General features: G+C 59.2%; 238 protein-coding genes and 3 tRNA genes (2 of these 241 only partly in view). 81 read left to right on the top strand and 160 right to left on the bottom strand.

Going from position 1 to position 223,805, the window contains the following annotated elements; genetic code table 11:
• Together BM225_RS07355 and BM225_RS07350 are read left to right on the top strand one after the other, a co-directional pair.
• Window positions 1-795: the 3' end of a KpsE/RkpR family capsule polysaccharide export protein gene (locus BM225_RS07355; RefSeq protein ID WP_072707766.1), read on the top strand. It extends 798 nt beyond the left edge of the window; the window shows 795 of its 1,593 coding nt (coding positions 799-1,593); its start codon lies off the left edge, out of view; it ends in the stop codon at window positions 793-795.
• 102 nt (window positions 796-897) lie between these two features.
• Complete coding sequence (locus BM225_RS07350) at window positions 898-2,394, top strand: phosphomannomutase/phosphoglucomutase (protein ID WP_072707768.1); 1,497 nt, start codon at window positions 898-900, stop codon at window positions 2,392-2,394.
• A gap of 63 nt (window positions 2,395-2,457) precedes the next feature.
• On the opposite strand, the gene BM225_RS07345 is transcribed toward BM225_RS07350, so the two are convergent.
• Genes BM225_RS07345 through dut form a run of 3 tightly spaced genes read right to left on the bottom strand, consistent with a single transcriptional unit; the run spans window position 2,458 to window position 6,015 of the window.
• A complete protein-coding gene (locus BM225_RS07345; protein ID WP_072707770.1) occupies window positions 2,458-4,467 on the bottom strand; it encodes a M3 family metallopeptidase in 2,010 nt (669 codons plus the stop codon).
• Between the two features lie 3 nt (window positions 4,468-4,470).
• Window positions 4,471-5,523, bottom strand: coding sequence for a HesA/MoeB/ThiF family protein (locus tag BM225_RS07340; protein ID WP_072707772.1), 1,053 nt, complete (start codon window positions 5,521-5,523; stop codon window positions 4,471-4,473).
• 9 nt (window positions 5,524-5,532) lie between these two features.
• Complete coding sequence (gene dut, locus BM225_RS07335) at window positions 5,533-6,015, bottom strand: dUTP diphosphatase (protein WP_072707774.1); 483 nt, start codon at window positions 6,013-6,015, stop codon at window positions 5,533-5,535.
• A 275-nt stretch (window positions 6,016-6,290) separates the two neighbouring features.
• Here dut and BM225_RS07330 point away from each other — a divergent pair, with 275 nt between their 5' ends.
• Window positions 6,291-7,169: a LysR family transcriptional regulator gene (locus BM225_RS07330; RefSeq protein ID WP_072707776.1), complete on the top strand. Its 879-nt coding sequence runs from the start codon at window positions 6,291-6,293 to the stop codon at window positions 7,167-7,169.
• Window positions 7,170-7,187: 18 nt separating this feature from the next.
• On the opposite strand, the gene BM225_RS07325 is transcribed toward BM225_RS07330, so the two are convergent.
• Window positions 7,188-7,607: a response regulator gene (locus tag BM225_RS07325; RefSeq protein WP_072707778.1), complete on the bottom strand. Its 420-nt coding sequence runs from the start codon at window positions 7,605-7,607 to the stop codon at window positions 7,188-7,190.
• 436 nt (window positions 7,608-8,043) lie between these two features.
• Between BM225_RS07325 and BM225_RS07320 the strand changes: the two genes are divergently transcribed.
• Window positions 8,044-8,502: a response regulator gene (locus BM225_RS07320; protein ID WP_072707780.1), complete on the top strand. Its 459-nt coding sequence runs from the start codon at window positions 8,044-8,046 to the stop codon at window positions 8,500-8,502.
• A gap of 3 nt (window positions 8,503-8,505) precedes the next feature.
• On the opposite strand, the gene coaBC is transcribed toward BM225_RS07320, so the two are convergent.
• Genes coaBC through BM225_RS07305 form a run of 3 tightly spaced genes read right to left on the bottom strand, consistent with a single transcriptional unit; the run spans window position 8,506 to window position 11,452 of the window.
• Window positions 8,506-9,702 carry a bifunctional phosphopantothenoylcysteine decarboxylase/phosphopantothenate--cysteine ligase CoaBC gene (gene coaBC / locus BM225_RS07315; RefSeq protein WP_072707782.1) on the bottom strand — a complete coding sequence of 399 codons (1,197 nt, stop codon included), beginning with the start codon at window positions 9,700-9,702 and terminating at the stop codon, window positions 8,506-8,508.
• 56 nt (window positions 9,703-9,758) lie between these two features.
• Window positions 9,759-10,574, bottom strand: coding sequence for a ChaN family lipoprotein (locus tag BM225_RS07310; RefSeq protein WP_072707784.1), 816 nt, complete (start codon window positions 10,572-10,574; stop codon window positions 9,759-9,761).
• On the bottom strand, window positions 10,574-11,452 hold the full coding sequence (locus tag BM225_RS07305) for an RNA polymerase factor sigma-32 (protein WP_072707786.1): 879 nt from the start codon (window positions 11,450-11,452) through the stop codon (window positions 10,574-10,576). Before BM225_RS07305 ends, BM225_RS07310 begins: the two co-directional genes overlap by 1 nt.
• A 102-nt stretch (window positions 11,453-11,554) precedes the next feature.
• Here BM225_RS07305 and cobU point away from each other — a divergent pair, with 102 nt between their 5' ends.
• The 3 genes from cobU to BM225_RS07290 are packed head-to-tail and all read left to right on the top strand — an operon-like array spanning window position 11,555 to window position 14,223.
• Window positions 11,555-12,079: a bifunctional adenosylcobinamide kinase/adenosylcobinamide-phosphate guanylyltransferase gene (gene cobU, locus BM225_RS07300; RefSeq protein ID WP_072707788.1), complete on the top strand. Its 525-nt coding sequence runs from the start codon at window positions 11,555-11,557 to the stop codon at window positions 12,077-12,079.
• The gene (locus BM225_RS07295) at window positions 12,076-12,648 is read left to right on the top strand and encodes a histidine phosphatase family protein (RefSeq protein WP_072707790.1); all 573 of its coding nucleotides are present in this window, start codon (window positions 12,076-12,078) and stop codon (window positions 12,646-12,648) included. The genes cobU and BM225_RS07295 overlap by 4 nt, the downstream gene beginning before the upstream one ends.
• A gap of 57 nt (window positions 12,649-12,705) precedes the next feature.
• Window positions 12,706-14,223, top strand: coding sequence for a YifB family Mg chelatase-like AAA ATPase (locus BM225_RS07290; RefSeq protein WP_072707792.1), 1,518 nt, complete (start codon window positions 12,706-12,708; stop codon window positions 14,221-14,223).
• Here BM225_RS07290 and gshB read toward each other — a convergent pair.
• From gshB to rsmI, 3 genes are read right to left on the bottom strand one after another with little or no spacing between them, the layout of a single operon-like run.
• Window positions 14,220-15,170, bottom strand: a complete 951-nt coding sequence (gene gshB / locus BM225_RS07285) for a glutathione synthase (protein ID WP_072707794.1) — start codon at window positions 15,168-15,170, stop codon at window positions 14,220-14,222. The two genes, BM225_RS07290 and gshB, sit on opposite strands and share 4 nt — an antisense overlap.
• Before the next feature lie 60 nt (window positions 15,171-15,230).
• Window positions 15,231-15,587, bottom strand: coding sequence for a YraN family protein (locus BM225_RS07280; protein WP_072707796.1), 357 nt, complete (start codon window positions 15,585-15,587; stop codon window positions 15,231-15,233).
• The gene (gene rsmI / locus BM225_RS07275) at window positions 15,584-16,459 is read right to left on the bottom strand and encodes a 16S rRNA (cytidine(1402)-2'-O)-methyltransferase (RefSeq protein WP_072707798.1); all 876 of its coding nucleotides are present in this window, start codon (window positions 16,457-16,459) and stop codon (window positions 15,584-15,586) included. Before rsmI ends, BM225_RS07280 begins: the two co-directional genes overlap by 4 nt.
• 78 nt (window positions 16,460-16,537) lie before the next feature.
• Between rsmI and BM225_RS07270 the strand changes: the two genes are divergently transcribed.
• The 4 genes from BM225_RS07270 (at window position 16,538) to BM225_RS07255 (ending at window position 22,667) form a co-directional block, all read left to right on the top strand.
• Window positions 16,538-17,713 carry a penicillin-binding protein activator gene (locus tag BM225_RS07270; protein ID WP_072708090.1) on the top strand — a complete coding sequence of 392 codons (1,176 nt, stop codon included), beginning with the start codon at window positions 16,538-16,540 and terminating at the stop codon, window positions 17,711-17,713.
• A 24-nt stretch (window positions 17,714-17,737) separates the two neighbouring features.
• A complete protein-coding gene (locus BM225_RS07265; RefSeq protein ID WP_072707800.1) occupies window positions 17,738-20,488 on the top strand; it encodes a [protein-PII] uridylyltransferase in 2,751 nt (916 codons plus the stop codon).
• The gene (murJ, locus tag BM225_RS07260; RefSeq protein ID WP_072707802.1) at window positions 20,485-22,032 is read left to right on the top strand and encodes a murein biosynthesis integral membrane protein MurJ; all 1,548 of its coding nucleotides are present in this window, start codon (window positions 20,485-20,487) and stop codon (window positions 22,030-22,032) included. Before BM225_RS07265 ends, murJ begins: the two co-directional genes overlap by 4 nt.
• Window positions 22,033-22,106: 74 nt before the next feature.
• The gene (locus BM225_RS07255; RefSeq protein WP_072707804.1) at window positions 22,107-22,667 is read left to right on the top strand and encodes a DUF308 domain-containing protein; all 561 of its coding nucleotides are present in this window, start codon (window positions 22,107-22,109) and stop codon (window positions 22,665-22,667) included.
• On the opposite strand, the gene BM225_RS07250 is transcribed toward BM225_RS07255, so the two are convergent.
• The gene (locus BM225_RS07250) at window positions 22,612-23,391 is read right to left on the bottom strand and encodes a rhomboid family intramembrane serine protease (protein ID WP_338060988.1); all 780 of its coding nucleotides are present in this window, start codon (window positions 23,389-23,391) and stop codon (window positions 22,612-22,614) included. The two genes, BM225_RS07255 and BM225_RS07250, sit on opposite strands and share 56 nt — an antisense overlap.
• Here BM225_RS07250 and trpS point away from each other — a divergent pair.
• The 11 genes from trpS (at window position 23,378) to BM225_RS07195 (ending at window position 33,368) form a co-directional block, all read left to right on the top strand.
• Window positions 23,378-24,406 carry a tryptophan--tRNA ligase gene (trpS, locus tag BM225_RS07245; protein WP_072707806.1) on the top strand — a complete coding sequence of 343 codons (1,029 nt, stop codon included), beginning with the start codon at window positions 23,378-23,380 and terminating at the stop codon, window positions 24,404-24,406. The genes BM225_RS07250 and trpS overlap by 14 nt on opposite strands.
• A gap of 257 nt (window positions 24,407-24,663) precedes the next feature.
• Window positions 24,664-25,119 carry a universal stress protein gene (locus tag BM225_RS07240; RefSeq protein WP_072707808.1) on the top strand — a complete coding sequence of 152 codons (456 nt, stop codon included), beginning with the start codon at window positions 24,664-24,666 and terminating at the stop codon, window positions 25,117-25,119.
• Between the two features lie 85 nt (window positions 25,120-25,204).
• Window positions 25,205-25,768: a NifU family protein gene (locus BM225_RS07235; RefSeq protein ID WP_072707810.1), complete on the top strand. Its 564-nt coding sequence runs from the start codon at window positions 25,205-25,207 to the stop codon at window positions 25,766-25,768.
• 2 nt (window positions 25,769-25,770) lie between these two features.
• A complete protein-coding gene (gene tsaB / locus BM225_RS07230) occupies window positions 25,771-26,355 on the top strand; it encodes a tRNA (adenosine(37)-N6)-threonylcarbamoyltransferase complex dimerization subunit type 1 TsaB (protein ID WP_072707812.1) in 585 nt (194 codons plus the stop codon).
• A 35-nt stretch (window positions 26,356-26,390) separates the two neighbouring features.
• Complete coding sequence (locus BM225_RS07225) at window positions 26,391-26,768, top strand: GNAT family N-acetyltransferase (protein WP_245780434.1); 378 nt, start codon at window positions 26,391-26,393, stop codon at window positions 26,766-26,768.
• A gap of 148 nt (window positions 26,769-26,916) precedes the next feature.
• The gene (locus tag BM225_RS07220) at window positions 26,917-27,906 is read left to right on the top strand and encodes a BMP family lipoprotein (protein WP_072707816.1); all 990 of its coding nucleotides are present in this window, start codon (window positions 26,917-26,919) and stop codon (window positions 27,904-27,906) included.
• A 40-nt stretch (window positions 27,907-27,946) separates the two neighbouring features.
• Window positions 27,947-29,524, top strand: coding sequence for an ABC transporter ATP-binding protein (locus BM225_RS07215; protein ID WP_072707818.1), 1,578 nt, complete (start codon window positions 27,947-27,949; stop codon window positions 29,522-29,524).
• Window positions 29,517-30,608, top strand: a complete 1,092-nt coding sequence (locus BM225_RS07210; RefSeq protein WP_072707820.1) for an ABC transporter permease — start codon at window positions 29,517-29,519, stop codon at window positions 30,606-30,608. Before BM225_RS07215 ends, BM225_RS07210 begins: the two co-directional genes overlap by 8 nt.
• Before the next feature lie 2 nt (window positions 30,609-30,610).
• Window positions 30,611-31,576 (top strand): ABC transporter permease, encoded by a 966-nt coding sequence (locus tag BM225_RS07205; RefSeq protein WP_072707822.1) that lies wholly within the window; start codon window positions 30,611-30,613, stop codon window positions 31,574-31,576.
• Between the two features lie 113 nt (window positions 31,577-31,689).
• Entirely contained in the window at window positions 31,690-32,601 is a 912-nt protein-coding gene (locus BM225_RS07200) for a sulfite exporter TauE/SafE family protein (RefSeq protein WP_072707824.1), read from the top strand.
• Window positions 32,601-33,368, top strand: coding sequence for a TIGR02186 family protein (locus BM225_RS07195; protein ID WP_072707826.1), 768 nt, complete (start codon window positions 32,601-32,603; stop codon window positions 33,366-33,368). The genes BM225_RS07200 and BM225_RS07195 overlap by 1 nt, the downstream gene beginning before the upstream one ends.
• A 67-nt stretch (window positions 33,369-33,435) precedes the next feature.
• Here the strand turns inward: BM225_RS07195 and BM225_RS07190 are convergent, their stop codons facing one another.
• From BM225_RS07190 to ccrA, 3 genes are all read right to left on the bottom strand, one after another.
• Window positions 33,436-34,959, bottom strand: coding sequence for an ATP-dependent DNA helicase (locus BM225_RS07190; RefSeq protein WP_072707828.1), 1,524 nt, complete (start codon window positions 34,957-34,959; stop codon window positions 33,436-33,438).
• 48 nt (window positions 34,960-35,007) lie between these two features.
• Complete coding sequence (locus BM225_RS07185) at window positions 35,008-35,724, bottom strand: helix-turn-helix transcriptional regulator (protein WP_143095352.1); 717 nt, start codon at window positions 35,722-35,724, stop codon at window positions 35,008-35,010.
• A gap of 211 nt (window positions 35,725-35,935) precedes the next feature.
• Window positions 35,936-37,219, bottom strand: a complete 1,284-nt coding sequence (gene ccrA, locus BM225_RS07180; RefSeq protein ID WP_092464044.1) for a crotonyl-CoA carboxylase/reductase — start codon at window positions 37,217-37,219, stop codon at window positions 35,936-35,938.
• A 281-nt stretch (window positions 37,220-37,500) separates the two neighbouring features.
• Between ccrA and BM225_RS07175 the strand changes: the two genes are divergently transcribed.
• Complete coding sequence (locus BM225_RS07175) at window positions 37,501-39,468, top strand: protein meaA (protein ID WP_072707833.1); 1,968 nt, start codon at window positions 37,501-37,503, stop codon at window positions 39,466-39,468.
• Window positions 39,469-39,593: 125 nt separating this feature from the next.
• A complete protein-coding gene (deoD, locus tag BM225_RS07170) occupies window positions 39,594-40,298 on the top strand; it encodes a purine-nucleoside phosphorylase (protein WP_072707836.1) in 705 nt (234 codons plus the stop codon).
• Between the two features lie 3 nt (window positions 40,299-40,301).
• Here the strand turns inward: deoD and BM225_RS07165 are convergent, their stop codons facing one another.
• The 13 genes from BM225_RS07165 to BM225_RS07110 all read right to left on the bottom strand — a co-directional run bounded on the left by BM225_RS07165 (window position 40,302) and on the right by BM225_RS07110 (window position 49,288).
• A complete protein-coding gene (locus BM225_RS07165) occupies window positions 40,302-41,147 on the bottom strand; it encodes an urea carboxylase-associated family protein (RefSeq protein ID WP_072707838.1) in 846 nt (281 codons plus the stop codon).
• Between the two features lie 86 nt (window positions 41,148-41,233).
• A complete protein-coding gene (locus BM225_RS07160; RefSeq protein WP_072707840.1) occupies window positions 41,234-41,446 on the bottom strand; it encodes a hypothetical protein in 213 nt (70 codons plus the stop codon).
• 105 nt (window positions 41,447-41,551) lie between these two features.
• Complete coding sequence (locus BM225_RS21790; protein ID WP_177218579.1) at window positions 41,552-41,704, bottom strand: hypothetical protein; 153 nt, start codon at window positions 41,702-41,704, stop codon at window positions 41,552-41,554.
• A 178-nt stretch (window positions 41,705-41,882) separates the two neighbouring features.
• On the bottom strand, window positions 41,883-42,662 hold the full coding sequence (locus tag BM225_RS07155; RefSeq protein ID WP_072707842.1) for a succinate dehydrogenase iron-sulfur subunit: 780 nt from the start codon (window positions 42,660-42,662) through the stop codon (window positions 41,883-41,885).
• 12 nt (window positions 42,663-42,674) lie between these two features.
• Window positions 42,675-43,004, bottom strand: a complete 330-nt coding sequence (locus tag BM225_RS07150; RefSeq protein WP_072707843.1) for a hypothetical protein — start codon at window positions 43,002-43,004, stop codon at window positions 42,675-42,677.
• A complete protein-coding gene (gene sdhA / locus BM225_RS07145) occupies window positions 43,004-44,809 on the bottom strand; it encodes a succinate dehydrogenase flavoprotein subunit (protein WP_072707845.1) in 1,806 nt (601 codons plus the stop codon). The genes BM225_RS07150 and sdhA overlap by 1 nt, the downstream gene beginning before the upstream one ends.
• Before the next feature lie 15 nt (window positions 44,810-44,824).
• Window positions 44,825-45,196: a succinate dehydrogenase, hydrophobic membrane anchor protein gene (gene sdhD / locus BM225_RS07140; protein ID WP_072707847.1), complete on the bottom strand. Its 372-nt coding sequence runs from the start codon at window positions 45,194-45,196 to the stop codon at window positions 44,825-44,827.
• A gap of 14 nt (window positions 45,197-45,210) precedes the next feature.
• A complete protein-coding gene (gene sdhC / locus BM225_RS07135; protein WP_072707849.1) occupies window positions 45,211-45,603 on the bottom strand; it encodes a succinate dehydrogenase, cytochrome b556 subunit in 393 nt (130 codons plus the stop codon).
• Window positions 45,604-45,784: 181 nt separating this feature from the next.
• Entirely contained in the window at window positions 45,785-46,816 is a 1,032-nt protein-coding gene (locus tag BM225_RS07130; protein WP_072707851.1) for a MaoC family dehydratase, read from the bottom strand.
• A 1-nt stretch (window position 46,817) separates the two neighbouring features.
• On the bottom strand, window positions 46,818-47,024 hold the full coding sequence (locus BM225_RS07125) for a DUF1737 domain-containing protein (RefSeq protein WP_072707853.1): 207 nt from the start codon (window positions 47,022-47,024) through the stop codon (window positions 46,818-46,820).
• A gap of 5 nt (window positions 47,025-47,029) precedes the next feature.
• Window positions 47,030-47,581 (bottom strand): NnrU family protein, encoded by a 552-nt coding sequence (locus BM225_RS07120; protein WP_072707855.1) that lies wholly within the window; start codon window positions 47,579-47,581, stop codon window positions 47,030-47,032.
• 6 nt (window positions 47,582-47,587) lie between these two features.
• Window positions 47,588-48,445, bottom strand: coding sequence for an HpcH/HpaI aldolase/citrate lyase family protein (locus BM225_RS07115; protein WP_072707857.1), 858 nt, complete (start codon window positions 48,443-48,445; stop codon window positions 47,588-47,590).
• 87 nt (window positions 48,446-48,532) lie between these two features.
• Window positions 48,533-49,288: a sulfite exporter TauE/SafE family protein gene (locus BM225_RS07110; RefSeq protein WP_072707859.1), complete on the bottom strand. Its 756-nt coding sequence runs from the start codon at window positions 49,286-49,288 to the stop codon at window positions 48,533-48,535.
• 161 nt (window positions 49,289-49,449) lie between these two features.
• Between BM225_RS07110 and mdh the strand changes: the two genes are divergently transcribed.
• Window positions 49,450-50,412 carry a malate dehydrogenase gene (mdh, locus tag BM225_RS07105; RefSeq protein ID WP_072708096.1) on the top strand — a complete coding sequence of 321 codons (963 nt, stop codon included), beginning with the start codon at window positions 49,450-49,452 and terminating at the stop codon, window positions 50,410-50,412.
• 53 nt (window positions 50,413-50,465) lie between these two features.
• Here the strand turns inward: mdh and BM225_RS07100 are convergent, their stop codons facing one another.
• Window positions 50,466-51,437 (bottom strand): glycosyltransferase family 2 protein, encoded by a 972-nt coding sequence (locus BM225_RS07100; protein WP_177218578.1) that lies wholly within the window; start codon window positions 51,435-51,437, stop codon window positions 50,466-50,468.
• Between the two features lie 203 nt (window positions 51,438-51,640).
• Between BM225_RS07100 and sucC the strand changes: the two genes are divergently transcribed.
• From sucC to BM225_RS07060, 8 genes are all read left to right on the top strand, one after another.
• Window positions 51,641-52,834 (top strand): ADP-forming succinate--CoA ligase subunit beta, encoded by a 1,194-nt coding sequence (sucC, locus tag BM225_RS07095; RefSeq protein WP_072707863.1) that lies wholly within the window; start codon window positions 51,641-51,643, stop codon window positions 52,832-52,834.
• Window positions 52,835-52,836: 2 nt separating this feature from the next.
• Complete coding sequence (locus BM225_RS07090) at window positions 52,837-53,244, top strand: hypothetical protein (protein WP_072707865.1); 408 nt, start codon at window positions 52,837-52,839, stop codon at window positions 53,242-53,244.
• 54 nt (window positions 53,245-53,298) lie between these two features.
• Window positions 53,299-54,180: a succinate--CoA ligase subunit alpha gene (sucD, locus tag BM225_RS07085; RefSeq protein WP_072707867.1), complete on the top strand. Its 882-nt coding sequence runs from the start codon at window positions 53,299-53,301 to the stop codon at window positions 54,178-54,180.
• Between the two features lie 101 nt (window positions 54,181-54,281).
• Window positions 54,282-57,245, top strand: a complete 2,964-nt coding sequence (locus BM225_RS07080; RefSeq protein ID WP_072707869.1) for a 2-oxoglutarate dehydrogenase E1 component — start codon at window positions 54,282-54,284, stop codon at window positions 57,243-57,245.
• Between the two features lie 4 nt (window positions 57,246-57,249).
• Window positions 57,250-58,764 carry a 2-oxoglutarate dehydrogenase complex dihydrolipoyllysine-residue succinyltransferase gene (gene odhB, locus BM225_RS07075; RefSeq protein ID WP_072707871.1) on the top strand — a complete coding sequence of 505 codons (1,515 nt, stop codon included), beginning with the start codon at window positions 57,250-57,252 and terminating at the stop codon, window positions 58,762-58,764.
• A 66-nt stretch (window positions 58,765-58,830) separates the two neighbouring features.
• Window positions 58,831-59,241, top strand: a complete 411-nt coding sequence (locus BM225_RS07070; RefSeq protein ID WP_072707873.1) for an MAPEG family protein — start codon at window positions 58,831-58,833, stop codon at window positions 59,239-59,241.
• Between the two features lie 102 nt (window positions 59,242-59,343).
• The gene (gene lpdA / locus BM225_RS07065) at window positions 59,344-60,732 is read left to right on the top strand and encodes a dihydrolipoyl dehydrogenase (RefSeq protein WP_072707875.1); all 1,389 of its coding nucleotides are present in this window, start codon (window positions 59,344-59,346) and stop codon (window positions 60,730-60,732) included.
• A gap of 130 nt (window positions 60,733-60,862) precedes the next feature.
• Window positions 60,863-61,738, top strand: coding sequence for a bifunctional helix-turn-helix transcriptional regulator/GNAT family N-acetyltransferase (locus tag BM225_RS07060; protein WP_072707877.1), 876 nt, complete (start codon window positions 60,863-60,865; stop codon window positions 61,736-61,738).
• A 181-nt stretch (window positions 61,739-61,919) separates the two neighbouring features.
• On the opposite strand, the gene BM225_RS07055 is transcribed toward BM225_RS07060, so the two are convergent.
• Genes BM225_RS07055 through BM225_RS07045 form a run of 3 tightly spaced genes read right to left on the bottom strand, consistent with a single transcriptional unit; the run spans window position 61,920 to window position 64,231 of the window.
• The gene (locus BM225_RS07055; RefSeq protein ID WP_072707879.1) at window positions 61,920-62,657 is read right to left on the bottom strand and encodes a lysophospholipid acyltransferase family protein; all 738 of its coding nucleotides are present in this window, start codon (window positions 62,655-62,657) and stop codon (window positions 61,920-61,922) included.
• Complete coding sequence (locus tag BM225_RS07050; RefSeq protein WP_072707882.1) at window positions 62,658-63,560, bottom strand: cell division protein FtsX; 903 nt, start codon at window positions 63,558-63,560, stop codon at window positions 62,658-62,660.
• The gene (locus BM225_RS07045; RefSeq protein WP_072707884.1) at window positions 63,557-64,231 is read right to left on the bottom strand and encodes a cell division ATP-binding protein FtsE; all 675 of its coding nucleotides are present in this window, start codon (window positions 64,229-64,231) and stop codon (window positions 63,557-63,559) included. The genes BM225_RS07050 and BM225_RS07045 overlap by 4 nt, the downstream gene beginning before the upstream one ends.
• 161 nt (window positions 64,232-64,392) lie before the next feature.
• Here BM225_RS07045 and BM225_RS07040 point away from each other — a divergent pair, with 161 nt between their 5' ends.
• A complete protein-coding gene (locus BM225_RS07040) occupies window positions 64,393-65,355 on the top strand; it encodes a zinc-ribbon domain-containing protein (RefSeq protein ID WP_072707886.1) in 963 nt (320 codons plus the stop codon).
• 4 nt (window positions 65,356-65,359) lie between these two features.
• Here the strand turns inward: BM225_RS07040 and BM225_RS07035 are convergent, their stop codons facing one another.
• The 6 genes from BM225_RS07035 to argH all read right to left on the bottom strand — a co-directional run bounded on the left by BM225_RS07035 (window position 65,360) and on the right by argH (window position 71,998).
• Window positions 65,360-67,891: a TIGR02302 family protein gene (locus BM225_RS07035; RefSeq protein WP_072707888.1), complete on the bottom strand. Its 2,532-nt coding sequence runs from the start codon at window positions 67,889-67,891 to the stop codon at window positions 65,360-65,362.
• 39 nt (window positions 67,892-67,930) lie between these two features.
• A complete protein-coding gene (gene lysA, locus BM225_RS07030; RefSeq protein ID WP_072707890.1) occupies window positions 67,931-69,196 on the bottom strand; it encodes a diaminopimelate decarboxylase in 1,266 nt (421 codons plus the stop codon).
• Between the two features lie 84 nt (window positions 69,197-69,280).
• Window positions 69,281-69,967, bottom strand: a complete 687-nt coding sequence (locus tag BM225_RS07025; protein WP_072707892.1) for a helix-turn-helix transcriptional regulator — start codon at window positions 69,965-69,967, stop codon at window positions 69,281-69,283.
• Between the two features lie 188 nt (window positions 69,968-70,155).
• Window positions 70,156-70,473: a DUF2834 domain-containing protein gene (locus BM225_RS07020; protein WP_072707894.1), complete on the bottom strand. Its 318-nt coding sequence runs from the start codon at window positions 70,471-70,473 to the stop codon at window positions 70,156-70,158.
• Window positions 70,470-70,610 (bottom strand): argininosuccinate lyase, encoded by a 141-nt coding sequence (locus BM225_RS07015; RefSeq protein ID WP_072707896.1) that lies wholly within the window; start codon window positions 70,608-70,610, stop codon window positions 70,470-70,472. Before BM225_RS07015 ends, BM225_RS07020 begins: the two co-directional genes overlap by 4 nt.
• Complete coding sequence (argH, locus tag BM225_RS07010; protein ID WP_072707898.1) at window positions 70,607-71,998, bottom strand: argininosuccinate lyase; 1,392 nt, start codon at window positions 71,996-71,998, stop codon at window positions 70,607-70,609. The genes BM225_RS07015 and argH overlap by 4 nt, the downstream gene beginning before the upstream one ends.
• 21 nt (window positions 71,999-72,019) lie before the next feature.
• On the opposite strand from argH, the gene BM225_RS07005 reads away from it, so the two are divergent.
• Window positions 72,020-72,586: a TlpA family protein disulfide reductase gene (locus tag BM225_RS07005; protein ID WP_072707900.1), complete on the top strand. Its 567-nt coding sequence runs from the start codon at window positions 72,020-72,022 to the stop codon at window positions 72,584-72,586.
• Here BM225_RS07005 and BM225_RS07000 read toward each other — a convergent pair.
• A complete protein-coding gene (locus BM225_RS07000; RefSeq protein ID WP_092464040.1) occupies window positions 72,583-73,134 on the bottom strand; it encodes a DNA-3-methyladenine glycosylase I in 552 nt (183 codons plus the stop codon). The genes BM225_RS07005 and BM225_RS07000 overlap by 4 nt on opposite strands.
• 143 nt (window positions 73,135-73,277) lie before the next feature.
• Between BM225_RS07000 and BM225_RS06995 the strand changes: the two genes are divergently transcribed.
• The 3 genes from BM225_RS06995 to phbB all read left to right on the top strand — a co-directional run bounded on the left by BM225_RS06995 (window position 73,278) and on the right by phbB (window position 76,220).
• Window positions 73,278-74,111, top strand: a complete 834-nt coding sequence (locus BM225_RS06995) for an EAL domain-containing protein (protein ID WP_072707904.1) — start codon at window positions 73,278-73,280, stop codon at window positions 74,109-74,111.
• A gap of 136 nt (window positions 74,112-74,247) precedes the next feature.
• Window positions 74,248-75,423 carry an acetyl-CoA C-acetyltransferase gene (locus tag BM225_RS06990; RefSeq protein WP_072707906.1) on the top strand — a complete coding sequence of 392 codons (1,176 nt, stop codon included), beginning with the start codon at window positions 74,248-74,250 and terminating at the stop codon, window positions 75,421-75,423.
• 74 nt (window positions 75,424-75,497) lie between these two features.
• Window positions 75,498-76,220, top strand: coding sequence for an acetoacetyl-CoA reductase (gene phbB, locus BM225_RS06985; protein WP_072707908.1), 723 nt, complete (start codon window positions 75,498-75,500; stop codon window positions 76,218-76,220).
• Between the two features lie 484 nt (window positions 76,221-76,704).
• On the opposite strand, the gene BM225_RS06980 is transcribed toward phbB, so the two are convergent.
• From BM225_RS06980 to BM225_RS06970, 3 genes are all read right to left on the bottom strand, one after another.
• Complete coding sequence (locus BM225_RS06980; RefSeq protein ID WP_072707910.1) at window positions 76,705-76,872, bottom strand: YdcH family protein; 168 nt, start codon at window positions 76,870-76,872, stop codon at window positions 76,705-76,707.
• Window positions 76,873-77,003: 131 nt separating this feature from the next.
• Complete coding sequence (locus tag BM225_RS06975; protein ID WP_072708098.1) at window positions 77,004-77,711, bottom strand: tRNA1(Val) (adenine(37)-N6)-methyltransferase; 708 nt, start codon at window positions 77,709-77,711, stop codon at window positions 77,004-77,006.
• 40 nt (window positions 77,712-77,751) lie between these two features.
• Window positions 77,752-77,961: a putative signal transducing protein gene (locus BM225_RS06970; protein WP_072707912.1), complete on the bottom strand. Its 210-nt coding sequence runs from the start codon at window positions 77,959-77,961 to the stop codon at window positions 77,752-77,754.
• Between the two features lie 56 nt (window positions 77,962-78,017).
• Here BM225_RS06970 and BM225_RS06965 point away from each other — a divergent pair, with 56 nt between their 5' ends.
• Window positions 78,018-79,019: a polyprenyl synthetase family protein gene (locus BM225_RS06965; RefSeq protein WP_072707914.1), complete on the top strand. Its 1,002-nt coding sequence runs from the start codon at window positions 78,018-78,020 to the stop codon at window positions 79,017-79,019.
• Between the two features lie 7 nt (window positions 79,020-79,026).
• Here the strand turns inward: BM225_RS06965 and BM225_RS06960 are convergent, their stop codons facing one another.
• The 3 genes from BM225_RS06960 to BM225_RS06950 all read right to left on the bottom strand — a co-directional run bounded on the left by BM225_RS06960 (window position 79,027) and on the right by BM225_RS06950 (window position 83,293).
• Window positions 79,027-79,860, bottom strand: a complete 834-nt coding sequence (locus BM225_RS06960) for a 4-(cytidine 5'-diphospho)-2-C-methyl-D-erythritol kinase (protein WP_092464035.1) — start codon at window positions 79,858-79,860, stop codon at window positions 79,027-79,029.
• Entirely contained in the window at window positions 79,850-81,529 is a 1,680-nt protein-coding gene (locus BM225_RS06955; protein WP_072707918.1) for a tetratricopeptide repeat protein, read from the bottom strand. Before BM225_RS06955 ends, BM225_RS06960 begins: the two co-directional genes overlap by 11 nt.
• Before the next feature lie 111 nt (window positions 81,530-81,640).
• Entirely contained in the window at window positions 81,641-83,293 is a 1,653-nt protein-coding gene (locus BM225_RS06950; RefSeq protein ID WP_092464032.1) for an electron transfer flavoprotein-ubiquinone oxidoreductase, read from the bottom strand.
• Window positions 83,294-83,694: 401 nt separating this feature from the next.
• On the opposite strand from BM225_RS06950, the gene greA reads away from it, so the two are divergent.
• From greA to BM225_RS06930, 4 genes are all read left to right on the top strand, one after another.
• A complete protein-coding gene (gene greA / locus BM225_RS06945; protein ID WP_072707922.1) occupies window positions 83,695-84,165 on the top strand; it encodes a transcription elongation factor GreA in 471 nt (156 codons plus the stop codon).
• A 10-nt stretch (window positions 84,166-84,175) separates the two neighbouring features.
• Complete coding sequence (locus BM225_RS06940) at window positions 84,176-85,192, top strand: hypothetical protein (protein WP_072707924.1); 1,017 nt, start codon at window positions 84,176-84,178, stop codon at window positions 85,190-85,192.
• Window positions 85,193-85,337: 145 nt separating this feature from the next.
• Complete coding sequence (locus BM225_RS06935) at window positions 85,338-86,048, top strand: AzlC family ABC transporter permease (RefSeq protein WP_072707926.1); 711 nt, start codon at window positions 85,338-85,340, stop codon at window positions 86,046-86,048.
• A 2-nt stretch (window positions 86,049-86,050) separates the two neighbouring features.
• Window positions 86,051-86,383, top strand: coding sequence for an AzlD domain-containing protein (locus tag BM225_RS06930; RefSeq protein WP_072708100.1), 333 nt, complete (start codon window positions 86,051-86,053; stop codon window positions 86,381-86,383).
• Here the strand turns inward: BM225_RS06930 and BM225_RS06925 are convergent.
• The 4 genes from BM225_RS06925 to BM225_RS06910 all read right to left on the bottom strand — a co-directional run bounded on the left by BM225_RS06925 (window position 86,380) and on the right by BM225_RS06910 (window position 90,015).
• The gene (locus tag BM225_RS06925; protein ID WP_072707928.1) at window positions 86,380-87,018 is read right to left on the bottom strand and encodes a hypothetical protein; all 639 of its coding nucleotides are present in this window, start codon (window positions 87,016-87,018) and stop codon (window positions 86,380-86,382) included. The genes BM225_RS06930 and BM225_RS06925 overlap by 4 nt on opposite strands.
• Before the next feature lie 19 nt (window positions 87,019-87,037).
• Window positions 87,038-87,172, bottom strand: coding sequence for an aa3-type cytochrome c oxidase subunit IV (locus tag BM225_RS06920; RefSeq protein WP_072707930.1), 135 nt, complete (start codon window positions 87,170-87,172; stop codon window positions 87,038-87,040).
• Window positions 87,173-87,265: 93 nt separating this feature from the next.
• On the bottom strand, window positions 87,266-88,303 hold the full coding sequence (locus BM225_RS06915; RefSeq protein ID WP_072707932.1) for an MBL fold metallo-hydrolase: 1,038 nt from the start codon (window positions 88,301-88,303) through the stop codon (window positions 87,266-87,268).
• The gene (locus BM225_RS06910; protein WP_072707934.1) at window positions 88,300-90,015 is read right to left on the bottom strand and encodes an acyl-CoA dehydrogenase family protein; all 1,716 of its coding nucleotides are present in this window, start codon (window positions 90,013-90,015) and stop codon (window positions 88,300-88,302) included. The genes BM225_RS06915 and BM225_RS06910 overlap by 4 nt, the downstream gene beginning before the upstream one ends.
• 117 nt (window positions 90,016-90,132) lie before the next feature.
• On the opposite strand from BM225_RS06910, the gene BM225_RS06905 reads away from it, so the two are divergent.
• Complete coding sequence (locus BM225_RS06905; protein WP_072707936.1) at window positions 90,133-91,080, top strand: L-threonylcarbamoyladenylate synthase; 948 nt, start codon at window positions 90,133-90,135, stop codon at window positions 91,078-91,080.
• Here the strand turns inward: BM225_RS06905 and BM225_RS06900 are convergent.
• The gene (locus BM225_RS06900; protein WP_245780433.1) at window positions 91,077-91,658 is read right to left on the bottom strand and encodes a YqgE/AlgH family protein; all 582 of its coding nucleotides are present in this window, start codon (window positions 91,656-91,658) and stop codon (window positions 91,077-91,079) included. The two genes, BM225_RS06905 and BM225_RS06900, sit on opposite strands and share 4 nt — an antisense overlap.
• 93 nt (window positions 91,659-91,751) lie before the next feature.
• Between BM225_RS06900 and BM225_RS06895 the strand changes: the two genes are divergently transcribed.
• Window positions 91,752-92,549, top strand: a complete 798-nt coding sequence (locus BM225_RS06895; protein WP_072707938.1) for a protein-disulfide reductase DsbD domain-containing protein — start codon at window positions 91,752-91,754, stop codon at window positions 92,547-92,549.
• On the opposite strand, the gene BM225_RS06890 is transcribed toward BM225_RS06895, so the two are convergent.
• From BM225_RS06890 to BM225_RS06870, 5 genes are all read right to left on the bottom strand, one after another.
• Window positions 92,546-95,917, bottom strand: a complete 3,372-nt coding sequence (locus BM225_RS06890; RefSeq protein ID WP_092464029.1) for an efflux RND transporter permease subunit — start codon at window positions 95,915-95,917, stop codon at window positions 92,546-92,548. The genes BM225_RS06895 and BM225_RS06890 overlap by 4 nt on opposite strands.
• 3 nt (window positions 95,918-95,920) lie before the next feature.
• The gene (locus BM225_RS06885; RefSeq protein WP_072707942.1) at window positions 95,921-97,366 is read right to left on the bottom strand and encodes an efflux RND transporter periplasmic adaptor subunit; all 1,446 of its coding nucleotides are present in this window, start codon (window positions 97,364-97,366) and stop codon (window positions 95,921-95,923) included.
• 112 nt (window positions 97,367-97,478) lie between these two features.
• On the bottom strand, window positions 97,479-97,916 hold the full coding sequence (locus BM225_RS06880; RefSeq protein ID WP_072707944.1) for an NUDIX domain-containing protein: 438 nt from the start codon (window positions 97,914-97,916) through the stop codon (window positions 97,479-97,481).
• Entirely contained in the window at window positions 97,913-98,455 is a 543-nt protein-coding gene (moaB, locus tag BM225_RS06875; protein WP_072707945.1) for a molybdenum cofactor biosynthesis protein B, read from the bottom strand. Before moaB ends, BM225_RS06880 begins: the two co-directional genes overlap by 4 nt.
• Window positions 98,452-99,264 carry a uracil-DNA glycosylase gene (locus BM225_RS06870; RefSeq protein ID WP_072707947.1) on the bottom strand — a complete coding sequence of 271 codons (813 nt, stop codon included), beginning with the start codon at window positions 99,262-99,264 and terminating at the stop codon, window positions 98,452-98,454. Before BM225_RS06870 ends, moaB begins: the two co-directional genes overlap by 4 nt.
• Before the next feature lie 101 nt (window positions 99,265-99,365).
• On the opposite strand from BM225_RS06870, the gene BM225_RS06865 reads away from it, so the two are divergent.
• From BM225_RS06865 to plsY, 4 genes are read left to right on the top strand one after another with little or no spacing between them, the layout of a single operon-like run.
• A complete protein-coding gene (locus BM225_RS06865; RefSeq protein WP_072707949.1) occupies window positions 99,366-100,325 on the top strand; it encodes an aspartate carbamoyltransferase catalytic subunit in 960 nt (319 codons plus the stop codon).
• Entirely contained in the window at window positions 100,322-100,852 is a 531-nt protein-coding gene (locus tag BM225_RS06860; RefSeq protein WP_072707951.1) for a hypothetical protein, read from the top strand. Before BM225_RS06865 ends, BM225_RS06860 begins: the two co-directional genes overlap by 4 nt.
• Window positions 100,853-100,883: 31 nt before the next feature.
• Window positions 100,884-102,167: a dihydroorotase gene (gene pyrC / locus BM225_RS06855; RefSeq protein ID WP_092464027.1), complete on the top strand. Its 1,284-nt coding sequence runs from the start codon at window positions 100,884-100,886 to the stop codon at window positions 102,165-102,167.
• Window position 102,168: 1 nt separating this feature from the next.
• The gene (plsY, locus tag BM225_RS06850) at window positions 102,169-102,777 is read left to right on the top strand and encodes a glycerol-3-phosphate 1-O-acyltransferase PlsY (protein WP_072707955.1); all 609 of its coding nucleotides are present in this window, start codon (window positions 102,169-102,171) and stop codon (window positions 102,775-102,777) included.
• A 93-nt stretch (window positions 102,778-102,870) separates the two neighbouring features.
• Here the strand turns inward: plsY and BM225_RS06845 are convergent, their stop codons facing one another.
• The 4 genes from BM225_RS06845 to BM225_RS06830 form a co-directional block, all read right to left on the bottom strand.
• Window positions 102,871-104,241, bottom strand: coding sequence for a glutamate--cysteine ligase (locus BM225_RS06845; protein ID WP_092464024.1), 1,371 nt, complete (start codon window positions 104,239-104,241; stop codon window positions 102,871-102,873).
• A gap of 61 nt (window positions 104,242-104,302) precedes the next feature.
• Window positions 104,303-104,809, bottom strand: a complete 507-nt coding sequence (locus BM225_RS06840; protein ID WP_072707959.1) for a hypothetical protein — start codon at window positions 104,807-104,809, stop codon at window positions 104,303-104,305.
• A 73-nt stretch (window positions 104,810-104,882) separates the two neighbouring features.
• Window positions 104,883-105,812, bottom strand: coding sequence for a phosphotransferase (locus tag BM225_RS06835; protein WP_143095351.1), 930 nt, complete (start codon window positions 105,810-105,812; stop codon window positions 104,883-104,885).
• Window positions 105,813-105,816: 4 nt separating this feature from the next.
• Window positions 105,817-106,542, bottom strand: coding sequence for a 16S rRNA (uracil(1498)-N(3))-methyltransferase (locus BM225_RS06830; protein WP_072708103.1), 726 nt, complete (start codon window positions 106,540-106,542; stop codon window positions 105,817-105,819).
• Between the two features lie 12 nt (window positions 106,543-106,554).
• On the opposite strand from BM225_RS06830, the gene ubiA reads away from it, so the two are divergent.
• The 3 genes from ubiA (at window position 106,555) to BM225_RS06815 (ending at window position 109,806) form a co-directional block, all read left to right on the top strand.
• The gene (gene ubiA, locus BM225_RS06825) at window positions 106,555-107,517 is read left to right on the top strand and encodes a 4-hydroxybenzoate octaprenyltransferase (protein WP_072707962.1); all 963 of its coding nucleotides are present in this window, start codon (window positions 106,555-106,557) and stop codon (window positions 107,515-107,517) included.
• Between the two features lie 62 nt (window positions 107,518-107,579).
• On the top strand, window positions 107,580-109,487 hold the full coding sequence (locus tag BM225_RS06820; RefSeq protein ID WP_072707964.1) for an OmpA family protein: 1,908 nt from the start codon (window positions 107,580-107,582) through the stop codon (window positions 109,485-109,487).
• The gene (locus tag BM225_RS06815; protein ID WP_072707966.1) at window positions 109,474-109,806 is read left to right on the top strand and encodes a hypothetical protein; all 333 of its coding nucleotides are present in this window, start codon (window positions 109,474-109,476) and stop codon (window positions 109,804-109,806) included. Before BM225_RS06820 ends, BM225_RS06815 begins: the two co-directional genes overlap by 14 nt.
• Before the next feature lie 25 nt (window positions 109,807-109,831).
• On the opposite strand, the gene BM225_RS06810 is transcribed toward BM225_RS06815, so the two are convergent.
• From BM225_RS06810 to BM225_RS06740, 15 genes are all read right to left on the bottom strand, one after another.
• On the bottom strand, window positions 109,832-110,287 hold the full coding sequence (locus BM225_RS06810; RefSeq protein WP_072707968.1) for a molybdenum cofactor biosynthesis protein MoaE: 456 nt from the start codon (window positions 110,285-110,287) through the stop codon (window positions 109,832-109,834).
• Window positions 110,287-110,532, bottom strand: a complete 246-nt coding sequence (gene moaD / locus BM225_RS06805; RefSeq protein WP_072708105.1) for a molybdopterin converting factor subunit 1 — start codon at window positions 110,530-110,532, stop codon at window positions 110,287-110,289. Before moaD ends, BM225_RS06810 begins: the two co-directional genes overlap by 1 nt.
• Before the next feature lie 2 nt (window positions 110,533-110,534).
• The gene (gene pgsA / locus BM225_RS06800) at window positions 110,535-111,200 is read right to left on the bottom strand and encodes a CDP-diacylglycerol--glycerol-3-phosphate 3-phosphatidyltransferase (protein WP_072707970.1); all 666 of its coding nucleotides are present in this window, start codon (window positions 111,198-111,200) and stop codon (window positions 110,535-110,537) included.
• A gap of 54 nt (window positions 111,201-111,254) precedes the next feature.
• On the bottom strand, window positions 111,255-113,117 hold the full coding sequence (gene uvrC / locus BM225_RS06795) for an excinuclease ABC subunit UvrC (protein WP_072707971.1): 1,863 nt from the start codon (window positions 113,115-113,117) through the stop codon (window positions 111,255-111,257).
• 302 nt (window positions 113,118-113,419) lie between these two features.
• Entirely contained in the window at window positions 113,420-114,199 is a 780-nt protein-coding gene (locus tag BM225_RS06790) for an SDR family oxidoreductase (protein ID WP_072707973.1), read from the bottom strand.
• A 19-nt stretch (window positions 114,200-114,218) separates the two neighbouring features.
• Window positions 114,219-115,169, bottom strand: a complete 951-nt coding sequence (locus tag BM225_RS06785) for a calcium/sodium antiporter (RefSeq protein ID WP_072707975.1) — start codon at window positions 115,167-115,169, stop codon at window positions 114,219-114,221.
• A 169-nt stretch (window positions 115,170-115,338) separates the two neighbouring features.
• Window positions 115,339-116,133: a S49 family peptidase gene (locus BM225_RS06780; protein ID WP_072707977.1), complete on the bottom strand. Its 795-nt coding sequence runs from the start codon at window positions 116,131-116,133 to the stop codon at window positions 115,339-115,341.
• A gap of 69 nt (window positions 116,134-116,202) precedes the next feature.
• Entirely contained in the window at window positions 116,203-116,964 is a 762-nt protein-coding gene (locus tag BM225_RS06775) for an ABC transporter permease (RefSeq protein ID WP_072707979.1), read from the bottom strand.
• Window positions 116,961-117,899 carry an ABC transporter ATP-binding protein gene (locus tag BM225_RS06770; RefSeq protein WP_072707981.1) on the bottom strand — a complete coding sequence of 313 codons (939 nt, stop codon included), beginning with the start codon at window positions 117,897-117,899 and terminating at the stop codon, window positions 116,961-116,963. Before BM225_RS06770 ends, BM225_RS06775 begins: the two co-directional genes overlap by 4 nt.
• Before the next feature lie 186 nt (window positions 117,900-118,085).
• Entirely contained in the window at window positions 118,086-118,313 is a 228-nt protein-coding gene (locus BM225_RS06765; protein WP_072707983.1) for a hypothetical protein, read from the bottom strand.
• A gap of 195 nt (window positions 118,314-118,508) precedes the next feature.
• Window positions 118,509-119,189 carry a hypothetical protein gene (locus BM225_RS06760; protein ID WP_072707985.1) on the bottom strand — a complete coding sequence of 227 codons (681 nt, stop codon included), beginning with the start codon at window positions 119,187-119,189 and terminating at the stop codon, window positions 118,509-118,511.
• 427 nt (window positions 119,190-119,616) lie between these two features.
• A tRNA-Arg gene (locus tag BM225_RS06755) sits at window positions 119,617-119,693 on the bottom strand.
• Window positions 119,694-119,750: 57 nt separating this feature from the next.
• Entirely contained in the window at window positions 119,751-121,142 is a 1,392-nt protein-coding gene (locus tag BM225_RS06750; protein ID WP_092464018.1) for a sensor histidine kinase, read from the bottom strand.
• 18 nt (window positions 121,143-121,160) lie between these two features.
• Window positions 121,161-122,579, bottom strand: a complete 1,419-nt coding sequence (locus tag BM225_RS06745) for a dihydrolipoyl dehydrogenase family protein (protein WP_072707989.1) — start codon at window positions 122,577-122,579, stop codon at window positions 121,161-121,163.
• Window positions 122,580-122,582: 3 nt separating this feature from the next.
• Window positions 122,583-123,317, bottom strand: coding sequence for a TVP38/TMEM64 family protein (locus tag BM225_RS06740; RefSeq protein ID WP_072707991.1), 735 nt, complete (start codon window positions 123,315-123,317; stop codon window positions 122,583-122,585).
• 264 nt (window positions 123,318-123,581) lie between these two features.
• Here BM225_RS06740 and rpmH point away from each other — a divergent pair, with 264 nt between their 5' ends.
• From rpmH to yidD, 3 genes are all read left to right on the top strand, one after another.
• Entirely contained in the window at window positions 123,582-123,716 is a 135-nt protein-coding gene (gene rpmH / locus BM225_RS06735) for a 50S ribosomal protein L34 (protein WP_005980833.1), read from the top strand.
• A 92-nt stretch (window positions 123,717-123,808) separates the two neighbouring features.
• Window positions 123,809-124,165 (top strand): ribonuclease P protein component, encoded by a 357-nt coding sequence (gene rnpA / locus BM225_RS06730; RefSeq protein WP_245780432.1) that lies wholly within the window; start codon window positions 123,809-123,811, stop codon window positions 124,163-124,165.
• Window positions 124,162-124,401 (top strand): membrane protein insertion efficiency factor YidD, encoded by a 240-nt coding sequence (gene yidD, locus BM225_RS06725; protein WP_072707995.1) that lies wholly within the window; start codon window positions 124,162-124,164, stop codon window positions 124,399-124,401. The genes rnpA and yidD overlap by 4 nt, the downstream gene beginning before the upstream one ends.
• Here yidD and BM225_RS06720 read toward each other — a convergent pair.
• A complete protein-coding gene (locus BM225_RS06720; RefSeq protein WP_072707997.1) occupies window positions 124,398-125,378 on the bottom strand; it encodes an alpha/beta hydrolase in 981 nt (326 codons plus the stop codon). The genes yidD and BM225_RS06720 overlap by 4 nt on opposite strands.
• A 75-nt stretch (window positions 125,379-125,453) precedes the next feature.
• Between BM225_RS06720 and ttcA the strand changes: the two genes are divergently transcribed.
• The 7 genes from ttcA (at window position 125,454) to BM225_RS06685 (ending at window position 131,821) form a co-directional block, all read left to right on the top strand.
• The gene (gene ttcA, locus BM225_RS06715) at window positions 125,454-126,317 is read left to right on the top strand and encodes a tRNA 2-thiocytidine(32) synthetase TtcA (protein ID WP_072708107.1); all 864 of its coding nucleotides are present in this window, start codon (window positions 125,454-125,456) and stop codon (window positions 126,315-126,317) included.
• A gap of 103 nt (window positions 126,318-126,420) precedes the next feature.
• Complete coding sequence (gene yidC, locus BM225_RS06710; RefSeq protein ID WP_072707999.1) at window positions 126,421-128,232, top strand: membrane protein insertase YidC; 1,812 nt, start codon at window positions 126,421-126,423, stop codon at window positions 128,230-128,232.
• Window position 128,233: 1 nt separating this feature from the next.
• A complete protein-coding gene (locus tag BM225_RS06705; protein ID WP_072708001.1) occupies window positions 128,234-128,968 on the top strand; it encodes an MOSC domain-containing protein in 735 nt (244 codons plus the stop codon).
• Entirely contained in the window at window positions 128,968-129,618 is a 651-nt protein-coding gene (gene yihA / locus BM225_RS06700) for a ribosome biogenesis GTP-binding protein YihA/YsxC (RefSeq protein WP_072708003.1), read from the top strand. The genes BM225_RS06705 and yihA overlap by 1 nt, the downstream gene beginning before the upstream one ends.
• Before the next feature lie 199 nt (window positions 129,619-129,817).
• Window positions 129,818-130,678, top strand: coding sequence for an acetylglutamate kinase (argB, locus tag BM225_RS06695; RefSeq protein ID WP_072708109.1), 861 nt, complete (start codon window positions 129,818-129,820; stop codon window positions 130,676-130,678).
• A 1-nt stretch (window position 130,679) separates the two neighbouring features.
• Window positions 130,680-131,327, top strand: a complete 648-nt coding sequence (locus BM225_RS06690; RefSeq protein ID WP_083595739.1) for a hypothetical protein — start codon at window positions 130,680-130,682, stop codon at window positions 131,325-131,327.
• Window positions 131,324-131,821, top strand: coding sequence for a SixA phosphatase family protein (locus BM225_RS06685; RefSeq protein WP_072708005.1), 498 nt, complete (start codon window positions 131,324-131,326; stop codon window positions 131,819-131,821). Before BM225_RS06690 ends, BM225_RS06685 begins: the two co-directional genes overlap by 4 nt.
• Before the next feature lie 4 nt (window positions 131,822-131,825).
• Here the strand turns inward: BM225_RS06685 and BM225_RS06680 are convergent, their stop codons facing one another.
• From BM225_RS06680 to rpmC, 30 genes are all read right to left on the bottom strand, one after another.
• Complete coding sequence (locus BM225_RS06680) at window positions 131,826-132,593, bottom strand: amino acid ABC transporter ATP-binding protein (RefSeq protein WP_072708007.1); 768 nt, start codon at window positions 132,591-132,593, stop codon at window positions 131,826-131,828.
• A 15-nt stretch (window positions 132,594-132,608) separates the two neighbouring features.
• Window positions 132,609-133,901, bottom strand: a complete 1,293-nt coding sequence (locus tag BM225_RS06675) for an amino acid ABC transporter permease (protein ID WP_072708009.1) — start codon at window positions 133,899-133,901, stop codon at window positions 132,609-132,611.
• A 1-nt stretch (window position 133,902) separates the two neighbouring features.
• Window positions 133,903-135,114, bottom strand: a complete 1,212-nt coding sequence (locus BM225_RS06670) for an amino acid ABC transporter permease (protein WP_072708011.1) — start codon at window positions 135,112-135,114, stop codon at window positions 133,903-133,905.
• Between the two features lie 137 nt (window positions 135,115-135,251).
• On the bottom strand, window positions 135,252-136,268 hold the full coding sequence (locus BM225_RS06665) for an amino acid ABC transporter substrate-binding protein (protein ID WP_072708013.1): 1,017 nt from the start codon (window positions 136,266-136,268) through the stop codon (window positions 135,252-135,254).
• 207 nt (window positions 136,269-136,475) lie between these two features.
• Window positions 136,476-137,180, bottom strand: coding sequence for an ATP12 family chaperone protein (locus BM225_RS06660; protein WP_072708015.1), 705 nt, complete (start codon window positions 137,178-137,180; stop codon window positions 136,476-136,478).
• Complete coding sequence (locus BM225_RS06655; RefSeq protein WP_072708017.1) at window positions 137,180-137,854, bottom strand: HAD-IA family hydrolase; 675 nt, start codon at window positions 137,852-137,854, stop codon at window positions 137,180-137,182. Before BM225_RS06655 ends, BM225_RS06660 begins: the two co-directional genes overlap by 1 nt.
• Window positions 137,851-138,894, bottom strand: a complete 1,044-nt coding sequence (locus tag BM225_RS06650) for an RluA family pseudouridine synthase (RefSeq protein WP_072708018.1) — start codon at window positions 138,892-138,894, stop codon at window positions 137,851-137,853. The genes BM225_RS06655 and BM225_RS06650 overlap by 4 nt, the downstream gene beginning before the upstream one ends.
• Window positions 138,891-139,268 carry a fluoride efflux transporter CrcB gene (gene crcB, locus BM225_RS06645; RefSeq protein WP_072708020.1) on the bottom strand — a complete coding sequence of 126 codons (378 nt, stop codon included), beginning with the start codon at window positions 139,266-139,268 and terminating at the stop codon, window positions 138,891-138,893. The genes BM225_RS06650 and crcB overlap by 4 nt, the downstream gene beginning before the upstream one ends.
• Window positions 139,269-139,299: 31 nt before the next feature.
• Entirely contained in the window at window positions 139,300-140,607 is a 1,308-nt protein-coding gene (locus BM225_RS06640) for a replication-associated recombination protein A (RefSeq protein WP_092464015.1), read from the bottom strand.
• A 3-nt stretch (window positions 140,608-140,610) separates the two neighbouring features.
• Complete coding sequence (locus tag BM225_RS06635; RefSeq protein ID WP_072708024.1) at window positions 140,611-141,957, bottom strand: trypsin-like peptidase domain-containing protein; 1,347 nt, start codon at window positions 141,955-141,957, stop codon at window positions 140,611-140,613.
• A gap of 173 nt (window positions 141,958-142,130) precedes the next feature.
• A complete protein-coding gene (rplQ, locus tag BM225_RS06630; protein WP_072708026.1) occupies window positions 142,131-142,547 on the bottom strand; it encodes a 50S ribosomal protein L17 in 417 nt (138 codons plus the stop codon).
• A gap of 162 nt (window positions 142,548-142,709) precedes the next feature.
• Window positions 142,710-143,726 carry a DNA-directed RNA polymerase subunit alpha gene (locus tag BM225_RS06625; RefSeq protein ID WP_092464100.1) on the bottom strand — a complete coding sequence of 339 codons (1,017 nt, stop codon included), beginning with the start codon at window positions 143,724-143,726 and terminating at the stop codon, window positions 142,710-142,712.
• Between the two features lie 112 nt (window positions 143,727-143,838).
• A complete protein-coding gene (gene rpsK / locus BM225_RS06620; protein ID WP_072708028.1) occupies window positions 143,839-144,228 on the bottom strand; it encodes a 30S ribosomal protein S11 in 390 nt (129 codons plus the stop codon).
• A gap of 15 nt (window positions 144,229-144,243) precedes the next feature.
• Window positions 144,244-144,612: a 30S ribosomal protein S13 gene (gene rpsM, locus BM225_RS06615; protein ID WP_072708029.1), complete on the bottom strand. Its 369-nt coding sequence runs from the start codon at window positions 144,610-144,612 to the stop codon at window positions 144,244-144,246.
• Window positions 144,613-144,979: 367 nt separating this feature from the next.
• The gene (locus tag BM225_RS06610) at window positions 144,980-145,627 is read right to left on the bottom strand and encodes an adenylate kinase (RefSeq protein ID WP_072708031.1); all 648 of its coding nucleotides are present in this window, start codon (window positions 145,625-145,627) and stop codon (window positions 144,980-144,982) included.
• Complete coding sequence (secY, locus tag BM225_RS06605) at window positions 145,624-146,988, bottom strand: preprotein translocase subunit SecY (protein WP_083595740.1); 1,365 nt, start codon at window positions 146,986-146,988, stop codon at window positions 145,624-145,626. The genes BM225_RS06610 and secY overlap by 4 nt, the downstream gene beginning before the upstream one ends.
• Before the next feature lie 104 nt (window positions 146,989-147,092).
• The gene (rplO, locus tag BM225_RS06600; RefSeq protein WP_072708032.1) at window positions 147,093-147,563 is read right to left on the bottom strand and encodes a 50S ribosomal protein L15; all 471 of its coding nucleotides are present in this window, start codon (window positions 147,561-147,563) and stop codon (window positions 147,093-147,095) included.
• A 135-nt stretch (window positions 147,564-147,698) separates the two neighbouring features.
• Window positions 147,699-148,484: an MBL fold metallo-hydrolase gene (locus tag BM225_RS06595; RefSeq protein WP_072708034.1), complete on the bottom strand. Its 786-nt coding sequence runs from the start codon at window positions 148,482-148,484 to the stop codon at window positions 147,699-147,701.
• Between the two features lie 231 nt (window positions 148,485-148,715).
• Window positions 148,716-148,931, bottom strand: coding sequence for a DUF1127 domain-containing protein (locus BM225_RS06590; protein ID WP_072708035.1), 216 nt, complete (start codon window positions 148,929-148,931; stop codon window positions 148,716-148,718).
• A gap of 399 nt (window positions 148,932-149,330) precedes the next feature.
• Window positions 149,331-149,519 carry a 50S ribosomal protein L30 gene (gene rpmD, locus BM225_RS06585; protein ID WP_072708037.1) on the bottom strand — a complete coding sequence of 63 codons (189 nt, stop codon included), beginning with the start codon at window positions 149,517-149,519 and terminating at the stop codon, window positions 149,331-149,333.
• Between the two features lie 12 nt (window positions 149,520-149,531).
• A complete protein-coding gene (gene rpsE / locus BM225_RS06580; RefSeq protein WP_072708039.1) occupies window positions 149,532-150,107 on the bottom strand; it encodes a 30S ribosomal protein S5 in 576 nt (191 codons plus the stop codon).
• A 12-nt stretch (window positions 150,108-150,119) separates the two neighbouring features.
• Window positions 150,120-150,479, bottom strand: a complete 360-nt coding sequence (gene rplR / locus BM225_RS06575; RefSeq protein WP_072708041.1) for a 50S ribosomal protein L18 — start codon at window positions 150,477-150,479, stop codon at window positions 150,120-150,122.
• A gap of 11 nt (window positions 150,480-150,490) precedes the next feature.
• Entirely contained in the window at window positions 150,491-151,024 is a 534-nt protein-coding gene (gene rplF, locus BM225_RS06570) for a 50S ribosomal protein L6 (RefSeq protein WP_072708043.1), read from the bottom strand.
• A gap of 12 nt (window positions 151,025-151,036) precedes the next feature.
• Window positions 151,037-151,429, bottom strand: coding sequence for a 30S ribosomal protein S8 (gene rpsH / locus BM225_RS06565; protein WP_072708044.1), 393 nt, complete (start codon window positions 151,427-151,429; stop codon window positions 151,037-151,039).
• 13 nt (window positions 151,430-151,442) lie between these two features.
• Entirely contained in the window at window positions 151,443-151,748 is a 306-nt protein-coding gene (rpsN, locus tag BM225_RS06560; protein ID WP_072708057.1) for a 30S ribosomal protein S14, read from the bottom strand.
• Window positions 151,749-151,765: 17 nt separating this feature from the next.
• A complete protein-coding gene (gene rplE / locus BM225_RS06555; protein ID WP_072708059.1) occupies window positions 151,766-152,326 on the bottom strand; it encodes a 50S ribosomal protein L5 in 561 nt (186 codons plus the stop codon).
• A complete protein-coding gene (gene rplX, locus BM225_RS06550; RefSeq protein WP_072708061.1) occupies window positions 152,319-152,633 on the bottom strand; it encodes a 50S ribosomal protein L24 in 315 nt (104 codons plus the stop codon). Before rplX ends, rplE begins: the two co-directional genes overlap by 8 nt.
• Window positions 152,633-153,001 carry a 50S ribosomal protein L14 gene (rplN, locus tag BM225_RS06545; RefSeq protein ID WP_072708063.1) on the bottom strand — a complete coding sequence of 123 codons (369 nt, stop codon included), beginning with the start codon at window positions 152,999-153,001 and terminating at the stop codon, window positions 152,633-152,635. Before rplN ends, rplX begins: the two co-directional genes overlap by 1 nt.
• Window positions 153,002-153,068: 67 nt before the next feature.
• On the bottom strand, window positions 153,069-153,302 hold the full coding sequence (rpsQ, locus tag BM225_RS06540; protein ID WP_072708065.1) for a 30S ribosomal protein S17: 234 nt from the start codon (window positions 153,300-153,302) through the stop codon (window positions 153,069-153,071).
• Window positions 153,303-153,317: 15 nt separating this feature from the next.
• On the bottom strand, window positions 153,318-153,521 hold the full coding sequence (gene rpmC, locus BM225_RS06535) for a 50S ribosomal protein L29 (RefSeq protein ID WP_072708067.1): 204 nt from the start codon (window positions 153,519-153,521) through the stop codon (window positions 153,318-153,320).
• A gap of 325 nt (window positions 153,522-153,846) precedes the next feature.
• On the opposite strand from rpmC, the gene BM225_RS06525 reads away from it, so the two are divergent.
• Window positions 153,847-154,467 carry a TIGR02466 family protein gene (locus BM225_RS06525; protein WP_072708071.1) on the top strand — a complete coding sequence of 207 codons (621 nt, stop codon included), beginning with the start codon at window positions 153,847-153,849 and terminating at the stop codon, window positions 154,465-154,467.
• Between the two features lie 157 nt (window positions 154,468-154,624).
• On the opposite strand, the gene rplP is transcribed toward BM225_RS06525, so the two are convergent.
• The 30 genes from rplP to BM225_RS06375 form a co-directional block, all read right to left on the bottom strand.
• Window positions 154,625-155,038 (bottom strand): 50S ribosomal protein L16, encoded by a 414-nt coding sequence (gene rplP / locus BM225_RS06520; RefSeq protein ID WP_072708072.1) that lies wholly within the window; start codon window positions 155,036-155,038, stop codon window positions 154,625-154,627.
• A gap of 13 nt (window positions 155,039-155,051) precedes the next feature.
• Complete coding sequence (rpsC, locus tag BM225_RS06515) at window positions 155,052-155,759, bottom strand: 30S ribosomal protein S3 (protein WP_072708074.1); 708 nt, start codon at window positions 155,757-155,759, stop codon at window positions 155,052-155,054.
• A complete protein-coding gene (rplV, locus tag BM225_RS06510; protein WP_072708076.1) occupies window positions 155,759-156,139 on the bottom strand; it encodes a 50S ribosomal protein L22 in 381 nt (126 codons plus the stop codon). Before rplV ends, rpsC begins: the two co-directional genes overlap by 1 nt.
• 3 nt (window positions 156,140-156,142) lie before the next feature.
• Entirely contained in the window at window positions 156,143-156,424 is a 282-nt protein-coding gene (gene rpsS / locus BM225_RS06505; RefSeq protein WP_072708078.1) for a 30S ribosomal protein S19, read from the bottom strand.
• A gap of 3 nt (window positions 156,425-156,427) precedes the next feature.
• Window positions 156,428-157,270, bottom strand: a complete 843-nt coding sequence (rplB, locus tag BM225_RS06500) for a 50S ribosomal protein L2 (protein ID WP_072708080.1) — start codon at window positions 157,268-157,270, stop codon at window positions 156,428-156,430.
• 236 nt (window positions 157,271-157,506) lie between these two features.
• Window positions 157,507-157,803 (bottom strand): 50S ribosomal protein L23, encoded by a 297-nt coding sequence (locus BM225_RS06495; RefSeq protein ID WP_072708082.1) that lies wholly within the window; start codon window positions 157,801-157,803, stop codon window positions 157,507-157,509.
• Window positions 157,800-158,417: a 50S ribosomal protein L4 gene (gene rplD / locus BM225_RS06490; protein WP_072708084.1), complete on the bottom strand. Its 618-nt coding sequence runs from the start codon at window positions 158,415-158,417 to the stop codon at window positions 157,800-157,802. Before rplD ends, BM225_RS06495 begins: the two co-directional genes overlap by 4 nt.
• Window positions 158,414-159,139 carry a 50S ribosomal protein L3 gene (rplC, locus tag BM225_RS06485; RefSeq protein ID WP_072708086.1) on the bottom strand — a complete coding sequence of 242 codons (726 nt, stop codon included), beginning with the start codon at window positions 159,137-159,139 and terminating at the stop codon, window positions 158,414-158,416. Before rplC ends, rplD begins: the two co-directional genes overlap by 4 nt.
• Before the next feature lie 10 nt (window positions 159,140-159,149).
• On the bottom strand, window positions 159,150-159,458 hold the full coding sequence (gene rpsJ, locus BM225_RS06480) for a 30S ribosomal protein S10 (protein WP_072708088.1): 309 nt from the start codon (window positions 159,456-159,458) through the stop codon (window positions 159,150-159,152).
• Between the two features lie 152 nt (window positions 159,459-159,610).
• Entirely contained in the window at window positions 159,611-160,786 is a 1,176-nt protein-coding gene (gene tuf / locus BM225_RS06475; protein ID WP_092464012.1) for an elongation factor Tu, read from the bottom strand.
• Window positions 160,787-160,868: 82 nt separating this feature from the next.
• On the bottom strand, window positions 160,869-162,986 hold the full coding sequence (fusA, locus tag BM225_RS06470; RefSeq protein WP_072708119.1) for an elongation factor G: 2,118 nt from the start codon (window positions 162,984-162,986) through the stop codon (window positions 160,869-160,871).
• A gap of 24 nt (window positions 162,987-163,010) precedes the next feature.
• A complete protein-coding gene (gene rpsG, locus BM225_RS06465; protein ID WP_072708121.1) occupies window positions 163,011-163,481 on the bottom strand; it encodes a 30S ribosomal protein S7 in 471 nt (156 codons plus the stop codon).
• Between the two features lie 12 nt (window positions 163,482-163,493).
• Window positions 163,494-163,865 carry a 30S ribosomal protein S12 gene (gene rpsL, locus BM225_RS06460; RefSeq protein ID WP_072708123.1) on the bottom strand — a complete coding sequence of 124 codons (372 nt, stop codon included), beginning with the start codon at window positions 163,863-163,865 and terminating at the stop codon, window positions 163,494-163,496.
• A 225-nt stretch (window positions 163,866-164,090) separates the two neighbouring features.
• A complete protein-coding gene (locus BM225_RS06455; protein WP_072708125.1) occupies window positions 164,091-164,939 on the bottom strand; it encodes a glycosyltransferase in 849 nt (282 codons plus the stop codon).
• Window positions 164,939-165,841, bottom strand: coding sequence for a DMT family transporter (locus BM225_RS06450; protein ID WP_072708127.1), 903 nt, complete (start codon window positions 165,839-165,841; stop codon window positions 164,939-164,941). Before BM225_RS06450 ends, BM225_RS06455 begins: the two co-directional genes overlap by 1 nt.
• Window positions 165,842-165,959: 118 nt before the next feature.
• Window positions 165,960-170,159, bottom strand: coding sequence for a DNA-directed RNA polymerase subunit beta' (gene rpoC, locus BM225_RS06445; protein WP_072708129.1), 4,200 nt, complete (start codon window positions 170,157-170,159; stop codon window positions 165,960-165,962).
• A 51-nt stretch (window positions 170,160-170,210) separates the two neighbouring features.
• Entirely contained in the window at window positions 170,211-174,347 is a 4,137-nt protein-coding gene (gene rpoB, locus BM225_RS06440) for a DNA-directed RNA polymerase subunit beta (RefSeq protein ID WP_072708131.1), read from the bottom strand.
• Window positions 174,348-174,588: 241 nt separating this feature from the next.
• Window positions 174,589-174,969, bottom strand: coding sequence for a 50S ribosomal protein L7/L12 (gene rplL / locus BM225_RS06435; RefSeq protein ID WP_072708133.1), 381 nt, complete (start codon window positions 174,967-174,969; stop codon window positions 174,589-174,591).
• A 76-nt stretch (window positions 174,970-175,045) separates the two neighbouring features.
• The gene (rplJ, locus tag BM225_RS06430; RefSeq protein ID WP_072708135.1) at window positions 175,046-175,564 is read right to left on the bottom strand and encodes a 50S ribosomal protein L10; all 519 of its coding nucleotides are present in this window, start codon (window positions 175,562-175,564) and stop codon (window positions 175,046-175,048) included.
• A 233-nt stretch (window positions 175,565-175,797) separates the two neighbouring features.
• A complete protein-coding gene (gene rplA, locus BM225_RS06425; RefSeq protein WP_072708137.1) occupies window positions 175,798-176,496 on the bottom strand; it encodes a 50S ribosomal protein L1 in 699 nt (232 codons plus the stop codon).
• Entirely contained in the window at window positions 176,496-176,921 is a 426-nt protein-coding gene (gene rplK / locus BM225_RS06420; RefSeq protein ID WP_072708139.1) for a 50S ribosomal protein L11, read from the bottom strand. The genes rplA and rplK overlap by 1 nt, the downstream gene beginning before the upstream one ends.
• A gap of 101 nt (window positions 176,922-177,022) precedes the next feature.
• Window positions 177,023-177,553 carry a transcription termination/antitermination protein NusG gene (gene nusG, locus BM225_RS06415; RefSeq protein WP_072708141.1) on the bottom strand — a complete coding sequence of 177 codons (531 nt, stop codon included), beginning with the start codon at window positions 177,551-177,553 and terminating at the stop codon, window positions 177,023-177,025.
• A gap of 199 nt (window positions 177,554-177,752) precedes the next feature.
• A complete protein-coding gene (gene secE / locus BM225_RS06410) occupies window positions 177,753-177,950 on the bottom strand; it encodes a preprotein translocase subunit SecE (RefSeq protein WP_072708143.1) in 198 nt (65 codons plus the stop codon).
• A gap of 96 nt (window positions 177,951-178,046) precedes the next feature.
• A complete protein-coding gene (locus BM225_RS06405) occupies window positions 178,047-178,877 on the bottom strand; it encodes a hypothetical protein (protein WP_092464009.1) in 831 nt (276 codons plus the stop codon).
• A 31-nt stretch (window positions 178,878-178,908) separates the two neighbouring features.
• Window positions 178,909-178,984: transfer RNA gene (locus BM225_RS06400), tRNA-Trp, on the bottom strand.
• Between the two features lie 17 nt (window positions 178,985-179,001).
• Entirely contained in the window at window positions 179,002-179,679 is a 678-nt protein-coding gene (locus tag BM225_RS06395; protein ID WP_083595741.1) for a CatB-related O-acetyltransferase, read from the bottom strand.
• Between the two features lie 114 nt (window positions 179,680-179,793).
• Window positions 179,794-180,780 carry a zinc transporter ZntB gene (locus BM225_RS06390; protein WP_072708146.1) on the bottom strand — a complete coding sequence of 329 codons (987 nt, stop codon included), beginning with the start codon at window positions 180,778-180,780 and terminating at the stop codon, window positions 179,794-179,796.
• Window positions 180,781-180,896: 116 nt separating this feature from the next.
• Window positions 180,897-182,072 carry an elongation factor Tu gene (gene tuf, locus BM225_RS06385; protein ID WP_092464006.1) on the bottom strand — a complete coding sequence of 392 codons (1,176 nt, stop codon included), beginning with the start codon at window positions 182,070-182,072 and terminating at the stop codon, window positions 180,897-180,899.
• Window positions 182,073-182,248: 176 nt separating this feature from the next.
• Window positions 182,249-182,920 (bottom strand): hypothetical protein, encoded by a 672-nt coding sequence (locus tag BM225_RS06380; protein WP_072708151.1) that lies wholly within the window; start codon window positions 182,918-182,920, stop codon window positions 182,249-182,251.
• A gap of 100 nt (window positions 182,921-183,020) precedes the next feature.
• Window positions 183,021-183,371, bottom strand: a complete 351-nt coding sequence (locus BM225_RS06375; protein WP_245780431.1) for a DMT family transporter — start codon at window positions 183,369-183,371, stop codon at window positions 183,021-183,023.
• A 52-nt stretch (window positions 183,372-183,423) separates the two neighbouring features.
• Here BM225_RS06375 and BM225_RS06370 point away from each other — a divergent pair, with 52 nt between their 5' ends.
• A complete protein-coding gene (locus BM225_RS06370) occupies window positions 183,424-184,797 on the top strand; it encodes a cytochrome P450 (protein ID WP_072708155.1) in 1,374 nt (457 codons plus the stop codon).
• 450 nt (window positions 184,798-185,247) lie between these two features.
• On the opposite strand, the gene pheT is transcribed toward BM225_RS06370, so the two are convergent.
• The 8 genes from pheT to pyk form a co-directional block, all read right to left on the bottom strand.
• Entirely contained in the window at window positions 185,248-187,644 is a 2,397-nt protein-coding gene (gene pheT / locus BM225_RS06365) for a phenylalanine--tRNA ligase subunit beta (RefSeq protein WP_072708157.1), read from the bottom strand.
• 74 nt (window positions 187,645-187,718) lie between these two features.
• Window positions 187,719-188,099, bottom strand: a complete 381-nt coding sequence (gene gloA2, locus BM225_RS06360; RefSeq protein ID WP_072708159.1) for an SMU1112c/YaeR family gloxylase I-like metalloprotein — start codon at window positions 188,097-188,099, stop codon at window positions 187,719-187,721.
• A complete protein-coding gene (locus BM225_RS06355; protein WP_072708161.1) occupies window positions 188,099-188,383 on the bottom strand; it encodes a YrhK family protein in 285 nt (94 codons plus the stop codon). The genes gloA2 and BM225_RS06355 overlap by 1 nt, the downstream gene beginning before the upstream one ends.
• A 63-nt stretch (window positions 188,384-188,446) precedes the next feature.
• Window positions 188,447-189,520, bottom strand: coding sequence for a phenylalanine--tRNA ligase subunit alpha (pheS, locus tag BM225_RS06350; RefSeq protein ID WP_092464003.1), 1,074 nt, complete (start codon window positions 189,518-189,520; stop codon window positions 188,447-188,449).
• A 393-nt stretch (window positions 189,521-189,913) separates the two neighbouring features.
• Window positions 189,914-190,279: a 50S ribosomal protein L20 gene (rplT, locus tag BM225_RS06345; protein WP_072708165.1), complete on the bottom strand. Its 366-nt coding sequence runs from the start codon at window positions 190,277-190,279 to the stop codon at window positions 189,914-189,916.
• Between the two features lie 12 nt (window positions 190,280-190,291).
• Entirely contained in the window at window positions 190,292-190,492 is a 201-nt protein-coding gene (gene rpmI, locus BM225_RS06340; protein ID WP_072708167.1) for a 50S ribosomal protein L35, read from the bottom strand.
• A gap of 114 nt (window positions 190,493-190,606) precedes the next feature.
• Entirely contained in the window at window positions 190,607-190,837 is a 231-nt protein-coding gene (locus BM225_RS06335; protein ID WP_245780430.1) for a hypothetical protein, read from the bottom strand.
• Between the two features lie 35 nt (window positions 190,838-190,872).
• Complete coding sequence (gene pyk, locus BM225_RS06330; protein WP_072708168.1) at window positions 190,873-192,330, bottom strand: pyruvate kinase; 1,458 nt, start codon at window positions 192,328-192,330, stop codon at window positions 190,873-190,875.
• 206 nt (window positions 192,331-192,536) lie between these two features.
• Here pyk and BM225_RS06325 point away from each other — a divergent pair, with 206 nt between their 5' ends.
• Window positions 192,537-192,839: a DUF1244 domain-containing protein gene (locus BM225_RS06325; RefSeq protein WP_218157048.1), complete on the top strand. Its 303-nt coding sequence runs from the start codon at window positions 192,537-192,539 to the stop codon at window positions 192,837-192,839.
• Window positions 192,840-192,906: 67 nt separating this feature from the next.
• On the opposite strand, the gene BM225_RS06320 is transcribed toward BM225_RS06325, so the two are convergent.
• The 5 genes from BM225_RS06320 to dgcN all read right to left on the bottom strand — a co-directional run bounded on the left by BM225_RS06320 (window position 192,907) and on the right by dgcN (window position 197,983).
• A complete protein-coding gene (locus BM225_RS06320; protein WP_072708172.1) occupies window positions 192,907-193,470 on the bottom strand; it encodes a hypothetical protein in 564 nt (187 codons plus the stop codon).
• 2 nt (window positions 193,471-193,472) lie between these two features.
• A complete protein-coding gene (locus BM225_RS06315; protein ID WP_072708174.1) occupies window positions 193,473-194,930 on the bottom strand; it encodes an OmpA family protein in 1,458 nt (485 codons plus the stop codon).
• A gap of 126 nt (window positions 194,931-195,056) precedes the next feature.
• Entirely contained in the window at window positions 195,057-195,908 is an 852-nt protein-coding gene (locus BM225_RS06310) for a D-amino-acid transaminase (protein ID WP_072708176.1), read from the bottom strand.
• A gap of 31 nt (window positions 195,909-195,939) precedes the next feature.
• Window positions 195,940-196,905, bottom strand: a complete 966-nt coding sequence (gene dgcA, locus BM225_RS06305; protein WP_072708178.1) for an N-acetyl-D-Glu racemase DgcA — start codon at window positions 196,903-196,905, stop codon at window positions 195,940-195,942.
• 76 nt (window positions 196,906-196,981) lie between these two features.
• A complete protein-coding gene (dgcN, locus tag BM225_RS06300; protein ID WP_072708180.1) occupies window positions 196,982-197,983 on the bottom strand; it encodes an N-acetyltransferase DgcN in 1,002 nt (333 codons plus the stop codon).
• Window positions 197,984-198,255: 272 nt separating this feature from the next.
• On the opposite strand from dgcN, the gene BM225_RS06295 reads away from it, so the two are divergent.
• Complete coding sequence (locus tag BM225_RS06295) at window positions 198,256-199,215, top strand: L-malyl-CoA/beta-methylmalyl-CoA lyase (protein WP_072708182.1); 960 nt, start codon at window positions 198,256-198,258, stop codon at window positions 199,213-199,215.
• Window positions 199,216-199,297: 82 nt separating this feature from the next.
• Here BM225_RS06295 and BM225_RS06290 read toward each other — a convergent pair whose 3' ends face one another.
• Window positions 199,298-199,765 carry an AraC family transcriptional regulator gene (locus BM225_RS06290; protein WP_072708184.1) on the bottom strand — a complete coding sequence of 156 codons (468 nt, stop codon included), beginning with the start codon at window positions 199,763-199,765 and terminating at the stop codon, window positions 199,298-199,300.
• Between the two features lie 156 nt (window positions 199,766-199,921).
• On the opposite strand from BM225_RS06290, the gene BM225_RS06285 reads away from it, so the two are divergent.
• Window positions 199,922-200,884: an acetyl-CoA carboxylase carboxyltransferase subunit alpha gene (locus tag BM225_RS06285; RefSeq protein WP_072708186.1), complete on the top strand. Its 963-nt coding sequence runs from the start codon at window positions 199,922-199,924 to the stop codon at window positions 200,882-200,884.
• Between the two features lie 58 nt (window positions 200,885-200,942).
• Here the strand turns inward: BM225_RS06285 and BM225_RS06280 are convergent, their stop codons facing one another.
• Window positions 200,943-201,596, bottom strand: coding sequence for a GntR family transcriptional regulator (locus tag BM225_RS06280; protein ID WP_092464097.1), 654 nt, complete (start codon window positions 201,594-201,596; stop codon window positions 200,943-200,945).
• A gap of 38 nt (window positions 201,597-201,634) precedes the next feature.
• Complete coding sequence (locus BM225_RS06275) at window positions 201,635-202,327, bottom strand: M48 family metallopeptidase (RefSeq protein ID WP_072708191.1); 693 nt, start codon at window positions 202,325-202,327, stop codon at window positions 201,635-201,637.
• A 104-nt stretch (window positions 202,328-202,431) separates the two neighbouring features.
• On the opposite strand from BM225_RS06275, the gene BM225_RS06270 reads away from it, so the two are divergent.
• The 3 genes from BM225_RS06270 to BM225_RS06260 all read left to right on the top strand — a co-directional run bounded on the left by BM225_RS06270 (window position 202,432) and on the right by BM225_RS06260 (window position 203,703).
• On the top strand, window positions 202,432-202,752 hold the full coding sequence (locus BM225_RS06270; RefSeq protein ID WP_072708193.1) for a TIGR02300 family protein: 321 nt from the start codon (window positions 202,432-202,434) through the stop codon (window positions 202,750-202,752).
• 88 nt (window positions 202,753-202,840) lie between these two features.
• Window positions 202,841-202,916: transfer RNA gene (locus tag BM225_RS06265), tRNA-Ala, on the top strand.
• A 403-nt stretch (window positions 202,917-203,319) separates the two neighbouring features.
• On the top strand, window positions 203,320-203,703 hold the full coding sequence (locus BM225_RS06260; RefSeq protein ID WP_338060987.1) for an H-NS histone family protein: 384 nt from the start codon (window positions 203,320-203,322) through the stop codon (window positions 203,701-203,703).
• A 25-nt stretch (window positions 203,704-203,728) separates the two neighbouring features.
• Here the strand turns inward: BM225_RS06260 and BM225_RS06255 are convergent, their stop codons facing one another.
• Genes BM225_RS06255 through BM225_RS06245 form a run of 3 tightly spaced genes read right to left on the bottom strand, consistent with a single transcriptional unit; the run spans window position 203,729 to window position 205,720 of the window.
• Complete coding sequence (locus BM225_RS06255; protein WP_072708196.1) at window positions 203,729-204,517, bottom strand: metal ABC transporter permease; 789 nt, start codon at window positions 204,515-204,517, stop codon at window positions 203,729-203,731.
• Window positions 204,510-205,238 carry a metal ABC transporter ATP-binding protein gene (locus tag BM225_RS06250; protein ID WP_072708198.1) on the bottom strand — a complete coding sequence of 243 codons (729 nt, stop codon included), beginning with the start codon at window positions 205,236-205,238 and terminating at the stop codon, window positions 204,510-204,512. The genes BM225_RS06255 and BM225_RS06250 overlap by 8 nt, the downstream gene beginning before the upstream one ends.
• Window positions 205,238-205,720 (bottom strand): Fur family transcriptional regulator, encoded by a 483-nt coding sequence (locus BM225_RS06245; RefSeq protein ID WP_072708201.1) that lies wholly within the window; start codon window positions 205,718-205,720, stop codon window positions 205,238-205,240. The genes BM225_RS06250 and BM225_RS06245 overlap by 1 nt, the downstream gene beginning before the upstream one ends.
• Before the next feature lie 72 nt (window positions 205,721-205,792).
• On the opposite strand from BM225_RS06245, the gene BM225_RS06240 reads away from it, so the two are divergent.
• The gene (locus BM225_RS06240; RefSeq protein ID WP_072708203.1) at window positions 205,793-206,785 is read left to right on the top strand and encodes a zinc ABC transporter substrate-binding protein; all 993 of its coding nucleotides are present in this window, start codon (window positions 205,793-205,795) and stop codon (window positions 206,783-206,785) included.
• Here the strand turns inward: BM225_RS06240 and BM225_RS06235 are convergent.
• Entirely contained in the window at window positions 206,782-208,008 is a 1,227-nt protein-coding gene (locus BM225_RS06235) for a urate hydroxylase PuuD (RefSeq protein WP_072708205.1), read from the bottom strand. The two genes, BM225_RS06240 and BM225_RS06235, sit on opposite strands and share 4 nt — an antisense overlap.
• A 111-nt stretch (window positions 208,009-208,119) precedes the next feature.
• On the opposite strand from BM225_RS06235, the gene BM225_RS06230 reads away from it, so the two are divergent.
• Window positions 208,120-209,037, top strand: coding sequence for a LysR family transcriptional regulator (locus tag BM225_RS06230; RefSeq protein ID WP_072708207.1), 918 nt, complete (start codon window positions 208,120-208,122; stop codon window positions 209,035-209,037).
• Here BM225_RS06230 and uraH read toward each other — a convergent pair.
• Complete coding sequence (gene uraH, locus BM225_RS06225; protein WP_072708209.1) at window positions 209,022-209,381, bottom strand: hydroxyisourate hydrolase; 360 nt, start codon at window positions 209,379-209,381, stop codon at window positions 209,022-209,024. The genes BM225_RS06230 and uraH overlap by 16 nt on opposite strands.
• 158 nt (window positions 209,382-209,539) lie before the next feature.
• Here uraH and puuE point away from each other — a divergent pair, with 158 nt between their 5' ends.
• The 7 genes from puuE (at window position 209,540) to BM225_RS06190 (ending at window position 218,223) form a co-directional block, all read left to right on the top strand.
• Window positions 209,540-210,952 (top strand): allantoinase PuuE, encoded by a 1,413-nt coding sequence (gene puuE / locus BM225_RS06220; RefSeq protein ID WP_072708211.1) that lies wholly within the window; start codon window positions 209,540-209,542, stop codon window positions 210,950-210,952.
• Window positions 210,949-211,764 carry a bifunctional allantoicase/(S)-ureidoglycine aminohydrolase gene (locus BM225_RS06215; protein WP_072708213.1) on the top strand — a complete coding sequence of 272 codons (816 nt, stop codon included), beginning with the start codon at window positions 210,949-210,951 and terminating at the stop codon, window positions 211,762-211,764. The genes puuE and BM225_RS06215 overlap by 4 nt, the downstream gene beginning before the upstream one ends.
• A gap of 89 nt (window positions 211,765-211,853) precedes the next feature.
• The gene (locus BM225_RS06210) at window positions 211,854-212,342 is read left to right on the top strand and encodes an ureidoglycolate lyase (RefSeq protein WP_072708215.1); all 489 of its coding nucleotides are present in this window, start codon (window positions 211,854-211,856) and stop codon (window positions 212,340-212,342) included.
• 69 nt (window positions 212,343-212,411) lie between these two features.
• The gene (locus BM225_RS06205) at window positions 212,412-213,806 is read left to right on the top strand and encodes a uracil-xanthine permease family protein (protein ID WP_072708217.1); all 1,395 of its coding nucleotides are present in this window, start codon (window positions 212,412-212,414) and stop codon (window positions 213,804-213,806) included.
• A 173-nt stretch (window positions 213,807-213,979) separates the two neighbouring features.
• Complete coding sequence (locus tag BM225_RS06200) at window positions 213,980-215,653, top strand: bifunctional protein tyrosine phosphatase family protein/NAD(P)/FAD-dependent oxidoreductase (protein ID WP_072708219.1); 1,674 nt, start codon at window positions 213,980-213,982, stop codon at window positions 215,651-215,653.
• Between the two features lie 62 nt (window positions 215,654-215,715).
• Window positions 215,716-217,461 (top strand): SulP family inorganic anion transporter, encoded by a 1,746-nt coding sequence (locus tag BM225_RS06195; RefSeq protein ID WP_072708221.1) that lies wholly within the window; start codon window positions 215,716-215,718, stop codon window positions 217,459-217,461.
• A gap of 42 nt (window positions 217,462-217,503) precedes the next feature.
• A complete protein-coding gene (locus tag BM225_RS06190; protein WP_072708223.1) occupies window positions 217,504-218,223 on the top strand; it encodes a 2-dehydro-3-deoxygalactonokinase in 720 nt (239 codons plus the stop codon).
• A gap of 65 nt (window positions 218,224-218,288) precedes the next feature.
• On the opposite strand, the gene BM225_RS06185 is transcribed toward BM225_RS06190, so the two are convergent.
• Window positions 218,289-218,480 carry a zinc-finger domain-containing protein gene (locus BM225_RS06185; protein WP_072708224.1) on the bottom strand — a complete coding sequence of 64 codons (192 nt, stop codon included), beginning with the start codon at window positions 218,478-218,480 and terminating at the stop codon, window positions 218,289-218,291.
• 78 nt (window positions 218,481-218,558) lie between these two features.
• On the opposite strand from BM225_RS06185, the gene BM225_RS06180 reads away from it, so the two are divergent.
• Complete coding sequence (locus BM225_RS06180; RefSeq protein WP_072708226.1) at window positions 218,559-219,488, top strand: ABC transporter ATP-binding protein; 930 nt, start codon at window positions 218,559-218,561, stop codon at window positions 219,486-219,488.
• A 3-nt stretch (window positions 219,489-219,491) separates the two neighbouring features.
• Here BM225_RS06180 and BM225_RS06175 read toward each other — a convergent pair whose 3' ends face one another.
• The 3 genes from BM225_RS06175 to BM225_RS06165 form a co-directional block, all read right to left on the bottom strand.
• Window positions 219,492-220,202 (bottom strand): hypothetical protein, encoded by a 711-nt coding sequence (locus BM225_RS06175; RefSeq protein WP_072708228.1) that lies wholly within the window; start codon window positions 220,200-220,202, stop codon window positions 219,492-219,494.
• A 69-nt stretch (window positions 220,203-220,271) separates the two neighbouring features.
• Window positions 220,272-220,643 carry a histidine triad nucleotide-binding protein gene (locus tag BM225_RS06170; protein WP_072708229.1) on the bottom strand — a complete coding sequence of 124 codons (372 nt, stop codon included), beginning with the start codon at window positions 220,641-220,643 and terminating at the stop codon, window positions 220,272-220,274.
• Between the two features lie 8 nt (window positions 220,644-220,651).
• Window positions 220,652-222,229, bottom strand: coding sequence for a DUF5928 domain-containing protein (locus BM225_RS06165; protein WP_092464094.1), 1,578 nt, complete (start codon window positions 222,227-222,229; stop codon window positions 220,652-220,654).
• A 123-nt stretch (window positions 222,230-222,352) separates the two neighbouring features.
• Here BM225_RS06165 and BM225_RS06160 point away from each other — a divergent pair, with 123 nt between their 5' ends.
• Window positions 222,353-223,171 (top strand): sulfotransferase family protein, encoded by an 819-nt coding sequence (locus tag BM225_RS06160; protein ID WP_072708239.1) that lies wholly within the window; start codon window positions 222,353-222,355, stop codon window positions 223,169-223,171.
• A gap of 42 nt (window positions 223,172-223,213) precedes the next feature.
• Here the strand turns inward: BM225_RS06160 and BM225_RS06155 are convergent, their stop codons facing one another.
• Window positions 223,214-223,805, bottom strand: partial view of an aldehyde dehydrogenase family protein gene (locus tag BM225_RS06155; protein WP_072708241.1) — the end only. 1,751 nt of this gene lie beyond the right edge of the window; 592 of the gene's 2,343 nt are visible here — the last part of the coding sequence; the start codon falls outside the window, past its right edge; it ends in the stop codon at window positions 223,214-223,216.

The raw sequence follows: 223,805 nt of genomic DNA, 5'->3' as shown, positions 1-223,805 counted from the left end.
ATCCTTCGTCTTGATGAGGACGCCACCAACGAAGAGGCCTACAAGCTCTATAAACGCAAAGTCCTAATTGGCTACGACCCGACTGAAGGCGTCATGGGCCTAGAGGTGATCGCCGTGAATCCCGAAGCCAGCAAAGCCTTTTCCGACGCGCTGATCCGCTACGCCGAAGAGCGCGTGGACAGCCAGACCCTGCGCAAACGCGAAGACCAACTGAGCGAATCTCGCAAGTCGCTGGCCGAAGCCGAACGTCTACGCCGCGAAGCCCAAGAGGCCTTGGTTGCGCTGCAACAGGAAGCCGCGATCGTGGATCCCGAAGGTGTGATTGGCGCACTGCGTCAACAAATCACACAGCGCCAGATCGAATTGCAGGAAAAGCAGCTGCAACTGCAGGCTTTGCTAGACAACGCACGTCCCAACCAAAGCCGCGTCGACGGCGTCGAGGGAGACATCCGCCGCCTGCAAGCAGCCATTGCCGAACTTGAGACTCGCATGAACGAAGCGACCCAAGGCGAGGACTCTCTGGCTGCGATTTCTGCCAAGATATCACTGGCCCAAGCGGATGTCGCGACTCGGGACTTGCTCTTACAATCCGCACTACAGAATCTGGAGTCTGCCCAAATCGAAGCCAGCCGCCAGACACGCTATCTGTCCCGCGGCGTAGAGCCTGTCGTGCCCGATCAGGCAACTTACCCCAAGGCGTTCGAGAATACCGTGGTCAGTTTTTTGATTTTTGCCGGAATTTACCTCATGATTTCGCTCACAGCGTCGATCCTTCGTGAACAAGTCACAAGCTGAGGGTAAAAGGGTGTTGCAGTTCGGGTCCGAGCGCTAATTACTAGCGAGAGTAACGTGTGCGTACCTGCCGTTTTTTAAAATACAGAAAGAGTGATTTCTAATATGACCAAGCCGATTGCCGACGTAACACCCAACACTTGGGACTTCCTGCTGCGTCCGATGATCAAGCCCACCGGCTTCCGCGAATACGATGCCCGCTGGAAATACCCCGAGGAAATTAACCTACCCGGTATGACCGCTCTGGGTCTGGGCCTTGGCACCCAGATGCGCAAGCGTGGCATTGAGCCCGTGATCGCCGTCGGCAACGATTATCGCGACTATTCTCTGGCCATCAAAAACGCGCTGATCCTCGGCCTGATGCAGGCGGGTATTCAGGTCAAGGACATCGGCCCTGCCCTGTCCCCCATGGCCTATTTCAGCCAGTTCCATCTGGACGTCCCCGCTGTGGCCATGGTCACCGCATCGCACAACCCCAACGGCTGGACCGGCGTGAAGATGGGCTTTGACCGCCCGCTGACGCACGGCCCCGACGAGATGGGCGAACTGCGCGACATCGTTCTGGGTGGTCTGGGTGAAGCCCACGAAGGCGGTTCGTACGAACTGGTCGAGGGCGTCAAGGAAGCCTACATTCAAGACCTGATCGGCGACTTCAAAATGTCTCGCCCGCTCAAAGTCGTCTGCGCGACCGGCAACGGCACCGCGTCGGCTCTGGCACCCGAAATTCTGGAGCGCATTGGCGTAGAGGTTGTCCCCTCGCACAATGAGCTGGACTACACCTTCCCGAATTACAACCCGAACCCCGAAGCTATGGAAATGCTGCACGACATGTCCGACACGCTGAAAGCGTCGGGCGCAGACATCGCGCTAGGTTTCGACGGTGACGGCGACCGCTGCGGCGTTGTTGACGACGAAGGCGAAGAGATTTTCGCAGACAAAGTCGGCGTCATCATGGCCCGCGACCTGTCGAAGCTGTACCCCGGCTCGACCTTCGTGGCGGACGTGAAATCGACCGGCCTGTTTGCCTCGGACCCCGAGTTGCAGGCACGCGGCGTGAAAGCCGACTACTGGAAGACAGGCCACAGCCACATGAAGCGCCGCGTCAAGGAAATCGGTGCGCTGGCAGGCTTTGAAAAGTCGGGCCACTACTTCTTGGCCGAGCCTGTGGGTCGCGGCTACGATTGCGGCATGCGCGTCGCAGTTGAGATCTGCAAACTGATGGACCGCAACCCCGACATGTCCATGTCGGACCTGCGCAAGGCTCTGCCCAAGACCTACTCGACCCCGACTATGTCACCCTACTGCGCCGATACTGAAAAGTACGACGTACTGGATCGCATCGTCGAGAAGCTGGTTGCCAAGGCTGACGCTGGCGAGACCTTTGCCGGCAAGGCGATCAAAGAGGTTGTCACCGTGAACGGCGCCCGCGTCATTCTGGAAAACGGCAGCTGGGGTCTGGTGCGCGCATCGTCGAACACCCCGAACCTGGTTGTGGTTTGCGAAAGCTCGGAAAGCGACGAGGAACTGCGCGCGATCTTCAAAGAGATCGACGACGTGATCCGCACCGAGCCTGCGGTCGGCGAGTACGACCAGAAAATCTAAGTCCGGTTCCTTCGGACAAACGAAAGCCCCCGCGATTTGCGGGGGCTTTTTTGTTTCAGCGGATCAGGCGACCAGCCCGCGTCCGCGCAGCAGAGCATCGACGCCGGGCATGCGGCCACGGAATGCGGTGTAGAGATCTTCGGCCGGTTTCGATCCACCCATGGATAGGATGTTGGACTGCAGGCTGTCTGCGGTTTTCTGGTCGAATGCGCCGCCTGCCTCTTTGAACGCATCGAACGCATCGGCGTCCATGACCTCGGACCACATGTAGCTGTAGTAGCCGCTGGAATAGCCGTCGCCCGAGAAGACGTGGGCGAATTGGGGCGTCGCATGGCGCATCCCGATGGCTTGCGGCATGTCTATGCCCGCCAGAACTTCTGCCTGTTTGGCCATCGCATCTTTGGGCGCCGCCCCGCGATGGAAGGCCAGATCGACCAGAGCCGAGCCCAGATATTCGACGGTCTGGAACCCCATGTCATAGGTCGCAGCACCAAGAACCGCATCAGCCATCGCCTGCGACATCGGCTCTCCGGTTTCCGCATGGACTGCGAATTTCGCCAGCACTTCGGGAACCTCAAGCCAGTGCTCGTATAGCTGGCTTGGCAGTTCGACAAAGTCCCGCGCGACCGAGGTACCGGACATGGAACTATAACGCACATCCGACAGCATTTGGTGCAGGGCGTGGCCGAATTCATGGAACAGGGTGCGCGCGTCGTCGTACGAGAGCAGCGCAGGCTGCCCTTCGTCTGGTTGCGCGAAATTGCAGACGTTGACCACGATCGGGGCCTGCGCTTCGGGCCAGCCAGCTTGGGATTGGAACGCGCTGCACCATGCGCCGGACCGCTTGGAAGGACGGGCGAAGTAGTCACCGATGAACACCGCCACGTGCTGACCATCGCGGGTGACGCGCCATGCGCGGGCATCGGCGTGATAGAGCGGAACGTCCAGAGGCTCAAACTGCAGGCCAAACAGGCGGGTCGAGCAGTCAAAGGCCGCTTCGATCATTTTATCCAGTTGGAAGTAGGGCTTCAGCTTGGCTTCATCGAGATCATGCTCGGCTTGGCGGCGCTTTTCTGAATAGTAGCGCCAATCCCATGCCTGCAGCTCCCCGTTGATGCCGTCCTCGCGCATCATCTCGGTCAGCTTGGCAGCATCCGCATCGGCCTGCGCCTTAGCCGGGGTCCAGACCTGCATCAACAACTCCTCGACCCGCTCGGGCGAACCCGCCATCTCGGTCTCTAGCTTGAAGGCCGCGAAGTTGTCATAACCCAGCAGTTTGGCCCGTTCCTCACGCAGTTTCAGGGTCTCGGTCGCGATCCCGCGGTTGTCGGTCTCGCCGCCGTTTGCACCGCGGGCGGCCCACGCGGTGTAGGCTTTTTCACGCAGGGCGCGGTCAGGGCAGAACTGCAGGAACGGCACGATCAAGGAGCGCGACAGGGTGATCACCGGCTTGCCATTGCCAGCGCGGCGCGCCGCAGAAATCAGGAAGTCCGGCAGACCGTCCAGCTGATCCTCGGCCAGCTCCATCTGCCAGCTGGATTCGTCCTTCAGTAGGTTCTGGGTGAACTGGGTGCCCAAGGACGACAGGCGCGACATGACCTCGCGCATGCGGTCAGCCTCGGCGCCGGTCAGCGCCGCGCCAGAACGGACAAACCCGCGACGGGTCAGATACAAAAGCCGCGCGTCCTGCTCGTCCAGACCCAATTCGTCGCGCTGTGCCCACAGGGTTTCGACACGATCAAACAGGGCACGGTTGTTGTTGATATCACTGTAATGGGCCGACAATTGGGGCGCGAAATCCCGCTGCAGCGCTTGACGCGCATCGTTCGAGTCGCTGCCCGCCAAGTTGTAAAACACCGACAGAACCCGATCGAGCGCAAAGCCCGAGCCTTCGAGCGCAAGTACAGTGTTGGCAAAGGTTGGCGCTTCGGGGTTGTCCGCAATGGCGTCGATCTCTGCCTTGTGCTCGGCCAGAGCGGCCGCGAAGGCGGGGGCAAAATCGTCGTCGGAAATGGCCTCAAATCGGGGCAGACCGTAGGGGCCATCCCAAGGCTGCATCAATGCATCAGTCATAGTTCAATCCTTGTGCTGTCCGCAGACAGGGCAATCGGCCCGTGGCTGCAGGGTAATGCTGCGGGTCTCGGCGTACAGGGCGTCATGGATCACCATACGTCCGCGCAGAGTCTGGCCCGCGCCGGTGATCGCTTTGACAGCCTCATTCGCCATCATCGTCCCAATAATCCCCGGCAATGGTCCAGCCACACCGGCCAGCGCACAGGGCGGCGCCAGATGGGGCGCGGGCGCCTCGGGGAAGATACACTGATAACATGGGGTCCCATTCGCCGGATCAAAGAGGCTGAGCTGCCCTTCCCACTGGGTCAGAGCGCCGGACACCAAAGGTTTACCAAGCTTCACGCAGATCCGGTTCACCAAATAGCGGGTTTCGAAATTGTCTGTCCCGTCGAGCACCAGATCGTATTCACCGATCAACTCTTCAGCCTCGTCCTCGGTCAGGCGGCGGTTGTACGGCTTGACCGTCAAGAAGGGGTTCAGAGCCAGCATGTGGTCCTGCGCACTGAACACCTTGGGCCGGCCAATGTCCGCATCCGCATGGATCACCTGCCGCTGCAGGTTGCCATTATCCACCACATCCTCGTCGATGACGCCGATAGTCCCAACTCCAGAGGCCGCCAAGTAGATCAGCACCGGACTGCCCAAACCCCCTGCCCCAACGACCAGAACCTTGGACTGTTTCAACGCCTTTTGCCCCGGTCCGCCGATTTCGCGCAGGACGATGTGGCGGGCGTAACGCTCCAACTCGACAGGTTCAAACGTCTGCTTCGGGGTGTCATCCCCTGCAGGTGCATCTCTCTCGGCGACCTTGGCGCGGATGGCGCGCAATCCGAAACGGTAGCCCAGCGCCAGACCCAGCAGCGCGCCAACGATCAACCAAGGCTCAATGCTGCCGCCGAGCGACAATCGTAGGGGCGCGCCGTCAGGCAAGACCAGATGGGCGCCCAAGACAGCCACATATAGGATTAGGATCATCACCCAGCGCGCAGATTTCGGAGTCCTCATCAGCGCTCCGATCCCCCAGAGCGCGCCCGCCATCGCTAAAAACAGTAGCATGTCAGCCCCTTACTTCGTTCCGGTCGAGCCGAAACCGCCGCCGCCCCGCGCCGTCTCGCCCGAGAATTCCTCGACCACCGACAAGTTAGGGCGAATGACTGGCAAGAACATCATCTGCGCAATCCGCTCGCCAGGATTAATCGTGATCGGATCGCCCGAGGGGTTCCGGTTCCAGACGCTGACAAAAATCTGCGCGGTGTAATCAGGGTCAATCAGACCAGTGCCATTTCCCAGCACCAAGCCATGCTTGTGCCCCATGCCGGAGCGCGGCAAGATCACCGCCGCCACATGCGGATTGTTCATATACAGCGCCAGGCCAGAGGGTATCAAAACGGCCTTTTCCTGCGGCGCAATATCCATCGAAGAACCTATACATGCGTGTAGGTCGATCGCGGCGGCCATGTCGCTCTGGTATGTGGGCAGTCCCCATTCATTTAACCGCGCATCCAGTACTTTGACCTCGATTTCGGGGGTGAAAGACGGGCTGCTCATGGGCTCTCCTTGGGTGCGAAACATGTTGCGCTATCTAAGGCCCCAAGGGCGACAGGATGCAAGTCGATGAGGAAGCAGGATTGCCGTGAAAGCCGCCGGCTCCAAGAGTGTTTTTAAATTAGAAACCAAGAATGTTTACAGAGCACCCGCGCCTGAACTAACCTAATGCATACCATACGTGTACTTTTGATGAGTTTTGTTTTCGACGCAGGCAAGCGGTGCTCTGTGTCCGGCTTACCAAAATAACGAAGCTCCGCGAGAAATGATCGGACCTCATGCACAACTGGGATGACCTCAAATACTGCCTCGCTCTTAAGCGGTACGGCACCATGTCTGGTGCGGCGCAAGCCCTGAAGACCAATGTCGCGACGGTTTCGCGACGCATCCATGGTCTGTCAGACGAACTCGGCCTGCAGCTGTTTGTTAAAGACGGTCAGAAGTGGAAGCCTACGCCCTACGCCGAAAACCTCGCATCCTTGGCTGAAATCACGGATGCCGAGCTATCTCGGATACAGCTCGAAGGTGACGCTGAAACGGGCCCAAAAGAGGTCCGGATCAATTATGATGAGATGATTCGCCAATCTCGGTTGATGAACTCGGTGTCGAACCTGTTTGAAACGGTCCCGAGCATCACATTCAAACTGCGCTTCGGGTCCGCCAGCCTTGGCTTCGGCGAAACCGATATCTTCCTCACCACGATCCCCTTGGAAGAAGGCAATTTAATCCAGAAGCGTGTCGGCACCCTGCGTTCTGCCGTTTGGTGCGGGTCAGCGTTTCAGGACAAGTTGCAATCGTGGATTCGATTGGAAAGCATTTTGTCATTGGAAGAGCATCACGCGAGCCTGCAAGAAGAGATGGGTCAAGAGCACATGATGCTGAACGACGGCCTCCTGTGCGCCGACGTGATCCAGCGCGCTCCTTTCGCAGCGGCTTTGGTCGAGGACTATGCAATCCGCCAGCGCGGGCTGCGCTTCCTGCCGCAGTTTCCAAAGAAAGAGCATCCCGTTTGGGCGTATTTCCATGCCACGCGCAAGCAGGACAAGATAATCCATATTGCTCTGGATTGGATCACTGAGGCCTTCAAAGCCCCGCAAGAAGCTCTGGCTATCCCGGCCAAGACGACAAAATTCGGAGAACAGTCGCTTAACGCCTGAGCCGTTGCCACAAGGGGCCTAGCGCCCCTTGAGCTCGGACAGTTCCTGACGCCTGTGCGAAGATTGGACAGCCAACCCAGCCACCATCGTCAGTCGCTCGCGCGACAGATCATCTTTGAGCAGGAAACCGTCAACATCCAGACCCTCGAGGATCTCGGAAAACTCTACAATATCTACGCCGGAGAAAAGAACGATCCCGATGTCGGAGCGGGCGTCTGTCATACCACGAATTTTGGTCACGAACTCGGCGCCCGTAGACTCGCCCAAATGGTAATCGACAAAGACGACATCGGGCAAATCAGAGTCATTCGATGTCAGAGAATCCAAAAACTCGGTAGCGGAATGAAAGCGCTTGAACACCACTCGTGATTCGCGGGCCATCCACCGCCCCACAACTTCTGCATGCAGGTCATCATCTTCGATGAGTGCTACGCGCATCCGACTTTTCCCTCTATTGGCGTATTTCAGCGCACTGAATAGGCGGCGATTTTCTGCAAACTAGAACTGGGGACCGGAAAACCAAATAATTTTGTTAGCGGCGCATGAGCATTTATCTGCACCTCACACAGACATAGTGGCACAGAAAAAAGGTGATAAGCAAAGGATTTACGTCCCACGACCAATTTAGTGACCTGAGGTCAAGAAGAAAGGCAGGATATCCTTGCTTTGTTGCAAAGCCATGTCTTACAAATCGCTCGGACCTGCATGTTGATGCACATTCTGTTTTCGCGATAAACTGGTTAGCATGCTAAAGTAGCCACACCTCGTACGCTCAACTACAGGGCCCCGCCTATTGTTGGGACATTTAGGGCGAGGTGGCGCGACGTTTAGACGATCCTTCGGGGGGAGCCGGAGGCGCTGTGGAGAACCAGTAATGACTGCGATCAATGCCGATGACAGGTCTCCGTCTGGGAAAGAGACGGTAACCCTGCTGGTGGTAGAAGATGATGTCGTCGATCAGGAGATCGTGAAACGCTCTTTCAAACGGGCTGATCTGGCGCATCCGTTGGTTTTCGCAAACAATGGCCTTGAGGCTCTCAAAATCATGCGTGGCGAAAAGCCGGACGTGTCGTTGCAAGAACCGTATATGGTACTTCTGGATCTCAACATGCCCGTCATGGACGGTTTCGAGATGCTGGACGAAATGCGAAAAGACGAGAAACTGCAGGACAAAGTTGTGTTCGTCCTATCGACGTCGGACGATGATCGGGATGTAAAGCGCGCCTATGCTTCTGGCATTTCAGGCTACATTCAGAAGGGCAACATCGCCGAAGGCTTCTCTGCCGCGACCAAAATGCTTTCCTCCTACGGCGATGTGGTGATTTTTCCGTAAAGCCTATCGCGTCAGCGTATCTGCAATTTTTGCGGCTAGCTGAACCGACACCTCTGCCTTAGTCATTCGAGGCCAATCCATGGCGCCCTCCTCTGTCACGACTGTGACTTTGTTTTCCGAACCGCCCATAATGCCGGTCTCAGGACGCACATCATTCGCTACAATCCAATCACAGCCTTTGCGCAGCCGTTTTGCGGTCGCATTTTCAATCACATCGTGAGTCTCAGCTGCAAAACCGACGACCAGACGGGGCCGCCCTGCACCCATCTGAGATATCCGCGCCAGTATGTCGGGGTTTTCTGCGAATTCCAGAACCGGCAAAGCGCCATCCTGCTTCTTGATCTTCTTGCCAGAGGCGCTGGCGACGCGCCAATCTGCGACCGCAGCTGCGAATACCGCAGCGTCTACGGGCAACGCGGCTTCGACTGCAGCCAACATCTCTGCAGCGGTTTCGACAGCGACGACATTTGCCCCGACTGGCGGCGCGACACTCGCTGGTCCCGTGACAAAGGTCACTTGAGCGCCCAAGTCCATTAACGCTGTGGCCAAGGCAGTGCCCTGCGCACCGGAGGACCGGTTCGCGATGTAGCGCACCGGATCAATCGGTTCATGGGTCGGCCCGGACGTCACAAGGATATGCTTGCCAGCCAAGGGCCCTGCGCTCAGGGCGCTGCGGACAGCGTCCAAAATGTCTGCAGGCTCAGACATCCGCCCCGGTCCGTGCTCTCCGCATGCCATATCACCTACGTTCGGGCCAACAACGCGCACGCCGTCGGCAACCAAGGCTTTAAGATTGCGCTGGGTCGCTGGGTGATCCCACATGCGGACATTCATCGCCGGAGCGATCATCACAGGCGTGTCCGTCGCCATCAGCAGTGTGGTCGCCATATCATCCGCATGACCGCCCGCCATCTTGGCCATCAAATCAGCGGTTGCGGGGGCGACAACAACCAAGTCAGCAACGCGGCTGAGCTGGATATGCCCCATCTCTGCCTCTTCGGTCAGGTCAAACAGGTCGGTGTAAACCTTTTCTCCGGCCAGCGCGGATACCGACAACGGCGTCACGAATTCTGCCGCAGAGCGGGTCATCACAGGCGTCACAGCAGCGCCCTGCCTCTTGAGCAACCGAATGAGTTCGAGCGTCTTGTAGGCCGCTATCCCTCCGGCGATGATCAGCAGAATGCGTTTTCCGGCCAGCATGGCGCCCTCCTCTTGGCTTTGGCCACAGAGGTAAGCTGCCCGCGCGCAAAGCGCAATCACTGGGTCTGGCCAAAACCTTCGCAAGGATCGCCGCGATCAGTCGGTGCGGTCACGAGCCAGAGATCATAGGGCGGCTGCCCTTCTGGCGCGCTTTCCAGTTGCCCAATTGACAGCACATCCACTTCTGGCGCGGCGCGTGTCACATAGACTGGCATGCCCCAATCGGTGCGGGCATGGCCATTGCCTGTAATGACCGCGACGGGTGCGCCATGCTCTTGCAGTGCGTCCAGAGTAACCTTTGCCAGCTGCGCGTCCCGCAATCTTTGGGACGCCACCATCCCGCCCATCATTTCTAAGGGCATCGCGCCGCAATGAGCTTCGAATTGCTGTTGCTCTCGCTCTGACTGTTCGCTCTCTGGCAGAGGGGATGTGAGACCGTAGCGCATGGCCTCGGGGCCAAATACCTCTGCCGCACCATTGGAAAAGGCCTCGCGCAAAGCATCCCGCTGCACCCACGCACCATAGATTGGCGCGGTCGGCGCAGCCTCGAAAATCGGCCAGTATAACGACAGGTCGGGCCAGCCGCTGGACGACCAGCTCGTAGCTGCATCGAAAAGTGTTTGATCCAATCGATCTGCGGGAGTGATCTTTTCGATTTGCTCGGGCGAGAGCATTTCAAACACCAGCGCCTTTGGCGCCAATGCTTCGACAGCTATGGCTTGGTTCTGATGCTGGATGGCGGAGTCGTGAAACTCACCCAAAACGTAGACCTGCGCATCGGGCAGATGGCGCAGGTCTGTCTGGGTTATTTGCTCTGCGTCGGCCGAAGCCGCGAATGCAGTCGCAGATATGATCAGTGAATACAGCCTCATCACAAGAAGGCATGCACCTCTTTCCGGCCACCTTCAAGCGTCTTGCGCATTTTGACATAGGCTGCTGCCTCAAGCTGACGCACGCGCTCTTTTGACAAACCAAGTTCATTGCCAAGACTTTCAAGTGTCCTCGCGTCGTCACGCAGTTTGCGCTCGCGGATAATGAACCGTTCGCGCTCGTTTAGCGCGCCCATTGCCTCGACCAGCCAATCGCGCAGACGGTCTGTGTCGTGCTGGTTTTCGACCATCATGGACGATTGCGCGTTGTCATCCTCGATCGTGTCGATCCACTCGCGTCCTTCGTCCTCGGTACTCTGCGAGGCATTCAGGGAGAAATCATTGCCGGACAGGCGCCCTTCCATCATCTGGACATCCGCCAAAGGCACGCCAACTTCGGTCGAAATCAGCTGGTGCAACTGTGCGCGGTCCAAATGTTCGCCCCGCGACGCAGCCTCGCGTTCCAAACGGGCTTGCACACGGCGCATGTTAAAGAACAGGGATTTCTGGCTGCTGGTTGACCCAGTCCGAACCATGGACCAGTTGCGCATCACATAGTCTTGGATGGACGCTTTGATCCACCAAACCGCGTAGGTCGAAAAACGTACACCACGGTCAGGATCGAATTTGTCGGCGGCCTTCATCAGGCCCAGACCTGCCTCTTGGATCAGGTCGTTCATCGGTGCGCCATAGCGTTTGAACTTCGCCGCCATCGAAATCGCAAGGCGCATGTATGCGGTAATCAGTCGGTGTAGTGCTTCCTCGTCTCGGTGATCACGCCAAGCGTAGGCTAGGGCCAATTCCGTTTCCGCGTCCAGCAACTCGGCCTTCATTGCGGTGCGCGAAAGAGAAAGATCACTCTGGCTATCCAATACTGCCATCTTCACCCCCTGTGCGATGGTACGCTTGACGCGTTCCTAAATTCGGTTTCTGCATAACCTACGCACAGGCCCCCACTTTGGTTCACAATTAGGAGCAAAAAAATGTTGCCACATCTCACCGTGGTTTTAGGCGGGGCCGCTTCCGGCAAATCCGACTATGCCGAAAGCATTGTGCGCCAGAGCTCGGGGCGGCGACTTTATATTGCTACAGCGCAGGCATGGGATGACGAAATGCGCGCCAAGATCGCTGCACACCAACAGGCCCGCGCAGAGGATGGCTGGCGGACGGTCGAAGCTCCGCTCGCGCCCGAAGAATGTCTAGACACAATGGCGGTGGACGAGATTGCTCTGTTAGATTGTGCCACGATGTGGCTCACGAACTACCTGCTTGGCCAGAGCGATTTGCCAGCCGCCAAAGACAGGCTTTTCGCAGGATTGGCCACCGCGCCGGGCCGTGTGGTGATCGTAACAAATGAAGTCGGCGCGGGGATCGTCCCCGAAAATGCCCTCGCCCGCCAATTCAGAGAGGCTCAGGGCCGCCTTAATCGCGACTTAGCCGCCCGCGCAGATTTAGTTGTGACCGTGATGGCGGGCCTACCGCTGGCGTTGAAAGGGGACCTCCCATGAGCCGGCTCTACCTCGTTCGTCATGGTCCGACTCACGTTAAACGCTTGATTGGCTGGACGGATGTGCCTGCAGATCTATCAGACACAGCCGCCCTGACGCGTCTATCAAATGCGCTGCCCGAAGGTGCCGTCGTGGTCTCTTCAGACCTGCTTCGCGCCCGATCCACTGGTGATGCGATTGCGGCGGCCCGAGAACGCTTGCCCCATCGCCACGAACTCCGAGAGATCCATATGGGGGATTGGGAAGACCGGACATGGCAGGACGTGGATGCGGCATATGGCTCCGCATTACGCCAATACTACGAGCAGCCAGGCGACGCGGCCCCGCCGAACGGAGAAAGCTGGAATGCCCTATCGACCCGCGTTTGGGAAACTATACTAGAGCTGTCCTCACAGCATCCGGCACTGGTAATCGTAGCGCACATGGGGCCCATCCTGTCACTTGTGCAGCGCGCCAAAGGCATTGACGCCTACGCAGCCCTTGGGCACCAGATTGACCCCTTGTCTCTAACCACGTTCGACCTGTCACAGGGCGGGCTCGCGCTCGAGGGTCTCAATCAACTCCCCTGACATTAACAATCTGGCAACCATGGGCGCGCTATCCCAATCGGGACGAGGGGCGTTCACTTGGTTACCAAAACATACACAGTCGCATTCGAGGGCGTCACCGCCCGTCAGGTCGAGGTGCAGTGCACACTCGCGGCCGGTCTGCCCGCCTTTTCCGTCGTGGGATTGCCCGACAAAGCCGTGTCAGAGGCCAAAGAGCGCGTTCGCGCGACACTGGAGACGCTGGCCATCGCCCTCCCCTCCAAAAAAATCACGATCAACCTCTCACCTGCCGACCTGCCCAAAGAGGGATCGCACTTTGATTTACCCATCGCGATTGCGCTGCTTGCCGCGATTGGCGCGATCCCCCCAGACACGGCAGAAGACATTGCTTCTTTGGGTGAGCTGTCGTTGGACGGACGCATCGTCGAGGTTTCGGGCGCCCTGCCCGCAGCGATGACCGCAGCCGAAGAGGGTCGTACGCTGCTTTGTGCCGCTGCTTCTGGCCCCGAAGCCGCTTGGGTCGGCGATTGCCCCGTGATCGCGGCAAAGGACGTGGCCGCGATCTTGCGCCACTTCAGCGGCCAGGCCCCCATTGAACCCTCTCGCGCAGGCGAAGTGACACAATCCGCACAGCACAAATGCTTACGGGACGTGCGTGGCCAAGAGCGCGCAAAACGCGCCCTAGAAATCGCTGCAGCGGGCGGGCATCACCTGTTTCTTGTCGGCACGCCAGGCTCAGGCAAATCTATGCTGGCAGAGCGATTACCCGGAATTCTGCCGCCGATGACACCATCGGAAGCTTTGGAAACCAGCATGATCCATTCCGTTGCTGGGCAGATCAAAGAAGGCGGCATCTCGCGAGAACGCCCTTTCCAAACGCCTCATCACACGGCCTCGATGGCTGCGATCGCTGGCGGTGGCAAAGGCGCAAAACCCGGGCAGATGAGCCTTGCCCATAACGGGGTACTTTTTTTGGATGAACTGCCTGAGTTTCCCCGCAATGTGCTGGAAACCCTTCGGCAGCCGATCGAAACGGGGCACATCATGGTGTCTCGCGCGAATGCGCATGTGAGCTACCCCTGCCGCTTCATGCTTGTGGCCGCTGCCAATCCGTGTCGCTGCGGCTATCTAACGGATCCAGAGCAGGCCTGCGCCCGTGTGCCGAAGTGTGGGCAAGACTATCTTGGCAAAGTGAGCGGCCCTTTGATGGACCGCTTCGACATGCGGCTCGAAGTGCCACCAGTTGGGTATCAGGACCTCGACCTCCCCGCCACGGGCGATACGAGCGCAACTATTGCTGAACGAGTTGCGGCCGTCCGTGCCGTACAAACAGTGCGATACGAAAACCAAGGGACCGTCAGAACCAATGCAGAATGTAGCGGCGAAATCCTCGCACAGTGTGCAACTCCGGACGCCGAGGGACGTGACCTTTTGCACCGCTTCGCTGAAAAGATGGGGCTCAGCGCCAGAGGTTACCATCGAGTGTTACGTGTAGCGCGGACGATCGCTGACCTAGACCACAGCGATTGCGTCCGTCGACCGCACATCGCCGAGGCGGTGAGCTACCGCCTCAGCCTGACGCGAGAGATGTCTTAGGTTTGAGCCGCGCGCTTGCCTTCGATCACTTCCCAAATCTTTCCGGCGACGTTGATACCATCAAAGCGCTCGAGCTCTTGAATACCGGTGGGCGAGGTCACGTTAATCTCGGTCAGCCAGTCGCCGATCACATCGATACCAACAAAAATTAGGCCCTTTTCTTTCAAGGTGGGTCCAATCTTGGCGCAGATTTCCAAATCGCGCTCTGTCAAAGCAACCTTCTCGGGCTTGCCTCCCACGTGCATGTTGCTCCGCGTCTCGCCCGCTGCAGGAACACGGTTAATGGCGCCGACCGGCTCGCCATCAACCAAGATCACGCGCTTGTCTCCTGCAGACACGGCAGGCAGGAATTTCTGTGCGATGAGCGGTTCACGCGAGAACCCCGTGAAGGTCTCGAACAACGACGAAAGGTTTCGATCGTCCTTGGTTAGCTTGAAAACGCCCGCACCACCATTGCCGTAAAGAGGTTTCACGATGATGTCCCCATGGTCCTCTTTGAATGCTTTCAAAGTTGCAAGGTTACGGGCGATTGCGGTTGGCGGCGTGAGATCAGGGAAATCGAGCACCATCAGTTTCTCGGGGCAGTTCCTCACCCAAAACGGATCGTTCACGACCAAAGTCTTGTCACTAATGCGGTCAAGGAGGTGCGTCGTCGTGATGTAGTGCATGTCAAACGGCGGATCCTGACGGAGCCATACGACGTCCATTTCGGTCAACGGACGCACAACCGCTTCGCCTAGCTCAAAATGGTCACCTTTGACACGCCGCACCGTCAGGGGTGACACCTCGGCGTAAACCTCGCCTTCGCGATAAAACATCTGGTCTGGCAGATAATAAAATATCTCGTGGCCGCGCGCCAAAGCCTCTTCTGCCAGACGAAATGTGCTGTCCGCCTCGATATTGACCGGACCGATGGGGTCCATCTGAAATGCAACTTTGAGTGCCATGGCGCTTCTCCTTCACTGTCGCGAGAATACATGGCGTCAGCGCCGCGCTACTGCAATGGCTCAAGCTGCCATCAGCGCATTTTCCAGAATTTGTATGTCGCCAAAGTTATCCATCAGCGCGACATCCACACGCATATCGACGTCCAAACGCCCCATGTGAATAGCCGCATATTCTTGCGCTGCACGCATTAACCGTTGCTGCTGTCGATAGCCCAAAGCTTCGGCCGCTCGACCATGCGTTTTCGACGCCTTGACCTCAATGAAAACCAAGCCTGATGCGTTCTCGGCCACAATATCGATTTCGCCAGATTTACCGCGCCAACGACGTGCCAGAATTTTATGGCCTTCTGATTGGTATTTGAGTGCCACGCTTTTTTCGGCAGCATGACCGGCGAGATAAGATACCATGCCACTCATTCAGCGTCCTTCCCGATTTTCAGTGCCATTTGATAGACCTTGCGGCGCGGAAGAGCGTTCGCTTGGGCAATCGCATCACTCGCGTCTTTTACAGACATACGTGAAAGTGCGTCCCTTAGCTGCTCCTCAATGGTTTCTTGGTTAACAGCCTCTGAAGTTTGTCGCCCGATGACCGCGACAATTTCACCTTTGAGCTGCCTACTGGACAAAATTTCGGACACTTCACTCAACGAGCCGCGTATGACCTCTTCGAATTTTTTCGTCAGCTCCCGACAGATCGCAACCTCGCGATCACCGCCCAGCGTTTCGGCTGCATCCGCGACCATGGCCGAGATCCGCTTTGGGGATTCGTAGAAAACAAGTGTTGCCGGAATTTGGCCGAGTTCGACGAGCGCCGATTTCCTTTGGGACTTGGAGTTTGGGAGGAAACCAGCAAACAGAAACCTGTCGGTAGGCAGCCCGGCAATAGTCAGTGCCGTCAAAACAGCCGAAGCGCCCGGCGCGGCATGCACCGGATGCCCGGCCGCAATAGCATCCTTCGATAACTGGAACCCTGGATCGGCCACCAGCGGCGTGCCCGCTTCAGACGCGTAGGCTACAGATTTTCCAGCAGCCAAGGCATCCATCAAGCGAGGCCGCGCCTGCGGCCCATTATGATCGTGATAGGCCACGATTTGGCGGTCCCCGATAGCAATCCCGTGGATTTCCATCAAGTGACGCAGGGTCCGCGTGTCTTCGGCTGCCAGCACGTCCGCCGAAGCCAAAACATCTAGTGCCCGCAATGTGATATCCCGCGCACTACCAATCGGGGTTGCTACAAAATACAACCCTGAAGAGAGTTTTTCGATTTTTTGAATACCCACTGGACCCATGCCCCTTGTCCTCTATGATCCGCCTCAGCAACCTGCTCTGTGGTCATTGTGTGTCAGGGGGAAACCGAAGTGGCAATCATCAAGTTTTTAGCGCGAGCCTTTAAAGCCGCGAAATGGGCCGCCATTCCGGCAGCAGCTCTGGCTCTGGCCGCGTGCGAGCCGGTAGGCCCTCGGTCAGCTGGCGGATCGGGACCGCGCACCGGATCGGGTGAAACGGTCAAGGTGGCGCTACTGGTGCCCCGCGGCACCGGACAGGCCGGTGACGAGGTTCTGGCGACGGCACTCGAAAACGCTGCACGCTTGGCGATCGCAGACCTGAATGGTGCGAACATTGACATGACCGTGTACGGCACAGCAGGCAGCGCAGCAGGCGCGACGACTGCGGCCAGCACAGCGATCAATGATGGTGCAGATATTATCCTCGGGCCGGTCTACGCCGATGCCGCGAATGCCGCAGGCGTTGTCGCCGCACAGCGCGGCGTGAACGTGCTCGCCTTCTCTAATAACCGCACGATCGCGGGCAACAACGTGTTCGTCCTTGGCCCACTCTTTGAAACGTCGGCCATGCGGCTGATGAACTACGCCAAGTCCCAAGGCAAACAGTCTGTCGCAGGCATCTACGCGGACAATCTGGCGGGACAATTGGCGCAACACGCCGTGAATGGAGCCGCTAGCCGTGCAGGCGTGACGGTAACGGGCAGCGTCGTGCACCCCTTCTCTCAGCAAGGGATTATTGATGCGATGCCGCAGATCAAGTCTGCAGCGCTGGCAGCAGATAGCGTCTTTCTCACGTCGACCACCGACGGTGCGCTGCCGCTCCTGACCCAGCTGATGCCAGAGAATGGCATCAACCCCGAAGAGCACCAGTACATCAGCCTGACCCGTCTCGATATCCCGCCCCAGACACTCGAGCTGCCTGGCGTGCAGAACGCTTGGTTCGCGCTGCCTGATCCGGGACGCACCGCGCAGTTCAACGCCCGCTATCAGGGCGCCTACGGCACCTCGGCGCATTCGATCGCCGGTCTGGCCTATGACGGGATCGCGGCCATCGGCGCGTTGATGGCATCTGGCCGCCAGAACGCGCTCAGCCGTCAGAGCCTGACCCAATCTCAGGGTTTCGAGGGCGTTACGGGCATTTTCCGCCTGAATTCGGATGGAACCAACGATCGTGGCCTTGCTGTTGCAACAATCCGCGATAAGCAGGTGGTCGTAATTGACGGCGCACCGCGCAGCTTCAGCGGTGTCGGGTTCTGATCCGACACCGGTTAAGGGAAAGAAATGACGAAAGACCTGATTTGTCCGGCCGAAGAGATCTTCGACCGGGCAGCCATTGACCAGGCCATCGCAGCGGCTTTCGAGGCTGCAGATGGCAACTCTTCCGACTTCCGCAAATCGTCGTTCAAGCTGCTGATGGAGGCCCAGAAGGCTGGCCGCGCAGCGATCGCCGAGGGCCTAGCCAAGGCCCCGTTCAAAGCGCGCGAAACGACCCATGCCTATACCTATCTGACCGACAGCATCGTTATTGCTGTTTTGAAGATCGCGGCGGAATATATCCATCCTCTTTCCACCCCGACCGAAGGCGAAAAGCTGTCGGTTCTGGCGGTCGGCGGATACGGACGCGGGGATATGGCACCGTTTTCGGACGTCGATCTGCTGTTCCTGACCCCGTATAAAATCACCCCTTGGGCCGAGAGCGTGATCGAAACCATGCTCTACCTGCTCTGGGACCTGCGCATGAAAGTCGGGCACGCCAGCCGAACGATTGCGGATTGTCTGCGTCTGGGCAAAGAGGATTTCACCATCCGCACCTCGCTGCTAGAGCAGCGCTATCTAGCGGGTGACGAGCCACTGTCCAACAAGCTGCACGACCGCCTGCGCGATGACCTGTTCAAATCCACGGGCCGCGAATTTATTGCTGCCAAGCTCGAAGAGCGGGACCTGCGCCATGAAAAGCAAGGCGGCCAACGCTACGTTGTTGAACCCAACGTAAAAGAAGGCAAAGGCGGCCTGCGCGACCTGCAGTCGATGTTCTGGATCGCAAAATACGTGCACGGCGTCGATGATGCTGCGGATCTGGTCCCCCTTGGCGTTTTTACTCGCGAAGAGTACGAAATGCTGGTGCGGGCCGAGGATTTCCTCTGGGCCACGCGTTGCCATCTGCATTTGGTCACGAACCGTCCCACCGAACAGCTGACCTTTGACCTGCAAGTCGAGGTTGCCAGCCGCATGGGCTATGTTGACACCGGCGGACGCCGCGGGGTCGAACACTTCATGCAGGATTACTTCCGGCACGCGACCTCGGTCGGCGATTTGACCCGCATTTTCTTGACCTCGCTCGAGGCGAGCCACAACAAGCCTGGCCCCTCGCTCGCGACCCTGTTCCGCCGCCGCAAAAAACTGCGCGACGGCTACAAAGAAATCAACAATCGTCTCGCCATTCTGGACGAAGACGCGTTCTTGTCCGATCCCCTGAACTTTCTACGTCTCTTTGACGAAGCCTTGCGCACCGGTTTGCTCATCCACCCCGACGCCATGCGCTTGGTCGTGGGCAATCTGGACCGGATCGACGATAATTTGCGCAATAGCAAAGAGGCGAACAAAATCTTCCTCGGGCTGCTGCTGAAACGCGGCAATCCAGAGCGTGCGCTGCGCCGGATGAACGAACTTGGCGTCCTTGGGGCATTCATGCCTGAGTTCGCGCCCATCGTCGCGATGATGCAGTTCAACATGTACCACAGCTACACTGTGGACGAGCACACCATCCAGTGCATCAGCCAGATGGCCCAGATCGAACGCCAAGAGCTGACAGAACCCCTGCCCCTCGCCTCTTCGATTTTCGAAGGGGATGTGAATCGCAAAGTGCTCTACGTTGCGATGCTGCTGCACGACATCGGCAAAGGCCGTCCAGAAGATCACTCGATCCTTGGCGCGCAGATCGCCCGCCGTGTGGCCCCCCGCCTTGGCCTGAAGAAAGAGGAATGCGAGACGGTTGAGTGGCTGGTCCGTTACCACCTGCTCATGTCCGACGTGGCGCAAAAGCGGGACATTTCTGATCCGCGCACGGTCCGCGATTTCGCCAAGGTCGTGAAGAACCGCAAACGTTTGGACCTGCTGACCATTTTGACTGTCTGCGATATTCGCGGCGTGGGCCCCGACACTTGGAACAACTGGAAAGCCATGCTGCTGCGCCAGCTCCACGCGGAAACTGCCCGCGCACTGGAACACGGTCTAGAAGAGATCAACCGCGAAACCCGTGGCAACGAGGCCCGCAAAGCCCTTCGCGCCGCCCTGCCGGACTGGAGCGAGGCCGCCTTCAAGCGAGAGACCAAGCGTCATTATCCGCCCTACTGGACCGGGCTGCCGCTTCAGGCCCACGCGATCTTTGCCGAACTGCTCAAAGATATTCCAAACGACGAAATCCGTATCGATCTGAAGCTGGATGCAGACCGCGACGCGACCCGCGCGTGCTTTGCTATGGCGGACCACCCGGGCATCTTTGCCCGCCTTGCAGGCGCGTTGGCGCTGGTGGGTGCGAACGTTGTGGATGCGCGTACATATACGTCCAAGGACGGCTACGCGACCGCCGTTTTCTGGGTACAGGATGCCGAAGGTCACCCCTACGAGGAATCGCGCCTGCCCCGCCTTCGCTCGATGATCGGCAAAACGCTAAAGGGCGAAGTTCTGGCTGGCCAAGCGCTGAAAGACAAAGACAAGTTCAAAAAGCGCGAAAAAGCGTTCCGTGTGCCGACCCATATCACCTTCGACAACGAAGGGTCCGAGATCTACACCATCATCGAAGTCGATACCCGCGACCGCCCCGGCTTGCTCTATGATCTGTCTCGGACGCTCTCGAACGCGAACGTTTATATCAGCAGCGCGGTTATCGCCACCTATGGCGAACAGGTCGTCGACTCGTTCTACGTCAAGGACATGTTCGGCCTGAAATTCCACTCGGCCAGCAAACGCGAGGGTCTGGAAAAGAAGCTGCGCGAAGCCATCGACAAGGGCGTTGAAAGGGCGATTGCGTGAAACCAATTCGGTTGATGTCAGGGTTCCTGACGGTGGGCGGCTGGACCTTTGCCAGCCGCATCCTTGGCTTTTTGCGCGATATGGCTATTGCGTCGATGCTCGGCGCGGGTCCCGTGGCAGAGGCGTTTCTGGTCGCGTTTTCGCTGCCCAACATGTTCCGCCGCTTCTTTGCCGAAGGGGCGTTCAACATGGCCTTCGTGCCCATGTTCTCCAAAAAACTAGAGGGCGATGAAAGCCAAGAAAAAGCGCGTGTCTTTGCACAGGATGCGTTTGCCGCGCTCGGCTCGACCCTGATTGTATTTACGGTCATTGCGCAGGTATTTATGCCCGCCCTTGTTCTGGCCATGGCCAGCGGCTTTGCGGGGGACGAGCGGTTCGATCTGGCGGTGCTGTATGGGCGGATCGCCTTTCCCTACATTCTGCTGATCTCGCTGGCGGCGCTGCTTTCGGGTCTCTTGAATGCGACTGGCAAATTCTTTGCTGCCGCAGCAGCCCCCGTGGCCCTGAATATCATCTTCCTCGGAGCCTTGGGTCTTGGCTACCTTCTAGGTTGGGATCCCGGTCTTACCCTGTCCTGGTCCGTCCCAATCGCGGGCCTGATCCAGATGGGCATCGTTTGGCGCGCGGCGGCAGCCGAGGGTTTTCGGCTTTATCCGCGCCTGCCCCGCATCACCCCAGAGGTTAAGCGGCTGGCGATCATCGCAGGTCCCGCAGCCTTGGCTGGCGGCGTCGTGCAAGTGAACCTACTGATCGGCCGACAAGTCGCGAGCTACTTCGAAGGGGCAGTTGCGTGGCTGAACTATGCCGATCGCCTGTACCAACTGCCGCTCGGCGTGGTCGGGGTGGCGATCGGCGTTGTGTTGCTACCTGATTTGTCCCGCCGCCTGCGTGCGGGAGACACGAGCGGTGGGCGTGATGCCCTGAACCGCGCTGCCGAGGTCTCTTTGGCACTGACCGTTCCAGCCGCCGTTGCGCTGGTTGCAATCCCTGACGCGCTGGTGACAGTCCTGTTTCAACGCGGCGCTTTCGAGGTCAGCGATACCAGTGCAACCGCGCTCGCCGTGGCCGTCTATGGCCTAGGTCTGCCTGCATTCGTCCTGCAAAAAGTCCTGCAACCCCTGTTCTTTGCCCGCGAAGACACCAAGCGGCCCTTCTACATCGCGCTTGCCTCTCTCGCGATAAACTTTGGAATGGCGGTTGGGCTGTCTCCGATCATCGGCTTCATCGCAGCCGCATGGGGGACGACCCTAGCTGGGTGGGGAACTGTCCTGCTGCTCTGGTTCATGTCTCGCAAAATGGGCGAAGCGGCCCAGATGGACGCACGCTTTCAGAACCGGATTGTCCGTATCGTTCTCGCCTCGCTCGCGATGGGTGCCATTCTGTATGGACTGAACGCAATCTTGCTGCCGCTGCTTGCCAATCCGGCATGGAAACTGCCAGTGCTTCTGGCCCTCGTAGGGACAGGTATGGTCAGCTATTTCGGGATCGGACAGCAGATCGGTGCGTTCCGATTGTCGGAATTCAAGCGTAACTTAAAAAGGTAATGGAACTCTACACCTCGGCTTAAGAGTTCCGCGTCTAAGCTCCCACCATGCAGCCGAGTGGTGGGAGATGAGGCATGCCTAACAAAAGCGCCCTGCGGATCGTAGGGCTACTATTCTGTTCGTCGGGGATCGTGGCATTGGCCGCGCCTCTGCTGGTCTCGATAGCGGTCGAAGTGATTGCGGGCTGGCTCTTTATCTTTATCGGCACGATCCAGATCATCGCCGCGGCGCAATCCATGCATGCCCCCGTGGTCCGTGGAACGCTTGGGCTGGGACTAGTCGCGCTGCTCTTGGGTGTGGTGCTGATTGCAGCGCCCGCAGCGGGAGCGCAGACCGTCACGTTACTGGTGGCACTGCTGTTTCTGCTATCAGGCACACTGAAGCTGGCGATCGGGCGTGCATTACCCGACCCTCAGGCGGGCCGCGCCTTGTTTATAGCGGGGCTCGTCTCTGCGATGCTGGGGGGATTGCTTGCCCTGATCTTGCCGCCTAACGCAAGCTTGATGCTCGGGCTTATGATTGGAACAGAGCTAATCTCAAACGGGATCGTTGTGCTAACAATCGCCAGTTCGGCCCAGATCAATCAGAGCGCTGGCGCAGCTTATTCAGGATCTTGGTCCAACCCCCGGGGCTGACCGCGAAGGACAGCAGGAAACCAGCCACAAAGCCCCCAATATCCGCAACCCAGTCCTTGGGGCCACTGAACAGCACAGCAAACACCAGCTGAATCCCCAACAGCATCCCGATCAGGGAAAACGCCCGCACCTGCGCTTCGCCCATCTGACCGAGCCGGAGCCACAGCACATACGTGAAGGCCCCGATCAAGCCATAAGCGCCTGGATATGCGCCAAACAGCAACCGGTCACCGCCGACGAAAACGGCGTAAATCACGGCGCCGCAGACCGTCGCCACCAAGAAAACTGCGAGCGTTGCGATCGCCCCGAAAGCTTCGCCGACCATCTTGCCCAGCGCCAGCACAAAGACACCGGCGAACAACGCGTGGGTAAAGGTGCCATGGACAAAGGCGTAGGAGACAAAGCGTTTCAGATGTTCTGGCGGGAATATCCCGTTCTCGAACATCCACCAGAAGACGCGGGGCGAGAAGCCGTATTCCTCGAGCGCGGACATACGCCAGCCGACCCCCATGGCCCCGCCGATGATCCCGCGATCAGCCAGCGACAGCACGGCCTCGATGCCGACGAGGACCAGAAACAGCGCCACAATGTAGGGCGGCATCGGGTTGATAGGACCATTATGCGGGGGGGTGTTCATGGTGCGATCCTTGACGTTGCCTTTGAGCAGGGGGTAAGCGATGCAGGCCTTAAAATCCAGACGGAGAATTCCGATGACTGCAGCCACCCATACCCCCCGTGTGTTTTCGGGGATCAAACCTTCGGGCGGTTTGACACTGGGGAACTACCTCGGTGCGATCAAACGCTTTGTGGACATGCAGGGACAGGACTACGAGACCATCTATTGTGTCGTGGACCTGCATGCGATCACCGTCTGGCAAGATCCCGCAGAACTCAAGCACGCAACGCGCGAAGTCGCCGCCGGTTTCATTGCCTCTGGCATCGACCCATCGAAATCGATCCTTTTCAATCAGGCGTCGGTCCCGCAGCATGCGGAGCTTGGCTGGATCTTTAACTGTGTCGCGCGTGTGGGCTGGATGAACCGCATGACTCAGTTCAAGGACAAAGCTGGCAAGAATGCCGAGAAAGTGTCCTTGGGCCTGTACGCCTATCCTTCGCTGATGGCAGCGGACATTCTGCTGTACCACGCGACCCACGTCCCGGTGGGCGAGGATCAGAAGCAGCACGTCGAACTGACCCGCGACATCGCCTCGAAGTTCAATAAAGACTTCAAGGCCGAGGACTTCTTCCCAATGTGCGAGCCTATCATCGAAGGTCCCGCTACCCGCGTCATGAACCTGCGTGACGGGTCCAAGAAGATGTCCAAGTCCGGCGAGTCGGATATGGAGCGCATCAACATGACCGATGACGCGGACACCATCGCCAAGAAGTTCAAGAAGGCCAAAACCGACCCCGAGCCCCTGCCCGAGTCGCTGGACGGCCTGAGCGAACGTCCCGAGGCGCGCAATCTGGTGAACATCTATGCAGCGCTGGCAGACATGACCAACGAGGCCGTTATTGCCGAGTTCGGCGGAGAAGGCTGGGGCAAGTTCAAGCCTGCGCTGGCTGATCTGGCAGTGGAGAAGCTGGCTCCGATCTCGACCGAGATGAAGCGCCTGATGGACGATCCCGCAGAGATCGACCGCCTGCTGCTCAAGGGTTCGGACCGCGCCAAAGAGATCGCGGAACCCATCCTGCAAAAAACCTATGACATCGTCGGTCTACTACGTCCCGGCATGTGATCGGGCAAAGGTGAACGAATTCGTTACGATCTGCCTTTGAGGATAGAGACGAATTTAATTACCTGCCCCTTGCCGATCGGGCGTTTCTCTTAAAACAGAGCCCTCGCGATTTGCGGGGGCTTTTTCCGTTGGACCCCAGGCAGTTGGCATTCTGGATGGCACCCGGTGCAACGGGGTATTTACACCAAGAAAGAGGCTGCGCGCTTGCCAGCGAACACAGGGCAGTGCAAAGTTCCCCCTTAGTCGGGAGGACTATGATGCGCAAATTCCTTGTTGTTCTGGATGATACTCGCGAATGCTTGAACGCGATGCGCTTTGCGGCGATGCGCGCGGCTCACACGGGCGGCGGCGTGACAATTCTGTCGATTATTCCACCAGACGAATTCAATCACTGGATTGGTGTCGGAGACATCATGCGTGAGGAAACCCGCGAACGCATTCAGGCGCACTATGAGGTATTCGCCAAGTGGATGCGCGACAAACAGAATGTCGACCCAGAGCTTGTGATCCGCGAAGGCGAGGCAGTGCCCGAGATTTTGGCACATGTTCGCGAGGATGAAGAGATTGGTGTGCTGGTGTTGGGTGCAGGATCTGGCAAAGGCGGACCGGGCCCACTGGTCACGCAACTGACCCGATCTGCAGGGGAACTGCCCATTCCGTTCACCATCGTGCCCGGTGACATGAGCAAAGAGCGGCTTGAAGCGATCACCTGATCTGCGCCATTTAGAATGTTTCTAAACCTTGACAGTCGGGCGGCGCGCCCGCATATCCATTGCTGAGTTAACCGGAGGCCCCCTGATGTTCATCCAGACTGAATCGACACCGAACCCGGCGACGTTGAAATTCCTGCCCGGGCAGGCGGTTTTGGAAGTTGGCACTGCAGATTTTCCGAGCGCGGACACTGCTGCCAAATCGCCTCTGGCCACCCGTTTGTTCGCTGTCTCTGGCGTTTCGGGCGTATTTTTGGGCAATGACTTTGTCACTGTAACCAAGTCTGACGATGTCGAATGGGACCACATCAAGCCCAACCTGCTGGGTGCGATCATGGAGCACTTCCAGTCTGGCGCCCCTGTGATGGACGAAGGCGAGACTGCGTCGTCCGGTCACGCGGAGCACACCGGTGAGGACGGCGAAATCGTCACCCAGATCAAAGAGCTGTTGGACACCCGCGTGCGTCCCGCTGTGGCTCAGGACGGTGGGGACATCACTTTCCACGGGTTTGACCGCGGCGTCGTCTATCTGCACATGCAGGGCGCCTGTGCCGGCTGCCCCAGCAGCACTCTGACCCTGAAAATGGGGATCGAGAACCTGCTACGCCATTACATTCCCGAAGTGACCGAAGTTCGTCCCGTCGCTGTTTAACGATGGTTTGGACTCTGGCGTTTGACACATCGGCCGCGCATTGCGCGGCCGCTTTGCTGAACGGGGATCAGTTGGTCGCCGCGCGTGCTACGGAAATGTCGCGCGGACAGGCAGAGCATCTGGTGCCCTTGGTTGAAGAGGTTCTGGCAGAGGGCGGATGCGCCTGGTCGGACCTCGGCGTGATCGGCGTGGGCATCGGGCCCGGCAATTTCACAGGCATCCGGATATCGGTCTCTGCAGCGCGCGGAATGGCCATGGCCTTGGGCATTCCGGCAGTGGGCGTATCGACGCTGGACGCGACAGCTTTGGATGCCCCGCGCCCTGTGCGAGTGCACGTCCCTGCCCCGCGCGACCAGATCTACGAGCAAGGATATGGCTGCGCGCCCGAGGCGCCGTTGATGAGGGCCAAGACCACGGACGGCGAACTGCCCGCGCTCTTGCCCCCTGCCCCTGCGGAACTGGCGGAACGGATTGCAAGGGTCGCCCTGACCCGCGCGGCATTCGAGACAGAGGCGCCTGCGCCGCTCTACCTACGCGCAGCAGATGCGGCACCTGCCAAGGACGCGCCGCCTGTCATCCTGCCGTGACACCGGACGCGCTCGCCACCACCCACGGACGCGCTATGACCGAGACCAAGGCATGGAGCGCTAAAGATTTCGCTGACCTCTTGGGACAGAACGGCGTTTTCGTTGTTGGAGAGGCCAACAGCTTCGCCTTGGGCCGCGTGATGTTTGATGAAGCCGAGCTGCTAACTATCGTGACTGATCCCGCCCATCAAAAGCGCGGCTCGGGGATGCGTACGCTCGCAGCATTTCACGAAAAAGCGCAGCGGCTTGGCGCGGCGACAGCCTTTCTCGAAGTGTCCGTCGAAAACAGCGCGGCGACAGCGCTTTACCGACGCGCGGGCTGGCAAGAGACGGGCAAACGCAAGGCCTATTACCATTTGCAGGACGGCAGCGTGGTCGACGCACTGGTGATGTCGCGATCACTCGCCGATTGAACGCAGGGTCAACTGACCAAACAATCAAAAATTCTATTGACCCTTCTGGATGGGTCGGCACTAAATTGGGCAGAGCCGGACCAGACGAGTCCGCAGCCGAAAGGTGCGCCAAGCTGTAGGGCAGCACCTCGTCCAACAGGAGACTATCATGACCATGATGCACAAATTTTTTGGCGCCGCTGCCGCGCTGGCCCTGACCGCAGGCGCCGCCGCAGCCGAACCCGCGCTGATCTATGATCTTGGCGGCAAGTTTGACAAAAGCTTTAACGAGGCTGCGCACACTGGCGCGCAGAAGTGGGCCGAAGAAACCGGCGAAACCTACCGCGAGATCGAGCTTCAGTCCGAAGCCCAGCGCGAGCAGGCCCTGCGCCGCTTTGCCGAGGCTGGCGCAAACCCGATCGTCATGGCTGGCTTTGCCTTTGGCAGCGCGCTAGACGAAGTGGCAGACGATTACCCCGACACCAAATTCGCGATCATCGACATGGTGACTGACAAGCCGAACGTGCGCTCGGTCGTATTTAACGAGCACGAGGGTTCGTATCTGGTCGGCATGCTGGCGGCGATGAAGTCCGAGTCCGGCACCGTTGGGTTTGTCGGCGGCATGGACATCCCGCTGATCCGCAAATTCGCCTGTGGCTACGTTCAGGGCGCCAAAGCGGCGAACCCCGATGCGACGGTCATCCAGAACATGACCGGCACCACCCCTGCCGCGTGGGGTGACCCTGTGAAGGGCGCAGAGCTGACCAAAGCCCAGATTTCGCAGGGCGCGGACGTTGTGTACCACGCAGCAGGCGGCACCGGTGTTGGTGTTCTGCAGGCGGCAGCAGACGAGGGCATTCTGGGTATCGGTGTGGACAGCAACCAGAACTACATGCACCCCGGCAAAGTTCTGACCTCGATGCTGAAGCGCGTGGACAACGCGGTCTACGAGGCATTCTCGGCGGGTACCGATCTGGAAACCGGCATTCAGGTCATGGGCATCGCGAACGGCGGCATTGGCTATGCAATTGATGAAAACAACGAAGCGCTGATCACCGCGGAAATGAAAGCCGCTGTCGACGAGGCAGCCGCAAAAATCGCAAGCGGTGAGCTGGTCGTGCACGACTACATGGCCGACAGCACCTGCCCGGTCGAGTAAGGCGCACATGGTTTCCAACCAACATACGGGGCGGCCAGACATGGCCGCCCCTGATGCTGCCAAAGCTCCGGCGATCGAGCTGCGCGGTATCTCGAAATCCTTTGGCCCTGTCCAAGCAAACAAGGACATCTCGATCCGTGTGATGCCCGGCACGATCCACGGGATCATCGGGGAAAACGGCGCGGGTAAGTCGACCCTGATGTCGATCCTCTATGGCTTTTACAAAGCGGACTCGGGCGAAGTTTTTATCAACGGCACCAAGACCAACATCACCGACAGTCAGGCCGCCATTGCGGCGGGCATCGGCATGGTGTTCCAGCACTTCAAGCTGGTTCCGAATTTTACCGTCCTCGAGAATGTGATCCTCGGGGCAGAAGATGGCGCGCTCTTGCGTCCTTCACTGGCCAAGGCGCGCAAAGAACTGACCGCTCTGGCCAAAGAATACGAGCTGAACGTGGACCCTGACTCGGTCGTCGAGGATCTGAGCGTCGGGCACCAGCAGCGGGTCGAAATCCTGAAGGCGCTGTACCGCCGAGCCGAAATTCTGATCTTGGACGAACCAACTGGCGTCCTGACCCCCGCCGAGGCGGATCACCTGTTCCGCATTCTGGAAAACCTGCGCCGCGAAGGCAAAACGATCATCCTGATCACGCACAAACTGCGCGAGATCATGGAAATCACCGACACCGTCAGCGTCATGCGCCGCGGCGAGATGACAGCAACGGTCAAAACGGCCGAGACCAGCCCAGAGCATCTGGCCGAACTGATGGTCGGCCGCAAAGTTCTACTGCGTGTCGACAAAGTTCCTGCTGCGCCGGGCGCACAGATTCTAGAGGTTGAGAACCTGCAAGTGGTCGATAGCTCCGGCGTCCAGCGGCTGAAGGGCATCGATTTGGACATTCGTGCAGGCGAAATCCTTGGGATCGCGGGCGTCGCGGGCAATGGTCAGTCAGAACTTCTCGAAGTCCTTGGCGGGATGCGCGAGGCCAAGGGCTCCATCCGTCTGAACGGCCAGCCCCTGCCCCTGTCGGGCGCAGGAGCCGACGCCAGCGCGCGCCGTCAATTGGGCATCGCCCACGTACCTGAGGACCGCCACCGCGAAGGTCTGATTCTGGACTTTCACGCATGGGAAAACGTTGCCTTCGGCTATCACCGCGATGAAAAATACCAGCGCGGGCTATTCATGGACAACGATGCCCTGCGTCAGGACACGCAGGCAAAGATGGCCAAATTCGATGTGCGTCCGCCTGATTGCTGGCTCTCGGCCAAGAGCTTCTCTGGTGGCAACCAGCAAAAGATCGTGGTCGCCCGCGAGATCGAGCGAAATCCTGATCTGCTGCTAATTGGCCAACCCACCCGCGGCGTAGACATTGGCGCGATCGAATTCATCCATGAACAGATCATCGCTCTGCGCGACCAAGGCAAAGCAATCCTGCTGGTCTCTGTTGAGTTGGACGAAATTTTCGCCCTGTCCGACCGGATTGCGGTGATGTTCGACGGACAGATCATGGGCTTCCGCGATCCAGCAACCACTGATGAAAAAGAATTGGGTCTGATGATGGCCGGTATCACCGACACCCGTGACCCCGTTAGCCAAGAGGCGTCCCAACATGGATAAGATGCCCCGTTGGGCGGATGTTTTCCTGATCCCGCTCATTTCTCTTTTGCTGGCGGCGGGCCTGTCCGCGCTGGTCATTCTGGCCATCGGTGAAAACCCGTGGGCCGCAGTCAAGATGATGGTGTCTGGCGCCTTGGGCTCGACCTATGGCTGGGGGTACACCCTGTACTACACCACCAACTTTATCTTTACCGGTCTGGCGGTTGCGGTGGCCTACCACGCGCGCCTGTTCAACATCGGTGGCGAAGGTCAGGCGATGCTTGGCGGCCTTGGCGTGGCGCTGGCGTGTTTGTACCTGCCTCTGCCCCACTGGCTGCTCGCCCTGCCTGTTGCAGCCATTGGTGCAGCGCTGTTTGGCGCGGCGTGGGCTCTGATCCCAGCCTACCTACAGGCCAAACGCGGCAGCCACATTGTGATCACCACGATCATGTTCAACTTCATCGCAGCAGGCCTGCTAAACTACTTGCTGGTGAACTTGCTGAGGCCGGTTGGCTCTATGGACCCCGCCACCGACAAATTCCCCGAAGGCACGCACCTGCCGACCCTGCACGACTTGCTGGCCCCGATCGGTATCGAGTTTTCCAAAGCCGCGCCTGCTAACGTGACATTCGTTGTAGCGCTGCTGGCTTGTCTTGCGGTTTGGCTGCTGCTGTGGCGCACTCGTCTGGGCTATGAAATCCGCGCCTTTGGACATTCGGAGCCTGCGGCAGTCTACGCAGGCATCAACCCTGTCAAAATCACCATGATCGCGATGCTGATCTCGGGTGGCCTTGCCGGATTGATGGCCGTGAACAACGTCATGGGCGAAGCGGAACGTCTGGTCCTGAACGCCGTCGAAGGCGCTGGCTTCATTGGGATCGCAGTGGCACTGATGGGCCGCAATCACCCGTTCGGCGTTCTGATCGCAGCATTGCTGTTCGGCTTTTTGTATCAAGGCGGCGCGGAACTGGCACTATGGACCAGCATACCGCGAGAATTGATCGTGGTGATCCAAGCGCTGGTGATCCTATTCACAGGCGCGTTGGATCACATGGTCCGAATGCCGCTGGAACGCATCTTCCTGTCCCTGCGCAAAGGAGCCTGAGAATGGATTTTCTGACACTTATCCAGATACTCGACTCCACGATCCGTCTGGCAACCCCGCTGCTGTTAGCCTGTCTCGCTGGTTTGTACAGCGAGCGTGCGGGCGTGTTCGACATCGGGCTAGAGGGCAAGATGCTGGCTGCGGCCTTCCTTTCAGCCGCTGTGGCTTATGTGACCGGTTCTGTCTGGCTGGGGCTGCTGGCAGGCATCGGCGCATCGATGCTGCTCGCTTTGGTGCACGGGCTGGCATCAATCACCTTTCGCGGCAATCAGTTGATCTCGGGGGTTGCGATTAACTTCCTTGCTGCCGGTCTGACTGTCCTTGTGGCGCAGAGCTGGTTTCAACAGGGGGGCCGCACCCCAAGCCTCATGGGCGGAGCGCGGTTCGAGCCGATCACCCTGCCCTTTGCAGATGCCTTGTCTGGCGTGCCCTTCCTCGGGCCGATCTACGGCGACTTGGTCTCCGGCCATTCGGTGCTGGTTTACATGGCATTCGCGCTGGTGCCGATCACGTGGTGGATTCTGTTCCGCACCCGCTTTGGTTTGCGCCTGCGCGCTGTGGGCGAAAACCCTGCGGCAGTCGACACAGCGGGCGTTTCGGTGACTCGCTTGCGCTACGCAGCAGTATTGATCTGTGGCGTGCTTTGCGGGGTGGCTGGGGCCTATCTGGCAACAGGCCTGCAAGCAGGCTTTGTCAAAGATATGACAGCGGGCCGTGGCTTTATCGCTTTGGCGGCACTGATCTTTGCCAAGTGGCGTCCTTGGAATGCGCTCTGGGCCTGTCTGCTGTTCGGACTGCTCCAAGCGGTGGCGCTGCGCTACCAGAACCTTGACCTCGGCGGGATCGTCATTCCGGTTCAGGTGATGGACGTCCTGCCCTACATCCTGACGGTCATCTTCCTTGCTGGGTTCGTGGGCAAGGCAATCCCGCCCCGCGCAGGCGGCGAGCCCTACGTCAAAGAGCGTTGAGATGAACGGGGCCCGCGCGGCCCCGTTTCTGCAGTGCAACACGTCCGACACGAAGCTATTGGGCGCGTTGCGATTTTCTTGTGCTCTGCACAGGACACACGCTACGGTGAACCATGCAGATCTACCTCCCGATTGCCGAAGTTTCAGTCAACGCGTTCCTCCTGCTTGGGCTTGGGGGAATCGTGGGTCTTTTATCTGGCATGTTTGGTGTTGGTGGCGGCTTTCTGATCACCCCACTCCTATTCTTTATCGGCGTTCCACCCGCCGTAGCCGTGGCCACAGGCGCGAACCAGATTGTCGCTTCGTCCTTTTCGGCGTTGATGGCGCACCTCAAACGCAAGACCGTTGATTTCAAGATGGGCTTGGTCCTCATGGCAGGCGGCCTCGTTGGCTCGGCGCTTGGGGTTTACGTATTCACCTTGCTCAAACAGCTTGGGCAAGTGGACCTGTTGGTGAACCTCTTTTACGTAGTTTTTCTCGGCATCGTCGGTGGCCTGATGATGATCGAGAGCTTGAACGCTCTGCGCAAATCCAAACGCCAAGGCCCGACCAAGAGCAAAAAGCGTGGCCGCGGTATCGCGCAGACCCTCCCGCTCAAGATGCGGTTCCGCGCATCGGGGCTCTACATCTCGGCTATTCCGCCTTTTCTCGTCGGACTGTCGGTGGGCATCCTGTCCGCGATCATGGGCGTGGGCGGCGGCTTTATCATGGTCCCCGCGATGATCTATATCCTCGGCATGCCCACCAAGGTGGTGATCGGCACCTCGCTGTTCCAGATCATCTTTGTGACCGCATTTACCACTTTGCTACATGCAACCACGAACTACACCGTCGATATCGTACTCGCCCTGCTCTTGCTGGTGGGCGGCGTCATTGGTGCGCAATTCGGCACGCAGATCGGCGCAAAGCTCAAGGCGGAGCAGCTGCGCATTGCGCTTGCCGCTCTCGTTCTGCTGGTCTGCGGCAAGCTGGGGCTTGATCTGTTGCTGACTCCGTCCGACCTGTATTCAATCGGGACGTCGTGATGCGACTTCTAGCTTCCCTCATCGCATTTTGCCTCCTCGCCCTCCCCTTGCAGGCCGAAGAACTGGTACTTGGCCTGAGCCAAGAAGAGGTGCGGATCACCACCCGGTTTGATGGCTCCGACATCCTGATCTACGGTGCGATCAAACGCGACCTCAGCGCTGTCGATCCCGAAGAAGAGCCCCTGCACGTCATCATCACCGTTGCCGGACCCTCTGGCCCTACGACTGTTTGGCGCAAAGAGCGTGTAGCCGGAATCTGGATGAACACCGACTCCGTTGAAATCGACCGTGCCCCAAGTTTCTACGCCGTTGCCACCACGGGACCTTTGCCTGACATCCTGTCCGAGACCGAAGATCTGCGGCACAAAATATCGATCCCCCGCGCCATACGATCTGTCGGCGCCCCACAAGGGATCGAAGACGCAGGTAGCTTTACCGACGCGCTAATCCGTATCCGCGAACGCAATGGCTCTTACCTGATCAACGAGAACTCTGCCGAACTCCGGGAAAGCACCTTGTTCGATACACGGATCACACTGCCTGCGAACCTGACCGAAGGTGAATACACCACCCGTATTTTTGTGACACGAGAGGGCGCTGTCCTGACCCACGAAGAGGCTCCAATCCTTGTCCGCAAAGTCGGCTTGGAACGCTGGCTGTTCACCTTGTCCCGTCAGCAGCCCCTGCTCTACGGCCTACTCAGCCTCGCTCTTGCGGTTGCCGCTGGCTGGGGTGCATCCACCTTTTTCCAGCTGATCCGCCGCTGACTTCTTTTTGCTGGAAATACTCCGGGGAGTGAATTGCGCAACACGCAAGAGAGGGGCAGCGCCTCTCTTAATCCGTAAAGTCCATCTGCAAGGGTGCGGGCGTACCGCCCAAGTCCACGACGCTGAGTGGCCCACTTGGCTTGGACAAACGCGGGCGCACAACCCAATATAGCCGCTCTGACGCGCGTGTTACGGCCACATAGGCCAACCGCTTCCACAGGGGTTGGCCCGCTTCGGTTCGTCCCATTCGCGCTGCGGCATAGATATCGGGTGCAAAAACCTGAACGTCTGTCCACTGCGATCCCTGCGCCTTGTGGATCGTCACCGCCGCGCCGTGCAAGAACGCAGCCCCCATCCGCGCTGCAAAGGGGATAAACGGCTCTTCCTCATCTGGCTTCTCGATTTTCACGATCGACGCCGCCGAGACCTGAGGCTCCTCAGCCCCCAAAACGTGCAGTCGCGAGAAACCCGGCTTGCGGCCAGGCCCCAGATAGACAACCTGCGCACCCTTGATCAGGCCACGCGCCTCTAGATCAATACGCTTTTTGCGGTGCTTCAGAGGCAACTCGATACCATCGCAGATTAACGGCTCGCCCTCCAAGAGCTCGGTCTCGGGCGCGCCGTACACACTACGGAAGGCATTGATCAGGCGGATACGTGTCGCGTTGCGCCACACCAGAACAGGACTACGAGCCATCAGGTCAACCTCGACCCTCTGCCCCCAGACCACGCGATCATCCTCGCGGGCTTTTTGTTCGATCAGGCGCTCGAAATCTTCAAATCCCAAGTCCGGATCGGCGAGCGCATGCGCAATGTCGAGAATTGGGCTGTCGTTCTGCTGCCGGTGAATGCGGTTCAAATGCATGACAGCAGGCTCGGGCAGCTTATCGAACACCATCTTGCCCGACTGGTTCACTGGCGCGAGCTGCGCCGGATCGCCAAACAGCATCAGCGTCGGAAAGATATCGCGCAGATCGTCAAACTGCCGGTCATCCAGCATCGACGCTTCGTCCACCAGACCGATGTCCAGCGGATGCTCGCGGCGCTTCCATCCGGTGATAAAGTCCGAGCCGCGCAATCCAGCAGCCGCCAAGGCCCCCGGCACAGACTTGTGCAGCTCGTAGCTCGCCTTGGCGCGCTCGAGTGCTTCATCAGTCAGCGCTTCGATCTCTGGCCGCTCGGCATTGCCCGCCAGCCATTCGGCCACGCGTTCAAATTCTGGATCATAAACGGGGCTATAGAGAATGCGATGGATCGTGGTCGCAGGTACCCCCCGCATACGCAGAACGCTGGCAGCTTTGTTCGTTGGCGCAAGGATCGCGAGCGTCCGACGCTCCTTTTTCTTGCGACCCTCATAGTCGCCAGAAACGATCTCGACGCCGGCTTCTTCGAGCGCTTTGACGACTGCGGCCAAAAGCATGGTCTTACCCGACCCCGCCTTACCCGTAATGCCAAGAATAGATTGCTTTTCCTCGACCAAAGGCGTGAGGATACCGTTGTCCAGATCCACCCCAACCCCGCGCATCAGTTGCGTGATGCGGTCATGGGCCTCGGCCTGATCTTCTGAGAATGTAATGCTGGGAACGCTCATGGCGCGGACACTACACAGGGCTACGCGCCAACGGAACTGACAAAACGCCTAGACCAGAATGAACCCGTGGGAAATCGCCTTGGCCACAGCGTGGGTGGTGTTGGCCGCGTCCAGTTTACGGCGGGCGGATTCGATGTAAGCCCGCAAAGTATGCTCAGAGATATTTAATGTTTCGGCAATCTGTGCTCGACTGAAACCCCGCGCCAAGAATGACATGGCATCTACCTCTCGCGGCGATAACACCTTGTAAGGGTCATTCTGAGTCTTCGGACAGATCTCTAGGACACGTGCGTTCAGAAAATGGCAGACTGTCAGAATATCTACGCGCAAGCGCTTCCACTTCTTGCGCCATTCCTCTCCGTTTTCACGACCACACAGGCTGAAGGCAGCATATTGGCCACGAGGTCCGCGAATTGGCACCGTATATCCTTGGGGGCCGAGCCCGTGCGCCAAAGCGACCTGATAGATAATCTGCGCCTGTCGGCCTGACCAATCCAGATCTTGCCAATCGACGGGGAGAAAGTTCTTGTAACAGGCCAAAATAATGGGGTCGTGCCGATCATAGCCCTTTGCAAAGAAGGTGTTGCTCCATTCCTTAGGGTAGGTACCAAAAAAACTGATGCCGCCGCAGGGTTTCATGACAAAGAAAGCACTGTGCGTTGTCTCAAAATGGTCTCTTAGGCTGCAGACAAAGGCATCCAGCTCGTCTTCATCTTGAATATTCTGAATTTGATCCAGCAAAGACGCGATGGAAGTGTCCAACACAACAAAACTCCTAGTAATAAAACAGCGGAGCCGCGTGAAAAAATGTGCGCCGCTTAACAATATAAATAAACAATCGCAGATTGCTGTGACGCGTCCACGACTTCAAGACTTTAATTGCCACTAACATATAAATTTACAAAAGCAGGACAAAAAAAGCCGCGCATCCAGTGAGAATGCGCGGCTACGAGCTTAATTTCCGTGAGCGGGAAGATTACTTGGCTTCAAGTGCCTCTTCAAAAGTGCGCAGGCCGGTCTTGGGGGCCTGAACCAGCACGGCCATGTTGCCGGGCTTGTGTTCGTTGCGCAGCATTTTAGTGTGCGCCTGCGGGATCTGCTCCCACTCGAACACTTCGGACATGCAGGGGTCCAGACGACGCTCGCACATCAGACGGTTCGCCGAGGCAGCCTGTTTCAGGTTCGCAAAGTGCGAGCCCTGCAGACGCTTCTGGTGCATCCACATGTAGCGCACGTCGAAGGTACAGTTGAAGCCAGAGGTGCCCGCGCAGATCACAACGATACCACCCTTTTTCACGATCAGGGTCGAAACCGGGAAGGTCGACTCGCCGGGGTGTTCGAAGACCATGTCAACGTTCACGCCCTTGCCGGTGATGTCCCAGATCGCCTTGCCGAACTTGCGCGCCTCTTTCAGCCACGCATTGTATTCGGGCGAGTTCACGGTGGGCAGCTGACCCCAGCAGTCAAATTCCTTGCGGTTGATGACGCCTTTGGCACCCTGATCCAGAACGAACTGACGCTTGCTCTCGTCCGAGATGACGCCGATTGCGTTCGCACCTGCAGTATTTGCCAGCTGGATAGCGTACGAACCCAGACCGCCCGACGCGCCCCAAACCAGAACGTTCTGGCCGGGCTTCAGCTCGTGCGGGTGGTGACCGAACAGCATCCGGTATGCGGTCGCCAGAGTCAGGGTGTAGCAGGCGCTCTCTTCCCAAGTCAGGTGCTTGGGACGGGGCATCAGCTGCTGGGCCTGCACGCGGGTGAACTGAGAGAACGAGCCGTCACCGGTTTCGTAGCCCCAGATGCGCTGAGTCGGAGAGAACATCGGATCGCCGCCGTTGCACTCTTCGTCGTCGCCGTCATCCTGGTTACAATGGATGACAACTTCATCACCCACCTTCCAATTTTTCACTTTATCGCCAACGGCCCACACAATCCCCGAGGCGTCAGAGCCTGCGATGTGGTAATCTTGCTTGTGAACGTCAAAGGGCGAGATCGGCTGGCCGAGACCTGCCCAAACGCCATTATAGTTAACACCGGCAGCCATCACGAGGACCAGCACTTCGTGGCTGTCGATTTGCCAAGTGTCTACGACCTCTTTCTGGAACGAAGTTTCCGGTTCGCCGTGACGCTCGCGGCGGATCGCCCAAGCATACATTTTCGGGGGAACATAGCCGAGGGGCGGCATTTCGCCCACTTCGTACAGTTCCTTTTCCGGCGCATCGTAGGGGGCAATCCCAGTGTTTGTATCAAGTGCCATCGTCGTGCCTCCATGCTCCCGAAGTTTCGGGGGTAAACTCTCTTCTGCGGCGCAGAATCGCGCTGCCTCTGCAGCATGGATATAATCGGCCACGCAACATCGCAACAGTTTTCACGCATCATTTTGAAATTTTATGTCGCGACCAAAGTCGAATGCTGCGCGAGCATCTTGAAAAATAGGGGTTTGTGCCGCATCGCGGCGAATTGACAGCGCCATATAATTCCAAGTACTAAGACACGAACGCAAGAAAATTGCTGAACCGTATTCATTGCGAGGCACCGATGACCGAGACTCAGAAAGACCGCCCCTGGCTGATCCGCACCTATGCTGGCCACTCGACCGCAGCCGCGTCGAACGCCCTTTATCGTGGTAACCTGGCCAAGGGTCAGACCGGTCTCTCGGTCGCATTCGACCTGCCCACCCAGACCGGCTACGACAGTGACCACGTCCTGGCCAAAGGCGAGGTTGGCAAGGTTGGCGTGCCCGTTTGCCATCTGGGGGATATGCGCACCCTGTTCGACCAGATCCCGCTGGAACAGATGAACACCTCTATGACCATCAACGCGACGGCGCCTTGGCTGCTGTCTCTTTATATTGCGGTGGCAGAGGAACAGGGCGCGGACGTCTCCAAGCTGCAGGGCACTGTCCAGAACGACTTGATCAAGGAATACCTGTCGCGCGGGACTTATATCTGCCCGCCCAAGCCTTCGCTCAAGCTGATCGCGGACGTGGCCGAGTACTGCTACCAGAACGTGCCCAAGTGGAACCCAATGAACGTGTGTTCCTATCACCTGCAAGAGGCCGGTGCGACGCCCGAACAGGAACTCGCCTTCGCTTTGGCCACCGCGACCGCCGTGCTGGACGAATTGCGCCCGCGCGTCCCCGCCGAGGATTTCCCGACGCTGGTCGGCCGCATCAGCTTCTTCGTGAACGCTGGGATTCGCTTTGTCACCGAGATGTGCAAAATGCGCGCGTTTGTGGACCTATGGGACGAAATCTGCCTAGAGCGCTATGGTGTTGAAGAGGCGAAGTACCGTCGTTTCCGCTATGGCGTTCAGGTCAACAGCCTTGGCCTGACCGAACAGCAGCCTGAAAACAATGTGTACCGTATCTTGATCGAGATGCTGGCCGTGACCCTGTCGAAAAAGGCCCGCGCCCGCGCTGTGCAGCTGCCCGCATGGAACGAAGCGCTTGGCCTGCCCCGACCGTGGGACCAACAGTGGTCCATGCGCATGCAGCAGATTTTGGCCTACGAGACTGACCTTCTGGAATACGAAGACCTATTTGACGGCAACCCCGCTGTGGACGCCAAGGTTGAAGCCCTGAAAGAAGGCGCACGCCAAGAGCTGGCGCAGCTGGACGGCATGGGCGGTGCCGTCAGCTCGATCGAATACATGAAGGGCCGACTGGTCGAATCGAACGCGGATCGCCTGAACCGTATCGAAAAGAACGAGACCATCGTCGTTGGCGTGAACAAGTTCCAGCAGGGCGAACCCAGCCCGCTGATGGGCGAGGACGGTGGCATCATGGTCGTCGATCCCGCCGTCGAGCAGGAACAGATCGCACGCCTGAATGAATGGCGCGCCGAGCGGGACGAAGCCGCCGTACAGGCCGCTCTGGCCGAGCTACGCGAGACCACCAAAGCTGGCGGCAACGTCATGCCCGCATCGATCAAAGCGGCCAAGGCTGGCGCGACCACCGGTGAATGGGCCGCAGAGATGCGCGCCGCCTTTGGCGAATACCGCGGTCCGACGGGCGTCGCGCGCGGCATCTCGAACAAGACCGAGGGGCTGGACGACATCCGCGAGGCAGTGGACGCAGTCAGCGACAAGCTGGGGCGCCGCCTGAAGTTCCTAGTGGGCAAGCCCGGCCTTGACGGTCACTCGAACGGAGCAGAGCAGATTGCCTTCCGCGCGCGCGACTGCGGGATGGATATCGAGTACGAGGGCATCCGCCTGACACCCGAAGAGATCGTAAAAGCTGCCCAAGAGGATGACGTCCATGTGGTCGGGTTGTCGATTCTGTCCGGCAGTCATATTCCCCTTGTTGAAGATGTGATGAATCGGATGCGGTCAGCGGGGTTGGGGGACATCCCTGTGGTCGTCGGCGGAATCATCCCTGACGAAGACGCACAGCGTCTGCTTGGGTTCGGTGTGGCCAAGGTTTACACCCCCAAGGACTTTGAATTGAACCGGATCATGATGGATATCGTGACGCTGGTCGATCCAACACCGGTTGCCGCTGAATAACCATCGTTTGCGACGGCTGGAGCGTCCGTGACGTTGAGTATTTATGCAAAGCAGAAAGACGAGGGCTTGCCATTCGGCGGGCCCCGTTCTTTTTTGACCGTCAGGTAAATGCGGGAGACTTAACGATGACGGTACATATTGGTGCAAAGCCGGGGCAGATCGCCGAGACCGTGCTGATGCCGGGTGATCCCTATCGGGCCAAGTGGGCAGCCGAGACGTTTCTGGACGGGGCCGAACTTGTGAATGAAGTACGCGGGATGCTGGGGTTCACTGGCACGTGGCGCGGGCATCGCGTGACCATTCAGGGCAGTGGGATGGGTATGCCTTCGCTGTCCATCTACGCAAACGAATTGATCAAGGACTATGGCGCGCAGACCTTGATCCGGATCGGATCGGCCGGGGGCATGCAGCCGCAGGTCAAGATTCGCGATCTGGTGATCGCGATGACCAGTTCGACTCTGTCGACACCATCGTCGGGGATTTTCCGCGAGTTGAACTATGCGCCCTGTGCTGATTTCGGATTGCTGCGGGCCGCTGTGGCTGCGGCCGAAGCGCGGGGGTCGGTGCCTCATGTGGGCGGGATCTATAGCTCGGACGTGTTCTATGACGAGCGTCCTGATCTGAACGAGCAGATGACCCGTCACGGCATTCTCGCGGTCGAGATGGAAGCGGCCGAGCTGTACACATTGGCGGCGCGATATGGTCGCCGGGCGTTGGCGATTCTGACAATCTCTGACCATTTGCAGACCGGTGAGGCGCTGCCGTCGGAAGATCGCGAACGCAGCTTTGGCGAGATGGTCGAGATCGCTTTGGAAGCGGCGTTTGCTTGACGGCTACCGCCCGTGGCTGCGGTCATAGCCGTTCACTGCGGGCGCATGCCAACGATCCAGCGTCCCTGCTGCGGGGCGCAGGATGTCGATTTGTAGCGGATAGCAGGCGGCGGAGTCGCTGGAATGTTCGCTGCTACAATCGCCCCCTGGACAAGCGCTGAGCGCTCCGAGCAGGTCGATCTCCGCGAAGAATTCGATGTAATCGCCGGGGCGCACGGGGCTGGCCTTCATAAAGTACTGGCCGGTATCGCGGGTGAAGCCTGTGCACATAAAGACATTCAGCACATCGTGGACGTGGGGCTCTGCCTCGGCCAAAGACAGGCCAGAGTGATCCGATAACGCCCGTGTAAGGTTCGAATGGCAGCAGTGGTGATACTGCCCGCCGGACAACAGGTTATGGGTGTAAGGATCGCAGCGTGTGCCGATCACGTCGTGGACAGAGCCACCGTACTGGTCAATTCCGTACCAGCCTAAGGTGTCGTGGGTGACCGTCGCCATGGGCCGCATATGCGGCAGGTTAGACCACAAACGGTCGTCGGTCGTGACATGGGTGCCGTGCAGGGCGCGGGTTTTGCCACTGAAAAACCGCTCTGACAGATCGTTCGCATGCCACAGGTTCAGGTCGCCGACCTGAGGCCCTTCGACCGAGGTGATGCGAAAAAATTGCCCGGCGGGCGCTGTGAAACTCGCCGCCTCGCGCGGGGGGACGATCACTGTATCTACGACCTCTGCCCCAATGCGGGCCGCTTCATAAACCGCCATGTCGGGTTCAGGCAGAGTGTCCGTCGGATAGCAGATCACCGGCTTGATCGCGCGGCGGGCCTCAGCGTCGGAGGGGGCATTGCACATGGGCGTCTCCTGTCTTGCAACAGAAAGAAGGCCACAGGATGCGCGCCAGAAAAAGCCCAAATGCGACATAGCACGTTAGGGCGAGGTCAGACCTCGCTGTCTGTGTCGGGCTTTAGACAGACTTTCGGGGGGTGCTTGGGATCGCCCCACGTCTCTGCCCCGCAACTGACGCAGTGATAGTAGCGCTGGCCGTCCCGATCGTTGCGACGGTTCTCGCGCCAACGGCAGTTGCGCGTTTGGCGGTTCGAGAAGATCAGCACCAGCACAAAGGCAATGATCAATCCAACAGCGACAATCATACGGAGGCTCCTCTGGGGATCATGCGCTCAGACCTAAAAGCTTGCGCTGGAAAAGCAAACCCCATGCAAGGAGGAGGGTCCTGCACGGGGCTGCGAGGTCGCAAATTACGCGGCCTCGAAATATTCCGCGTAGTCGGTGTTCGCGGCTTCTTCCTCGAACGCAGTCGGGGCCGGAGCAGCCAACTCGGCTTCGGGAGTGTAGTAACCGAACATTTGCTCGAGAGCTTCGTCGGCAGGGGAAAGTTTAACTTCCAACATGTGAGCACCTTTTGAACTAGGTAGCTCCTCCCTGCCCGTTGATATGATCCTCTTTTTTCCGAAGAACACCCCTACACCTTTGCAGGTGCAGCATGTCCTTTAGAACTGTGTCGCAAACGCAACGCGCCGCTCCCCAGTATTGGGTAGCGGCGCGCTAACATTGCTAGATCTGGTATGATCAGTAGGCCCGATCAACCATCATTTTCTTGATCGACGCGATCGCCTTGGCGGGGTTCAGACCCTTGGGGCAAGTTTTCGCGCAGTTCATGATGGTGTGGCAGCGGTACAGCTTGAAGGGGTCTTCAAGGTTGTCCAGACGCTCACCAGTCGCCTCGTCGCGGCTGTCGATCAGCCAGCGGTAGGCGTGCAGAAGCGCTGCTGGCCCGAGGTAGCGGTCGCCGTTCCACCAGTAGCTGGGGCAGCTGGTCGAGCAGCAGGCGCACATCACACACTCATACAGGCCGTCCAGCTTCTCGCGGTCTTCAATCGACTGCTTCCACTCTTTGGCGGGGGTGTTTGTCTTGGTTTCGAGCCAAGGCATAATGCTGGCGTGCTGCGCGTAGAAGTGCGTCAGGTCGGGGATCAGGTCGCGGACCACGGGCATGTGGGGCAGCGGGTAGATCTTGATGTCGCCTTTGACTTCGTCGGTGCCATAGATACAGGCCAGCGTGTTAATGCCGTCGATGTTCATGGCGCACGAACCACAGATGCCTTCGCGGCACGAGCGGCGGAAGGCCAGCGTGGGGTCCATCTCGTTCTTGATCTTGATCAGAACGTCCAGAATCATCGGACCACAGGTGTCCATATCGACAAAGTAGGTATCGACGCTGGGGTTTTTGCCGTCATCAGGGTTCCAGCGATAAATCTGCACGGTACGCAGGTTCGTCGCGCCCTCGGGCTTGGGCCAGGTTTTGCCTGTGGTGATACGGCTATTCTTGGGCAGAGCCAATTCAACCATGGGTCTCTCCTCTCAGAGAAGCTGTTTCGCGATACAATCGTTGGCGCGAGGCGCCTTGATCAGGTCCAGAATGCGGAGCGTCTGCTGTTCGCCGATCGCCCCACCCGTCTGGGCAAAGTTCGAAATATCCGCGGCGGGGGCTGTCTGGATCACACAAGAGGTGACCACATCAACCTGCGCCGCAGGAATATAGTTTGCAACCACCGGACGGACAGCCTGATAGGCATCCATCCGGTCAGCCGGTGCAAGAGCCTGCGAGACAGGCGCTTGCGATCCGCAAGCTGCCAGCCCCAGCAGCAATCCGGCAGGAAGACCCGCCCGATATGCCCCCGCAAGACCCATCAGAAGGTACGTGCCTTGGGCGCGATCTTCTTGATCTCGATGCCGCCTTGGTCCTCGGTGGTAAGAGGATCGGTGATGATCGGACGGTAGGACAGATCGACCTTGTTGCCATCGACGCGGCTGACGGTGTGCACACGCCAGTTTTCATCGTCACGCTCCGAGTAATCCTCGTGCGCGTGGGCGCCGCGGGATTCATGACGGGCTTCGGCACCGTAGATGGTGGCCAGCGCGTTCGGCATCAGGTTGGTCAGTTCCAGCGATTCCATCAGGTCGGTGTTCCAGACAAGGCTGCGGTCGGTGACCTTCAGGTCGCCCATCTTGCCCGCGATGGCGGTCATGTCCTCGACACCCTGCTTCATGGTCTCGGCGGTACGGAAGACGGCGGCGTCACGCTGCATGGTCTTCTGCATTTCCAGACGCAGTTCTGCGGTTGGGGTGCCACCTTGTGCGTTGCGGATACCGTCGAAGCGATCGAAGCACTTCTCGACCTGAGCCACGTTGGTCGCGGGGATCGATGTGTCCTTGTCCACCACAGCACCCGCACGGATCGCGGCGGCACGGCCAAAGACCACGAGGTCGATCAGCGAGTTCGAGCCCAGACGGTTCGCACCGTGTACCGAAGCACAGCCAGCTTCGCCCACAGCCATCAGGCCGGGAACAACCGCAGTCGGGTCTTCGGAGGTCGGGTTCAGCACTTCGCCCCAGTAGTTGGTGGGAATGCCGCCCATGTTGTAGTGCACGGTCGGGATAACGGGGATCGGCTCTTTGGTGACGTCGACGCCAGCAAAGATACGTGCCGATTCCGAAATACCGGGCAGACGCAGGTGCAGCGCTTCTGCAGGCAGGTGCGACAGGTTCAGGTGGATGTGGTCGCCTTCGGCGCCAACACCGCGACCTTCGCGGATTTCCATGGTCATACAGCGGGACACGTAGTCACGCGGGGCAAGGTCTTTGTAGTTCGGAGCATAGCGCTCCATGAACCGCTCGCCTTCGCTGTTGGTCAGGTAGCCGCCTTCGCCGCGGGCACCCTCGGTGATCAGACAGCCTGCGCCGTAGATACCGGTGGGGTGGAACTGAACGAATTCCATATCCTGCAGCGCCAGACCCGCACGGGCCACCATGCCGCCACCGTCGCCGGTGCAGGTGTGGGCCGAGGTGGCGCTGAAGTAGGCACGGCCGTAACCGCCGGTCGCCAGAACAACCATCTTCGCGTTGAAGACGTGCATGGTGCCGTCGTCCAGCTTCCAGCAGACGACGCCAGTGCAGACGCCATCGTCGGACATGATCAGGTCCAGCGCGAAGTATTCGATGTAGAATTCCGCGTTGTTCTTGACCGACTGGCCATACAGGGTGTGCAGGATCGCGTGACCGGTCCGGTCAGCTGCCGCACAGGTACGCTGTACGGGCGGGCCTTCGCCGAACTCGGTGGTGTGACCACCAAAGGGACGCTGGTAGATTTTGCCTTCTTCGGTACGGCTGAAGGGCACACCATAGTGCTCCAGTTCGTACACAGCGGCGGGGGCTTCACGCGCGAGATATTCCATCGCGTCGGTGTCACCGAGCCAGTCCGAGCCTTTTACAGTATCGTACATGTGCCACTGCCAGCTGTCGGGCCCCATGTTCCCCAGCGAAGCAGCAATACCACCCTGCGCCGCAACAGTGTGCGAGCGGGTCGGAAAAACCTTGGTCACACAAGCGGTGCGCAGGCCCTGTTCGGCCATGCCAAGGGTTGCACGCAGGCCAGCGCCACCAGCGCCAACCACCACCACGTCATAATCGTGGGTTTCGTATTCGTATGCAGCCATCTGCGCCTCTCTGACTTAAAGTGCGATGCGGATGATCGAGAAGATGCCGGTTGCCGCAGCGGCGTAGCACAGGCAGTTCATAGCGATGATCGAGTACTGGCCGGCAGCACCGTGAACGTAGTCTTCGATCAGGACCTGAAAACCGTTCTTAAAGTGCATGAAACCAACACCAAGGGTCAGGATCGCAATGATCGCGGGGAACGGATGCTGGTAATACGCAACCATTTCCTCGTAGCTGCTGCCCAGTGCCGGACCAAATGTGAAAACAAACAGGGGCACAAGGATCAGAAGACCGATCGAGCTGACCTTCATGTTCCAGAAATGTGCCACGCCCGACTTTGCCGAGCCCATGCCAGTCGCGCGCTTGCGGGGGGTAAGATATGCCATCTGACGCTCTCCTCTTATGCGATCAACATGATGATCCAAGTCAGCACGGTCAGTGCGACGGATCCGATGATGACCAGCCAGCTCAGGCTTTCGGCAGTTTTGATGTCCAGAGCGATGACCTGATCCCAGATCAGGTGACGGACGCCTGCCAGCGTGTGGTACCACAGACCCAGTACGGACAGCGCCATAACCAGATCGCCAAACCAGCTGGTGATCACAGCGTTGGCAAAGTCGTAATATTCAGGGCCCGACGCGGCCGCCAGAAACCACCAAACGGTCATAAGTGCTGCAACCAGCAGGGCGTTTCCGGTGATACGGGTCAGGATCGACGTAATCGCAGTAATCGGCAAGCGATAGATCGTCAGGTGCGGTGAGAGCGGGCGGTTGCCCCGATTCACATCAGCCATAAGTCTTCCTTTCGGTTGCGCAGCCGACTCCCAGGTGGCCGCGGTGCCTCGGGCAGATTGATAGCCGATTTTCGCGATCTGTCACGGCTCCAACGTGCCGCAGGGCAGCATTTTATCGTGTTTCCGACATATTTTTTTCAAACGTGATCACACCGTTAATAAGTGTGATCACGTTTTAGCGTTAACAGGGAATCAGAACCCAGTAGTCCAGATCCAAGAGTACTTCACTCAGGTATTTGCCGTTCTCACCCTTCAGGTTGAACGGTTCGCCGCCCTTTGTCGCGACCAGACGCAGACGCAATGCGCCAACGCCGGGGGCACTGGTTTCGGCCTTATCCAAGACCTCGGTCCAGCACTTCACAGTGTCCCCCGCAAAGCAGGGGTTAGCGTGGGCGCCGCCGTTGATGCCGGCGATCATCTGTGCATTGGCTAGGCCGTTAAACGACAGTGCACGCGCCATCGAGATCACATGACCGCCGTAGATCAGACGCTTGCCATCTTCGCGGAAGGTGGCATCGAAGTGAACCTTCGCGGTGTTCTGCCACAGGCGGGTCGCCAGCATATGCTCGGCTTCTTCGATGGTCACGCCGTCCACGTGGTCGATTTTCTCCCCGACCTCGTAATCGGCCCAGCGATGCTCCTCACCTGCCAAGGTGAAGTCATAATTAGTGAAATCCAACCCCTCGGGGATCACCAGATCCTCGACCGCCAGAACCTTTTTCAGATCGGGCACAACTGCATCCGGCGCAGGCGCGGTGACGTCGCGTTTGCGGACCATCACCCAACGGACATATTCCATGACCACTTCGTCGTTCTGGTTCAGGCCTTGGGTGCGCACATAGACCACACCGGTCTTGCCGTTCGAGTTCTCTTTGACACCGATCACTTCGCTGCGCGAACGCAGGGTGTCGCCCTCATACACAGGTTTCAGGAACCGGCCCTCGGCATAGCCAAGGTTCGCAACGGCGTTCAGCGATACGTCAGGGACGGTTTTACCGAACACGGTGTGGAATGCGATCAGATCATCCATCGGCGACTTGGGCAGACCGCTGGCCTGCGCAAAGGCGTCCGACGAATACAGCGCATGTCGGGCAGGATAGAGCGCGTGGTACAGCGCCCGCTCCCCGCCCGAGACCGTCCGCGGAACCGCGTGGTCAATCACTTGGCCCACTGCATAATCTTCAAAGAAACGTCCCGCGTTGGTCTTGCTCATGTCATTGCTCTCCGAGTTTCATGCCGGGGGTGTACTCACCCTCGATCTCTTTGGTGACCGCCTGACCGCAGCGCATTTTTCCTGCCGCATGATCAAACGAATAAGTCGGGTTGCCATGCAGCTCCCAGCCGTTGGACAGGGCCAGAGTCACCTTGTGGCAAAAGTCCGAGGTGTCGTCCTCGGTCAAAAAACGATAGATTTTGCTCATCAGTCTTATCCTTGTGGGAAGGGCGAGACGCCCAAGGCCATGTGAATGCCAGTGATCGCGCCGAACGCAACCAAGGTGATGACCACCAGAAGGATGTCCTTTTTGGCAGAGCCCTTTTCGGGGCGTTCCCACTCGGGCTCAGCACGGTTGATCAGCATGACCTGCATGCCCGCCCACAGCAGCATTCCGCCAAACAGGATGATCGAGGCCAGATCCCCATTCACAAGCAAATGCGCCACCGCCCAGATTTTGACCGAGATCAGCATCGGGTGGCGGGTCCAGCCACGCAGGCGGCCCGTGGTATGCGCGGTTCCGAACACGAACACCGCAACCAGCATAAGCAGGTTATTCAGGTGGACGGTCCACATGGGCGGATACCAAACATTGATAAACGCGGCATTCCGGTAGCCAACAATCATCATCGCAAGGCCCAACACGATCAGCAGGGTCGACAGGCCCTTGGCCTTCTGCCCCATCTGCTCATGGATGACGGGTAAAATTCGCTTGTAATAGTGGCCCCCTGCCCAGAGCAGGAGACCGAGGATAAGGATAAGCATTCTGGCTTACTCCGCGGCTAGAGCTTCAATTGCCTCCGCTTGTGCCAGAATTTTCTTTGCAGTGACAATGTGAAGGTTCTCGACGATCTTGCCATCGACCACCGCGACCCCCTGCCCTTCGGCTTCTGCCTGTTCAAACGCCGCAATCTGGCGTTTGGCCAGATCAACCTCGGCCTCTGACGGGGCAAACGCTTCGTTGCAGACCGCGACCTGTGCGGGGTGGATCAGTGTCTTGCCGTCAAAGCCCATGTCACGGCCTTGCTCGCATTCAGCCTTCAGACCTTCGTCGTCTTTGAACGCGTTATAGACACCATCCACGACGATTACGCCATTCGCTTTGGCCGCCAGCAGACACAGCTGCAGGCTGGTGATCAGCGGCAGACGGTCCGCGCGGAACCGCATATTCAACTCTTTGGCCAGATCGTTGGTGCCCATGATGAAGCCCTTGAGCTGCGGATGCGCCGCAATTGCATTGGCGTTCAACATGCCAGCGCACGTCTCCATCATCGCCCACAAAGGCTTGTCACCGACCAGAGCCGCCAGTGCATCCAGCTGAGCGGGGCCATCGACCTTGGGGAGCAGCACCGCATCGCAGTTCATGTCTGCCACCGCCCGAGCGTCATCTTCGCCCCATTCAGTGTCCAGACCGTTGATGCGAACAATCTTCAAACGGTTGCCGTAATCGCCCTCGGCCAGAGCCGTTTTCAGAGTGTCACGGGCGCCGACCTTCTCGTCGATCGCGACCGCGTCTTCGAGATCAAAGATGATCGCGTCGACTGGCAAAGTCTTTGCCTTCTCCAGAGCGCGCTCTTTGGAGCCGGGGATGTATAGTACCGAGCGGGTGGGCCGTGTGGTCGCGTCCATCGCTAATCTCCTCGCAATAAAGTTGCGCGGATGAATGCATTTCCGACCGACTATTTCAAGCCCAATCTTGCCGCAACGCAGAATACTTTAGGACAATGCATCAAAGATCAGTTTGGCGCCGGTCAGGGTAAGCGCAACATATGTGAAAATGAAAAAGGGCTTCTCGGGCACGAGCTTGTGTGCCTTCACCCCCAAGTAGACGCCGAGCACCGCAAATGGCGCAAGCATCAAATCAGCTAGAAAGGTCTGCTTGGTAAAGATTCCCAAAGCTGCGTAGGGAATGAACTTCATCAAATTGATGGCCCAAAATACGATGATCGTCGTTGCTTGGAATGTGGTCTTGTCCATGCCCTGACGCAGCAAATAGACGGCCACCGGCGGGCCGCCTGCATGGCTGACAAAGCTTGTGAACCCTGCCATCACACCCGAAAAAGCGCCCCATCCTGCCCCCAAAGGCGCGCCTGAAACCGTAAGCCAACCCCGCGCCCGCGCAATCGCCCATACAACGAATGCGGTAGAGATCCCGCCGATCAGCAGTCGAAAGACATCCGGATTCGCAAGGTCATACAGAAAGGCCCCCAGCGCTACACCGGGCACTGCGCCGATAATGATCCGCAACGCATCACGGCTGTTCCAACGCTTCCAATAGGGGCGCAGCGAAAACACATCCATCAGCATCAAGAGCGGCAGCATAATTCCCAGCGCGATGCCCGGTTCCAGCAGCAAAGCCAGAATCGAAGCAGAGGCAAAAGACGCCCCCGATCCGAAGCCCGCCTTTGTTATTCCAGCAAAAATCACGGCCGGGATCGTGATCGCAAAGAAGACGAGGCTAAAATCGATCACGAAAGTTCCTTTCAAAAAAGCGCATACAAATAGGGCTTTAGCATAGGGTTAGCGTTCACATAAGCCGCTGATTTCCCTGTGCCGCGTCGCAGCACACTTGCGCGGACGCAAACAAAGCACTACCCAAAAGCCCAATTTCAACCGACCCGGAGATGAAATCCATGGCTCGACCCAAGATTGCCCTTATCGGCGCAGGTCAGATCGGCGGCACCCTTGCACACCTGGCAGCAATGAAAGAACTCGGCGACGTCGTTCTGTTCGACATCGCTGAAGGCACCCCCCAGGGCAAGGCGCTCGACCTCGCAGAATCCGGCCCCGTTGCTGGCTTTGACGCCGCACTGAAGGGCACTCAGGACTACGCCGACATCGCTGGCGCAGACGTTTGCATCGTAACCGCAGGTGTCCCCCGCAAGCCCGGCATGAGCCGCGACGACCTGCTGGGAATCAACCTGAAGGTGATGAAATCGGTTGGCGAAGGCATCAAAGCCCACGCGCCCGACGCATTCGTCATCTGCATCACCAACCCGCTTGACGCGATGGTTTGGGCCCTGCAGCAGTTCTCGGGTCTGCCCGCGAACAAAGTTTGCGGCATGGCTGGCGTTCTGGACTCCGCACGCTTCCGTCACTTCCTGTCGCTGGAGTTCAATGTCTCCATGCGCGACGTGACCGCGTTCGTTCTGGGTGGCCACGGCGACACCATGGTTCCGCTGACCCGCTACTCGACCGTAGCCGGTATTCCTCTGCCCGATCTGGTCGACATGGGCTGGACCACTGCAGAGAAGCTGGAAGCCATCGTTCAGCGCACCCGTGATGGCGGCGCAGAAATCGTGAAGTACCTGGGCAACGGTTCGGCGTTCTACGCACCTGCGACCTCGGCGATCGAAATGGCCGAAGCCTACCTGAAAGACCAGAAGCGTCTGCTGCCCTGCGCGGCCTACGTTGATGGCGCGTTCGGCCTCGAAGGTTTCTACGTTGGCGTTCCCACCATCATCGGTGAAAACGGCATCGAGAAAGTCGTCGACATCAAGCTGTCCAAAGACGAGCAGGCCATGTTCGACAAGTCGGTCGACGCGGTCAAAGGCCTCGTTGCTGCATGCAAAGAGATCGACCCCTCGCTGGCATAATCGCCACAACGGTCTGAGTTTTTGGAACGCGCGCCCTCACCGGCGCGCGTTTTTCATTTTAGTCTGTCCAGCAAATCGCTCGCGCGTTCTCGGAGCAGCGCGTCGAATCCATCGACCGACAAATCTGGCGTGTAACCCAGGTGCGCAGCGATTTGCTCGGCCGGTTCAAAAGGCGCATCCACAAACATATCCCGCGCTTCAAGCCGAGCGCGTAGGCCGCCATCTGTAACTTTGAGCCGGTTATGGAATTGCAAAAGGCGCGCGTGTGATTGGGAGCGCCGCAGCGCCATCAAGACCTGTTCACGCCGATGACCCCCAAGCATGCCCTCGACCACCTCTCGCGGCAGGTGAGCATACCGCAGCACCTTCAGCATCCAATGCAGCGGCGTCATGCCATCGAAGTGCAGCAAAGCAATCTCGGGAACATAATCCCCGAGCAGCCGCCGCTCGCCCTCGCGCGGGGAATGGATGCCAATCCGCCAATCCTTCCCAGTGGGGACCAAAGCCTTGCCTACCGAGTGGCCTGTCAGCCCTTTGGTCAGAAAGGGGGTGGCGCGCCAGAACGTGTTCTGGTCATCCTTCAGTTTACCGACATACGGGAGCCGAAACCCACCCTCGAACAAACTTTGCGGGGCGCTAGACGTCAGATATGTGCGTTCCCACGGAGGAATCCGCAGAAACCGGCCCTTCCTTGCGTATTCGGCGACCAATTGGCCGATCGGGCGCTCTGGCATCAGGAACTCGTCGGCATCCAGATGGATCATCCAATCGGTTTTCGTCCGGCGATAGGCATCGGTCGCGTTCACACCTTGGCGACGGGTCTGACGTGTGCCCGTCGGGCTGACAGTCATTCGGTCCCAATGGGCGTCGTCACATCGGATCACGTTGACCCGGTCAACTACCTCCAGTTGATCGGCCACTGAATCCTCTGGGTCGTCCAGGTAGACATGCACCTCTGTCGCCCCAAGGGACAGATGCCACCCCACATTGGCCATAACCAACGGTGCAGGCTCCTTGACCGTCATCACAACGGACCAACTTATGTTAGCGCCGGACCTCATGCGAATCTTTGTGCAACACCGCAAAGACTTGTGATCACACCCCCAAAAGCTGTGATCACAAAAGGCAGAAATATGCCGATTTTCAAGCCTGTCACGCAAAAACTCCTTAATACGCTCATCGCATAGGCGTATATGTACACCGAATTTCAGCAAGATGGGACAGGTCCATGAACATTCACGAATATCAGGCCAAAGCACTGCTGCGCGAATACGGCGCACCGGTCAGCGACGGCCGCGTCGTGCTCAAGGCCGAAGACGCTAAAACCGCTGCTGGTGAGCTTGACGGCCCCCTTTGGGTTGTAAAAGCACAGATCCACGCTGGTGGTCGCGGCAAAGGCACTTTCAAAGAAGCTGACGCTGGTGAAAAGGGCGGTGTTCGCCTGGCCAAGTCGGTTGAAGAAGCAGCCGAAGAAGCCAAAAAGATGCTCGGCCGCACGCTGGTGACCCACCAGACCGGCCCCGCCGGCAAGCAGGTGAACCGCATCTACATCGAAGATGGCTCGGACATCAGCCGCGAACTGTACCTCGCGCTGCTGGTTGACCGCGTCTCCAGCCGCATCTCGTTCGTTTGCTCGACCGAAGGCGGCATGGACATCGAGGAAGTCGCCGCGTCGACCCCCGAAAAGATCCTGTCCTTCTCTGTTGATCCCGCAACCGGCTACCAGCCTTACCACGGCCGCCGCATCGCGTTCTCGTTGGGTCTGGAAGGCGCACAGGTCAAGCAGTGCGTTAAGCTGATGGGCCAGCTCTACACCGCCTTCGTCGAGAAGGACATGGAGATGCTGGAAATCAACCCGCTGATCGTCATGGAAGACGGCAACCTCAAGGTTCTGGACGCCAAGCTGGGCTTTGACGGCAACGCTGTCTACCGCCACGCGGACGTTGCAGCCCTGCGCGACGAAACCGAAGAAGACCCCAAAGAGCTGGCAGCGTCGAAGTACGACCTGAACTACATCGCTCTGGACGGTGAAATCGGCTGCATGGTGAACGGTGCGGGTCTGGCGATGGCCACCATGGACATCATCAAACTTTACGGCGCAGAGCCTGCAAACTTCCTCGACGTTGGGGGCGGCGCCACCAAAGAGAAAGTGACCGAAGCGTTCAAGATCATCACCTCGGATCCCAATGTAAAAGGTATCCTCGTGAACATCTTTGGCGGAATTATGCGCTGCGACGTCATCGCAGAAGGCGTAATTGCAGCTGTTAAAGAGGTCGGCCTGCAAGTTCCGCTGGTCGTTCGCCTCGAAGGTACTAACGTCGAAAAGGGTAAAGAGATTATTAATACCTCTGGTCTCGACGTGATTGCCGCTGACAACCTTAGCGATGGCGCGGAGAAGATCGTTAAAGCAGTGAAAGGTTAAGTATGCGTTTTTTGGTTCTGGTTGGCTGTGTTTTTGTTTCGGCCTGTGTGAATTTCAATGCCCCGGAGCATCCGGCAAATGAAACTCAACGGAAAGATTTCATCGGGTATGACTTGGGCGATCGCCCAGCGCCTCTGGCAGGCATCCCCGCTGACGCAGCCCCAGGACCAATCGCAGGACAGATGGTCAGCTATGGATGCCCTCAGGGTGCAACGCTGGTCATCACTCCGGAAGGAAGCCGGTCCTGCGCGCATACTTCGGCCAGTAACCTCACTGTAGGTAGCAGCGCCAATTCAGGTTTCGATCCGTCCGTCATGGACGAGTTGCAGGCAGAGGTGAACCGAACAGGTCAGCCCGCCGCCTACACGAACGGAACCTACACCGTGACGCTGACACCGCCGCCTAGATAACAAGGTTTCGGGGAAACCCGGACCCGCTCGTAGAAAAATTTAGGAGCCAAGAACATGGCAGTCCTCATCGACGAAAACACCAAGGTAATCTGTCAGGGCCTCACCGGGTCGCAGGGTACCTTCCACACTGAACAGGCCATCGCCTACGGCACCAAGATGGTCGGCGGTGTGACCCCCGGCAAAGGCGGCCAGACCCATCTGGACCTGCCCGTTTTCAACTCGGTTCACGAAGCCAAGCACGTCACCGAAGCGAACGCGACCGTAATCTACGTTCCTCCGCCGTTCGCAGCGGACTCGATCCTCGAGGCCATCGACGCGGAAATGGAACTGATCGTCTGCATCACCGAGGGCATCCCTGTCCTCGACATGATGAAGGTGAAGCGCGCGCTGATCGACAGCAAGTCGCGTCTGATCGGCCCCAACTGCCCCGGCGTCATCACTCCCGACGCATGTAAGATCGGCATTATGCCCGGCCACATCCACAAGCGTGGCTCGGTCGGCGTTGTGTCGCGTTCGGGCACCCTGACCTACGAAGCGGTCAAGCAGACTGCAGACATCGGTCTGGGCCAGTCGACCGCAGTCGGCATCGGCGGCGACCCGATCAAAGGCACCGAGCACATCGACGTGCTGGACATGTTCCTGGACGATCCCGAAACCCAGTCGATCATCATGATCGGTGAGATCGGTGGTTCGGCAGAAGAAGAAGCTGCTGAATTCCTGGCCGAGCAGAAGAAGAAAGGCCGTTGGAAGCCCGTTGCTGGCTTCATCGCAGGCCGCACTGCTCCTCCGGGCCGCCGCATGGGTCACGCCGGCGCGATCGTCGCGGGCGGCAAAGGTGGCGCAGAAGACAAGATCGAAGCCATGAAGTCGGCAGGCATCGTCGTTGCGGACAGCCCCGCAACCCTCGGCGAAGCTGTGCTCAAGGCAATCGGCTAACCCATTTGCTGACCCTGCCCTGATGGGGCTAGGGTCGGACCGAACACATCAGCCCGCCCGAGGGACGCCTCGGGCGGGTCCAACCTAAATCAGGTGCAGCGATGACCGATCAATCCCCGAACGACCAGTTCCATGCCTCAAGCTTCTTGCAGGGACACAACGCCGAATACATCGAACAACTATATGCGCGTTACGCCACAGACCCGAACTCGGTAGACGAAGCGTGGCAAGCGTTCTTTGCCGCCCTCGGTGATGGGGAAGTTGAAGTCAAACAAGAAGCCGCAGGTCCATCTTGGGGCCGCAGCGACTGGCCGATGATGCCCGCAGGCGACGACGTCTGGGCTCTGACCGGCGAATGGCCCGAAGCGGCCAAAGAAGTCAAAGGCGCTGGCGACAAGATCAAAGCCAAAGCTGCCGAAAAGGGCGTCGAAGTCTCGGAAGAGCAAATCAAGCGTGCTGTTCTCGACTCCGTCCGCGCACTGATGCTGATCCGCGCCTACCGTATTCGTGGCCACCTGGCTGCCGATCTGGACCCGCTGGGTCTGCACGGCCGTGAGCCCCACCCGGAACTGGACCCCAAGGCGTATGGCTTCACCGAAGCCGACATGGACCGTCCGATCTTTATCGACAACGTACTGGGCCTGCAGGTCGCGTCGATGCGCCAGATCGTTGACATCGTCAAACGCACCTACTGTGGCACCTTTGCCCTGCAGTACATGCACATCTCGGATCCCGAGCAGTCCGCTTGGCTGAAAGAGCGCATCGAAGGCTTCGGCAAGGAAATCACCTTTACCCGTGAAGGCCGCCGCGCGATCCTGAACAAACTGGTCGAGGCCGAAGGCTTCGAAAAGTTCCTGCACGTAAAATACATGGGCACCAAGCGTTTCGGCCTCGACGGTGGCGAAGCGCTGATCCCCGCGATGGAGCAGATCATCAAGCGCGGTGGCGCGCTGGGTGTCAAAGAGATCGTCATCGGCATGCCTCACCGCGGTCGTCTGTCGGTTCTGGCCAACGTGATGAACAAGCCCTACCGCGCGATCTTCAACGAATTCCAAGGCGGTAGCTTCAAGCCCGAGGACGTTGATGGTTCGGGCGACGTGAAATACCACCTCGGCGCATCCAGCGACCGCGAGTTCGACGGCAACAGCGTCCACCTGTCGCTGACTGCGAACCCCTCGCACCTCGAGGCGGTGAACCCCGTTGTTCTGGGCAAGGCACGCGCCAAACAGTACCAGCTAGACGACTCGGAACGCACACAGGTTCTGCCCGTTCTGCTGCACGGTGACGCGGCATTTGCCGGTCAGGGTGTTGTGGCAGAATGCTTTGGTCTGTCGGGTCTGACCGGTCACCGCACCGGCGGCACCATGCACATCGTGGTGAACAACCAGATCGGCTTTACCACCGCGCCGCACTTCTCGCGGTCGTCTCCCTACCCCACAGACATCGCTCTGATGGTTGAGGCGCCGATCTTCCACGTGAACGGCGACGACCCCGAAGCTGTTGTGCACGCGGCCAAGGTTGCGACCGAGTTCCGTCAGAAGTTCCACAAAGATGTTGTTCTGGACATCTTCTGCTACCGCCGCTTCGGTCACAACGAAGGCGACGAGCCGATGTTCACCAACCCGCAGATGTACAAGCAGATCAAGTCGCACAAGACCACTCTGTCCCTATACACCGAGCGTCTGGTTAAGGACGGCCTGATCCCCGAAGGCGAAATCGAGGATATGAAGGCGCAGTTCCAAGCGCATCTGAACGACGAGTTCGAAACCGGTAAAACCTTTAAGCCGAACAAGGCTGACTGGTTGGACGGTCGCTGGTCGCACCTGAACAAGCAGGGCGAAAAGTACCAGCGCGGCAAAACTGCGATCGCGCCCGAAACCATGGAAGAAGTCGGTAAATCGCTGACCCACGCACCGGACTCGGTCGACATCCACAAGACCGTCAAGCGTCAGCTCGAAGCCAAGGCGAAGATGTTCGAAAACGGCGAAGGCTTTGACTGGGCCACCGGCGAAGCACTGGCATTTGGCTCGCTTCTGACCGAAGGCTACCCCGTGCGTCTGGCAGGTCAGGACTCGACACGCGGCACCTTCTCGCAGCGTCACTCGGCGTTCATCGACCAATCGACCGAAGAGCGGTACTACCCGCTGAACAACATCCGCGAAGGTCAGGCCCGCTACGAAGTCATCGACTCGATGCTGTCGGAATACGCGGTTCTTGGCTTCGAATACGGTTACTCGCTGGCAGAGCCCAACGCTCTGGTCCTATGGGAAGCCCAGTTCGGCGACTTCGCCAACGGCGCGCAGATCATGTTCGACCAGTTCATTAGTTCGGGCGAAAGCAAGTGGCTGCGTATGTCCGGTCTGGTCATGTTGCTGCCCCACGGCTTCGAAGGTCAGGGCCCAGAGCACAGTTCGGCACGTCTGGAACGCTTCCTGCAGATGTGTGGTCAGGACAACTGGATCGTTGCGAACTGCTCGACTCCGGCGAACTACTTCCACATCCTGCGCCGCCAGATGCACCGCAGCTACCGCAAGCCGCTGGTTCTAATGACCCCGAAATCCCTGCTGCGCCACAAGCTGGCCATCAGCAAGGCCGAGGACTTCACCACCGGCTCCAGCTTCCACCGTGTCCTTTGGGACGACGCGGAACGCGGCAACTCGGACAACTCGCTGGCACCCGACGCAGAGATCAAGCGCGTCGTCATGTGCTCGGGCAAAGTCTACTACGACCTGCTCGAAGAGCGTGACGCCCGCGGCATCAACGATGTTTACCTGCTGCGGATCGAGCAGTTCTATCCCTTCCCAGCGATCTCGCTGGTCAAGGAACTGGAACGCTTCCCGAACGCAGAGATGATCTGGTGTCAGGAAGAGCCCAAAAACCAGGGTGCTTGGACCTTTATCGAGCCCAACATCGAGTGGGTTCTGGGCCGCATCAAAGCAAAACACAGCCGCCCCCGTTACGTTGGCCGCGCTCCCAGCGCATCGCCCGCAACCGGTCTGGCATCGCAGCACAAAGCACAACAACAGGCGCTCGTCGACGAGGCGCTGACCATCGAAGGAAACTGAGCAAATGACTGAAGTCCGCGTTCCCACCCTGGGCGAATCCGTGACCGAAGCAACCGTCGCCACCTGGTTCAAAAAGCCCGGCGACCGTGTTGAAGCAGATGAAATGCTGTGTGAGCTGGAAACCGACAAGGTCACCGTCGAAGTCCCCAGCCCCGCCGCAGGCACTCTGGCCGAAATCGTTGCAAACGAGGGCGACACCGTGGGCGTCGACGCCCTGCTCGCCAACATTTCGGAATCCGGCGAAGCGGCAGCACCTGCTGCACCAGCCGCCAAGTCCGAAGCTCCTGCCGAAGCCCCCGCAGCGTCGGGCGGATCCTCGGTTGACGTGATGGTCCCAACCTTGGGCGAGTCGGTCACCGAAGCCACCGTGTCGACATGGTTCAAAAAGGTTGGCGATACCGTCGCTCAGGACGAAATGCTGTGCGAACTGGAAACCGACAAGGTGTCGGTCGAGGTCCCCTCGCCTGCAGCTGGCACTCTGACCGAGATCCTGTTTGACGAAGGCTCCACCGTCGAGGCCGGCGGCAAGCTCGGTGTCATCGCATCGGGTGACGGCGCTGCCGCTGCTGCCCCCGCGTCGGCCCCTGCCGCAGCGCCCGCAGCATCCTCGTCGACAGGCAAAGATGTCGAGCACGCACCCGCTGCCAAAAAAGCCATGGCCGAGGCTGGTCTGTCCGCAGATCAAGTTCAGGGCTCGGGCCGCGACGGTCGCATCATGAAAGAAGACGTGGCCAAAGCCGCTGCCGCCGCAGCTGCTGCAACCTCGGCGGCTCCGGCACCTGCTGCTGCGCCCCGTGGCCCCGTCAACGCTGACGATGCATCACGTGAAGAACGCGTCAAGATGACTCGCCTGCGCCAGACCATTGCGCGCCGCCTGAAGGACGCACAAAACACCGCAGCCATGCTCACCACCTACAACGAGGTGGACATGACCGAGGTGATGGCGATCCGGAACCAGTACAAAGACGCGTTCGAGAAGAAGCACGGCGTACGCATGGGCTTCATGTCGTTCTTCACCAAAGCCTGTGTGCACGCTTTGAAAGAAGTGCCCGAGGTGAATGCCGAGATCGACGGCAACGAGGTGGTCTACAAAAACTACGTCCACATGGGCATCGCGGCTGGCACCCCTCAGGGTCTGGTCGTTCCCGTCCTGCGTGACGTCGACCAGAAGTCCTTTGCCGAGATCGAAAAAGAGATCGGTGAAAAAGGTCGCCGTGCCCGTGACGGCAAGCTGTCCATGGCAGAGATGCAGGGCGGTTCGTTCACCATCTCGAACGGCGGCGTCTACGGCTCGCTGATGTCCTCGCCGATCCTGAACCCCCCGCAGTCGGGTATCCTCGGCATGCACAAGATCCAGGATCGTCCCATGGCCATCAACGGCAAGGTCGAAATCCGTCCGATGATGTACCTCGCGCTGTCCTACGACCACCGTATCGTCGACGGCAAAGGCGCTGTGACCTTCCTCGTGCGCGTCAAAGAAGCGCTCGAAGATCCCCGTCGCCTGCTGATGGACATCTAATCCAAACCCGTCCCCACCACCCGCTGGTGGGGGCGCCCCTTCTCCTTGCCGCATAGGCGCCCGAAAATGACGACCGAACTCACAGTCCTCACCCTCGCCGCCTTGCTCCAGGTCGTTCAATTCTTCCTGATGTCCGTCCCTGCCAACTTGGAGTTGGGACAAGGCAAGACCCTCGGCCCCCGCGACCCTGACCGCCTCGGCAAACCGCTGATCGAACAGGTTTCCGTCCGCACCGGCCGCCTCTTTCGCGCATTGAACAACCATTTCGAGGGGCTGATCCTGTTCTCGATCGCCTGCCTCGTGATCACTGTCTCCGGCCAGTCCACAGGGCTGACCGGCACCTGCGCATGGATCTACCTGATCGCCCGCGTCCTCTACGTGCCCGCCTACGCCTTCGGCTGGGTCCCGTGGCGCTCTCTCATCTGGGCCGTGGGCTTTCTCGCAACAACCATCATGCTGGTCGCCGCCCTGCTCTGACCAGCCTTCGCTCATAACGCCAAGCCCTTCATCTTGGCACAAATACCCCGGGGGTCCGGGGGCAGCGCCCCCGCCCTAGACCACCAGAAAGGAACTTCGAAAATGGCATCCTACGACGTGATCGTGATCGGCTCTGGCCCCGGCGGCTATGTCTCCGCCATTCGTGCCGCACAGCTCGGCCTGAAAACCGCCTGTGTAGAGGGTCGTGAAACCCTGGGCGGCACATGCCTGAACGTGGGCTGTATCCCGTCCAAGGCTCTCCTGCACGCCACCCACCAGCTGCACGAAGCAGAGCACAACTTCGCCAAGATGGGCCTCAAGGGCAAATCTCCCAGCGTCGACTGGAAACAGATGCAGGCCTACAAAGACGACGTGATCGGCCAGAACACCAAGGGCATCGAGTTCCTGTTCAAGAAGAACAAAGTCGACTGGATCAAGGGTTGGGCGACCATCCCCGAGGCCGGCAAAGTCAAAGTCGGTGACGAAGTCCACGAGGCCAAGAACATCATCATCGCTTCCGGCTCCGAAGTTGCGACCCTGCCAGGCGTCGAGATCGACGAAGAGATCGTCGTGTCCTCGACCGGCGCGCTGTCCCTGCCCAAGACCCCCAAGAAAATGGTCGTCATCGGCGCAGGCGTCATCGGTCTGGAACTAGGCTCGGTCTACAAGCGCCTCGGCGCCGAAGTGACAGTGGTCGAATACATGGACGCGATCACCCCCGGTCAGGACGCCGAAGTGGCCCGCACCTTCCAGAAGCTGCTTCAAAAGCAGGGCCTCGAATTTGTTCTGGGTGCCGCTGTGCAGGGCGTCGAAACCTCGAAGTCCAAAGCCAAAGTCACGTACAAGCTCAAGAAGGACGACAGCGAGCACACGCTCGACGCGGATGTCGTTTTGGTCGCCACCGGGCGCAAACCCTTCACCGATGGCCTCGGCCTTGCTGACCTTGGCGTTGAGATGACCGAGCGCGGCCAGATCAAGACCAATGCCCAATGGCAGACAAACGTCCCCGGCATCTACGCCATCGGCGACGTCATCACCGGCCCGATGCTGGCGCACAAAGCCGAAGACGAAGGCATGGCCGCCGCCGAAGTGATCGCGGGCAAGCATGGCCACGTGAACTACGGCGTCATCCCCGGCGTGATCTACACCCACCCCGAGGTTGGCAGCGTTGGCGCCACCGAAGAGCAGCTGAAATCCGAAGGCCGCGCCTACAAGGTCGGCAAGTTCAGCTTCATGGGCAATGGCCGCGCCAAGGCGAACTTCGCCGCCGATGGCTTCGTCAAGATCATCGCGGACAAGGAAACCGACCGCATCCTCGGCGCACACATCATCGGCCCGATGGCCGGTGACCTGATCCACGAGGTCTGCGTTGCGATGGAGTTCGGCGCCTCTTCCGAAGATCTGGCCCTGACCTGCCACGCGCACCCGACCTACTCCGAAGCCGTGCGCGAAGCCGCTCTGGCTTGCGGCGATGGCGCGATCCACGCCTAAGGCGCCAAATCGACAAAACCTGCAAAACCCCCGCCCCGCGCGGGGGTTTTTCCTTTGGATCAGAGGGGCCCTGCCACCCGCGACGCCCCCCCCCCTTGCGCTCCCAATTTACCTGACTTAAGTCAGACAAATGACCCACGATCCGATCTCCCGCTTCCGCCGCTTTGCCCGCTCCGTCACGACAGAGGTGGGTGCGCTTGATGAATCCTTCCTCGGGCGCGGTCGATCTCTTGGTGCAGCCCGCGTCCTGAATGCCATCGGCCACGGGCATGCCGACGTGGCAGACCTGCGCACCTACCTGAACCTCGACTCAGGGCTCCTCAGCCGCCTCTTGCGCCAGCTTGAGGGCGAAGACCTGATCACCCTATCCCCAAGCCCCACTGACGCCCGCGCGCGCATTGCCGCGCTCACCCTAGCAGGAAAGGCCGAATTCACCGCCTACGAAGAGATCAGCAATACCCGCGCCGCTAACCTTCTGGACCGTCACCCGCACCCCGAAGCGTTGCTCGCTGCGATGGATTTGATCGCCAGCGCCCTCGGCCAGGACCGGACCGTGATCGAGGAACGCGACCCGCGTGACCCTCAATCGCTGTTCTGCTTGAATGAATATTACGCCGAACTCGGACGCCGCCTGCGCACAGGTTTTGACGTCAACCTGAGCTGTGATCCGCAGGCGACCGACATGATCCCGCCACGCGGCGCCTTCTTGGTTGCGCTTTCGGACGGCATGCCGATCGGGTGTGTCGGCGTCAAAGGATCGGGGGCTCCCATCGCCGAAATCAAGCGCCTGTGGATTGCGCCGTCGGCACGTGGGCTTGGGATGGCCAAACGCCTGATGACCGCCGCGGAAACGCGGGCCAAAGCGCTGGGGATCCAAACCCTGCGGCTCGACACCAATAGCGCCCTGCCCGAAGCGATCCGGCTCTACCAAACCACCGGCTGGACCGAGATTGATCGCTTCAACGACGATCCCTACCCCGACTTCTTTTTCGAAAAGACCCTCTGACGCGCCCCGCCACACAAAAAAAGCCGGATGAGCGAGGATCAGGCTCATCCGGCTAGTCGTTCCACAAGCAAGCTTGTGAGCGGTGCGACTACTGCGAAGGGTCAAAACGCGGTAGACATGGAGTTAAACGCAAGGTCCAAACCCTTCCGTCGCTGCACCTGCAAAAAAGTTAGAGAATTTTTCAGGAGTCGGTTTTCCGGAAACCAGCCTCGGCCATCAGGGCATCAGAACGGGTTTCGACCGACTCTTTAAGCACTTTCATCATGCTATCCACACTCGCCCCCGGCGGGATCGGGTCTAGAAATTCGACCACAGCCAAACCCGGCTTGCGGTAGATGCCATGACGCGGCCAGAACACGCCCACGTTGGTGGCTGCGGGCACACAAGGCTGCCCCGTCTCGCGGTAGAGTACCCCCGCCCCAACCTTATAGGGCGCATCTACACCCGGAGCGACCCGCGTGCCTTGGGGGTAAATGACCAACTGGCCTGCAGGGGCGTCGCCATGCTTGACCTCTTGGATCATCTTGCGCATCGCTTCGGCCCGCCTGCCCCGCTCGACCGGAACGCACCCGATCCGGCTGGCATACCAGCCCAGAACAGGGGTGAACCGCAGGCTCGCCTTCATGATGTACTTTGGGCGCGGGATCACGCTGGCGATCATGATAATGTCGAGAAAGCTCTGGTGCTTGGACGCGATGATCACCTCGTCCACCGGCACTGGGCCGCGAATTTCGGTTTTCAAACCGACCATCCAGCCCGCCGTCCAGCGGACCCATTTGCAATAGGCATGGATCGCCGCATACGCCCCTCGCCGATCAAACAGCGCCCATGGCAGATAGAGCAGCCCAAGGATCGGCATCATCAGGTACATCTGGATGATGAACAGAAGGGATCTGACCCAGCGAAACGCCTTTGTCATTTATCGCAGTCCTCTCAACGTCCGCATCGCGGCCGCACGGGTCGCGAAATAGGCCACCACGGCCCCCAAAGGCGGGATAACCAGCGGCAGGACCCATTGCCAGCCCTGAAATCCGAGACCGGTTAGAAATCCCCCCTCGGTCTGAGCACCGGGCAGCAGCAAAATCGCCACCATCCCCGCCAAGGTTCCGATCACCCCGCCAGCCAGCGCCCGCAGGGTAAAGCGCCGGACAAAGGCACCGGCGATATACACGTCAGTCGCCCCCACCAAACGCAGCACACGAATGACTTGCGCGTTGGCCGCCAGCGCGGCGGTCGCCGCCAGCGTGATCATCGCGGCCATTGTTCCGCCAATCAGCAGCAGCGACAGCGTCCCTAGTCGCCGCAAGCTGATCGCGGCGCGGATCAGGGGCTTGCGCCACTGGGAGTGGTCATCCAGCGTCGCGCCCGGCACTTCGGCCTGCAGGCGTAGACGTAAGCCATTGGGATCATAGCCATCGCCCTCTTCGACCACTTCGATCAACTGCGGCACGGGCAAGGCGGCCAAGGACACGCCATTCCCGAACCAAGGGGCCAGCAGCTCTTGCTGCTCTTCGTCTGTCAGGGCACGGGCGCTTTTGATGCCCGGCGTTGTGGACAAAACCCGCAGGGCTGCTTCGGTCTGCGCGTCCATTTGGGCCGCTGGCGCAGAAATCCGGATGGTCGAGGACCGCGCCAATTCGTCGCCCCAGCGGACAGCCAAACGGCCTGTCGCCATAGACAGCGCCAAAGCAAATACTGCCAAAAACGCCATGGCCGCCGCGCTGAACAGGGTCAGGCGAACCGTATGGCCTGTGGGCGGCACCACGCGATCAGCCTGCGTGTCGGCCTGAAGAATCGACAAAATCCAGCGGAAGGGGCTCATAGATCAGCCCCCGCGAATTGCAGCTTGCGGTTCGCGATACGCAGCACACGCGCTTGGACTTGAGACTTGGCCGCGCGGATCAGCGCCAGATCATGGGTCGCGATGAGCACAGTTTTGCCCAGACGGTTCAATTCGATCAGCAGGGTCAGCAGGCGTTGCGACATCTCCCAATCCACGTTGCCCGTCGGCTCATCGGCAAGGATCACATCCGGCGACATGATGATCGCCCGCGCCAAAGCGGCCCTCTGCCGCTCGCCGCCAGACAGCTCGGGGGGCAAGGCCCGCGCCCGATGGGACAAGCCAACCCATTGGATCAATTCACGCAAATTCGAGTCGTCAAAGCTGGCTTGGCCCGACACCGTCAGCGGAAGTGCGATATTTTCGTGCAGCGGCAGATGGTCCAAAAACTGGCAATCCTGATGCACTACCCCGATCCGACGACGCATTACCGCCAGATCATCGCGGCTCAGGTCGCGCACATCCTGACCGAACAACCGAACGGCCCCTGCGGTCGCGGTCAGATCCCCGTAACACAAGCGCAGGAAAGTGGTTTTCCCCGCCCCCGAAGGCCCCGTCAAAAAGTGGAATGCGCCAGGCTGCAAGTGCAACGAGACCCCGCTCAGCAGCTCTCCACCGCCATAGCTGTAAGCCATGTTGTCCAGCTCGATCACCGTGTGCCCCTCGCTTTATCTGCCTCATATGCTTTTGCCGTAAGCCACACAGTGTTGCAATGCACGGCAAACATTGACTTTGCCTTCGTTTCAACAAGGATTACAACGGACTGGAAATGATAACTCACCTATGACGCCTTTGTCGTCGAAACGGGGGCTTGATGCGGCTAACCTGTCCGAATTGCGGCGCGATTTACGAAGTTCCGGATAACGTGATTCCGGAGGACGGGCGGGACGTGCAATGCTCGAATTGCGCGCATACGTGGTTTCAGGGGCCCGCAACGCCAGCTGATCCCGCCGAAGAGGCGCCCGCGCCCGTAGAAGAGCCGGAAGAAGAGTTCTTTGAGCCGCAAGAACAGGTGACAGAACCCGAGGCATCCGAGGACGACGAAGTTTCGCCTGAAGAGATGCTGGATCGTCTGGCCGCCGAAGAAGAGGCCGAATCCGAGCTTCCGACCGAGCCCGACGACGAGTTCGAAGACAAAGAGGGCGCGCCTGCACCCACTGCAATTCCCATGCGCCGCGAATTGGACCCGATGGTGCGCGAAGTCCTGCGCCAAGAAGCCCAGTTCGAAGCCGACCGCCGCGCCAAAGACGACGGGGAGGCGCTGGAAAGCCAGCCCGAGCTTGGGCTCGACCAACCTGTCCGCAAACGCATTATTCCCGCCGACATTCCGTCCCTGCGCGAGAAAGAAGCCCAAGAGGCCTCCGAGGCCGAAACAGAGGGCGAAGAGACACCTGAGATGGACGTTGAACAGGACACCGCCCATCGGTCGCGTCGTGACCTTTTGCCAGATGTCGAGGATATCAACTCGACCCTCCGCACGCGCGAGGCGCCCAAGGTCCGGTCTGTCCGCACCCCCGGTGAATTGATGGAAGACCCCGAAGAAGTCCGCCAACGCGGCTTCCGTTCGGGCTTTTTCCTGACGCTGATTTTCGCACTGCTGCTGGCGATGTTCTATGTCAAAGCGGGTGCACTCTCTGCGTCCATGCCTGCAACCGCCCCCGTCTTGCGCACCTATGTCGAGGCCGTGGATGGCGCTCGCAACTGGCTCGACACCAAGGCCCGCGGCGTCGCAGGCTGGCTCGACAGCTTCAGCTCTGAAAACCAGTCTGAGGGCTAAGCCCTCAGAACCGGTCCAGCAATCTGTTCAGGTAATCCCGCTCTTCTTCGGGACGCTCCGTTTCGGCAGAGCGGCGACGGATTTCGTCGGTCAGTTCTTCGGCGCGGCGGTACACGTCCTCGCCTTGCAAGAGCTCATCTTCGGTGCCCATCGGTGCGCCGTTGCCCTCGCGGCGGCCCAACGGATCCTCGCGGCCCTCGCCGGACGGACGGCCCTGACCTTGCTGGCCACCGGCCTGCTGCTGGCCCTGCTGTTCACCTTCGAGCGCGTCGTTCAGGCTTCGCAGCCCTTCGCGCATGCTCTCGATCGCATCGGCCTGACGGTCAATCGCCTCGCCCAAATCATTGTCGCGCAGGGCATCCTCGGCCTGATCCATAGACCGCCCCGCATCTTCAAGGCTCCGGCGCGCAGCTTCGCCCTCTTCGGTGCCCGCGCCGGGCAGGTTGCGCCGCTGGCGCTCTAGCTCATTGCGCAGGGACCGCTGGCGCTGCGCCAGCTGATCGGCAAGCCCTGGGCCCTGCCCCTGACCGTTCTGGGCCTGATCGCCCTGTTGGCCTTCGCCTTGCTGACCTTGTTGACCCTGACCCTGCTGCTGGCCTTCTTGCCCTTGCTGACCCTGCTGACCTTGGTTCAACTGGTCAAAGGCATCATCCGACAGCTCTTGCTGTTCGCGCAGGGTGTTGCCCAGATCGTCCATAGCTTGCTGGCCCTGACCGCCCTGCCCTTGTTGGACGGTCATGTTTTCCATCATCTGCATCAACTGATCCAGCAATTGCTGCGCCTCGGCCATGCGGCCTTCGTTCATCAGCTCTTGGATGCGGTCCATCATTTCCTGCAGATCGTTCTGCGTCAGCTCCATGGTGTTTTCAGAGTTGCTTTGCGCATCGTTGTCCATCTGCTCGCCGTTGCGCTCGGCCAATTCCTGCATGAACTCGCGAGTCGCCTCGCGCAGCTCCTGCATCAGACGCTCGATCTCTTCGGGGCTCGCGCCGTTGCGCATCGCCTCCGTCAGACGTTCCTGCGCCTCGCGCATCCGCTCGCGCGCATCCTCCAGATCACCATCCTCGAGCTCCAGCGCATAGGCCCAAAGCTCTTCGGCAAAGGCATCACGCGCCGCACTGTCCATCTCGGGCCCAGCCGTCTCCAGCCGCACCATAATGCCCTGCAATGTCTCGTACCGCTCCATGTTGCGGAAGATGTCTTGCGGGCGATAGGTCACAGCGCGCATCAACTGTGTAATCCGGCCCGTATTCTCGCGGTTCCACAAGAGGTCGCGCCGCGCCTCGATCACGGCCCGCGCCATCGGGTCAAAGAACCGCCGCCCCGGCAAGCTAAAGGCCAGCACATCGGAATGGCCGGTCTGCCCCACGGCATCCTCGACCTCTAGCATCACGTGCACGGGTAAATTCGCCCATGGATGCTTGGAAAAATCCTCACGCAGAAATTCGGAAAACGCCTGACGGCTACCAGAATAGCTCAGTGGCAGATCAAGCCGCACCGCCTCGCGCGGCTCTGGCGCGACCTCCAGCCCGTAGCGCCGGTCCACAGAGGCCAGATCAAGCCGCAGCTCTGCACTGCCCGCGACAATCCCGTAGTCATCCTCGGCATAGAACGGCAGGCTCATCTCGCCCTCGGGCGTCACCTCGACCTCGCCATTTTGCGACACCGTGGGCGCCGCATCGGGCCGCAGGGCAATGGTCCAGAGCCGACCGCCATCGCCGGTGATCTCAAGCGTCCCGCTCTGCTGCACCATGACCTCTCGGGTCCGCACAGGCGCATCGGTGACGGTCATCAACTGCTCGGGCGGTGCGCCGCTGATCGTCTCTTCGACCGACAGCCCGTCACCCCCATACAGGCGGACGGTGATCCGGCTCCCCTGCATCAGATCCAAAGACCCAGCGGCCAAATCATTCAAATACAGCGCTGGCTGCCGCGTATGTGCGGGCGGCTCGACCCATCCTTCCCAAGACGGCCCCGCCGCTTGGGCAGCCCCGCTGCCCGCGCCATCGGACAACGCGCCCATCTGGCCAAACGACCCGAACAAAAGGCCCATCGCCACAGCCACAATCGCCACATAGCGCAGGGCATAGGGATCACGCTTGGTCTGGCTCAGCGCAGGGCCCACGGCTTTTGCCGCCTGAACCCGCTCTGCCATGCGCGCCAAATGGGCATGCCACAGCGCCTCGGATGCGGGGTCCCCGTTGCCAACAGCGGGACGGTCCCGCAGCGCTGCGATCGGTCGGCCCGGCAAAGTCGCATCCAGCCGACGCAGCGCATCCTCGCGCGACGGCATATGGAATGACCGCAGCCCCCGCACCAAATAAACAGCCACCGCCAGACCGAACAGACCAACCGTCAGCGCCAGCCCCCAAAACGGAAGCGGCCCGAACAGGCCGAACATCATCAGTCCCGCAAACACAAACAGCACCGACCAGACAGGCCAAAAGGCATGCGTCACACGCTCTGCCCACAGGCCCGCCCACGTCAGTGCCAGCGGTTTACGAATGGATTTCGGAAGCTGTTCTTGCGCTGCCATGCACCTCGCCCGGAATAGCTTGCTCCGGGCGACATTGCCTCAGAGCCATTCGGGGATGGTATCGCGGTTTATGATTTCGTCAAAGCTTGGGCGCGGACGGATGACAGCGAATTGATCATCCTTCACCAGAACCTCGGGGATCAGAGGCCGCGTGTTGTATTCACTCGACATCACAGCGCCATAGGCCCCCGCACTGCGGAAGGCGACCAGATCCCCCTCGGACAGCTTCGGCATCATGCGCCCCTTGGCAAAGGTATCGCCCGATTCGCAAACCGGCCCCACGATGTCATAGGGCTGCTGCTCAGCACCCGGCTCGGCCTCTTGCACTGGCACGATATCGTGGTGCGCGCTGTACATCGCCGGACGGATCAGATCGTTCATCGCCGCATCAATGATCATGAACTCGCGGCCTTCGCCCTCTTTGAGGTAGATGATCCGGCTGGCCAGAATGCCCGCATTTCCCGCGATCAGACGACCGGGCTCGATCTCGATCTCGCAGCCCAGATGGCCCAATTCTTCCTTGATCATGCTGCCGTATTCCACGGGCAGCGGCGGCGCCGAATTCCCACGCTCGTAGGGGATCCCCAGACCGCCGCCCAGATCCAGACGCGAAATCTCATGCCCATCCGCGCGCAGCGTCTCGGTCAGTTCTGCGACCTTGCGATAGGCCAGACGGAAAGGTTCCAGATCGGTCAACTGGCTGCCGATATGCACGTCGATGCCAATGACCTTCAGGCCCTTCATCGACGCCGCCTCGGCATAGACCTCACGGGCCTTGGCGATCGGAATGCCAAACTTGTTCTCTGACTTGCCGGTCGCAATCTTCTCGTGGGTCTTGGCGTCCACATCCGGATTCACCCGCACGGTGATCGGCGCCACAACGCCCAAAGTCTGCGCCACACGGTCAATCGCCCGCATCTCGGGCTCTGATTCCACGTTGAACTGGCGAATGCCACCGGTCAGCGCAGCGCGGATTTCCTCGTCGGTCTTGCCCACACCGGAAAACACGATGCGATCGCCGGGCACGCCCGCCGCCTTGGCACGCGCATATTCCCCGCCCGAGACCACGTCCATGCCCGCGCCCAGCGCCGCCAACGTTTTCAGGATCGCCTGATTGCTGGCCGCCTTCATCGCGTAGCACACCAGATGATCCATGCCGGCCAGAGCCTCGTCGAACAACTTGAAGTGACGCTCCAGTGTCGCAGTCGAGTAAATATAAACAGGCGAGCCAACCGCCGCGACGATTTCGGAAACCGGCACGTCCTCGGCAAAAAGTGCGCCATCGCGGTACAGGAAATGATCCATGGGCCAGCCTCCTTTGCGGCGTTTCATTGCGCCGCCTTTTAGGCACAGCCGCCGGACGAAGCAATCACAGCCGCGCAAAAGCCCCTAGATATTTGCTTTATTTCCGGTCTTTTCCTGATAGGCCCGCCAATCAGCCATCAGCTTTTCCCGCCGGATCGGGTAGCGGGCATCCAGCACGTCAATCGCCTCGATCTGCGAAATGGCAAAATGGCGAAAGCCGTCGCGCAACTCGCACCAAGCGACCAGAACCCGCACCTCTTCGGCATGGGCCATAACCAGCGGCCAGATCATCCGCGACGTCACCTTGCCCTTGTTGTCGCGGTATTTCATGCGGACAATGTTGCGCCCCCGCAGGGCCTGCCGCAACACCGCGCTGTCAAAGACGGGCAGCTTTGCCGGAGCTTTCCCGCCGTCCATGATCACAGGACGCAACTCCGCTGGCATCTGCTGGCTCAGCTTCACAAGCAGGGACCGTGCCGCGGCAGCGACCGAAGCGTCCCCATTGTCCACAGCCCAAGCCGCCCCCATCAGCGCGGCCTCCAACTCGTCTTCAGTCAGATGCAAGCCATGCGCCGCACGCTCTCGCACCAACTGAAACCCGTGTTCAGCATCCCCCTCGACCGGAAAATTCCGCCGCATCAAAACGCGCAGGTCCTCGGACACCACAGACGTGGGCAACCCCACGGCCTCTGCCAAAGCCTCAATGCCCACAGGTTGGTTCTGCGCCTGCAGCACTTTCATGGTCCGGACCAAACGGTCTTTCTGCAACATGGTGAATTCCCCTTGTGCGCAACAGTGCCACGGCCAAAGGCCCGAGAACATTCAGCCATTCGACGGCCACCCCCTGCCCATCCGGCACCGAACCATCCCCACCGGATACACCAAAAGCAAAAGAGCGGGCCGCCATTCCGCGCGCCCGCTCCTTCATCTTGGCATAAATACCCAAAAAATCCGACGGCTCAGTCGATCGGCCGGCTCCTGAAATAGAGGTACAGCGGCAACCCGCAGCTGACCCCGATGCAGAACGTCGCCGGAATCGCGATCAGCGAAATCCAGTTCCGTCGCACCCAAACCTCGGCCAAAATCCAGACGGTCAGGGCAATCGCCGCGATCGTCAGATCCCAAACGAGCCCGCTGGATGCCGCATTCGCATGCCACGCGTCGATCATCGGCCCCATCGCAAACCCGTTCTGCCAGAACCAAGTCAGGAAATAGGCCATGGGGTGCACAGCCCCCCACAGCGCCAAAGCCAGATAGATCACGCGCAGCGGTGTCATCCCGAAATCCCCATCTCTGCGGTTCCGGACAGAGTCACGCCAAACGCAGGTTCACCCTTTTCGGGGCGCTCAGGCTCGCCATCCGCGCCGCACGCGGCCAGCAAAGCCACCAGCCCAAGGGCAAAAATCCGTGTCATCCCAGAACCTCTTTCCAACGCGCCACCTGCGCGCGGACCTGTTCCGGCGCGGTGCCCCCATAGGACATGCGCGACGCAACCGAGTTGTCCACCCCGAGCACACCGAAAACTTCGTCCGTGATCGCGTCGTGCACCGATTTCATGTCCTCGAGCGTCAGGTCGGGCAAATCGCAATTCTTCGACTCGGCCAGCGCCACCAGCGAGCCGGTCACGTGGTGGGCATCGCGGAACGGCATATCCAGAACCCGCACCAGCCAGTCCGCCAGATCGGTCGCGGTCGAGAATCCACTGCCCGCCGCCGCCGCCAATTGCGGACGGTTCGCGCTCATGTCCTTGACCATGCCTTCCATCGCGGCCAACGCCAGCATCAGGTTGTCGGCAGCGTCAAAGACCTGCTCTTTGTCTTCCTGCATGTCTTTGGAGTAGGCCAGCGGCAGACCCTTCATCACCATCATCAACGCAACGTTGGCGCCGAAAATGCGGCCAATCTTGGCGCGGATCAGCTCTGCGGCGTCAGGGTTCTTCTTCTGCGGCATGATCGACGAACCGGTCGAGAAACGATCCGACAGGGTCACAAACCGGAACTGGGCCGAGGACCAGATCACCAACTCTTCGGCAAAGCGGCTCAGGTGCATCGCGCAAATGCTGGCGTTGCTCAGGAATTCCAGCGCAAAGTCACGCGCTGACACCGCATCGAGCGAGTTCGCCATCGGGCGATCAAAACCCAGCGCCTCGGCGGTCATGTGACGGTCAATCGGGAAGGACGTGCCCGCCAGCGCCGCCGCCCCCAAGGGGCTTTCGTTCATGCGCGCGCGCGCATCCTTAAAACGGCTCAGATCGCGGCTGAACATCTCGACATAGGCCATCATATGGTGGCCCCACGTCACCGGCTGCGCGGTCTGCAGGTGCGTGAAGCCGGGCATCACCCAGTCCGCGCCCGCCTCGGCCTGCACCAGCAGCGCACGGATCAGCGCCTCGACCCCGCCAATCGCGGCGTCGATCTGATCACGGGTCCACAGACGGAAATCGGTCGCCACCTGATCATTGCGCGACCGCGCGGTGTGCAGACGACCTGCGGGTTCGCCCACGATCTCCTTGAGCCGCGATTCCACGTTCATGTGGATATCCTCAAGGGCAGTCGAAAACTCGAAAGATCCGCTTTCGATCTCTGACAACACCGTGAGCAGGCCTTCACGAATAGCCTCTGCGTCGCTATCCCTCAGGATGCCTTGTGCAGCCAACATGGCCGCGTGGGCCCGAGAGCCAGCGATGTCCTGTGCGGCCAACCGCTTGTCGAACCCGATCGAGGCATTAATTGCCTCCATGATCGCGTCCGGTCCAGCGGCGAAACGGCCGCCCCACATTGCGTTCGAGGAAGAGTCTGACATGTCGTGCCCCCGGAGGTCTTGATGCGCCTTATAAAGTCCCTGTTGCTCTATACTGCCATGTGTCTGGTTGCAAATGGCCCTGCACTTGCCGCTGACACCGCCACGTTAGAGGCCCTACGACATGGCGACATGAAAAAGCTGTCTTTTCACGCAGAGCCCAAAAGCGTGTCCGATCTGGAATTCAGCGGTCCCGACGGCGCCATGCGTCTGACCGACTTTGACGACCAGATCGTTCTGGTGAATTTCTGGGCCACATGGTGCGCGCCCTGCCGCAAAGAGATGCCCATGCTGTCGGACCTGCAAACCCAGCTTGGCGGCGACGATTTTCAGGTTGTCACGCTGGCCACTGGCCGCAATTCGCCCGAAGGCATCGCCAAATTCTTTGGCGAAATCGGGGTCGAGAACCTGCCCCACTACATGGACCACCGCCAAGCTATCGCCCGCGATATGGGTGTCCTTGGCCTGCCGGTCACGATCATTCTGAACCGCGAAGGTCAGGAAATCGCGCGTCTCATGGGCGATGCGGACTGGTCCAGCGACAGCGCCAAAGACATCTTGCAAACCCTGATCGACGAACCGGCTAGTTAACGCGCCCAGTCGCAGGCCGCCTCGTGGTCATCGACCATGCCGACAGCCTGCATGAACGCATAGACCGTGGTCGGCCCGACAAAGCGAAAGCCCTTTTTCTTTAGGGCTTTTGACAGCTTGACCGAAACCTCGGTCTGGGCCGGCACATCGGCCAAAGTCGCGGGCTGCGGCCTCATCGGAACGCCGCCGACAAACGACCAGACAAACTCTGAAAACCCCTCTTCCTGTTCGACGGCAATCCACGCGCGGGCATTCCCGATCGTCGCCTCGATCTTGCCCCTGTGCCGGACAATCCCCGCATCGCCCAGCAGCCGCGCCACATCCTCTTCGCCCCAGCCCGCGATCTCATAGGGATCAAAGCCCGCAAAGGCCGCGCGAAACCCCTCGCGCTTTTTCAGGATCGTCAGCCAGTTCAGCCCTGCCTGAAACCCCTCAAGACACAGGCATTCGAACAGCTTTCGCCCGTCCCTCTCGGGCACGCCCCATTCGGTGTCGTGATACTCTTGGTACAGCGCATTCTCCGTGACCCATCCACATCGTGTGACCATTATCGCGACTCCTGACTAGCGGCCTGAATGCAAACAAAACATGAACACGCGCCGAAACCAATCTCCAATTTTCAGCGCATTTGCCCGTTTACACGTCGTTAAAACAGAATCGCCCAGCCTGCCTTCGTGGTGGGAGTATTGGAATGTTTGAAAAACATAAGGGCCGGAAACGGTCAAAGGGGCTGAACCCCCTAGAAACAGCCGTGCGCTCGCGCGATTCGGATATCCTTGCGATGGTCGAGCGTGCCCTGCGGCACAAAGAGGTGATGCTGGCCTATCAGCCCGTGGTTGTCACCGATGATCCCAGACGGATCGCCTTTTACGAGGGGCTGATCCGCGTTCTGGATGAGACTGGACGGGTCATTCCAGCACGCGACTTTATGCCCGTGGCAGAGGCAACGGACATGGGCCGCATCATAGATCGTATCGCTTTGGAATTCGGCCTGCTAGAGCTGTGCCGCAACCCCCAATTGCGTCTGTCGATCAACCTGTCGGCCAAATCGCTGCACGACCCCAAATGGCACAAAGTTCTGCATCACGGCCTGGCGCGCGACGGCACTGTGGGCGAGCGGCTCATCCTCGAGATCACCGAGGAATCCGTGATGACCCGCCCAGAGCAGGTGCTTGATATCATGGACGATATTCAGCTCAAGGGCGTCGCCTTTGCCTTGGACGATTTCGGCGCAGGCCGCACCGCCATCCGCTATTTCAAGGACTTCGCCTTCGACATTCTCAAGATCGACGGCAGCCTGATCCGCGGCATCGACACATCGCCTGATAATCAGGCAATCGTGCGTGCGCTCATGTCCATCGGTCGGCACTTCGATATGTTCACCATCGCAGAACATGTTGAAACCAAAGAGCAAGCGGACTGTTTGCGTGCCCTCGGGGTCGATTGTCTCCAAGGTTATTTCTTTGGCGCTCCCAGTTTGAGACCCGCATGGCACCAAAGTCGGACTAGGAAACGACTTGCCTAGCGCTAACAGCGACGAACGAACTGTTGTGGCACCGCAGAATCCTGCTACCAATACCCCGTCGGTGGAGGGAGGACGAGGCCGACAATAGCGGCCTCTGACGGCCCTCTGCCCCGAAATTTGGTAGAGGACACCGCATATGACGAACGTAGTTATCGTATCCGCCGCGCGCACAGCAGTTGGCAGCTTCCTTGGGTCATTCGCAAACACCCCCGCCCACGATCTGGGCTCCACTATGCTGCAAGCCCTGGTAGAGCGCGCAGGCATCGATAAGAGCGAAGTCTCGGAGACGATTCTCGGTCAGGTGCTGACAGCAGGCCAGGGTCAGAACCCCGCCCGTCAGGCACATATCAACGCCGGCCTCCCCATCGAAGCAGCCGCTTGGGGCATCAACCAGGTCTGTGGTTCGGGCCTCCGCGCAGTCGCTCTGGGCGCCCAGCACATCATGCTTGGTGATGCGGCGATCGTGTGCGCCGGTGGTCAGGAAAACATGTCGATGTCGCCCCACTGCGCAGCGCTGCGTCAGGGCCAGAAAATGGGCGACCTGAAGTACATCGACACCATGATCAAAGACGGCCTGTGGGACGCGTTCAACGGCTACCACATGGGCCAGACCGCTGAAAACGTGGCGGACCAGTGGCAGATCACCCGCGAAATGCAGGACGAATTCGCTGTCGCCTCGCAGAACAAAGCCGAAGCCGCTCAAAAGGCTGGCAAGTTCGCGGACGAGATCGTTCCCTTCACCATCAAAACCCGCAAGGGCGAGATCGTGGTTGATGCGGACGAATACATCCGTCACGGCGCCACCATGGAAGCCATGCAGAAACTGCGCCCCGCCTTCACCAAGGACGGCTCGGTCACTGCGGCAAACGCGTCGGGCCTGAACGACGGCGCAGCAGGCGTCATGCTGATGACTGCAGAAGAAGCTGAAAAGCGCGGGCTGGAGCCTCTGGCACGCATCGCATCCTACGCGACCGCTGGCCTCGACCCCTCGATCATGGGCACCGGCCCGATCCCTGCGTCGCGCAAAGCGCTCGAGAAGGCAGGCTGGAAAGCCGAAGATCTGGATCTGGTCGAAGCGAACGAAGCCTTTGCCGCGCAGGCCTGCGCCGTGAACAAAGACATGGGCTGGAACCCCGACGTGGTGAACGTGAACGGCGGCGCAATCGCCATCGGTCACCCCATCGGCGCGTCCGGTGCCCGCATCCTGAACACCTTGCTGTTCGAAATGAAGCGCCGCGACGCCAAGAAAGGTCTCGCGACACTGTGTATCGGGGGCGGCATGGGTGTTGCCATGTGCTTCGAACGGCCGTAAGACAAATGGGCGCGCAAGAAAATTACGCGCCCTAATTCCTTTAGGACAAAAAATTACTAACGCACGGAGAAAACATGGGACGCGTTGCATTGGTCACCGGAGGCTCGCGCGGTATTGGCGCGGCGATTTCGAAAGCACTCAAAGAGGCCGGTTACACCGTTGCCGCCACCTACGCCGGGAACGACGAGAAAGCAGCCGCTTTCACCGAAGAGACTGGGATCAAGACCTATAAGTGGAACGTCGGCAGCTACGAAGACTCCAAAGCGGGTCTGGCCAAAGTCGAAGAAGACCTGGGCCCCATCGACGTTGTCGTCGCAAACGCGGGCATCACCCGTGACGCGCCTTTCCACAAGATGACCCCCGAACAGTGGCAGGAAGTCATCGACACCAACCTGACCGGCGTGTTCAACACCGTTCACCCCCTGTGGAATGGCATGCGTGACCGTGGCTTTGGCCGCGTTGTGGTCATCAGCTCGATCAACGGCCAGAAGGGCCAGTTCGGTCAGGTGAACTACGCTGCGACCAAAGCGGGCGATCTGGGCATCATCAAGTCGCTGGCCCAAGAAGGCGCGGCCAAGGGCATCACCGCCAACGCGATCTGCCCCGGCTACATCGCAACCGAAATGGTTATGGCTGTCCCCGAGAAAGTCCGCGAGAAAATCATCTCGGGCATTCCCGCAGGCCGTCTGGGCGAGCCCGAAGAAATCGCGCGCTGCGTGGTCTTCCTCGCGTCGGACGATGCGTCTTTCATCAACGGCTCGACCATCTCGGCGAACGGCGCACAGTTCTTCGTCTAATTGGGCGGGATGTGGCAAACGTCAGTACGTTTGCCATACGCAAACCATATCGAAACCAGACGTGGTTTTGGCATAAAACAGGGGCCGGTCCGCGCGATCGGCCCCTATATTTTTGCAAACTGAGTTAGAGCGGCGCAAGTTCAGACGCGGCTTTTCGTGCCGCACCTTCAGGGAGCGATGAAGACATGGGGCCTACCGGCCGCAGCTTACGCCGCTCTGTAAACCGGCCCCGCAAAAGCGAGGCCGGCGTCACGATTTGGAAGAGGGATGTCCATGAGGACGGCGGTGGGTCGTGCGCGCCATATCGGCAGTGTTCATAGATTGAGAGGGGTGCATGTATCGTCCCCTAGAGATGTACTGACCACTGTCGCGCACGTCTCCGGGTCTGGCCGGAGGGTCCGCCATGAATGGGCGTTTACCACGCGCCCATTCAAACTTTGTTCAAGTAAATCGGTGCCTTACTCCCGATCCACGTCGATAATCCTTAGTGGGTCGACAGGCGTTCGATTTGCTCTTTCAGAGCGAGCTTCTTCTTCTTCAATTCAGAGACACGCAGCATGTCCGCACCCGGAGATCGGACTTCGTATTCCACCTCCTGCGACAGCGCTTGATGTTTACGACGCAGTTCCTGAACGTGTGAAGTCAAGTTCATTGAGAAAAACTCCTCTCTGCTGATGTAACAGATTTATTGCAGCACAGATTCGTTCGTTTGTCACGCCGCAACGCAACAAACATATCTCCATGGCATCTTTTTGCGCATTAAATGGAAAAACCAAAGCGACATTAACGCAAAGGGAGTGGATGCCCGTTCCTCAGAACGTCCACGGCCCATGTCTGATAGTCTTCGGCATCGTTCAAGTGTACCGCACCCTCGTGCATTATCAACGGCGGATGCATACACAAGGGTGCACGACCATCTTTGCGCCCCCTCAGAATCACCAGGTGTGATTCCCTGCCCGCGCGCGGCGCGAGGGGCTGTATTTCAAGGGATCCCAGATGCTCGGCCATGGGTCCCAGCATGTCGGCCAGCCGGTCCGTACGCTGGATAAAGGTTGCGTAACCTTTGGGCGCTAGCCTTTTCGCAGCGACCTCGATCCATTTTCGCATCGGTGTCGCCTCGCCCAACGCGGTCTCACGGCCCGTATCTTTTGCAAGCTGGCGCGACCCAGCCGCGTAATAAGGAGGATTGGCCAAGACGTGATCAAACTGCTGCTGACGCAAATCAGCAGGCAGGGCCATTAAATCTGATGCGTAAACGCGCATTTCTGCGCCTGCAGCAGTGGCATTCTGACGCGCTAGCTCTGCATAATTTTCCTGCAGTTCAACGCCTGTCAGGTGCAAACCGCCGACGCGGGCATTCAGACACAGGCTTGCCACACCGACTCCGCAGCCCAATTCCAACACCCGCTGCCCCGGCCGCGCCGGAACCGCGGCGGCCAAAAGCACCGCATCCACGCCGGATCGAAAGCCTTTTTTCGGCTGAAGCGCCATCACCTGCCCGCTCAAAAAAGCATCGCGGGTCACATCTTCGTCAGCACTCAATGTCGTTGTCCCGTAGAATCGCTCTAGCCATAAATAGGTCTTCGCGGCGCACAAGCAGCCTGCGCGGCAGAATTCCAATGCCGCCTTCGATCACGCTCATATTTACGTCTAGGGTGTAGCAGTCTATATCCTCGCCAGACAGGAGAGCCTGTGCGAATGCGATCACGGTTGGGTCGTTGGTACGGAGCAGCTCTTGCATGTACGACACTTAAGAGGTCGCATGACGCTTTGTCGAGACTGCGCGATGGGGATGGTATGAGCCTGGACGAAACGACCGAAAAACCGCACGAGGCGCTCTCGCGTCATCTGTCAGATGGTATGGCCGCCGTGGACGCACTGATCCGCGAGCGTATGGTGTCCGAAAGCGCGCCGCGCATTGCCGATCTGACCGCTCATTTGATCGGGGCTGGCGGCAAACGCCTTCGCCCTCTGATGACGTTGGCCGCCGCTGACCTGTGTGGCTACGAGGGGCCCTATGCGGTCCATCTGGCCGCCACTGTCGAATTCATTCACACCGCGACCCTGCTGCACGACGACGTTGTCGACGAGAGCGAACAGCGGCGCGGACGCCCCACTGCGAATCTGCTCTGGGACAACAAGTCCAGCATTCTGGTCGGTGACTATCTCTTTGCCCGCAGCTTCCAGCTGATGGTCGACACAGGCCGCCTGCGCGTGCTGGCGATCCTAGCGAACGCTTCCGCCACCATCTCCGAAGGCGAAGTGCTGCAGCTGACCGCGGCCAAGGACCTGCGCACCGGCGAAGACACCTATCTGAAGATTGTACGCGGCAAGACGGCTGCTCTCTTCTCGGCAGCGACACAAGTGGGCGGCGTGATTGCCGACGCGCCCGAGGCGCACGAACAAGCCCTATTCGATTACGGTGACGCGCTGGGGATTGCCTTCCAGATTGTGGATGACCTGCTGGACTACGGCGGAAACAGCGATGCCACAGGCAAAAACATCGGCGACGATTTCCGCGAGCAGAAGCTGACCCTGCCCGTGATCAAGGCCGTGGCCGCTGCTGATGAGGCCGAGCGCGCCTTCTGGAAGCGCACCATCGAAGACGGCGATCAGCAAGACGGCGATCTGGACGAGGCTCTGCGTCTGCTGGCCAAGCACGGCGCGATGGAAGCCACCCGTCAGGACGCGCTAGCATGGGCGGACAAAGCAAAAGAGGCGCTGTCGGTCCTACCCGACCGCCCCGTGCGTCAGATGCTGATGGATCTGGCAGATTACGTGGTCGAACGCGTCCGCTAATCCCAGTTCAGGAAAACGAACCAAGCGCCCCGTGGTCCACCCACCACGCGGGCGCTTTTTCTTTGATCTGCGCGGCAGCACAGGCCGCACTCTCTGCATCAGCATAAAGCCCGAAACAGGTTGCACCCGATCCCGACATCCGGGCAAGCAACGCTCCAGCGCCCGCAATCGCATCAAGTACATCGGTGATCACAGGAGCTACAGCGCGCGCCGGAGGCTCCAGATCATTGCGCTGGGTGGACAGCCACTCGGCGAACGCGGGTGCGTCCAATCCAGCGGGCACCGGCGCCATCGGTGGGTTATCCTTGCGCGCTAGGCCCTTGAACACGGCGGGGGTCGGCACCTCGCCCCCGGGGTTCACAAGGACCATCCACAGAGGCGGCAAGACCGGAACCTCGGTCAGCACCTCTCCGACGCCGGACATCAGGCATGGCGCCGCCCGCAGACAGACCGGCACATCTGCGCCCAAGCTCAGCCCATTGTCCGCAGGCAAATCCAAATTCCAAAGCTGCGAAAGCGCCCGCAGTGTAGCGGCTGCGTCAGACGATCCCCCGCCGATGCCCGCAGCGGCCGGTAGATGCTTGTCCAGCACAATCTGGGCACCCACGCCGCCCAAGAGCGAAGCCGCCTTGAGCACCAAATTCTCGGGGCCTGTGGGCACGCCTTCAGCACGTGGGCCAGTGACAGCCAACCGCAGGTCAGCCGCCTCAGAGACCGTGATCCGGTCCCCCACGCCCACAAAAACCACCAGTGATTCCAGCAAATGATACCCGTCCGCCCGTTGACCGGTGACATGCAGTGTCAGATTGACCTTGGCGGGCGCAAAAGCCTCAATCGCCATTCGCCACCTTGATTGGGTCCGCACCTTCGTCGGCCAGAACCTGATCCAGTCCGACCTCAAGCTTGCGGCGGATACGTTCCGCATCCTCTTCTTCGGGGTCAAAGGACAGGGCACGGTGCCATTGGAAACGAGCCTCGATCTTGCGGCCCACAGCCCAGTACCCGTCCCCGAGGTGGTCGTTCACAATGGGATCCACTGGCATCAACTCAGCGGCGCGCTCTAGCTGCGCGGCAGCCTCCTCGTAGCGGCCCAGCTGGAACAGAACCCAGCCCAGACTATCGACGATGTGCCCGCTGTTGGGCGAGGTCGCAACAGCCTGCTCGATCATCCCAAGGGCTTCGTCCAGCTTGGTGCCCATCTCGACCAGCGAATAGCCCAAATAGTTCAGCACCTGCGGCTGACCGGGGCTCAGCTCCAATGCCTTGCGGAAGTCCGCCTCTGCGTTGTCCCATTCCCCCAGACGCTCATAGGCGATGCCCCGTGTGTAGTAGGCAAACCAGCGGGCATCCTGCGGATCTTCATAAAGCGAGATCGCCTTGTCATAGGCTTTAACGGCCTCGGCATAGCGTTCATCCGCGCGGTAGAAATCCCCCAGTGTCAGATGCACGACCGGCAGTTCACTGTGGGTCTTGGACAAGGATTGCAACACTTCGATCGCCGCATCTTCCTTGCCCGCGCTGCGCAGCGCATCGGCGCGGCCCAGTTCGGCGGCATGATAGGACGGATCGGTTTCAGGAACTTCGCGATAGGTCGCTTCGGCCAGATCATAGCGGCCCATCACATCCAGCAAATCGGCGGACAACAAGGTCGCATCCACATGGTCGGGGCGCAGATATTCGGCGATACGGGAATACAGCAGCGTGTAATCAGGACCCGCCTCGCCCTCTAGCGCGCTCGCCACAGCGAAATACACCTCGGCCAAACCATCCGTGGCGTTGCCCACATGGGTAAAGGGCAGACGCTCGCCCGCTGCCATCTGTTCTTTCATCCGGCGCAAGGCAGGATCGAGTTCGGGCCCAAAGGTCGCGTCTATCATTTCGATCGCTTCGTCGTTGCGATCCAGCTGGCTCAGCACTTCGATATTGGCCATAGCCCCGCGACGTGTGATCTGCAGACGCCCCGCAAAGATGTCCTGAGAGCCCTCGAAATCACCGACCAACGCAAGGGCCAGTGCCTTGTGATAGAGGCCAAAGCTGTTCAGCCCCTCCTCTTGGGAGACGGCGTCGAACGCCTCTAGCGCGGCGCCCATTTCACCTTGGCCAACCAACGCCCATGCACGGCTCAGACCATCGACCAACGGACCAACACCGCGCTCGTCCTCGATCATGGTGACGACCGTGCCCCAGTCCTCGGTCTTGGCGGCATGGGCGATCAGGGCCATATGCGCCAGCTGGCTGCCAACCCCCAGATTGGCCATATCCTGCGCGACAGGCGCAATCAGGTCGACCTCACCCAGCGCGATATTCGCACCGACGAGGCCCTGCATGATCTGCGGGTTCTCCTTGTCCATCACCAGCGCTTCGGCAAAGCGGTTCGCCGCCTCAGAGAAGTTGCGGTCCGTTTCCGCCACGCGGCCGGCCAGATAGGCGCCAGAGACCCCTTGGGCCAGTGCTGGCAATCCTGCGCAGGCAAAAGCTGCAGCCAATACGAACGGGCGGAGTGGTGACAAGGGCGCCTCCTGTTGTCTTGATTGGCGCCAAGCCTACGGGTGCATGCAGGCTGTTGCAATAAAGGGCGACCAAATGGCCGCCCCTTTTTGATCACAACACTGCAATCGACATCACATGTTGGGGTAGTTGGGCCCGTCGCCGCCCTGAGGCGTGGTCCAGTTGATGTTCTGGCTGGGGTCCTTGATGTCACAGGTCTTGCAGTGCACGCAGTTCTGGAAGTTCACGACAAAGCGGGTGTCCTTGCCCTCTTCCTCGACGAATTCATAGACGCCTGCGGGGCAATACCGCGCCGAGGGGCCCGCGTATTCGGGCAGGTTCACGTTCACGGGGATGCTCGGGTCTTTCAGCTGCAGGTGCGCAGGCTGGCTTTCCTCGTGGTTGGTGAAGCTGAAGCTAACGTTAGTCAGACGGTCGAACGACAAAACACCATCGGGACGCGGGTAGTCGATGGGCTTGTGATCCGCCGCTTTGCCGGTCGCTGCCGCGTCGGTTTTGCCGTGACGCAGAGTGCCAAGGAAAGACTTGCCGAACTTTTCGTTCATATGCATGTCCAAGCCACCCAGAGCGAGGCTCGCAGTCAGGCCGAACTTAGACCACAGCGGCTTCACGTTGCGGACCTTCTTCAGGTCCTGGCCAATCGCACCTTCGCGCAGTTCAGCTTCGTAGCTGGTCAGCTCATCCGACTGACGGCCCGCTTTGATCGCGTCAAACGCTGCTTCGGCAGCCGCTTTGCCAGAGAGCATCGCGTTGTGGTTGCCCTTGATGCGGGGCACGTTCACCAGACCCGCCGAACAACCCAGCAGCGCACCACCGGGGAAGGTCACTTTGGGGATCGACTGGTAGCCACCTTCGGAGATCGCACGGGCGCCATAGGCCACGCGCTTGCCGCCTTTCAGCAGCTCGGCGACCATCGGATGGTGCTTGAAACGCTGGAATTCCATGTAGGGGAACAGGTGCGGGTTTTCGTAGTTCAGGTGCACCACGAAGCCGACATACACTTGGTTATTGTCGAGGTGGTAGATGAACGAGCCGCCGCCCGCGTTCGAGCCCAGAGGCCAGCCCATGGTGTGGGTCACGGTGCCTTCGCGGTGCTTCTCGGGGTCGATTTCCCAGATTTCCTTCATGCCGATGCCGAACTTCTGCGGGCAATGGCCCTTGGACAGGTCGTATTTCGCCATGACTTCTTTGGACAGCGAACCGCGCACGCCCTCGGACAGGAACACGTATTTGCCGTGCAGCTCCATGCCGGGCTCGTAACCGGGGCCTTGGGTGCCGTCGGCGTTCTTGCCGAATTCGCCTGCAACGACGCCTTTGACTTCGCCATTCTCGCCGTAGACCAGTTCGGAACAAGCCATGCCGGGGAAAATCTCGACACCCAGTTCTTCGGCTTGCTCGGCCATCCAGCGGCAGACATTCGCCATCGAGACGATATAGTTGCCGTGGTTGTTCATCAGTCTCGGCATGGGGAAGTTCGGCACACGGATTTTGCCCGCCTCACCCAGCACGTAAAAGTTGTCTTCTTTGACGGGCACGTTGATCGGCGCGCCCTTCTCTTTCCAGTCAGGGATCAGGGCATCCAAACCGCAGGGGTCCAGCACCGCGCCCGACAGGATGTGGGCACCCACTTCTGAGCCCTTTTCCAGAACGACGACGTCTAGATCGGCGTCCAGCTGCTTGAGACGGATCGCCGCCGACAGACCGGCAGGTCCGGCCCCAACGATGACGACGTCATATTCCATGGCTTCGCGCACAATCTCGGTCATGCTGCTGGCTCCTCTGTCTCGTTCGCGCAATAATATTTCAAACTTGGCGCAGTGTTACGCAGGATCAGCCCTGCCGGTCAATCGCGACACGACGTTAAAATGGCTGAATGCGGCATTGCGGCACAAGCCCTGCTAGAGCACAAACACTCAAAGCACAGCCTATTTTTTGCCCCCCGAGTATAGGCAGAGCAAATAGGTACCCTAGACACAGCATTCCTATCAAAATGTAGGCCCGCTTTCATGTGCGCGCAGAAACGCCGGCCCTTTTGCGCCGGAATCGCAGGAATCCCGTCCCATATTCATATGGCTCTTGAAATTACCGCTCGCCTCAGTTCAGGTAGCGGAACCCTAAAAACCGGCCATCCCTGACAGGGGCAAGGCCGATAACGGATTCTGAGGCCATGGAAAAAGTACCTATGACCCGCGCGGGCGCAACCGCGCTCGAGAGCGAATTGAAGCACCTGAAGTCGGTGGAACGCCCTGCGATCATCAAAGCGATCGCCGAAGCGCGTGAACACGGCGACCTGTCGGAAAACGCCGAATACCATTCGGCGCGCGAAAAGCAGTCCTTCATCGAAGGCCGCATCAAGGAACTCGAAGGCATCATTTCGCTGGCAGATGTCATCGATCCGGCCAAGCTATCGGGCTCGATCAAGTTCGGCGCGACCGTGACTGTCGTAGACGAGGATACCGATGCCGAGAAAACTTGGCAGATCGTTGGCGAATACGAAGCCGACATCGAAAAGGGTCTACTGAACATCAAATCGCCCATCGCCCGCGCCCTGATCGGCAAAGAAGAGGGTGACAGCGTCGAGGTTCGCACCCCCGGCGGCGAAAAGTCCTACGAAGTCCTGAAGATTTCCTACGTCTAAGGACACGACTATGTCCAACAGTACGCAGGGCAGCACACCGCCGGGTCTTTACGACCGCAGCGATGCAGAGCCCAAATTCGACGTCAGCCCCGGCGAGTGGATTGCCGTGGCGCTGACGATTGTCTGGCTCGCCCTGTGCGCACTCTTTTTCTTTGGGATCGAGACGGAAAACGACGGCGACAGCCTGCGCATTGTGATCGAAGTGCTGGCCGTCTTCATGCCCATCGGCATGATGTGGGTCGGCGCAACCGCGGCCCGTTCCGCGCGCATCATGCGCCAAGAGGCGGCGCGCCTTCAGATTGCCATCGATGGTATTCGTCAGACCTATCTGGCCAGCCAGCAGCATGCCCCGCGCAACACAGGCGTAGACCCCGCCTTGATCAAGAAGCTCGAGGATCTGGTCGCCACCCAACAGCAAACCGAGAGCGCGTTGGCGATGTTCTCGTCCTCGCGCCGGATGGATGCGATCCGTGCCTTGCCTGCCACCCCGAGTGTCTCCGAGTCCGAAGATCAGCCCACCCTAGCGCTTGGGATTTCAGATCAGGACGATGCGCAGCCGCTGTCTAACACAGATTTCATCCGTGCCCTCCACTTCCCCGAGACCCCCGATGACAAAGAGGGCTTCGCTGCACTGCGCCGCGGGCTCGCGGATCATCGGGCCTCGCAACTCATCCAAGCAGCCCAAGATGTTCTGACCCTGCTCAGCCAAGACGGCATCTACATGGATGACCTACGCCCTGACCGCGCCCGCCCCGAGTTGTGGCGTAAATTTGCGGCAGGAGAGAGAGGCGGAGCGGTTTCGACCCTTGGCGGCATTCGGGACCGGTCCTCGCTGGCGCTGACCGCAGGACGCATGCGTCAGGACCCTATTTTTCGTGATGCAGCGCACCACTTCCTGCGCCGGTTCGACAAGGTGTTCGCCAGCTTTGCGGACAAAGCAAGCGACGAGGAAATCAACCTTTTCGCCGACACCCGGTCTGCCAGGGCTTTCATGCTAGTAGGCCGCGCAGCGGGCACATTCGACTAAATTGTAAGCCCGTCCCGCCCATTGGTGCGAGATCACAAGCAAGCATTGTGACGATCAACCCAACAAAACTTTATCATCGCGCCTAATTGCATCAGCGCGAATGATGGACTAGCGATTCTCAGGCAAAATAGCCGCAGGATCCCTCATGCAAGCCGTCTCTGACCGCAGCCAGTTCTTCCAAGGTATGAAAGCTGGCGCACCGTTCATTTTGGTGATCGTTCCCTTTGGCCTGCTGTTCGGTGTTGTTGCGACCGAAGCGGGCCTAAACGTGTTCGAGGCGCTGGCCTTCTCGGTTGTCGTGATCGCAGGAGCGGCTCAGTTTACTGCGCTCCAATTGCTATCGGACAACCTGCCCGCCGCGATTGCGCTCATCTCTGCGCTGGCCGTGAACTTGCGGATGGCGATGTATTCCGCGTCGATCACGCCCCATTTGGGCCACATGCCCCTGTGGAAGCGCGCTTTTGCCGCCTATCTCTTGGTGGACCAGACCTACGCGACCTCTGTGCTAGAGTTTGAAAAGAACCCCGACCGGACGCCATCACAGAAGTTTGCCTACTTTGTTGGCACCGCCAGTTCGGTTGTCCCCCTGTGGTACGCCTCGACCATTGCAGGAGCACTTCTCGGCAGTTCGATTCCCGACGGGCTTGCCTTGGATTTTGCCGTACCGATTACGTTCCTCGCGATCATTGCGCCCGCTCTGCGCACGCTGGCACATATCGCGGCCGCATTTACGTCGATCGTACTAGCGCTCGTGTTCATGGGCCTGCCCTATAACCTTGGCCTTCTGATCGCCGCCATCACAGCGATGGCCGTCGGCGCAGAAGTCGAACGTCGCATGACCGCAAAGGCAGCATGATCATGACCGATATCCCCACACTCAAACTCTGGATCGTGATCTTTGGCCTTGGCGCAGGCAGCTATTTCCTGCGCTTTGTGTTTCTTGGCCTGATTGGAGACCGCGAACTCCCTGAATGGGTGCTGCGCCATCTGCGTTACACCGCCGTAGCCGTTCTGCCCGGATTGGTCGCGCCCGCGATCCTGTTCCCCGCCGCAACGGGCGGAGTGCCGGACCCCGCACGTCTGGGTGCAGCATTCGTAACCGCAGCCTTGGGCTACGTCACACGCAACGTCATCCTCGCCATCGTAGGCGGAGCGGTGACGCTGTACTCATTGCTCTACATCTTGGGTTAATTGGCGGCTTTGGTCGCCTGACGGGCGTTGAACTCTGCCTCGGCGTTAAATGCCTTGAGCGCCAGATCCTTGTTATCCTCATCGGTTTCAAAGATCAGGCGCTCTTTGACACCAGGAATATCCTCAAAATCGCGCATGAGCGTTTTGGGGAACCACGTCACACGCACATTCTCGAACGGTGGCAAGTCCTGCAGCACCGTGCTGACCGCACGGGTGCAGTTCGCTTTTTGCACCGCACCGAAATTCAGAGCGCGGTTGTAGATGGTCTGCGCGACCTCGGGGGTGACGATGACCTCTTGCGCGACGACGCGGAAGGTCACGCGCGAATGGTACCGCTCGTAGAAATCGCGAATCCGCTCTGTGATGCCAAAGAAGACATCGTTGCGTTCGGGCGTTTCGGCAAAATGGTAGCTGCCTGCGGGATCAAACAGGATCCGCTCGCTGGCATTGATCATCAGCCCCGAGTGCGCGCCGGCATCCGTGTCATTGCTGATCATCGTATAAAGGGTAATCGCGGGCGGACCGTCATGTCGGTACCGCCAGCGGTTCACTTCATTATCGGGGGCCCAAATCGGTTCTGCGGCACAACCAGCCAACACTGCTGGTGCACCCAGCAGGAAAAAACGACGTTTCATAAAACCCCCGGTGGGAAACTTAGGCGCCGGTCAGGGCCAAGAAGATCAGGAACAGGATGATGAGGATCGTCGCGTTCTTGGTGAACTTGATGAACCCATCAAAGGTGTTCTGCTGGTCGGTGATGTCCATGCTGCCGTGCTTGTGTTCAGCCATCTCGGGCGTCCTTTCCTGTTCGTCGCTGCCGCGTTTATTCGATTTTAGCGGCCCTGTCACCACTTCGTCGAAGGGGTGTGTTGCCGCAGAGTTTTAGCCAGCCTTGCGCCAAAGCCAAGCGCCATCCGCCCCCAAATCGCGTGTAATAAGACCTTGGTGGTGCAAATGGTTCAAGTGAGCAACGGCTTCAACCAGTGCAAGGCCGTATTCCCCCTCCCCGATCTTGCGACGGAACAAGACGGGAAAGCAGTCGGTCGCCTTTTTGGGTTCGTCCAACCAGTCTACCAGACGCGGCAGCGCATTGTGGTGATTCTCTTTCATTTGACGCATGCGGGTCGGCAAACCGGTAAAGGGCAGCTTGTGCCCCGCCAGCACCAAATGGTCCTCTCGGGCCATCGCACCAAGCCGCTCGCAGGCCTCGATCCAGTCGGCGAGCGGGTCCGCCTCTGGCTCGGTGGCGTAGACGCCAACGTTGGGGCTGATCGAGCTGATGATCTGATCGCCGGAAATCACCAGATGGTCGTCGTTGGACCAAAAAGTCAGATGCTCAGGCGCGTGACCGCCGCCGGTGTGCACGGTCCAGTCGCGCCCGCCCATGCGGATCGTGTCGTCCTGCTGCAGGCGGGTGTACCCCAGCGGCATCGGGTGGACCATATCGCAAAAGTTAAAGGGACGTTCATTCCGGCGATGCTCCAGAATGGCATCGTCCATGCCAGCGCGCTGCCAGTGGGTGACGGCTTCTTCTGTCGGCCGCTCTTGCTCGTCCAGCTGCAGCATCCGCGCCATCAGCCAGCCTGTGCGGGCCATCAAGAGCTCTGCGCCATTGGCTTGAAACCAACCGGCCAAACCGATGTGGTCGGGGTGGTGATGAGTGCCGATCACGCGCTGCACGGGCAGGCCTTGCAGCGGGCCAGCCATCAAATGCTCCCAGATCGCACGGGTGCGGCGGCTGTTCATGCCGGTGTCGATGATGGTCCAGCCGCCCGCGTCGCGCAGGGCGTAGACGTTCACATGGTCCAGCGCCATGGGAAGCGGAAGGCGGATCCAGAGGACGCCTTCTGCGATTTCAATAGCCTCGCCTTCGGCGGGCGGGTCGGGGAATGGATAACGGATGCCTGTCTTTGCGCTCATGCCACGAGGTCATCGTGGGTGATCGCATAAAGGTCAACCGCCCCCTGACGTGCATGTGTCAGCAGACCAATATGCTCTGGCAGCAGGCGGTCAATGTAGAACTTGGCCAGACGGCTGCGGGTGCCCTCGCCCCCTTCGGCCAGCGCGGCCTTCAAGTGGTAGTAGCCCCCCAACACACGGGCAAAGCCCATCAGGAACGGCACCGCGCCAGCGAAACGGTCCTGCAAGTCCCCCTGAGAAACCAGCCATTCGGTCGCCTCGCGCAGAGTCTCCGTCGCCTGCCAGACGGGCTCGGCCAATTCGGGCAGGGTCGCGCGGGCCTTTTCTGCATCAGCCTCAATCTCGTCCAGCAGGGCATACGCCGCCTCGCCGCCATCCATCAGTTTCCGCGCCACAAGGTCCATGGCCTGAATGCCGTTGGTGCCCTCGTAAATCGCGGTCACGCGGACGTCGCGGTAGTATTGCGCTGCGCCAGTTTCCTCGACAAAGCCCATGCCTCCAAAGATCTGCACACCGGTTTCGGACACGCGCATGCCCGTCTCGGTGCCGAATGCCTTGGCAATAGGGGTCAGGAAAGCTGCGCGGGCCTTCCACGCCGCATCACCGGTCGCGTTGCCCATATCGATCGCCGCCGCACAGGCCAGCGCAATACAGCGCGCCGCAAAGATGTCGCACTTCGATTCGGCCAGCATCCGGCGCACATCGGCGTGGTCGACGATGGTGCCGGGCCCCTCGACCGGAGTGCGGCCCTGTTTGCGTTCCATCGCGTAGGCCAGCGCGTGCTGATAGGCGCCTTCAGCCGCCGAAACACCCTGCACGCCCACGCCAAGACGCGCGTTGTTCATCATGGTGAACATCGCCGCCATACCGCCGCCCTCGGGGCCAACCAGCCAGCCTTTGGCACCGGAATATTCCATCACACAGGTTGGGCTGCCGTGCAGGCCCATCTTGCCCTCGATGCTGACGACACGCAGGTCGTTACGCTCACCCGGATTGCCGTCTGCGTCGGGCAGGAACTTGGGCACCATGAACAGACTGATGCCTTTGGTCCCCTTGGGCGCGTCGGGCAGGCGGGCCAGAACCAGATGGCAGATGTTTTCCGCGAAATCTGCATCGCCCCAGCTGATCCAGATCTTCTGACCAGTGATCGAGAATGTGCCGTCACCATTGGGCTCTGCTTTGGTCGCCAGCGCGCCTACATCCGAGCCAGCCTGCGGTTCGGACAGGTTCATCGTGCCGGTCCATTCGCCACTGGTCAGCTTGGGCAGATAGAGTTCCTTGATGGCGTCCGGGGCGTGATGCTCCAGCGCCTCGATCTGCCCCATGGATAGCAGTGGCACCAGTTGCAGCGACAGACAGGCTGCGCCCATCATATCGTTCACCGCGCTCGCCACGGTCATGGGCAGACCCATGCCACCGGACTCGGGACGCGCGGCGATGCCGACCCAACCACCCTCTGCAATCGCCTGATAGGCCTCGCCATATCCGGGGGCTGCGCGCATGACGCCATTCTCAAGAACCGTGTGATGCTCGTCGCCCGAACGGTTCACGGGGGCCAGCTTTTCATCGCTCAGCTTGGCGGCTTCGGCCAGAATGGCGGTCACCACATCGTGCGAAGCATCCTCGAATAGAGGCGTGCTGGTGACGTCGCCGAGACCGACGATCTTGTCAAAAATAAAGCTGAATTCGTTTATCGGCGCGCGATAGGGCATGGCGTGCTCCTCTCAAGCGGGCTTGGCCTTGGGCTTCGGCCCCGTTATGGGTCTGGTCACTGGGAACCCTATCTGTTGCCCTCTTTGCATCAACTGAAACGCCGCGTCACAGAAACTATGGTCGTAGAAAATACCCTGATTTTACCGGACACCGACGCAGGCGTGCACCACGCTAGCGAGCTTTTGCGCAGTGGCCATTTGGTCGCGCTGCCCACTGAAACGGTCTACGGATTGGCCGGTGACGCGCGAAACGATGCCGCCGTCGCCGCAATCTACGAAGCCAAAGGGCGCCCCAGTTTCAACCCCCTGATCGTGCACCTGCCGAGCGTCGAGGCTGCGCACCGCTATGTCGTCTGGAACGAGATGGCAGAGGCGCTGGCCCACGCCTTCTGGCCTGGCCCGATGACTTTGGTGCTACCCTTGAAAGAGGGACACGGGTTGTCACCGCTGGTCACCGCTGGATTGGAGACCGTGGCGATCCGCCTGCCCGCCCACGACTTGGCACGCAAAGTGCTGACCGTGAGCGAATGCCCCCTCGCCGCGCCCTCGGCCAATCCGTCAGGAAAAATCAGCCCCACGACGGCTGGCCACGTCATGGCCGGTCTGAACGGACGCATTGCTGCAATTCTGGATGGCGGCCCCTGCCCCGTCGGCGTCGAGTCCACGATCATCGGCGTATATGACGGCACCCCGCGCCTGCTACGTCCAGGCGGGCTGTCGATGGAAGATGCCGAGGGCGCTCTTGGCCGGCCCTTGGCTGGCGCAGGCGCAGGCATCACCGCCCCCGGTCAGCTCGTCTCTCATTACGCGCCCGGAGCCAAAGTCCGCCTGAACGCCACAACCCGCGAAGGCGACGAACTGCTGTTGGGTTTCGGAGAGATGGACTGCGATCTGAACCTGTCAGAGACTGGGGACGTGACCGAAGCGGCAACCAACCTGTTCCCTGCGCTCCACACACTAGATGCGCTCGCCCCCCACGGCATAGCGGTCGCACCGATTCCGAATCACGGATTGGGTTTGGCCATCAATGACCGCTTGAATCGCGCGGCTGCCCCTCGCGATTAAGCGCGGCCTTGGCTCGCGGACAGGTTCAGCGCGTCGATGCCCATAGAGTGCAACGCGCTCATCCATTTATCGGTGTCGCTTGTCCCGAATACGAGTTCCAACTCAGCATCACAGACGAGCCAGCCGTTCTCTTGCAGCTCTTCTTCCAGCTGGTTTGGTCCCCAGCCCGCATAGCCCAACGCCATAAGCGCGCTGGACGGTCCTTCGCCGCGCGCCAACTCTTGCAAGATGTCCACTGTGGCCGTCATCCCAAAGCGGGAATCGACCTGCAACGTGGCTGTGTCCGACTGGTAATCGCTTGAATGTAGGACAAAACCGCGGCCATGCTCGACCGGTCCACCGTAATGCACGATGATATTGCGTGTCGACGGCCCTTGCGGGATATCCAACTGCTCGAGCAGGTCGCCGAGGACAACATCGTCAGTCGGTTTATTAACGATCAAGCCCATCGCGCCTTCGTCAGAGTGGGCACACAAATAAACGACGCTCCGCTCAAAGCGGGGGTCGCCCATTTCTGGCATCGCGATCAGAAGTTTGCCGGTCAGGTCTGTGGTGTTGCTGCTCATACTGAACAGCATGTGCTGCATTTCTGTCACTGGCAAGGCGTTGTAACACACTCTCTCGCTGCAATGTGACTTGGAAAAACCAAGGACACATCGCATTTGTAAGAGATGAAACACAGCCGCGCCCTTTCTCTGACCCTCGCTTTGTGTGCTGCCGCGCCCGCTATGGCCGGTAGTTACGATGACACAATCCACCACCAGATCCTGTCTGGGTGGAAAGAATCTGATGGATCTCACATCGCGGCGCTGGATGTGGCTTTGGCGCCGGGCTGGAAAACCTACTGGCGTGCGCCGGGCGAGGCCGGGATCCCCCCCTACTTCGACTGGAGTGGGTCCGAGAATCTGAAGTCCGTCGGCTTCATCTGGCCTGCGCCAGAGGTCTTCGAGAGCAGTGGTTACAAGACGATTGGCTACAAAGACGGGCTCGTGTTGCCCATGCGCCTCGTCCCCCAAGACCCGAGCAAACCGATCATTTTACGCGGCCAAGTGGATATGGGCGTCTGCGAGGAAATCTGCATGCCGGTCACGCTGCCTTTTTCAGCAGACCTCCCGCTCCAAGGTCACCGTGACCCCAAAATCGCTGCGGCCATGGCCTCTCGCCCGTTTAGCCGGTCCGAAGCAGGCGTGCGCGACGTCGACTGTGATCTGGACCCCACCAGCGCTGGACTGACCCTGAACGCAACATTGGCCATGCCGCCCTCGGGAACGCGCGAGAGCTCTGTAGTCGAGGTAAACAACCCGCGCATTTGGGTCGATCCAGCTGAAACGCGCCGCGCGGGGAACACCCTGCACATTTCTGCGGATTTGAGCGCGATCTCCGGCAGCAGCATGATGATCGACCGTTCGGCGATCACCTTTACTGTGCTTGGCAGCGACTACGCGGTCGAAGTGCACGGCTGCGATTAAGCCGCGCGGCGGCCCATCATTGATGCCGTCAGCCCAAACCCGATCAGGGTCAGCACCATCGTTCCGACTGCAAAAACCAAAAACGCGCCACCCATGCTTTGAACCATCGGCAGCACAGCTGCTACCTGCGGCAGCGCAGCGCCGGTGACAGCCACCCAACCGATCGTCAAAGCCCCCCACAGGAAAATCGCCAAAGCCGTCAACTGTGTGCCCCGCTGCACGACTGGCGCACGAGACGCTTTGCTCGCAGTGCGCGCTGCCCCCATCAGACGACCGATATCAGTCTGGATTGCTATCAGCGCTGGCACGACCAGCAGCACGAGGAACATCCCGAAGCCAAGCCCGTAGGCCAACGTGATCACCGTAGGCTTCAGGAACTGCGCATCGGCTGAGGTCTCGTAAAGCAACGGCGCAAGTCCGAGAACCGTGGTGAGCGTGGTGAGCAGAACGGGCCTGAACCGGTCGGTAGCCCCGTCGATGATCGAAGGAATGATCCCACGCTCCTTGGCGTATTCATCGATTGTGGTCACTAGAACGATCGAGTCGTTAATCACGATCCCCGTCATCCCAAGCAGGCCGACAACAGTGAACATCGACAGCGGCACATCCCAGATGAAGTGCCCCCAGATCGCCCCGACAAGACCAAAGGGAATCACGCTCATCACCACCAAGGGGCGCGACCAGCTGGCAAAGACCCAAGCGAGAATCAGGTAGATCGTCAGTAGAACCAGAATCAGACCCGTCCGCGCATCGGACAAAAATTCGTCCTCTTGCTCTGACAGGCCGGCGATTCGGAACTCCACCTGATACTCAGATGCGATTTGCGGCAGGATATCTTGCTCCATGATGCTCTGGATTTCGGCAGCACGGGCGGGGTCATCCTCGGAAATATCACCTGTGATCGAAATGAGTCGGATCCCGTTTTCGCGGCGGACTGTCGAAAATCCATCGCGGCGGGTGACAGAAACGATGTCCGATAAGGGCACATATTCACCCTGCGCCGTCCGCATCATCATCCGGTCTAGAAAATCAGCAGCTGTTTCACCTTCGGGCAATTCTACGCGAATGGTCGCGCTACGCGGCCCCAAGGGGTAGCTCGCCGCCTCAATTCCGTTCAGACGGTTGCGGATCACGGTGCCAAGGCTGTCGATATCAAACCCAAGCGCCTGCCCTTGGGCAGTCAGTTCCAGCACCAGTTCTTGCTTGTCGTAAGCCAGATTGTCCTCGACCGCTGAGACTTCGGGGAACTGGATCAGCGCATCCTTCAGCGCCTCGGACGCGGCTTTTAGAGTTTCGGCGGTGGCACCGTAGAACTGGACGTCCAGCGCATCGCCCCCCGGCCCCGAGCGGAACCCGCGGAAGCTAACAATCTCGGCCAAGGGGTGCTGGTTGACCTCTTCTTGCAGCGCGACCACGAATTCAAAACTGGAATAGGGGCGGGCGTCGGCCTCCACGAGTTCAATCGCGATAGAGCCGAGCAGATCGCTGTCCTTGTCCCCGCTGCCAGAAATCGGTCGGCCCGTATTGCCCCCGATTTCCGCAACTGCATATGTCACGGGGTTCACGCCATGTTCGCCCTCGAATCGGCTCGCGACAGCCTCGGTGGCACGTTGCAATTCGCGCATCATCTCGATGCTATCGCTGCGATCCGCACCGTTGATCATGACAAAGTTGCCCGACACGCTCGACCGCTCTGGCGCGTTAAAGAACCGCCATGTCACCTGGCCAGAGATAAACAGCGCCGCCTGCGACGCCAGAAGCAGGATCGCCAGGGCCAGAACCGGATAGCGCAAGGTCACCACTACCTGCATCACCCTGCGAAAGACCACATCGCGCACCCAGCGGAAGCCTTTGTTCACTTGACGCGAGGGCCAGTCGTACCAGTGGTTTTGGGCCGTATGCGCCAGCGCATGGGACAAGTGGTTGGGCAGAATCAGGAAGCATTCCACGATCGAAGCGATCAGCACCACAATCACCGTAAACGGGATGTCTGCGATCAACTCGCCAAACCGGCCACCAATCGTGACCAGTCCAAAAAACGCCGTGACGGTCGTAATTGTCGCCGCAAACACCGGCAAAATCATCCGCCGTGCCGCGTTTTCTGCTGCTGTGACGGCGTCCTCTCCCAGCCTCCGGGCACGGAAATCCGCGTGTTCACCAACCACGATGGCGTCATCCACCACGATGCCCAATGTGATGATCAGAGCAAAGAGAGAGATCATGTTGATCGTGATCCCAAAGGCATACATCAGCGCGATCCCGGCCAGCATCGCCACCGGAATGCCCGCCGCGACCCACAACGCAATGCGCGCGTTCAGGAACAGGAACAGCAACAGAACAACCAAGCCCAAACCCATGAGTCCGTTCTCTTGGAGAATGTTCAGACGTCCCGTGATCGCTTCGGCCCGCGTGCGGATCAGATCAATCGTCGTGCCCTCGGGCAAGGTGGCCTGCATCTGCGCCGCCACCTCTTCGACGCTGCGCTGGATGCCGATGGCGTCGCCCGTAGGCGATCGGTCCACACGGATTGTGATCGCCGGATCAGAGCCTACGAAATAGGTGCGCGCTCGGTCGACGCCTTCGACTCGTATGTCAGCCACATCGCCGACGGTCAGCGACGTTCCATCCTGATTGGATTTCAGCACGATCGCGGCGATCTGGTCTGCGCCGCGTTTTTCGACCCCAGTCCGAACCCGTGCGTTCGCCGAATCCACGTCGCCCGCGGGGTTTGCGCTGACTTCTGCTGCGATGGCAGAGGCGATTTCGGCCATGCTAAGGTCATGGGCAATCAGCTGATAAGACGGCACCTCGATCAAGGTTTGCGGGGCAGCGACGCCACGGATCGTTGTGCGGGTGACACCTGAATCGAATAGGCGGACCACGAATTCATCGGCAAAGCGAGCCAACTGATCCACCCCAATCGGACCGGTGACTACCACATCGGTCACGCGATCTCGCCAGCCGCCGCGCACCACTTGCGGGTCCTCGGCGTCTTCGGGGAGGTCGTTCACTTGGTCGAGTGCGGACTGCACTTCGTCTACAGCACGGTCGATGTCGTAATCCGGTTCGAATTCGAGCGTGATCGTCGCCCCGCCCTCGCGGCTGGACGATGACGCGTCAGTCACTCCTTCAACCGCCAGCAAAACCGGCTCCAAAAGCTGGACGATGGCGCCGTCTACATCCTCGGCCCCAGCGCCATCCCACGTGATCGAGACATCCAGATCATCGACCACCACATCGGGAAAGAATTGCGCCCGCATCTGCGGGATTGCGAGCAAACCAGAGGCCAGCAGGATCACCAAGAGCAGGTTCGCTGCCGTCCCGTGACGGGTGAAATACGATAGGATCCCGCGCCCTGCCCCCTGCATTTGTTAGCTCCCCATCCGGCTTTCCAGCCGATCGACAGTTTCCTTAGATACGGTTTCTTCCTGTAATTCCGCTTTTATCCGTTCCTTGGCTGCGGCAGGCATTCGCGTGTTCGCATCGACATAGGCCACAAGCGCGGCGCGGCGTTCCTCGGACAGTTCAATCATTTCGGGCGGTGCTTCGGGCTGCCCCAGAGCGCGGACCTTGATGCCTGTCCCGAGTAAAGGCGTCCGTTCTGCCACCACGCGCTGACCCGCCAGTCCATCGCCGCGGACCAGCACGGTATCGCCCTGCCGGCGGAGCAAGGTTACGGGCAGCGCTGTCAGACGATCATCCTCGTTCATCACCAGCACGGTCGGCAACGAATCCACCGAGGTCGCAGGCAAGCGCACCACATTCTCAAGCGCGGGTTCCATCGTCTCGACCCGCACAAAATCACCCGGTTTCAAACCGCGTGGATCGTCGATGCGGGCAAAAAGTTGTCGACCACTCTGCCCTTCGGCCACGGAGGCACTGGCGCGGGTCAGTGTCGCCGGGCGCTCGATATTTCCGCCAGCCACATCCAGCACTACGTTGGCTGGCGCGGGCCGCAATGCGCCTGTTTCATCCAGCAAACGCGCGAACTGTTCCGTTGAAACGCGAAAACTGACCTCCAACAGCATCGGGTCCACCACGGTCGCCATAGCTTCGTTCTGGGAAACAAGACCGCCCTCGACCACATTGACCGCTGACAATGCGCCATCAAATCCGGCGCGGATCACAGTGTCATTCAAGTCGCGCTCGGCCTCATCCCGCGCTATTTGAGCCCGAGACAGAGCGGTTTTAGCCAGATCGATTCGCGCCTCGGCATTCGCAAGTGCCTGACGGGATGACAAAACGTTCGCGCTGGCCTGTGCAACCGCCAATTCCGCCGTCTCAACTGCGGACGCGCTACCGACCCCGCGATTTTGCAAGTCGAGCTGGCGCTGCAACGCCTTCTCTTGCAGTTCCGCCTGACCTCTGGTCGCTGTCAGATCATCTCTGGCCAAGAGCAGCGCCCGGTCGGCGTCGCGCACCTCGGCCTCAGCATCCAACAAATCCGCCTCAGCGCTTCGCAAGGCAGCTTCGGCTTGCGCCGGATCAATACGGGCCAAAACTTCGCCCGCCTTTACCAAGCCGCCTTCAACAAAATTCTCGGCAACTTCGACCACTGTGCCTGCGGCGGACGCGCGGATTTCCAACGTGCGGCGGCTTTGAACCTGACCAAAAGCCTGCAAAACGGGCTGGATCGTATCGGGCTGCGCCTCGACGATATTTACGGCAAAAACGCGTTCTTGGGCGGGGCGCCCGCGCGGAGAATCCGCTAATCTCTCTTGAACCGCATCGCGCACCAAGGCGCCAGCCCAGACCAGCAAGGCAGCCGTCAACGCCGCAAGAAAGAGTCCTGTCATAGCCTGACGCAAAAAGCGCATGGCACGTCCCCGCTCACAAAATGGTGTCCGCGAAAAGAATAGGTGCGGCAGGGCATATGCCAAGCCACAACACTGTTACGAAGCGAGACCGTCTTTCCGTCGCAGAAAAAAGTCAAACGCAGAGTTGGGCTAACATCTGTTGCATCTGAGGGATCACGTCGAACCGTGCCACTTGGCCTCGGGTCAGAAAACCGAAGCCAGCGCCTTCGCCCAATGAAATCTCTGACGGATCAATGAGGCGGGTACAGCGGTGGATAAACAAAGCGCCATCCGCCCGCTTGGTCGCGGGCAGTACGGCCCACGGAATCAGCTCATGCACAGCGAGGGAAATGCCGGTCTCTTCGCGGAATTCGCGACGCGCGGCGGTCAGCAGGTCTTCGCCTTCTTCGACCGCGCCGCCAAACATGCTCCACCGACCTGCGCCCGCCACATGGGGCATGTCATCGCGCAACTGCATCAGCACGCGGCCCTGCACGTCAAAGGCCGCGACAACGGCAGCACGCCATCCGATCACCTCGGGGACGTTACCAACTTTGACAAATCCGGTCATTTGCGGCGCTTGTGCTCTTCGAGACGGGGCATGATTTCAACGAAGTTACAGGGGCGATGACGGTAATCGAGTTGCCATTTCAGGATTTCGTCCCATGCGTCCTTGCACGCGCCGGGACTGCCCGGCAGGGCGAACATGTAGGTGCCATTGGCCACACCGCCGGTCGCACGACTTTGTACCGCCGAGGTCCCGATTTTTTGCATCGAGATCATGGTGAACACGGTGCCAAAAGCGTCGATCTCTTTCTCATAGACATCGCGGTGCGCCTCGACAGTGACATCGCGCCCCGTCAAACCCGTTCCGCCGGTTGAGATGACGACGTCGATCACGGGCGTCTCGCTCCACATCCGTAGCCGCGAGGCGATTTCATCGCGCTCGTCGCGTACAATCATGCGATCGACCACCACGTGGCCCGCCTCTTGGATACGTTGGACCAGCACGTCACCGCTGCGGTCCTCGTCCATCGAGCGGCTGTCGCTGATGGTTAGGACGGCGATACGAACAGGAATGAATTCCTTGGTCTCGTCGATTCGGCTCATGATTTGGCCCTTTCATTAAGGTGCGCGCGCAGGGTCAAAAGATCCGTCCATGCCTCACGCTTGGCGGCAGGGTTGCGCAGCAGGAAAGCGGGGTGAAACATCGGAAGTGCAGGCCGATCAAAAGCCTGCGTGAACTGACCGCGCAAACGGGTGATCCCGCGTTTTCCCAGCGCTGCCTGACACGAGATGTTTCCCATCAACACAATCACATCCGGCGCCGCCAACTGCACATGACGCTGCACAAAGGGCATCATCATCGCGATTTCCTGCGTGTTCGGGTCACGATTCTGGGGCGGGCGCCACGGCAGAACATTGGTGATATAGCACCCGTCCGCGCCTTCCACCTGACGGTCCAGTCCAATCGCAGCCAGCATCCGGTCCAAGAGTTGCCCCGCGCGCCCGACAAAGGGACGCCCTTCGCGGTCCTCGTCCCGACCTGGCGCTTCGCCGAGAATCATCACGCGAGCAGAGGGATGCCCGTCGCAAAAGACCAACTGTTTGGCCCCTCGCTTCAAGTGACATAGATCGAAACGCTCCATCGCGCTGCGCAAGGACACCAGATCATGGCAGGCGTTCGCTGCTTCTTGTGCCTCGACCACAGGATCTTTTTCAGCGATCTTCGGGGGCGGCGCAGCTTTCTTTTGGGGCATCTGCACACCGGTGGGCGCTGCGGCTTCGGCGGCTTTCGCAACCTCTTCTGCGGCTGCGAACCGGTCCACAGGGTCATCGCATACAGCATCGGTCACGCCAGCCTCGAGCTGCCATGCCAGCGCCGCTAATGCGGCATGAGAATCCCAGTGTTCTTCCATACCGCGCAAGCTAGGGGCGGTTTCGTGCGGCGTAAAGGGACCCTATGCCTTGCCGCAGGCCAAAGCCCTGCTATACCGTGCCCAACGACTACGGAGGTTCCATGAGTTTCGCGCACGCCCATCTGCTGGGGATCGAACAACTCAACCCGTTCGACATCACCACATTGCTTGATCTGGCCGAGGTCTACGTTGACCTGAACCGGCGCGACATCAAGCATTCGGATGCTCTGACCGGCCTGACCCAGATTAACATGTTCTTCGAGAACTCGACCCGCACGCAGGCCAGTTTCGAACTGGCGGGCAAGCGTTTGGGCGCCGACGTGATGAACATGGCGATGCAGGCCAGCTCGATCAAAAAGGGCGAGACCCTGATCGACACCGCGATGACCCTGAACGCGATGCACCCCGACCTGCTTGTGGTGCGGCACCCCCATTCCGGCGCCGTAGACCTGCTGGCGCAAAAGGTGAACTGCGCGGTCCTGAATGCGGGTGACGGCAAGCACGAGCACCCTACACAGGCTCTGCTGGACGCGCTGACCATTCGCCGCGCCAAGGGCGGTCGCCTCCAGCGCCTGAACATCGCCATCTGCGGGGACATCGCCCACAGCCGCGTGGCACGCTCTAACATCCTGCTCTTGGGCAAGATGGAAAACCGTATCCGCCTGATCGGCCCGCCGACCCTGCTGCCCGCCCCCTTCAAGGAATTTGGCGTCGAGGTTTACGACGACATGCGCGACGGCCTGAAGGATGTGGACGTGGTCATGATGCTCCGCCTTCAAAAAGAACGCATGGACGGCGGCTTTATCCCGTCTGAACGCGAGTACTACCACCGCTATGGTTTGGACGCGGAAAAGCTGGCCTATGCCAAGCCCGACGCGATCGTCATGCACCCTGGCCCAATGAACCGCGGCGTCGAGATTGATGGGGAAATCGCCGACGACATCAATCGCAGCGTCATTCAAGAACAGGTCGAAATGGGTGTCGCCGTCCGTATGGCCGCGATGGACCTGTTGGCCCGCAACCTGCGCGCTCGCCGCACAGACGCGGGTGTGATGGCATGATCCAGACCCTGCACATCAAAGAGAACGAGGCCGGCGCAATCCGCGTCTTTGCCCTCTCGATGGATGCGTTCGAGGTCCAGCCCTACCTCGAAGTGAACACCAAGGTTTCTGAACTGCTCGGGATCGATCTGATCGACCCCCAGTATGTCGAGGTGTTCCCCATCAGCGATCTCGAAGGGCTCGGCCTTGTTGGCTACCTGATCGAAGGCCAAGGCATCGCCGAGGATGTGCTCGCCCCCGACCGCGCCCGCCTGAATGCGCTGGACGGACATGTGATGATCCTGATGTCCGCTGCCTTTGCGGGCCGCGAGCACGATCTAACCCTTGATCCGCGTCTAACCTTGATTGGCGAATACCCCGAGGACGTCCCCCCTGTGGTCTTCGAAAGCCTGCCGCAGGAATCGTCCCAAGGTGTGCTGACCGGCGTGGACTCTGACCCAGTCGCCCCGCGCAAGAAATTCCCGACCCTTCTCGCCATCTTTCTGATTGCGCTGCTGATCGCGCTAGCCCTTTGGCTGGCCGCCTGATCGCACGCCCCAAACGAACGGACCCAGCGGCATGACCACTCTGCTCACCAACGCCCGCCTGATCGACCCCGAAGCAGGCACTGAATACCGCGGCTGGCTGGCCTATGACGTCGGTCACATCCTTGCCACCGGCAAAGAGGGCGCAGCGCCTGCCCCGCGTGTGGATCAGACCTATGACTGCGACGGGATGTGCGTCGCCCCCGGCATCGTCGATATCGGCGTCAAAGTCTGCGAACCCGGCGAGCGCCACAAGGAAAGCTTCAAAACCGCAGGTCTGGCAGCCGCGGCGGGCGGTGTGACCACCATCGCGACCCGCCCCGACACCAACCCGGTCATCGACACGCCCGAAACGCTGGAGTTCGTGACGCGACGCGCCCGCGAAGTCACGCCCGTCCGCATGCACTCCATGGCCGCCCTGACCAAGGGCCTCCGCGGCGAGGAAATGACCGAAATCGGGTTCTTGCTGGACGCTGGCGCAGTCGCCTTCACCGACACCACCCGCGTGATCCAGAACACCAAAGTCCTGAGCCGCGCACTGACCTATGCCCGCAGCCTTGATGCGCTGGTCATCGGTCACCCCCAAGAGCCTGGCCTGTCCTCGGGCGCTTGCATCACGGGCGGTAAATTCGCCACCCTGCGTGGCTTGCCTTCGGTCAGCCCGATGGCCGAACGCATGGGACTGGACCGCGACATCGCCCTTCTGGAAATGACCGGAGCGAAATACCACGCTGACCAGATCACGACTGCCCGCGCTCTGCCCGCGTTGGAACGCGCCAAGCGCAACGGTCTGGATATCACCGCAGGCATCTCAATCCACCACCTGACTTTGAACGTGCTGGACGTGGCGGACTACCGGACGTTCTTCAAAGTCACCCCGCCCCTACGCGACGAAGAGGATCGCCAAGCCGCGATCGAAGCCGTCGCTTCGGGATTGATCGACATCGTCTGCTCCATGCACACCCCTCAGGACGAAGAGAGCAAACGCCTGCCCTTCGAAGAAGCGGCAAGCGGTGCTGTCGGACTGGAAACGCTACTGCCCGCAGCGATGCGCCTGTATCACGCGGGCCAATTGGACCTGCCGACCCTGTTCCGCGCCATGTCACTGAACCCATCCAAACGCCTCGGCCTGCCCTCAGGCCGCCTGTCACCAGATGCGCCTGCCGATCTGGTCGTCTTTGATCCCAACGCGCCCTTTGTGTTGGACCGTTGGCGCCTGAATTCAAAGTCCAAGAACACCCCCTTCGACGGCGCCCGCATGGAAGGCCGTGTCCGCGCCACGATCGTCGGCGGCAATTTCGTCTACGGAGCGCTCTGATATGTTCCCCGACTTCACCTCTGCCCCGACCCTTCTGGCTGCTGCGGCGGTGCTCGGGTATCTCTTTGGCTCTATCCCGTTCGGTCTGGTCATTGCGCGTATCTGCGGCCTTGGCGACCTACGCCAAATCGGATCAGGAAACATCGGCGCCACCAACGTCTTGCGCACCGGCAACAAGCCAGCCGCCGCTGCGACTTTGGTTCTGGACAGCGGCAAAGGCGCAATCGCCGTCCTGATCGCGCGCTTTGCCATTGGCCCAGACGCCGCGCAGATTGCAGGCCTTGCCGCGTTTTTCGGACACTGCTTCCCAATCTGGCTGAAGTTCAAAGGCGGCAAGGGCGTTGCGACTTACCTCGGTACCATGCTCGCGCTGTTCTGGCCCGCAGGAGTTGCGTGCTGCCTCACGTGGCTGGTGACCGCAAAGACTCTGAAGATATCGTCATTGTCCGCACTTGTCGCGGCAGCACTGGGACCAATTTGGGCTTATGTGCTGGGGGCACCGCAGCTGGTCGGATTGGCAATCGCGCTGGCGGTGCTGATCTACTACCGCCACGCTGCGAACATTTCGCGCCTGATGGCAGGCACAGAACCCAAGATCGGGCAGAAGTGACATTGGCTGGCCGCGCGCTGCGAGTATTAAAGCAAAAAGAAGTCTACCTTTCTGCTTTGTCTAAATACTCAAGGTACGCGGCGGGCCAAAATCTTAGTAGCTGAAGTCTTGGTAAATGCGGGTTAAGTCCCCGCCCCATTCGCCGTTATAGCGATCCAGAAGTTCGTCGGCGGGCGTTTTACCACTTTCGATGCTCTCTTTCAGAGCGTTTAAGAAGTGCGTCTCATCTGGCACCAGACCACCCGCACCTTCTTTGCCGCGGGCTTTCAAGCCGCCCTCGGCGATATCGACCACGTTGCGGGCCAGATCCAACATGTTGATACCATCGACCTGAGCTTGGAGACCCTGTTCAGATGCCGCGATGCGCAGAGCCTCGCGCTGCGGAGCGGTAAAGTCCTTGCACAGGTCCCACGCCGCATCGAGCGCGGACTGGTCGTACATCAGACCAACCCAGAACGCCGGCAGCGCGCACAGGCGGCGCCATGGTCCGCCGTCAGCACCACGCATCTCGATAAATTTCTTCACGCGCGCTTCGGGAAAGATGGTGGTCAGGTGGTCTGCCCAATCCGACAGCGTCGGTTTCTCGCCGGGCAGCGCGGGCAGCTCGCCCTTTAGGAAGTCGCGGAAAGACTGGCCGAGCGCGTCGATGTATTTCCCGTCGCGGTAGACGAAGTACATCGGCACATCGAGTGCGTAGTCGACCCAGCGCTCGAACCCGAAGCCCTCTTCAAACACGAAAGGAAGCATACCGGTCCGGCTGCTGTCCAGATCGCGCCACACGCGGCTGCGCCAGCTCTTGTGGCCATTCGGCTGACCGTCAAAGAAAGGAGAGTTTGCAAAGAGCGCGGTTGCGACCGGCTGCAGGGCCAGCGCCACGCGCATCTTTTGCACCATGTCCGCTTCGGTATCGAAATCGAGATTCACCTGAACCGTACAGGTCCGGTACATCATGGACTTGCCCATGGTGCCCACGCGGTCCATGTAATCGGTCATCAGGCGATACCGGCCCTTGGGCATGCGGGGCATGTCCTCGAACGACCAGATTGGTGCAGCGCCAAGTCCGATGAAACCAACGCCCACTTCATCCGCGATATCTTTGACGTCGCGCAGGTGTTGGTTCACCTCGTCGCAAGTCTGGTGAATCGTCTCAAGCGGTGCGCCCGACAATTCCAGCTGGCCACCGGGCTCGAGGCTGACATTCGCGCCGTCTTTGGTCAGGCCGATCAGCTTGTCCCCTTCTAGGACGGGGTCCCAGCCGTGGCGATCGCGCAGGCCTTCGAGAACGGCCAGAATGGAGCGCGGGCCCTCATAGGGCAGCGGGCGCAAGCTGTCTTTGCAGTAGCCGAACTTTTCATGCTCGGTCCCGATCCGCCAATCTTCACGCGGCTTGCACCCCGAGGCGAGGTATTCGGCCAGCTGGCTTTGATCTTCGATTAGGCCGCCACCGGACTGGGGGATGGACATCGGCGCACTCCGCTTTTGTCAGAAATTGAGGTCAACACCTGTGCCCGTTTTGTAGCCCAAGTCAATGCAGCCGCAAGTCGTCCTTGCGCCAAATCACAACAGGCTGCTGTGCATTTCCGCGCAACTCGTCCAGCATACGGCCCGTGTCGATGCCCGGAAGCCTTGCAAATATATCGAACAGCTGTTCCGAGCCCTCGGCATTCACAGGTATGTGAACCGGATTTTGGCCGCCTTGGAAAAACCGCCAGCACGCGGGCTGGCAGGTCGGATCCAACTCAATCCGGTTCATTTCTGTCAGCGAGACAATGCCGCCATCAAGTGGCCCGAAATAAGAGAGTTGCCCCTCAACGACCTGAACGACACCGGGTCCGTCACGCCCCGAGAAAAATCGCATGCGTTGGAGACTGGCGAAAAGCATTACAACTGACAGCGCCACCAAAAGCCCGCCAATCCAGGGCATGATTCCGAACGTCGCCAGCAGAAGGCGTAGGCCAAACGCCCCGATCAGGGCCGCTAAGATCACGCCGCGCCAGCGCATCAGGGCGTCTTTGGCTTCTTTGCGTATCATGGGGCCTCGAGGGTTAATTAATTCCATCTGTAAAGCATGTATGAGAGCGGCAGGAAATTCCAAGCCCGCGCCTCTATTCCCGCAAATCTTGCAGATAATGTTGCGCGCGGACTTTGGCGTTTTCGCGACCTTTCCCTTTGAAACTGTCAAAGAGAAGCCGCCGAAGAATCGCATGCCCCACAAAGAACCGAATCGCCAAGGTGTCGACAGCTATTTGCCTCTCGAATTCTTGCAAGAAATCCCGAGTGGTCTGAGCATCAAGGCCCCACTGCAGAGGCTGTGTAATCGCGCGCTTGAAGTCGCGAGCCACGAGGAAGTGGGCTGCGACCTTGATCAGAGGTAAAGTTGGTACACCCTGCACGTCGAACGCGATCAAGCAACGCCCGTCATCCACCAAGTTCACCGGAGCAAAATCGCCATGAGTTGGGCCCCAAATCAGAGGATGGCCACGCAAAGCGGGACACTGGCTTTTGAGCGATTTCAAGAGGTCCGTACATTCGGCCGCAAGTGCATCGTGGCCCCGAATGTAATCCTCGAGCGGGCGCAAAGACTTGTTTGGAGCAAAGCCGCGCTCAACGGTATCTGAGCCAGCGCACTGGGTGAGCCAGCGTGCTGCGCGTCGCATGTGAGCGGCTTGGTCAACATCCAAACGGTCTGGCAGGCGGCTGGCTTGCGTGCCCTGTGCCTCTTCCATCACCAAAAGGCCGCTCGCAGGAGAAGATGCCAACACTTGGACCACTGCACTCCCTAAGCCGTCGAGTCGGGCCCCGTATCGCATCAGCGCTGCAACGGAATTTTCGACGAGCTTTGCCGCGTCTTCCGATCGATAGGCTTTGAAGACCGCACTCCGACCGTCGAAATGACCAAGCGCCACAAGCGCATCTTTGCCGTCCTTCAGGATCGCCTTCACATCCGAGCGGTGGGACAACCCCGCACGTTCCAAGAGCTCTCCGAGTTCAGCGATCAATCCGGTCTCTTGGGACGGATCCAGCCACGCTGCCACCGCTTCACCAATCCCCAAGTTGCTGTTGCCACAGGGTCATTGCCGCGACAGCCGCCGTGTCTGCGCGCAGGATACGGGGACCTAGACTGACCACGCGGGCCTGCGCCAAAGCGGACAGACGATTGCGTTCCGCGTCGGAAAAGCCGCCCTCGGGACCAATCAGGATGGCCCACGGGCCACGAGACACATCGCCTAGCCCCAACGCTTCGCCAACGCGCGCCTCATCGCAAAACATAAGCTGTCGGTCCTCGGGCCACTCAGCGAGCAGGCGGTCCAGCTTTTGCAGGTCCGTCACTTCGGGGACAAAAGTACCACCGCATTGCTCGGCTGCCTCGACCGCATGGGCTTGCAATCGGTCCTGACGGATGCGCTCCGAGTTTGTGAAGTCGGTCTGAACAGGCATGATCCGCGCTGCACCCATCTCTGCCGCCTTTTCGACGATAAAATCAGTGCGCGCCTTTTTAATCGGGGCGAACATCAGCCAGAGATCAGGGGGCATTTGCAGTGGTTTGGTCTGTTCAACACAGCTCAGCGTGCCGCCACGTTTGCCTGCCTCGACCACCTCGGCCAACCATTCTCCGGTCTGGCCGTCAAACAGCAGAACATGGGCACCAACACTCAGCCGCATTACCCCGAACAGGTAGTGGGCCTGATCCCGCGACAAGGGAATGGATTGCCCCTGACCCAAGGGCTGCTCTACATAGAGGCGAATTTTTGCGTTCGTCGACATGGAGGCCACCATATGCCCGCTCAGAACCAAGCGCCAGAGGGCGCAGGCACCGTTGCGGATTCGGTCGGCAACTGGGTCGATAGACTAGCACCACCGGTCACCCGCCCTTATCTGCGCCTGAGCCGTGCAGACCGACCTGCGGGCACGTGGCTGTTGCTCTTACCGTGCTGGTGGTCCGTGCTGCTGGCGAGCTTGCATCTGGGGTCGTTCTCTTGGACCGCACTGTGGGTTATGATCGTTTGCGCTATTGGCGCGTTCCTGATGCGTGCGGCAGGCTGCACATGGAATGACATCACTGACCGCAAGATTGATGGCGAAGTGGCGCGCACCCGCTCTCGGCCCATCCCCTCGGGTCAGGTTACCGTCAAACAAGCGGCCGTCTGGATGGTGGCCCAAGCTCTGGTCGCCTTTGGCCTGTTGCTGACATTGCACCCCACCGCTATTCTGCTGGGAATTCTGTCCTTGGCGCCCGTCTGCATTTACCCCTTTGCCAAACGCTTTACATGGTGGCCTCAGGTTTTCCTCGGGATTGCATTCAACTGGGGCGCCCTCTTGGGGTGGGCGGCGGTCACCGGCACGCTGGGATGGCCACCGATCCTGTTGTACCTTGCAGGCATGGCATGGACGATCTTTTACGACACGATCTATGCCCACCAAGACGCTGAGGACGATGCGCTCATCGGGGTCAAGTCAACCGCGCGCCTGTTCGGAGAGAACAGCCCCCGCATCCTTCGTCTGTTTATGGTTCTGACTATCCTCCTGATGACCGCCGCTATCGTCACTGCTCTACCCGCCGCCAATGTGCTGCGGTTCGTGATTGCACTTGGTGCGGCTTGGGCCATGGCGTGGCACATGATTTGGCAACTGCGCCAATTGGACATCAACGATCCGGATATCTGCTTGCGGCTCTTCCGTGCAAATCGGAATGCGGGGCTCTTGCCTGTGCTGTTTTTCGCCGTTGCACTGTTCGTTTGATTGATCCTTCAGCAGCAACAGCCTAGACCCTATCGGAGGTTGGGCTACCAAAGGACGTGTCTATGCGCCTCAAGTCGTTTGCGATCATCATTGTTTTCCTCAGCGTGGCCGCGGGACTGGCGTACTTTGGGGCTGGCATGGCCGCGACCGTGATGGAAGAAAACTCCGAACTGTCGATCCGAGAAGCCTTGGATGACGCGGGCTTGGACTGGGCCGAAGTCGAAGCTGATGGCCTACAAGTCAATCTGTTCGGCGAAGCCCCGAGTGAAGCGCAGCGCTTTACTGCGGTCAACGTGGCATCCAAGGTTGTGGACGGCGCACGCGTTGCAGACAAAATGAGCGTCAAACGCACCTCACGGGTTCTGGCACCTCGGTTCTCTATCGAACTTTTGCGCAACGACAGCGGAACCTCTTTGATCGGGCTGATCCCTGCGAAAACCGACCGCGAATTAATTGTCGAGACTGTGGCGAATGTCACGAATGGCGAAGTCACTGACCTGCTTCAGACCGCAAACTATCCTGTGCCCAAAGGCTGGGATCGCGCATTGCGCTTTGCCGAGAATGCTCTGGCCGGTTTGCCACGCTCGAAAATCTCGATCTCTGCGGACGAAGTGGTGGTCAAGGCCATCACCGACAGCATCCAAGCCAAACGCCGCGCCGAAGCTGAGCTGCGCCGTGCCACGCCGACAGGCCTGAAGGTCGTCCTCGACATCACCGCGCCCCGCCCTGTCATCACGCCATTTACCCTGCGTATGGTGCGCGACGAAAGCGGCGCGCGCTTCGATGCTTGCACCGCCGACACCGAAGAAGCCCGCACCGAAATCATGCGCACCGCGATTGCCGTAGGTGCCCCCGCCAACTCAAACTGCGTGGTGGGCCTTGGCTCGCCCTCGACGCAATGGGGCGACGCGGCGGTTCTGGCGATCAATGGTCTGGCGCAGCTTGGCCAAGGCTCGGTCACCATTTCTGACGCAGATATCAGTTTGCTGGCCGCAGAGGGCACCGATCAGGCTGTCTTTGACCGCGTTGTCGGCAAGCTAGAGAACGACCTGCCCGACGTCTTCTCACTGCACGCTGTGCTGCCCGAAACGCCCGATGCCGAAGAAGGTCCCGTCGATTTCACCGCGACACTTGGCGAAGATGGCGAGGTACTACTCGCCGGCCGGATCGGTGACGAACTCAGCCGCCGCACCAGCGAGAGTTATGCCCGTGCGCGCTTCGGTGCGGACGTGGTCGAAATGACCGCCCGCATCGACGAGGATCTGCCGATGGGCTGGGGGTTGCGTGTGCTCGCCGCGCTCGAGGCGCTGGACCAACTGCATGACGGCAGCGCGCGCGTCACAGCCTCTGACATCGTTGTGACGGGCAATACCGGCATTGAAACCGCCAGCGCCGATATCGCGCGTATCCTGTCCTCGAAACTTGGCGACGCTGCGGATTTCTCGATCAACGTAACCTACGACGAAATGCTGGATCCGCTCGCAAATATTCCCACGCCGGAAGAGTGCATTGCATCGATCCAAGCTATCAATGCAGAAAACAAGATCACCTTCGAGCCGGGCTCGGCCACCATTTCTGCAGACTCCCTGAGCAGCATGGACCGGATTGCCGAGGTTCTGCAGGAGTGCCCGCAGTTCCAAATGGAAATCGCAGGTTATACCGACAGCCAAGGCCGCGAAGAAATGAACCAAGCCCTGTCCGAGAGTCGCGCCTCGTCGGTTCTGACAGAACTGATGAATCGCCGCGTGCTGGTTTCGGGCTTCCTGTCAAAAGGTTATGGCGAAGAAGACCCCATTGCCGACAACGGCACCGAAGAGGGCCGAGAAGCCAACCGACGCATCGAATTCCGCATGTTGACAAGCGAAACACCCGCTGAAGCTGAAGAAGGTCTTGAAACCGAGGCCGATAACAGCGCAGAAGAGACAACAACCGAAGTGACCGAGGACGCCCCGACGGATGAACCGGACTGAGTTTATTTTTGCCACCGCAATTATTCTGTTTGTGTCCTACATGATCGGATGGTTTTCACATTGGCTGTTGCACACATTCTCTCGCGTTTCAAAAAATGACATCGACGAACTAGAGCGACTCGCCCGAGAGTTGCATGAAGCCGAGGAAACCCGCGATCAAGCGATCACCTATTTGCAGCAGCGCGAAGCCGAACTGACCAACCAGTTGACCCAATCGGAGGCAGAACTCTCGGCTGCTATGGACGGCCTGCGCGATGCCCGCGCCGAGGCTGAAGAGCTGCGTAGCTATATGCGGAAAATTCAGCAGCAGGCCAAGTGAACTGCCCCGCCGCTTCAACTAAGATTTAAGAGCCCTGCTGCCACTGGCGCAGGGCTTCTTCGTCTTCGTCCTTTGCGGCGACCCAGTCGGAACCGTCCGCCGTGACCTCTTTCTTCCAGAAAGGGGCGCGGGATTTCAGGTAATCCATCAGGAAGTCGGCCGCAGCAAAGGCATCCTTGCGGTGCGGACTGGCGGTCGCGACCATCATGATCTGATCGCCAGGCGCCATCTGACCGTAGCGGTGGATCACCAGCACATCGCCAAGCGACCACCGCGCGCAGGCGTCTTCGGCGATCTTGGTCAGAGCGCGTTCCGTCATGCCCGGGTAGTGTTCAATAAGCATATGGCGCAGGGGCGCTTCGGGCAGATCACGGACCAATCCCGAAAAGGTCACAACCGCGCCCATATCTGTCTTATCCGCTTGAAACGCGTTCAGTTCCGCGCCTACGTCGAACGGGGCCTCTTGGACAAGAATGCGCATCAGCCGCCCGTCATCGGGGGGAAAAATGCGACTTCGCGGGCTCCGGTGATCGAGGCGTCGAAGTCTGTCAGGTCTTGGTCAACCGCCACGCGCAGTGCCTCTAAATCGCTGAAGGCTAGTTCGTAACGACCCTCGCGAGCCGACAGCTCGCGCACCAGATCGGCCACAGTTGCCGCTTCGGTCTCGACGGTTTCACGCGGCACGCCGATCCGTTCACGGACCCACGCGAAATACATTACATCCAACTTCATGCCCCCTCCTTCAGATAGGGCATCGCTTTGCGGAAGTAGTCGAAGCCCGTCACCACTGTCAGTACGGCTGCCAACCACAGCAGCGCGATGCCAGCGTAGCCAGACCAGACCATGCCTTGGTAAAGGTTGGCAAGACCGCCGTGGTCAGGCACCGCCCCCTGAAGGATGTCAGCAACCATTACGTTGTCCATCCCCATTGAGCCCATGACGAAATAGTGCTCGAAAATGCCTTGGGCAAATAGGACCGAAATGGCGACCATCTGAACGGTGGTTTTCCACTTTGCCAGTTTGGTGACCTTGAGCAGACCCGCCGTATCCCCGAGGAACTCGCGCAGGCCGGACACAAACACTTCGCGGAACATGATCAGTACGGCTGGCAGCAGAATGAACAGCTTCACCTGCGAGACACACACCAGCACCAGCAGCGCGATGCTCACCATGGCCTTGTCGGCGATCGGGTCCAGCATCGCGCCCATCTTGCTGACCTGCTTCCAAGCGCGGGCCAGATAGCCATCAAACCAGTCAGTCACCGACGCCCCAACGAACAGGGCCAGTGCGAACCAATCCGCATAGGGCCGCGTAAAGTACAAAAACATCACCCCAAGCGCAGGCGCAGCCAGCAGGCGAAGAACGGTCAGAATATTGGGCACAGTCCAGATCATGGCGCTTGTTTACCTGCGAAAATCGACTTGTGAAAGCGCGACCTAGTGCCCGCGTCATTTGTCGTGAAAGAAGTTGTAAATCGACTCGGCCAGCGCTTCGGAAATACCGTCTACAGCCTTGAGATCGGCCAGATTTGCACGGCTCACGGCCTTGGCGCTACCAAAATGCGCAAGCAGCGCACGTTTCCGTGTGGCGCCCACGCCGGGCACATCGTCCAAGGGGTTGGCCGCCATGGACTTCGCCCGTTTCGCTCGGTGAGTCCCGATCGCAAATCGGTGCGCCTCATCGCGCAGGCGTTGGATGAAGTAGAGCACCGGATCGTTGTGGCGCAGAGCAAAGGGCCGCTCGCCGGTCCGGTAGAATTCCTCTTTGCCGTGGTCGCGATCGACGCCTTTGGCCACACCCACCATGGGCACATCTTCGACCCCTTGTTCAATCATGATCTCGCGCACCGCACTCACCTGCCCCGCGCCACCGTCGATCAACAGCAGGTCCGGCCACAGGCCTTTGTCTCGATCAGGATCCTCCTTGAGCAAGCGTTGAAAGCGGCGGGTCAGCACCTCTTTCATCATGCCAAAGTCATCGCCAGGCGTCAGGTCATCGCCACGAATGTTGAACTTGCGGTAATGGTTTTTCATGAAGCCTTCGGGGCCGGACACAATCATCGCGCCAACCGCATTAGTGCCCTGGATATGCGAGTTATCGTAGACCTCAATCCGCTGGGGCGGTCCCTCTAGGCCAAACGCCTCGGCCACGCCGTCCAACAGCTTAGCCTGAGTCGCGCTCTCGGACATCTTGCGTGCCAGACTTTCGCGGGCATTGCGGGCAGCGCCTTCGATCAATTCGGCCTTTTCCCCACGCAGCGGCACTGCAATCTCGACCTTGCGCCCCACTTTTTCAGCCAGCGCTTCGGACAAGAGGTCGGGATCTTCGACTGGATGAGAGAGCAGCAGAAGGCGCGGCGGTTCTTTGTCATCGTAGAACTGACCGATAAACGCCTGAAGCACCTCCGCCTCGGACGCATCCGTCCCGCTCACACGGGGATAGAAATCGCGGTTGCCCCAGTTTTGGTTGGCACGAATAAAGAAGACCTGCACGCAGGCCTGCCCCTTTTCCATATGTAGCGCGATCACGTCGGCCTCGACCACGCCGCGGGGGTTGATGCCCTGAGCCGTCTGTACCTGCGTCAAAGCGCGAATGCGGTCCCGCAGCGCGGCGGCACGTTCGAACTCCATCGCTTCGGCAGCTTCCGCCATCTGGGTGGCCAACTCTTCCTGCACCTTGGTCGAGCGACCAGACAGGAACCGTTCGGCATCAGCCACCAGCGCGCCATACTCCTCTTCCGTCACCTTCCCCACACAGGGGGCCGCACATCGTTTGATCTGATAGAGCAAGCAAGGCCGCGTGCGCGTGTTGAACACCGAGTCCGTGCAATTGCGCAGCAAGAAGACCTTCTGAAGCTGATTCAGGGTCCGGTTCACAGCACCCGCGCTGGCAAAAGGACCATAGTAGCTGCCCTTCTGCACCTTTTTCCCTCGGTGCTTTTTGATCTGAGGAAAATCGTGGTCTTTGGTCACCAGAATATTTGGAAAGGACTTATCGTCGCGCAACAGCACGTTGTATCGTGGCTTAAGTTGCTTGATCAGATTCTGTTCCAGCAAAAGCGCTTCTGTCTCTGTCCGCGTGGTCAGAAACATCATCGACGCGGTTTCCGAAATCATCCGCGCAATGCGCCCGCTGTGCCCCGAGGGGCGGGCATAATTCGAGACTCTCGCTTTGAGACTTCGCGCCTTCCCCACGTACAAAACACGCGATTCAGCATCCAGCATCCGATAGACGCCGGGAGAGCTATCCAGCGTCTTCAAATAGCCTTGGATGACGCTGTGACCAGTTTCTGGTGGAGTAGTTTCGCTCATTTGTAACAGATCTGTGATTCCCGCCCTGCGCTGCAATGATACAGGGGGTAGTTCAAGAGAAAAGGTATCCACGGAAACTGTGGATAAGTTGGTGGGAAAGTTTTGGAGATCCCTAAATTTCCCTTGTTTTTACGTCACTTCATTAACAAGCCTAATTTTTAGGCGATTTCATAACTTACTGATTCTGCGTCGAAAAAATCTTTCACCGCGGCAATTTCCTGAAAAGCCTAACAAAATCACGACAGTTTCCTAATAGACACAGGACCAGTGTAAAACTTTGCGACAGTCGCATGTGCCAAAGGTTATTCCACCCCCACGACATCGGGTGTCTCCCATGCCAAATGCTGCCCTCCATCGATGCAAAGCAGCTGCCCTGTTACAGCACGTGAATGCAAAAAGTATCCCAACGCCCCGCGGATGTCGTCGGGATTCGCCCCACGATTCAAGAGGGTTGCCTCGCGTTGTCGGGCGAACTTGTCGGCGTCCTGCCGTCCGCCCTGCAGGGTTGGCCCAGGCCCAATCGCATTCACTCTGATATTCGGCGCGAGCGCCTGCGCGGCAGTCTGTGTGAGAGTCCACAACGCGGCCTTTGCAATTGTGTAGGTCGTGAACTCAGGCGTCAGCTTGCGGACCCGTTGGTCAATCATATTTACAACCAACCCGCGAGCGTAGATTTCTCCGTTTTCATCAGGCTCTGGTGCGGGGGCTTGCGCTGCGAAGTTCTGCATCAACACGAAAGGAGCCCGCAGATTGCTCTCTAGGTGCCTATCCCAAGTCTCTCGGTTGGCCGTGTCGATCGTGTCGTACTCAAAGATTGACGCGTTGTTCACCAAACACGTCAGCGGGGCGCCCAATCCTTTGGCCGCGCGATCCACGAGTGTTTGCGTTTCACTCTCGCTCAGCAGGTCTGCTTGCACGGTGATGGCCTTGCGCCCGAGCGCGCGGATGTCACTTGCGGTTTGCTCTGCAGCATCTTCGGAAGAGCTATAGTGTACCGCAACGTCGTGGCCTTGCTTTGCCAACTCCAGCGCGAGTTCTCGCCCCAGCCGCCGTGCGGCGCCTGTCACCAATGCTGCTGTCATCTGCTCTGATCCTTTGGAATTACGTCACGATTGATACGACGTAGAACCCATATAGAGCGCAGAACAAAATCCCCCAGACCTTGGTGATATTCATCTTCATGAAAACGAAGGGGATCAGGAGGAGCGACGCCCCAAGCATGACCCACAAGTCCACACGCAAGAACTCCGGATCGACCGGAATTGGGCCGACCAAAGACGCAACACCAATGATCGCGAGCAAGTTGAACAGGTTTGATCCAATCACGTTCCCCAAGGCCACATCAGCCTGTCGACGGATCGCGGCCATGGTCGTTGTGGCCAGCTCAGGTAGAGATGTCCCGAGCGCCACCAACGTCAGACCGATAACGGTGTCAGACACGCCGAACTCACGCGCAATGACCTGCGCGTTCTCGACAAGAATTTGCGCGCCAACAGGCAGGCCAATCAGGCCGATGCTCAGATAAAAGAGGATTCGCCACCATGGCAGACTCGGGTCTGCGCCCTCGACCTCCTCTTCGACTGGGATCGCGGCTTTGGCAGCCTTTCGGTGTAAATAGGAGTCTCGGATCGCATCGCCAAGCACGTGGGCCAGCGCCGCAAGCAGGATCAGACCGGTCCACCATGTGAGAATGCCGGTGAATGCCAGCGCGATAAACAACAAAGAGCCCGCGATCATCATCACAAAGCTCTTTCTAGAGTCGCATTCGGACGTGTGCATCGTCGCGAGCAACGCAGGGATACCTAGAACCATCAGGATGTTGGCCGTGTTCGAGCCGACCACGTTCCCCAGCGCAATCCCAGGCACATTATCAAGCACGGCGCGGATTGAGATGAGCAGCTCTGGCGCTGACGTACCGAACGCCACGACCGTCAAAGACACGATCATTGACGGGATACCGATCCGCAGGCTCAAGTTCACTGCGCCCTTGACCAGAAAATCCCCGGCAAGGATCAAAATCAGAAGGCCGACACCGGCCATCAACCATTCCATTGGAATTTACCCTTTATTTCGACTGCAGGGGCATGGCCCCGAGCCTATTTTGTATCGCCCGCACCGAGGACACTTGGCCTGACGCAACCGTCGACCGACGATCCCACGCCCGAACATGGCGAGCACGATGATCGCCACGAGAAAGAGGGTGACCGCTTTGATGATCACGTCAGAGGCCAAAGCGCGCGTAAGCGGCGCGCTCCTCGATCCCCGCCATCGCGTCGATCGCCATCGACGCACCAAGACGTCCGAACAAACCGCGACGTCGGCTATATGGGACCAACTTAACCTTCTCGCCATACAGCTCTTTGAGCTTTGGCTTCAGATGCCCGATACCATCGGCCAGCCCAACCTCGACCGCGCGCGATCCAATCCAGACTTCGCCGGTAAACAGATCATCATCGTTGGCCAGCTTGTCACCGCGGCGCGATTTGACCTGCTCGATGAACGAGCCGTGAATTTGGTTCAGGATCTTGTCCAGACGCTCAACATCCTCGGGGGTTTCGGGCTTGAAAGGATCCATCATGCTCTTGGATTTGCCCGCGGTGTGCACGCGGCGCTCGATCCCTTGGCGGGACAAGAACACGTGCGCCCCAAAACCCGACGAGATAACCCCGATCGATCCCACGACAGAGCAGTTATCGACGTAAATGTCGTCTGCGCTACTGGCCAGCCAATAGCCGCCGGATGCCGCAACATCTTCGACGAAGGCGTGCACGGGAATGCCTTTTTCTTCGGACAGGCGGCGGATTCGCGCGCCAATCAGCGAAGACTGCACCGGTGAGCCACCGGGCGAATTGATCACCAGCGCCACAGCAGCCGGCTTGCCTTTGGTGAATGCGGCCTCGATCAAGGGGCCGACATTTGCATCATTCAGGGCGCGACCGCTGTTTGCGATCATCCCAGACAGGCGCACCACCGACACGCGCGGAGGTGTTTTAATGAAAGGAATACGGTGCAACATGACATGGGATGTAATTTGCCCTGTACCTGCAAACAAGCGCTGGCACAGGGAAATCCCACAGGTTGCCACTTATTTCCGAATGCGCCAGCCGGTTTTAAAAATCCACCACACTGCAAAGAGGCAAAGCCCCTGAAATAACCCAATCGCCAGCAGGCTGGTCAGGATCGGCACGTCGGCCACCCCAAAGAAGGACCAGCGGAAGCCTGAAATCAGATAGACCACTGGATTGAACATGGTGATGGTCTGCCAAATCGGGGGCAACATGTTGATCGAATAGAAAGATCCCCCAAGGAACACGAGCGGTGTGATTACCAAGAGGGGAATCAGCTGCAACTGCTCAAAATTCTTGGCCCAAATGCCGATGATGAACCCGAAGAGTGCAAAGCTCACACAGGTCAGGATTAGAAAGAGGACCATGACCAGTGGGTGCTGGACCTCCATCTCAACAAACAGCGCCGACGTTCCCAAGATCACAGTCCCGATGAACAGAGCCTTGGTCGCTGCCGCGCCCGCGAAGCCGATGACCACCTCAAGGAAGTTGATCGGAGCGCTCAGCAGCTCGTAGATCGTGCCCGTAAATTTCGGGAAATAGATCCCAAAGCTGGCGTTGCTGATCCCTTGGGTCATCACGCTCAGCATGATCAGGCCGGGAACGATGAAAGAGCCGTAGCTCACCCCCTCCACTTCGTCGATCCTGCTGCCGATCGCGGCCCCAAACACTACGAAGTAAAGAGAGGTCGAGATCACAGGCGAGAGAAAGCTCTGCATAAAAGTGCGGAAAAAGCGTGCCATCTCACTGACGTACATGGCGCGAATTGCTGTCAGGTTCATGCCCGCTCCTCCTGTTCACTTTGCACAAGGCTCACGAAAATCTCTTCAAGCGAGCTTTGGCGCGTCGACAGGTCATTCATACAAAGTCCAGCGTCCCGAAGGTCTGCGAGCAACCGCGTGATGCCGGTCCGCGAGGCACCAGCCTCATACTCGTAAACAAGCGCAAAGCCATCATCAGCGCGCTTCAGATTATAGCTAGATAGCGTATCGGGGATCACATCTACCGGAGTTTCCAAATCGATCTTGAGGGATTTCCGGCCCAACCGAGACATCAGCGCATCTTTTTCTTCGATCAGGGCGAGTCGCCCGCCGTTGATCACACCAATCCGATCAGCCATCGCCTCGGCCTCTTCGATGTAGTGTGTCGTGAGCACAATGCTGACACCGCTGGCCTTCAGTTTCGCCACAACCTCCCACATCTCTTTGCGCAGATCGACGTCCACACCGGCCGTCGGTTCATCCAGAAACAGGATTCGAGGCTCGTGGCTCAGGGCTTTGGCGATCAGCACACGGCGCTTCATGCCGCCCGACAATTCGACCACACGCGAATCGCGCTTATCCCACAGAGACAGATCCTTCAGAACGCGCTCTAGATGAGCATCATCATGCTTCTTGCCGAAAAGGCCGCGCGTGTAGCGCACGGTGTCCCAAACGCGCGAAAACGGTTCCAGGTGAATTTCCTGCGGGACGAGGCCTACTAGGCTCCGCGCTTTGCGAAAATTGGTTAACGCATCGAATCCACCGACCGTGATCTTGCCGCCGGTGGGCATCACAGTTCCGCAAATACAAGAAATGAGAGTGGTTTTTCCGGCCCCGTTTGGACCCAGCAAGGCGAGGATTTCGCCCTCTTTCAGCGTCAGATCGACCCCATGCAACGCGATAAAGCCGCTGTCATAGGTCTTTTCCACGCCTTCGAGTGTTAGAATATCGGTCATATCAGGCTCCTTGGCCCCGTATGTAGGCCAATTTCCCGACTGTCACTAACAGGATTACCGCAGAGTCGCGCCTGCACCGGCGCACGAAGGCGGTTCTACATAAAAGTACGGGCAGGCACTGGTCGCCGCAGCGGTCAGTTGCCTGCCCTGTATTTTCACACGTTTCGACCCGAAGGCCGTTCCGGCTTAGACGTAGAAAACGTCGCGGAATACGTACTGAGCGATCTGGTCGCGCTTGATGCCCATCGCCTTCAGCTCGGCGTCCGATTTTGCTTCCAGTGCGCGGATCTCACCGATGCGCGAACGGCTGTTGGCATATGCGGTATATGCACCAGCCAGTGCCGAGAAGAAGCGGTCAAAGCGTGCGCGGATGGTGGGACGTTCAACGTGAAATTCTGTGGTCGAGATTGCCATAAGAAAACCCTCTGGTGTTTGGTGTGTGGGTTTCCCCCCTGTCATCCAACCTAAGGCATCGAGTTGGTCAGCAACACTTCCATTTCTGCATAGCCGCTTCACGTATGCCGCAATGCAGCGTTAACGCCAAAGATCTAGAAACGAAAAACGCCACCCGCGGTAGGGTGGCGTTCAAGAACCGAATTTACCGCAGTTTTATTTCTTGCTCGCTGCGGGCATCGACGGCGGCGCTGACGGAGCGCGTGTTTTCGTGGGTGCCGCGGCAGTCGTTGCGGGCTTGGATTGCGGTGCTGCAGGTTTCGCTGCCTGAGGCGCAGGTTTCGCCGCCTCTGCGGGCTTTGCAGGCTCTGCCGGCTTCGCGGGTGCTGGCTTTACTTCAGCCGGTTTCGGCGCCTCAGCGGGCTTAGCCGCCTCTGCCTTGGCAGCGGGCTTTGATATCTCGGCTTTCGGAGCAGGCTTGGGCGCTTCGGCTTTGGGTGCAGGCTTCTGCGCCTCCACCTTGGGAGCTTCAGCCTTTGGTGCGGGCTTCGGGGCCTCGGCCTTAGGGGCAGGCTTCGGAGCCTCGGCGACTTTGGGCGCAGCGGCCTCAACCGCGGCAGGCTTCGCTGCAGGCTTGCGAGTCGTTTTGCGCGCGGGGGCTCGGGTCGAGCGAGGCTTCAGCGCTGCTTTGGGCTTTTCTGCTGGCGTCGCCACGGCCTTCAGCGCGGGGGCTGCCGCTTCTTCGCTCGATAGCTTCAGGTTCAGAGAGGAGAACGGCGACCAGACCATCATCAGACGATAAGAGCAGCTCATCATTTCCTGCTGCATCCGCAGGCCCTTGGCCCAATAGGCCATTGATGCGGCTGTGATTTCTACGGGGTTTGTGATCGTCAGCATTAGTAAATTCCTTTACGATCAAAGTGTTGCGCACTCTCCCGTGACCGCCATCACTGAAAACCATACCAACACTGCGTTCTGGAGAGAGTTTTAGGACCCGCAGCGCCGCTTTGCCACGCGAGTCGCGCGACACGAAAATATGCCACCTGCCTGCCCTGCCGGTCATGTTGATCGCGAAACATGCGGCGAAGTCTGGAAAAGCGGCCGAACACACAGACAGTCACTTCTTGACCATGTTCAGAGTGCGTTTTTCTGCACCTGCATTCAAGCTTCGTTTCGCAATTGCAGCATAAATCGGCTGAATTGACGCATCGCTGATCTAATGGCCGGTATCTTAGGCCACCACAGGCAAAATACAGACCAATAAGGCAGGCATCGCTCGCCCACTGTGGCGGATTGCTGTGCTGGAATTTGTGGATAAGTTAAGTGGCGCACCGGGGAGGATTCGAACCCCCGACCCCCTGATTCGTAGTCAGATACTCTATCCAGCTGAGCTACCGGTGCGTCGTGGGGGCCTTCTACGGTTATCGACTGGGGGCCGCAAGAGCAAAAAACAAAAAATTAGAAATTAATTTCGGCATCGCCCTTGGGGAGCCAAATTTCAAAGGCCGTGCCCCCATCATAATCAGGCTCCAGCCGCAATTGGCCGCCATGTCCACGGATAAGCTCTTGAGAAATCGTCAACCCCAGACCGGTACCGCCCCTCTTGCTGCTGCTTGCGAAAGGTTGGAACAGATGCTCTCGCGCTTTGGCCGGCAGACCGGGGCCCGTGTCACGCACGTGGATGCGCCAGCATTCATCGTCTTCTTCGCTGTGAATGCAAATCTCCCCGCCCGTGCCTGCGCTTGCGATGGCCTGTCGTGCGTTCCGGACCAGATTAGAGAGCACCCGATGCAGTTGTTCGCTGTCCGCGCGGATCACAGTTCCTGCCATCACGTCGGCGGACAGACTGATATCCTCGTCCCCGATCGCGAGGCGTTCGCTTTCCAGCACATCGTTAACTAGATCCGCAAGCGGGACGCGCGACAAGCTGGGGGGCGGCTCTTGCGCCTTGCCAAAGGCCAAGGTGCTCTCGGTTAGGGTTACAGCCCGCGTAATAGACCGCACGAGCTTCGGCGCCATTCGAGCAACGGTCGGGTCATCGCTGCTTTCCAGGCGGTCAGCGAAAAGCTGCGCGCTCGTCAGGATATTGCGCAAATCATGGCTGACCCGCGCAACAGCCCCGCCAAGTTGAGCAAGCCGCTCTTTCTGGCGTAGGGCCGCGGTCAATTCAGTCTCTAAGGACTTCAGCGCTTCTTCGGCCTCTCGCAATTCAGTGATTCCATTCGAGGGCGTGATAATCCGGCGGGCGTCCTCTGGTGCCTCGGCATAGCGTGCCATCTGGCGCACCACACTGCGCATGGGCGAGACGATGACTTTGCGCACCGCAAAAAACAACAGAGCCGCCGCGATCAGCGAAATCGCTAATGAGAGCCATAGGATTCGCAGCCCGTAATCCAGAAGGGCTGCACGCAAGGGCGCAGACGGCAGCGTCACCTCGATCAGCATACCCGCATCCTGTGTCGGATAACCGATCACCCTCAGCACGGAGTCTTGCGGGTTCCACAGGGCAACCATGGCATCGCGGATAAGCTCCCAAGCGGGGGTGTCGCGCAGATCGTATGTGGCCGCGACTGGCGATGGGATGGGAGAGGACAAAACAAGTTGGCGTGCTTCGTTCCGGCGCAGCACGACGTTATAGACGCCAGCATTCAGCAGCAGTTCTTCTTCAAGATCGCGATCGACTGCGCCGTTCGCCAGCAAGGCCAGCGACGCAATCTGGGCCCGTTCGATGCGCGCCAGAAGAAAGTCCTCTCTATAACGCGCAATCGAGGGCACAAAGATCAGGATTTCGGCGAGCATCACGAAAATGATCGTGAGGATCAGGAACCGCCCTGAGAGCGACTTGAACATCTATATCCCTCGGTCTGGTCAGGGCAGCAGTGCCTGCACAGCCCGAACCACGTATTTCACTATTTCGTTATCAAACAGACGGGGCGAAAAATAGTTCCCTGCCGCGCGCTTACTTATTTCTCCCATCGTGGGATATGGCGAGACCATATTCGTGAGATGCGACATCTTTAAACCGTTCGCGAGCACCATAGCCCACAGGTTTATAATCTCGCCTGCGTCGGGCCCGACAATTGTCGCACCAACCGGCCGACCTTTGCGCACCATGACCTTGATCCAGCCTGTCGTACGGCCTGTCGCAATGGCGCGATCATTCCCGTCGTAGTCGAATCGCACTACCTCTATGTCATCACCATGAGCATGGCGTGCCTCATCTTCGGTCATCCCGATCTGGGCCAATTCGGGCGCGGTGTATGTCCCCCGTGGAATGTGGGATGTCTTCGCCTTGGCGGGCAAAGACAAAAGCGCAGAGCGAATGATAATTCCTGCGTGATAACCTGCGACGTGGGTAAATTGCATGCCGCCCGCGACATCCCCAATGGCATAAACCTTGCGATTCGATGTCCGCAGTCCCTCGTCCACCGTGATCCCTGTCTTGGAAAAGTCGATCCCAGCTTCACTCAGGTTAAGAGACTCGATATTCGGCTGACGCCCCGCAGCGATCAGCAGATGTGTGCCTTCGATCTTGCGCGCCGTATTCGTCTCGACCCAGAGCGCGCCCGCCTCGCCCCCGATCCGAAGAGCCGATGTGTATTCCTGAATATCAACACCTTCTTCGCGCAAGGTCTCGGCGACCAACGAAGCCGCATCGCGATCCTCTTTGGCGAGGACACCGCCCGCCTCGAGCACAGTGACCTGACACCCAAGACGCACATGGGCCTGAGCCATCTCTAAGCCGATCGGCCCGCCCCCGATGATAATTAAGTGCTCCGGCCTCTCTTGCAGATCGAAAAGCGTTTCATTGGTCAGGTAGGGCACGTCCTCAATCCCAGGAATTGGCGGGACAGCCGGGCGGGAACCCGTGGCCAACACAATCCGCCGCGCCTCAATCTCTGTCTCGCCCGCGACCATACGGTTCGCGCCGACGAAGCAGCCCTCTTCGCGGAGAACCGTTATGCCAAAGCCTTCAAACCGCTCTTGACTGTCATGGGGAGCGATGGTGGCAATGACTTCAGCGACGCGCTTCTTGACCGCAGCGTAGTCCACTTCGGGTTTGACCGCCTTGATCCCAAACGCGTCAGCTGTCGCCATCTGATGTGCGCGGGCCGCGCTGGCGATCAGCGCCTTGGACGGCACGCAGCCGTAGTTCAAACAATCGCCGCCCATTTTGCCCCGCTCCAACAGGACAACCTTCGCCCCCATCTGCGCGGCACCAGCTGCAACAGACAGTCCGCCAGAGCCTGCGCCAACGACCAGCAGGTCTGTTTTAATATGCTTCATTGTTTAGACCCCAGGTGTTTTGCGAAAGGCCCGCACCACAGCAGGCAAGGCCGCCAGTGCCGCCAACCCTAGCAAAGGCAGCAGCACAGACGGTGAAAAGATAATTCCAAGATCCGGCGTTTCACCGCGTTCGAAGATCGCGCCGAGTCCCGAGCCGACAGATGTATAGACCAGCGCTCCTGGCATAATCCCCAGGAAGGTCGTGACCAGAAACGGCAGGAAGGCGACCCCGACGAGCGCAGGCACCAGATTCGCGACAAAGAAGGGCACGACGGGAATTAATCGGATGAGGAACAGCATTTCCCATTGGTTCGCATCGATTCCTTCCTTGATTTTCCGGATTCGGCCTTCACTGGTCTGCATTTTTTCCGCCAGCCGATCCCCAAGCCCCCAGCGGGCTGCCAAGAACAACAGAACTGCGCCGATGGTGGCGCCACTGACATTGAACAGCACGCCAGGAAAGGTGGAAAACAAGAAGCCGCCGGTCAACGTGGCAACCGTCGCACCTGGCAAGGAAAACGCAACCAGCACAGCATAAGCAAGCACGAAGGCCGCCGCGACCCAGCCGTAATGGGCATCTCGCAGCGAAATGAGCCGCTCGCGATTCTCGGCTAATGTCTGAAAATCAAGGATATCTTTAAGAAAGATCGCTCCGATTATGCCGCCCGCCACGAGTAGAATCAACGGCACCTGCTTTTGGACAGCCCCTAGCACAGGCTTGGATTTGGTCGATGTCATTGCAGAGGCGTCCTTGCAGAGTCGTTGAGGTGCGCCCAAGATGCAGGAGTTAAACAGGGACTGATAGGGGCCTCACGGGTGCTTGATCAGGGGTGATGGGATACGTCGAGATTCCCGCGGGATGCGCGCGAATTGAAACATTTTCGCGAAATAAGGCCGAGAACCCGTTTGACTTATTTCAGCATCACCCCTAAGGACGGGCTTCGAATGTAACGGCTTGGGCGAATCCGCAAGCCTAGCCGCCATTAGTACGGAGACGTTGCGATGAAACGCACTTACCAACCCTCAAACCTGGTTCGCAAGCGCCGCCACGGGTTCCGCGCTCGTATGGCGACCAAAGCTGGCCGCAAGATTCTGAACGCACGCCGCGCGCGTGGCCGCAAGAGCCTTAGCGCCTAATCCGGGTCAGAGTTATGACTGATCGGGCACCGTCATCGCCCGCGCCGGCACCTACACAGGCTCCGGCTCGGGACGAGGCGGTGCCCTTTCGCATGGAAAATCTGAAAAATCGGTCGGATTTCCTGCGAGCTGCGCGCGCTAACAAGCAAGGCACTGCAGGGCTCATGCTGCAAGGCCGGAAACGTGCGCCCGACGAATGCGATCAAGACCTGATCCGCATCGGTTTTACCTGCTCTAAAAAGATCGGCAATGCTGTCGCCCGCAATCGCGCCAAGCGCCGGATGCGCGAAATTGCACGCGAGTTGGTCCCTGAACTCGGCCGTGCGGGTTGGGATTACGTGCTGATTGGCCGCCCCAAGGCGACCATTGATCGAGACTTTGACGCCCTGCGCGGCGACCTGCGCTATGCCTTGCGCAAGGTCCACAGCCCGAAGCCCCCGCAGAAATGAGCCCGCTCGCCCATATTGTTGCGCTGCCTGTGCGTTTGTATCGGCTGACATTGTCACCTTGGATCGGAACAAGTTGCCGGTTCCAGCCCACATGCTCTGTCTACTCGCTCGAGGCGCTGGAAAAGCATGGCGCGATCAAGGGCACATATCTGACCATTCACCGCATCATACGGTGCAATCCTTGGGGCGGATCGGGTTATGATCCCGTCCCGCCCTGCAAGCACGACCACCACTAACCAACCAGCGCCAACCGGTTCTTCAGGGCTGCAGGAATCGTTGCGCGCGTCGCCAAGGTCGATCGGTCGCTTATCCCAAGAATGGTCTCATAGGCATCCCGCATGAAAACGGGGTCATGATAATACCAAGTGTGCTGACCATACTCGATATCTGCGTAGTTTGCGCGATTGGCGTCGAAATACGCACCACAATCCACATTCACCGCATGATCCGGCGCCGTGTCCGGCAGACCCACGCGCCCCGCCCGAGACGCCACCCCGAGCCGTTTGATGTTCGACAGGGACAGCACCGAATCATGGGGGTTGTTGTAGTTGGTCAGGCGTGTGCAATGCCGATACAAAGAGCTGCTTTTTCCCGCATGCTGGCACATCCCCGCCGCAGAGACGTCCGCTGACATCAAAAGCACCTGACTGACATTCCAAGCATGACCCGCCACGTAGCGGCGGTCATCGGCATCGTCGAACGCCTCTCGCAACACAAACGCGCCCATCGAATGCGCGGCGATATGAAGGTTGATCGGGCAGTCAGGTGTCTGCCGCTGCGCAAAGCCTGTGATCCCAGAATCTACCAGTCGGATCGCGGTGATCTTGGCATCTGTCCGGTCCTCTAAATAGTTCAGGGCCTTGTCCGCCGAGGGCCAATCGTAACTGACCACGACACCTTCAAACCCTTGATCCCGCAAGCCTTTGGCCAGCAATCGGTGCCTGCGCAACATCTTCCTGGTCGAAACATTAAAGCCGTGGATATGCACCACGATGTCACCGCGATTGGGCTGACCTTCGGGCACGTGATCCAGCTTGGATTCGTGTAAAACCCGCCGCGCCCAACTGTCAGGCATCTTTTTCACAGCACCACCAATGCGGTGCGCGGGGCTGATATCTTCGGCCTCTGGCGGCACCACCAAGAAGCTATTTTGGCCGGGCTCGGGCTGAAATGTCCCGTTACGAATCCGGCGGACCGTAAAAATGTAATCCATGTTCCCTCTCAAATGCAAAACGAGGCAACAGCAAAAGGCTTTTCCTATCCAGTCGGGTTTGGCATACCCCGCGCCATGCTTGATGAACATGACGAGATTCACCCGCTCTTTGCCGGGGCCCCTTCGGGGACAGAGTTCAAGAAACTCCGCAAACGCATCGTGCGCCAGACGCGCGAGGCGATCGAACAGTTCGGTATGATCGAACGTGGCGCCCGTTGGCTCGTTTGTCTATCGGGCGGCAAGGACAGCTACACCCTGCTGGCCGTTCTGCACGAACTCCAGTGGCGCGGGCTTTTGCCTGTCGAAATCCTGGCGTGTAACCTGGATCAGGGTCAGCCCGGCTTTCCGGCGACGGTCCTGCCCGAGTTTCTGGAAAAGATGAAGGTGCCCCACCGGATCGAATATCAAGACACTTATAGTGTCGTGATGGACAAGGTCCCCCAAGGCCGTACCTACTGTGCCCTCTGCTCGCGCCTGCGCCGCGGCAACCTGTATCGCATTGCCCGAGAAGAAGGGTGCAGCGCAGTCGTGCTGGGGCACCATCGCGACGACATTCTGGAAACCTTTATGATGAACCTGTTCCACGGCGGGCGCCTTGCGACCATGCCGCCGAAACTGGTGAACGAAGAAGGTGACCTGTTTGTCTATCGCCCGCTGGCCTTTGTGGCCGAGGACGATTGTGAGAAGTTCGCCCGCGCGATGAACTATCCGATCATTCCGTGCGACCTCTGCGGCTCGCAGGACGGGCTCCAGCGCCAGCAGGTGAAGCAGATCCTTGACGGATGGGAAAAGAACAGCCCCGGTCGCCGCCAGGTCATGTTCCGCGCTCTAATGAATGCCCGCCCCAGCCATCTGCTGGATGCGGGGCTCTTTGATTTTGCCGGTTTGGAGCGTGGCGCACGCCCCGAAGACACCGACGGAATCCCGAAACTGCGCTGATTTGCGGCGCGACGGGGGCGGTCATCACGGGAAAACCGCTTGACCTTTGCCCCCTCGAATTGTTGAACCAGCCTGACTTTAAAGGACAAGGTGGCCCGATCTGATGGACGATCAGAATAAGAACCTCTTGCTCGCAACCGTACTGAGCGGTGTCGTGCTTGTGATTTGGTTTGTGCTTTTCCCGCCCGAGGAACCGGTACAAGACCCCAACGCCCCCGCAGTGACCGAACAGACCGTGGGTGACCAGCCCGCGATCGCCGACGGTGACTTGCCGACCGCAGACGGTGCAACAACCGCTGCTCCCGTACTCAGCCCCGAAGGCGACGCGCCCCGCATTCAGGTCCAGACTGACCGTATTGCAGGCTCGATCTCGCTGCTTGGCGGCCGTGTGGATGACATCCAACTCTTGGATTACGACGTCACCACAGACCCTGACTCGGAAAACGTGCAGGTCCTGTCGCGCGTCGGCTCGCCCAACGCTTACTACGCACTGTTCGGTTGGGCCCCTGTTGACGGTATCGACGCAGCGAACGTGCCCGGCCCAGAGACTCTTTGGTCCGCGCCCGCCGACGCGGTCCTGACCCAAGACACCCCCGTCACCCTGACGTGGGACAACGGGGCTGGCCAGATCTTTACCCGCGTGATGGAAATCGACGACAACTTCATGTTCCGCATGAACCAGACCGTCGAGAACACCAGCGGTAATCCGATCACTGTGCGCCCCTACGGTATCGTGCGTCGCCACGGCGAGCCTGACACGACCAAGTTCTTTATCCTGCACGAAGGCCTGATCCGCATGTCGGATGGCGAGCTGCAAGAACTGGACTACAAAGCGCTCAGCAAGATGGACATCGACGATCGCGAAGGCACCAATGCCGAGCGTCTCGAGGTCCAAGAAAACGGTTGGATCGGTTTCACTGACCACTACTGGCAGACTATCCTGATCCCCGATGGCGACGCGCCTTTCCGCTCAACTGCGAAATTCTTTGAATCGCGCGAGATTTATCAGGCCGAAGCCGTGCTGCCCGCCGTGACCGTTGCCGCTGGCGAAACCGCCGAAGCAGGCACCCGCCTGTTCACCGGCGCCAAGGAATGGGAAACGCTGAAGCACTACGAAGAGGACGAAGGCGTTACCGGCTTTGTCGACTCGATCGACTGGGGCTGGTTCTTCTATTTCACCAAGCCGATCTTCTGGATGCTGCACAACCTGAACAACCTGATTGGCAACATGGGCTGGTCGATCATCGCCCTGACCGTTGTGATCAAGGCGCTGGTGCTGCCGCTGGCCTACAAATCCTATGCCTCGATGGCACGCATGCGTGAACTTCAGCCCGAGATGGAAAAGCTGAAGGAATCCGCAGGCGATGACCGCATGAAAATGCAGCAGGGCATGATGGAGCTATACAAGAAGAACAAGGTGAACCCTGCATCCGGCTGTCTGCCGATGCTGATCCAGATCCCGATCTTCTTCTCGCTCTACAAGGTGATCTTTGTGACCATGGAACTGCGTCACGCACCTTGGTTCGGCTGGATCCAAGACCTTTCGGCACCTGATCCGAGCTCGATCCTGAACCTCTTTGGCCTGCTGCCCTTCGCGGCTCCCAGCCCCGAGTCGTTCCTTGCGATCATTTCGCTCGGCATCCTGCCGATCCTGCTGGGTATCTCGATGTTCCTGCAGCAAAAGCTGAACCCGGCGCCCACAGATCCCGCGCAGGCGATGATCTTTGCCTGGATGCCTTGGGTGTTCATGTTCATGCTCGGCAACTTTGCCAGCGGTCTGGTTCTGTACTGGATCACGAACAACACGATCACCTTTATCCAGCAGTACCTGATCATGCGCAGCCACGGGTACAAACCGGACGTCTTTGGCAACATCAAGAAGAGCTTTGCCAAAAAGAAGAAGAAAGAAGCCTGATATGGCACGGGTGACAGATCTCTTCCGTCACCCGATCAAAGGTCTCGGTGGTGAAGCCATTACCGAGACTGCTCTGCACAAAGATCGCCCGCTGCCGCACGACCGGCAGTGGGCGATTTTGCAAGAAGGACAGCGGGACACCGGCACATGGCAGCGCCGCGGCACCTTTGGTCACGTGGCCAGAGGACCGCGACTCGCCCCGACCCGCACTGCGGTTGACGGCAGCGCAATCACCGTCACGCACCCCGATCTTCCGCCGCTACGGTTCGAGCCAGGGTTGGATGACCAGCGCCTGCTAGAATGGTTGACTCCAATTTGGGGCGACGCCCTGCAGCCCCCTACAAGTCTGATCCCCGCCCCCGTCACAGGCATGACAGATGCCAATTATCCCTCTGTTTCGATCATGTCGCGCGCCTCTTTGGCCGCTTTGCAAGACGCCGCAGAGCAGCTCGTTGATCCTCGCCGGTTCCGCGGAAACATTTGGATCGAGGACTTGCCCCCGTGGGCAGAGAACAATTGGACAAACCGCACACTGCGTATCGGCACAGCCGAAGCGACGATCATTGAGCCGATCATCCGCTGCCGCGCCATCGAAGCGAACCCGGAGACCGGCGTCTTTGACGCAAATCTCATAAAAACTCTGAAAGGCCATTGGGATCACGTTTACTTCGGTGTAAACGCACGGGTCACGAAGCCGGGCGAGGTACGCCTTGGCGATACGCTAGAGGTCCTGTGATGCAACTGCCCTTCCCCTTGGTCGAGGAACCGGATGCCGAAACACTCGAAGCCGCGCGCAAGATGTTCGCGGGCGAGACGGACTTCCTCAAAGGTGTCGTCAAAATGGATGGCCTCCCGCCAGCCGAGCGCATCGAGGTCTGCTTTGCGGGTCGCTCGAATGTCGGGAAATCCAGCCTGATCAACGCGCTAACAGGGCGCAAAGCGCTCGCGCGCGCGTCGAACACGCCCGGGCGCACGCAGGAAATTAACTATTTCACCGTGGGCGAGGATCACTTCCTTGTCGACTTGCCCGGCTATGGCTACGCGAACGCACCTGTCGCTGTCGTGGAGAAATGGCAGCGCCTGCTGAAACAGTACCTGTCCGGCCGTCAAACCCTGCGCCGCGCCTTTGTCCTGATCGATTCGCGCCACGGTGTGAAAAAAGTCGACGAAGAGATCATGAAGCTGCTCGACACCTCGGCGGTTACCTTCCAGTGCGTTCTAACCAAAGAAGACAAGATCAAGGAAAAGGACCGCGAGCCTATGCTCAGGCAGGTCCGTGCAGCATTGTCCCGTCACCCTGCCGCTTTCCCAGAGATCATCAGCACTTCGTCGGAAAAGGGTTGGGGCATCGGCACTCTGCGCGCTGTGATCGCGAACCTCGAGTAATCCGCTCTGCAGGTCTCGTTCCGACACGTCATGGCCAGTGCCGTGAGTATTTCCGCAAAGCAGAAAAAGCAGGCGCGCCCTTGCTTTCATCTTGGTAAAAATACCCATGTCGGATCGGCAGACGCACTTCCCCTCGGTCGGGGGCTGGGATACCCATGAGGGACACCCAGAGGGACAGGACATGAAGAAGCAAATGGCAATGACGACGGACTGGATCGCCACCGCCCGGACACTCTCCGAGGCACTCCCCTATCTGCAGCGCTATGATGACGCGATTGTCGTGATCAAACTTGGTGGCCATGCGATGGGCAGCGAAGATGCGATGGACAGCTTTGCCCGAGATGTGGTCCTCATGCGTCAAGTGGGCCTGAACCCTGTTGTCGTCCACGGCGGCGGCCCCATGATCAATGAAATGCTTGGCAAACTCGGCGTTAAGTCAGAGTTCGTGAATGGCAAGCGCGTCACGGATCAGGCGACTGTCGACGTGGTCGAAATGGTGCTGTCTGGTCAGGTGAACAAACGTATTGTCCAAGCGATCAACCGTCAGGGTGGCCGCGCTGTTGGGTTGTCGGGCAAGGACGCGAACCTGATGATCTGCGAGCAGACCGACCCCGCGCTGGGTTTGGTGGGCACACCGTCCAAAGTCGATCCGAACGTTCTGAATGCTCTGTTCGAAGACGACACCATCCCAGTGATTGCGCCCTTGGGCGCGGGCGAGAATGGCGAGACATTCAACATCAACGGCGACACGGCCGCTGGTGCCATCGCCGCTGCGCTCAAGGCCGATCGCCTGCTGCTGCTGACAGACGTGTCGGGCGTAAAGAATGCAGATGGCGAGGTTGTCACCGAATTGATGGCGTCGCAGGTTCGCGAAATGACCGAGTCTGGCGTGATCGCAGGCGGGATGATCCCCAAAACCCAAACAGCGCTTGAGGCTGTCGAGGCCGGTGTTCGGGCAGTCGTTATTCTGGATGGCCGCCTGCCGAACGCCTGTTTGCTAGAGCTCTTCACAGATCACGGTGCTGGATCTTTGATTCGTATGCAGCCCAAGGGCAGCTGACGTGACCGCTCGTTTGAACGATATCGAGGCCCTGCTGGATCAGCAGGGCCTTTGTGTTTCCGGTGGGCTGGTTCCGGAAGCGGGCGACGATTTACCCCAGATAAAGAGCCTCTTGATGATCAGCCCCAATGGCGCTGATTTCTGGCCCTTGTTCACGCGCAGCTCTGAATACAACGATGGCGCCCCCGATCCGATCGACCGCTGGTCGCAACGGGTCCTAACAGACCTTGCACAGCGTCTCGGAGGCAAGGCGCTTTTCCCGTTTGGTGGACCGCCGTATCGTCCGTTTTTGCAGTGGGCCATACGGACAGGCCGCGCACACAGCTCTGCTGTTGGCATGCTCGTGCATAATGACGCGGGCCTTTGGATCAGCTACCGCGGCGCGATTGCCCTGCCCTACTCTGTGGCGTTGCCTGTCCCACTACAGAACCCATGCGAGACTTGTGTCCCGCGCTCCTGTCTCTCTGCCTGCCCTGTGGGCGCGCTGAGTGACGGGTACGACACTGCGGCCTGCCACAGTTGGCTGGAACGGCCCGAGGCAGACTGCATGAGCCAAGGCTGTGCTGTGCGCCGCGCTTGTCCAGTGGGCGCGGCCTTTGGCAGGCTGCCCGAGCAATCCGCCTTTCATATGAAGAGTTTTCACAAATGACCCTGCGCCTGATTTTGACTCGGCATGCCAAATCCAGCTGGGATGATCCTCTGCAAGAGGATCACGACCGAGTTCTGAACGAGCGTGGCCGCACCGCAGCGCCTGCAATTGGCGCATGGCTGCAGAAGCAAGGCTATTTGCCGGACGAGGTACTGTGTTCGACAGCGGCACGGACACGCGAAACTCTGGATCGTTTGGGACTGCCGCAGGCGGAGACCGAGTATGTCCAGCGTCTCTATCATGCGTCCAGCGACACGATGATGGATGTGCTGAAACGCGCGACCGGGCGAACTGTGATGATGATTGGCCACAATCCCGGTATCGCGGATTTCGCAACCCGCTTGCTGTCCAACACGCCTGCGCACCCTCAGTTCACCCGCTATCCGACTTGCGCCACACTTGTCGCTGAATTCCCCGAAAACGAATGGCGGGCGGTGCGTTTCCACACCGCCCGCGCCATAGATTTCATTGTGCCAAGAGACTTGACCGACTGAGCGATCAGTGCCCCAAGATCTGGCTGAGGAACAGCTTGGTCCGCTCGCTCTTGGGGTTGTTGAAGAACTCTTCAGGCTCGTTCTGCTCGACGATCTGACCTTGGTCCATAAAGATCACGCGGTTCGCCACCTGACGGGCAAAGCCCATCTCGTGGGTCACGCAGAGCATGGTCATGCCCTCTTCGGCCAGTTCGACCATGGTATCCAGAACCTCTTTGATCATCTCGGGATCAAGCGCAGACGTCGGTTCGTCGAACAGCATGATGCGCGGCTTCATACAGAGCGAACGGGCAATCGCCACACGCTGCTGCTGGCCACCCGACAGCTGACCGGGGTACTTGTTGGCCTGATCAGGGATCTTCACCTTTTCGAGGAAGTGCATCGCGGTCTCTTCGGCTTGCTTCTTGGGGATCTTGCGAACCCAGATCGGCGCCAGAGTGCAGTTCTCAAGAATGGTCAAGTGCGGGAAGAGGTTGAAGTGCTGGAAGCACATGCCAACTTCGGACCGGATCGCATCAATGTTCTTCAGGTCAGATGTCAGGTGAACACCGTCCACCACGATCTTGCCGGCCTGATGCTCTTCCAGAGCGTTGATGCAGCGGATCAACGTCGATTTACCAGAGCCCGAAGGGCCCGCGATAACGATACGCTCACCGCGGTAGACGCTCAGATCAATGTCCCGCAGCACGTGGAACTGACCGTACCATTTGTTCATCTTCTCGATCGAGATCGCGATCTCGTCGGAGACTTTCATTTGTGTGGTGTCAACCATAGTAGGGCACCTTTCTTAACGATGATCCGTGCGGAGCTGACGCTCCAGCCACTGGGAATATTGGGAAATGCTGTAGCAGGTGACAAAGAACAGAAGCGCGGCGAAGCCATACAGCTCCCAATACACGCCGTTCCATTCGGTCGAGGCCAAGATCGGGCCACGGATCATACCTACCAGATCGAACATCGAGATCACCGACACCAGCGTGGTGTCTTTGAACAGGCCAACGGCGACGTTCACGATACCGGGGATCGAGATTTTCAGCGCTTGTGGCAGGATGATCAGGCGCATGGCCTGCGCGTAGTCCAGACCAAGGCTGTCTGCGGCTTCGTACTGGCCCTTGGGCAGCGCGGCCAGACCACCACGGATCACCTCGGCGATGTAGGCCGACGAGAACATGGTGATCATGATAATCACGCGCAGGATCAGGTCCATGTTGGTTTCCGGCGGGAAGAAGTAGGCCAGAACCACACTCGCTACGAACAGCAGGGTAATCAGAGGCACACCGCGAATAAACTCGATGAAGACCACGCTGATGCCCTTGATGATCGGCATGTGCGACTGACGCCCCAGCGCCAGCATGATACCAATGGGCAGCGACAGCGAGATACAGACGACACCCAGCATCATGTTCAGCATAAAGCCACCCATGTCGCGGCTGGCGACAGGCTCTAGCACCATAATGCCATCAACCGCGGGCGTGATCGCTCCGCCGATCTTCCAGACGACAACCGCAGCAATCAGACCCGCAACAAGCCCAAGGACAAAGCCGAAACGCTCTGCCTTGGTGAAAACGAGGTAGCCGACAACCACACCGATCAGCACGAAAACCGAGGTCATGATGGTGCCACCCCACAGCAGCCAGTAGGCGACAAAGGGGAAGAGACCGGTGATGATCAGCATCGCACGCGGCAGTGCCACGAACAGCACTGGTGCTGCGGCGACCAGCATCAGCACAAACGCCAAGGTCGGGCGCCAGTATTGGTCGGACGGATAGGCAATGCCGAACAAGAGCTGCTGCCAGCGTTCGCTCAAGACCGAGAAACAGGCCCCGCGTGCGCCGTCCAGAATTTCACGGCATTGCGCCAGCGAGCTGGTGTCCCAGATCCCGTTTAGGAACCACGGACCCGCCGAGAAAATCAGACGCACAATGACGTAGAGCGCCACGATGGTCAGCACGCTGTTCACCCAGTTCGAAAACAGGTTAGAGCGCGCCCATTTAACGATGCCCTTTTCTTTGATGGGCGGTTCTTGTTGCGCAAGCATTTCAGTGCGCACGAAGGCGAGGTGGGAATGCATATCGCTCATCTCAACGCTCCTTCAACTTAACGCGGTTGTTGTAGGTGTTCATCACGGCCGAAATCCCGAGACTGATGACCAGGTAGAACAGCATCAGCAGTAGAACACATTCGATCGCGCGACCCGTCTGGTTCAGGGTGATCCCACCCAGAGTGCCGGTCAGATCCATGTAGCCCACGGCAATCGCGAGCGAGCTGTTCTTGGTCAGGTTCAGGAACTGCGAGATCACCGGCGGGATGATAACGCGCAGAGCTTGGGGCAGGACAACCAGGCTCATAATGCGGCCGGGGCGCAGACCCAGCGACGCAGCAGCCTCGGTCTGACCACGGTTGATCGCCTGAATGCCCGCGCGGACGTTCTCTGCGATAAAGGCGCCAGTATACACCGACAAAGCGAGCCAGAGCGCAATCAGCGGGCGCTGCATCGCAATGCCGCCAGAGAAGTTGAAGCCACCCAACTCAGGTATTTCGACACCAATGGGACGGCCCATGATGAAATACACAAGGATCGCGGGAACGAACAGGATGGCCAGCGTCGGCCAGCCCATGGGCAGAAGCTTACCCGTGGAGAACAGCAGCTTTTTGGCGTAGGCGCGATAGGCAAAGGCACCGATGACTGACAGCACAAAGACCGTTACCACAACCCACGACCCTTCGAGCCAAAGCGGCTTGGGAACGTAAATGCCACGGTTGGTAAAGGCGATGATCCCGAGGAACATCTCGGCATCCGGCGTCTCTCCGCGATAGGCGCGGGGCGCAGGCATCACTGTCACGATGGTCGAGATGATCAGAATCCAAATCAGAACGGGGACGTTCCGGAAGGATTCGACATAAACCGACATCAGTTTTGCAACGAGCCAGTTTTTGGACAGTCGGCCCACGCCGGCGAACACGCCGAGGATGGTCGCGGTAATACAGCCCAAGAAAGCCACGAGCAGGGTGTTCAGAACACCAACGATCGAGGCCCGCAAATGCGAGTCTTGGTTATTATATTCGATCAGAGACTGGTTGATATCGTATCCAGCAGGCTGACCCAGAAACCCGTAGGAGATACTCAGACCAGCCACACGCAGGTTGGTGATCAGGTTCATCGTCAAGTAGCCGAGACCGAACAGCAGCAGCACAAGCGCTATGAACTGAAAGGTATACGACCGGTAACGCGTATCATGGATCAGCTGGGACAGCTGGAACGACTCTTTCGGAGGGTCGGTATATGCCGTCATATTTGCTTCCCGGAAGGTAACAGAAGGTGGTTGCGAGGGCTGCAGCCTTCACATGTCCTGTCGTGTTTTGATTATCGTTATGGGGGTATAGAAGAAGGGGCGCGGATCAACCGCGCCCCGTAACCGTCTAGTCGGTCTTAGCGGAAGGGCGGTGCGTAGAGCAGGCCACCATCAGTCCACTGAGCGTTCAGGCCACGTGCCAGGCCAACGGGGGTCTCTTCGCCGATGTTCTTAGCAAAGATTTCACCGTAGTTGCCGCCAGCTGCGATTGCGCGCTTGGCCCACTCGGCGTCCAGACCGATCATCGCACCCAGTTCACCTTCGGTGCCCAGGATACGATTGATTTCGGGGTTGTTGGTGCCAGCCGACATCTCTTCGATGTTTGCCGAGGTGATGCCATACTCTTCGGCTGCGATCAGCGCCATCAGGGTCCAGCTTGCAATATCACCCCAGTCGTTGTCGCCGTGGCGGACAAGCGGGCCCAGAGGCTCTTTGGAGATGATTTCGGGCAGGATCACGTGATCACCGGGGTTTTCGAACGCGGCGCGAGTCGCGGCCAGGCCCGAAGCATCGGTGGTGTACACGTCACACGCGCCTTCGAGGTACAGAGGCTGTGCTTCTGCGTTGGTCTCGATCGGAACGGGGGTGTATTCGATGTTGTTGGTGCGGAAGAAGTCCGCCAGGTTCAGCTCGGTGGTGGTACCGGTCTGAATGCAGACAGTCGCGCCGTCCAGTTCCTTGGCCGAGGTGACACCCAACGCTTTGGGCACCATGAAGCCCTGACCGTCGTAGTAGTTCACGCCGACGAAATCGAACTTCAGGTCAGTGTCGCGCGAGAAGGTCCAAGTTGTGTTACGTGCCAGCAGGTCGATTTCGCCCGACGCAAGCGCGGTGAAACGGGTCTTACCTGTGGTGGGTACGAATTCAACAGCGGTGGGGTCACCCAGCACTGCAGCTGCAACTGCGCGGCAAACAGAGACGTCAAAGCCCTGCCATTCGCCGTTCGCATCGGGTGCTGCAAAGCCTACGAGACCGGTGGTCACGCCACAGTTCAGCGTGCCACGCGCCTTGACATCATCAAGGGTAGCTGCGGCTGCTGCGCCTGCGGTCAGACCAGCGACGGTCAGAGCACCCAGAAACACGGATTTTTTCATTTTTACCTCTTCCTGATTTCCCGCTGTTGATCAGCGGTTCTAGTGGGCCATCCCAGCCCATCGGTAAGTACCGAGCCTTTTTTGACCCGATGAACAAAGAGTGGCCGAGATCATCAGGAATCGTCAAGGGCGCAATCACGAAATCCCATGGGCTTTCGCACATTCCTTGATCATTTGCCCAACAGGGGCACTTTTATTTCGTCTGCCTTACACCATACGCAATAGTTTTTCAGCACGTAGGAATTCTTCGCGCTTCCGTGCAGCAAGGGCATCTGCTTCTTCGTCGCGGCCCCACTGCTGAATCTGCCATTCTTCGTCAATGCGCGACACGTCCCATGCCGTTTCAGAATCAATCCGGCCCTTGGCCACTGCCAAGCCCAGAACCAAAGATCCAGACATCGCCACCAGATCATGTAGCGCAGACAGCTGGAATGGGCTCATTTCGTCTACATGTGCGAAAAGCGTCTTAAGCGCTGCCTCGGGCTGGCTGCCAAACATCACACCCGAATGCACGGTCAGTTCTGCGGCAAGCTCGTCTTTTGACCATGCGAGCAGCGGATCCCAAGACGCGGCTTGGCGCTCAATCAATTCGTAAGGTTGTTCTGCCCGATAACATAGCAGATCGGTTTCACCATAGGCCGCAATGATCTCGACCACGGCATCGCGCTGGTTTGCCACGCGATCAATCGCAGCGTTCGCACAGCGGGTAAATGGCATGGTCAAAGGCTGGATAACCTCTTCCTGAGCATTCCATTCTGCGGCGATTTCGCGCGCCAGTTCCTCGGTCGGCACGACCAGAGCGATCTTGGCAGGCGTCTTGACCGGCCGACCATCCAAGCGGATCGTCCAGCCGCCTTCGGTGGCCTCGTGGGTGGTTTCTTTCCAGAAGCGTTTGGCTTTCCACTCGCTCATCAGTCTCTCCAGATCGTTTTCAGCGCGGCAGGCAGATCGGTCATTTGGGTCAGGGTCACGTCGGCGTTCAGCTTGTCTGGGCTGTGATAGCCCCAACTGACTCCGATGGTCCCGATGCCTGCGGCCCGCGCCATATCCATGTCAAAGGTCGTGTCCCCCACCATCACCGCATTCTCGGGCTCAACGCCTGTTTCGGACAGAGCTGCATGGATCATCGCCGGATGGGGTTTGGAAGGGTGAAAGTCCGCGACCTGTTCGGTCACAAAGCGTCCGGTCAGTCCGTGGCTGTCCAGCAAAGCCGTCAGGCCGCGGCGCGATTTGCCCGTGGCGACACCCACCAGATATTCAGGGACATTGAACAGGTGCTCCAACGTGTCGCGCACGCCGGGATAAAAGGGGCTGGACGCCGCGCCCTTTTCAGCACGCAGGCGTTGATAGGCGCTCTTGTAACCGTCCACGATGACCGCGTGGGTCGCCGCAGAGGCATCGGGGGCCAGCACGGGGATCGCCTTTTCCAGCGACATGCCCACAATCGAAAGGATCGCAGCGCGCTCTGGCACGGGCACATCACCCGCCGCAAAGCCTGCCGCCATGGACGCCAGAATATCAGCCTGACTGTCGACCAGCGTGCCGTCCACGTCAAAGATGATCAGGCGCAGGAGGCCTAGGGTCATTCCATATCCTCGAACGGGTCCTCGGGCACATCGCGGATGTCCCAACCGACGTAATCCCACGTGCGAGACATGTGGTCGGGCAGTTCGGCCATCAGGCTCAGTCGCTTGCCAGTGGCAGGGTGCGTCAGGGTCAAAGACCGCGCATGCAGGTGCAATTTGCGGCTGATCTCGCCGCCCAACTGCGCCCCCCAGCCGTCACCAAGGTTCTCTTGCCCCGAGCCGCCGTACTTGCCGTCGCCGATGATCGGATGGCCCATTTCGGCCATGTGCGCGCGCAACTGGTGGGTTCGGCCCGTCACTGGCACCAGAGCCACCCACGACGCCCGTTGACCCAGCGTGGTCATCACAGCGTAGTCGGTCAGAGCGCGCTTGGCGCCTTCGACGTTATCGATCTCTTTGGGGTGGACGCAGAGCATTTTTTCACCCTCACCGTCCTTGCCGTGGCCGGGGGCTTTGACCAGACCATAGCGGACCGAGCCCATCCGCGGGTGCGGCACGCCCGCGACAATGGCCCAGTAAATCTTGCGGGTTTCGCGGGCGCGGAACGCACTGGTCAGGCCCGCCGCGATCTGACGCGTGCGCGCCATGATCAGAACACCAGAGGTATCCTTGTCCAGACGGTGCACAAGACGAGGCTTTTCCTCGTATCCGAACTTCAGCGCCTCGGCCAATCCATCCACGTGGCGGGTTTGCTTGCTGCCGCCTTGGACGGGCAGACCGGCAGGCTTGTTCAGGGCAATGATGTGGTCGTCACGGTAGATCACGCAGGACTGGATCAGGTCCGTGTCCTTGTCCGAAACCTTGGGCTTGGGCGCGCTGCTCACTTCGCCCGGTTTGGGCAGAGGCGGCACACGCACTTGTTGCCCCTCTTCCAGACGGGTCGCAGGCTTGACGCGGCCACCATCGACGCGGATCTCTCCCTTGCGGCACATCTTTTCGATGCGGCCCTGCGCAATATGGGGGAACCGACGCTTGAACCAACGGTCCAGCCGCTGATCGCCCTCGCCCTTTTCGACCTGAACTGTTTGTACACCGCTCATGACACCATTCCCCGTGCAAATAGCAGCCCCATCGTCAGGGCAATGATCGACACCACAACTGTCACCAAGATATAGGATGCCGCCGGCAGGATTGCGCCGCGTTCAAACAACGTCACCGCATCCAGCGAAAAGGCCGAGAATGTGGTAAAGCCGCCAAGCAAGCCGGTCATCAGCACCGGCGCAAACTTGTTGTAGCCGGTGTTTGCCAGCAGCACGACAAGGACGCCCATGGCAAAACTACCGACCACGTTGGCCACCACCGTGCCCCATGGGAACCCAGGCCCCACCAGACGCATCACGCCCACATTCGTCAAATACCGGAGCGACGCCCCGATCGCGCCACCAAGGGCGACTTGAAGTACAGTTAGGATCATGGGCGCTGTCTTTCGCTTTGCCCCGCCGGAGTCAACCGCCCTGACGTTTCGCTCTGAGTTTTGCGAAGTAATCTTTACGCTTTTTCAGGTCGCGCTCAAAGCCGCGTTCGACAGGCTGGTAGAAATCAGGGCGCTCGACCCCGTCAGGGAAGTAATTTTGCCCTGAAAACCCGTCTTCGGCATCGTGGTCGTACTGGTAGCCGGCCCCGTATCCGATGTCCTCCATCAGGGATGTCGGGGCATTCAGAATGTGTTTCGGGGGTGGAGCACTGCCCGTGGACTTCGCCAGTTTGCGCGCAGTCTTGTAAGCCACGTAGCTGGCGTTCGATTTCGGGGCCAGAGCCAGATAGGCCACAGCCTCGGCCAAGGCAAGCTCGCCCTCGGGACTGCCAAGGCGTTCGTAGGCCTCCCATGCGTGAAGGCAGATGGTCATGGCCTGAGGGTCGGCCAAGGCAATATCCTCGACCGCCATGCGGGTCAGGCGACGCGCCAAATAACGGGGGTCTTCGCCCCCCTCTAGCATCCGCGCAAACCAGTACATTGCCGCATCTGGATCGCTGCCACGGATCGATTTGTGCAGCGCTGAAATCAGGTTGTAATGCTGGTCGCCGGACTTGTCGTATTGGGTCGCCCGCCGCATCAGACGCTTGCCCATCTGCTCGGCGGTTAGGGGGGTGTCGACCTTCCACGCAGCGACCTGTTCGATCAGGTTCAACATGGCGCGCCCGTCCCCGTCGGCCATGTCCATCAACTGCTGGCGGGCATCGGGATCAAGCGGCAGGTCCCGCCCCATTTCCTCTTCGGCGCGGGTGGCGAGCAGCTTCATGCTGTCGACCTCCAGCCGCTCCAGCACCAAAACCTGCGCGCGGCTCAGGACCGCGGCGTTCAGGGCAAAGCTAGGATTCTCGGTGGTTGCCCCCACCAGCAGGATCGTCCCGTCCTCCATATGGGGCAAGAAGCTGTCTTGCTGCGCTTTGTTAAAGCGGTGGATTTCGTCCACGAACAGCAACGTCCCATGCCCCGCACGGCGGCGCAATTTGGCGGCTTCGAACACCTTTTTCAGATCGGCCACGCCGCTGAAAATCGCACTGATTTGCACGAACTCCAGATCGGTTTCATCCGCCAGAAGGCGCGCGATCGTGGTCTTGCCCACCCCCGGCGGCCCCCACAGGATAAGCGAGCCCAAAGACCCCGCCGCCAGCATCGCGCCCAAAGGCCCATCCGGCCCCAGCAAATGGTCCTGCCCGATCACCTCGGACAGTTTCTGAGGGCGCAGGCGGTCGGCCAGCGGGCGGTGGGCCTTTTCTTCGGCCTGTGAAGACGAGTCGAATAAATCCATGGGTCAGACCCTGAACCGGAAGGCCATGCGGCGTCCAGCACGGAGCACCTCGATCACCCCAGAACGGCCAGCGTCCCGCAATGCCTCTTCGACCTCTGTGGACTGGGTGATCTGAGTGCCGTTGATCCCCAGCAAAATATCCCCAGTCTGCAAGCCAAGGCGCGGCGCAATCGGGCCTGCATCCATTATCACAACACCCGTGGCATCCAGCGGCAGACCCATTTCAGAGATCACCGCAGGGTTGACGTTGGCGACCGTCATGCCCGCCAACACCACGCGCCGCGATAGGGTCGCCTCGTCCCGTGCAGGGCGGTCCGGCGGAGTGATCATGGCGACCTCGAACGTTTCGCGCGTGCCATCGCGCAAACGGGTGACAGCGGCCTTTTGGCCAATGCCTGCGACCGACATGCGGAAAATCATCTCTTGAGGCGTATTCACGGGCTGCTCATCGACGGCGACCACGATGTCACCGGGCTCGAAGCCAACCTCGGCAAAGGGGCTCTCGCTGTGGATCGACGACAGGATCACACCCTCGGGGATCGACAGGCCGAGCCCGCCCGCCATGTCGAAATCGACCGCTTGACCCGTAACGCCCGCCCAAGGGCGTTGGAAGGTCGTCTCCCCTGCCCGCGCTTGCTCCACAAACCGCGCAACGAGGTTCGCAGGGATCGCGAAGCCGATGCCATTGGACCCACCCGAGCGCGTCAGGATCGAGGTATTCACTCCGATCAGATGCCCGTTGATATCCACCAATGCGCCACCAGAGTTGCCAGGGTTAATGGGCGCGTCGGTCTGCAGAAAATACCCCCGCCCGCCTTCGCCGCCAACACCGGATCGCGCAAGGCCAGAAACGATGCCGCTGCTCACCGTCTGTCCGACACCGAAGGGATTGCCGATGGCCAGCACCAATTCGCCCACAGCCACGCCATCGCTGTCCCGCAGGTTGAGGTGCGGTAGATTTTCGGCGTCATCCAACTGCAAAATCGCGAGGTCCGACTCTTCGTCAGCCAAGAGCACTGTTGCGTTGAATTCACGGCGATCGCGCAGGACCACGCGGATCTCGGTCGCATCCCCAACCACGTGGTAATTCGAGACAACAATGCCATCGCCCGACAGGATCACACCCGACCCAAGGCTGTTGGATACCCGTTGCCGCACCTGCCCCTGACCGCGAAAGATCGAGCCAAAGAAGGGGTCGTTCATGAAGGGGCTGACGCGCTCCGACACGATCCGCTTGGCGTAGATATTCACCACCGCGGGCGCGGATTGCTCGACCACAGGCGTGAAGCCCATGGAAATCTCGGCTTGCGACGCGGGCACCTGCATCTGGGCCAGCGCGGGCTGGGTCATGGGAAGAGCGAGAACGAGAGCGGCGAGAAGGGTCTTGCGCACTGGGGCACCTCTTAAGCTTGTCTGGCCCCTGATATGCGTAGCCACGCCCGATTGCGCAACCCATGCCCGCAAAAGCAAAGACCCCCGCCACTGGCGAGGGTCCTGCAATTCTTGGCGAAGCGCCGGAAGACTTAGTCTTCTACAGCAACTTCTTCGATGCGTGCTTTGTCAGCAGCGCCTTTGGCTGCGACGTCACGGTCGACGAATTCGATGATCGCCATGGGCGCCATGTCACCATAGCGGAAGCCGGCTTTCAGGATGCGAACGTAGCCGCCCTGACGCTCTGCGTAGCGGGGGCCCAGAACTGCGAACAGTTTCTCGACGTGCATGTCCTGCTTCAGGCGCGAAGCTGCCTGACGGCGTGCGTGCAGGTCACCGCGCTTTGCAAGGGTGATCATCTTTTCGATGATGGGGCGCAGTTCTTTTGCTTTCGGCAGAGTGGTCTTGATCTGCTCGTGCTCGATGAGCGAGCCAGCCATGTTTGCGAACAGCGCTTTACGGTGTTCGTGAGTACGGTTCAGGCGGCGGTAACCACGTGCGTGACGCATTTGAAGTCTCCTAAGATCTGGTTTTGCTTTGTCTGGCGATTGATGCGTGTCAACCGCGCTCCTTGGGGCGATTCTGCCCGAGTGTGCCGCCAATTACAGGTATGTTTCCCGTATGGCAAGCGTATGGCGGGCGTACATACGTAGCGCCCGCCATAAAACTGATTAGAACTGGTCTTCGAACTTCTTGGCCAGCTCTTCGATGTTGTCCGGCGGCCAGTCCTCGACGTCCATGCCAAGGTGCAGACCCATGCCCGACAGCACTTCTTTGATCTCGTTGAGAGACTTGCGGCCGAAGTTCGGCGTGCGCAGCATTTCTGCTTCGGTCTTCTGGATGAGATCGCCGATGTAGACGATGTTGTCGTTCTTGAGGCAGTTTGCCGAACGGACAGACAGTTCCAGCTCGTCCACTTTCTTGAGAAGAAGCGGGTTGAACTCGAGACCTTCGTCCTCGTCCTGACGGTTTGCCGACTCGGGCTCGTCGAAGTTGACGAAGATCGACAGCTGGTCCTGAACGATACGTGCTGCGTAAGCAACGGCATCTTCGGGCGTGATCGAACCGTCGGTTTCAATCTTCATGGTCAGCTTGTCGTAGTCCAGAACCTGGCCTTCACGAGTGGGCTGAACATCATAGCTGACGCGCTTGACCGGCGAGTAGATCGCGTCGATCGGGATCAGGCCGATGGGCGCATCTTCGGGACGGTTCTTGTCTGCTGCAACATAGCCTTTGCCGGTGTTGACGGTCAGTTCCATGAACAGATCGGCACCATCGTCGAGGTGGCAGATCACGTGGTCACGGTTCAGAACTTCGATACCTGCAGTCTCTGCGATGTCACCTGCGGTGACGACGCCTGGGCCTTTGGCATTGATCGACAGGCGCTTGGGCCCTTCGACTTCCATCTTCAGAGACACGCCCTTGAGGTTCAGAACGATGTCGGTGACGTCTTCGCGTACACCGGTGACGCTCGAGAACTCGTGCAGAACGTTGTCAATCTGAACGCTGGTGATCGCTGCGCCTTGCAGCGACGACAGCAGAACGCGGCGCAGCGCGTTACCGAGCGTCAGACCAAAGCCACGCTCCAGAGGTTCGGCAACGACAGTCGCCTTGCGCGCGGGATCGTTGCCCGGCTTTACCTCTAGCTGTGTCGGCTTGATCAGCTCGGCCCAATTCTTATGGATCATGCGGCCCTCCATTCTTGCCTAGTCCCCATGTCCAAAGGACCAGACTCCCGAGGTTTCAGATGGCGAAACGAAGGCCGCACAGTCTGCGCGGCCCTCGAAATAGTAATATAGATCAGACGCGACGACGCTTGGGCGGGCGGCAGCCGTTGTGGGCGATCGGGGTCACGTCACGGATCGAGGTGATGTTGAAGCCGATAGCCGCCAGAGCGCGCAGTGCGCTTTCACGACCAGAGCCGGGGCCCTGAACTTCAACTTCGAGCGATTTCATGCCGTGGTCCTGAGCCTTGCGGCCTGCATCTTCAGCAGCCATCTGAGCAGCATAGGGAGTCGACTTACGCGAACCCTTGAAGCCCATGGTGCCTGCCGACGACCATGCAATCGCGTTGCCCTGGACGTCCGAGATCAGGATCTTGGTGTTGTTGAACGAGCTGTTCACATGCGCAACGCCGGTGGCGATGTTCTTGGAAACCTTGCGCTTGGTTTGACGCTTATCACGTGCCATTGGTCAGTGCTCCCCTTACTTCTTCTTACCAGCGATGGCCTTTGCGGGGCCTTTGCGGGTGCGAGCGTTGGTGTGGGTACGCTGACCGCGAACGGGCAGGTTACGGCGGTGACGGAGGCCACGGTAGCAGCCGAGGTCCATCAGGCGCTTGATGTTCATCTGGGTCTCACGACGCAGGTCACCTTCAACGGTGTAGTTTGCGTCGATGTGCTCGCGGATCGCCAGAACTTCGGCATCCGAAAGTTCATTGACGCGACGCGAACGTTCGATGTTCACAGCTTCACAGATAGCTTCGGCCGAAGTCGAACCGATGCCAGTGATGTAGGTGAGTGCGATCGGCACTCGCTTGTTGGTCGGGATGTTTACGCCGGCAATACGAGCCACGTTAATCTTCCTTTTCGTTGCGGTTCCGTAGCACCAGAACCTTTTTTCACAACGGAAGCCCGAGGCATAGATGCCGCCGGGCGCACGCTGAATTCGATGTGCGGGAGGGAATCAACCAAAAGGCGCGATTCCCCATAGAGTGCGCGTATGTAGGAAAGTTTTGAGGAAAGGTCAATAGCGCCACGGACCATTCTACTGCCGGTATGCATTTTCTCTGTTTTTGGTGAACAGCCATGCACACGGAGTAAATGATCAAACAGGTTGGGCCTATTGAGGAAGACCATACCGTGCCCTGCCCCCAAATGCAATGCGACCTCCGAGCATTTGCTGCATCGGAGGTCGCATCAATCAGTTTGTCTGGCTGGAATTAGCCTAGGATTTTGGCGATCTCTGCCTGAACGGCGTCGATCTCACCCAGACCGTTGACGCTGCTCAGGTCGCCCTTGGCGTAGTAGTACCCGATCAGCGGCGAAGTCTTTTTGTAGTACTCCATCAGACGCTGGCGGAGGCTGTCCTCGTTGTCGTCGGCGCGGCGCTTGAACTCGGTGCCACCACAGTTGGAACACTTGCCATCAGCTGGGATCGGCTTGGTGATGTCGTTGTAGACCTCACCACAATCGCCACAGGTCGAACGGGCGGTGATGCGCTGCACCAGTGCTTCGTCGTCCACGCGCATCTCGATCACGGCATCCAACTTGGCGCCCATGGCGGTCAGCAGATCACCCAGAGCGTCCGCCTGCGCCAGCGTGCGGGGGAAGCCGTCAAAGATGAAACCACCTTCGCTCCCCTGCTCCAGCTTTTCGCGGATCAGGCCGATGACGATCTCGTCGGTGACGAGCTGGCCGGCGGCCATGACAGCAGCAACCTTCTTGCCCATCTCGCTGCCCGACGCCTGAGCTTCGCGCAGCATGTCGCCGGTGGAGAGTTGGACCATGCCGCGCTCTTCGACCAGTTTACGTGCCTGGGTGCCTTTGCCTGCGCCCGGAGGCCCGAGAAGGATAATGTTCGTAGTCATCGACGTGCGGGTCCTTTGCGTTTTGCGCGCTTGGAGCCGCGGCCGCGAAGCTGCGACTTCTCGATCAAGCCTTCATACTGGTGGGCCAGAAGGTGCGACTGCACTTGCTGGATGGTGTCCATGGTCACCGACACAACGATCAGAACCGAGGTACCACCGAAGTAGAACGGAATAGCCAGCTGGCTGCGGATGATTTCGGGCAGCAGACAGACGAACGCCAGATAAGCCGAGCCCAGAACCAGCACGCGGTTCACGACGTATTCGAAGTATTGCGCGGTCTTTTCGCCGGGGCGAATGCCGGGCACAAAGCCGTTCTGGTTCTTCAGGTTGTCGGCCACGTCATCGGTCTTGAACGCCACGTTGTGGGTGTAGAAGTACGCGAAGAACACGATCATGCCAGCGAAGAACAGCAGATACAGCGGTTGGCCGGGGCCAAAATACGCCAGAATAGTCGAGAGAACCGGACCGGTCGAGTTGCCCGAGAAGGTCGCGATGGTGGTCGGCAGCAGCAGCAGCGACGACGCAAAGATCGCGGGGATCACGCCAGCGGGGTTGACCTTGATCGGCAGGTGCGAGGTGCCACCGTCGTACACTTTCATGCCCACCTGACGGCGGGGGTACTGGATGTGAATCTTGCGCAGGCTGCGCTCGAGGAACACCACAAAGGCGATCAGGGCGATCATCATGACGATCACACCGATGATCACAGCGGGGCTGATCGCGCCCGAACGGCCTTGGCTCAGGAACTGGGCCAGTGCTGCGGGGATTTCCGCGATGATACCAACAAAGATGATCAGCGAGATGCCGTTGCCGATGCCGCGCGCGGTGATCTGTTCACCCAGCCACATCAGGAACATGGTGCCGCCGACCAGCGTAATCACGCAGGACGCGACAAAGAACATGCCGGGAGTGTGCACCAGATCGCCAGCCTCAAGGCTTTTGGCCAGACCAAAGGCCTGGAACGTGCCGATAAGCACGGTGGCGTAGCGGGTGTACTGGTTGATTTTCTTGCGACCCTGTTCGCCTTCTTTCTTCAGCTGCTCCAACGAGGGGACCAGCGCAGTCAGAAGCTGAACGATAATCGAGGCCGAGATGTAGGGCATAATGCCGAGGGCAAAGATACCCATGCGGCTGATTGCGCCACCCGTAAACATGTTCAGGATGCCGCCGAGACCGGCAGCCGCGCCGTCCATGAAGTTACGCAGTGCGTTGCCGTCGATACCGGGCACCGGAATATAGGTGCCGAGGCGGTAGACGATCAGAAGCCCGAGAGTAAAAAAGATGCGGCTACGAAGATCAGCGGCCTTGCCCAATGCGGCCCAACTGGTGTTCGCCGCCATTTGCTCTGCTGCAGATGCCATTTGCGGTCTCTTTCATGACAGCGCCGCCAAAGCAGTTCCCCTGCTTGGCGGCGCTTTGGAAAACTAGGTACGATGTAAGCGGCAGGGGCGCCGCTCACAACACCTTATTCAGCCGCCGCAGCAGCAACCTTCAGCGAGCCGCCTGCTTTTTCGACAGCTTCGATAGCCGACTTCGAAGCACCGGTGACTTCGATGTTCAGAGCGGAGGTGATTTCACCTTTCGCCAGAACACGAACACCGTCCAGCTTGCGGCGTACCAGACCCGAGGCGATCAGAGCGTCTTCGGTGACGGGCTGAGCTGCATCGATCTTGCCAGCTTCGACGAATTTCTGGATCAGGCCCAGGTTTACAACAGCGAATGCCTTGCGGTTGGGCTTGTTGAAGCCACGCTTGGGCAGGCGCTGGTACAGGGGCATCTGGCCGCCTTCGTAGCCGTTGATGGCCACACCCGAACGCGATTTCTGACCTTTGATACCACGGCCAGCCATCTTGCCTTTGCCCGAGCCGGGGCCACGGGCTACGCGTTTTTTCTTGGGCGCTGCGCCCGGATTGTCACGGAGTTCGTGCAGTTTCATGTCGCTTCTCCTTTGCCGGATGTGCCCCCCAGCGACGGATGGGACAAACGCGGCTTAGATAAAAATAAAGGTGGCCCTGAATCAGAGCCACCCGCGGCGTTTACACGCCTCATTGTATTTTGGCAAGGGCGCCGCTTAGGCGTGGTCAGCACCGCCGTACCAGTCGCCCATCCGGACCTCTGCGTTGTCCCCCACCAGCGACGCAAACTCTTCGAGATCCGAGTAGGTCTTGTCCTTGTTCCGGAAGTGATAGGGATAGACGACGGCGGGTTTGAAGGCCGCAACACCTTGCGCCGCTTGCTCGATCCCCATGGTAAAGGGCAGGTTCATGCAGACAAACGCAAGATCGATGTCGGTGAGCGCTTCCATCGCTGGGGTCACTTCGGTGTCGCCCGAGATATAAACTTTGAAATCACCCATGGTCAGCACGTATCCGTTATCGCGCCCCTCTGGATGAAAGTTCGCCCGCTCTTCGGTGGTGTTGTAGGCGGGGATCGCATCAATTGTGATCCCGTTGAAGTTTGCCGAGTCGCCGTTCGCGACCGAGGTCGCCTTGGCTTTCATGCCTTCGTCCAGCATCTCGTAGACTGCGGGGTTGGTGATCATGGTCGTTTTCTCGACCGCGAGCGCGGACAGGGTCTCGGCGTTGTAGTGGTCCCCGTGTTCGTGGGTGATCAAGATCAGGTCGGGCTCTGGGAAGTCTGCGTAGTGCGCGGCATCGCCCACCGGATCCACGTAAATCACGCCCATGGGCGTCTCCATCACGATCGACGCGTGCTCAATCGGGTGGATGGTCAGAGGCCCCTGCCCTGTCTCGAATGTGTTCATGCCGTGAGCGGCGGCTTGGGCGGTAAAGGGCATAACTGCAATCATCCCTGCGGCTGCGGTGGTCGCCATAAAGGCACGTCGTGAAATGGTCATAAAAGAAGCCTCCTGTTTGATCCAAAGGTATCGGCAGGACGCAGCGGGACCAATCACGAAGGCGTGACGTAGAAACGCCCCCTAGAACGGGTCCAGGAGGCGTTTGGATTGCACTTATTAAACAAGTCACGAGCACTAGGGAAATGTTCGGCCCTGCGCCCGTCACGCTCAGGGAGGAGGAGAAGCGTGACGTAGGGAGGAGGAGAAGCGCGGGGCCTAACCGAGAATTCTTTAGACCTTCGCTGCTTCCTGAGCGGCGATGGTGGGGATGTCCATGCGGCTGATACCGATGTCGTTCAGTTCACGATCCGACAGCAGGGCCAGTTCGTTGTAGCAGCGGTTATAGGCTGCGCGGCGAGCGCGGAACGATTTGATCGCTTCGATGGCGACATTGAAACGCTCGGCAGCGTGGAAACCGGTGCGGGAGGGTGCGTGTACAAATGCCATTTTCGATTTTCCTTCGTAACGGAGCGGGGCGTATTCCCCGAGGTCTGTGTTGTGTCTTTTCGTCTTTGGACAACCCTTAGATACGACACAGTGGTGGCGCTAACAATTTCCGGTTTGGTCTGCCCGTTATGCAGTTGCAGCATGACTTGCGTCTTGAAAGCTGAATCCGATGCGCATGGATCAGATCAGCCATGCGTGGGGCGCTCAAATCCCGTATTTTAGGGCAATTCGGCGTACCGCGGTATGCGAAGCGGGCGGAATCAGGGTTCGGCCCCCAGCGCCTACTTACAGATTCTCGGCGTCTGATTCCTGCGATTCCGCGAATCTATGCTGCAAGCGCGAAACGCAAAACGCCCCGCAGTTTCCTGCGGGGCGTTTGCTGTCATGTGAAGGGTGCGATTAGCCGCGCTCTTCGATGATCTCGACCAGGTGCGGGATCTTCCGAACCATGCCGCGGATCGAAGGAGTATCCTCGAGCTCACGGGTCTTGTGCATCTTGTTCAGACCCAGACCGATAAGGATCTGGCGCTGAACTGCAGGGCGGCGGATCGGGCTGCCGATCTGCTTAACAACGATGGTCTTTGCCATGTGTCCGTCTCCTTACGCTTCTGCCGATGCTTCTGCTTCCGCAGGAGCTTCGTCATACTTGTGCAGGATGTCTGCAACCTTCTTGCCACGGCGCTGTGCCACCTGACGGGGCGAAGCTTCGAGGCTCAGAGCGTCGAGAGTTGCGCGGATCATGTTATAGGGGTTCTGCGAGCCAATCGACTTCGCAACAACGTCCTGAACACCCAGCATCTCGAACACAGCGCGCATCGGACCACCTGCGATGATACCGGTACCCTGGGGGGCGGTACGCATCACAACGCGGCCTGCACCGTGACGACCTTCGATGTCGTGGTGAAGGGTACGACCTTCACGCAGCGGCACGCGGATCATCTTGCGCTTTGCTTGCTCAGTGGCTTTGCGGATCGCCTCGGGTACTTCTTTCGCTTTACCCTTGCCGAAGCCTACGCGGCCTTTTTGGTCGCCGACAACCACCAGAGCAGCGAAGCCAAAGCGCTTACCACCCTTAACGGTTTTCGACACACGGTTGATCGCCACCAGACGATCGGCGAATTCCGGGGTTTCTTCGCGCTCGTTGCGGCGATCCCGGCGGTTTTCACGTTCTGCCATATCGTCTTCTCCTTAGAACTTCAGTCCGCCCTCACGGGCGGCATCGGCCAGCGCCTTGATGGTGCCATGGAAGAGATAGCCACCACGATCGAAGTAGCATACTTCCACGCCAGCGGCCTTGGCACGCTCGGCGATGAGGGCACCAACCTTGGCGGCGGCTTCCTGGTTGTTCTTGCCTGCGAGACCCAGGTCTTTTTCCTGGCTCGAAGCGGCGGCGAGGGTGCGTCCCTGAAGGTCGTCGATCAGCTGAACGCTGATGTTCTTGTTCGAGCGATACACCGAGAGGCGGGCACGACCATCGGCCATTTTCCGCAGTTTGTTCCGAACGCGCTGGCGACGCTTCAGAAACAGGGTACGTTTGCTGTTTGCCATCTTTCGCGTCCTTACTTCTTCTTGCCTTCCTTCTGGAAGATGTACTCGCCACGGTACCGGATACCCTTGCCTTTGTAAGGCTCGGGGCGGCGCCATTCGCGAATCTTCGCAGCGGTTTCACCTACCAATTGAGCATCGATCCCTTCCAGGACGATCTCGGTGGGCTTGGGCGTGGTTGCGGTCACACCAGCAGGGATCGCGAAGTCAACATCGTGCGAGTAGCCGAGGTTAAGACGGATCGAGTTGCCCTGCACCTGAGCACGGTAACCAACACCGACGATTTCCAGCTCTTTTTTGAAGCCTTCAGTAACGCCGTTGACGAGGTTCGCGATCATGGTGCGGCTCATGCCCCACTGCTGACGCGCGCGCTTCGACGAACCGCGAGGATCAACAGAGACAGTGTTGCCGTCGATGGTGATGGTGACATCATCGGTAGCAGTGAAGGTCAGGGTACCCTTGGGGCCCTTTACTTCAATGGTCTGGCCCGAAAGCGACGCCGAAACGCCGGAGGGCAGCTCGACCGGTTTCTTACCAATACGAGACATTACGAGACCTCCTTAGAATACGGTGCAGAGCACTTCGCCGCCAACATTGGCGTGACGTGCAGCTGCATCCGACATTACACCCTTCGGAGTCGAAACGATCGAAACACCCAGGCCCTGACGGACTTCGGGGATTTCTTTCGCGCCCATGTAGACGCGACGACCGGGCTTCGACACACGCTTGATCTCACGGATCACGGGAGCGCCTTCGTAGTACTTCAGAGAGATTTCGATGGCCGGGTGGCCGCTCTCGTCAGTGGTTTTCTCGTAGCCACGGATGTAGCCCTCATCGAGGAGCACATCCAGAACCCAGCCGCGGAGCTTCGAAGCGGGGGTGGTCACAGTGGACTTGCCGCGCATCTGAGCGTTACGGATACGGGTGAGCATATCGCCGAGAGGATCGTTCATTCTATATCTCCTCTTACCAGCTCGATTTCACCAGGCCGGGGGCCTGACCGTTGGAGCCCAGTTCGCGCAGCGCGATACGGCTTACCTTCAGCTTACGGTAGTAAGCGTGGGGACGGCCGGTCAGCTGGCAGCGGTTGTGCAGGCGGGTCGCCGAGCTGTTGCGCGGCAGTTTCGCAAGCTGGAGGCGCGCTTTGAAACGCTCTTCCATCGACTTGCTTTCGTCATTCGCGATCTCTTTCAGAGCGGCGCGCTTGGCTGCGTATTTCGCGACCAGGCGTTCACGCTTCTTCTCGCGTTCGATCATTGCTTTCTTAGCCATGTCTTACCCTTTCGCGATTACGCGTTGAACGGCATGTTGAAGTGCTTGAGCAGCGCCTTCGCTTCACCGTCAGTTTTCGCAGTGGTACAGATGATGATGTCCATACCCCAAACTTCGTCTACTTTGTCGAAGTTGATTTCGGGGAAGACGATGTGTTCCTTCAGGCCCATGGCGAAGTTGCCACGACCATCAAAGGACGGCTTCACACCACGGAAGTCGCGGATACGGGGCATCGCGATGGTGATCAGACGATCAAGGAATTCATACATCCGGTCGCCACGCAGGGTGACTTTTGCGCCAAGAGGCATGCCTTCACGTACGCGGAAGCCAGCGATCGACTTCTTTGCTTTGGTGATGACGGCCTGCTGACCAGCGATTGCGGACAGGTCTTCCTGAGCCGATTTCGCCTTCTTGGAGTCGCGAACCGATTCAGCACCGGCACCAATGTTCAGAACGATTTTGTCCAGCTTAGGGAGCATCATCTCGTTCTTGTAGCCAAACTCTTCCATGAGAGCGGCTTTGATGGTTTCGCGGTACTGAGCCTTCAGACGCGGGGTGTAGTTTGCGGTATCAAGCATCGATCACTTCCCCCGATTTCTTGGCAAAACGGACCTTCTTGTCACCTTCCATGCGGAAGCCGACGCGGGTCGCACCACCCTCTTTGGGGTCGACGAGCGCGAGGTTCGACAGCTGGATCGGAAGCGCTTTGGGCAGACGGCCACCCTGAGCGTTCTGGGTCTGACGAGTGTGACGGATGGCCATGTTAACGCCTTCGACAACGGCTTTGCCCGACTTGGGGTCTACCGAAGTGATGGTGCCTTCTTTGCCCTTGTCCTTACCGGCAAGAACGATGACCTTGTCACCTTTACGGAGTTTCGCAGCCATTACAGCACCTCCGGGGCGAGCGAGATGATCTTCATGAAGTTTTTGGCGCGCAGTTCGCGAACGACCGGGCCAAAAATACGGGTGCCAACAGGCTCGCCGTTGTTGTTGAGGATCACCGCGGCATTGCGGTCAAAGCGGATGGCGGTGCCATCTTCGCGACGTACTTCCTTGGCGGTACGAACGACTACGGCCTTACGGACGTCGCCTTTCTTAACACGGCCGCGCGGAATAGCTTCTTTGACGGATACGACGATGATGTCGCCGACCGAAGCGTATTTGCGCTTGGAACCACCGAGGACCTTGATGCACTGAACTCGGCGTGCGCCCGAGTTATCAGCGACATCCAGATTGGTCTGCATCTGGATCATTTGGTTTCTCCGGACCTTTGGGGAGGCTTAGGGGCCTGAACCCCCAGGGTTTCTCTCAGCTGAGAGCTCAAGCTTTCGCCAGAACTTCCCAACGCTTGGTTTTCGAGTAAGGCGCGCATTCGATGATGCGGACGAGATCACCAACTTTGTAGGCGTTCTCTGCGTCGTGTGCGCGGTACTTCTTCGACTTCTTGATGGTCTTCTTAAGCACGGGGTGCTTAAAACGACGCTCTACGCGAACGGTGATGGTTTGCTCGTTCGCGTCGCTGGTCACGGTGCCTTGCAGGATACGTTTGGGCATTCTTCAGAGCTCCGCTTATTCAGCAGCCGCTTGCGCGGCCTTTTCGTTGAGGATGGTCAGGACACGAGCGGTGTCGCGCTTTACCTGACGCATACGTGCGGTGTTTTCGATTTGGCCCGTGGCCTGCTGGAAACGCAGGTTGAAGGCTTCTTTCTTAAGAGCCGTCAGGTCCTCGCGGAGCTGATCGGGCGTCTTGCCACGCAGTTCTTGGGCGTTCATTCGCCTTATCCTTTCAACATCACCGGCGGGCCCTTTGGGGGTAACCCGTGATCCGGTGGAGGTTCGTTTAGGGAACACAAATCCTACGCCGAAGCGCAGAGATGGGTTCCACTACATGTCATTCAGGTGAAAGGCAACCGATTCCTTCGAAAAACTTGGGGTTTCCGAAGAACTGCCGCGACTGGCGGGCAATCGTTGCGATGCGACGATGAAAGCATACTGCCCCCTCTTGCGCAATAGGACGAGAAAGCAGAAGTGTGGGGCAACGCGCACGTCCACGGCGCCCGCACTGATAAAAGGCGCCCACCAGCCCAAAGAGGACACCATGGCAGAGATCTCTTCGCTCTTCGTCACCCGCCTGTACCACGCCAAATTGTCCGAGCATGAGCCCGTGATTGATCCTCAAGAGCTGGAGGATTCCTGCGTCGCGATCGCCGAAGACGACGATGCTGGTCTCGAGTGGTGCGAGCAGAATGGCTATCCCGGTTACACCAGCTACGCCTCCCTGACCGACCTGCCGTGGCGGTCCCCGATCTTTGCTGATCTTGTGAAAGCACTGGACGCCCACGTGGCGGCCTTTGTCGAGGATCTGGAGTTCGACCTTGGCGACAAGAAACTGGTGCTCGAGGATATCTGGATCAACATCCTGCCCGAAGGTGGCATCCACACCTCGCACATCCACCCGCACTCGGTAATCTCTGGCACAACCTACGTGTACATGCCCGAAGGGTCCAAAGCGATTAAGTACGAAGACCCACGCCACATCATGATGATGGCCTCTCCGATCCGCAAGAAAGATTGCCGTGACGAGTTGAAGACCTTTGTCTACCGCGCACCCGAAGTGGGCGATGTGCTGCTATGGGAAAGCTGGCTTCGGCATGAGGTGCCCATGAACATGGCAGAGGATGACCGCATTTCAGTGAGCTTCAACTACAAGTGGGAATAAACCCCGCCCTTCCCCGCTAAGAGCCAAAGGCCGATGCACCCGCATTGGCCTTTTTCTTTGAACAGTTCCCCGTCCACGGGGGACGGGGCCAAAGAAAAACCCCCGCCGATGGCGGGGGCTTCTCAATTCTTGGAACGCAGCAATAACTGCGACCCGATTACCAGTCCTCGCGGACCACAACGCGGGTCTTGATCGGCAGCTTCATCGCAGCGAGGCGCAGTGCCTCTTGTGCGATCTCTTCGTCCACACCGTCGATCTCGAACATGATACGGCCAGGCTTGACCTTGGCGACCCAACGGTCAACCGAGCCCTTACCTTTACCCATACGAACTTCGATGGGCTTTGCGGTGACGGGCATATCCGGGAAGATACGGATCCAGACGCGACCCTGACGCTTCATGTGACGGGTCATCGCACGACGTGCAGCTTCGATCTGACGCGCAGTGATACGCTCGGGCTCAATGGCTTTCAGGCCATAGGTCCCGAAGTTCAGGTCAGAACCGCCTTTTGCTTGACCGTGGATACGGCCTTTGTGCATTTTGCGGAATTTAGTACGCTTTGGTTGAAGCATTTCTCATCCCTCCTTAGCGACGACCGCCAGCACCGCGAGGTGCAGGGCCATCCTGGAGTTCCTGGGCCTTACGGTCGCGTGCCGACGGATCGTGCTCCATGATGTCACCTTTGTAGATGAACACCTTGATGCCGATGATACCGTAGGGAGTCGACGCTTCGGCGTGTGCATAATCGATGTCAGCGCGCAGGGTGTGCAGGGGCACGCGGCCTTCGCGGTACCATTCGGTACGTGCGATTTCAGCGCCACCCAGACGGCCTGCGATGTTCACGCGGATACCACCGGCGCCCATGCGCATCGCGTTCTGAACCGCACGCTTCAGCGCACGACGGAACGAAACACGACGTTCCAGCTGCTGAGCAATCGACTCGGCAACCAGCATGGCGTCCAGCTCGGGCTTGCGAACTTCTACGATGTTCAGGTGCAGTTCGCTGTCGGTCATTGCCGCCAGTTTCTTGCGCAGAACCTCGATGTCAGCACCTTTCTTACCGATGATAACACCGGGGCGCGCGGTGTGAATGGTCACACGGCACTTCTTGTGCGGACGCTCGATGATCACGCGAGCGATGCCCGCCTGCTTGCACTCTTTTTTGATGAACTCGCGGATGCGGATGTCTTCCAGCAGAAGATCACCGTAGTCCTTCGACTCTGCGAACCAACGGCTATCCCAAGTGCGGTTCACCTGAACGCGCATACCGATGGGGTTTGTTTTGTTACCCATTAGGCTTGCTCCTCGACCTGGCGGACCTTGATGGTGATTTCCGAGAACGGCTTCATGATCTTGCCGAAGCGACCACGGGCACGGGGACGACCGCGCTTCATGACCAGGTTCTTACCAACGTAAGCTTCTGCGACGATCAGCTCGTCAACGTCCAGACCGTGGTTGTTCTCGGCGTTTGCGATGGCCGACTGAAGGCATTTCTTCACGTCGATCGCAACACGCTTGTTCGAAAAGGTCAGGTCTGTCAGAGCCTTTTCCACCTTCTTGCCGCGGATCAGCTGAGCAACAAGGTTGAGCTTCTGCGGGCTGGTGCGAAGCATGCGCAGTTTTGCCATTGCTTCGTTGTCCGCCACGCGACGGGGATTCTTTTCCTTACCCATGGCTTATTTCCGCTTCGCTTTTTTGTCAGCCGCGTGACCGTAGTAGGTACGGGTCGGCGAGTATTCACCGAACTTCTGGCCGATCATGTCTTCAGTGATCATCACTGGGATGTGCTTCTGGCCGTTGTAAACGCCGAAAGTCAGACCCACGAACTGGGGCAGAATCGTCGAGCGACGCGACCAGATCTTGATAACATCGTTGAGGCGGCCCGAGTCGCGAGCTGCCGCGGCCTTCTTGAGGACGTAAGCGTCGACAAAAGGCCCTTTCCATACAGAGCGTGTCATCGATTAGCGACCCTTCTTCTTGGCGTGACGCGAGCGCAGGATGAGCTTCTGCGATGCCTTATTAGTGTTGCGGGTACGCGCACCTTTGGTCGGTTTACCCCAAGGAGTAACGGGGTGACGACCACCAGAGGTACGGCCTTCACCACCACCGTGGGGGTGGTCGATCGGGTTCATAACGACACCACGAACCGAAGGACGGATGCCCTTGTGGCGGTTACGACCGGCTTTACCGATGTTCTGGTTGCTGTTGTCGGGGTTCGACACGGCGCCAACGGTTGCTAGGCATTCCTGACGGACCATGCGCAGTTCGCCCGACGACAGGCGGATCTGTGCGTAGCCGCCGTCACGACCAACGAACTGTGCATAAGCACCTGCAGCGCGGGCAATCTGACCGCCTTTGCCGGGCTTAAGTTCGATGTTGTGAACGATGGTACCGATGGGCAGACCCGAGAAGGGCATTGCGTTACCGGGCTTGATGTCTGCTTTCGCGGACGAAATCACGGTATCGCCAACGCTCAGACGCTGGGGTGCCAGGATGTATGCCTGTTCGCCGTCTTCATAGCGGATCAGCGCGATGAATGCGGTGCGGTTAGGGTCGTATTCAATGCGCTCTACAGTCGCGGCAACGTCGAACTTGCGACGCTTGAAGTCCACGATACGGTAGAGACGCTTTGCCCCGCCGCCTTTGCGGCGCATGGTGATCCGTCCGGTGTTGTTCCGGCCGCCTTTCTTGGTCAGACCCTCAGTGAGAGCCTTAACCGGGCGACCTTTCCAAAGCTCCGAACGGTCGATCAGAACCAGCCCGCGCTGGCCAGGCGTTGTCGGTTTGTACGACTTGAGTGCCATGGTTACTGTCTTCCGTTTGCTTTGTGGCCCCCACCATGAGGACCCTTTCACATAAATCACAGGCCCCAGAACGAATCTGGGGCCGTGAGATTACAGCGAGGTACCAGATAAAACTCGGGGCGTCCATACACAGCCTCGGGTTTTATGCCCTTTGGCCGATTGGCGGGCCCTACCCTCGCCCCATACAAAAAGGCCCCCGCAAGTGCGGAGGCCTTTCTGTGAACTAATTCAACCGATTAGAGACCGGTCGAGACGTCGATGGTGTTGCCCTCTTCGAGAGTGACATACGCCTTTTTTACGTCCTTGCGACGGCCCGCGATACCGCGGAAACGCTTGGTTTTACCCTTCGCAATGGTGGTGTTGACCGCTTTGACCTTCACACCAAAGAGAGCTTCGACAGCTTCTTTGATCTGGGGCTTATTCGAGTCGATTGCCACTTCGAAAACGACAGCGTTGTTTTCCGACGCCATGGTGGTTTTCTCGGTGATAACCGGCTTGCGGATCACGTCGTAGTATTCGGGTTTCGCGTTCATTTCAGGCGAGCCTCCAGTGCTTCGACACCTGCTTTGGTAAGAACCAGAGTGTCACGCTTCAGGATGTCATAAACGTTCGCGCCCATCGACGGCAGGATGTCCAGACCTTCGATGTTTGCTGCTGCCTTCTTGAAGCCCTCGTTCACCGATGCGCCATCGATGATCAAAGCGCGCTTCCAGCCCAGGTTCTTTACCTGCTTGGCCAGTGCTGCGGTCTTACCTTCGGTTTCGGCGTTCTCGATGATGACCAGTTCACCGGCTTTTGCTTTCGCGCTCAGCGCGTGCATCAGACCCAGCTTACGGACCTTCTTGGGCAGGTCGTGGCCGTGGCTACGCGGGGTCGGACCTTTGTAGATGCCACCCTTGCGGAAGATAGGCGCCTTGCGCGAACCGTGACGAGCACCACCGGTACCCTTCTGACGGTAGATCTTCTTGGTCGAGTACGACACTTCGGTGCGGGTCTTCACCTTGTGGGTGCCGGCCTGCGCGTTGTTGCGCTGCCAACGTACCACACGGTGCAGGATGTCCGCGCGAGGCTCCAGACCGAAGATTGCTTCGTCCAGATCCAGAGTGCCCGCAGCACCGGCGTCGAGGTTGATCACATCAATTTTCATGCTTCACCCCCTTCCGAAGCTTCAACAGCAGGAGCTGCTTCGGCTGCGGCGGATTTCAGAGCTGCCGGGAAAGGAACGCCTTCGGGCAGTTTCTTTTTCACGGCGTCTTTCACGGTGACCCAGCCACCTTTGGAGCCGGGAACAGCGCCCTTCACCATGATCAGACCACGGTCTGCATCGGTGCGGACAACTTCCAGGTTCTGAGTGGTAACGCGGACAGCACCCATGTGGCCTGCCATCTTCTTACCCTTGAAAACCTTGCCCGGGCCCTGACACTGACCGGTCGAACCGTGCGAACGGTGGCTGATCGAGACACCGTGCGACGCACGCAGACCGCCAAAGTTGTGACGCTTCATAGCACCCGCGAAGCCCTTACCGATCGAGGTACCCGACACGTCGACCTTCTGGCCTTCGAGGAAGTGCTCTGCCGAGATTTCGGCGCCGACTTCGATCAGGTTCTCTGCGGAAACGCGGAATTCGCAAACTTTGCGCTTGGGCGCAACGTTGGCAGCCGCGAAGTGGCCACGCATTGCTTGGCTGGTGCGCTTTGCTTTCGCGGCGCCAGCACCAAGCTGAACTGCGGTGTAACCGTCACGCTCGCTGGTGCGCTGAGCGACAACCTGCAGGCTTTCCAGCTGCAGTACGGTTACGGGGATCTGCTTGCCGTCTTCCATGAAGAGACGGGTCATGCCGACCTTTTTAGCGATGATACCAGAACGCATAATCGCCCCCTTATACCTTGATCTCGACGTCAACACCCGCCGCCAGGTCGAGCTTCATCAGCGCGTCCACGGTCTGCGGGGTAGGATCGACGATGTCGAGCATGCGCTTGTGGGTGCGGATCTCGAACTGGTCACGGGATTTTTTGTTCACGTGAGGGCCACGCAGAACGGTGAATTTTTCGATCTTGTTCGGCAGCGGAATCGGACCACGCACTTGGGCGCCGGTACGTTTCGCGGTGTTGACGATTTCCTGAGTGCTGGCGTCCAGCACGCGGTAGTCAAACGCCTTGAGCCGAATGCGAATGTTTTGGCCTTGCATAGGTAGAAGCCTTTCGCGGCGTTGGAGTTGATAGGAGGACTCGGAGGCTCATTCCGCCGGCCCTCTTCGAACCCGATAGTCTGGGTCTAGCGACTATACAGAGGCGCACCCTTTAGGGGGTGCGCCGCCGTTTGACAAGTCGAATTTTTTGCTTACGCGAGGATTTTCGAGACAACGCCCGAACCAACGGTGCGGCCACCTTCGCGGATCGCGAAGCGGAGGCCTTCTTCCATCGCGATCGGCGCGATCAGTTCTGCCGACAGCTTCAGGTTGTCGCCGGGCATAACCATCTCGGTGCCCTCGGGCAGGATGCAGGTACCGGTGACGTCAGTGGTACGGAAGTAGAACTGCGGACGGTAGTTCGCGAAGAACGGAGTGTGACGGCCGCCTTCTTCCTTGGTCAGAATGTAGACCTCGGCTTCGAACTTGGTGTGCGGGTTCACCGAACCGGGCTTACACAGAACCTGACCACGCTCAACAGCTTCACGGTCAACGCCGCGCAGCAGGGCGCCGATGTTGTCGCCTGCTTCACCGCGATCCAGCAGCTTGCGGAACATTTCAACACCGGTACAGGTGGTGGTCTGGGTGTCCTTGATACCAACGATCTCGATCGAGTCGCCAACGTTGATCACGCCACGCTCAACACGGCCGGTCACAACGGTACCACGACCCGAGATCGAGAACACGTCTTCGATCGGCATCAGGAAGGGCTGGTCAACAGCGCGCTCGGGCTCGGGGATGTAGTCATCCACAGCAGCCATCAGCTCTTTGATCTTGTCTTCGCCGATGTTCGCGTCACGGCCTTCCAGTGCGGCCAGAGCCGAACCTGCAACGATCGGAATATCGTCGCCGGGGAAGTCGTATTCGCTGAGCAGTTCGCGGATTTCCATTTCGACGAGCTCGAGAAGCTCTTCGTCGTCAACCTGGTCAACTTTGTTCATGAACACGACCAGCGCGGGAACGCCAACCTGACGCGCCAGCAGGATGTGCTCGCGGGTCTGGGGCATCGGGCCGTCTGCTGCGTTCACAACCAGAATGCCGCCGTCCATCTGCGCCGCACCGGTGATCATGTTCTTCACATAGTCAGCGTGGCCGGGGCAATCGACGTGCGCGTAGTGACGGTTTTCGGTCTCATACTCAACGTGTGCGGTCGAGATGGTGATGCCGCGTGCCTTTTCTTCGGGCGCGCCGTCGATCTGGTCGTACGCTTTGAAGTCACCGAAGTACTTGGTGATCGCTGCGGTCAGAGTGGTCTTACCGTGGTCAACGTGACCAATGGTGCCGATGTTGACGTGCGGTTTGCTACGCTCAAACTTTTCCTTTGCCATGATGGCCTCCTATCAGTTTCGGAGCGGCGTCAAGAACGCCGTGAATTTCCTGTGGGAAAGGCGGGCAATGCCCGCCAGTCCGTTATGCGTATTTCTTCTGGATCTCGTCCGAGAGGTTCTGCGGAACCGGATCGTAGTGGTCGAACAGCATGGTGAACTGTGCACGGCCGGAAGACATCGAACGCAGGTTGTTGATGTAGCCGAACATGTTCGCCAGAGGAACGAACGCGTTGATCGCAACAGCGTTACCGCGAGGCTCCTGGCCGGTCACCTGACCACGACGCGAGGTCAAGTCGCCGATGATGCCACCGGTGTAATCCTCGGGGGTGATGACTTCGACTTTCATCACAGGCTCGAGGAGTTTCGCACCAGCTTTACGGAGACCTTCACGCATTGCTGCGCGTGCCGCGATTTCGAACGCCAGAACGCTCGAGTCAACGTCGTGGTAAGCACCGTCGATCAGCTTCACTTTGAAGTCGATTACGGGGAAGCCTGCCAGCGGGCCGCTATCCATAACCGAGGTGATGCCTTTTTCAACGCCAGGGATGTATTCCTTGGGAACCGAACCACCAACGATCGCCGATTCGAAGCTGTAGCCTTCGCCTGCTTCGGTCGGAGTGATGACCATTTTAACACGTGCGAACTGACCCGAACCACCCGACTGTTTCTTGTGGGTGTAGTCGATTTCGGCTTCGTGCGAGATGGTTTCGCGATAGGCCACCTGAGGTGCACCAATGTTCGCTTCAACCTTGAATTCGCGCTTCAGACGATCGACCAGAATGTCGAGGTGGAGTTCGCCCATGCCCTTCATGATGGTCTGACCGGACTCGATGTCGGTCTCGACGCGGAACGAAGGATCCTCTGCTGCCAGACGCTGCAGACCCATGGACATCTTTTCCTGGTCGCCTTTGGTCTTCGGCTCGATCGCGATTTCGATAACCGGATCGGGGAAGGTCATGGTTTCCAGAACGACAGGGTCCTTGGGATCGCAAAGGGTATCACCAGTGGTGGTGTCCTTCAGGCCGCCAAGCGCGATGATGTCGCCGGCAAATGCCTCTTCGATCTCTTCGCGGTTGTTCGAGTGCATCATCATCATACGACCGACGCGCTCTTTCTTGCCTTTGGTCGAGTTCTGGATCGAGTCGCCCTTGGACAGAACACCCGAGTAGACACGAACAAAGGTCAGCGAGCCAACGAAGGGGTCGTTCATGATTTTGAACGCCAGACCCGAGAAAGCCATGTTGTCATCCGCACGACGTGCGATGTTACGAGTTTCTTCCTCGTCGCCGGGTTTGAAGCCCATGTAATCAACAACATCCAGTGGGCTGGGAAGGTAGTCGATCACAGCGTTGAGCAGAGGCTGAACGCCTTTGTTCTTGAACGCCGAGCCACCCAGAACAGGAACGAAGTCCAGAGCCAGAGTACCCTTGCGCAGCAGTTTACGCAGAGTTGCAACGTCGGGCTCTTCGCCTTCGAGGTAGGCTTCCATCGCGTCGTCGTCTTGCTCAACGGCCGCTTCGACCATCTTGCCACGCCACTCGTCAGCCTGATCCTTCAGTTCGTCACGAATGTCGACCTGAACCCAGGATGCGCCCAGGTCTTCACCCTTCCAGAGCCACTCTTTCATGGTGACCAGATCGATCAGACCTTCCAGTTCGTTCTCTGCACCGATGGGCAGACCAACGGGAACAGCGCGCGCGCCGGTACGGTCTTCGATCATGTTCACGCAGTTAAAGAAGTCTGCGCCGATCTTGTCCATCTTGTTGACAAACACGATACGCGGAACCTTGTAGCGGTCAGCCTGACGCCACACGGTTTCGGTCTGGGGCTCAACACCGGCGTTTGCGTCAAGAACACAAACGGCACCGTCGAGAACGGCGAGCGAACGCTCCACCTCGATGGTGAAGTCAACGTGACCGGGAGTGTCGATGATGTTCAGGCGGTGCTTGGGCGAGTCAGCATTTTCGCCATCTTCGGTGCGTTCCCAGAAAGTGGTGGTCGCCGCCGAGGTGATGGTGATGCCGCGCTCTTGCTCTTGCTCCATCCAGTCCATGGTCGCTGCGCCATCGTGCACTTCGCCGATGTTGTGCGACTTACCGGTGTAGAACAGGATACGCTCGGAACAGGTGGTCTTACCTGCGTCGATGTGCGCCATGATCCCGAAGTTACGATATAGGTCGAGGGGATATTCGCGTGCCATTGGGTAGGGTGTCCTAGGCTAGAGTTACCAGCGATAGTGGCTGAAGGCTTTGTTAGCTTCTGCCATCTTGTGGGTGTCTTCGCGCTTCTTAACAGCGGTACCGCGGCTGTTAACAGCGTCCAAAAGTTCGCCAGCCAGGCGCTCTTCCATGGTGTTCTCGTTACGAGCACGCGATGCAGTGATCAACCAGCGGATCGCCAGCGCTTCACGGCGCTCGGGGCGCACTTCAACGGGAACCTGGTAGGTTGCACCACCAACACGACGCGAGCGAACCTCGACCGACGGTTTGATGTTGTCGAGCGCTTCGTGGAACACTTCGACAGGTGCGCGCTTGGCTTTCGCCTCAACACGGTCGAGCGCGTTGTAGACGATTTTCTCGGCGGCAAATTTCTTGCCGTCGATCATCAGGTTGTTCATGAATTTGGTAAGAACGCGATCGCCAAATTTGGCGTCGGGCAGAACTTCGCGCTTCTCAGCGGCGTGACGACGAGACATTCTCTAATCCCCTTACTTCGGACGCTTCGCGCCGTACTTCGAGCGGCGCTGCTTACGGTCTTTAACGCCCTGGGTATCCAGAACACCGCGCAGGATGTGGTAACGCACACCGGGAAGGTCTTTTACACGACCGCCACGGATCAGGACCACCGAGTGTTCCTGCAGGTTGTGCTTTTCACCCGGAATGTAGCTGATCACCTCAAAGCCATTGGTAAGACGCACTTTGGCAACCTTACGCATAGCCGAGTTCGGCTTCTTCGGAGTGGTTGTATAGACGCGAGTGCAGACGCCGCGTTTTTGCGGACACGCCTGCAGGTGCATCGACTTCTGAGATCTGACTTTGGGCTGCCGCGGCTTGCGGATCAGCTGTTGGATCGTTGGCATTCCGGTTCTTTCCCCGTGTTGCAACACATGTTCATTTTCAAACGCGCCTCACGCCCTTCGCAAAACGCAAAAACCGCATACGCCCCCCGAAACGGGGAACGACGCGGTGGGTATCCAGAGGATCGGGCGAATTACCGCCGGATCTTGACCGCTACAGTTCTGATGGAGGCCGCGGGCGCACCCCGGCCATGAGTGCGCGCTAATTAGAGGGAGTCGGACAGGTTGTCAACATCCCAGCTTTTTGCGCGCAGGACATAGCCGCCATCGGGTTTCCAAGCGGTCTAAATCGAGGCCAAACCTCTCCTCTATCTTGGCGGGAATGTCAAATGGATCGATGCGGAATTTCTGCAATTTCCGATTTTCTACCGCACTGTCGTTATCATCATGCGCACCGCGGATAAACATGGGCTCGTCTACGTTCGATATTACCGGAAAGCGCTGCCATAGGCGTAAATGGCGGGTATCCAGCAGACTTTTGGGATGATCGGGGCGATTTACCATCACCAGCGCAGGCGTCCACAAACGCGCGAGCACTGGCGAAATGTCCAATCCGCTGCGCTGTGCCCGCAATACAAAGCCCTTGGCAAAGTCGAGTGCCGCCCGTTTTTCTGGGCTGGCATCCGCCAGAGCCGCGACAGCTGGAGCCAATTTACGGAGTCTTTCCACAAAATCACCCGCAACAGCATCATCGTCATCAAGCCTAAATTCGGCCACCCAATCCGCTGATTTATCCCGCGCCTCCAACATGAGTCGGCGGCACAGGTCAGAGTGATTCTGCCCCTCGGGTTCAAAGCGCAGATCGACTTGGGGGACATCATCGACCGCCGCTTCCAATCGCGCCCGCCATTTCGGGGGCATTTGATCCCCTGCCAAAACAACCACGCGAAATCCGGTATCCGTCTGACGCTTGAGCGACGGAATTACCAAATCTTCGAAGAAGTAGAAGCGCCCCTCGAGCCGGGTCTCGTCATAGAGATACGCGCGCTGCCCGTCGGCATCGGCATGATCCTTCTGAAAAGCCTCGAGGTTCGATGGATAGGAAAACCTGCTCAGCCCTAGGATCTGTAGCCGCATTAGCGCCCTCCTCTGGCAAGGTTGCGTGGGCTCAGCCTGCGCCCCACGATGGCCTCGCGATACAACATGTAAATTCCGCTAGCGACAACGATACCGCCTCCGATCAATGTCAGAGGATGGGGCCAGTCGCCAAAGACAACCCACCCGAGGATAAGCGCCCAAATCAGGCCCGTATACCGAAATGGTGCAATGAAAGAGATATCGCCTATCCGCATGACCATTACACTGAATGCGTAACCTCCGACGATGCTGGTCGTGGCGGCGAGTAAAAGGCCGATTTCGGTCAACGCCATTGGCTCCCACGTTGCGGGGAGCTGTAGTGCACCGAAAAACACCATGACCCCAGCCGCAGACGTGACAGTGACGGTTATTGACGGCACGGCCTGACTGACGAGCCGTGTCGATAGGTCCCTGAGGGTCACGCAGAGCACCGCCATGAGCGCATAGACCGAGTATTGGTTGAACCCCTCGGTTCCAGGCCGGACAATGAGCAGCACCCCGATAAAGCCGATCAAGATCGTGGACCCGCGCCGCCAGCCAAAAGGCATCCCCATAAAGAGCGCCGCCCCGAGCGTAACTGTCAGAGGTAAGGTCTGCAGGATCGCCGTCGCATTGGCGAGGGGCATGTGAAAGAGCGCAGTTAAGAAGAAGTAAGCTGCGCTCGCCTCGCCGATCGCGCGAAGACTGACCCACTTCATATCGCGGCGAGACATGCGGAAATCGAGTTGTCCCATGAAATGCGCCATGACCGCCAGCGCGGCTGTCGCCAGCACCCCGCGGATGAAGAGCAGCTGAAACAAGGGGACTTCGCCCGCCAGCGTCTTGAGCGCGGTATCGTTCAATGTGAAGCCAACCATCGCCAGCATCATCAAACCAGCGCCGCGCATGTTTTCGGAAATCATTACAGGCCCTGCCCTTTGTCGTACCGCAAATCAGTGCACCAAGGACCCAGCAAAGAAAAGACCCGGCAGGTGGGTATACCTGCCGGGTCCGTGATTACATTTTTGTGATCTCAGGCGATCAGTCGTCCGAACCTTCGGGTGTCGGTGCTGCCAGAGCCGCGGCCTTCTCGGCCTCGATCCGGCGCGCATCGATCACCACGTTGTCGCGGTCGTAAGCAATCTTGCGCACGCGCGAGGTTGCACCACCGGTACCGGCGGGGATCAGACGACCAACGATGACGTTCTCTTTCAGGCCGACCAGTGTATCGCGTTTGCCCTGTACCGATGCTTCGGTAAGGACGCGGGTGGTCTCCTGGAACGAGGCCGCCGAGATGAAGCTGCGGGTCTGCAGCGACGCCTTGGTGATACCCAGCAGGATCGGTTCGCCCTTGGCGGGGCGGCCGTTCTTGCTGATGGCCTTTTCGTTGGCTGCGTCGAACTCTGCCTTGTCCACATGCTCACCCTTGAGAAGGGTGGTGTCACCGCTGTCGAGGATTTCCCATTTCTGCAGCATCTGACGAACGACAACTTCGATATGTTTGTCGTTAATCTTCACACCCTGCAGACGGTAAACGTCCTGGACCTCGTTGATCATGTAGTTTGCCAGAGCCTCGATGCCCATGATCGACAGAATGTCGTGGGGCGCCGGGTTGCCGTCCATGATGTACTCACCCTTGGCAATGAAGTCACCTTCCTGAACAGGAATGTGCTTGCCCTTGGGCACCATGTATTCGACGGGCTCCTGACCATCGTTGGCAGGCTCGATCGTGATGCGACGCTTGTTCTTGTAGTCGCGGCCAAAGCGCACGTAACCATCGATTTCGGCGATGATCGCGTGGTCTTTGGGGCGACGTGCTTCGAACAGTTCCGCAACGCGGGGCAGACCACCGGTAATGTCCTTGGTTTTGGTGCCTTCGCGCGGGATACGCGCCACGACGTCACCAGCCGAGATGTCCTGACCTTCTTCGACCGACAGAATTGCGTCCACCGACATCGGGTAGGCAACGGGGTTGCCAGCATCGTTGCGGATGGGTTCGCCGCTTTCTGCGTCGACAATCAGGATTTCCGGCTTCAGCTCGTTGCCTTTGGGGGCAGCGCGCCAGTCGGACACGATCTTCTGGGTCATACCAGTCGCATCGTCGGTAACTTCGCGGACCGACACACCGTTGGTCAGGTCGACCAGACGTGCCTTACCCGAACGCTCTGCGATGATCGGCAGAGTGAAGGGGTCCCACTCGAACAGTTTCGCGCCACGTACGACATCGGTGCCTTCGGTCACGAACAGCTTGGTACCATACCCCAGCTTGTAGCTGGCCAGTTCCGCGCCGTCGCTGCTTTCAACGACCAACTGCATGTTCCGGCCCATCACGATCACCTCGTCCGAGGTGTTCTTGATGGTGTTCGGGTTGCGGAAGACGATCTTACCGTCATGGCCCGCTTCCTGGAACGACTGCTGACCACCCTGCGCAACGCCGCCAATGTGGAACGTACGCATGGTCAGCTGTGTACCGGGTTCACCGATCGACTGCGCCGCGATGATACCAACGGCTTCGCCTTGGTTCACCATGGTGCCGCGTGCAAGGTCACGGCCATAGCACATTGCACAAACGCCATCTTCGGCTTCACAGGTCAGCGGCGAACGGACGCGTGCGGACTGGACACCGGCTTCGCCGATACGATCCGCCAGACGTTCGTCGATCAGAGTACCGATCGCTGCGATCACGTCATCAGTGCCGGGTGCGCAGATGTCCTCTGCCGCGGTACGGCCCAGAATACGCTCGGGCAGCGACGACACGACTTCACCATCGTTCACGGCCGCTTCAACGGTCACGGCTTTGTCAGTGCCACAGTCATGCTCGCGCACGATGCAGTCCTGAGCCACGTCCACCAGACGACGGGTCAGGTAACCCGAGTTCGCCGTTTTCAGAGCAGTATCCGACAGACCCTTACGGGCACCGTGGGTCGAGTTGAAGTACTCGAGAACGGTCAGACCTTCTTTGAAGTTCGAGATAATGGGCGTCTCGATGATGTCGCCATTCGGCTTCGCCATCAGGCCGCGCATACCACCCAGCTGCTTCATCTGCGTAACCGAGCCACGCGCACCAGAGTGAGCCATCATGTAAACCGAGTTCGGTTCCATTTCGGCGCCATTCTCGTCCGTCTTAGAGGCCGAGATGGTGTTCATCATCGCGTCGGTGACGTTGTCGTTACAACGGGTCCAGGCGTCGATCACCTTGTTGTACTTTTCGCCCTGAGTGATCAGGCCGTCCATGTACTGCTGCTCGAAGCCTTTGGCCTGCTCGCGGGTAGCTTCCACGATGTCCCACTTGTTGTCGGGGATCACCATGTCGTCTTTGCCGAACGAGATGCCAGCCTTGAACGCCTGACGGAAGCCGAGGGTCATGATCTGGTCACAGAAAATAACCGACTCTTTCTGGCCGCAGTAACGGTAAACGGTGTCGATGACCTGCTGCACTTCTTTCTTACGCAGCAGACGGTTGACCAGCGCGAAAGGCGCCTTGGCGTTCTGGGGCAGAAGGTTGCCCAGAAGCACACGGCCGGGGGTGGTTTCGAAGCGCTGGTACACTTCCAGACCATCCTCGTCGATCTGCTTGACGCGGGCAGTGACTTTGGCGTGCAGGTGCACTTCGCCGGAGTCCAGAGCGTGCTGGACTTCGTCGAGCGACGAGAACGCCATGCCTTCGCCCTTCATGCCGTCGCGCTGCAGGGTCACGTAGTAGAGACCCAAGATCATATCCTGCGAAGGAACGATGATCGGCGCGCCGTTTGCGGGCGACAGAACGTTGTTGGTCGACATCATCAGGACGCGCGCTTCCAGCTGGGCCTCGAGGCTCAAGGGAACGTGCACAGCCATCTGGTCACCGTCGAAGTCAGCGTTGAACGCCGAACAAACCAGCGGGTGCAGCTGGATCGCCTTACCTTCGATCAGAGTGGGTTCGAATGCCTGAATACCAAGACGGTGCAGCGTAGGCGCACGGTTCAGCATGACAGGGTGTTCGCGGATCACTTCGTCGAGGATATCCCAAACTTCGGGACGCTCTTTTTCGACCAGCTTCTTCGCCTGCTTCACGGTGCTCGACAGGCCTTTGGCCTCGAGGCGCGAGTAGATGAAGGGCTTGAAGAGCTCGAGCGCCATCTTCTTGGGCAGACCACACTGGTGCAGCTTGAGCTCCGGACCGGTCACGATGACCGAACGGCCCGAGAAGTCCACCCGCTTACCCAGAAGGTTCTGACGGAAGCGGCCCTGCTTACCTTTCAGCATGTCGGACAGCGACTTCAGCGGACGCTTGTTCGCGCCGGTGATGACGCGGCCACGGCGACCGTTGTCGAACAGCGCGTCCACAGCTTCTTGCAGCATACGCTTTTCGTTGCGCACGATGATGTCGGGCGCACGCAGTTCGATCAGACGCTTCAGACGGTTGTTCCGGTTGATCACGCGGCGGTACAGATCGTTCAGATCCGAAGTCGCAAAGCGGCCACCATCCAGCGGAACCAGCGGACGCAGTTCCGGCGGGATCACGGGGATCACGGTCATGATCATCCACTCGGGGCGGTTGCCCGACTCGAGGAAGGATTCAACGACTTTCAGACGCTTGATGATCTTCTTGGGCTTCAGTTCACCAGTTGCCTCGGCCAGATCAGCGCGCAGCTGCTCTGCTTCGGATTCCAGATCGATCGCAGCCAGCATTTCGCGGATCGCTTCAGCACCGATGTTGGCGGTGAAGGCGTCCATGCCGTACTGGTCCTGAGCATCCATGAACTCTTCTTCGGTCATCATCTGGCCGTAGGTCAGGTCAGTCAGACCGGGCTCGATGACAACGTAGTTTTCGAAGTAGAGAACGCGTTCCAGATCACGCAGGGTCATATCCAGCATCAGGCCGATGCGCGAAGGCAGCGACTTGAGGAACCAGATGTGCGCGCAAGGTGCAGCCAGCTCGATGTGGCCCATACGCTCGCGGCGCACTTTCTGCAGGGTAACTTCAACGCCGCACTTTTCACAGACGACGCCGCGGTACTTCATGCGCTTATATTTGCCGCAAAGGCATTCGTAGTCTTTGATCGGGCCAAAGATACGCGCGCAGAACAGACCGTCACGCTCGGGCTTGAACGTACGGTAGTTGATGGTCTCGGGCTTTTTGATTTCGCCGTACGACCAAGACAGGATCCGCTCGGGCGATGCGAGCGAGACTTTGATCTCGTCGAATTGCTTCGCCGGGGTGAGCGGGTTGAACGGGTTGTTCGTCAGTTCCTGGTTCATGTCATATTCCTTGAATGAGGACGAAAGGGGTTAAGCAAGGGGCAGAGCCCCTTACTCGTCCTCCTCCGAGTCCAGGAGTTCCATGTTCAGGCCGAGGCCGCGGACTTCCTTCACCAGAACGTTGAAGGATTCGGGCACGCCGGCCTCGAAGTTGTCCTCGCCCTTGACGATGCTTTCGTAGACCTTGGTACGGCCTGCCACGTCGTCCGACTTGACGGTCAGCATTTCCTGCAGGGTGTATGCCGCGCCGTATGCTTCCAGCGCCCACACTTCCATCTCACCGAAGCGCTGACCACCGAACTGCGCCTTACCACCCAGCGGCTGCTGAGTAACGAGGCTGTACGGACCAGTCGAACGCGCGTGGATTTTGTCGTCCACGAGGTGGTGCAGTTTCAGCATGTACTTGATGCCAACAGTGACCTTGCGGGCAAACTGTTCACCAGTACGGCCGTCAAACAGAACCGACTGACCCGAAGTGTCAAAGCCGGCACGCTTGAGTGCGTCGTTCACGTCTGCTTCTTTGGCGCCGTCGAAGACCGGTGTTGCGATCGGAACACCGCGGGTGACGTTTTGCGCACGCTCAACGAGCATGCCTTCGTCCAGACCCTCGAGGCCCTCTTCGTACACTTCGTCGCCGTAAGCGATCCGGAGTGCTTCGCGAACCGGAGTCAGGTCGCCCGAACGACGGTACTCTTGCAGAGACTCATCGATCTGGACACCAAGGTTACGCGAGGCCCAACCCATGTGACACTCAAGAATCTGACCGACGTTCATGCGCGAAGGCACGCCGAGCGGGTTCAGACAGAGGTCAACGGGGGTACCATCAGCCAAGAAGGGCATGTCTTCGATCGGGATAACCTTCGAGACAACACCTTTGTTACCGTGACGACCGGCCATCTTGTCACCGGGCTGCAGCTTGCGCTTCACCGCGATGAACACTTTGACCATCTTCATGACGCCCGGGGGCAGATCGTCGCCGCGACGGACTTTCTCGACTTTGTCCTCGAAACGGGCATCCAGCGAACGCTTCTGAGCGTTGTACTGTTCATGCAGCGCCTCGACGATCTGTGCGTCGGCCTCGTCTTCCAGCGCCAGCTGCCACCACTGACCACGGCTCAGGCTGTCCAGCAGCTCCTCGGTGATTTCGCTGTTGGGGCGAACACCTTTGGGGCCTTTGACGGCAACTTTGCCCATGATCAGCTTGTGCAGACGGGCGTAGATGTTGCGGTCCAGAATGGCCAGCTCGTCGTCACGGTCACGTGCCAGACGCTCGACTTCTTCACGCTCGATTTGGAGGGCACGTTCGTCCTTCTCCACACCGTGGCGGTTGAAGACGCGCACTTCTACAACAGTACCGTAGTCACCCGGGGGCAGACGCAGCGAAGTATCACGAACGTCCGACGCCTTTTCACCAAAGATCGCGCGGAGCAGCTTTTCTTCGGGGGTCATCGGGCTTTCGCCCTTCGGAGTGATCTTGCCAACCAGAATGTCGCCCGGTCCAACCTCGGCGCCGATGTAAACGATGCCAGCCTCGTCGAGGTTACGCAGCGCTTCTTCACCGACGTTCGGGATGTCGCGAGTGATTTCTTCCGGCCCAAGCTTGGTGTCACGGGCAGCGACTTCGAATTCCTCGAGGTGAACCGAGGTGTAGACGTCATCACGGACGATACGCTCAGAGATCAGGATCGAGTCTTCGTAGTTGTAGCCATTCCAAGGCATGAAGGCCACGACGACGTTTTTGCCGACTGCCAGTTCGCCCATCTCGGTCGCAGGACCATCGGCAACCACTTCGCCCTTGCCAACAACGTCGCCCACCTTGACCAGCGGACGCTGGTTGATGCACGAGTTCTGGTTCGAGCGCTGGAACTTGCGCAGACGGTAGATATCTACGCCCGGATCGCCAACTTCCAGATCTTCGGTTGCGCGAACAACGATACGCTGCGCGTCCACTTGGTCAACGACACCTGCACGCTTGGCCATGATGGCCGCGCCGGAGTCTCGAGCAACGATCTCTTCGATACCGGTGCCGACCAGCGGAGCCTCTGCCTGAAGCAGCGGCAGCGCCTGACGCATCATGTTCGAGCCCATCAGTGCGCGGTTCGCGTCGTCGTTCTCGAGGAACGGGATCAGCGATGCCGCGACAGAGACCAGCTGCTTGGGCGAAACGTCGATCAGGTCAACGTTCTCGGTTGGCTGCAGGGTGTAGTCGCCCGACTGACGGGTCGAGACCATTTCCTGAACAAACTTCGCGTTCTCGTCGAGTTCCGCGTTCGCCTGCGCAACGGTGTGGCGCATCTCTTCGGTGGCCGACAGGTACACGACATCGTCGGTCACCTGACCCTCCACAACCTTGCGGTAGGGGGTTTCGATGAAGCCGTACTTGTTGACGCGCGCAAAGGTTGCCAGCGAGTTGATCAGACCAATGTTCGGACCTTCCGGCGTCTCAATCGGGCACATACGGCCGTAGTGAGTTGCGTGAACGTCGCGAACCTCGAAGCCTGCGCGCTCGCGGGTCAGACCGCCCGGTCCAAGCGCCGAAAGACGGCGCTTGTGCGTCACTTCGGACAGCGGGTTGGTTTGGTCCATGAACTGCGACAGCTGCGAAGAGCCGAAGAATTCACGAACAGCCGCCGCTGCGGGCTTCGCGTTGATCAGATCTTGAGGCATGACGGTGTCGATTTCGACCGACGACATACGCTCTTTGATCGCGCGCTCCATGCGGAGCAGACCCACACGGTACTGGTTTTCCATCAGTTCGCCAACCGAACGCACACGACGGTTGCCGAGGTGGTCGATATCGTCCACTTCGCCGCGTCCGTCACGCAGCTCGACTAGAGCCTTGATGCACGAGATGATGTCTTCCTTGCGGAGCGTGCGCTGGGTGTCCTCGGCATCGAGGTTCAGGCGCATGTTCATCTTCACGCGGCCAACAGCCGACAGGTCGTAACGCTCAGAATCGAAGAACAGCGTGTCGAACAGAGCCGACGCCGCTTCGACGGTCGGCGGTTCACCCGGACGCATGACGCGGTAGATATCCATCAGCGCGGTTTCGCGGTTCAGGTTCTTGTCGTTCGCCATGGTGTTGCGGATGTAAGCACCCACGTTCACGCCATCGATGTCCAGAACGGGGATCTCGGTGATGCCCGCTTCCAGCAGCTCTTTGATCGAACCACCGGTGACGTCGCCGTCTTTGTCGACTTCCCAAGTCAGCTCATCACCAGCTTCGACGTAAATCGCACCGGTTTCTTCGTTGATGATGTCCTTGGCGACAAACTTACCAACGATGTGATCGAACGGGATCAGAAGGTCGGTGATTTTGCCTTCGTCGATGATCTGCTTGACGGCGCGGGGCGTCATTTTCTTGCCCGCTTCGCAGATGATCTCGCCGGTGCCCGCGTCTACCAGATCGTATGCGGGACGGGTGCCACGCACGCGCTCGGGGAAGAACTTGGTGACCCAACCACGGTTCTTCTCGAGGGTGTAGGTTACGGTGTCGTAGTATGCGTCACAGATGCCTTCCTGATCCAGACCCAGTGCATACAGCAGGGTGGTCACGGGAAGTTTGCGGCGACGGTCGATACGGGCAAACACGATGTCCTTGGCGTCGAATTCGAAATCGAGCCACGAGCCGCGGTAGGGGATGATGCGGCAAGCAAACAGCAGTTTGCCGGACGAGTGGGTTTTACCCTTGTCGTGGTCAAAGAACACACCGGGCGAACGGTGCATCTGGCTGACGATCACGCGCTCGGTGCCGTTCACGATGAACGTGCCGTTGGGTGTCATCAGGGGCATATCGCCCATGAACACGTCTTGTTCTTTGATGTCTTTGACCGATTTTGCACCGGTATCTTCATCAATATCAAACACGATCAGACGCAGCTTCACCTTCAAAGGTGCGCTGTAGGTCATGTCGCGCTGCTGACATTCGTCTACGTCGTATTTCGGCTTTTCCAGCTCGTAATCGACGAATTCGAGAATCGCGGTTTCATTAAAGTCTTTGATCGGGAATACCGACTGGAAGACGCCTTTGATGCCTTCGCCGTCCAAAGGCTGCGGCTGGTCGCCGGACTTCAGGAACAGGTCGTAGGAGCTTTTCTGAACCTCAATGAGGTTCGGCATTTCCAGAACTTCGCGGATTTTGCCGTAATAACGACGCAGGCGTTTCTGGCCGAGGTAGGACTGAGCCATGGAGCGATCTCACCTTTCGTTTCTCATGCGGTTGCGCGCACCGTCGGGCCCCGGTCGCACACCCAAGAGACAGCGTGTTCTGGATCCATGCCTGGCCACCGTCCCACCGGCAGCCTCCCGATCCTTTGAACCTCGCCTTAGAAAAAGGTTTACCGAAAACCTTTTGCTGAGACAGGTTCAGCAGGGCTGAGAAAACCTCAACCCTGCTGCAAATCCAACCCGGAAGATCTCCGGGACAGGATTACTTGAGCTCGACTTCTGCGCCAGCTGCTTCCAGCTTGGCTTTGATGTCTTCTGCTTCTGCTTTGTCGACGCCTTCTTTGACGGCTTTTCCGCCAGCTTCGACCAGCTCTTTTGCTTCTTTCAGGCCCAGACCGGTGATGCCGCGAACTTCTTTGATCACGTTGATCTTCTTGTCGCCTGCCGACTTCAGGATGACGTCGAATTCGGTCTTTTCTTCAGCAGCTGCGCCGCCTGCATCGCCTGCGGGACCGGCCATCATGACTGCGCCGCCAGCTGCGGGCTCGATGCCGTACTCGTCCTTCAGGATGGTTTTCAGTTCTTGTGCTTCCAGCAGGGTCAGACCAACGATCTCTTCTGCGAGTTTCTTCAGATCAGCCATTTTTGACTCTTTCCGTATGTATATAAGATGTGTTCCAGCGTCAGGTATACAACCCTACGCGGCTCTCTTGATTGCGTTACGCGGCTTCTGCCTTGTCTTCGATGGTCGACAGGATACCGGCAATGTTCGAAGCAGGTGCGCCAATTGCACCGGCGATGTTCGAAGCGGGGGCGCCGATACAACCAACGATCGAGGCAATAAGCTCCTCGCGCGAAGGCATTTTCGACACGGCTTCAACACCGGCACGGTCCAGAGCGTTCTCACCCATCGCACCACCAAGGATCTGGAACTTGTCGTTCCCCTTGGCGAAGTCCTCGGCGACCTTGGCTGCTGCCACGGGGTCTTCCGAGAAGGTCAGAACGGTCATGCCCGAGAGGTATTCTGCCATGCTTGCGCAAGGCTTACCCTCCAGAGCGATCTTGGCGAGCCTGTTCTTGGCAACACGTACCGACGCATCCGCCTCACGTGCACGTGCACGCAGGTCTTGCATCTCCGCAACCGTGAGACCCTCGTAGTGTGCAACCACTACGACGCCAGAGCTTTCAAAGATCTGGCCGAGTTCCTCGACCACCTTCTCTTTTTGTGCTCTATCCACAGTTTTACTCCAAGTTTGGGGTTTCCCCCGGCTCATGTTTGCCCCGGCTTACACCAGAGCGTCGGGTCCGTTTCAGGGGTCCCGAAGCCAAGATCCTCTGAGGCTAGGCCCCATACGGAATTCTTAGTTCGTTCCCCATCTCAGAAAGGCGGATATTAAGCCCCGAAAGGCACCCTTCGTCTCGGACAGGACAGGGCCGTGATGGCCCCGCCATCCAGCTCGCGCTGGAATTCTTAGCTGGCTGCGACGTCCGAAACGTCAACAGATACGCCGCCGCCCATGGTCGAGCTGATCGATACCTTCTTGATGTAGGCACCTTTTGCACCGGCGGGCTTCGCTTTTGCGACAGCGTCGACGAATGCTTTGACGTTCTCGACGATCTTGGCTTCGTCGAACGACGCTTTGCCAACACCGGCGTGAATGACACCAGCTTTTTCAACTTTGAACTGAACCTGACCGCCCTTGGCATCAGCAACAGCTTGTGCAACGTCCATGGTCACGGTGCCGACTTTGGGGTTCGGCATCAGGTTACGGGGGCCCAGAACTTTACCCAGACGGCCAACGATGGGCATCATGTCGGGGGTCGCGATGCAGCGATCGAAATCGATGGTGCCGCCCTGAATGGTTTCCATCAGGTCCTCTGCGCCAACGATATCTGCGCCAGCTGCTTTTGCTTCGTCGGCCTTGGGGCCACGAGCGAATACAGCAACGCGAACGGTTTTGCCGGTGCCGTTGGGCAGGCTGACAACACCGCGAACCATCTGGTCAGCGTGACGGGGGTCAACGCCGAGGTTCATCGCGATTTCGATGGTTTCGTCGAATTTGGCGGTGGCGTTTGCCTTTACCAGTGCGACGGCTTCTGCGACTGCGAGGTCTTCTTTGCCAGCAAAGGCTTCGCGGACGGCGCGGGTACGTTTACCAAGCTTAGCCATTACTTTACCTCGATGCCCATCGAACGGGCCGAGCCCATGATGATTTTCATTGCCTGCTCAACGGTGTTCGCGTTCAGGTCTTTCATCTTCGCTTCTGCGATTTCACGAACCTGCTTCGCAGTTACCGAACCAGCAGTTGCGCGACCGGGGGTCTTGGAACCACCCTGAAGCTTTGCTGCCTTCTTCAGGTAATAAGACGCGGGGGGCGTCTTGATTTCCATGGTGAAGGACTTGTCCTGGTAGTACTGGATCACGGTCGGGCACGGCGCGCCGGGCTCCATTTCCTGCGTCTTGGCGTTGAACGCCTTGCAGAATTCCATGATATTGATGCCGCGCTGACCCAGTGCGGGGCCGACGGGCGGAGAGGGGTTCGCTTTGCCCGCAGGCACTTGCAGCTTGAGGCTGCCGATCAGTTTCTTAGCCATTTGGCTCTTCCTTTTTCCAACACCTTCAGGACGCGTCCGTCAGGCTGTCTGTTGTCGCGGTGTGGCTCAGGGCCGCGGCCCCTCCCCTCCCGCGGGGACACTCAGAGTTTGGTAACCTGAGTGAATTCCAGTTCGACCGGGGTCTCGCGACCAAAGATCGATACGGTGACCTTCAGACGCTGGTTGTCGTCGTCCACCTCTTCGACCATCCCGTCGAAATCCTCGAACGGGCCGTCGTTGACTTTGACCTTCTCACCAACCTCGAAGCGCAGCAGGGTGCGGGGAGCTTCTTCGGTTTCCTGAACGCGGTTCATGATCGTGTTGACTTCCGAATCACGCATGGGCAGCGGACGCCCCTGCGGACCCAGGAAACCGGTCACGCGGTTGATCGAGGATACCAGGTGGAACGTCGCGTCGGTCAGCTCCATACGCACCAGCACGTAGCCGGGCATGAAGCGGCGCTCGGTTGTCACCTTCTTGCCCCGGCGCACTTCGATCACCTCTTCGGTGGGCACCAGAACTTCTTCGACCAGGTCTTCCAAGCCCTTCTCGGCAGCCGACTGTCTGATTTGTTCGGCGATCTTTTTCTCGAAGTTCGAGAGAACGCTCACCGAATACCAACGCTTCGCCATTTGGGCCTCTGTCTCGTTTCCTCAGCGATTCACCACAAGGGCTTCACGCAAAATTCCGTTTAATTCCCGCGACTTAATCGCAGTCAGTCCAATAAAAACAGGCGCGGGCTTCGAATCGCCACACGCCACACATAGGACAGTGAAGCGCCTATTACTCCCCCGAGCGCAGAAATTCAAGGCTTAAGGGAGCGAAAGCGGTTTAGCTTACCGCAGCAAGCAGGCCCTGAAGGCCAAAGCGGATCACCAGATCCACCAGAAAGAAAAACACAGCAAAGAGCGACGCCATAATGAACACCATGACGGTGGTCAGCATGACTTCCTTGCGGGTCGGCCACACGACTTTCGCGATCTCGGCGCGGGTCTGTTGGACGAACTGGAGCGGATTGGTGTTGGCCATCGGGTCCTCACTTTACTGGCGGGTCACATACGCCCTAAGCCCACAGAGTTCAAGTCTGGTAGACGTCTGGTTCACGTATGGCTGACGTCATGACGTTCAGCGGCGCAAAAGGGTCACGTTTTCCAGATCCATGATCCGGTTAAGGTCCGCCTCATAGGCCGTACGGCTGGCGGCCAGCACAGATTTGGACCACGGCTGGAACTTGTCCTCTGGGCCGCGCACGGGAAATTTCGCCTTGGCCATGCGCGCGGATTTCTGCGGCTCTGGCCGGTCCGGGCCCTCTTGTTCGAGAATGGCGATCGCCGCCCCCGAAATCGAGGCATTCACACGGTTCTCGATCGGGTCAATCTCGGCGCCCTCTCCGAGCATCTCTTCGATGATCCGGGGAAAGAGGCCGGCGTATTCCTCTTGGGGCCAGACGACCACGCGATTCGTCTCTGCCAGCTCTGCCACCAGATCGGACCAGCGCAGCTTCTCGGGGGTCTTGGCACCGCAGAAGGCCGCGATGCCATCGCAGGCTTTGCCGTTGAACACCTCGTGGGCATAGAGCGAGGCGAGCCACGTCGCCGGATCGCGCACCGCCATGAACAGGGTCACATCCGCACCTTCGAGTGCCTCGGTGATCGCGGCGATCTTCTTGGCCCCTTGGGGATAGAGCGGTTTGCGCGCGGTCGCCTTGAACTGCGGCCCCATCAGGTTCTCTTCGGAGATGACAAGCTCGTCACAATCGCCCGCCATATCGGGGGCCGTCTGCCCCTTGGCGATGCGATTCTTCAGGGGGATGCCATCTTTGCGTAGGTCTTTGGGACCAAGGAAGCAAACCTCCCACTCCGCAAGCTGATCCGCAGCGGCCTCAAGAGACTTTTGCAGATGGGTCGAGGCTGTCTTGTGTGCGCCGATGTGCAGAGAAACTGGGATGGTTGTCATTTCGCGTTCCAATGTGGTGGCGAAATCGGCCTGGCAGGGGCATCAGGGTTCGAACCCGAGACCTACGGTTTTGGAGACCGTCGCTCTACCAGCTGAGCTATACCCCTTCAGGCCGTGACGCTGTCTAATTCGACGTCGAATGGTTTGCAAGACTGAATTCGCGATGAATTTCACGAAGAGCGGGAATATCCGGCCTCTCTAACGCGGGTCGGGCGGCGGTGATGGCTTCGGGTGGCCAATCCCACCACACCAAGTCCTGTAGCGCCTGCGTGGTTTCCGGATCAAAGCGATGGCGGACCACTTGCGCGGGGTTGCCTGTGACTATGGTAAAATCAGGGATCGTGCCGCGCACCACGGCCCCTGCCCCGATGATCACCCCATTCCCGATTCGCGCACCGGGGCAGATGATCGCCCCGTAGCCGATCCAAACATCATGGCCGATGATGGTGTCGCGGGTGTCGGGCGGGGTCATGCCGGACTTGTCCGCGTCAAAGGTGCCAAAGGGGTACGTGGTCAGCCCGTCCATCGCGTGATTGGCCGAGGCGGTGACAAAGGTCACGTTCAGGGCGATCTGGCAGAAACGGCCGATGCGCAGGGTCTCTAGCGAGAACGGAAAGAGATAGGGCGCCAGCGTCGCGGCCCAATCGTCCGGCGCATCAAAGCGGCTGGCATAGGTGTAGTCGCCCACGATGAAGCGCGGGTTGTCGATCACATTTTTGAGGAAAACGGTGCCATGATGGCGGGTGCCATCGGGCAGGATCACGGGGTGGGTGTCTGTGGACACAGCAAAGGGAACAGGCATGCGGCCCTCCTGAAAAGATCTGTTTTGAGAAACGGGTCAGTTCAGGTGCTTGGTCATGGCCCTCACTCCGGTTGGATGCGTGCAGGCTAGCACGCTGGGGGATGGCTGGCTAGGTCAGCGGCGGCGACCGATCCAGCGCAGCCACATCAGGCCGCCGATTTGCAGGATGACGATGCCGACGCAGGCGAGGCAGAGATAGAGAAAGGCGTTTGAGTTCTGGGTGCCCGGCATGCCCGCCACGTTCACCCCGAAAAGGCCGGTGATGAACCCCAGCGGCAGAAAGACCACAGAGGCCACGGACATAACGAACATGTTCTTGTTCAGACGGTCCGAGAGCTGGCCCGACAGCTCTTCGCGCAGGACCATAGTTTGATCGCGCAGCTCCTCCATATCCTCGACGATACGGGTCATCTTGATGGCTTCTTCCTCGATCTCGCGGCGGGTGTTGGCGTCAATAAAGGGGGTGTCGGCGCGGGTGATGTCGCCAAGGACGTCGCGCTGGGGGATCAGGAAGCGGAGCGCGGCGATCACCTGCAGGCGCATATCCACGACCGAGCGGCGCAGGGATTCGGAGCCTTCGAGGATCACGGCGTCCTCTAGGGTTTCTGCCTCTTGGTCGAGGGTGCGTTGGAAGTTCCCGATGCCGCCCACGAGGTATTCGATGAGTTGGAACAGAAAGGCACCGGCGGTTTCGGGGCCGCGGCCTGCGCGAATGTCGGCGTCCAGCTTCTCGATCGAGCGGACGCGCTTGCGCGAGATGGTCACGATGCGGTGGGCGTCAATGTACATCCGGACAGAGACCATGTCTTCGGGGTCTTCGCCCTCGTTCCAGTTCATGCCGCGCAGAATCACGATCATGCCGTCGCCCATGCGGCTCATGCGCGGGCGGGTATCGACGTCCAGCAGAGCCTCGGCGGCTTGGGGGTCCAGATAGTCGAGGTGGCGCATGATCCAGTCCTCGGCGGCGGCGTGGGTGCCGCTGAGATGCACCCAGCCCAAGGTCTCTTCGCGCAGGGTGTGGATCAGGGTGGCTTCGTCACAGATGCCCCGATCAGGGCCGTTCAGAATATGGGCAAGGAGGATCGGGCTCTGGTCGGTCATGGCAGTCCTGTGGTCATAACAAGTCAGGGATTAACGTTACTGGGCCGGTTTTCGATCCCTGAAAAGCAAAAAGGCCGCCCGAAGGCGGCCTTTCCATAATTCGGGGCGAGCCCAAATTACGCGAGGATTTTCGAGACAACGCCCGAACCAACGGTGCGGCCACCTTCGCGGATCGCGAAGCGGAGGCCTTCTTCCATCGCGATCGGCGCGATCAGTTCTGCCGACAGCTTCAGGTTGTCGCCGGGCATAACCATCTCGGTGCCCTCGGGCAGGATGCAGGTACCGGTGACGTCAGTGGTACGGAAGTAGAACTGCGGACGGTAGTTCGCGAAGAACGGAGTGTGACGGCCGCCTTCTTCCTTGGTCAGAATGTAGACCTCGGCTTCGAACTTGGTGTGCGGGTTCACCGAACCGGGCTTACACAGAACCTGACCACGCTCAACAGCTTCACGGTCAACGCCGCGCAGCAGGGCGCCGATGTTGTCGCCTGCTTCACCGCGATCCAGCAGCTTGCGGAACATTTCAACACCGGTACAGGTGGTGGTCTGGGTGTCCTTGATACCCACGATCTTGATCGATTCGCAAATGTTGATCACGCCACGCTCAACACGGCCGGTCACAACGGTACCACGACCCGAGATCGAGAACACGTCTTCGATCGGCATCAGGAAGGGCTGGTCAACAGCGCGCTCGGGCTCGGGGATGTAGTCATCCACAGCAGCCATCAGCTCTTTGATCTTGTCTTCGCCGATGTTCGCGTCACGGCCTTCCAGTGCGGCCAGAGCCGAACCTGCAACGATCGGAATATCGTCGCCGGGGAAGTCGTATTCGCTGATCAGTTCGCGGATTTGGTTTTCGACGAGCTCGAGAAGCTCTTCGTCGTCAACCTGGTCAACTTTGTTCATGAACACGACCAGCGCGGGAACGCCAACCTGACGCGCCAGCAGGATGTGCTCGCGGGTCTGGGGCATCGGGCCGTCTGCTGCGTTCACAACCAGAATGCCGCCGTCCATCTGCGCCGCACCGGTGATCATGTTCTTCACATAGTCAGCGTGGCCGGGGCAATCGACGTGCGCGTAGTGACGGTTTTCGGTCTCATACTCAACGTGTGCGGTCGAGATGGTGATGCCGCGTGCCTTTTCTTCGGGCGCGCCGTCGATCTGGTCGTACGCTTTGAAGTCACCGAAGTACTTGGTGATCGCTGCGGTCAGAGTGGTCTTACCGTGGTCAACGTGACCAATGGTGCCGATGTTGACGTGCGGTTTGCTACGCTCAAACTTTTCCTTTGCCATCGATGGCGCCTCGTAGTTGGGGGGGCAGCCTGCCCCGGTTCAGCATCGCGGGCGATGTATTGGACGCACAGAAGAAAATCAAGCGTCAGATGACATAGAGAACGCGAGAAGCGGGGTTGTGTCGTTGTCGCACCGGTCGCAGGGGGGGATTTTCGATGATCCGCCCTTGGGTTGGCCTATTCGGCGGCGATTTCCGCAGGCGCGATCTCTGGGTCTTCGATCACCGGAGTTTCAGCGGTGTCTTCGCCCTCTGCCTCTGGCGCTTCGGCGGTTTCGGCGCTCTCTTCGCGGTCATCGACATAGGGTTCGACCGGCGGGACATCGAGGCCGAACTCCTCGATGTTGTTTTTCAGCCAGTTCTCGATGCGCTTGGCCGCGTTGTAAGACAGATTTGCCATCTGCTCTTCGCGGGTCTGGGTCAGGCCGGACCCCACGATGTTTTTGCCGTTCAGCGATTCGAGCGCCATGATACGCTCTGGCGCGTCGTTAACCTTTTCGCCCTTTTCGTCGTCCCAGAGGGTGACGTTCAGGATGACGACCGATTTCGGCGCCAGCACCAGCGGGATGCCGGTCTGCGCGACCACGTAGCCATCGACGCTGATCCCGAGGTGGTAGAGCTTGTCGCCCTCGTAGCGTCCAAAGCGGTCAGAGATCGCAGCGCGCATGGTATCCACCCACTCTTCGGGGGCGACATCACGGGACAGCGGCCCCTGCACAGGATGGGGCGCCACGACCACATTATGCCCCAGGCGGAAATGCCCCAGAGGGACCGGCGGCTCTTCGAGATCGGATTTGCTGCCGCAAGCGGCAAGGATGCAAAGCATGGCGATGGCAAAGAAACGGGTCATATGGGCTCCGGTCGCGTGTTCGCAGAGGGGGATAGCCCGAATACCGCCACAGTAGCAACGCTTGATGCCCTGCTTACATCTATGGCGGCACCGGCGCGGGTCAGTGGCCCGCCGAATTCGAGAAGATGAAGATCGTCATCACCCCTGCCAGAATCATGCCGATCCCCAACAGGGCGGGCAGATCCAGACGGTCGTGGAACACCACCCAGCCCACAAGCGAGATGAGCACGACGCCAAGGCCGCTCCAGACGGCATAGACAATTCCGACGGGCAGCACGCGTAGGGCAATCGTCAACAGATAAAAGGCCATCAGGTAGGACACTGCGGTCAACAGGGTCGGGCCGAGCTTGGTAAATTCTTCGGTGCGTTTGAGCGCCGAGGTGCCGATGACCTCGCAGACAATCGCCGTGGCCAACGCCAGATAGGGCAGCATGAAAACACCTTTCGTCATTGCCAGAGGGACCGCCTCGGCTACATCCTAGCCGGAAGAGGAGAGGTTCAAAATGGTCCAGTCCGACTTTCCAGTTCGCGTCCCCTTGGTGACAGAACCCATGGGTGTGTTGAAGAGTTTGCAGACCGCGCGGCGCAATGTCTTGGAGATTCTGCCCGAAATCGCGACACGTCAGCCGATGGTGTCGGGTCGCACGGGCAAGCGTTGGCATATGGTCATGGACCCCGACGCGCTGAACACGATCCTGCGGGACAAGCTGGCGGACTATCCGAAATCCACGGTGACCAAGGACCTGCTGCGCCCCGCGATTGGCGAGAGCCTGTTTATCGCCGAGGGGCAGGAATGGCTGTGGCAGCGGCGGACGGCGGCACCTTCGTTTTCGCATCGGCATGTGATGGCTTTGGCCCCCGTGATGTCGGCTGCGGCCGAACGGGCTGTGCAGCGGCTCGAGGCTGCGGCAGGCAAGCGCGCGGTGAACATGTTCGACGAGATGGTGCAGACCACGTTCGAGGTGATCTCGGATGTGACCTTTTCGGGGGACGAAGGGTTCGACCGCGACGGCGTGCATCACGCGATTGAGGCATACATCCAGAGCACTGCCAAGATTTCGCTGGGGGATATGCTGGGGCTGCCCAGTTGGGTGCCACGCCTGAGCCGGATTCGCAGTGGCGGCGCGCTGACCGATATGCAGCGCGTGGCAGACGAGGCGATCCAGCGCCGCCGTGCCTCTGGGCAGCCGAATGCCGCGCCCGATCTGCTGGACCTGCTGCTGGCTGGGGCGGACCCCGAATCTGGCCGACAGATGTCGACCGAGGAACTGCGGGACAACCTGCTGACCTTTATCGTGGCCGGGCACGAGACGACGGCGCTGTCCCTGTCGTGGGCCCTGTATCTGGTGGCGGGCGATCCGCGGGTTCAGGACTTGGCCCGCGCCGAGGCGCAGTCGGTGCTGGAGGATCGTGTGGCAGGGGCCGAGGACGTGCCCAACCTGCCCTACATCCGGCAAATCGTGGACGAGGCGCTGCGGATGTATCCGCCGGCAGCGTTGGTATCGCGGACGGCGCGCAAGGCGGATCGGCTCTGTGGGCGCGAGGTGCGGCCCGGAGATACGGTAATGATCCCGATTTATGCTTTGCACCGTAACAACCTGCTCTGGGACGATCCGGATGCGTTCCGGCCCGAACGGTTTGCCGACCGCAAGGCGATTCGGCGCTACGCCTATCTGCCGTTCGGGGACGGTCCGAGGATCTGTATCGGCGCGAGCTTCGCTCAGACTGAGGCTGTGATCATTTTAGCGACGTTACTATCGCGCTATCGGTTTGATCCTGTACCCGGTCGCGACCCGAAACCAGTTATGATTCTCACCTTGCGTCCTGAAGGTGGAGTTTGGCTGCAACCAGATGTCGCAAAGGCGAATCAACCCTAGCGTGTTAGCCTATCAAATATGCATGATCGAGATGTGAGCAGGTCGGAAACACTGTGTCTAAAACTACCATCGAACTATCACTTCGGTATATGGCGCTGTTTTATAAACGAAAATTCTTAACCTCTTATTAAACATTTCGATCAATACTCGCGATTTATAGTTGCCAATAGACTTTCGATAGCGTATCGTCTTTCGTATAGTTGAAGTACTTTTTAGCATGTTTTGCTGGGGCTCCTCGGACTTCGTGAGTGGTGGTCGGATTTAGGAGCCCCAGTTATTACCTTCAACGCCCCTCCCCAATAGGTAGTGTAATCGTCAGCTCAACTTGCCTGATATCGCAAGCCATTTTAGTTGCAACCTGTTACTATTTGAGACTCTGTCGACCCAACGAAAAAGCGCCACCCTTTGCAGGGCGGCGCTTTTCGCTGTTCTGGGGACTGTCGCGTCCGGTTAGCCGCGCAGGGTGGCTCCGGTCGCCTTCTGAACCTTTTCCACGATCTTGGTGCTGATCGCCTCGAGGTCTTTTTCCTTGAGCGTTGTCTCAGTCGGTTGGATGCGCACGGTGATGGCGAGGCTCTTTTTGCCCTCACCCAGCGAGCCGCCGATGAATTCGTCGAACACGCGGACCTCTTCGATCAAGGCCTTGTCGGCACCTGCGGCGGCGTTCACCAGCGTCAGCGCCTCGACATTCGCGTCCACGACAAAGGCGAAGTCACGCTCGACCGCCTGCAGGTCGCTGACCTTGAGCGCGGCGCGAGTCGTCGCGGCCTTGCGCGGCAGCGGGATTTCGGCGGGCCAGATGGTAAAGGCCACGGCGGGCCCTTTGACGTCCATCGCGTCCAGCACTTTGGGGTGCAGTTCGCCGAACACTGCTAGGGTCTTTTTCGGACCAAGGCAGATGCGACCCGAGCGGCCCGGGTGGAACCACTCGGCGGTGTCGCGCATGATCTGGACCTTGGCGGGCGCGCCGATGGCCGACAGGATCGCCTCGACGTCCGCTTTGGCGTCGTAAACATCAACGGGGCGCGAGGCGCCGTGGGTGTCCTTGGGGCCCGTCCGACCGACGAGGATACCGCTGATCTGGGTGTGCTGCTCGCCCGGTTCACCGCCGTGGAAGGCAGGGCCGCATTCGAACAGGGCCAGATCGTTGAACCCGCGCGCTTGGTTCCGGCTGGCCGCAGCCAAGAGGCCGGGCAGCAGGTCGGGACGCATGTGGCTCATTTCCGAAGAGATCGGGTTTTCCAGACGGGTGGCATCGGTGCCGCCGCCGAACAGAGCCGCCTGCTTGCCGTCGATGAAGCTGTAGGTCACGCATTCGTTGTAGCCGAGGCTGGCAGCGGTGCGGCGACCGATGCTTTCGCGCTTCTGCATCGGGGTCAGGATCTGCTTGGGCACGTCGGTCGTCATGCGGGGCAACGGCTTGCCCACCAGCTTGGTGAGCGAGGCCATGCGAGCGACTTCTTCGACCAGATCGGCTTCGCCCAAGACGTCGGGACGCCAGCTGGGCACGTGGGCCATGTCGCCTTCCATGACGAAGCCAAGCGCCTCGAGGGTCGCGCGCTGGGTTTCAGCGGGGATTTCCATGCCAACAAGGCTCTGGCAGCGGTCGGTGTCGAGCTTGTAGGCGCGGGAATGGTCGGGCAGTTCGCCGGCCATGACCACTTCAGACGCCTCGCCGCCGCAGAGATCAAGGATCATCTGGGTCGCGGCCTCTAGGCCTTCGGGGGTCCAAGCGGGGTCGATGCCGCGCTCGAAACGGTAGCGCGCATCGGAGTTGATCTTGAGCGCGCGGCCCGTCAGCGCGGTGCGGACAGTGTCAAAGAACGCAGCTTCGAGGAAAACATTGGTCGTCTCGTCGGTGCAGCCAGAGGGCAGACCGCCCATGACACCCGCGATGGATTCAACGCCGTTGTCGTCGCTGATCACGGTCATGCCGGGCTGCAGCGTGTACTCTTTTTCATCCAGCGCAACCAGTGTTTCGCCGCCCTGAGCCGCGTGAACGCGCAGGTTGCCAGCAACTTTGTCCGCGTCAAACACGTGCAGCGGGCGGTTGCGGTCGTAGGTGAAGAAGTTGGTGATATCGACCAGAGCCGAGATCGGGCGCAGGCCGATGGCGCGCAGGTAGTCTTGCAGCCATGCAGGCGACGGGCCGTTTTTCACGCCTTTGATCACGCGGCCGTAGAACACGGGGCAGCCCGCCAGCGCGTCATCGTCGATGCTGACGCTGATCGGGCACGGGAAGGTGCCAGCCACGGGGCTCACGGGTGCGGGCTTTAGCGTGCCAAGACCGCGGGCGGCCAGATCCAGCGCGATGCCGCGCACGCCAAGGGCATCGGGACGGTTCGGGGTGATGGCGATCTCGATCACGGGATCAACCTTGGCCGGATCGTTTTCTGCCAGCCAGTCGGTGAACTTCTGACCGACATCGCCCGAGGGCAGTTCGATGATGCCGTTATGCTCGTCCGACAGCTCCATCTCGCGCTCGGAGCACATCATGCCATAGCTTTCGATGCCACGGATTTTGCCGACGTTGATGGTGATGTCGATGCCGGGAACATAGGTGCCGGGCTTGGCCACTACGACGGTGATGCCTGCGCGGGCGTTCGGCGCGCCGCAGATGATTTGCAGTTCGCCATCATCGGTGGCGACGGTGCAGACGTTCAGCTTGTCCGCATCGGGGTGCTTCTCGGCGGTCAGCACCTTGCCGATGGTAAAGGCACCCAGTTTCTCGGCAGGGTTTTCAACGCCTTCGACCTCGAGGCCCAGATCGGTCAGGGCATAGAGGATCTCGTCCAGAGTGGCCGAGGTATCGAGGTGTGACTTGAGCCAGGACAGGGTGAACTTCATCGCCGCGCGCCTTTATTTGTCAGGTTTCATTCGAGGCACGGCATAGCCCATAGGGCGGCAGGGGGAAAGAGGGGTTAGGCCTCGTATAGTTCGAGCGGCAGGCCATCTGGATCGGCAAAGAAGGTAAACTGCTTGCCGGTCAGGGAATCGGTGCGGATTTCTTCGACCTCTACGCCTTGGGCTTCAAGCTGCTGTTTGGTTTTGGCCACATCGGCAACGGTGAACGCCAGATGCCGCAGGCCCTGCGCTTCGGGGTAGCTGGGGCGCGCGGGGGCATCTGGAAAGCTGAAGAGTTCGATCTGCGCGCCTGCCAGCGCAATATCCAGTTTCCAGCTATCACGCGCCTCGCGGTAGGTTTCCGCGATGATCTGCCCGCCGAGGATGTCGGTGTAAAAGGTTTTAGACCGCGCGTAATCGCTGGCGATGATCGCCACGTGGTGGATGGACTGCAGCATCAGGTCTCCGTTTCGCCGAGGGCCAGCTTCTCGAACTTGCCCATACGATAGAGCTGGATTTCGCGGACCAACCGGATCGTCGGCTTGGCGCAAAAACAGAGCGATCCGAGGACGAAAAGCCAGATCGCCGCCGTCTCCAGCGATTTCCAGAAGAAAAGAACAGAGCCCACGAGAAACAGGATCGCCGCCGCGAAATCCACCAGCGTGTGCAGCAATTCATACCGCGCGTACAGGCGTTCGGACTCGGGGCTACGGGTGCGGTTCTGACTGTGAAAAAGAGGCATTGGCAATCCTTTGAAACGAAAACAGGGCAGAGCTTAGCGCCCTGCCCTGCTGTTTCAATCGCCTCAGCGGCTGAGGCCGCCGTGCAGTGTCGGCACATCCAGCGCCGAGAAACCATAATGGCGCAGCCAGCGCAGATCCGCGTCAAAGAAGGCCCGCAGATCGGGGATGCCGTATTTCAGCATGGCCAGACGGTCGATCCCGAGACCAAAGGCGAAGCCCTGCCACTGGGTCGAGTCGATGCCCGCGTTTTCCAGAACCTTGGGGTGAACCATGCCCGAGCCACCGGCTTCGAGCCAATCATCGCCCTCTCCCAGCTTCAACTGGCCATCAACCCACGAACACCGGAAGTCGATCTCGGCCGAAGGTTCGGTGAAGGGGAAGTGCGAGGCGCGGAAGCGAACTTCGACCTCGTCCACCTCGAAGAAGGCGGCGGCGAACTGCTCGAGCACCCACTTGAGGTTGGCCATCGAGATGTCCTTGTCGATCGCCAGACCTTCGATCTGGTGGAACATGGGGGTGTGGGTCTGGTCATAATCCGAGCGGTACACACGTCCGGGCGCGATGATGCGGCAGGGCGCGCCATGCTTTTCCATATGACGGATCTGCACGGGGCTGGTGTGAGTGCGCAGCACGTGGGGCGGACGATAATCGCCCTCGGCACGGTGGGTGTAGAAGGTGTCCATCTCGGCCCGCGCGGGGTGGTGGCCGGGGATGTTCAACGCATCGAAGTTGTACCAGTCGCTCTCGATCTGAGGCCCTTCGGCCACCGAGAAGCCCATGTCAGCGAAGATTGCGGTGACCTCTTCGGTGACCTGGCTGATCGGATGGATTGATCCCTGACGCTGTGGACGAACAGGCAAGGTCACGTCCAGCCACTCGGCTTTCAGACGGGCGTCCAGCGCGGCGTCGGCCAGAGCAGCCTTCTTCGCGGCCAGTGCTGCATTGATCTCGTCCTTCAAAGCATTCAAAGCGGGGCCCGCGACCTGACGCTCTTCGGGGGTCATTTTGCCAAGCTCGCGCATTTTCAGGCTGATCTCGCCCTTCTTGCCGACGGCAGCCAGACGCACCTCTTCGATGGTGGCTTCATCACCAGCGGCCGCGATGGCCTCGATATATTTCGCGCGCAGATCGTCCATGACACCCTCCTTGGCTTTGGGCGCTTGCTACCACAAGCGGGGCGGGACGCAAGAGTTTGGAGAGGATAGCGGCGGCTTCGCGGTTGGGAGACGTGAGTATTTTTACAAAGCAGAAAGGCAAGTCACGCTCTGCCCGCCAGCTCTTCCAAAGAAATCAGACAACAGGCAGAGCGCTTTCAGCTTTGACGGCCATCGGCTCTCCAGCCTGTACCGTAGCGTTATGATGCGCCTGAACACCTTAAAACTTCGTTGTCTTTCTGCTTTGCAAAAATACTCAAAAATCCAATGCGCGCCAAAAGAACCAACGGGGTCAATAACGCGGTTTCCCTCGACAAACGAAAACGCGGGCCCACTAGGACCCGCGTTTCAATTCTGGTGTCTCGTGGAACGAGATTAGGCTGCCAGAGCGCCTTTTGCCTGATCAACGATCGCGCCGAAGGCCGCGGGCTCGTGAACGGCCAGATCTGCCAAGACCTTACGGTCAACTGCGATGCCAGCTTTGTTCAGGCCGTTGATGAAGGCCGAGTAGGTCAGGCTCTCATCATGTGCACGGACGGCTGCGTTGATACGCTGGATCCACAGGGCGCGGAAATTACGCTTACGGGCCTTGCGGTCACGGGTTGCGTACTGGTTCGCCTTGTCGACGGCCTGTGCTGCAACCTTGAAGGTGTTCTTGCGGCGGCCGTAGTAACCTTTGGCCTGCTTGATGATCTTCTTGTGACGGGCGTGGGTGACGGTACCACCTTTTACTCGGGACATTCCGTTCTCTCCTTAGCGCGCGTAGGGCATGTATTTTTTCACGATCTTCTCGTCGGGAGCCGACAGAGTCGTGGTACCACGGGCGGTACGGATGAATTTGGTGGTACGCTTGATCATGCCGTGACGCTTGCCGGCCTGGCCAGCAATCACGCGACCATTCGCGGTCACTTTGAAGCGCTTCTTGGCGCTCGATTTTGTCTTCATCTTGGGCATTTCCGTCTCCTTCAATGCAGGTTCGGTCCGAACGCGACTCGGCATGCCACTGAGGCCGGTCGCGCGGTTAGAGCGCGCCCTATACAAGGGCATCATGTTTAGCACAAGGCTAAATCAGTGCAGGTATCGCCCGATCACAGAGGCGAACGCTGCGGGGACATCGCCGACGTCATATCCGTTTGGATGAGTCTTGAGCGCGTAGACCAAAGACACCCCCGAGAGCACGATGGCAATCATTGCCACCCGCGGGGTGCGCCCGTCGATATACGCGGAAACGATGCTCGGAACGGCGAAGGCCCCGATAACGAGGCCTACAACCAATGCCAGATCTGTGTCGATTCCCATTTACCCACTCGCAACTGTAACAGTTGCTAAATGGTTTATTCGGGATCGGTGTTAAAAATCAAACGCTCTTCGCAGGGAGCGACGCGCAAGATGTTCGTGGAACCCGTCACATTGAAGGGAACGCCCGCTGTAACGACGATATGGTCCTGCTCGGTCGCGTAGCCTTCGGAGCGGGCTGCGCGCACGGCAGAGACCACTGCCATCTTGAAGCGATCCACCTCTTTGGTGTTGATCGGCTGAACGCCCCAAGACAGCGCCAGACGGCGTGCGGTGCGCAAAAGCGGGGTGAGCGCGATGATCGGAACCATGGGGCGCTCGCGCGAGGTGAGCAGCGCGGTGGTGCCGGTCTGGGTGAAGCACGAAATCGCTTTGATCTGAGCGGTTTCCGCGATCTCACGCGCCGCAGCCACGATGCCGTGGGCGATACCGGTGCCGCGCATGGGGGCGGTGCCGCCACGCGATGCGGTGATGACTTCGCGCCATGTGTCGTCGCCTTCGACTTCGCGGGCCACGTTATCCATGGTTTTGACCGCTTGCTCGGGGTACTGGCCCGCTGCCGATTCGGCCGAGAGCATGATTGCGTCGGCGCCTTCGTAGATGGCGGTTGCCACGTCCGACACTTCGGCGCGGGTGGGCATGGGGCTGTCGATCATCGATTCCAGCATCTGCGTCGCAACAATCACGGGCTTGGCAGCAGCGCGGCACTTGCGAACCAGACGCTTCTGGATCGGGGGCACGTTCTGGACAGGCAGTTCGACGCCAAGGTCACCGCGGGCAACCATGATGCCATCCGACGCGTCGAGGATTTCCTCGAAGGACGAGACAGCCGAGGGCTTCTCGATCTTGGACAGGACGGCGGCACGGCCCTGCACAAGTTCGCGGGCTTCCCACACGTCTTTGGCACGCTGAACGAAGGACAGAGCGATCCAGTCCACACCCAGCGAACACGCGAGTTCCAGATCGCCGCGATCCTTGTCCGACAGAGCGGCCAGCGGCAGAACCACGTCAGGGACGTTCACGCCCTTGCGGTTCGAGATGGTGCCGCCGGTGATGACTTCGCAGTCTGCCGATTCGCGGTCGCAGCTTTCGACCTTCAGACGGATTTTGCCGTCATTGACCAAGAGGTGCGCGCCGGGCTCGAGCGCGGCGAAAATTTCGGGGTGCGGCAGGCACACGCGGTCGATGGTGCCTTCGGTCTCGTCCAGATCGAGGCGGAACTTTGCGCCTTCTTCCAGATCCTCGGACCCGTTCGCGAACACGCCCACACGCAGCTTCGGACCCTGAAGGTCAGCAAGGATGGCGATGGGGCTACCCAGATCTTCTTCGACTTGGCGAATGATCTTGTGGCGTTCTGCAATTTCTTCGTGGCTGCCGTGGCTCATGTTCAGACGGAATACGTCTGCACCAGCCTCGTGCAGTTTGCGGATCATGGCGTAATCGTTCGAAGCCGGCCCAAGGGTGGCCACGATTTTCACTTTGCGGTGGCGTCTCATAATACGGCCCTCCTCCTTCACGGTATAAACCGGCGCATCTCATGTTATCGCTAACGTCAGCCGCGTTATGCCCTAACATGGCCTCTGGGGCAACAGGTTGCTGCTTCAATATGCACAATCGCCGGTACAGATGCCCCTTGACGCTTTGGCGCAGGGGCCTCAGCTAAGACTGTAATTGCCGGAAGAGGAGCAAAGCAATGTCACAGATTGATGAACAGACGCGCACCGAACTCGAAGCTGCCGCCTTTCGCCGCCTGTTGGCGCATCTAAACGAGCGCACGGATGTGCAGAACATCGACATGATGAACCTGACAGGGTTTTGCCGGAATTGCCTGTCGCGGTGGTACCAAGAAGCCGCAACCGAGCGCGGGATCGAGATGACCAAGGACGAGGGCCGCGAGGCCGTTTATGGCATGCCCTATTCCGAGTGGAAGGACAAATACCAGACCGAAGCGAATGCCGAACAACTGGCATCGTTCGAGGTAAACAAACCTGCAGATGCAGGCTAAAAGTTCTTTGTGAATGTAAAAAAGGCGCCGCGGGGGTCCCTGCGGCGCCTTTTTCTTTTGGGGCTGTTTAGCCGTTGGCTTGCTTGGGCATATCGTCGGTACCGGTTGCAGCCTCGTAGGCGGCCACGAGTTCGCTCAGGCGTTCAATCTCGGCTTCGCGGGCGTCAGCCTCGACAATCATTTCTTCGAAGCGGGCTTCGATCTTGCTGGCATCGGTTTCCAGTTCGGCCCGCAAGTCTTCGAGATCGGCTTCGAGAAGAGCGATCCGTTCGTCCCGTTGCAGCATGAGTTGCGCAAATTCTTCGGGCATCTCTTCGGGGAGTTCTGCCAGCGTATCCTCGCCCGCGCCTGCCCCATCGGTCCCAAGACCGACACCAGAGGCCGCAGCAATTTGGCGCAGATCTGACAGTTCGGCCTCTTGGGCGAACATCTGTTCCTGCGCGGCATCCAACTGTTTGCGCAGGCTCAGCAGTTCACTCTTGGCCGCCGCCAGCGATTGATCGAGCGAGAAGTTGCCCTCGCCCTTGGATTTGCCACCAAAGAAAAAGAAGCCAGCGATCAGACCCACCAGCGCGGCCAGCGCCAGCAGCACCCACATCTCGGCAATCAGAAAATTCCAGTTCTGGAACATACTCAGTTCACTCCATCATCAGAGGGGGACCAGATCACAGTCGTCCGGCGGTTCGCCGCACGGCCCTCTTCGGTATCATTCGTTTCAATCGGGTCGCTTTCCCCGTAGCCGTTGGCCACCAGCGCACGCGACGCGACACCGCGCGCGATCAAGGCGGCACGCACGGCATTGGCGCGGGCTTCGCTCAGGGCGCGGTTGCTGGCGGGGTCACCGACAGAATCCGTGTGCCCGCCGATTTCCGCGCGCAGGTTGCCATCGGTCACGCATAGCGCAGCAACAGATGCCATTGCGTTAATAACCCGAGATGCCTTGGCATCGAGGCGGGCCGAGCCGGTCAGAAACTGGATCGGGTTCCGCTGCAGTTCGGTGTTCATGCGGTCCGCACAGGTGTCGATGTCGGGATTGAAATGCACGTGAGGCAGCCAATATCCGGCGCGCGCGACCTCGGTGGCACCCGTGGCTGCATTGGTACGCAGGCTGCCATCGGGCTGCTGCGCCGCCCCGACAGCGAGGTTCACCGGATTGCCCACAGCCTCTGTCAGGGCTTCGGCGACCAGTTCGGCGTCCACCCCTGCCCCGACGGTGCCCACGACGGACAGATCATCACCGGTCCGAACGATGGTCAGGCGCTCCAATTCGGGAAGCCACTCTGCAAGCGGTTTCAGCCGGTCGATGTGACCCGCCGGATCTCCCAAAAGGCCGGTCTGCGCATTCCCGCCATGGGCGACGAAATTCAGCGCGCCTGACACGTCATCTGCGGTCAATCCTGCTGGCAATTTCCCATCAATCCGCAGGCCGGTGCTCGCGTCATAGGTGATGCTGTATTCCGGCGGCGTGCCATCATCCAGATAGTCCAGCACCGATTCGCTCCGATACCCTTGGGGCAAGGAGGCAAGCGTGCGCTCGATCGCGGCACCTTCGGAAGGGGTGCGCGCGATGCCATTCAGGATCAGCGTTTGATCCTCGAGCCGCATCTCTCCCTCTTCGAGCAGGCGCGTCGCGGTCAAACCGACTTTGGCCGCCGCACTCCAATCCTTGGGGGCACCAGCGCCCAGAGCCAGCGATTGGGTAGAGCCGAGGATGGGTTCAAGTTCGGCACGTGCAGCTTGGGTCGGCACATGTCCTTCGGCAGCAAAGCTGTCTTCCTGCCAGCGCGCGGCCATCACATAAGGCGAAACCACGGGCAACACGGTCCAATCCGCCCGAACCTCGCGCTGACCAGGGACAGCGGCATAAGCTGCAAGCAAAGCTTCGGCTTCGTCGGGTCCATTGGCAATGCCAGTCAACGTGATGTCGCGCCCAGACACAGCAATATCCACACCGTGCACCGAGGGGACCTCGAGCGCCGTGGCGGCCTGCAAAATCTGCTGCTCAATCACGTCTGCCTGACGGACGGTGGCCCACCAGCCCAATCCGCCCAAACCTGCCAATACAATGACCGCACCTGCAATCGTGCGCATCATACCCTCCACAAATCAATTTACGCGCGCAGTAGTGGCCTCATGCGCACGCCAAGGCAACCCTACAAACGGCAAACGCCCGCACCACTAGGGCGCGGGCGGTAAACCAGCGGTATAGACGTGCAATTACAGCGCGGCTTTGCGGCTTTCTTCGATGTAGATTTCACGCAGGCGGCTGGCGATCGGGCCAACTTCGCCGGTGCCAATCGCTGCATCGTCGATTTTTACGACTGGCATGACAAAGGTGGTCGCCGAGGTTACAAACGCCTCATCCGCGGCTTTGGCTTCTTCGATGGTGAAGGGGCGCTCTTCGACCTGCATCTGCGCTTCTTGGGCGAAGCGCAGGACAGCGGCGCGGGTGATGCCGTGCAGAATGTCGTTGCTGAGGTTACGGGTGATGATCACGCCGTCCTTGACGATGTAAGCGTTGTTCGAGGTGCCCTCGGTCACGCTGCCATCCTCGACCATCCAAGCATCGTCCGCACCCGCAGCTTTCGCGGCCATCTTGCCCATCGAAGGGTACAGCAGCTGCACAGTTTTGATGTCGCGGCGGCCCCAACGGATATCGGGGATCGAAATGACGCTGATGCCGGTCTTGGCAACAGGGCTTTGGGCCAGAACCTTTTCCTGAGTGAACAGGACCAGAGTGGGCTCTGCATCCTTGGGGTAGGCGAAATCACGATCTGCTGCGCCGCGGGTCACCTGCAGGTACACCAGACCTTCAGTCACGTTGTTGGCTTCGACCAGCTTACGGTGGATTTCCAGCAGCTCGTCCTGCGTGCAGGGCTCTTTCATCTCCAGCTCGTTCAGCGAGCGGGACAGACGCTTGGCGTGACCGTCGAAATCGATCAGCTTGCCGTCCAGAACGGTGGTCACCTCGTACACGCCGTCCGCCATCAGGAAGCCGCGGTCAAAGATCGAAACCGTGGCTTCGGTTTCCGGCAGGTATTCGCCGTTTACATAGACGGTGCGGGTCATGTCGGGTCTTCTCCTAATCAGTCGCGGGGCCTCAGCCCCAAAGAGCGGCCACAGGCGGATGCACACCATCGGCATCGTAGTGCAGCGGGTTGTCACGGTCTTCGGCCAGAAGCAGCGGCGCGTCAAGGTCCACCACCTGTGCGCCCTTAGCGACAACTGTCGCAGGGGCCATCGCCAAAGAGCTACCGATCATGCAGCCAACCATGATGCCAAAGCCCATGTCCTCGGCCGCCTTGCGCAGGGCCAAAGCCTCAGTCAGGCCGCCGGTCTTATCCAGTTTGATGTTGATGATGTCGTACTTGCCCTTCAGCTTGTCTAAGCTCGCACGGTCATGGCAGCTCTCGTCTGCACAAAGGGGCACAGGGCGATCCATCCCGATCAACGCGTCGTCTTCACTCGCGGGCAAAGGCTGCTCGACCATCTCGACCCCTAGACGCACCAGATGCGGGGCGAGTTCGCCATAAACCTCAGCGCTCCAACCTTCATTGGCGTCGACGATGATCCGCGCCTCGGGGGCACCACGGCGGACAGCTTCCAGTCGCGGCATATCTTCGGGCGTTCCCAGCTTGATCTTCAGCAGTGGGCGAAACGCATTCTCGCGCGCCTGCGCTTCCATCTCCTCGGGGGACGCCAAGGACAAGGTATACGCCGTGATTTCAGCCACAGGCGCAGGGACCCCAGCCAGATCCCAAACACGGCGACGCGCCTTCTTTGCCTCCCAATCCCATAGGGCACAATCCACGGCATTCCGCGCCGCCCCTGCGGGCAAGGCATACTGCAGCGCCTTGCGGTCGATGTCCTGCGGAAGGCCAGCGATCTGCTCGGCCACGCTGTCCATACTCTCGTTATAACGGGCATAAGGGACGCACTCGCCGCGGCCCGTAACACCGTCGCGTGTGATGGACACCGACAGCACATGCGCCTCGGTCCGGCTCCCGCGTGAAATCGTAAACGCTTGGGCCAACCGGAAACTCTCGCGACGAACGATCAAGGACATGCCCGCTCCTTCTTTTTGCTGAAAATACTCAAAAGACCGGACGCACCCACAGGGCGCGCCCGTCAAAGGTCATCGCTTACAGCGCCGCTAGGGCGTCTGCCAGCTTGTCCGCACTATGGCGATAGGGGTCGACCGCGGGCAGACCCAGCTCTTCTTCGATCTTCGCCAGATAGGCATCCGCCTCGTCCGCGCCCATGTGCTGGGTATTCACCGACACGCCAACCACCTGACAAGCAGGGTTCGCGATGCGCGCCAGCGGCAGGGCGGTGTCCCACAACTCTTGCAGGGACGGGACCGAATACTCGGGAAGGCCGCGCAGATGGGTGCGGGTGGGCTCGTGACACAGGATCAGGGCGTCCGCCTGACCACCATGGACCAGCGCCATCGTCACACCGGAGTAGGACACGTGGAACAGGCTGCCCTGCCCTTCGATGATGTCCCAGTGGTCGTCATCGTTGTCGGGCGTCAGCCATTCAATCGAGCCCGCCATAAAGTCCGCGACGACCGCGTCCAGCGGCACACCGTTGCCAGTGATGAGAATGCCGGTCTGCCCGGTGGCGCGGAAGGTGCTTTTCAGGCCCTTCTTGCGCATGGATTCGTCCAGCGCCAGCGCGGTGTACATCTTGCCGACCGAGCAATCGGTACCGACGGCCAGCACGCGCTTGCCGCGGCGTTTTTTACCGTTCGCAATAGGGTATTCGACCTCGGGGACGCGCACATCGTGCAACTCGCGACCACAAGCTTCGGCAACGGCGACCAGATCGGGCTCTTCGCGCAGCAAGTTGTGCAGGCCAGACGCCAGATCAAAGCCTTCTTCCAAAGCAGCGACCAGAACTTTCTTCCACGCAGGGCTGATGACGCCACCACGGTTCGCCACGCCAACGACCAAGGTTTTGGCACCTGCGGCCTTGGCCTCTTCGAGAGTCATGTCGGTCAGGCCCAGATCGGCCTTGCAGCCTTCCATGCGGAACTGGCCTACGGCATTGTCGGGGCGCCAGTCTTTGATACCTTGTGCGACTTTAGCAGCAAGCTGGTCGGGCGCGTCGCCCAAAAACAGAAGATAGGGGGTCTTAATCATCACAGGTCATCCTTTTGCTTGAGATCAGGATGCGTCGTCTGCCATGAGATTTCATACGAAATTTGCCGTGTTTTCCGAGCGCTCTCGAAGTTCCTTCTTAAAACTTCGCCCTTTGCCGAATTTTTTCTCGTCAAGTGTCAGTCAGATAGGAGGAACCTATGCCGCAGCGCCGCGTCATGCCGCGACTGCGAAAAGAGGCTTGCGATGAGCCGAGTAATTTAATACCCATTCAGCCGAACAATTTGTAATATCATTACCGAAAGGCAGAGCCGATGAGCTTCCGCATTCAGCCCCAAGCGCCCGCCCGCCCGAACCGTTGCCAACTGTTCGGCCCCGGCTCGCGCCCTGCACTCTTCGAAAAGATGGCCGCCAGCGCGGCCGACGTGATCAACCTCGACCTCGAGGATTCAGTCGCCCCCACTGACAAGGACGCGGCGCGCGAAAACATCATCAAGGCGATCAGCGACGTCGATTGGGGCACCAAGACCCTGTCAGTTCGCATCAACGGCCTCGACACGCCTTTTTGGTACCGCGATGTGGTCGATCTGCTAGAGCAAGCAGGCGATCGTCTGGACCAAATCATGATCCCCAAAGTGGGCTGCGCCGCAGACATCTACGCCGTGGACGCGCTGGTCACTGCAATCGAAACCGCCAAGGGCCGCACCAAGAAGATCGACTTCGAGGTCATCATCGAATCGGCTGCAGGGATCGCCCATGTCGAAGAGATCGCAGCAGCGTCGCCCCGTCTGGTGGCCATGAGCTTGGGCGCTGCAGACTTTGCGGCCTCGATGGGGATGGCGACCACCGGCATCGGCGGCACGCAAGAGAACTACTACATGCTGCGCGAAGGTGCGAAGTACTGGTCCGATCCGTGGCACTGGGCTCAGGCAGCCATCGTCGCCGCGTGCCGCACCCACGGCGTTCTGCCCGTAGACGGTCCGTTTGGTGATTTCAGCGATGACGAGGGCTACCGTGCGCAGGCCCTGCGCTCCGCGACACTCGGCATGGTCGGCAAATGGGCGATCCACCCCAAGCAGATTGCACTGGCCAACGAGGTCTTCACCCCCTCTGAAGAGGCTGTCACCGAAGCCCGCGAAATTCTGGCTGCGATGGAAGAGGCCAAAGCCAAGGGCGAAGGCGCAACTGTCTACAAAGGCCGTCTGGTCGACATCGCATCGATCAAGCAGGCCGAAGTCATCGTACGCCAATCCGAAATGATTGCGGGCAGCTGAGGGACAACGGGGGCTCTGCCCCCGCACCCCCAGGGTATTTGGACCAAGATGAAAGGGCTGCGGGTAGCGCGGCCCTTTTCGTTTATGCGGCAAGAGGCGCGCAGATCAGTGTCTTGAGATCAGCTGGCGCAGTCGTTGTGGGATCATTCAGGTAAACTTCATAAGTGGGGGCGTCGGCATGCTGTCGGCCCGACTTGGGAAACCAGTCCCCCATCAAATATCCGTACACAGACCTCAGGCCCTCGTAAGGACCGATATGAAGCAGCTCCGCATGCTCTCCACCTTGGAGATGTAGGAGGTCCAACCCCTCCGGCGCATCGAAATCGTCCGCCACGTGAAACCCGGCGAAACTGCGCAGATCGGCCGCCGCCACCAGATCGGGGTTATCCCACGCCGCACCGATGGCGCCTTGGATCTGGGGCCAAAGGCCTTGCTCTGAAATAATCCCAGCCACTTTTTGATAGACCCCGCCCATTTCTGGATAGGGTCCGCGATGGTGCATCCCAACCAAGGTCATCGCGGGTTTTTCAGTAATCGTAACATCGCTCATAAAAATTCCTCCGCTCAAGGAAATACAGCTAGGGGCACGATACGCGGGATTTTCCGAATGCCGCGCCCTGAATGAGGGTCAAGGGCTTGTTTGTGTCATCCCGATTGCATCTGCGGCAGACTGACGCCATATAGCGGTCAAGCAAAGGAGCGTTGGATGACCCATTATCTCGACTTCGAAAAACCGCTAGCCGAAATCGAAGGCAAAGCCGAAGAGCTGCGCGCGATTGCCCGTCAAAGCGAAGAGATGGATGTCGAAGACGAAGCAAAGGCATTGGACCGCAAGGCCGATACCCTGCTGAAAGAGCTGTACTCGAGCCTGACGCCTTGGCGAAAATGCCAAGTGGCACGCCACCCCAACCGTCCGCATTGTCAGGACTATATCGACGCTCTGTTCACCGAATATACCCCGTTGGCGGGTGACCGGAACTTTGCCGATGATCACGCTGTTATGGGCGGCATGGCGCGTTTGAACGGCACGCCTGTGGTCGTCATTGGTCAAGAAAAGGGCCACGACACCAAGACCCGCATCGAACGCAATTTCGGCATGGCCCGCCCCGAGGGCTACCGTAAGGCGATTCGCCTGATGGAACTGGCCGATAAGTTCAACATGCCTGTCGTGACGCTGGTGGACACGCCCGGTGCCTACCCTGGCAAGGGCGCAGAAGAGCGCGGCCAGTCCGAGGCCATCGCCCGCTCGACCGAGAAGTGTCTGCAAATCGGTGTGCCGCTGGTTTCTGTTGTCATTGGCGAAGGTGGCTCGGGCGGCGCAGTGGCCTTTGCGACCGCAGATCGCGTCGCGATGCTTGAGCACTCGGTGTATTCGGTCATTTCGCCCGAGGGCTGCGCCTCGATCCTGTGGAAAGACGCCGAAAAGATGCGCGAAGCTGCCGAAGCGTTGCGCCTGACTGCGCAGGATCTGCACAAGCTGGGAATCTGCGACCGGATTATCTCCGAGCCGATGGGCGGCGCCCACCGCGACCGCGAGCACACTCTGGCCTCGGTCGGCCGCATGATCGAACAGATGCTGGCCGATGTCTCTGGCCTCAGCGCAAACGAGTTGGTCGCACAGCGCCGCAAGAAATTCCTGGACATGGGGTCCAAAGGGCTCGCAGCCTAAGCTTCTTTTTGCAAAAATACTCAAGCAAAAGCGGAGACATCGTCTCCGCTTTTCTCGTTTAGCTGGCCAACAGGCGCAGGCCGTGAGTCACATCGGACCGCACAGCCAAGCGCAGGCCCGGCTCGTCCCCTGCCTTGAGTGCAGCGATAATATGACGGTGGTGAATAGGCGGCTCGGTCCGGTTTAAACGCCCATAGAGCGCGCGCATGGTGGGCCCCAGCTGCAGCCAGACGGTCTCAGTCATCGCGAGCATCGCGGGGGCCTGAGCACGCAGATAGAGCGTGCGGTGGAATTCTAGGTTGGTCCGAATATAGCCGACCGCGTCATGCTTTTTGACGTTCATGCTGATGTTGGCGTGAATGCTCTCGAGCCGGTCAATCAGCGCCATGTGCGCGCGCGGCAGGGCACGGGACGCGAGCTCTACCTCCAAGAGCGCGCGCAGGGCGGCCAACTCCTCGATCCGGTCGTTTGACAGCTCTGGCGTGGCCACTCGGCCAGACGCGCTGAGTGTGAGGGCGCCCTCGGCCACCAGACGGCGCAACGCCTCTCGGGCCGGTGTCATCGATACTCCGAACTCTTTGCCGATGCCGCGCAATGTGAGCGCTTCGCCCGGTCGCAATTCGCCATGCATGATTCGGGTCCGCAACTGGCGATAGGTGCGATCGTGGGCCGCCATCGGTGTCCCCGACTCGGCCGCTTTCTGAGAGGACATCAACATGACTTAGGATGTGATCACAAACTGAGAGGAAATCAATCTTCAAAACGGAAAGCGTGTAGCTTTGCGCCATCGCGTCGCAGCCATTCGCGCTGTTTTGCGCAGGGACCATAGATTTGTTCGACCGCGCCCCAAAAGGCTGCAGAGTGATCCATATGCTGCAAATGAGCGACCTCGTGCGCGGCCACGTAGTCCAGCACATCCGGCGGCGCCATAATCAGGCGCCATGAAAACATGAGTTTACCGTCGTGGGTACAAGAGCCCCATCGCGACCGCGTATCCTTTAGCAAAATAGCGCTGTAGGCGCGATCAAGACGGCCCGCGTAGTGGTGCGCGGCCTCGGCAAAACGGGAGCGTGCCCGCTCACGGAAAAAGCCCTTGATACGTGCACCAGCGTTTTGGCCGCCACGGGGCAACGCGATCTCGTTATCTGTCAGAACCACCCTCGCGCCATCCGTGACTGAAATCCGTCTTGGACGTCCCTCGAACGGGACCACACCACCCACCGCCAAAGTCTGCGTAGGGACGTGCTGCTCTAACTGGTTTCGAATCCAGCCCTCTTTTTCACGGACAAAAGCGAGCCCCTCACGTTCGGACGCGGCCGTTGGCAAAGTCAGGGTGACACGTCCATCCAAACGCGACACACGCAAGGTGAATCGCCGTGCGCGCGCCGATCTTCGCAGAACGACGGGCACTGGGGGGTTGCCAGAAAGGATATGTTGTCCCATATGCGCGCTCCAAGTGGTGTCTTTATTAGCCTTTGACACCCGTCCGACCTTATGGCAGGGGTCTTCGACCGCCTGCAAGCACCAGAAAGCGAAAGGGATCACCCATGCCCAAAGAAGAATGGGGCGTCAAACGCGTATGCCCGACCACCGGCAAACGCTTCTACGACCTGAACAAGAATCCGATCGTTAGCCCCTACACCGGCGAGATCGTCAACATCGATACCGGCAAGCGTAATTCCTTTGTCGCAGAGGATACCGCCCGCAAACTGAAGCCCAAAGCGGCTGAAGAAGAGGATGATGTCATCCTGGATGATGACGATTCTTCGGACGTTGATCTGGACGATGATCTGCTGGACGACGATGACGATGATAACGTCTCGCTCGACGAGCTGGCTGACGTAGCAGCTGACGACGACGACAACTAAAAAAATTCGAACGGGGGATGTGTTTTGCGCTTGCACTCCCCCGTTCGCTTATCTAATTAGCGCGACACGCACCGACGGTGCACCTGATGGGGCCATAGCTCAGCTGGGAGAGCGCTTGCATGGCATGCAAGAGGTCAGGGGTTCGATCCCCCTTGGCTCCACCAAATTTCTCTAAAAACTGACAACAGCTTTATCGACTTAGGATCGGTTTATTTCGCTTTTTGTTTTCAGTTTTTGCACGTCCGCTTTTGCGCGCGCCCTTGAACCTCATTATTTTTGTTTTTTTGGCTTCACGCTTTGCGAATGCCAAAAGAAGATTTCTTTTGTTAACCCAGCGTCAATAAATTGCGCGGGGTTACTATCGCATTCAGCCTTTCAACTTATGAGAGAGTCACGTTTTTCTCACCTCCCTCATCCGTGAGCCAACAATTTTCTCAATCCATTAAGAGTGATCCGTCACAGGCGCAAACCCCAACAATTTCAATTGAATACCCTTTCAGATCGGCCAATTCGCTCCGACTTTCTTTGCGCCTTGAAAAAAATGTTTATTTACGCTGGAAAAATGTCATGATGGTTCTTATTACAAGTCAATCACTCACACGAAGAAGCGTTGGTAAACAACGGATGGGAATGGCAATGGATATCGACCTGGACTCACTCGACCTCACCGAGCTGAAGAAACTTCAGAAAGATGTTGATAAGGCAATCAACGAATATCAGGATCGCCGACTAAGCGAAGCACGCGCAAAAGTCGAAGCCGAGGCCCGCGCAATGGGCTTTTCGCTGGCGGAACTGCTAGACGGAAAGAAAAAGGCGACGGCTTCGAAATCTCCGCCGCGCTATCGTCACCCCGAAGATCCGACCGTCACTTGGACTGGCCGTGGCCGCAAACCCGCTTGGGTTCTCGAGCACATCGAAGCCGGAAAACCGATGGAAGATCTGGAAATCTAAGAAAAGGCGCCCTCGGGCGCCTTTTTTATTGCGCCAATTTTCGTAGCGGCAATGAAACGGTAAAAATCAGTGCCGCTGCAGAAACGATTGACGGCCCTGTTGGCGTGTCGAACCAATAAGAGCCCATCAGCCCCCCAAACACCGCCAGAACACCAATGAGCACAGCCCAGAGCGCCATAGCCTCTGGCGTGCGCGAGAGCGAGCGTGCGCTTGCAGAAGGCAGCAGCAGCATAGCCGAGATGAGCAGCGCACCCACGACCTTGATCGCAATTGCGACGGTCAGGGCCAACGCTAACGTCAAAAGCAACTGTTCTCGCTTTGGGGAAATTCCCGCCGCGACCGCAAGCTCCGGATTAAGTGTCGAAGTTAGCAAAGATTGCCAGCGCCAAACCAGCAATGCCAAAACCAGAGACGCACCAGTGTATATCACCGTCAAATCGCTGGATCCGACAGCAAGGATATCGCCGAACAATAAGCTGGAAACATCTATTCGAACGCCCTGAACGAAACTAATAGCCACCAAACCTATGGCCAATGCCGAATGGGCCAAAACTCCGAGAGTGGTGTCCATCGCATGACCCCGCGCAGACAAAGCGGAAACGGCAAGACCCATTGCAAGAGCAATGAGAAGCGTTCCGAAAGTCAAAGGCAGCCCTAAAATCAAGGCGAATGCGACCCCCAAAACCGCGGCGTGCGCTGTCGCATCACCAAAATACGCCATACGCCGCCAAACAACGAAACAGCCCAGAGGACCGGTCGCAATTGCCAAGCCGATGCCAGCCAGAAGGGCGCGCAAAAGAAAATCATCAATCATGGCAGCACCCGTTTTCGTCGTGGCTGTGGTCGTGGTGGTGTTCGTAAATTGCCAGAGTGCTCGAGTCGCTGATCCCGAATAATGCTTGATACTCGGGCGCGTTTTGCACAACGCTTGGTATGCCTTGGCAACAAATATGACCGTTCAAACAAATGACGCGGTCAGAGGCACGCATCACCACATGAAGATCATGACTCACCAATAAAACCGCACAACCGAGGTCTCGACGCACTTCTTCGATCAATTCATAGAATGCGACAATGCCCGGATGGTCCAATCCTTGGGTCGGTTCGTCCAAAATCAAAATATCTGGTTCAGACAAAAGTGCGCGGGCCAAGAGAACCCTTTGGAATTGTCCGCCCGAGAGGTCAGACATTTGCCGCTGTTCCAACCCTGCGACGCCTGTGCGCTCTAAGGCGCGCAAAGCAAGGTCATCACTGATCCAACGCGGCAGAGATAAAAACCGGCGAACCGTCATTGGAAAACTCGCATCGATCGCCAGCTTCTGTGGAATGTAGCCAATGCGAAGGCCTTTGGCCCGCGCGATATGCCCACTCGACGGCGTCAACACCCCCAAAAGAGCCCGGATCAGGGTCGATTTCCCAGACCCGTTGGGGCCGATCACCGTGACGATCTCGCCTTTCTCGATCTGGAAATCCACGTCCCGCAGGACGGGCGTCGATCCGTGGGTCACTGACATATTTGTAGCCGCAATCAGCATTACTCAGCTCCGGCACAGGTGGGACACGTGCCCAGAACCTCGATATTCACGCGCTCTACGGCGAAGTCGTGACCCCGCGCAGCGTCCTCGACGGCCGTCCGAACGGCGTCGGCAGGCGCTTCGGCGACGGCCTCGCAGCTCTGACAGATCAGGAACAGGGGGCTGTGCGCTTCGCCCGGGTGCATACAAGCGGCAAAGGCGTTCAGACGGTTGATCCGGTGGGCCAGCCCATGCTCGACCAGAAATTCCAACGCGCGATACGCCACTGGCGGCTGATTCCCGAAACCATCGGCGGCCAAGCGGTCCAGAACTTCATAAGCGCCCATCGCGCGGTGCTCTGACACCAAGATTTCCAAGGTGCGGCGCCGAACCGGCGTCAGGCGTAATCCTTCACGGCGGACCATATTTTCCGCATGTTCCAGCACATCATGCGTGCAGCTGTCATGGTTGTGGGCATGGAATGCTGGCGACGTCTCGGACATTTTCTAGCTGCCTATTGTTATATTATCACGTTACAGTATATGAGAACCTCCGAACGACCTCAAGGAGACCTCATGCGCAATACACTCACGACCCTCGCGCTTCTTATGGCGGGCACCGCAAATGCTGCACCGCTCAGCGTTGCGACCGACATCCCTCCGGTGCACTCTCTGGTCTCTATGGTGATGGGAGACCGCGGCGAAGCGGTTCTCTTGATGGACCAAGGCGCGGACGCGCACGATTTCCAACTCCGCCCAAGCCAAGCCCGCAGCGTGGCGAACGCGGATAGCGTGATCTGGATGGGGCCCGAACTGACCCTATGGCTGGATGATGCACTGGAATCGCTGCGCGGCGATGGCGCGACGATGGCTTTGCTGGATATCGAAGGGACCGTGCACCGAGGATACGCCGAGGATCACGAAGGCCACCTGCACGAAGAAGACGCGCATCACGACGATGACGATGACCATGCCCACGAAGAAGAAGCCCATGACGCCCATGATGACCATGCCGACGAGGCGCACGGCGATCATGACGGTCACGATCACTCGGGCGACGATCCCCATGCATGGCTTGACCCCGAGAATGCAAACATCTGGGTGTCGGCCATCGCCGCGCATCTGACTGCTCTCGACCCCGAAGGCTCCGAGATCTATGCGCAAAATGCGATGCGCGCTTCGATTGACCTGGAAAACCTGATCGCAAAGACCCGCGAGACGCTGGCGCAAAGCCACGATACGCCGATTGTTGTCTTCCACGAGGCCTACGGCCACTTCGCAGGCCGCTTCGATGTACATATTGCTGGGAGCATTGCTTTTGGGGATGCCGCAGCACCGGGTGCCGCGCATCTGTCCGAGCTCCGACACCAAGTCGAAGAAGAGGGCGCGAAGTGCATCTTTGCGGAGCCACAGCACAACGCAGCCATGGCGGAACAGATTGCAGAAGAACTTGGCCTTTCGGTCGGGATGCTCGACCCAATGGGGTCAGAGCTCGCGCTGGGGGCAGACCTTTACCCTGCTTTGATCAGCCAGATGGCGACCGCAATCGCCACCTGCCAAGAGGGTTAACCACTCGTCGCGGCCTCGTACCATTTCACGATGGCCGCGCGCTCTTCTTCCTCGATGTAGGACAGGTTGGCCGGAGGCATGGCGTGGCTCAGGCCCGCCTGCAAGTACACGGCGCGGGCGTTGCGGATGATCTCTGCCTCGGTATCCAGACGCACGCCTTTGGGGGCCCAGAGGATGCCCTCGTAAAAGGGCTCCTCGGCGTGGCACATGGAACAGCGCCCCATCACGATATCATGCACATCCTCCCAGCCGTCGGCCTGCGCGAACTGTACTAGGCCCGCCTGAACCTCTTGCTCGGCCTCATCGGCACGGAACATGGGCGCGGTGGACAGCCACATGATGATGATGAACAGAATCGCTGTCACGGCCCACGTCCAATAAGGCGTCCCTTTGCGGGCGTGCATCGTGTTGAAGAAGTGGCGGATCGTGACACCCATCAGGAACACAAGGCTGGCGATCAGCCACGTATATTCGGTGCCAAAGGCCAGTGGGTAGTGGTTAGACAGCATCAGGAACACCACCGGCAGGGTCAGGTAGTTGTTGTGGGTGCTGCGCTGCTTGGCGATCTTGCCGTATTTCGCGTCAGGGATGCGGCCTGCGATCAGGTCGGCGACCACGATCCGCTGGTTCGGCATGATGATAAAGAACACGTTCCCCGACATGATGGTCGCCGTGAACGCCCCCAAATGCAGCATGGCAGCGCGGCCGGTGAAGACTTGGGTATAGAACCACGCCATACCGACCAGAATGACGAACAGCAGCAGCATCAAGCGGGTGTTGTTGTCCCCGAACTTAGTCTTGCAGATACGGTCATAGGCTAGCCAACCAAAGCCCAAAGACCCCATGGAAATCAGGATCGCCTGCCAAGGGGCAAGGTCCGCGATGTTCGGGTCGATCAGGTAGAATTCCGCGCCCAGATAGTAGACCAGCGCCAGCATGGCGAAACCGGACAGCCATGTCGCGTAGCTTTCCCATTTGAACCAGATCAGGTCACCGGGCATCTGGTCAGGGGCCACAAGGTACTTCTGGATATGGTAAAATCCGCCGCCATGGACCTGCCATTCTTCGCCATCCGCGCCGCTGGCCAGATTGCGGTCGCGGTGCAGGCCAAGGTCCAGCGCGATAAAATAGAACGACGATCCGATCCACGCAATCGCAGTGATCACATGCAACCACCGAACAGCAAATTCCAACCACGCGCCCATTGCGGCGAGATCATACATAGGCAAACCTCCTGTTATCGAGGTGATCATAGCCAAGGGGCTATTCCCTTGATAATCAGGAAAGTCGGTGCAGGACTTTCAAATCAAGCCTGATAATCGCAGGAAGGCCCCATGAGCTATGTGAACAACATCCGGATGTTCGTGCGTGTCTACGAATTGGGCAGCATGTCCGCCGCGGCGCGGGACCAACGGGTTTCGGCCGCCGTGGCCTCGGCCCGTATTGCCGAGCTGGAGAAACACCTAGGGGTGCGCCTGTTCAACCGGACCACGCGGGCACTGCACGCAACCGAGCATGGGCAGGTATTTTACACCGGCGCCTGCGAGATCATTGAGGCAATCGACCGCGCCGAAGCCGCCGTGATGGAGCGCAGCCAATCCCCTCGCGGAACTGTCTTTGTTGCCGCACCCTTGGGCTTGGGGCGCAGGCTGATTGCACCACATGTCCCTGCATTCAAACGGGAATATCCAGAGATCGACGTCCGCCTTCGCCTGTCCGACCGCGTCATTGATGTCACGACCGAAGGACTGGATCTGGCCTTTCACATCGGGCCTCTGGCGGACAGCGACCTGAAAGTCCGCGTGATCGCCGAAATTCCCCGCGTGCTATGTGCCGCGCCGTCCTATATCGCCGAACGCGGGGTGCCAGAGGACGGCAAAGCACTCGTCGAGGATCGCCACGACTGTCTAAACCTGCGCTTTCCGGGGGCCAAGGAATTCCAGTGGACCCTGCAAACTGACAAGGGCCCGCGCCGGTTCGAGGTCACAGGCACGCTCGAATCCGACGATGGGGATGTGCTGACGAATTGGGCGCTTGATGGCTGCGGGATCATCATGAAACCGGTCTACGAGGTCGCCGAGCACCTGAACAGCGGCGCGCTGGTCCCCGTGGCCGAACGCACGCCGCCCATGGCGACTCAATTGGCCTGCCTGTCCCCCAGCCGCCGCTTCCGTGACCCCAAAGTGCAGCTTTTCCGTGACTTCATGGTCGTCCGCTGCAAAGAGGCGCTGGAGGCTCAACTGCCGCGATAGGTCGACATGCCAAAGGGCGAGATCAGCAGCGGAACATGATAGTGCGACTCCGCATCGCTGATGCCAAAGCGGATCGGCACAACGTCCAGAAAACGCGGCTCTTCTTGCGGCACACCGCTGACATCCAGATAGGCACCGGCCTGAAACACCAGTTCATAGACGCCAACCGCAAACTCGCCTGCAGGCAGGATCGGCCCATCGGTGCGGCCATCGTCGTTTGTCACTTTGGTCGCCAGATGCACCCGCGTTTCACCCTCGATCCGGTAGAGGTCGATGGTCAGTCCTTGGGCCGGAACGCCCTTTGCCGTGTCCAAAACGTGGGTGGTCAGATATCCGTCAGCCATAGTTTGCTCCTTTTGCTGGCAGTGATCCTAGGGCGTTGCCGTGAACATGGGCACTCTTTGCACACCAACCCGCCATAAAAACTGTTTCAAAAAAATTTTGATAATCAGTTGCCCATCGGCTGTCATACTGCTGTCGCAAAGAAAGGACTTCCCCAAAGATGACCCGCTACGCTCGTAATATGATCGGATACGGCCCCGATGCTCCAGACCCGCAATGGCCGGGTGGTGCAAAAATCGCCGTGCAGTTTGTGTTGAACTACGAAGAAGGCGGCGAAAACTGCGTGTTGCACGGGGATCAGGCATCCGAGGCATTCCTGTCCGACATCGCGGGCGCCGCCATGTGGCAGGGCAAACGCCACTGGAATATGGAGTCGATCTACGAATATGGCGCACGCGCTGGCTTCTGGCGCCTGCATCGCCTGTTCACCAGCGCGGCCATCCCCGTGACAATCTACGGCGTGGCCACCGCGTTGTCCCGCAGCCCCGAACAAGTCGAGGCGATGAAAGACGCGGGCTGGGAGATCGCTAGCCACGGCCTGAAATGGGTCGAACACAAAGACATGCCCGAAGAAGAAGAGCGCGCCGCCATCGCCGAAGCCATCCGCCTGCACACCGAAGTGGTCGGCGAACGTCCCCTCGGTTGGTACACAGGCCGTTGCAGCGAAAACACCGTGCGCTTGGTCGCCGAAGAGGGCGGGTTTGCCTATGTTAGCGACACCTATGACGACGACCTGCCCTACTGGCTCGAGGTCGGGGATCGCGACCAGCTGATCATCCCCTACACCTTGGAAGCCAACGACATGCGCTTCGCTACCGCGCCGGGCTACATCACGGGCGAACAGTTCTATCAGTACCTGAAGGATGCATTCGACACCCTGTACGCCGAGGGCTCCGAGGGACGCCCCGCCATGATGTCGATCGGCCTGCATTGCCGTCTGATCGGCCGACCGGGCAAATTGGCGGGCCTGAAGCGGTTCATCGACTACGTCCGCATGCACAAGGATGTCTGGACCCCGACCCGACTGGAAATCGCAGGGCATTGGGCGGAAACCCATCCCCACACCCGCAAACCGCGCCCCAGCCAGATGGATCGCGAGACCTTTGTCGGCACCTTTGGCGGCATCTTCGAGCATTCCCCGTGGATTGCCGACCGCGCCTATGATCTGGAACTTGGCCCCGCCCATGACCGCGCGGCTGGCGTCCACAGCGCCCTCGCCCGCATGTTCCGCAGCGCCAGCTACGACGAGCGTCTCGGCGTCCTGCGCGCCCACCCCGATCTGGCCGGCAAATTGGCAGCCGCCAAGCGTCTGACCGCCGAAAGCACCTCGGAACAGTCCAGCGCGGGCCTTGATGCCCTGACCGACGAAGAGCGGACACAGTTCACCAATCTGAACACGGCCTACACCGAAAAACACGGCTTCCCATTCATCATCGCCGTCCGCGACCATGACAAAGCCTCGATCCTGTCCGCGTTCGAACGCCGGATCGCCAACGACACCGAAACCGAATTCACAGAGGCCTGCAAACAGGTCGAACGCATCGCCCGTCTCCGCCTCGAGGATCTGCTATGACCCAATACGCCTTCCCCCCCGGTGGCCTGCCCGAACAAGATGGCGATCCCGTCGGCACTGCCATCTTCACCACCGCCTATGCCGTGCTGCCCGCTTGCACCCACCGCGACATCGTCACCAGCCTGCTGCCGGACTGGACCGACACCCGCGTGTGGATTCTGGCCCGCCCGCTCTCGGGATTTGCAGAAACCTTCGCCCAGTACGCGGTAGAAGTCGCTCCGAACGGCGGTTCCACCCGCCCGGAGCCGAACCCCGACGCGCAAGCAGTGCTGTTTGTCGCCAGCGGCACCATGACCCTGACGCTGGACGGCCAGACCCACACCCTGACAGCAGGCGGCTACGCCTACATCCCGCCCCACAGCGCATGGACCGTCCACAACCCCGCCGATGAGCCGCTGCAATTCCACTGGGTGCGCAAAAAATACCAAAGCGTCCCCGGCCTCTCGCGCCCCGACGCCTTCATCACCAGCGACCTAGAACGCACCCCGACCGCCATGCCCAACACAGACAAATGGGCGACCACGCGCTTTGCTGATCCCGATGACATCCGCCACGATATGCACGTCAATATCGTGACCTTCCAACCGGGTGGCCGCATCCCCTTTGCCGAAACCCACATCATGGAACACGGCCTCTACGTGTTAGAGGGCGAAGCCGACTACCTCCTGAACGACCAATGGGTCCGCGTTGGCGCCGGCGATTTCATGTGGCTCCGCGCCTTTTGCCCGCAGGCGTGCATCGCGCGCGGGCACAAACCGTTCCGCTACCTGCTCTACAAGGACGTGAACCGCCATCCGGCCCTCACCCTGTAATGCTTCATCTTTGCCAAAATACTCTCGGGGGGAGGCGCACATGCGCCGGGGGGGGCAGACAGCCCCCTCCCCCGCTCAAAGGCCCCAGTATGACTAAAATCACCGCGCTCCCCCTCACTGCCGAAGCTTTCGCCCCGTTCGGAGACGTCCTGACCACCGCAGGCGAACCGGACAAGATCATCAACGCAGGCTTCTGTGGCCGCTACCACGACCGCGCCAATATGGATTTCGGCCCCGAGGGACGCGCAGGCATTAGCCTGTTCAACGCTGTTCCACGTGAAATGCCCTACACTTGCGATCTGATCGAACGCCATCCCGAAGGATCACAGGCATTCATTCCGATGCATGAGAATGAATGGCTTATCATCGTGGCCGAAGGGCAGGACGATATCCCGGGCCCGATCCACGCCTTCATCGTGCCGCCCCACACCGCCGTCAATCTGCACCGCGGCACGTGGCACGGAGTGCTGACCCCGCTGCACGCTCCGGGCCTGTTTGCCGTCGTCGACCGCATCGGAACCACCGTGAACCTCGAAGAATTCGGGTTGGACGCACCCGTCACTGTCGATCGCGACTAAACGCGAAGCACCAAAACAAAAGAGCGGCCACAAGGCCGCCATCACCCCCATCAGGAAGGGAACAGAGTAATGTCTGACGCATCCATCGGCACTCCAGCCGAACTAAAAGACCCGAATTACACGCCCCCACTCGCCAAGGCCGTGCCGCTGGGAATTCAGCACGTTTTGGCGATGTTTGTCTCTAACGTGACACCTGCGATTATCATCGCTGGCGCTGCGGGTTTCGGGTTCGGCTCGAACTCGCCTGACTTTCCGCAGATGATCTACATGATCCAGATGTCGATGTTCTTTGCTGGCATCGCGACTCTGTTCCAGACGATTGGCATAGGTCCCGTGGGCGCCAAACTGCCCATCGTACAGTGCACCAGCTTTGCGTTTATCCCGATCATGATCCCGCTCGTCGCGGGCAAAGGCGTGGATGCTATGGCGGTCCTTATGGGCGGCGTATTCCTTGGCGGTATCTTCCACTTTATTCTGGGCCTCTTCATCGGGAAAATCCGGTTCGCCCTGCCGCCTCTGGTCACCGGCCTCGTGGTCACGATGATCGGTTTGGCGCTGGTCAAAGTCGGCATCCAATACGCCGCCGGCGGTGTACCCGCCATCGGCACCGAAGAATACGGCAGCGCGCAGAACTGGTTCGTCGCCTTTGTCGTGATCATCGTAACGCTGGCCCTCAAGTTTTTCACGCGTGGGATGCTGTCGGTATCTGCAGTGCTGGTCGGTTTGTTGGCGGGCTACGTCGTTGCCTACCTCATGGGCATGGTCAGCTATGGAAACGTAGGCAACGCGGCCACTTTGGCGCTGCCAAACCCGCTGCACTTTGGCCTCGAATTCACAGTCGCTGGTGTTGTCGGTTTCTGCCTGATGGCGTTCGTTTCGGCTGTTGAAACCGTGGGCGACGTGTCGGGCATTACCAAAGGTGGCGCAGGCCGCGAAGCCACCGACAAAGAGATCCAAGGCGCGACCTTTGCTGACGGCTTGGGCACTGCGGTTTCGGGCCTGTTCGGCGCCCTGCCCAACACATCTTTCAGCCAGAACGTCGGCCTGATCGCCATGACCGGCGTCATGAGCCGCCACGTGGTCACCATCGGCGCGATCTTCCTGATTGTTTGCGGCCTGATCCCCAAAGTCGGCGCGATCATTTCGACCTGCCCGATCGAAGTCCTTGGTGGCGGTGTCATTGTCATGTTCGGCATGGTCGTCGCCGCGGGTGTCTCGATGCTATCTGACGTGGACTGGAACCGCCGCAACATGGTGATCTTTGCGATTGCCCTAAGCCTTGGCTTGGGTCTGCAGTTGGAACCCGGTGCCCTGCAGCACCTTCCCCAGTCGATTAAGGTACTAGCAACGAGCGGCATCCTACCCGCAGCGCTGATCGCGATCGTGCTGAACCTGGTACTTCCCGAAGAACTGGCCGACGAATCGACCGAAGAAATCTCGGGCGGCATGAAGGGCCACCGCTAATTTATAGGGCAGAACTGCTGTCTTAGTCAGGGCGCGATCCATCCGGATCGCGCCCTCTTTCGTCTTCGAGCACACGCCAAAGTGCACAGGCCCGGGCTTAAACACACATTCCAGTCTTGTGTTATTCACAAAATTGAATATTTAGAGGTGACAGTTTTTCGGAGGAGTGCCCCATGGATCTGCGTCAGATCGACAAGACCGTTTCAGTCAGCCCACAGATTGAGTCCGCTGATCTGGCCGCCATCAAGGCCGCCGGCTTCCGCGCCATCATCTGCAACCGTCCCGATGGCGAAGGGGCTGACCAGCCCACGTTCGAGGAAATCGAACGCGCTGCCAAAGAGGTCGGGCTGGAGGCCTGCTACATGCCCGTCACATCGGGCATGGTGACCGACGAAGACGCTGCCAAGTTTGGCGAAGCGCTGGTTGAACTGCCCGGTCCCGTGCTGGCCTACTGCCGCACTGGCACCCGCTCGGCAACCCTGTGGTCACTTTCGCAAGCCGACAAGAAATCCTCCTCGGACATTCTGGCCGCCACCAAGGGCGCGGGCTACGACATGGCAGGTGTGGTGCGCCGCATCGTGAATGGCGGCAAAACCCCCACCAGCGAAGGCGACGCAAAGTTCGACGCGGTGATCGTGGGCGCTGGCGCTGCCGGCATCTCGGTTGCGTCAAGCCTGCGCGCGCGCCAACCCAATCTTGAAATCGCTCTGATCGATCCTGCGGACATCCACTACTATCAGCCCGGCTGGACGATGGTGGGCGGCGGCGTTTTCGACCCTGAAACCACCTCGAAAACCATGGGATCGCTCATCCCCCACGGCGTGCACTGGATCAAATCGGCCGTTGCAGCCTTCGAGCCTCAGAACAACGCTGTCGTGCTGGATGGCTGCCGCGTCGTGAAATACGACCGCCTGATCGTCTGCCCCGGACTGAAGCTGAACTGGAACGCGATCCCCGGTCTGGTCGACACCTTGGGCCGCAATGGCGTGACCTCGAACTACCGCTACGATCTGGCCCCCTACACCTACGAATTGGTGAAGGGCATGAAGAAGGGCCGCGCGATCTTTACCCAGCCGCCGATGCCGATCAAATGCGCGGGCGCCCCGCAAAAGGCGATGTACCTCTCCGGCGACAACTGGCAGCGCAACGGCGTTCTCGGCGATATCGACATCCAGTTTATGAACGCGGGCGGCGTTTTGTTCGGTGTCAAAGACTACGTCCCCGCACTTGAAGAATATGTGAAGCGTTACGACGCAACCCTGAACTTCTTCCACAACCTCGTGTCGATCGACGGTGACGCGAAAACCGCGACCTTCAAGGTGTCGAAGCCCGACACCGAACCGACCGAAGTCACCACCGAGTTCGACATGATCCACGTGGTCCCGCCCCAATGTGCACCGGACTTCATTCGCGTGTCGCCCTTGGCAGACGCAGCAGGCTGGGTCGACGTGGACCAAGCCACCCTGCGCCACAAGACCTATGAAAACGTCTGGTCGCTCGGGGACGTGATGAATGCGCCCAACGCAAAAACCGCTGCGGCGGCCCGCATCCAAGCGCCCATCGTTGCCGAAAACGTCAGCGCCGACATCGAAGGCAAGTCGCCCCGCGCCGTCTACAACGGCTACGGCTCCTGCCCGCTGACCGTCGAACGCGGCAAGATCGTTCTGGCCGAGTTCGGCTACGGCGGCAGCCTGCTGCCCAGCTTCCCCAAGTGGATTTTGGACGGCACCAAGCCGACCCGTCTGGCTTGGCTGCTCAAAGAGCAAATCCTGCCCCCCGTTTACTGGAAAGCCATGCTCCGCGGCAAAGAGTGGATGGCGACTCCTGAAAAAGTCAGCGCAAGCTGATCACGATGGGCGGGCGCTCCCTCCAGCGCCCGCCAATTCCTACCTTCCCGAGAGGCCAAGTTATGGCACGACGCACCACCTCGCTTAAACGCTACTTCCCGATCTTTGACTGGCTGACCAGCTATAACAAAGAGACCCTGACCAGCGACCTCGTGGCCGCCGTCATCGTTACGATCATGCTGATCCCCCAGTCGCTGGCCTATGCCCTGCTGGCGGGCCTCCCGGCAGAGGTCGGCCTCTATGCCTCTATCGCCCCCCTGGTGATCTATGCCGTGTTCGGCACCTCTCGTGCTCTGGCGGTGGGCCCTGTGGCTGTCGCCTCGCTGATGACTGCTGCCGCTGCGGGTCAGTTGGCCGCGAACGGCACTCCTGAATACTACACAGCTGCGATCCTGCTGGCGTTCTTGTCCGGCTTGATGCTGACCGTGATGGGCCTGTTGCGGCTCGGCTTTTTGGCGAACTTCCTCTCGCACCCCGTGATTTCCGGCTTCATCACTGCGTCCGGTGTGATCATTGCGGCCAGTCAGGTGCGCCACATCCTTGGCATCCAAGGCGGCGGCGACAACCTGATAGAAATCGTCCACCGCATTTTTGAAAACATCGGCGAGGCAAACCTGCCCACGATTGTCATTGGTGTGGCGACAACGGCCTTCCTGTTCTGGGTACGCGGCAATCTGAAGCCTCTGCTCGCCAAGATCGGCCTGACCGGACAGCTCGGCGCGGCTCTGGCGCGCACCGGCCCCGTCGCTGCCGTTGTCGCGACCACATTGGTCACCTACGGTCTCTCGCTGGATCAGGCAGGTGTCAAAGTTGTGGGTGACATCCCCACCGGCCTCCCTGGTCTCGCCGTTCCCAGCTTCGACCTTGGCCTCTGGAGCCAAATCGCCATCCCTGCCCTGCTGATCTCGATCGTGGGCTATGTAGAGACGATTTCGGTCGCGCAAACTCTGGCCGCCAAGCGCCGCCAGCGCATTGACCCGGACCAAGAGCTTATCGGTCTAGGCACGGCGAACCTCGGTTCGGCCCTGTCTGGTGGCTTCCCTGTTACAGGTGGCTTCTCGCGCTCGGTCGTGAACTTTGACGCAGGCGCGCAGACCCCCGCCGCAGGTGCGTTCACCGCAGTCGGCATTGGTCTTGCGACCCTGTTCCTGACCCCTGCCCTGTTCTTCCTGCCCAAAGCGACACTGGCCGCGACCATTATCGTAGCTGTGCTCAGCCTCGTAGATTTCTCCATCCTGAAAAAGACATGGGCCTACTCGCGCGTCGATTTCGCTGCTGTCTTTGTCACTATTGTGGTTACTCTGGCATTCGGAGTGGAAAAGGGCGTGTCGGCGGGCGTTCTGCTGTCCATCGGTCTGTTCCTCTACAAAACCTCGCGTCCGCACATTGCAGAGGTCGGCCTTGTTCCCGGCACCCAGCACTTCCGCAACATCCGTCGCCACGACGTGAAGACACACCCGAGCCTGCTGACCATCCGCATCGATGAAAGCCTGTACTTCGCGAATGCCCGCTACCTCGAGGACTACGTGATTGACCGCGTCGTCTGCGATCAGCCGATCAAGAACGTCGTCCTAATGTGCAGCGCCGTGAACGAGATCGACATGAGCGCCCTCGAAAGCCTCGAGACGATCAACACGCGGCTGTCGGAAATGGGCATCAAACTGCACCTGTCCGAGGTCAAGGGCCCGGTCATGGACCGCCTGCAGCGCAGTCACTTCCTGCACGAACTGACCGGCAAGGTCTTCCTCGCGCAGTACGATGCTGTGGTGGCCCTCTGGCCCGAAGCCTCGCGCCCTGCGGTCGCCTAAAAACATTGACCCGCGCGCCTCTTTTCAGCTAGGCGCGCGGGCATGACCTCTTCCGCGAAAAACTCCCCTTGGCACGGCGCCCTGATCGAAGGCGCAACCGCCACCCTCTGGACCTTTGACGCAGGCCGCGCCATGGGGCCCGCCCAGACAGAGACCCTCCCTGACAACGCGATCATCGCAGGCGACAGCAGCTACACCTTAGCTGTGCCCTGCCCCGTGATCCCGGATGCCCTGCCATCCAGCGGCCCTCAGCGCGTTCTGCCCACCGTGACCCAAGCCGCCCCGCGCGACCGCCTGACATGGGCGCGCGTCGCCGCCATCGGCTTTCAGAGCCTGAACCCCGAATGGGATGGCATCCTGTGCCTGCCCGGTCACGACACGACTTATTGGGTCCATCTCTCGGCCAAGGAAATCGTCAGCTTCCAAGGCTGCGCAACCCCGCAACTGGCCCGTACCCTGAACGCAAGTACGACCCCGGAAACCGAGGCGGCGGAGCAGACCATGTCTCGCCCTGCGAACCTTGCCGCGCAAATCCACACAGCGCAGGTCAGCCAGAACGCAAACGCTCTGCTCGGTCATCTCTTGGGTGCTGAAATCGCTGCGACCCGCCCCTACTGGCTGGGTCAAGAGGTCGCCCTGATCGGCACGACACCGATCACCGAGGCCTATGCCACCATCCTGAACGCGCAGCACGTTCCCCTGATCCGCGCTGACGGCACGAAAATGGTGGAAAAGGGCTTCCAGATCCTGAACGCCCTCTAATCTTCAACTTGGGATAAAATACCCCCGCCGGAGGCGGAATTGCAGCCTCCAGACGCGCCGCCTGATCAGGCTTCGGTGCCGACCTTGTCTGCGTGGTCCTTGTGAATGAACTTCGCGTCGCAATATCCGCATTCGACGTAGCCGTCGCTCTCTGGGATCATCAGCCACACGCGCGGATGGCCCAGAGCGCCCTCGCCGCCGTCACAGGCAACACGATAGGTATCTACGATCTTGGTTTCCGGTGCTTTGGTGGTCATATCTGTCCTCACAGTTGTCGCAGGGCGCTATGCGCGTTAGGTGCGATACTATCGGCACATTGGCAAGGGGCAAGAGCGGTGAGCAACGCGATCGAAATCGAAGGACTTCGGAAAATCTACAGCGGCAGCGGAAAATCCGCGCCCAAAGAGGCCCTGAAGGGCATCGACCTGTCCATTCCCCGTGGCTCAGTCTTTGGGCTGTTGGGCCCAAACGGCGCGGGTAAATCGACGCTGATCAATATTCTGGCGGGCCTCGTGGTGAAAACCGAAGGGGCCGTGCGCATCTGGGGGTGGGATCAGGACAAGAACCCGCGCCAGTCTCGTGCCTCGATCGGGATCATGCCGCAGGAGCTGAACCTAGACCCGTTCTTTACCCCGCGCGGATCGCTCGAAGTGCAGGCAGGCCTCTATGGCGTTCCTCGCAGCCAGCGCCGCAGCGATGAAATCCTGAAGTTTGTTGGCCTTGAAGACAAAGCAGAGGCCTATGCCCGCACGCTGTCGGGCGGGATGCGCCGCCGTCTGCTGCTCGGCAAAGCACTCGTCCACCGCCCCCATATTCTGGTGCTGGACGAACCGACCGCGGGCGTCGACATCCAACTGCGCCAGATGCTGTGGAACAACGTCCGCAAGCTTAATCAGGAAGAGGGCATGACCATCATCCTGACCACCCACTATTTGGAAGAGGCCGAGGAAATGTGTGACGAGATCGCCATCATCAACGAAGGCTCTCTGGTCGCCCGCGATACGACTGCCAATCTGCTGGGGCGCTTGGATGCCAAAGCGATGGTGATCCAGCCCGAGACCACTCCTGACCGCCTGCCCGAGGGCGAGGGCCTGGACGTGTCGACCCGCCACGACGGCGCTTTGGTCATCCGGTATCACAGCAAGCAGATCACCGCAGACCGTGTGCTGCACGCAGTTCATGACGCAGGGATCGTGATTCGCGATGTAAAGACCGAGCAGGCGGATCTCGAAGACGTCTTCCTGAAACTGACCCACCACGCCTGAGCGTTAGGAATAGATGCCTGACCAGATATCTGTGATCGCCTCCTGATCACCGGACAGAATGGGCTGCAAGAACTCTCCGACGGCGCCGATTGCGCCGTCCATGACCTCGCCGCCGACCTTGCCCGCGAAGCGCCCCGCCAGATCGGACATAGCTCGCTTCATCAACCCACGGAAGGATGGATCATCCAGTTTGCCCGCACGGTAGAGGCCGCGCTTCACCTCGGCTTGCTGAGCCTTAGTCAAGAATTCCTCGAGCACACTTGCCAGCCCAGACACCGGGAGCCGCACCAGACTGGGATTGAAACTGGCGTCCGTGACGACACGCGCACGGCGGCAGATTTCACGCAGATGCGCTTGAACGACAGGGTTCTCGACTTCGAGCACGAACCAGTTGGCGTCTCGAAAATAGCTGTCGTTCATGATGACCGACCGCACCTGATCGTCCAGCTGACCCGACTGAGTCTGCCGGATTTCCAGATCGAACATCAGGTTGCGCGCCTTGCTACGACTGACACGTAGGTCTGCCATCAACTGATAGAGCGGGGTATCCTGCGCAACGACGCCTGCATCCCTCAGAGTTCGGTAGATCATCAGGTCCACTTCGCGCTTTGGCAGCACCCCGAACGCAGGCTGTGCGTACTCTTCCAGCAATCGCCCCAGCAACGCTTGCAGCTCCGACGTCTCCAGCTTGTTTAGCGCACCTGCGATATCCATAGAAAAAGGCCCTCCGTTTCCAGAGAGCCTTTGGCAAATCGCGTGAATGGGCGGTGAACCGACCGCGCGTTACTCGGCCTTGGCAAGCATCCGGCCCAGATTGCGGCCGCCCAAGATGTGGAAATGCAGGTGCGGCACTTCTTGGATCGCGTTCTCGCCAGCGTTGGCGATCGTGCGGAAGCCGCCGTCCTTGACCCCCACCATTTCGCAAACCTTGCCAAAGGTCCGGTTGAAATCCAGGATCTCTGCGTCCGACGCCTCCTGACAGAAGTGATCGTAGCAGACGTAGGGGCCCTTGGGGATCACCAACACGTGGATCGGCGCCTGAGGATAAATGTCATGGAACGCCAGCGTATGATCGGTCTCCAGAACGGTTTTATTGGGGATTTCCCCGCGCAGGATTTTCGCGAAAATGTTCTGGTCGTCGTAGGTATAGGACATCGGAGGCCTCAGTCAGAGAACAAGTAATGGATTTGCATAATCTCTAGCGCTGTATCGCCGTCGACCTCAAGGAAACGCTCCAAGGCTTCGGCATTTTCCTCGGGGCTGGCCTCTTCGCTGATGCGTTCGTAGTTCTCGTATTCCTTGTCGCGAATGCGGTCGAGCTCGTGATGCAGGTCGTTCCGCAGGGTTGGCACCAGACGTTCCAACTGTTCGTCGGTCGTGTGATCGCCCGCCAGCCCCGTCCGTTTTGCATGACCGGCTAAATATTCATCACTGAAAGAGCAGTCGATCTCGAGAACGCGAGTCGTCGAGCGGTCCGACATGAAGTCCTGCAAGAGATCAAGGTTGGACGGGTCCATGCAGAGAATCATCTTGTCGGTCTCGTAGACCTCGTACAGCATCCGGACCAGCACGCGGCGGTGACGGGCACGCTTGTCCAGACTGCTCTGAATACCCCCCAGATCGGGGAGCGGCGTTCCCTCTTCCTCGAACAGGTATTCGACGCCCGCGATGTCCACGCGCTGCTTGATCTGGTCCAGCAAACGCTTGGCCACGTGCCACTTCTTGCAGACCATGATCAGCAGTTCACGGTGCCGACCCAAGGTGGCCTCAGCCTCCCAGAAACGGGGGGCAAAGCGGCGCCCAACACGGCCACGACCTGCAAGAAATTTGTACAAGTTGCGCCCCTCATCCGAGATGCGGAACTCCACATCCTCGGTCGCCCACAGCTCACCCAAACGGGCGCGCAACTCTTTGGCTTCGGGGCTGATTTTGCGCGCAAACAGGAAGTTCTGCGCCAGAAGCATGTCGTAGTGGTCGTTATAGAAATTCACCGGCATCCCGTAGTCGTTGAACATCAGGAATGTCAGCGTGCGGGTTTCGATTTCCTTGGCGGGCACCAGATGGCGGACCAGCGTCTGAAAGAACGTCTCGTCAGGGATCCACGTGGTCCGGAAAAAGCGCATGACATCCTTGCGCTGCTTGGTGAAGTCTAGGATCGCTTCGACAGTTTCGCGGCGTAGACACCACCACTGACTACCGATTTGCACATCGATATCATGCGGAATTTCGCGGGTCAGGCCCAGCCGCTGCTGCCACTCGAGACTCTTGTAGAAAAGCCACTTACTGTTTCGCTCATTGAACCAATGGCGGTAGATCAGGCGCTCTTCCTTGATCCCCGTTTTGATCCAATCGCTCGAGAAGAAATCGAAACTCTCGATGAAATCGCAATCGTTCGAATCCAGAAACTCGTGCGCATATTCGGCAGTTTTCACTGACATGCAGTCACCGGACAGCATGTAAAAATGAGTTGCACGTGGGAAAGCCTCGGTCGCGGCTTCGACCGCGTACAAGGATGCCTCAACGAGGCTCCATTCGCCCCAGCCACATTTGATGCGTTTTTTGGCAAAAGCAACGTTCGGGTTCGGCCCCAAAGCCTCTTTGATCATGGCAAAATGTTCGGGTTTCGCCCGCGCATCAAAGTGGATCGAGATGTAGTCACCTACCGCGGTCAGCCGCTCTGCCTGATCAATAATCGCTTTGGGGTCTTTATGGCAGAGAAGTATAAATGCAATGCGCGACATGTGCTCCACAATCCAGTAAAACGCGTCCATACCTTGTTAGGCGAGATGCGGAATTGAATAAACCGCAATTCTTTGCTTTGTATTAGTAATATTGAACGCGAGCCGCGTTTCGGAGGATTGTGTATGGGATTTCCAGGGACCTGGATGACCGAGAGCGAGAGCGTCGTTTACCGCGTCGTTCCCAAGTGTGCCTGCTCGACCATTGGGCAGATCATGTTCTATTCGGACCATGGTCGTTTCTTTGACGGAGACATTCACGACTCCAAGTCCGGCCTCCATAAGTGGTCACAAGACGACAGCCAGCCGCTGATCGAACGCAACGTGCTGTCGCACAAAAGTTATGCGTTCACCTGCGTGCGCAACCCCTACACCCGCGTGCTGTCGTCGTTCTTTGACAAGATCTGCGGCATCCAGCGGAACGGGCGCCGGTATCGCGGCAACCTCGTCCCCCTGCTCATCCAGAAATACGGGATTGAGGTCGGCGGCGAGGACGGCAAGCAAGAGTTCGACCAGATCAAATCGTTCCGCCGCTTCCTACTGTTCACCCGCGACACCATCCGTTGGCGCCGCCCTATGGAGCCGGACATCCACTGGTCGGCCATGGCAGGTCACGTCAGCACGTTCATTGTGAACGGCGGGCGCTACGACAACATTTTCTGGACCGAGAAGTTCAACGACGGCATGCAAAGCGTGCTAGACGCGATCGAGACGCCGAATACCGTCGATCTGGCGAACATCCCGCGCTTCAACGAATCCGAAGGCCACGGGCCCAAGCGCGCTCATCCGGTCGAGGATTACTTTGACGATCTGTCGATGCATCTGGTCAAAGAAATCTACCACCGCGATTTCGAGCTGTTCAAATACGACTTCGACAATCCGGGAAACAAGATGCCCATCGGCGAGATTGACCTAGACGAGGTTCACGCCAAACTCGGTGAGTAAATGTAGTAAACGCCCGATCCAGACCAGATCGGGCGTTTGCTTTTATTCGCCGTAGGGCACCCAGATGTTTTTGACGCGAGTCGCAGACTCAAGGAACTCTGTGCCCTCGCCGTCCTCGCCCATCCAATCGCGGCTCAGGGCGTTGTTCACCCAAGTCCGCTTGAGGTTCGTCGTGCTGGCAGCCTCGATCTGGCCGGACAGGTCCGAACTGCTAAAGCTCCAGACCGCGTCCATATCCATGTGCTGCGCCATCGTATTGGCCAAATCGCCGTGGCAGCCAGTCAGGATGTTCACCACGCCCGCAGGCACGTCAGAGGTTTCGAGCACCTGAATAAAATCCGTCGCCAGCAGCGGATAGGGTTCCGACGCCATCAAGACCGACGTATTCCCCATCGCCATCAGCGGCGCCATCACAGACACCAGCCCCAGCAAGGGCCGCTCATCAGGACAAATCGCGCCCACTACGCCAACAGGTTCGTTCATGGCCATCGCCACGCCCTTGATCGGGACACCGTGCACGCGGCCATCGTATTTGTCGGCCCACGCGGCATAGGTGAACAGGCGGTTAATGGCAGCCTTCACTTCGGCCGTGCCGTCGCCGCGTCCGGTCAGGGCATCAATGCGCTCTGCGAAC

This window comes from Donghicola eburneus (genome assembly GCF_900115865.1).
Taxonomy (GTDB): Bacteria; Pseudomonadota; Alphaproteobacteria; order Rhodobacterales; family Rhodobacteraceae; genus Donghicola; species Donghicola eburneus.
This window is presented reverse-complemented; position numbering and strand designations above follow the sequence as displayed.

Coding starts and splice junctions, on each gene's coding strand:
- BM225_RS07350 (WP_072707768.1), top strand. CDS start 898: ATGACCAAGCCGATTGCCGACGTAACACCCAACACTTGGGACTTCCTG.
- BM225_RS07345 (WP_072707770.1), bottom strand. CDS start 4,467: ATGACTGATGCATTGATGCAGCCTTGGGATGGCCCCTACGGTCTGCCC.
- BM225_RS07340 (WP_072707772.1), bottom strand. CDS start 5,523: ATGCTACTGTTTTTAGCGATGGCGGGCGCGCTCTGGGGGATCGGAGCG.
- dut (WP_072707774.1), bottom strand. CDS start 6,015: ATGAGCAGCCCGTCTTTCACCCCCGAAATCGAGGTCAAAGTACTGGAT.
- BM225_RS07330 (WP_072707776.1), top strand. CDS start 6,291: ATGCACAACTGGGATGACCTCAAATACTGCCTCGCTCTTAAGCGGTAC.
- BM225_RS07325 (WP_072707778.1), bottom strand. CDS start 7,607: ATGCGCGTAGCACTCATCGAAGATGATGACCTGCATGCAGAAGTTGTG.
- BM225_RS07320 (WP_072707780.1), top strand. CDS start 8,044: ATGACTGCGATCAATGCCGATGACAGGTCTCCGTCTGGGAAAGAGACG.
- coaBC (WP_072707782.1), bottom strand. CDS start 9,702: ATGCTGGCCGGAAAACGCATTCTGCTGATCATCGCCGGAGGGATAGCG.
- BM225_RS07310 (WP_072707784.1), bottom strand. CDS start 10,574: ATGAGGCTGTATTCACTGATCATATCTGCGACTGCATTCGCGGCTTCG.
- BM225_RS07305 (WP_072707786.1), bottom strand. CDS start 11,452: ATGGCAGTATTGGATAGCCAGAGTGATCTTTCTCTTTCGCGCACCGCA.
- cobU (WP_072707788.1), top strand. CDS start 11,555: ATGTTGCCACATCTCACCGTGGTTTTAGGCGGGGCCGCTTCCGGCAAA.
- BM225_RS07295 (WP_072707790.1), top strand. CDS start 12,076: ATGAGCCGGCTCTACCTCGTTCGTCATGGTCCGACTCACGTTAAACGC.
- gshB (WP_072707794.1), bottom strand. CDS start 15,170: ATGGCACTCAAAGTTGCATTTCAGATGGACCCCATCGGTCCGGTCAAT.
- BM225_RS07280 (WP_072707796.1), bottom strand. CDS start 15,587: ATGAGTGGCATGGTATCTTATCTCGCCGGTCATGCTGCCGAAAAAAGC.
- rsmI (WP_072707798.1), bottom strand. CDS start 16,459: ATGGGTCCAGTGGGTATTCAAAAAATCGAAAAACTCTCTTCAGGGTTG.
- BM225_RS07265 (WP_072707800.1), top strand. CDS start 17,738: ATGACGAAAGACCTGATTTGTCCGGCCGAAGAGATCTTCGACCGGGCA.
- BM225_RS07255 (WP_072707804.1), top strand. CDS start 22,107: ATGCCTAACAAAAGCGCCCTGCGGATCGTAGGGCTACTATTCTGTTCG.
- trpS (WP_072707806.1), top strand. CDS start 23,378: ATGACTGCAGCCACCCATACCCCCCGTGTGTTTTCGGGGATCAAACCT.
- BM225_RS07240 (WP_072707808.1), top strand. CDS start 24,664: ATGCGCAAATTCCTTGTTGTTCTGGATGATACTCGCGAATGCTTGAAC.
- BM225_RS07235 (WP_072707810.1), top strand. CDS start 25,205: ATGTTCATCCAGACTGAATCGACACCGAACCCGGCGACGTTGAAATTC.
- tsaB (WP_072707812.1), top strand. CDS start 25,771: ATGGTTTGGACTCTGGCGTTTGACACATCGGCCGCGCATTGCGCGGCC.
- BM225_RS07225 (WP_245780434.1), top strand. CDS start 26,391: ATGACCGAGACCAAGGCATGGAGCGCTAAAGATTTCGCTGACCTCTTG.
- BM225_RS07220 (WP_072707816.1), top strand. CDS start 26,917: ATGACCATGATGCACAAATTTTTTGGCGCCGCTGCCGCGCTGGCCCTG.
- BM225_RS07215 (WP_072707818.1), top strand. CDS start 27,947: ATGGCCGCCCCTGATGCTGCCAAAGCTCCGGCGATCGAGCTGCGCGGT.
- BM225_RS07210 (WP_072707820.1), top strand. CDS start 29,517: ATGGATAAGATGCCCCGTTGGGCGGATGTTTTCCTGATCCCGCTCATT.
- BM225_RS07205 (WP_072707822.1), top strand. CDS start 30,611: ATGGATTTTCTGACACTTATCCAGATACTCGACTCCACGATCCGTCTG.
- BM225_RS07200 (WP_072707824.1), top strand. CDS start 31,690: ATGCAGATCTACCTCCCGATTGCCGAAGTTTCAGTCAACGCGTTCCTC.
- BM225_RS07195 (WP_072707826.1), top strand. CDS start 32,601: ATGCGACTTCTAGCTTCCCTCATCGCATTTTGCCTCCTCGCCCTCCCC.
- BM225_RS07190 (WP_072707828.1), bottom strand. CDS start 34,959: ATGAGCGTTCCCAGCATTACATTCTCAGAAGATCAGGCCGAGGCCCAT.
- ccrA (WP_092464044.1), bottom strand. CDS start 37,219: ATGGCACTTGATACAAACACTGGGATTGCCCCCTACGATGCGCCGGAA.
- BM225_RS07175 (WP_072707833.1), top strand. CDS start 37,501: ATGACCGAGACTCAGAAAGACCGCCCCTGGCTGATCCGCACCTATGCT.
- deoD (WP_072707836.1), top strand. CDS start 39,594: ATGACGGTACATATTGGTGCAAAGCCGGGGCAGATCGCCGAGACCGTG.
- BM225_RS07165 (WP_072707838.1), bottom strand. CDS start 41,147: ATGTGCAATGCCCCCTCCGACGCTGAGGCCCGCCGCGCGATCAAGCCG.
- BM225_RS07160 (WP_072707840.1), bottom strand. CDS start 41,446: ATGATTGTCGCTGTTGGATTGATCATTGCCTTTGTGCTGGTGCTGATC.
- BM225_RS21790 (WP_177218579.1), bottom strand. CDS start 41,704: ATGTTGGAAGTTAAACTTTCCCCTGCCGACGAAGCTCTCGAGCAAATG.
- BM225_RS07155 (WP_072707842.1), bottom strand. CDS start 42,662: ATGGTTGAATTGGCTCTGCCCAAGAATAGCCGTATCACCACAGGCAAA.
- BM225_RS07150 (WP_072707843.1), bottom strand. CDS start 43,004: ATGGGTCTTGCGGGGGCATATCGGGCGGGTCTTCCTGCCGGATTGCTG.
- sdhA (WP_072707845.1), bottom strand. CDS start 44,809: ATGGCTGCATACGAATACGAAACCCACGATTATGACGTGGTGGTGGTT.
- sdhD (WP_072707847.1), bottom strand. CDS start 45,196: ATGGCATATCTTACCCCCCGCAAGCGCGCGACTGGCATGGGCTCGGCA.
- sdhC (WP_072707849.1), bottom strand. CDS start 45,603: ATGGCTGATGTGAATCGGGGCAACCGCCCGCTCTCACCGCACCTGACG.
- BM225_RS07130 (WP_072707851.1), bottom strand. CDS start 46,816: ATGAGCAAGACCAACGCGGGACGTTTCTTTGAAGATTATGCAGTGGGC.
- BM225_RS07125 (WP_072707853.1), bottom strand. CDS start 47,024: ATGAGCAAAATCTATCGTTTTTTGACCGAGGACGACACCTCGGACTTT.
- BM225_RS07120 (WP_072707855.1), bottom strand. CDS start 47,581: ATGCTTATCCTTATCCTCGGTCTCCTGCTCTGGGCAGGGGGCCACTAT.
- BM225_RS07115 (WP_072707857.1), bottom strand. CDS start 48,445: ATGGACGCGACCACACGGCCCACCCGCTCGGTACTATACATCCCCGGC.
- mdh (WP_072708096.1), top strand. CDS start 49,450: ATGGCTCGACCCAAGATTGCCCTTATCGGCGCAGGTCAGATCGGCGGC.
- BM225_RS07100 (WP_177218578.1), bottom strand. CDS start 51,437: ATGACGGTCAAGGAGCCTGCACCGTTGGTTATGGCCAATGTGGGGTGG.
- sucC (WP_072707863.1), top strand. CDS start 51,641: ATGAACATTCACGAATATCAGGCCAAAGCACTGCTGCGCGAATACGGC.
- BM225_RS07090 (WP_072707865.1), top strand. CDS start 52,837: ATGCGTTTTTTGGTTCTGGTTGGCTGTGTTTTTGTTTCGGCCTGTGTG.
- sucD (WP_072707867.1), top strand. CDS start 53,299: ATGGCAGTCCTCATCGACGAAAACACCAAGGTAATCTGTCAGGGCCTC.
- BM225_RS07080 (WP_072707869.1), top strand. CDS start 54,282: ATGACCGATCAATCCCCGAACGACCAGTTCCATGCCTCAAGCTTCTTG.
- odhB (WP_072707871.1), top strand. CDS start 57,250: ATGACTGAAGTCCGCGTTCCCACCCTGGGCGAATCCGTGACCGAAGCA.
- BM225_RS07070 (WP_072707873.1), top strand. CDS start 58,831: ATGACGACCGAACTCACAGTCCTCACCCTCGCCGCCTTGCTCCAGGTC.
- lpdA (WP_072707875.1), top strand. CDS start 59,344: ATGGCATCCTACGACGTGATCGTGATCGGCTCTGGCCCCGGCGGCTAT.
- BM225_RS07060 (WP_072707877.1), top strand. CDS start 60,863: ATGACCCACGATCCGATCTCCCGCTTCCGCCGCTTTGCCCGCTCCGTC.
- BM225_RS07055 (WP_072707879.1), bottom strand. CDS start 62,657: ATGACAAAGGCGTTTCGCTGGGTCAGATCCCTTCTGTTCATCATCCAG.
- BM225_RS07050 (WP_072707882.1), bottom strand. CDS start 63,560: ATGAGCCCCTTCCGCTGGATTTTGTCGATTCTTCAGGCCGACACGCAG.
- BM225_RS07040 (WP_072707886.1), top strand. CDS start 64,393: ATGCGGCTAACCTGTCCGAATTGCGGCGCGATTTACGAAGTTCCGGAT.
- BM225_RS07035 (WP_072707888.1), bottom strand. CDS start 67,891: ATGGCAGCGCAAGAACAGCTTCCGAAATCCATTCGTAAACCGCTGGCA.
- lysA (WP_072707890.1), bottom strand. CDS start 69,196: ATGGATCATTTCCTGTACCGCGATGGCGCACTTTTTGCCGAGGACGTG.
- BM225_RS07025 (WP_072707892.1), bottom strand. CDS start 69,967: ATGTTGCAGAAAGACCGTTTGGTCCGGACCATGAAAGTGCTGCAGGCG.
- BM225_RS07020 (WP_072707894.1), bottom strand. CDS start 70,473: ATGACACCGCTGCGCGTGATCTATCTGGCTTTGGCGCTGTGGGGGGCT.
- BM225_RS07015 (WP_072707896.1), bottom strand. CDS start 70,610: ATGACACGGATTTTTGCCCTTGGGCTGGTGGCTTTGCTGGCCGCGTGC.
- argH (WP_072707898.1), bottom strand. CDS start 71,998: ATGTCAGACTCTTCCTCGAACGCAATGTGGGGCGGCCGTTTCGCCGCT.
- BM225_RS07005 (WP_072707900.1), top strand. CDS start 72,020: ATGCGCCTTATAAAGTCCCTGTTGCTCTATACTGCCATGTGTCTGGTT.
- BM225_RS07000 (WP_092464040.1), bottom strand. CDS start 73,134: ATGGTCACACGATGTGGATGGGTCACGGAGAATGCGCTGTACCAAGAG.
- BM225_RS06995 (WP_072707904.1), top strand. CDS start 73,278: ATGTTTGAAAAACATAAGGGCCGGAAACGGTCAAAGGGGCTGAACCCC.
- BM225_RS06990 (WP_072707906.1), top strand. CDS start 74,248: ATGACGAACGTAGTTATCGTATCCGCCGCGCGCACAGCAGTTGGCAGC.
- phbB (WP_072707908.1), top strand. CDS start 75,498: ATGGGACGCGTTGCATTGGTCACCGGAGGCTCGCGCGGTATTGGCGCG.
- BM225_RS06980 (WP_072707910.1), bottom strand. CDS start 76,872: ATGAACTTGACTTCACACGTTCAGGAACTGCGTCGTAAACATCAAGCG.
- BM225_RS06975 (WP_072708098.1), bottom strand. CDS start 77,711: ATGGCGCTTCAGCCGAAAAAAGGCTTTCGATCCGGCGTGGATGCGGTG.
- BM225_RS06970 (WP_072707912.1), bottom strand. CDS start 77,961: ATGCAAGAGCTGCTCCGTACCAACGACCCAACCGTGATCGCATTCGCA.
- BM225_RS06965 (WP_072707914.1), top strand. CDS start 78,018: ATGAGCCTGGACGAAACGACCGAAAAACCGCACGAGGCGCTCTCGCGT.
- BM225_RS06960 (WP_092464035.1), bottom strand. CDS start 79,860: ATGGCGATTGAGGCTTTTGCGCCCGCCAAGGTCAATCTGACACTGCAT.
- BM225_RS06950 (WP_092464032.1), bottom strand. CDS start 83,293: ATGACCGAGATTGTGCGCGAAGCCATGGAATATGACGTCGTCATCGTT.
- greA (WP_072707922.1), top strand. CDS start 83,695: ATGGAAAAAGTACCTATGACCCGCGCGGGCGCAACCGCGCTCGAGAGC.
- BM225_RS06940 (WP_072707924.1), top strand. CDS start 84,176: ATGTCCAACAGTACGCAGGGCAGCACACCGCCGGGTCTTTACGACCGC.
- BM225_RS06935 (WP_072707926.1), top strand. CDS start 85,338: ATGCAAGCCGTCTCTGACCGCAGCCAGTTCTTCCAAGGTATGAAAGCT.
- BM225_RS06930 (WP_072708100.1), top strand. CDS start 86,051: ATGACCGATATCCCCACACTCAAACTCTGGATCGTGATCTTTGGCCTT.
- BM225_RS06925 (WP_072707928.1), bottom strand. CDS start 87,018: ATGAAACGTCGTTTTTTCCTGCTGGGTGCACCAGCAGTGTTGGCTGGT.
- BM225_RS06920 (WP_072707930.1), bottom strand. CDS start 87,172: ATGGCTGAACACAAGCACGGCAGCATGGACATCACCGACCAGCAGAAC.
- BM225_RS06915 (WP_072707932.1), bottom strand. CDS start 88,303: ATGAGCGCAAAGACAGGCATCCGTTATCCATTCCCCGACCCGCCCGCC.
- BM225_RS06910 (WP_072707934.1), bottom strand. CDS start 90,015: ATGCCCTATCGCGCGCCGATAAACGAATTCAGCTTTATTTTTGACAAG.
- BM225_RS06905 (WP_072707936.1), top strand. CDS start 90,133: ATGGTCGTAGAAAATACCCTGATTTTACCGGACACCGACGCAGGCGTG.
- BM225_RS06900 (WP_245780433.1), bottom strand. CDS start 91,658: ATGCTGTTCAGTATGAGCAGCAACACCACAGACCTGACCGGCAAACTT.
- BM225_RS06895 (WP_072707938.1), top strand. CDS start 91,752: ATGAAACACAGCCGCGCCCTTTCTCTGACCCTCGCTTTGTGTGCTGCC.
- BM225_RS06890 (WP_092464029.1), bottom strand. CDS start 95,917: ATGCAGGGGGCAGGGCGCGGGATCCTATCGTATTTCACCCGTCACGGG.
- BM225_RS06885 (WP_072707942.1), bottom strand. CDS start 97,366: ATGCGCTTTTTGCGTCAGGCTATGACAGGACTCTTTCTTGCGGCGTTG.
- BM225_RS06880 (WP_072707944.1), bottom strand. CDS start 97,916: ATGACCGGATTTGTCAAAGTTGGTAACGTCCCCGAGGTGATCGGATGG.
- moaB (WP_072707945.1), bottom strand. CDS start 98,455: ATGAGCCGAATCGACGAGACCAAGGAATTCATTCCTGTTCGTATCGCC.
- BM225_RS06870 (WP_072707947.1), bottom strand. CDS start 99,264: ATGGAAGAACACTGGGATTCTCATGCCGCATTAGCGGCGCTGGCATGG.
- BM225_RS06865 (WP_072707949.1), top strand. CDS start 99,366: ATGAGTTTCGCGCACGCCCATCTGCTGGGGATCGAACAACTCAACCCG.
- BM225_RS06860 (WP_072707951.1), top strand. CDS start 100,322: ATGATCCAGACCCTGCACATCAAAGAGAACGAGGCCGGCGCAATCCGC.
- pyrC (WP_092464027.1), top strand. CDS start 100,884: ATGACCACTCTGCTCACCAACGCCCGCCTGATCGACCCCGAAGCAGGC.
- plsY (WP_072707955.1), top strand. CDS start 102,169: ATGTTCCCCGACTTCACCTCTGCCCCGACCCTTCTGGCTGCTGCGGCG.
- BM225_RS06845 (WP_092464024.1), bottom strand. CDS start 104,241: ATGTCCATCCCCCAGTCCGGTGGCGGCCTAATCGAAGATCAAAGCCAG.
- BM225_RS06840 (WP_072707959.1), bottom strand. CDS start 104,809: ATGATACGCAAAGAAGCCAAAGACGCCCTGATGCGCTGGCGCGGCGTG.
- BM225_RS06830 (WP_072708103.1), bottom strand. CDS start 106,542: ATGTCGACGAACGCAAAAATTCGCCTCTATGTAGAGCAGCCCTTGGGT.
- ubiA (WP_072707962.1), top strand. CDS start 106,555: ATGCCCGCTCAGAACCAAGCGCCAGAGGGCGCAGGCACCGTTGCGGAT.
- BM225_RS06820 (WP_072707964.1), top strand. CDS start 107,580: ATGCGCCTCAAGTCGTTTGCGATCATCATTGTTTTCCTCAGCGTGGCC.
- BM225_RS06815 (WP_072707966.1), top strand. CDS start 109,474: ATGAACCGGACTGAGTTTATTTTTGCCACCGCAATTATTCTGTTTGTG.
- BM225_RS06810 (WP_072707968.1), bottom strand. CDS start 110,287: ATGCGCATTCTTGTCCAAGAGGCCCCGTTCGACGTAGGCGCGGAACTG.
- pgsA (WP_072707970.1), bottom strand. CDS start 111,200: ATGATCTGGACTGTGCCCAATATTCTGACCGTTCTTCGCCTGCTGGCT.
- uvrC (WP_072707971.1), bottom strand. CDS start 113,117: ATGAGCGAAACTACTCCACCAGAAACTGGTCACAGCGTCATCCAAGGC.
- BM225_RS06790 (WP_072707973.1), bottom strand. CDS start 114,199: ATGACAGCAGCATTGGTGACAGGCGCCGCACGGCGGCTGGGGCGAGAA.
- BM225_RS06785 (WP_072707975.1), bottom strand. CDS start 115,169: ATGGAATGGTTGATGGCCGGTGTCGGCCTTCTGATTTTGATCCTTGCC.
- BM225_RS06780 (WP_072707977.1), bottom strand. CDS start 116,133: ATGTTGCACCGTATTCCTTTCATTAAAACACCTCCGCGCGTGTCGGTG.
- BM225_RS06775 (WP_072707979.1), bottom strand. CDS start 116,964: ATGAACCTGACAGCAATTCGCGCCATGTACGTCAGTGAGATGGCACGC.
- BM225_RS06770 (WP_072707981.1), bottom strand. CDS start 117,899: ATGACCGATATTCTAACACTCGAAGGCGTGGAAAAGACCTATGACAGC.
- BM225_RS06765 (WP_072707983.1), bottom strand. CDS start 118,313: ATGGCAATCTCGACCACAGAATTTCACGTTGAACGTCCCACCATCCGC.
- BM225_RS06760 (WP_072707985.1), bottom strand. CDS start 119,189: ATGCTGACGATCACAAACCCCGTAGAAATCACAGCCGCATCAATGGCC.
- BM225_RS06750 (WP_092464018.1), bottom strand. CDS start 121,142: ATGTTCAAGTCGCTCTCAGGGCGGTTCCTGATCCTCACGATCATTTTC.
- BM225_RS06745 (WP_072707989.1), bottom strand. CDS start 122,579: ATGAAGCATATTAAAACAGACCTGCTGGTCGTTGGCGCAGGCTCTGGC.
- BM225_RS06740 (WP_072707991.1), bottom strand. CDS start 123,317: ATGACATCGACCAAATCCAAGCCTGTGCTAGGGGCTGTCCAAAAGCAG.
- rpmH (WP_005980833.1), top strand. CDS start 123,582: ATGAAACGCACTTACCAACCCTCAAACCTGGTTCGCAAGCGCCGCCAC.
- rnpA (WP_245780432.1), top strand. CDS start 123,809: ATGGAAAATCTGAAAAATCGGTCGGATTTCCTGCGAGCTGCGCGCGCT.
- yidD (WP_072707995.1), top strand. CDS start 124,162: ATGAGCCCGCTCGCCCATATTGTTGCGCTGCCTGTGCGTTTGTATCGG.
- BM225_RS06720 (WP_072707997.1), bottom strand. CDS start 125,378: ATGGATTACATTTTTACGGTCCGCCGGATTCGTAACGGGACATTTCAG.
- ttcA (WP_072708107.1), top strand. CDS start 125,454: ATGCTTGATGAACATGACGAGATTCACCCGCTCTTTGCCGGGGCCCCT.
- yidC (WP_072707999.1), top strand. CDS start 126,421: ATGGACGATCAGAATAAGAACCTCTTGCTCGCAACCGTACTGAGCGGT.
- BM225_RS06705 (WP_072708001.1), top strand. CDS start 128,234: ATGGCACGGGTGACAGATCTCTTCCGTCACCCGATCAAAGGTCTCGGT.
- yihA (WP_072708003.1), top strand. CDS start 128,968: ATGCAACTGCCCTTCCCCTTGGTCGAGGAACCGGATGCCGAAACACTC.
- argB (WP_072708109.1), top strand. CDS start 129,818: ATGACGACGGACTGGATCGCCACCGCCCGGACACTCTCCGAGGCACTC.
- BM225_RS06685 (WP_072708005.1), top strand. CDS start 131,324: ATGACCCTGCGCCTGATTTTGACTCGGCATGCCAAATCCAGCTGGGAT.
- BM225_RS06680 (WP_072708007.1), bottom strand. CDS start 132,593: ATGGTTGACACCACACAAATGAAAGTCTCCGACGAGATCGCGATCTCG.
- BM225_RS06675 (WP_072708009.1), bottom strand. CDS start 133,901: ATGAGCGATATGCATTCCCACCTCGCCTTCGTGCGCACTGAAATGCTT.
- BM225_RS06670 (WP_072708011.1), bottom strand. CDS start 135,114: ATGACGGCATATACCGACCCTCCGAAAGAGTCGTTCCAGCTGTCCCAG.
- BM225_RS06665 (WP_072708013.1), bottom strand. CDS start 136,268: ATGAAAAAATCCGTGTTTCTGGGTGCTCTGACCGTCGCTGGTCTGACC.
- BM225_RS06660 (WP_072708015.1), bottom strand. CDS start 137,180: ATGAGCGAGTGGAAAGCCAAACGCTTCTGGAAAGAAACCACCCACGAG.
- BM225_RS06655 (WP_072708017.1), bottom strand. CDS start 137,854: ATGACCCTAGGCCTCCTGCGCCTGATCATCTTTGACGTGGACGGCACG.
- BM225_RS06650 (WP_072708018.1), bottom strand. CDS start 138,894: ATGAGCGGTGTACAAACAGTTCAGGTCGAAAAGGGCGAGGGCGATCAG.
- crcB (WP_072708020.1), bottom strand. CDS start 139,268: ATGATCCTAACTGTACTTCAAGTCGCCCTTGGTGGCGCGATCGGGGCG.
- BM225_RS06640 (WP_092464015.1), bottom strand. CDS start 140,607: ATGGATTTATTCGACTCGTCTTCACAGGCCGAAGAAAAGGCCCACCGC.
- BM225_RS06635 (WP_072708024.1), bottom strand. CDS start 141,957: ATGACCCAGCCCGCGCTGGCCCAGATGCAGGTGCCCGCGTCGCAAGCC.
- rplQ (WP_072708026.1), bottom strand. CDS start 142,547: ATGCGTCACGCACGTGGTTACCGCCGCCTGAACCGTACTCACGAACAC.
- BM225_RS06625 (WP_092464100.1), bottom strand. CDS start 143,726: ATGATCCATAAGAATTGGGCCGAGCTGATCAAGCCGACACAGCTAGAG.
- rpsK (WP_072708028.1), bottom strand. CDS start 144,228: ATGGCACGTGATAAGCGTCAAACCAAGCGCAAGGTTTCCAAGAACATC.
- BM225_RS06610 (WP_072708031.1), bottom strand. CDS start 145,627: ATGACTACGAACATTATCCTTCTCGGGCCTCCGGGCGCAGGCAAAGGC.
- secY (WP_083595740.1), bottom strand. CDS start 146,988: ATGGCATCTGCAGCAGAGCAAATGGCGGCGAACACCAGTTGGGCCGCA.
- rplO (WP_072708032.1), bottom strand. CDS start 147,563: ATGAAACTGCACGAACTCCGTGACAATCCGGGCGCAGCGCCCAAGAAA.
- BM225_RS06595 (WP_072708034.1), bottom strand. CDS start 148,484: ATGACCATTTCACGACGTGCCTTTATGGCGACCACCGCAGCCGCAGGG.
- BM225_RS06590 (WP_072708035.1), bottom strand. CDS start 148,931: ATGGCATTTGTACACGCACCCTCCCGCACCGGTTTCCACGCTGCCGAG.
- rpmD (WP_072708037.1), bottom strand. CDS start 149,519: ATGGCAAAGACCATCGTTGTTAAGCAGATCGGCAGCCCGATCCGCCGC.
- rpsE (WP_072708039.1), bottom strand. CDS start 150,107: ATGGCAGAACGTGAAAACCGCCGGGATCGCCGCAACGAGCGCGAAGAA.
- rplR (WP_072708041.1), bottom strand. CDS start 150,479: ATGGCAAACAGCAAACGTACCCTGTTTCTGAAGCGTCGCCAGCGCGTT.
- rplF (WP_072708043.1), bottom strand. CDS start 151,024: ATGTCTCGTATTGGTAAGAAACCGGTCGAGCTGCCCTCCGGCGTTTCG.
- rpsH (WP_072708044.1), bottom strand. CDS start 151,429: ATGAACGATCCTCTCGGCGATATGCTCACCCGTATCCGTAACGCTCAG.
- rpsN (WP_072708057.1), bottom strand. CDS start 151,748: ATGGCTAAGAAAGCAATGATCGAACGCGAGAAGAAGCGTGAACGCCTG.
- rplE (WP_072708059.1), bottom strand. CDS start 152,326: ATGCTTGATACCGCAAACTACACCCCGCGTCTGAAGGCTCAGTACCGC.
- rplX (WP_072708061.1), bottom strand. CDS start 152,633: ATGGCTGCGAAACTCCGTAAAGGTGACAAGGTCATCGTTCTTGCCGGT.
- rplN (WP_072708063.1), bottom strand. CDS start 153,001: ATGATCCAGATGCAGACCAATCTGGATGTCGCTGATAACTCGGGCGCA.
- rpsQ (WP_072708065.1), bottom strand. CDS start 153,302: ATGCCCAAACGTATCCTGCAAGGCACCGTGACCAGCGACGCGAACGAG.
- rpmC (WP_072708067.1), bottom strand. CDS start 153,521: ATGAACGCCCAAGAACTGCGTGGCAAGACGCCCGATCAGCTCCGCGAG.
- BM225_RS06525 (WP_072708071.1), top strand. CDS start 153,847: ATGGCAGAGATCTCTTCGCTCTTCGTCACCCGCCTGTACCACGCCAAA.
- rplP (WP_072708072.1), bottom strand. CDS start 155,038: ATGCTTCAACCAAAGCGTACTAAATTCCGCAAAATGCACAAAGGCCGT.
- rpsC (WP_072708074.1), bottom strand. CDS start 155,759: ATGGGTAACAAAACAAACCCCATCGGTATGCGCGTTCAGGTGAACCGC.
- rplV (WP_072708076.1), bottom strand. CDS start 156,139: ATGGGTAAGGAAAAGAATCCCCGTCGCGTGGCGGACAACGAAGCAATG.
- rpsS (WP_072708078.1), bottom strand. CDS start 156,424: ATGACACGCTCTGTATGGAAAGGGCCTTTTGTCGACGCTTACGTCCTC.
- rplB (WP_072708080.1), bottom strand. CDS start 157,270: ATGGCACTCAAGTCGTACAAACCGACAACGCCTGGCCAGCGCGGGCTG.
- BM225_RS06495 (WP_072708082.1), bottom strand. CDS start 157,803: ATGAACGCGAAACCCGAATACTACGACGTGATCCGCAAGCCGGTTATC.
- rplD (WP_072708084.1), bottom strand. CDS start 158,417: ATGAAAATTGATGTGATCAACCTCGACGCCGGTGCTGCGGGCACTCTG.
- rplC (WP_072708086.1), bottom strand. CDS start 159,139: ATGCGTTCTGGTATCATCGCTAAAAAGGTCGGCATGACCCGTCTCTTC.
- rpsJ (WP_072708088.1), bottom strand. CDS start 159,458: ATGCAAGGCCAAAACATTCGCATTCGGCTCAAGGCGTTTGACTACCGC.
- tuf (WP_092464012.1), bottom strand. CDS start 160,786: ATGGCAAAGGAAAAGTTTGAGCGTAGCAAACCGCACGTCAACATCGGC.
- fusA (WP_072708119.1), bottom strand. CDS start 162,986: ATGGCACGCGAATATCCCCTCGACCTATATCGTAACTTCGGGATCATG.
- rpsG (WP_072708121.1), bottom strand. CDS start 163,481: ATGTCTCGTCGTCACGCCGCTGAGAAGCGCGAAGTTCTGCCCGACGCC.
- rpsL (WP_072708123.1), bottom strand. CDS start 163,865: ATGCCAACGATCCAACAGCTGATCCGCAAGCCGCGGCAGCCCAAAGTC.
- BM225_RS06455 (WP_072708125.1), bottom strand. CDS start 164,939: ATGCGGCTACAGATCCTAGGGCTGAGCAGGTTTTCCTATCCATCGAAC.
- BM225_RS06450 (WP_072708127.1), bottom strand. CDS start 165,841: ATGATTTCCGAAAACATGCGCGGCGCTGGTTTGATGATGCTGGCGATG.
- rpoC (WP_072708129.1), bottom strand. CDS start 170,159: ATGAACCAGGAACTGACGAACAACCCGTTCAACCCGCTCACCCCGGCG.
- rpoB (WP_072708131.1), bottom strand. CDS start 174,347: ATGGCTCAGTCCTACCTCGGCCAGAAACGCCTGCGTCGTTATTACGGC.
- rplL (WP_072708133.1), bottom strand. CDS start 174,969: ATGGCTGATCTGAAGAAACTCGCAGAAGAGATCGTTGGTCTGACCCTG.
- rplA (WP_072708137.1), bottom strand. CDS start 176,496: ATGGCTAAGCTTGGTAAACGTACCCGCGCCGTCCGCGAAGCCTTTGCT.
- rplK (WP_072708139.1), bottom strand. CDS start 176,921: ATGGCTAAGAAACTGATCGGCAGCCTCAAGCTGCAAGTGCCTGCGGGC.
- nusG (WP_072708141.1), bottom strand. CDS start 177,553: ATGGCGAAGCGTTGGTATTCGGTGAGCGTTCTCTCGAACTTCGAGAAA.
- secE (WP_072708143.1), bottom strand. CDS start 177,950: ATGGCCAACACCAATCCGCTCCAGTTCGTCCAACAGACCCGCGCCGAG.
- BM225_RS06405 (WP_092464009.1), bottom strand. CDS start 178,877: ATGACAACCATCCCAGTTTCTCTGCACATCGGCGCACACAAGACAGCC.
- BM225_RS06395 (WP_083595741.1), bottom strand. CDS start 179,679: ATGCCTGTTCCCTTTGCTGTGTCCACAGACACCCACCCCGTGATCCTG.
- BM225_RS06390 (WP_072708146.1), bottom strand. CDS start 180,780: ATGACCGACCAGAGCCCGATCCTCCTTGCCCATATTCTGAACGGCCCT.
- tuf (WP_092464006.1), bottom strand. CDS start 182,072: ATGGCAAAGGAAAAGTTTGAGCGTAGCAAACCGCACGTCAACATCGGC.
- BM225_RS06380 (WP_072708151.1), bottom strand. CDS start 182,920: ATGACCCGTTTCTTTGCCATCGCCATGCTTTGCATCCTTGCCGCTTGC.
- BM225_RS06375 (WP_245780431.1), bottom strand. CDS start 183,371: ATGACGAAAGGTGTTTTCATGCTGCCCTATCTGGCGTTGGCCACGGCG.
- BM225_RS06370 (WP_072708155.1), top strand. CDS start 183,424: ATGGTCCAGTCCGACTTTCCAGTTCGCGTCCCCTTGGTGACAGAACCC.
- pheT (WP_072708157.1), bottom strand. CDS start 187,644: ATGAAGTTCACCCTGTCCTGGCTCAAGTCACACCTCGATACCTCGGCC.
- gloA2 (WP_072708159.1), bottom strand. CDS start 188,099: ATGCTGCAGTCCATCCACCACGTGGCGATCATCGCCAGCGATTACGCG.
- BM225_RS06355 (WP_072708161.1), bottom strand. CDS start 188,383: ATGCCTCTTTTTCACAGTCAGAACCGCACCCGTAGCCCCGAGTCCGAA.
- pheS (WP_092464003.1), bottom strand. CDS start 189,520: ATGGACGATCTGCGCGCGAAATATATCGAGGCCATCGCGGCCGCTGGT.
- rplT (WP_072708165.1), bottom strand. CDS start 190,279: ATGTCCCGAGTAAAAGGTGGTACCGTCACCCACGCCCGTCACAAGAAG.
- rpmI (WP_072708167.1), bottom strand. CDS start 190,492: ATGCCCAAGATGAAGACAAAATCGAGCGCCAAGAAGCGCTTCAAAGTG.
- BM225_RS06335 (WP_245780430.1), bottom strand. CDS start 190,837: ATGGGAATCGACACAGATCTGGCATTGGTTGTAGGCCTCGTTATCGGG.
- pyk (WP_072708168.1), bottom strand. CDS start 192,330: ATGAGACGCCACCGCAAAGTGAAAATCGTGGCCACCCTTGGGCCGGCT.
- BM225_RS06320 (WP_072708172.1), bottom strand. CDS start 193,470: ATGTTCCAGAACTGGAATTTTCTGATTGCCGAGATGTGGGTGCTGCTG.
- BM225_RS06315 (WP_072708174.1), bottom strand. CDS start 194,930: ATGCGCACGATTGCAGGTGCGGTCATTGTATTGGCAGGTTTGGGCGGA.
- BM225_RS06310 (WP_072708176.1), bottom strand. CDS start 195,908: ATGACCCGCACCGTCTATGTAAACGGCGAATACCTGCCGGAAACCGAA.
- dgcA (WP_072708178.1), bottom strand. CDS start 196,905: ATGTCCTTGATCGTTCGTCGCGAGAGTTTCCGGTTGGCCCAAGCGTTT.
- dgcN (WP_072708180.1), bottom strand. CDS start 197,983: ATGATTAAGACCCCCTATCTTCTGTTTTTGGGCGACGCGCCCGACCAG.
- BM225_RS06295 (WP_072708182.1), top strand. CDS start 198,256: ATGAGCTTCCGCATTCAGCCCCAAGCGCCCGCCCGCCCGAACCGTTGC.
- BM225_RS06290 (WP_072708184.1), bottom strand. CDS start 199,765: ATGAGCGATGTTACGATTACTGAAAAACCCGCGATGACCTTGGTTGGG.
- BM225_RS06285 (WP_072708186.1), top strand. CDS start 199,922: ATGACCCATTATCTCGACTTCGAAAAACCGCTAGCCGAAATCGAAGGC.
- BM225_RS06280 (WP_092464097.1), bottom strand. CDS start 201,596: ATGTCCTCTCAGAAAGCGGCCGAGTCGGGGACACCGATGGCGGCCCAC.
- BM225_RS06275 (WP_072708191.1), bottom strand. CDS start 202,327: ATGGGACAACATATCCTTTCTGGCAACCCCCCAGTGCCCGTCGTTCTG.
- BM225_RS06270 (WP_072708193.1), top strand. CDS start 202,432: ATGCCCAAAGAAGAATGGGGCGTCAAACGCGTATGCCCGACCACCGGC.
- BM225_RS06260 (WP_338060987.1), top strand. CDS start 203,320: ATGATGGTTCTTATTACAAGTCAATCACTCACACGAAGAAGCGTTGGT.
- BM225_RS06255 (WP_072708196.1), bottom strand. CDS start 204,517: ATGATTGATGATTTTCTTTTGCGCGCCCTTCTGGCTGGCATCGGCTTG.
- BM225_RS06250 (WP_072708198.1), bottom strand. CDS start 205,238: ATGCTGATTGCGGCTACAAATATGTCAGTGACCCACGGATCGACGCCC.
- BM225_RS06245 (WP_072708201.1), bottom strand. CDS start 205,720: ATGTCCGAGACGTCGCCAGCATTCCATGCCCACAACCATGACAGCTGC.
- BM225_RS06240 (WP_072708203.1), top strand. CDS start 205,793: ATGCGCAATACACTCACGACCCTCGCGCTTCTTATGGCGGGCACCGCA.
- BM225_RS06235 (WP_072708205.1), bottom strand. CDS start 208,008: ATGTATGATCTCGCCGCAATGGGCGCGTGGTTGGAATTTGCTGTTCGG.
- BM225_RS06230 (WP_072708207.1), top strand. CDS start 208,120: ATGAGCTATGTGAACAACATCCGGATGTTCGTGCGTGTCTACGAATTG.
- uraH (WP_072708209.1), bottom strand. CDS start 209,381: ATGGCTGACGGATATCTGACCACCCACGTTTTGGACACGGCAAAGGGC.
- puuE (WP_072708211.1), top strand. CDS start 209,540: ATGACCCGCTACGCTCGTAATATGATCGGATACGGCCCCGATGCTCCA.
- BM225_RS06215 (WP_072708213.1), top strand. CDS start 210,949: ATGACCCAATACGCCTTCCCCCCCGGTGGCCTGCCCGAACAAGATGGC.
- BM225_RS06210 (WP_072708215.1), top strand. CDS start 211,854: ATGACTAAAATCACCGCGCTCCCCCTCACTGCCGAAGCTTTCGCCCCG.
- BM225_RS06205 (WP_072708217.1), top strand. CDS start 212,412: ATGTCTGACGCATCCATCGGCACTCCAGCCGAACTAAAAGACCCGAAT.
- BM225_RS06200 (WP_072708219.1), top strand. CDS start 213,980: ATGGATCTGCGTCAGATCGACAAGACCGTTTCAGTCAGCCCACAGATT.
- BM225_RS06195 (WP_072708221.1), top strand. CDS start 215,716: ATGGCACGACGCACCACCTCGCTTAAACGCTACTTCCCGATCTTTGAC.
- BM225_RS06190 (WP_072708223.1), top strand. CDS start 217,504: ATGACCTCTTCCGCGAAAAACTCCCCTTGGCACGGCGCCCTGATCGAA.
- BM225_RS06185 (WP_072708224.1), bottom strand. CDS start 218,480: ATGACCACCAAAGCACCGGAAACCAAGATCGTAGATACCTATCGTGTT.
- BM225_RS06175 (WP_072708228.1), bottom strand. CDS start 220,202: ATGGATATCGCAGGTGCGCTAAACAAGCTGGAGACGTCGGAGCTGCAA.
- BM225_RS06170 (WP_072708229.1), bottom strand. CDS start 220,643: ATGTCCTATACCTACGACGACCAGAACATTTTCGCGAAAATCCTGCGC.
- BM225_RS06165 (WP_092464094.1), bottom strand. CDS start 222,229: ATGTCGCGCATTGCATTTATACTTCTCTGCCATAAAGACCCCAAAGCG.
- BM225_RS06160 (WP_072708239.1), top strand. CDS start 222,353: ATGGGATTTCCAGGGACCTGGATGACCGAGAGCGAGAGCGTCGTTTAC.